Genomic DNA, 226,534 nt, shown 5'->3' on the forward strand with positions numbered 1-226,534 from the left:
CCGCCCAGAGGGCGACCAGGTAGAACGCGAACTTTCGGGCGTAGTACCTCATCGGTCCGCCTATCGCCTCAATCAGTGCTTCACTGGCCGGCCGGCTTGAGCTTCAGGAAGATCTCCGAGTGCTCCGGGCGCGCCCAGACGGCCGGGAACGAGTACAGGTCGTCCTTGGTGGGCCAGCCGGTGAACTTCTTGGCGTTGAACTCGCTGGTCGTGCCGCCGGTCAGCACCGGGATGTACGGGATCGACTCCTCGATCCTGGTCTGGATCGTGTCGAAGTACGGCTGCCGGGCGGCGTCGTCCTTCGGGTCGATGCCCTTCAGCGCGGCCAGCGCGGCGTCCACGTCGGGGTTGGAGAAGCGGGCGAAGTTCGGGTTCGCCACCTCGCCGACCTTGGCCGTGGTCGCGGTGCTGAAGAAGTAGGACGCGTTGTAGAACGGGTCGGGCGCCGGGCCCTGGTTCAGGGCGTCGATCAGCAACTCGTACTGGCCGCGGCCACGGGCGTCGGACCACTCGTTCCAGGACACCTGCTGCGCGGTCACCTTGATGCCGACCTTCTGCAGCTGCTGGGCCATCGTGTCGACCGCGGTGATGTAGTCGGTCCAGCCCGCGACGACCTTGAGGGTCATGGCGACCGGCTTGCCGTCCTTCTGGTAGATCCCGTCGCCGCCCTTGGTGTAGCCGGCGCCCTCCAGCAGCTGCGTGGCCTTGGCCTCGTCCGGCTGCATCGGCGCGGTCTTCTCCTTGAGCTTGCCGGAGATCTGGTCCGCGTCCCGCTCGACCAGCGCGGCGCCCGGGGACACCTCACTGGCGGTGTTCTCGAACGCCAGCGAGTTGATCTGGGTGCGGTTGAGCGCGTAGTAGACGGCCTTGCGGACGGCCACGTCGGTCTGCGGCCCCTGGCAGCCCAGGGCGGCGTTCGAGCAGGTGAACAGGGCGACCTGGTTCATCGGGATGGTGATCGCCTTGTACCCCGGGTAGTTCTTCTCGACGTTGGCGATGTCCGGGACCGGGCCGGTCTGCCAGTCGATCTGGCCGGCCCGCAGCGCGGCCTCACCGGACTGGTTGCCCGACAGCGCCAGGTAGCGCACCTTCTTCAGGGCGGGCTCGCCGGAGTGGTAGTCGGGGTTGGCCTTGAGCGTGAAGGCCTGGGCCTTGAAGTCGTCGAGCATGAACGGGCCGGTGCCGACGGGCTGGGCGACGACGTCGGTCGACGGGGTCGCGATGTCCTTCCACTTGTGCTCGGGGACCATCCAGATCCGGCCGAGGACCTGCGGGCCCTCCATGAAGGACGGCTCGGTGAACTTGATCGACACGTGGGTGTCGTCCACGGCGGTCGCGACGCCCTTGTAGCCCGTGCCGTTCATGGCCGGGTTCTTGGTGATCATGTCGAGGGTGAAGACGACGTCCTTGGCGGTGAACTTCTGGCCGTCGGTCCACTTCGCGTCGTCGCGCAGCTCGACGTCGAGCTGGGTGCCGTCGGCGTTCCACTCGAAGCTCTTGCCCAGGCGGGGGCGCGGCTCGACGTCGCGGATGTTGTTGAAGAAGAACAGCGGCTCGAAGATCGTGCCGGGGCCCTCCAGCAGGGTGGGCGAGAACGGGTTGAAGTTCGTCTGCCAGTCGCCGGACTGGCCCGTGTACACGATCAGCGTGTCCTTGTTCGCGTCACCGCCCGTGTCCGAGCCGCCACACGCCGTCGCGAGCATGGCGACCGCGGCCAGTCCGGCCGCCGCCCTGCGCGCCCGTGAGAAGCGCCTTGCCTTCAGGAACATCGTTGATTCCTCTCGTGGCCCGAGACCGGCCGCGGTCCCGCGTTGAGGCAGATTGTTAAGTCATCGAAGAAACGAAGTCAACACCTCCGCGTCATCTACCGGTCAAGTTGCTACTCTTCGTCCAACGAACGAACTAAGACGAACGCGGGGGACCACGTGAGCGGACCGGCGCGGGCGACGCACCACGCGAGCAGCAAGTCCGCCGTGCTGGACGTGATCCGCGCGGCGGGCACCATCAGCCGCGTCGGCCTGATCAACGCCACCGGTTTCACCGGCGCCACGATCTCGACCGTCGTCCGCAAGCTCATCGACGAGGGCCTGGTCGTGGAGACCGGGCGGGCCGAGTCGACCGGCGGCAAGCGGCGGGTGCTGCTGCAGCTCAACCACTCCTCCCGCTACGCCGTCGGCGTCCACCTGGACCACGCGGGCATCACGTACGTGCTGACCAATCTCGGCGGATCGGTCGTGGCGCGCATTTCGAGGGCGGGCGCGGGCGCGGCGGAACCGCGGACCGTGGTCGCGCGGATGGCGGCCGAGGTGAAGGGCCTGATCGACGGCGTCGGCGTCGACCACAACCGCGTGCTCGGCCTCGGCCTCGTCTCACCCGGACCGCTCAGCTCGGACACCGGCATGGGCCTGACCCCGCCGTCCATGCGCAAGTGGGAGGACTTCCCGCTCGCCCAGGAGCTGGAGCGGGCGACGAGCCTGCCGGTGGTGCTGGACAACGACGCCACGGCGGCGGCGCTGGGCGAGCACTGGTCGGGCGCGATCGGCGGGACGGCCATCTCGGCGGCGCTGTACATGGGCACGGGCATCGGCGCGGGGCTGGTCATCAACGGCATCACCTACCGCGGCAGCAGCGGGAACGCCGGGGAGATCGGCCACATCTGCGTGGACGCGAACGGGCCGGAGTGCTGGTGCGGCGCGCGCGGGTGCGTGGAGGTGCTGGCGGGGCCGGCGGCGGTGGTGGCGGCGGCACGGGCGGACGCGGCGCTGGCCAAGTCGGCGGGGCTGACCGGGCGGGCGCGGTCGGTGTCGTCGGACTTCGCGGCGGTGAGCCGGGCGGCCCGGCGCGGCGAGCCGTCGGCGTTGGCGATCCTGGAGCGGTCGGCGCGGTACATCGCGGTGGCGGCGCGGACGTTGGCGAACATCATGGACCTGGAGGTCCTGGTGCTGACCGGGCCCAGCTTCGCCATCGCCGGGTCGGTCTACCTGCCCGTGGTGCGCGACGAGCTGGACCGCGCCTTCTTCTCGCGCGCGGCGCACGGGGTCGACGTGCGGCTGTCCCGCTCGGCCGCCACGGCGTCCGCGATCGGCGGTGCGGCGCTCGTGCTGCAGTCCGAGCTCGTGCCGCTGCACGAGGGCCTCAGGCTGCCGGAGAACCTGGCCGACTCGGAACCCGCCGCGCTGGCCGATTCGAGCGGGTGAACGCGGGCCCGGGTGTTCGGTTCACGGGGCCTGAGCGTTCGACACGCCGGGCCTGAGGGTTCGACTCGCGGGACCTGGAGGTTCGACACGCGGGGCCTGCGGGTCAGGGGCGGGCGGCCCAGAGGAGGCCGCGTTCGACCAGGGTGCGGACCGGTGGCAGGTCGAGGTCGGCCGGGTGGTGGCCGATCGTGCAGGCGAAGACGCGGCCGGCGCCCCAGCGGCGGGTCCACACGACGGGCACGGTCAGCGGCGCGTGCCACGGCTCGGCGGCGGCGAACGTCGTGGTCGCGTGCACGTCGTTGAGGCCGTCGGTCAGAACCCAGTACTGCTCGGTCCGCAGCTCGAACCCCGCGAGACCCGCCACGACCGGGTGAGTCGAGGTGATCTCCACCCGGTGGTCCACGAACCCGCCGGGGTGGTCGACGAACTGGCCGCCGACCAGCTTCAGGTAGCCGCGCGAGTGGCGGAACGCGTCCACCAGGCCGCCGTGCCACCCGGCCAGCCCCGTCCCGCCACGCACCGCCGCTTCCAGGCACGCGAACTGGTCGTCGGTCAGCACGCCGTCGCTCCAGCACTGGACGACCAGGTCGTACCCGCCGAGGCGCTCGTCGTAGACCTCCAGCGAGTCCGACACGTCGACCGCGAACCCCGACGAGCGCAGGAACGGCAGGAACGAGTCCGTCGCCGCCACCGGCGAGTGCCCGTCCCAGCCGCCGCGAACCACCAAAGCCTTCACGGGTCGAACCCTAGGCGACCGCGCCGTCCCGGTCCGGCGGCTCACCGAGTCCGAGGTGGTCGCGCAGCGTCGACCCGGTGTAGTCCTCCCGGAACGCGCCGCGTTCCTGCAACAGCGGCACCACCCGGTCGGCGAACGCGTCCAGCCCGCCCGGTGTCACGTGCGGCACGAGGACGAACCCGTCGGCGGCGTCGGCCTGCACCAGCTCGTCGATCTGCGCCGCCACCGACGACGGCGAGCCGACGAACGTCTGGCGCGCGCTCGTCTCGATGACCAGCTCGCGGATCGACAGGTGCTTGGCCTCCGCCAGCTCGCGCCACTGCCGGGCCACCGCCACCGGGTCCCGGTGCATCCGCACGCTCGCCCGCCCGCGGGCCACGTGCTCGTCCGAGATCAGCGGGTCGACCGACGGCAGCGGCCCGTCCGGGTCGTGGTCGGACAGGTCCCGGTTCCACACCTGCTCCAGCACCTTGATCGCGGTCTGCCCGCTGACCTGCCGCCGCCGCACCTCGTGCGCCAGCTCCCGGGCTTCGGCGTCGGTGTCGCCGAGCACGAACGTCGCCGCGGGCAGCACGACGAGGTCCGACGGCGACCGGCCGTACCGGGCGAGCCTGCCCTTCACATCCGCGTAGAAGGCCTGGCCCTCGGCCATGGTCGCGTGCCTGGAGAAGATCGCGTCGGCCTTGGCCGCGGCGAACTCGCGCCCCTCGTCCGAGTCGCCCGCCTGGAGGACGACCGGCCGGCCCTGCGGCGACCGGGGCAGCCCGAACCGACCGGCGATGTCGAAGTGCTCGTCGCGGTAGGCGAACGCGCCGTCGTCGCGCCACGAGTCGAACAGCGCGAACGACGCGTCGAGGAACCGCCGCGCCCGCTCGTACCGCTGCTCCTGCGGCAGGAACCCGCCGCGCCGGAAGTTCTCACCGGTGAAGGCGTCCCACGAGGTCACCACGTTCCACGCGGCCCGGCCCCCGGACAGGTGGTCGAGCGACGCGAACTGCCGGGCCACCTCGAACGGCTCGTTGAACGTCGAGTTGATGGTGCCCGCCAGGCCGAGCCGGGACGTGACCGCCGCCAACGCCGACAGCACGGTGAACGTGTCCGGACGACCGACCACGTCCAGGTCGTAGATGCGCCCGTGCTGCTCCCGCAGGCGCAGGCCCTCGGCGAGGAAGAAGAAGTCGAACTTGGCGCGTTCGGCGGTCCGGGCGAGGTGGGCGAAGGAGGAGAACTCGATGTGGCTGCCCGCTTCGGGGTCGCTCCACACGGTGGTGTTGTTGACGCCGGGGAAGTGCGCGGCGAGGTGGATCTGCTTCATCCCGAGGTCCTCTCAGGCTGCGTAGCGGTTGGCCGGGCGGGGCAGACCGAGGTGACCGCGCAGGGTCGAGGTCTCGTAGGAACGCCGGAAGACCTGCCGCCGCTGGAGCTCGGGCACCAGCTCGGCCACGATCACCGACAGGTCGTCCGGCAGCACGGCCGGCCGCAACCGGAACCCGGAGACGCCCGCCGCGTGCCACTCCACGAGCAGGTCGGCCAGCTCGACCGCCGTGCCGCCGAAGACCAGCGCGTCCGACGACCGCGCCGTGCCGCCGAACCCGACCACGACGTCCACGAAGTGATGCGGCGCGGGCACTTCCGCCGCCTGCGCCTTCGCTTCGGCGAGGTCGTGCGGCGTGGTGAACACGATGTCCGCCGAAACCGGGGCGTGCGGCGGTTGGGACAGCACCGCGACCGGGGGCTGCCCCTGCGGCGGGCGCGGTGTGATCGACGGCCCCTTGACCGCGAACCACTCGCCGGTGAAGTCGACGTAGTGCAGCTTGTCCCGGTCGACGAACCGGCCGGTGGCCACGTCCCGGATCTCCGCGTCGTCCTCCCAGCTGTCCCAGAGCCGGCGCAGCACCTCGACGTAGTCGGCCGCTTCGCGCAGGAGCTCCGGCAGCACGTCCGCGCCGAGGACCCGCCGCCCGAAGTGCGCCGCTTCCTCGGCGGAGGGCGAGACGCGCACCCGCACGCCAGCGCGCCCGGCGCTCACGTAGTCGAGGGTCGCGATGGCCTTGGACAGGTGGAACGGCTCGGTGTGCGTGGTGGTCGCCGTCGGCACGAGCCCGATGTGCGTGGTCGACGGCGCCACGCGGGACGCGACCAGCACCGAGTCCAGCCGCCCCGTCGGGCCGAGGTCGTCCTCGAACGTGACGAAGTCCAGCAGGCCCCGCTCGGCTTCCCGCGCGAGGTCCACCCAGTACCGGGCGTCGAACCGGGCCGGGTCGGGCGCGTCGACATGCCACCCGGAGCCCTCCAGCGCGACGGCGAGGTGCAACCCGTCTCCCATGGCCTCCCCTTTCCCTGCGACCTGTCCGGGATTCTGCGGCAGGTGCGCGGGCCGGCGGGAGCTCGACCACTCGCTGGGAACTCCGGCGAATCCGGTCGCGCCGGGAATAAGGGCGGGCGCACGTGATCGACCGGGGCCCGTCGAAGCGGAGCGCGTCGAAGCCGGGCGCGTTCAAGCCCGCGTGCGGACCCGCGCATTCGAAGGCACGTTCGAACGCGCGTTCAGGACCGTGATCAGGTTTTGCGTTCAGGTTCGCGTTCGCGCGACCAGGCCGACCAGTTGGTTCACCAGGCCCTCGGTCAGGCCCTCCCGCACCAGCTCGCCCGCCGTCGGCCCGCCCAGCTCCCGCATCACCCGCGCCACCGCGTCCGTCGGGTTCGCGTGCGGCCACAGGCCGGCCGTCAGCGCCACCACCACGCTCGCGAAGTGCCGCGCCGCGGCCTCGTCCAGCACCGGGACCCCGGCTCGCACCAGGTCGGCCAGCCGGTCCTTGTGCTCGTTCGCCCGACGCTTGAACACGCGCGCGAAGTCCACCGGGATGTTGCGCTCCAGCACCCCGGCCATGCCGCTGACCAGCTCGCACAGCAGCGGCCGGTGCAGCAGCGTGGTCGCGACCGCGGTGGCCACGCCGACCACGTCGGCGTCGCCCGGCGCCAGCTCGCCCTCCAGCTCGTCCAGCCAGGCGCCCCACTCCTGGTCGAGCACCTCCAGGAAGATCGCCTCGCGGCTGTCGAAGTACCGCAGCACGTTCGACTTCGCGAGCCCGACCCGGTCGCTCAGCTCGCGCAGGCTGATGTCGGCGACGGGCCGCTCCCGCAGCATCGCGCACGCCGTGTCGAGGATCGTGCGCCGCCGCTGCTCCACCTGCTCGGGTCGGCGGGCGCGCTTGAACTCCACCGCCGCAGGTTAACAGCCCACCGGTCTGTTGCCGGCTCCGCCGACCGGGGCGCATGACCACCGCCACCCGGGGTAGCCGGCTGGGGTGCAGACGTTCCTGCCGTGCGCGACCTTCGCCCGCAGCGCCGCCGTGCTCGACTCGCGGCGGCTCGGCAAGCAGCGCGTGGAGACCGCCCAGATCCTGCGCGCCCTCGTCTGGCCCGAGTACGGCTGGAAGCGGCACCCGGCGGTGCTGATGTGGCGCGGCTTCACGCCCGCGCTGGTCGCCTACGGCGTGGCCGTGTGCGACGAGTGGCGACGGCGCGGCCACCGCGACGGCCTGCGCGCCGCGTTCCTCGACTACACCGGCGGCCGGGAGCCGACGTGGTCGTGGTGCCTGGCCGAAGGGCTCCTGCCGCCCTGGCTCGGCGACGACGGCCTGCACCGCAGCCACCGGTCCGCCCTCCTGCGCAAGGACCCCGACCACTACCGCCCGCTGTTCCCCGACGTCCCGGACGACCTCGACTACGTCTGGCCCGCGCCGGTGTTCCCGCTGGACGTCCCCGACACACCCGGCCTGGTCGCGTGCCGCGTCGACCGCCCGCCCCTGCCCGACGACGAGCACCCGCCGCCACCGCCGCTGGACCACCGGCCCGGCCCGTCGGTCGCCCGCCCGCCCACCGAGGCCGACCTGGCGGCCGTGCGCGCCGAGGCGGCCGACCCGCGCCAGGTCCGCTTCTTCCGCCGCGGCCAACGCCTGCCGGCCCCGACGGGCCGTTTCACCCTGAACCTCGAAATCTGAGGAAAAAGTCCGGCCGCCGTGTCGATCCGGCGGGGTCCCCGTTCGTCACCCGGGTAAGACCACGAGATGGGGAGCCCGAGATGACCACCACGACCGACACCCGCCGCGCCGCCACCCACACCACCGCCATCGCCGCCAAGCGCAACGACCTGGTGCTCGCCGCCTTCCGCGTCGTCGTGTCGTTCCTGTTCGGCCTGCACGGCCTCCAGGGCCTCGGCTTCCTCGGCGGCGTCGACGGCCAGGGCGGCGCCGTCCCGTTCGGCTCGTGGCCGGGCTGGTACGGCAGCGTGATCGAGCTGGTCGGTTCCGTCCTGGTGCTGCTGGGGCTGGCCGCGCGCCCGGCGGCGTTCGTGCTGTCCGGCGCGATGGCCTACGCCTACTTCACGGTCCACCAGCCGGAAGCCCTGCTGCCGATGCACAACATGGGCGAGCTGTCCGCCGTCTACAGCTGGGTGTTCCTGCTGCTGGCCGTCCTCGGCCCGGGCGCCTTCACGCTCCAGCGCGCGCTGCGTCGCTGACCTCCGCTGCGACCCGAGGGCGTGCCTCCACCCGGAGGCGCGCCCTCGGGCATGTTCGAGCCGCACCCGCGTGGGCACCCTGCGGGCATGGCCGAGAACCCGATCAAGTACCCGGGGTTGACCGACGACGTCCACCCCACCCCCGACCACGGCGAAGCGACCTACCGCGGCACGGGACGGCTCACCGACAAGAAGGCCGTGATCACCGGCGGCGACTCCGGCATCGGCCGGGCCGTCGCGCTGGCGTTCGCGCGCGAGGGCGCGGACGTGCTCATCTCCTACCTGCCCGCCGAGGAGAAGGACGCCCGCGACACGGCGCGGCTCGTCGAGGAGGCCGGGCGCAAGGCGGTCACCGTCCCCGGTGACCTGACCGAGGAGTCGCAGTGCTCGGCCGTCGTGTCGCGCGCGGTCGAGGAGTTCGGCCGGATCGACGTCCTGGTCAGCAACGCCGCCTACCAGATGGCGCAGGAGGGCGGGCTGCTCGACATCACCACCGAGCAGTTCGACCGCGTCGTGAAGACGAACGTGTACGCGATGTTCTGGCTGTGCAAGGCCGCCGTGCCGCACATGCCCGAGGGCTCCGCGATCATCACCACGTCGTCCATCCAGGGTTTCCAGCCCTCCTTCCAGCTCCTCGACTACGCCACCACCAAGGCGGCGATCGTGAACTTCACCAAGGGCCTGGCGCAGAACCTGGTCGACCGGAAGATCCGGGTGAACTCGGTCGCGCCCGGTCCGGTGTGGACGCCGCTCATCCCGGCCACCATGCCGCCGGAGAAGGTGGAGGGCTTCGGCGAGCAGTCGCCCATGGGCCGCGCCGGTCAGCCCGCCGAGCTCGCGCCGCTGTACGTCTTCCTGGCGTCGGCCGAGTCGAGCTACATCACCGGCGAGGTCATCGGGGTGACCGGCGGCTCGCCGATCACGTGAACCCGCAGGTCAGCGACCCGGAGAAAAAACTTGGAAAAAACTTGGGCCCGGATGTCGATCCACGACCCCGTTCGTTCGTCGCGTCAGCAGAGGCCAGGATGAACGGCCGGGACGAACCGACAGGGAGATCGAGATGCGTTTCATGGTGATCGTGAAGGCGAACGAGGACACCGAGGCCGGGGTCCAGCCCACCGCGGCGGAGCTGGAGGCGATGGGCGCGTTCAACGAGGAGCTGGTCAAGGCGGGCGTGCTGCTGGCGGGCGAGGGGTTGCACCCCAGCGCCAAGGGCGCGCGGGTCTACTTCTCCGGCAACGAGCGCACCGTGGTCGACGGCCCGTTCGCCGAGACCAAGGAGCTGATCGCGGGGTTCTGGCTGCTGGAGCTCAAGTCGCTGGAAGAGGCGGTCGAGTGGGTCAAGCGGGTGCCGAACCCCACCGGCGCCGAGTCCCAGGTCGAGATCCGGCAGGTCTTCACCGAGGACGACTTCGTCAACGCCTCGGAGGAGCTGAAGGACCGCGAGCGCGAGCTGCGCGCCCAGCAGGAGGCCCGCGCCGCCCAGGGCTGACCCGGCCCACCCCGCTCGACCGCGCTCGACCGGACTACCCGGCCTGCCCCCGCTCGACCGGCCTGCCCCGCTTGCCCACGCGCATCGGTAGCTGATCTGATCACGGGTCGTGATGGCTACCGATGCGCGTCGCGCGGTCGAGGCGGTGTGGCGGATCGAGTCCGCCCGCCTGATCGCCGGGCTGGCCCGGATGGTGCGCGACGTCGGCCTCGCCGAGGAACTCGCCCAGGACGCGCTGGTCAGCGCCTTGGAGCAGTGGCCGGAGCACGGCGTGCCGCGCAACCCGGGCGCGTGGCTGATGACCGCGGCCAAGAACCGGGCCGTCGACCTGATCCGGCGCGACCGGAACTACCGGCGCAAGCTGGAGCAGATCGGGCGGGACACCGCGTTCGACCACGCGCCGGACGCCGCCGCCGGGGTCGGTGGGATCGACGACGACCTGCTGCGGCTGGTGTTCACCGCGTGCCACCCCGTGCTGTCCACCGAGGCGCGGGTGGCGTTGACCCTGCGCGTGCTCGGCGGCCTGACCACCGACGAGATCGCCCGCGCGTTCCTGGTGCCCGAGGCGACCGTGGCGCAGCGGATCGTGCGGGCGAAGAAGTCGCTCGCCAAGGCCGGTGTCCCGTTCGAGGTGCCGGCCGAGGACGAGCGGGACGCCCGGCTGTCGTCCGTGCTCGGCGTGATCTACCTGATCTTCAACGAGGGCTACTCGGCCACCGCCGGCGACGACTGGATGCGCCCGGCGCTGTGCGAGGACGCGTTGCGGCTCGGCCGGGTGCTGGCCGGCCTGGTGCCGCGCGAACCCGAGGTGCACGGCCTGGTGGCGTTGATGGAGGTCCAGGCGTCCCGGGCCAAGGCGCGCGTCGGCCCCGGCGGCGAGCCCGTGCTGCTGCTGGAGCAGAACCGGGCCCGCTGGGACCAGCTGCTCATCCGGCGCGGCCTGGCGGCGTTGGCGCGGGCCGAGTCGTTGGGCGGCGCCGGTGGGCCGTACGCGTTGCAGGCGGCGATCGCGGCGTGCCACGCGCGGGCCCGGGTGCCGGAGGACACCGACTGGACCCGCATCGCCGGGCTCTACGAGGCGTTGTCGCTGGTCGCCCCGTCGCCGATCGTGGAGCTGAACCACGCGGTGGCGATCGGCATGGCGTTCGGCCCGGCGGTCGGGCTGGAACTGGTGGACGAACTGGTCGACGAGCCCGCGCTGACGGGCTACCACCTGCTGCCGAGCGTGCGCGGCGACCTGCTGGCCAAGCTCGGCAGGCACGTCGAGGCGCGGGAGGAGTTCGAGCGGGCGGCCGGGCTGACCCGCAACGAGCGGGAGCGCAAGCTGCTGCTGGACCGCGCCGCCGCCTGCTAGCGCCGGGCCCGTCTCGAAGCGCGTCATGGGGCCGCTCGACCGGTCACGGCCACGTGCCGTCCGCGGTGGACCCGCTCCGTCACGGCTCCGACGCCGCGGCGAAGGCGGCGGACCGGCGGACGACCACGGCGGCGACCAGGCCGCACGCCGCCGCGACGGCCACCGCGACGGGCAGGGCGTGGCGGTCGAGGAAGACGCCCCCGACCCAGGCCCCGAGGGCGATGCCGACCTGGAAGGCGACGATGTAGACCGCGGACGCGAGGTCCGGCCGGTCGGCGGCGACGCGCAGGACCGCGGCTTGCAGCACCACGGCCATCCCGCCCGACGGCACGGCCCACAGCACCACGGCGGCTCCCGCCACGGCGCCCGAAGCGGGGCCCGCGACCAGCAGCACGAGCATGCAGGCGGCGAGGCCGCCGGTGACCGCGAGCGCGGTGGCCCGCGGCCGGCCGTCCACGTGCCGGCCGAACAGGACCAGGCCGACCAGCCCCGCCGCGCCGTGCGCCAGCAGCAGGACCGACGTCCCGGCGCTCGTGAGGTGGACGTAGTCGGCGATGACCACGGTGATGTAGGTGAACACCGCGAAGTGCCCCGTCACCACGATGACCGTCACCAGGTCGACCGGCACGAGGGACCGGTCGGTCAGGGCGCGGCGGACGGCCGACGGCCCCCGGCCCGGTGTCGGGCGCGGCACCGGCATCGGCATCGGGTCGACCGTCACGCGGATCGCCACCGCCGCCAGCGCCGCGACGCACGCCATCGCGACCACGGTGGGCCGCCAGCCGATGGTCGCGCCGAGCCACGAGCTCAGCGGCAGCCCGACGAGGAAGGCGAGCGAGTTCCCGGCGAACACCACGGCGGTGGCCCGGCCGACCCGCGCCGGCCCCAGCAGGCGGGCGGCCATCGGCGCGACGACCGACCAGAACACCCCGTGGCCCACGGCCGAGACCACCCGCGCCACCACGGCGACGCCGTAACCGGGCGCGACGGCCAGCGCCAGGTTGGACAGCACGATCGCGGCCACCGTGACCAGCGCGGTCGTGCGGCGGTCCCAGCGGGCCGTCAGGGCGACCAGCGGCACCACCGTGACCGCGACCACGACCGCATACCCGGTGACCAGCAGGCCGATCGCCGACTCGGCCACCCCGAGGTCCGCCGCGAGCTCGGACAACAACGCCACCGGCAGGTTCTCCGACGTCACCGACGTGAAGCAGGCGGCGCCGAGCGCCACCAGGGCCACACCCGACCTCTGCATTGTGTAACGATACACAGATAGGCTGGCCCCATGTCCGGCCCGAGGTCGTCACGCGTGACCATGGCCTTGGTGGCGCGCCGCTGCGGCGTCTCGCCGATGACCGTGTCGTACTGCTACAACCAGCCGGACCGGGTCGCGCCCGAGACGTTGCGCCGGGTCCTCGACGTGGCCGCCGAGCTGGGCTACCCGGGACCGGACCCGACCGCGCGGTCGCTGCGCCGCCGCCACAACGGCGCGATCGGCGTCGTGCTCGGCGAGCACCTCGCGTACGCCTTCGAGGACCCGCAGGCCCGCCGCTTCCTGACCGGGGTCGCCGAGGTCTGCCGCGAGCGCGGCGCCGGGCTGAACCTCATCCCGACCACCGGCGAGGACCAGGACGTCGACCGCGTCCGGTCGGCCTCCGTGGACGGCTACGTCGTCTGGACCACGGTCGACTCCGACCCCGTGCTCGGCGTGGTGAGCGGCCTGGACAAGCCCGTCGCCGTGCACGGCGGCCCGGCCGTCCCGGGCGCGCGGGTGGTCTCCATCGACAACCGCGCCTCGGCCCGCGAGCTGGCCGCGCGCGCGTTCGCCCACGCCCGCCGCCCGGCCGTGCTCAGCTTCCCGTTCGACCGCGACCGCAGGCCCCGGCTGGACACCGGTCCGGACCCGGACGGGGTGGAGTTCCCGGTCACCCGCGACCGCCTGCTCGGCGTCTACGACCACTGCCGGGCAGCGGGCCTGGACCCGGCTCGCCTGCCGGTCGCCGTGGTCGCGCGCAACGACCGCGCCGACGCCGCCGCCATGGCCGACGCGCTGCTCGACGCCGGCGCGGACGCCGTGGTCGCCATGAGCGACCAACTCGCCTTCGCCGTCCTCGACGCGGCCCGCCGCCGAGGGCTGCGGGTGCCCGACGACCTCGCCGTGGCCGGCTGGGACGACGGCCCGGACGCGCGTCGCGAAGGCCTGACCACCATCGCCCAGTCGTTGCTCGACCAGGGCCGGACCTGCGCCCTGATCGCGCTGGGCGACCGGGCGCCGAGCCGTGAGCCCGAGTGGACGGCCACGGTGCGGGACAGCACCAGGTGACCGACCGCGCGAGGAGCGCCTCCCTGCTGCGCCACACCGGGTTCGCCCGCTTCTGGGCCGCCGACACGGTGTCGTTGGTCGGCACGGCGATCACCACGTTGGCGCGGCTGTGGACCCGGGCCCGGTTGTGCGGTGGGAGCGGCGGAGTTGCGCACCGCCGAGGCCGTCGACCTCGACCAGGTCGCCGCGCTGGACGACTCGTCCACCACCGGCACCGTGCGCCGGCGGCTGGTGATCCGGCAGGTCACCGTCGCGCCGGGGCACCGGGGCGCGGCACCGGTCGGGCGCTGGTGGAGCACGGCCGCGAGCACGGCGAGCTGGACGCGTGGCTGGAGACGTCGTCGGTGGACGTGCCCGTCGCGCGCCCGCGACCCCTGGCAGCAGGTCTAGCAGTAGGTCGCCTCGGGCAGGCGCCCGGCCACGTACGCGCCGGGCGGCACGCCCATCGTGGCCCGGAACTCCCGGCTCAGGTGGGCCTGGTCGTGGTAGCCCAGCTCGGCCGCCAGCCGCGCCCACTCGCCCCGCTCGCCCCGAGCCACCACCCGGCGCACGCGGTCGACCCGCGCGTACTGCTTGGGCGACAACCCGACCGCCTTGGTGAACAACGTGCGCAGGTGCCGTTCGCTCACGTGCAGGGCGCGTGCCGTCTCCGCCACGCCCCGCGTGCGCAGCAGTCGTGCCGCCGCGTGCACCAGGTCCGACCGCCTCGGGTCGGTCGACCCGACCCGGCTCAGCAGCGCCGACCGCAACGCGGCCACGTCGCCCACCGGCCGGCCCCACACCTCGCTCAGCGGCACGACCTGGCCGACCAGCTCGTCCACCGGCACGTCCAGCACCGCCTGCGCCCGTCCCGGCGTCAACCGCACGACGGTCCGCCGCGCGTCCTCCCGCGCGGTGACGTAGCGGGCCCGGTCGCGCGGACCGACCACGAACGCGCCGTCCGACGCCGTGCACACCACCAGCGTGGTGGCCGTGTCCGGCGCGTGCACGAACTCCCCGCCACCGAACGACTGGGCGCCGATGCCGGCGACCCACGGCCGCAATCGCTCTTCCACGCACACGACAACCGCCGAAACGTCCAAGACGTTCCCGGTCACCGGCCCGGAGACTGGCCCCATGCTGCTGATCACGGGTGCCACCGGCACCACCGGCCGTGAAGTCGTCCGCCTCCTCACCGACCGCGGGGTCGCGTTCCGCGCCCTGTCCCGCACGCCGACCGGTGACCAGGTGCACGGGGACCACACCGACCCGGCGTCCCTCGACCGGGCGATGGACGGGGTGGACGGGGTGTTCCTGCTCGGTCCGGGCACCTCCGACCTGCCCGCCTACGAACTGGCCGTGCTCGACTCGGCCAGGCGCGCGGGCGTGCGGAAGGTGGTGAAGCTGTCCTCGATCCCGGTCGGCCCGGTCGCCGGGTGGCACCGGCCGGGCGAAGAGGCCGTCCGCGCGTTCCCGGCGTGGACGTTGTTGCGCGCGAGCCTGTTCGCGACGAACTCGGTGCAGTGGGCGCCCCAGGTCGCGGCGGGCGAGCCGATCCCGAACCCGACGGGCACGACGAAGCTCGGCGTGGTGGACCCGCGCGACCTCGCCGAGGTGGCGGTGCGCGCCCTGCTCGACGACGACCACCACGGCCGCACGTACACGCTCACGGGACCGGAGCTGCTGAGCGTGCCGGATCAGGTGGCCGTGCTGTCCGACGTCCTCGACCGCCCGCTGTCCACGGTGGACCTCCCGTTGACGGCGCTGCCGCCGGAGTACGCGGAGGGCCTGCGCGCGGTGCTCGGCGGCGAGGGCTCGTTCCTGTCCGGCGACGTGGCCGAGGTGCTCGGGCGACCGGCCCGCGACTACGCCACCTGGGCGCGGGAGAACTACCCGAGGGGCTAGCCCGGGGTCAGCCGGCCGCGCCCAGGCGCCGGATGCCCTCGCGGGCGATGTCGGTGCGGGACCGCACACCGAGCTTTGCGAGCACGTGCGACACGTGCGTGGCCACCGTGCGGCCGGACAGGAACAGCCGTTCCCCGATCTGCCGGTTCGACAGCCCCGCCACCACCAGCTCGGTGACCTTCAGCTCCATCGGCGTCAGGCTCTCCCAGCCGTGCGTGGCCCGCCGGTGCTTGGCGTGCGGGCCGCGCCGGATGCCGAGCTCGCGCAACCGGGCCAGCAGGCGGGTCGAGTCCCAGTCCGCGCCGAGCTCCGCGTGCACGTCCACGGCCTGGCTCAACGCCTCCCGCGCCGACGCCCGGTCACCCGCCGACGCGAACAGCTCCGCCGCCGCGGCCAGCGCCTTGGCCCGGAACAGCGGCCGTCCCGCCACCCGGTACTCCTCGGCCGCGTGCGACAGCCCGACCGGGTCCGCCGACACCAGCGCCCGGCAGTGCGCGGCGGATGCCCGGCGGTGCGGCACGGCCGGTTCGACGGCCAACCACTCGGCGTGCGCGACCGCGGCGGAGGCGTCCTCGCCCAGTTCCACGGCCAGCCGCACGAAGTCCGGCAGCAGGTCTTCCACGCAGTCCCACCCGGTCAGCACCGACCACGCCTCGCGCACCCGTCCGGCCTGCTCCAGCGACAGGCTCACGGCCAGCGCCAACGGGCCGATCACGTGCCCTTCGAGCCCGGTGCCCGCCGCGTCGAGGTGCCGGCGCGCGCCCACCGCGTCACCGCGGTGCAGGTGGATCAACGCCGCCACGCCGTGGTCGCACCGCGACACCATCGGGTGCTTCAGGTCGTCGGCCAGCAGGTCGACGTCGACCAGCGCCTCGTCCCACCGGCCGGCGTCCAGCAACAACTGCCCCAACGCGCTCTGCGCCTGCCCGAGCCGCACCAGGTTGCCGACCTGGTCGGCCGCGTGCCGGACCACCTGGGCGGACGCGATGGCCTCCGCGCCCCGGTCCAGCTCGCCCAGCGTCACGGCCTGGTTGATCTGGAGCAGCAGCCGCAGGTCCGACGTCGCCGGCTCGCCCATGGCCACCGCCAGCGCCCGGTCGAACAGCGGCAGCGCCTCGGTCATCCGGCCGCGCGCCATCGCCACGATCGTGCGCACGTGCAGGGCCCAGCTCGTGGCCCACCGGTCGCAGCCGACCAGCGCGGCCTGCGCGAGCCGTTCGGCGTCGTCCAGGCCGCCGACGTCCCAGTGCGCGCGGGCGGCCAGCACGAGCAGCCGCGCCCGGTCCGACGCGGTGACGTCCGGCGCCGCGAGCGCGCGCTCCACCTCCACCAACGTCTCCGCCGAACGCCCGGTCATGCTGCGGCACTGCGCCAACGTCCAGTGCAGGTCGACGAGCGTCCCGTGCTCCAGCCCGGCCAGCGCGACGGCTTCCGCGCCGTGGTGGTCGCCCAGCCGGAACCGCGCCTCGGCCAGGTGCGCCAGCAGCACGCCGCGCCTTCCGCCGGTGTTCGGCGCGACCACGACCCGGCCGAACAGGTCCACGGCGGCCTCCGGCGCGTGCGCGACGAGCATCGAGCCGTGCAGGACGAGCCAGTCCGCCACCCAGTCGGGCAGCCGGTCGTCGGCGGCGAGCAGCTGCCGGGTCACCCGGTCCACGCCCGCGCCCGTGTCGGCCAACGCCCGTGCCGCCTCGGTGTGCCACGCGCCCCGTGCCGCCTCGGGCACCTCGTCGTACAGCGCGGTGCGCACCAGCGGGTGCCGGAACGACAGGCCCGCCGTGCCGTCCACCAGCACGCCCGCCACGGTCGCCTCCTGCAACGCGGGCAGCAGCTCCACCACGCGCAGGCCGAGCACGGCGGCCAGGTCGGCGACCGGGAAGTCCACGCCGAGCAGCGCGGCGGCCACGAGGACCCGCCGCACGTCCGCGCCGAGGAACCCGATCCGGTCGGCGATCGCGGCCGACAGCGACGGCGGCACGCCCGCGTCCACCAGCCGGGCCGTGCCGGTGGCGTCGGTCCGGATCGCCGACCCGCGCAGCAGCGCCTCGACCAGCTCGACCAGGTAGAGCGGGTTGCCGCCGGCGTCCTCGGCCAACCGCGCCAACGCCTCGTCCGGCCTGCCGCCCGCCAGCCGGCCGGTCAGCTCCACCACGTCGGCCGGCGCGAGGCGTGGCAGCGGCAGCCGGGCCACGCCCTTGCGCAACGCGGCCAGGTCGGCGCGGCGCGGCAACGGCCGCAGCACGCCGATCAGCAGCAGCGGCAGTTGCGGCACGAGGCCCGCCAGCCGCCGCCACACCGCGACGCTCGCCTCGTCCGCCCACTGGAGGTCGTCCAGCACCAGCACGACCGGGCCGATCGAGCACAGGTCGTCCACGCGGGCCAGCAGGCGTTCGGCGGTGACCGCGGCGCTCTCCGACCGGGCCGAGGCGAGGGCGTCCAGCAGGGGTAGCAGCGGGAGCGGCCGGCCGAGTTCGTCGCCCGCGCCCCGGCACACCCGGAAGCCGCGGGCCGCCGCGACGTCGCACGCCGCGCGGACCAGCGCCGTCTTGCCGATGCCCGGCTCACCCTCGACGAGCAGCGCGGTGCCCCGCCCCTGGGCCAGGTCGTCCACCAGCGCCAGGAGGCGGCCCAGCTCGCGCTCGCGCCCGGCGAGGCGCAGTGTGACGGCGCGCACACCCTGAGAATACGTTGCGGTCGTCAGGTTAACAAGACGTTACATTTTTTACCGATTAACCTGCCCGCCGCACATTTTGCAGATTGTTCACGCCCATTACGCTGCACACCGCTCCGGCGACTGCGACGGTTATCGCCGGAATTCCCGACCCCTGCCGACTGGAGAACGCATGCGTATCGGACGAGTGCTCATCGCCACCCTGGTGGTCACCTTCTTCACCACCGCCGCCGGAGTGGCTACCAGCCCGTTCGGCGGAATGCCCTACAACTGACCGGCCCTGCGCCAACCCACTGCGAAAAGATTCCACCCGAGTTGTGCGAATAACGGCGAAAGGGGTCGCCCGGACAACGGAGTCCGGCGAGCCCGTCGTCCGACGGCGATCGTCGCCCTTCTTCACCCTGGACGTGGCCGCTACGCTGCGGAAGCGTGGCACCGGCCCCGACCCGAGGCGCCGCGCGCGTGGTGCGCTGCGGTGCGGTCGGGCTGTCCACCGGGCTGCTGGCCGTGCTCGCCCACGCGAGCGGCGGCGGCCACCTGCCGTCCCTGCCGCACGTGCTGGTGTTCGCGCTGGCCATGGCGTGGACGTGCGTGCCGCTGACCGACCGGCAGCTCGGGTTCACCGACCTCCTCGGCCTGGTCGGCGTGGTCCAGGTGGCCGCGCACGTGTTCCTGGCCGTGCTGTCGCGGCACCCGCGCGAGGTGCTGCCGTCGTCGTCCATGCTGCTGACCCACGTCGTGGCCACGGCGGTCGTCGTCGCGGCCCTCGCGGGCTTCGAGCAGGCCGTGTTCCGGCTGGCCGCCGCCATCGCGGCCGTGCTGCCGCGCAGGCTGAGCGCGCCGCCCGCGTTCGCGCCGCTGCGCATCCCGATCGCCGCGCACCCGCGGCAGCCCCTGTCCGAGGTGCTGCGCCGCCGCGCGCTGCCCCGTCGAGGACCGCCCCGCTCCTAGGTATGCGCACCTCCCCACCACCGTCCCGGCTCCGGGACCGGTGGCATCCCCCCATACCCGGGAGTTCCCGCCATGACCGAGTCCTCGCGCGGCCTCGTGCTGCGCTTCCACTTCTACGCGGGCGTGCTCGTCGGCCCGTTCGTGCTGATCGCCGCTCTCACCGGCGTGCTGTACGCCGCGACACCGCAGTTGGAGTCGTGGCTCTACTCGGACCAGCTGCGCGTGCCCGAGTCGACGTCGTCCGTGCCGCTGTCGCAGCAGGTGAAGGCCGCGGTGGCGACGCGGCCGGGCGACGAGCTGGTCGCCATCCGCCCGGCGCCCGAGCCCGGCGCGACGACCCGCGTGCTGTTCTCGTCCGACGGGGACGCGCGCCCGACCGTGTTCGTGAACCCCGCCGACGGCGCCGTGGTCGGCGAGCTGATGACCTACGGCACCAGCGGCGTGCTGCCGCTGCGCACCACCATCGACCAGGTCCACCGCAACCTGCTGCTCGGCGAACCCGGCCGGCTCTACAGCGAGCTGGCCGCGTCCTGGCTGTGGGTGGTGGCGCTGGGCGGCGTGTTCCTGTGGTTCAGCCGCCGCCGGACCCAGCGCACCAGGCCGACCACGCGCAAGCACGCCACCGTCGGCCTGACCGTGCTGGTGGGCGCGTTGTTCCTGTCCGCGACCGGCCTCACGTGGTCGGCCTACGCCGGTGAGAACGTCGCCTCCCTGCGCCAGGCGCTCGACTGGAGCACGCCGGCGCTGGCCGGCGGCGGCGACCACGCCGGGCACGACATGACCAACCCCATCCCGGTGATGCCCGGCGAGGTGGACTCCGTGCTGACCCACGCCCGTTCGGCGGGCATCGACGCCGGGCTCGTCGAGATCACCGTGCCGCCGATGGCCGGGATGGCGTGGAACGTCACCGAGATCGACCGCGCCTGGCCCACGCAGGTGGACGCGGTCGCCGTCGCCGGCGGGCAGGTGGTGGACCAGGTGCGGTTCGCCGACTACCCGGTGGCGGCGAAGCTGACCCGGTGGGGCATCGACCTCCACATGGGCGCGCTGTTCGGCTGGCCCAACCAGGTCCTGCTGCTGGTCATCGGGCTCGGCCTGGTGGCGTCGGTGGTCCTGGGCTACCGGATCTGGTGGCTGCGCCGCCCGACCCGCGGCTTCGGCCGGCCGGTGCCGCGCGGGCAGTGGCGGAAGGTGCCGCGGGCGCAGCTCGTGGCCGTGCTGGTGGTGGCCGCCGCCGTGGGCTGGTTCATCCCGCTGCTCGGGCTGAGCCTGATGGCGTTCCTGGTGGTCGACGCGGTGCTGAGCGCGCGGTCGCGGCGTGACAAGTCCGGTGAGCCGGCTCCGGAGTCCTCGCCGGTGGCCGGGTAGGGCGGCACGACGGCCGGGCCGGGCACGGGTCGACCACTCGTGGTCGACACCCATCGCCCCGGCCCGGCCGGTCGCGCTCCCGGCCGGAACCGGACGACGCGGTCGTTTCACCAGCGTGAACGGTGTTGACGAATGTGGTCCAGACCACACAAGCTCAAGGTCATGGTCGGTAAACCGTTCTTCACCGCCGCGTTGGCGGCGGTCGGCTTGGCAGTGGTCGGCTTGGTGGTGGCGCCGGCGCGGGCTCCGGCGGCGCCCGCCACGTTCACCCACCCCGGGGTGCTGGTGAGCAAGGGACAACTGGACTTCGCGCGGGCCGGGGTGAACGCGGGCGCGCAGCCGTGGCGCGGTGCGTTCGACCAGATGGTGGCGCACCCGTTCGCTTCGCTCTCACGCGTGCCGAAACCGCGGGCGGTGGTGGAGTGCGGGTCGTACTCCAACCCCAACTACGGGTGCACGGACGAGCGCGAGGACGCGTTGGCCGCGTACACGTTGTCGTTGGCGTGGTACGTGACGCGGGACGACCGCTACGCGGTGAAGGCGATCGAGATCATGGACGCGTGGTCGGCGACGATCCGCGACCACACCAACACCAACGCGCCCTTGCAGACCGCGTGGGCGGGCTCGTCGTGGCCGCGTGCGGCGGAGATCATCAAGCACGTGCGCGGGAACTGGCCGAACTCGGGCCGGTTCGCGACCATGCTGCGCGACGTCTACCTGCCGGAGGTCGTCAACGGGCGTGCGGCGACGAACGGCAACTGGGAACTGTCCATGATGGAGGCGACCATCGGGATCTCGGTCTTCCTGGAGGACCGGGCGGTGTACGACAAGGCGGTCTCGACCTTCCGGACCCGGGTGCCCGCCTACGTCTACCTGACCTCGGACGGCGCGCTGCCGCGCACGCCGCCGGGCAGCGGCATCGACACGAGTGACGAGATCATCTCGTACTGGCACGGGCAGACCACGTTCGTGGACGGGGTGTCGCAGGAGACGTGCCGCGACTTCGCCCACACCGGCTTCGGCCTGGCCGCCGCCGCGCACATCGCCGAGACCGCCCACCACCAGGGCCAGGACCTGTGGGGCGAGGTCCGGGAACGCCTGCGCCACGCCTACGGCCTGCACTCCCGCTACCAGCTGGAGCCGATGCCGTCCTGGCTGTGCGGCGGCACCCGCAACCAGGCCCTCGGCCCGTCGACCGAGGTCGCGTTCAACGCCCTCAACACCCGCCTGGGCATCGGGATGACCAACACCCGGACGCTGACCGAACGCCAACGCCCCGCCTCCACCGACCGCCTGTTCATCGCCTGGGAAACCCTGACCCACGCCGCCAACCCCTCCTGACCCCCGCGCGTGTCGAACCCTCAGGTCCCGCGTGTCGAACCTTCAGGACCCCCGAATTCCACGCTCAGGTCAGGGCCGCTCGTCTTGAGCGTTGAACTCGGTGGTCCCGAGCGTTCGACACGCGGGACCTGGAGGTTCGACTCACGGGGTGGTCAGGGAGGTGGTTTCGGGGTAGGTGGGGAGGTCGGTCGGGGGTGGGGTGGTGAAGCGGACGGCTCGGGCGGTGCGGACGGCTTCGGCCAGGGCGGCGCGGAACGGGAGCGAGCCGGTGCTCACCCGGCGGACGCCCAGGGAGCGAAGGGTGTCGGTGGGCAGCGACGGGAGGGTGTTCAGCGGAACGGGGACGGCGGCGACGGCGGCGGCGATCTCCCGCTCCTGGTCGAGGCCCGGGATGAAGACGCCGTCGGCGCCGGCGTCCACGTAGGACCGGGCACGGGTGAGGGTGGAAGAACGGTCGACGCCCAACCACCAGGTGTCCACGCGCGCGTTGACGAACAGGCCCGGCGCGGTCTCCTTGAACGCGCGGACGACCGCGGCGTGGTCGGCCGGGTCCGCCAGGCCCGGGCCACGACCGTCCTCCACGTTCACGCCCGCGACGCCGAGCTCCCACAGCTCCGCCGCCAACGCCCGCACGTCACCGCCGAACCCCGCCTCCACGTCCACCGTCACCGGCACGGGCAGTCGCACCAGCAGCCGCGCCAACGCCACCGTCTCCGCCCGCGCCGCCCCCGCCGCGTCCGGCAGCCCGTGCGCCACCGCCACGCCCAGGCTCGTCGTGCCCACCGCCCCGAACCCGGCCCGCACGAACGCCGCCGCCGACGCGAAGTCCCACGCGTTCGGCAGCACCAGGAAGTCGTCGTGCATCCGGTGGAACGCCCGCGCACCCTCCACCAGCGCCAACGCGTGCGCCCGCCCCGGGCACGCGTGCCGCCCACCGCCGAACCACGCCCCGCCCAGGTCCACCTCGACCACCGACCCGTCCGGCGCGACCCGCCGCGTCACCGGCACCGGCGGCCGCACCCCCGCGATCAACGCCCGGGTCGCGCCGGACGCCTGCACCAGCACCCCGATCAGGTTGGCCGTCCCCTCGTCCCATGCCCCACCGCACGCCGCGACCAACCGCGCCACCGCCCGGTCGGCCTCGGCGGTCACGTCGACGTGCGGCTGGTAGCACGACGCCACCGCGGCGACGTCCGACGCGACGGACCGGGGCAGCCCCAGCGCCTCCGCCAACACCGCCACCGGCTCACCCGCCCGCCGCAACGCCCCCGGTTCCACGGTGGCCAGCAGCCGCTCCACCAACGCCCGCCGCCGCACGTGCTCGTCGCCCTCGCTGAACCGCGCCACCGACGACCGCAGCCACGCCACCCCCGACCCGGCCACCGGCACGGGCGGAACCGCGTAGGAGGAATCCCACAGCTCGCTCATGCCGCCAACGTAAGCCGCCGTCGCTTCGGCCACCGCCGAACCGTCACGGGCGCACAATGGCCCCATGGCCGCGGACGAACTGGCGAACCTGGCCGCGCTGCTGGCCGACCGCAGCCGCGCCCGCTTCCTGCTCGCGCTGATGGACGGCCGCGCCTGGACGTCGGGCGAGCTGGCCGAGGCCGCCGAGGTCGCGCCCTCCACGGCCAGCGAGCACCTGACCCGCCTGGTCCGGGCGGGCCTCCTGGTCGAACGCCGCCAGGGCCGCCACCGCTACGTCCAGCTGGCCGGCCCGGAGCAGGCCCGGCTGCTCGAAGACCTGCTCGCCTACCTGGGCCCCACCGACCCGCCGGCGCGCACGCTCCGCGCGTCCACCGCCGACCAGGCGCTGCGCCGCGGCCGGACGTGCTACGACCACCTGGCCGGACGCCTCGGCGTGGCCATCACCGACGCCATGACCGCCCGCGGCCTGCTCACCGACGACCTCGCCCTCACCGACGACGGCCTCACGTGGTTCGAGCGCGAACTCGCGTTCACCCCGCCGGCCGGCCGCCGCCCGCAGGCCAGGGCGTGCCTGGACTGGACCGAGCGACGCTCCCACCTCGCGGGCGCGGCGGGGGCGCACGTGTGCGCCCACCTGCACGCCCGGAAGTGGGTGCGCGGTGTCGGCACGGGCCGCGCCGTGCGCCTCACACCCACCGGCGAAGAGGCGCTGCACGACCTGCTGGGCGTCTCAGCCCCTTAGCGACCCCGAGCCCCGAAGCCTCAGCGCGTCAGCCACGACGGCAGCCACGAGGAGTTGCCCGCCGGCAGCACGTCCACCACGACGCAGGTGATGTTGTCCGGCCCGCCGCCCGCGTTGGCCGCCTCGATCAGCGCCCGCACGACCTCGTCACCGTCCGCCGACGCGGTCAGCAGCCCGGCGATCTCCGCCGTGCCCACCACGTCCGACAGCCCGTCCGAGCAGATCAGGTACCGGTCACCCGCCTCGACGTCCTGGAAGAACAGGTCCGGGTCGTGCGCGCTGCCCGCCTGCAACGCGCGCATGAGCATGGACCGGCCGGGGTGCTCGGCGGCCTGCTCGGCGGCCATCCGACCGTCGTCCACCAGCGCCTGGACCATGGTGTGGTCGCGGGTGACCTGGCTCAGCCCGCCCTCGCGCACGACGTAGCAGCGCGAGTCGCCGATGTGCCCGACCGCGAACCGCTCGCCGTCCCACAGCAGCGCGGTGAGCGTGGTGCCCATGCCGCGCATGTCGAAGTTCTCCTCGGCCAGGTCCGTCAGCCGGATCGCGATCTCCCGCGCCGCGCCGGACAGCTCGCCGAGCGGGTCGTCGGCGTCGACGTCGAGGTCGGCCAGCACCGCCACCGCGATCGAACTCGCCACTTCGCCGTACGCGTGCCCGCCCATGCCGTCGGCGACGGCGAACAGGCGCTCGCTGAAGTACACGGAGTCCTCGTTCGCTTCACGGCGCAGGCCGGGGTCGGTGCCGACGGCGTACCGGAGCGCATACATGCCGCACAGTGAATCACCCGCACGGGTGCCCGTGAGCAGGGCATGTCCCAATCCGGCCGGCTCCGGTCAGCGAGGGCGGCCGTAGAACTCGCTCAGCAGGAGCATCGCCGCACCCGCCGCGACCACGTCGTCACCCAGCGGGGTGATCGACACGTCCACCGGCAGCCACTCGTCCTTGGGCAGCCTGGCGCGCACGCCGTCCAGGTAGGCGGCGGGTTCGGCGAGCACCGCGCGCCCGGCGAGCACCACGTGGTCGATGTCGAGCAGCTGCACCAGGTCGGCCACCGCGACGCCGACCACGGACGTCGCCTCGACCAGGTCGCCCCGCGCGGCGGCGAGGTTGTGCAGCGCCTCGATGCAGCCGCTGCGCCCGCACACGCACGGCGGGCCGTCGAGCTGGATGGTGGTGTGCCCGTACTCCCCCGCGTTGGTGCGCACGCCCCGGTGCACGCGGCCGTCGAGCAGCATCCCGATGCCGAGCCCGGTGCCGACGAGCACGAGCACGGCGTCGCGCAGCTCCTCGCCGCGCCGCCACGCCTCGGCCACGACCGCCGTGTTGGTGTCCTTGTCGAGCACCACCGGCAGGCCGAGCCGCCGTTCGGCCAACGCGCGCAGCGGCACGTCCTGCCACTCGCTCAGCCCCGTCGGGTAGTGCACCACGCCCGTGCGGTGGTCCAGCGGGCCGACGAACCCGATGCCCACGCCGAGGAGGCGCTCATCGCGGAGCCGGTCGCCGCGCAGGCCGTCGACCAGCCGGTCCAGCTCCGCCACGAACGTCGGCGGGTCGAAGTCGCGCGGCAGCGGCGCGACCGCGCGGTCCAGCACGGTGCCCGCGAGGTCGGTCAGCACGACGCGCAGCTCGTCGCGCTCCACCTGGGCGCCGAGCGCGAGCCTGCTGTCGGCGACGAGCTTGAGCAGGGTGCGCGGCTTGCCGACGCCGACGTTGCGGGTGCCGGACTCGACCAGCAGGCCGTCGTCGATGAGCCTGCTCACGACCTTGGACACCGCCTGCGGCGTGAGCCCGCTGCGGTCGGCCAGCTCCACCCTGGTCACCGCCCCGGACCTGGCCAGGCCGAGCACCACCGCGTCGTTGTACCCCCGCAGGAAGCGCAAGTTGGCCACGGGTCCATCATCGCACCTGGCTTTTTACTACACGGTGTTGCTTTAATCACCGCCATGCCTCTCCGCACCGGACTGCTCGGCTACGGCATCGCCGGCCGGGTGTTCCACGCACCGCTCATCGCGACGACACGCGGCCTGGAGCTGAGCGCCGTCGTCACCTCGGACGCCACCCGTCGGGCGCACGCCGAGGCCGCCTACCCCGGCCTCGCCCTGCCCCGCACGGTCGACAAGCCGTTCGCGCCGACGTCGGCCGACGCCGCGCTGACCGACGGCGGCCCGCTGCCGGTCGAGCCGGAGTCCGCGGTGCGCGTGCCGGAAGTCATCGAGGCGGCGTCCACCTCCGCCCGGACCGGACAGGTGGTGTCGCGGTGAGCTTGCTGGAGACGTTGGCCGAGCAGGAGTCCCGGCTGGTGTTCACGTCGTTCGACAACGAGGTGGCGCTGGCGCTGGGCGCGTTCCTGCTCGCCGCCGCCCGGGAACGGGCCCTGCCGGTGACGATCTCGGTGCGCCGGGGGCGGCAGCGGCTGTTCCACGCGGCGCTGCCGGGCACGTCGGCGGACAACGACGAGTGGATCGACCGCAAGAGCCGCGTGGTGGACCGCTACGGGCAGAGCTCCTACCGGGTCGGCGAGAGCTTCCGGGCGAGCGGCAAGACGTTCGACGCGGACTCGCGCCTCGACCCCGACCGCTACGCCGCGCACGGCGGCGTGTTCCCGGTGAACGTGGCCGGCGTCGGCCTGGTCGGCACCGTCGGCGTGTCCGGCCTGCCCCAGGCCGAGGACCACGCGTTCGTCGTGGAGCAGGTGGAGAAGTTCCTGGCCGCCTCCTAGACCCCGGGCACGGCGGCCGCCGCCCGGCCGCCGCGCTCCTCCCCACCCGACGGCCCGTCCTGCCCCCGGACGGGCCGTCGGGCGTTCAGCGCCCCGGGTCGTCCACGTTCAGGTCCAGGTCGAGTCGGGCCGGCCGGCCGGGGTCGGACAGGATGTCGATCCTCCCCCTCGCCCTGATCGGCAAGCCGCTGCCGGGCGTCGCGCCGGCGGAGCAGTGGCGGGGCCGAGCCGTCGAGCGGTGGGGGCGTCCGGATCGGACGCCCCCACCGCTTCAGCACGTCCGGGCGGTCAGCAGAACACCTCGGTCAGCAGCTCCTGGTAGCCCGCGAGCTCACCGGGGTCGGGTTCGGAGGTCACGGACAACGTCAGGCGGGTCTTCGTGTCCGCCGTGCTGATCATCAGGCTGTTGTAGCCGGGGATGCCGCCGCTGTGACCCCAGACCGTGACGCCGCACGACATCTGCCGCGCCTCGATCCCCAGGCCGTAGCCGTCCGTGATCGGCAGCGTCGAGGTCAGCTCCTCCTGCTGCGCCGGGCGGAGCAGGCGACCGTCCAGCAGCGCGTCCGCGAACCGGTCGAGGTCGGCCGTCGTGGAGATCATCTCACCTGCCGCGTACGCGACCGACGGGTTGATCTCCGTGATGTCCACGACCTGCCCGCCGGCCCTGACGTAGCCGTGCGCGTGCGGACCGGGGATGTCGGTGCGGGTGCCGGGCACGGACGTCGACCACAGCCCCAGGGGACGCAGGACGCGCTGCGTCACCGCAGCCCCGTACGGCCGGCCGGTGAGCTTCTCCACCAGCATCCCGGCCACGACGTAGTTGGTGTTCGAGTAGTGCCAGCCGGTGCCCGGCTCGAAGTCGAGCGGCCGGGCCGTGGACAGGGCCACCAGCTCGGTGGGCGCCCACGTCTTGTACCGGATGGCCAGCACGCCGTCCGGGTCGAGCGGCAGCGCCTCGGTGTAGTTGTAGAGGCCGCTGGTGTGCTGGAGCACGTTGCGCACGGTGATCCGGTCGCCGTGCGGGAGCAGGCCCGGCAGGTACCGCTGCACCGGCGCGTCCAGGTCGACCTTCCCCTCGCCGGCCAGCTGGAGCACGACGGTCGACACGAACGTCTTGGTGATGCTGCCGACCCGGAACCGGCCGTCGGTCGGCACGGGACGCGGTGCGTCGAACCTCGCCGTGCCGCTGCGGGCGGTGAACTGCTGCCGGCCGTCGACGACCCGGACCTGCACCCCTTGCACCGCCGTGCGCGCGATGTCGTCCAACGCCCGCTGCACGACCTGGCGGTCGACGCGTGCGGCCTGGTCGACCGACGGCTCGGCCACCGCCACCCCGCCGACGCCCACGACCGCCAGCCCCACGACGGTGGCTAAGGCGATTCCCCTCTTGACCATCAACGCTCCTCCCCGCGACTGCCTCCACGATGCCGAGGATCCCTCGACGACTCCGAGTCTGGCCGTCCGGCGACGTGCCGACGTCCGCCCCTGGTCTTGGCGGGAGCGCGACTTTAGGCTTGTCGACCCCCTAGTGGTCGGTCGGTTCCGGAACCGGCTCCGGAACCGGCTCCGGAACCGGTTCCGGAGCGTCCGGCGTTACTCCGTTCGAGTGACGAGAATGGTCTAGACCTTGACCGTGAAGTGGTCTGAACCACATCGTGGGTCAACCCTGCACTCCTTTCCTGACGAGGAGCACGATGTCCAAGATCCGATGGCATGTCACAGCGTTGTTCGTGGCGGTCGCCACGTTGGTGGTTGGGCTGGTCGTCGCGCCCGCGGCCAGCGGTGCGGGCGGCGTCTCGGCCACCTTCAGCAAGGGCTCGGACTGGGGCACCGGCTACGAGGGCAAGTACACGATCCGCAACGGCGGCACGGCCGCCCTGTCGTCGTGGACGGTCGAGTTCGACCTGCCCTCCGGCCACAAGGTCACCTCCCTGTGGGACGGCTCGTACACCACCAGCGGCCAGCACGTGACCGTGAAGAACACGTGGAACGGCAGCGTGGGCGTCGGCGGCACGGTGAGCTTCGGCTTCAACGTGTCCTACTCCGGCGCGTTCAGCGGGCCGGCCAACTGCAAGTTGAACGGCGCGTCGTGCGAGGCCGGTGGGACCGACCCGACGACGACCACGACCACCACCACGACTACGACCACCACGACCACCACCACGGGCACGACGACGACCACCACCACGTCGAACCCGCCGGTCGGCTCGCGGAAGAACCTCGGCTACTTCACCCAGTGGGGCGTCTACGGCCGCCAGTACTTCGTGAAGAACATCCACACCTCCGGCTCGGCCGCGAAGCTGACGCACATCAACTACGCGTTCGGCAACGTGCAGAACGGCCAGTGCACCATCGGTGACGCCTACGCCGACTACGACATGGCCTACACCGCGGCGAACTCCGTCGACGGCGTCGCCGACACGTGGGACACCGGCGCGCTGCGCGGCTCGTTCAACCAGCTGCGCAAGCTGAAGAAGATGTACCCGCACATCAAGGTGCTGTGGTCGTTCGGCGGTTGGACCTGGTCCGGCGGCTTCGGCCAGGCGGCGCAGAACCCGGCCGCATTCGCCGACTCCTGCTACAAGCTGGTCGAGGACCCGCGCTGGGCGGACGTGTTCGACGGCATCGACGTCGACTGGGAGTACCCGAACGCCTGCGGCCTGACCTGCGACACCTCCGGCTTCAGCTCGATGAAGACGGTCTCGCAGGCCCTGCGCTCCCGCTTCGGCGCCAACTACCTCGTCACGGCCGCCATCACGGCGGACGGGTCGAACGGCGGCAAGATCGACGCGGCCGACTACGGCGGCGCGGCGCAGTACCTCGACTGGTACAACGTCATGACCTACGACTACTTCGGCGCGTTCAACGCCAAGGGCCCGACGGCGCCGCACTCGCCGCTGACGTCCTACACCGGCATCCCGCAGGCGGGCTTCAACTCCGACGCGGCGATCCAGAAGCTGAAGAGCAAGGGCGTGCCGGCGGCCAAGCTGCTGCTCGGCATCGGGTTCTACGGCCGCGGGTGGACGGGCGTGACCCAGTCCGCCCCGGGCGGCACGGCGACCGGCGCGGCGCCGGGCACGTACGAGGCGGGCATCGAGGACTACAAGGTCCTCAAGACCAAGTGCCCGGCCACCGGCACCGTCGCGGGCACCGCGTACGCGCACTGCGGCAACGAGTGGTGGAGCTACGACACCCCGGCCACCATCGGCGGCAAGATGAGCTACACCAAGTCCCAGGGCCTCGGCGGCGCGTTCTTCTGGTCGCTCGACGGTGACACCTCCAACGGCGAGCTCATCACCGCGATGGGCAACGGCCTGAAGTAACCACCCGCTCCACGCGTCGGGCCCTGCGGACTCTCCCCCGCAGGGCCCTCCGCCGTTCCACCCCGCGAGTCCTACGTTCAGAACGCGAGAGTCCTACGTCCAGAACGACCGTGTCCTACGTTCACGTACCCCGAGTTGAACGCTCAGGTCCTGCCCCACGCCGTACCGGAGCCGCCCTGGGCGCTCACGACGTTCTGAGCGTTCAACTCGGGGTGCGCGAACGTAGGACACGCGCGTTCTGAACGTAGGACACGCGCGGCGCGAACGTAGGACTCTCGCGCTCCGAACGCAGGACTCTCGCGGAGGCCTGCGTCCGGAGCGCGAGTGGGTGCTAGACGGTCAGGCTCCACGAGTTCAGGTAGCCGGTGTCCGCCGAGTACACGTCCTGCACGCGGAGCTTCCACGCACCGTTGCGCGCCTCGGACGAGACGTTCGCCGCGTACGTCGTGTCGATGTTGTCGCCCGAGTCGTTGCTCGACGCCTTCAGGCGGTACGCCGTGCCGTCCGGCGCGACCAGGTCGATCACCACGTCACCGCGGTACGGGTGCACGACGTGCACCTCGACCTGCGAAGACGCCGAAGCGTTGCCCTCGCAGCCGGCGATGGTGATGGTGCTGGTGACCGCACCGCCGTTGTCCGGGATGGCGAGGTCGGTGTCGTTGGTCGCCTTGGCGCACCCGACCGGCGGGTTGCCACCGCCGCCGTACGGGTTGGCCGCCTTCTTCGCCGCGTACATCAGCATCGGCTTCGTCTTCGGCCAGAACGTCGACGCCTGGCACGAGAACGCCGGGAAGAACCCGGAGCACGTGCCCGACGACGGCCCGATCTCCCACACGAACGACGCCACGCCCAGGTCGTCGTACACCCAGTCGTCCGTCGCGCCGGCCGCGTTGTAGAGCACCTCGCCCGGCTGCCCGTACTGCCACCCGCCGGCCAGCGACGCCATGTCCCGGGCCATCCCGCGCATCGCCGCGTCGTTGCCCGTCTTGTACTGCGTGGTCCAGCCCCACGGGAACAGCACCAGGTTCGAGTAGCTGTGCATGGAGATCACGACGCCGGTCGTGTCGGCGGGCGCGGCGTCGGTGACGCCGGTGCCGCGGCGGTCGCGGTACAGGGTGCGCCACAGCGCCTGCAACGCCTTCGTCTCCACCTCGGAGTTCGCCGACGGGCCCTTGTACGTCTGGTCGCACGGGTTGGACGACGTGCCCTCGCCGCCCCAGTGCGAGTCGGTGTTGCGGTTGAGGTCGATGCCGATCTGCGACGACGACGTGCCGGAGCAGTTCGACCCGTTCGTGGTGTTGGCGTTCTTGCGCTGGTAGCGCGGCGAGTTGCCGCCCTGCTGCACGATGTTCACGCCGTCCGGGTTCGCGATCGGCACGACCCACACCTCGGTGGTGTCGAGCAGCGCGGTGACCTCCGCGTCGACGCCGTACCCGGTGGTCAGGTGGTCGATCCACTTCCACGCCGTGTCACCGGTGGTGAGCTCGCGGGCGTGCAGCTGGCCCATCACGAAGAAGCGCGGCTTCGGCGCGGACGTGCTCAGCGCGCAGTCGCCCGCGTTCTTCTTGGTGATGCAGATGGCGCGCAGGTCGTACCCGCCCGCGCCCTGGGTCTTCTTCCAGGAGTCGCCGTAGTCGACCAGCGTGGTCAGCGCGGGGTACTGCTGCCCGACCAGGTCCAGGTGCGACCAGTGGGCGTTGATCGTGCGGTAGCCGCCGTAGTAGGTCTCGTTGATGTCGGCCGCCTCGAACGTCGGCGACTGCGACTTCTTCGCGGGCGGCTGCCACTCGGGGGCGGGCAGCACCTCGTCGATCACGGCGGTGAACCCGGCCTGCTTCAACCCCGCGCCGGTGGTCGCGTCGCCGAGCACGAACAGGTAGTCGCCGTCGCGGTCCTCCAGCACGTCGAAGCCGCGCCCGAGCAGGTTCTGGGCGGCGGCGCCGAGCGGCGCGTGGACCTTGTAGACGTAGGTCGGGCCGGCTTGGACGGCGGCTATCCCGGGTGCGGGACCGGCGGTTCCGGGGGTGCCCCCGGTGACCACCGCCGCCGCCGCGACACCGGCCATGGCCAGCGTCAGCAGTGAACGTCTGGTCGACTTCACGGTTGTTCCTCCTAGGCAGGGTTGAGCAGGAGGATGAGGGACGGACCACCTCCTTGCACACCCGCCAACCGGCCATTCCTCACCGTGACGGCACGGGGTTTTGACAGATGCCGGTGAGGTACCCCGGCGCTTGGTCCGGATGGAGGAGGAGTCGTGACGGACGAAGAACTGGTCGAGCGCATCACCCGACTGGTGGAGGAAGAACACCGGTTGGAGGGATCCCGCATCGGCGAGGGCCTGAGCGAGGGCGACACCCGACGGCTGCGCGACCTCGAAGTCGCCCTGGACCAGACCTGGGACCTCCTGCGCCAACGCCGCGCGCGCCGGGCCGCCGGCATGGACCCGGACGCCGCCGAGCCCCGTGATCCCGACACGGTGGAGAACTACCGCCAGTAGCCCACGACTACTCCGGCAGGGCGGTTGACTCGTCCCTTGGGGCAGCCCGCAAGGTCATCTCCATGGAGGATGTGGGGGTGGCACGGCTACCGGGGACCCGGCTGCTGGGCATCGGGGAGTTCTCCCGCCGCTCACGGCTGTCGGTGAAGGCGCTGCGGCTGTACGAACGCCAGGGCCTGCTGCGACCGGCCGTGGTCGACCCGGGCAACGGCTACCGGCGCTACCGCGAGGACCAGCTGGCCGCCGCACGCCTGGTGGCGCTGCTGCGCAGGCTGGACATGCCGCTCGCGGTCGTGGCCCGGATCGTCGCCGCGCCCGAGGACGAGCGGGCGGACCTGCTGGCCCGCTACTGGGCCGAGGTCGAGCACCGGATGGCCGTGCGACGCGGCCTGGCCGCCCACCTCCGCGTCATGTTGTCCGGAGGGAAGGGATTGCTCGACATGTACGAGGTCAAGCAGCGAGAAGTACCCGAACAGGTGGTCCTGACCGAGCAGCGGCACCTGCTCCAGCCCGCGCTCGTCGACTGGATCGACAGCTCGATGGGCCGGCTGACCAAGGCGGCGGAGGACCACGGCGGCGTGTCCGGCGCGGCGTTCGTCGTCTACCACGGCGAGGTGAACGAGGACAGCGACGGACCGGTCGAGGCCTGCGTGCCGATCGGTGTCGCGGAGCCGCCGAGCGGGGTGGCGGCCAGGCTGGAGCCGGCGCACCGGGAGGCCTACGTGCGGCTGACCAAGGCCCAGGTGGCGTTCCCGCAGATCCTGTCGGCCTACGACGCCGTGGCCACCTGGATCAAGGAGAACGGGCACGCGATCCACGACGCCCCGCGCGAGGTCTACTTCGCCGACTTCGACGCCGCCGCCCCGGACGACGAGGTCTGCGACATCGCCTTCCCGATGACCTGACCCGCCGACCAGCGGAGGACCGCCTCGAACGACCGCGCGGGAACGGCCACGCGCCCACCCGCGCGGTTCTTCGCATCGCCCAGCACGGTGAAGCCGAACGCGCTCGCCCCGCCCGGTGCGTCGAACGGCAGCACCTGGATCCGGGTGTCGGGCCGCTGGGCGAGGTCCGCCAGGTGCGGTTCCGGACCAGGTTCAGACCAGCTGGGCCAGCCGGTGGTCCAGCGCCGTGTGCCGACGTCCCGCGCCCACGGTGCGGACCGCCTGCCCGATCGCCTTGCGCGACCCCACCAGCACGACCAGCTTCTTCGCCCGCGTGACCGCCGTGTAGAGCAGGTTGCGCTGCAACATCATCCACGCGCTGGTCGTGATTGGAATGACCACGCACGGGTACTCACTGCCCTGTGAGCGGTGAATCGTCATGGCGTAGGCGTGGGTCAGCTCGTCCAACTCGCCGAACTCGTAGTCCACGTCCTCTTCCTCGTCGGTCCGCACGGTCAGCTTCTGCTCCACCGCGTCGATCGCCGTGACGATGCCGAGCGTGCCGTTGAAGACGTTCTTGTCGTAGTTGTTGCGCATCTGGGTGACCTTGTCGCCGATCCGGAACACCCGGCCGCCGAACCGGCGTTCCGGCAGGTCCGGTTTGGACGGCGTCAAAGCCTCCTGCAACAACGCGTTCAGCCCTCCCGCGCCCGCCGGACCCCGGTGCATCGGCGCGAGCACCTGCACGTCCGTGCGCGGTTTGAGCCCGAACTTGCGCGGGATGCGGTTGGCGACGACGTCGACCACCAGCGCCGCCGCGTCCTCGGCCTCCTCGGCCGGGAACAGGAAGAAGTCCGGCATCCCCTGCACGACGGGGTAGTCGCCGTTGTTGATCCGGTGCGCGTTGGTCACCACGCCGGACTGCTGCGCCTGCCGGAAGATGTGCGTGAGGCGGACGTTCGGCACGGGGCTGTCGGCCGACAGCACGTCGCGCAGCACCTCGCCCGCGCCGACGGACGGCAGCTGGTCGACATCGCCGACCAGCAGCAGGTGCGCGCCCGGCGCGACGGCCTTGACCAGCTTGTTCGCCAGCAGGAGGTCCAGCATCGACGCCTCGTCCACGACGACGAGGTCCGCGTCGAGCGGCCGGTCGCGGTCGTAGGCGGCGTCACCGCCGGGCTTGAGCTCCAGCAACCGGTGCACGGTGCGGGCCTCGTGCCCGGTCAGCTCGGTCAGCCGCTTGGCCGCCCGGCCGGTCGGCGCGGCCAGCACGACCTTCGCGCCCTTGGCCACGGCCAGCTTCACGATCGACCGCACGGTGAAGCTCTTGCCGCACCCCGGGCCGCCCGTCAGCACCGCCACCTTGCGGCTCAACGCCAGCTTCACCGCGTCGCGCTGCTTGTCCTCCAGTGACGCGCCGAGCCACCCGAACGCCTTCTCCCAGTCGACCCGCTGGAACGCCGGCATCCGCTCCTCCTCGGTCCTGAGCAGCCGCAGCAGCTGGTTGGCCAGCGAGATCTCGGCCCGGTGGAACGCGACCAGGTAGATGCCCGGCTCGCCGTCCGGCATGATCTCGCGGACCACGCCCTCCTCGGTCACCAGCTCGGCCAGGCACTCGATCACCAGGCCCGCGTCGACCTGGAGGATCTTGATCGCGTCGCCGATGAGCTCGTTCTCGGGCAGGTAGCAGTTGCCGTCGCCGGTCGCCTCGGACAGCGTGAACTGCAACCCGGCCTTCACCCGCTGCGGGCTGTCGTGCGGGATGCCGACGGCCTTCGCGATCAGGTCGGCGGTGCGGAACCCGATGCCCCACACGTCGTTGGCCAGCCGGTAGGGCTCCTCGCGGACCACCTCGATCGCCTTGTCGCCGTACTGCTTGTAGATGCGCACGGCCAACGACGTCGACACGCCGACGCCCTGGAGGAAGACCATGACCTCCTTGATGGCCTTCTGCTCCTCCCACGCGTCGGCGATCAGCTTGGTGCGCTTCGGGCCGAGCTTGGGCACCTCGATCAGGCGCTCCGGCTCGTGCTCGATGACGTCCAGCGCGGCCACGCCGAAGTGGGTGACGATCCGGTCGGCCAGCACCGGCCCGATGCCCTTGATCAGGCCGGAGCCGAGGTAGCGGCGGATGCCCTGGATGGTGGCCGGCAGCACGGTCGTGTAGTCGTCGACGTGGAACTGCTTGCCGTACTGCGGGTGCGAGCCCCACCGGCCGCGCATCCGGATCGACTCGCCGGGCTGCGCGCCGAGCAGCGACCCGACCACGGTGACCAGGTCGCCTCCTCGGCCGGGGTCGACCCGGGCGACCGTGTAACCGGTCTCCTCGTTCGCGAACGTGATCCGCTCCAGCACCGCTTCCAGGACCGCGTCAGCCACCGGGTCACCCTAGGTCGTGCCACCGACGGCAGGTGGTCAGGGCCAGAGGACCGCGCGTCCGCCGAACTCGCCCACCACGACGCCGCGGTCGTTGACGCCCTGGGCGAAGCCGTGCGTGCCGGCCGGGACCGGCAGCAACGTGACCTCGCCCGACGGCGACCAGCGCAACGGGCGGTAGGTGCCGCCGATCGCCACGCCCGCCGCCGTGCCGCGATCGTTGACGCGGGCCACCTCGCCGGCCGTGAAGCCGGCCGGGAGCGCCATGGTCGTGACTCCGCCGTCGGCCGCCCACCGCACCGGCGTGCCGCCGACCCGTCCGAACGCGCCGCCGTCCGCGTCGAGGGCGTTGAGGGCGCCGGCCGCGGCGGCGTGAGCCTGCGAGGTTCCGTCCCAGCGCACGGAGAAGGAGGTCCGGTCCTCCGCCTGGTACGTGCCGATGACGAACCGGCCGCTGATCGCCCGCAGGTCGAGGTAGGTGCTGCCGGGGACGGCGCCCAGGTCGGTGAGCACGTCGTCGTCCCATCTCACGGCCCGTCGGCCGGTCCCGGAGTAGGCGAGGCCCGCGACCGCGCCACCGTCGTCGATCACGGTCGCCTCGGTCGCGTCACCGACGCCGGGCAGCACGGTGGCGACGCCGTCGCGGTCCCAGCGGACCGCCTGCCTCCGACCGCCCGCGTCGCCGCCGTAGCCGACGACCGCGCCGCCCTCGTTCACCGCGACCGCGAACGCGTAGTCGCCGCCGGGCAGCAGGTCGAGGAGCGTGATCGAGCCGTCGACGTTCCACCGGGTGGCCCGCGACCAGTGGTCGGGCGCGTTGGTGTTGCCGTACGCCGCGCCGTCCGCGTCGACCCCGAAGACGGTCGCGTACTGGCTCCCGGCGGGCAGGGCGAGTTCGCTGATCCGGCCTTCGGCGTCCCAGCGGACCGCGCGCGAGCGCCGGTCGACGCCGGTGGCGCGGCCGACGACCACGCCGGCGTCGTTGATCGCGACCGCGGACCCCTTCGGCGCGAGTTCCACGTACCCGGGCTCGGCTGCCGCCGCCGGTGTCCCTGCGATCATCGAAACAAGCGCCAACGCGGCACCCAACGTCCGTCGCACGACCAGACCTCCTCGTCGAAGTCGAAGCCCCGTCCACCAGCTAAGCAGGTCCCGACTGGGAGCGCTCCCAGATTGCTCCTCCCGGCTCAGTCCCCGCTCTCCACAGGACGTTCACAAGTCACACCGGTCACCTCCACGGCTCGGACATAGAGTCGGCCGCATGACACGCCGGGTTCTGGTGGTCGAGGACGACCTGACCATCGCCGAGTCCGTGGCCGCGCGGCTGCGGGCCGAGGGGTTCGAGGTCGAGCTGGCGCACGACGGCCCGTCAGCCGTCTCGCGCGCCCGTGACGGGCGGCCCGACCTGGTCGTGCTGGACGTCATGCTGCCGGGGTTCGACGGGCTGGAGGTATGCCGGCGGATCCAGGCCGAGCGGCCCGTGCCGGTGCTCATGCTGACCGCCCGGGGTGACGAGACGGACCTGCTGGTCGGTCTCGCGGTCGGCGCGGACGACTACCTGACCAAGCCGTTCTCGATCCGCGAGCTGGCCGCGCGGGTGCACGCGTTGCTGCGGCGGGTGGAGCGGGCGTCCTCGGCGGCGGCGCACCGGATCACGGTCGCCGACCTGGAGATCGACCTGGCCGAGCGGCGGGTCGTGCGCGCCGGCGCGGAGGCCCACCTGACGCCGATCGAGTTCGAACTGCTGGTGCACCTCGCCGAACGGCCGCGGGCCGTGCAGTCGCGGGAGCGGCTGCTGAGCGAGGTGTGGGGGTGGGCGGACGGCACGGGCACGCGGACGGTGGACAGCCACATCAAGGCGTTGCGGCGGAAGCTGGGCACGGACCTGATCCGGACCGTGCACGGGATCGGTTACGCGCTGGAGGTGCCGCGGTGAGCCTGCGGACGGCGATCGACACGGCGGTGGAGTTGCTGCCGCGTCCGCTGGACCCGGTGCGGTCGATCAAGGTGAAGCTCGGGATCCTGCTGGTGTCGGCGATGGCGGCGGGGTTCGCGTTCTTCCGGTGGCGGATCGGGTGGCTGGCGCCGGGGACGACGTTCGGCGCGGTGGCGATCGTGCTGGTGACGTCGCAGATCCTGGCGCACGGGATGACCAGGCCGTTGCGGGATATGACGGCGGCGGTGCGGGCGATGCGGGCCGGCGACTACAGCAGGCGGGTGCGGGCGACGGCGCGCGACGAGGTCGGCGAGCTGGCCGGCGCGTTCAACCAGATGGCGGCGGACCTCGGTGCGGCGGACCAGCAGCGGCGGGAGCTGATCGCGAACGTGTCGCACGAGCTGCGCACCCCGATCACGGCCTTGCAGAACGTGCTGGAGAACGTCGTGGACGGTGTCGCCCAGCCGGACGCGGCGACCATGCGAACGGCACTGGCGCAAACCGAACGACTCGGCCGCTTGGTGACGGAGCTGCTGGACCTGTCCCGCATCGACGCCGGGGCGCACAAGCTGGACCGGGCCGAGTTCGCGCTGGAGCCGTTGTTGGCGGACGTGGTGGCGGAAGCCTCGGTAGCCGCTCGAGGGGTGCGGTTCACCGTGGACGTCTCACCGCCGTCGGCGACGGTCTACGCCGACGAGGCGCGGCTGGCGCAAGTGGTCGCGAACCTGCTGGACAACGCCGCCCGCCACGGCCCCGCCGGCGGCGAGGTGAGGGTTTCGGCCACGGTGGGCGCGGAACTGGTGCTGGAAGTCGCAGACGACGGCCCGGGAATCGCACCACAGGACCGCGACCGGGTCTTCGAGCGCTTCACCCGCGGCGAGCGCGCGGGCGGCGGAGGCACGGGCCTGGGCCTCAACATCGCCCGCTGGGTGGTCGACCTGCACGGCGGCACCATCGCCGTGGTCGACGCCCCGGGCTGCCGGATCCGCGCCACCCTCCCCGCCACCTGCCCACCACCTCGAACACCCGCCACACCCACCCCTACCTGACCTCCCCTTCCCTTGCCCTTCCCTTGCCCTCCCCTCCCCTCCCCTTCCAACAGAAGCCCCCGACACCACCTCCCCCTCCCCCACCCCCACGCCTTCCCTTCCCACAGAAGGGCTTCGTGTCATCCCGCCGACCTGGCTCCGCCCTACCGCGCGTGTCAAGGGGGCCGGTGAAGGCTTGCCCGCGGCGTCGACTGGGGGCTGCCCCCTTGATACGTGTGGTAGCCCGTAGGGAGGTCGGTGGGATGACACGAAACCCGACCCACAACGGACCCGCAGCATGACCACCTAATAGGCGTCATCCTGCTGATCTGCCCGTCCGGCGAGGACGCTTTCGTCCTTCGCGGGGCGATGGCGCACGCCCTGGAGGCGACACCGACATGACACCCAACCGCGTACTGCTCACCGGCGCAGCGGCCGGGATCGGGGCGGCGGCCCTGCTGCCCCTCGACGAACCCGGCCTCGGCTGGTCCCTGACCGCCGTCGTCGTCTTCGCCTTGCTGCGCAAGGTCAGACCCGGCTGGGCCGTCCTCTCCGTCGCCCTGTTCGGCGTCGGCGCGTTCGTCTCCGCCGGCTGGCTGTTCACGCTCTGCGCCATCGCCGGCTGTGCCGCCGGCTCACTCGCGGTCGCCGGGGGGCGGACCGCGCGTGGCCTCCTCGCCGGCGCGGGCGCGGTGCCGGTCGCCGCCATCAGGGCCGTGCCCTGGGTCGTCCGAGGCGTCAGGGAAGGCGGCGCGCCCCGCCTGGCCCGCCCGGTCCTGGTGACCGCCGGCCTCCTGCTGGTGTTCGTCCCGCTCCTCGCCGGCGCCGACGCCGCGTTCGCGGAACTCCTGGACTCGGTCGCGCCCGACGAGTCGACCGGGCAACCGATCGTGCTGTTCCTGGCCGTCGGCCTCGGCACGGTCGGCGCGGCCTACCTGCTGGTCTCACCACGCCCACCGGACGAGACGAGCGACCTGCCCCGAACGGTCGCGCGACGTGACTGGGTGCTGCCGGTCGGCGCGCTGGTCCTGCTCTTCGCCGCGTTCGTGGCCGTCCAGGTCAAGACCTTGTTCGCAGGCGGCGAGCACGTCATCGTCACCCCCGACCTCACCTACGCCGACTACGCCCGCGGCGGCTTCTGGCAACTGCTCGCCGTCACCCTGCTCACCCTCGGCGTGATCGCGGTCGTCGCGCGCCTCGCCCGGCTCGACTCACCCACCGACCGCCGCCGGCTGCGCGGCCTGCTCGGCGCGCTGAGCGTGCTCACCCTGGTGATCGTCGCCTCCGCCCTCACCCGCATGTGGCTCTACCAGCAGGCCTACGGCTTCACGGTCCTCCGCGTCCTCGTCCTCGCCTGCGAGGTGTGGCTCGGCGTGGTCTACCTGCTGGTCCTGGCGGCAGGAGCGAAGCTGGAAGGCCGGTGGCTGGCCCGCGCGGTCGTCGGCACGGGGTTCGCCGCGCTGGTCGGGCTCGCCGCGCTCAACCCGGAGCGGTTCATCGCCGAGCGCAACGTCGACCGCTACCAGGCCATCGGGAAGATCGACCTCGACTACCTCTCCAGGCTGTCCGACGACGCCGTGCCCGCCCTCGCCGCTCTCCCCCCAGACCTGCGCGCCTGCGCCCTCCGGTTCCGCCGCGTCGAGCCGGACGACTGGCGCTCCTGGAACCTCGCCCGGCAGCAGGCCAGGGACACGCTCGCCCGGACCGGGGAGTCGCTCACCCCGCCCGGGAACGCCTTCACCCAGTTCAGGACGCCGGACTGTGCGCGGTGATGTGGTCGACGACCAGGCGCGCCACCACGTCGGCGTGCGTGATCGGCACCCAGTGCCCGGCGTCGACCACCTGTCGGCGCACGTCCGACGCCCACCGCTCCACGTCCTCGGACACACCGGCGGTCACGTACTTGTCGCGCGACGGCTGCACCACCTGCACCGGCACGTCGGTCCGCCGCACGCGGGGCGACCGCAGCCGCGGGATGAAGTTCGCCCGGTACAGCGCGATGCCCTGCACGCCGTCACGCACGATGGTCGGCGACACGTGCGGCGTGACGCCCTCCAGCCGGTGCGCGATCGTCTGCCAGCGCGGGCCGATCACGTGCCGCCACAGCAGGGGCGCGACGAACGGCAGGTGGAACATCGCGATGTACCACGAGTGCAGCAATTGGTTGACGTGCCGGGTGGTCGGCCGGCGGCGCATCCAGTGGCCGACGTGGTCCAGGCACGGGCCGGAGATCGAGGTGTACGAGGCGATCGGCGGGTCGGGCGTGGTCACCGCCTCCCACGCCTGGATCGAGCCCCAGTCGTGCGCGACGACGTGCACCGGCGCGTCCGGGCTGACGGCCGCGACCACCGCGAGCAGGTCCCGCGCCAGCACCGGCAGCCGGTAGGCGGCCAGCCCGCGCGGCGCGGACGACGCACCCGCCCCGCGCACGTCGTACGTGACCACGTGGAACCGGTCGGTCAGCAACGGCACGACCTCGTCCCACACCCGGTGCGTGTCGGGGTAGCCGTGCACCAGGACCACGGTCGGCGCGGACCGGTCACCCTGTTCGAACACGGCGAGCCGCGCGCCCTCGGACTCCACGAACACCGTTGCCTCCGAGCGCTTTACTACGGCCGCGTAGCTTTGTGAAAGCTACGCCACCGTAGCAATATGGTCCGGTGAGCACAACGCGCCGCAAGTACGCACCGCGCCTGCCGCCGGGGCAGCGGCGCGACCAGTTGCTGGACGGCGCGCTCCGGCTCATCGCCGAAGGCGGTTTCGACGCGTTGACCATGGAGTCCGTGGCACGGCGGTCGGGCGTGACCAAGCCGGTGGTCTACGAGCTGTACGCGAACCGGGCCGAGGTGATCGCCGCGCTGCTGCGCCGCGAGGCGGAACGGGCCACCGACCAGGTGCTCGACGCGATGCCGGCCACGGACTTCGGCGACCGCTCGCCGGAGGACGTCTACACCGACACCGTGCGGGCGTTCGTCAACGCCGTCGTGGCGTCGCCGGAGCGGTGGCGGCTCGTGCTGCTGCCTCCGGAGGGCACTCCGGTCGAGTTCCGGCAGCAGGTCGCGCTGGTGCGGGCGCAGGTGTTGACGCACGTCAACGCCCTGGCCGAGCTGGGGCTCAAGGCGTTGGGCAGCACCGGGCTGGACGCCGAGCTGCTCGGCCACACCATGCTCGCGCTCGCCGAGATGGCGGGCCGGCTGGCGATCACCGACCCGGAGCGGTTCACGCCGGACCGGCTGGTCGCGTTCGTCGGCCAGGTCGCCCACCTGCTGCCGAAGGGCTAACCCCACTCCGCGCCACACCGCACCGCGCCGCACACGCCGCGCCCGCACCGCGCTGCACCACGTGGGGAATGTCGCACATTTCGTGCAGACGGCTGAACCGCTCCGCCTAGGGGTACGAACCGGAGAACGTCCCCGGAACCCCAAGCACGTGGAGGTGCCCGTCCGTGCTCGCCGCCGTACTCGCGTTCGCCGGCTCGCTGCTCATCGCGCTGCTCGCCGTCACCCTCGTCCACCGCGTGGTCCGTCGCATCGGCCGCCGGTCAGCCCTGTTCGCCGGGCTGGCGCGGCACGCCCACCGGCCCGCGCTGGCGGTGGCGGTGCTGGTGGCGGTGCAGTTCTCGCTCGGCGTCACGGCTCACGGCGACTGGCGACCGGTCGCCCTGCACGCGACCGGGATAGCGCTCATCCTCGCCGGCGCGTGGCTGCTGGCCTCGCTGCTGGTGGTGATCGAGGACGCGACGCTGGCCCGCATCCGGGTCGACGTGTCGGACAACCGGCACGCCCGGCGCGTGCACACGCAGATCACGCTGGTCCGCCGGGTCACCGTGGTCGTGGTCAGCGTGCTGGCGGCAGCGGCGGTGCTGATGACGTTCCCCGCCGCCCGCGCGGCCGGCACGAGCCTGCTGGCGTCCGCCGGTGTGATCGGCGCCATCGCCGCGCTGGCCGCGCAGTCGTTGCTGGGCAACGTGTTCGCGGGTGTGCAGATCGCGTTCAGCGACGCGTTGCGGTTGGACGACGTGGTGGTCGTGGAGGGCCAGTGGGGTCGTGTCGAGGACATCACCCTCACCTACGTGGTCGTGCACCTGTGGGACGACCGGCGCCTGATCCTGCCCACCGCCTACTTCCTCAAGACGCCGTTCGAGAACTGGACGCGGACCCAGTCGGCGCTGCTCGGCACCGTGGAGCTGGACCTCGACTGGACGGCGCCGGTGGAGGAGCTGCGGCAGGAGCTGCGGCACGCGCTGGAGACGAGCGACCTGTGGGACGGCCGCGTGTGCGTGCTCCAGGTGACCGACGCGGTCGGGTCGTTCGTGCGGGTCCGCGCGCTGGTGAGCGCATCGGACGCCGGGCGGCTGTGGGACCTGCGGTGCGTGGCGCGCGAGCACCTGGTCGGCTGGCTGCGTGCCCGGCACCCCGGCGCGTTGCCGCAGGTCCGAGTGCGCGAGCTGCCCCGTGCCGCCGCTCCCGGCCGCGTGCCGTCGGCGAACGGCTCCTCGGACAACCGGGTGTTCGGCGAGAGCGCGGACGGCGAGGAGCGCGTGCAGGCGTTCAGCGGCCCCGAGCAACCCGCGACACCCGGCCAACCCACGCAGCCCACTCCACCCACCCAACCCGTGCAACCGCGCTGACCTCCCACTCCGTCCTGGTGGCAGGATCCGCCGCAGGAGGACTCATGCAAAGGCTCGTGGTCAAAACCGGACTCGCGCCGGCCGGACTCGCGCCGACCAGGCTCGCGCCGACCAGGCTCGCGCTGGCCGGACTCGCACTGGCCGGGCTCACGCTGACGGGCTGCGCGCAGCAGCCGCCGACCGGCTCGTCCGGGACCCAGTCCCCGACCACCGCACCGGTCAGCGCGACCTCACCGCCCGTGCCGCCGACCGAGCTCAGTCCGCCGACCGGGCTCAGCCCTCAGGGCAAGGACGTGCTGCAACAGGCCAAGCGCGACGGCACGCGGACCATCGGCCTGACCGTCTCCACCGAACCCGGCCAGGCCGACGAGGTCGCCGCCGCCGTGGACCGGCTCGGCGGGACCGTGGAGGCCACCGACGCGACCACCGGCTACGTCCGCGTCACCGCCCCGGTCGAACTCGCCGAGGAGATCGCGTCCGTCGACGGCATCAGCCGGGTCGACGTGGACGAACCTCTGTCCAACAGCGACCCCACCCCCTGACCCCACCCCCTGGCCCACCCCACACCCTGACCCCACCCCTCAACCCATCAGCGACAAAGGTTCAGGGCCACCCCCGCACGAAGCGGGAGTGGCCCTGAGGTCTTCAAGCGGATCTTCGAGCGGATCTTCGAGCGGGTGGCGTCAGGCCACGTTCCGCAGGATCACCGCGCCGCGACCGACGACCGCGCCTTCCGAGGTCTGCACGGTCAGCTCACCGCGCAGCACCCGGCCGGCGCCGGCCTGGCCACCGGCGGTCACCGTGGCGGGGACCGTCCAGGTCTCGCCGGCGGTGCGCTCGGCGTCGGCGTCGGTCACCGCGACCGAGCCGAGGCCGGCGGCGGCGAACAGGTCGATGTAGTCGTACTCCGTGGTGCCCGCGGGCACCTCGTAGCCGTCGACCGTCACCCGCCACGCGCCGGCGGCGGGGTTGTTGATCGTCACCGACTCCTCCGAGTCGCCGTCCGCCGACTGACCGGCCAGCACGCACGTGCCGGTCGAGCAGTTGTAGACGAACAGGTCGAGGTCGGCCGAGACGTCGCTGGTCCGGCCGATCGTCGCGCGCAGCGACGACGAGCCCGGCGCCACGGTCAGGTCGTAGTTCTGGACCGCCGCGTCCGCGATGGTCGGCCGGTCGATCCGGGCGCTGGACAGCGGACCGCCGACGAGCTTGCCGGTGAACGTCGCCAGCGAGTTCGTCACCGTGTACTCACGGCTGATCGGCGTGCCGATCACGGCCGACTCGATGGTGTCCGGGTTCGGGCTGACCGTCGTGCCCAGCACGGACGCGGTCACCGAGTACGGCGCGGCGTCGGCGTCGGAGGTGCGCCGGGCCTCGACCACGATCTCCCACACGCCCGGCAGCGGGTTGCTGACCGTGCGGCTGGTCGGCGAGCCACCGGCACAGCCGGCGCCCGCGTCGGGGTTGTAGCAGTTGGTCGACGACGTGGTGTCGAACGGCACGCCGTACGGGTCGTAGCGCAGGAACCGGACCTGGCCCTTGCCCGCCTCCGCGCCGCCCGCCGCCAGGTCGACCTTCAGCGCGCTCGTGCCCGCGGGCACGTTCACGAAGACGCTCTTCGACTGGTTGCGCGCGATCGTGCCGGTCTTGGTCACCGCGTACTTGCCCGCCGCGGTGAACTCGTCCGCCGCGAACACGGTGTTCAGGGTGAACACGTCGATGCCGCGGGTGCCCGGGTTGTCGAGCTTGAGCACGGCCGAGTGCGCGCCCGCCTTGGTCGGCTTGACCTTGACGTCGAACTTCACCGGCGTGTTCAGCGGCAGGCTGACCAGGGACTTGGACGAGAACGTGCCGTCGTTGCCCTGCCAGTTGACCAGGAACTGCTGGTTGCGGTCCGGGCCCGTGGTGCGGGTCAGGGTGTACGTGCGGGTGTACTCCTTGCCCACGACGACGCCCTCGCGGTCGTGGATGCCGACGCCCGTGTCCGGGGTGGCCAGCAGGTCCGACAGCGCGGTGTTCACGGTCACCGAGGTGCTGACCGCCTGCGTCTCCGGGTGCGCGTTGAGCTGCGTCCACGCGCGCTTCGTGTCGAACAGGCCCGCGCCCTGCTCGTACGCCTGGAGGGTGGAGACCCACTTGGCGCCGGACTGGATCGCGTTGCGCAGCGCCGCGACGGGCGGGCGCTCGCCGTTGTGCTCGGCCTTGTACGCGCTGATCAGCAGCGCGGCGGCGCCGGTCGCCTGGGGCGAGGCCATCGACGTGCCGTTGAACATGGCGTAGCCGGCGGGCAGCTCGTAGGTGCCGGCCACCGGGCCGGGCACCTGCCACTGCGGCACGGTGGAGATCGCCGAGCCGGGCGCGACGATGTTCGGCTTGAAGCCGCCGTCCTCACGCGGACCGCGCGACGAGAAGCCGTGCAGGCCCTCCTTCTGCGCGGTCTTCGAGCCGTAGTTGGACAGCCAGGTGTCCGCCGTGATGTACGAGCCGACGCTCACCGCGTCCGTGGACACCGACGGGTCGCCGACGGTGTTCGCGCCCGCGCCGCTGTTGCCGGCGGAGATGAACACCTGCACGTTGTACTCGGCGATGGTGCGGTTGTAGAGCTCCGCACGCGCGTTGTTGCCGTCGTTGAGCGCCGGCAGGCCGCCGATGGAGATGTTGACGACGTCCGCGCCGTTGCGCGCCGCGTACAGCAGGCCGTCGATCAGGCCGCTGTTGGTGCACGACGGGGTGGACAGGCAGACCTTGACGGCCATCAGCTTCGCGCCGGGCGCGGCGCCGGTCATCTTGCCGCCGAACAGCTTGTTCGCCGACGTGATGCCCGCGACGTGCGAGCCGTGCGCGGCGGCGGAGATGCCGAGGTTGACCCACGCCGTGCCGGCCGCGTCGTAGTTCGACTTGTCGGTCTGCACCACGAACGCCACGGTGTCCAGCACCGGCGTGGCCGGGTTGTCCGCGCCGAAGTGGCCGACGTCCTTCTTGTACTTGTAGTCGATCATCGCGGTCTGGTCGGTGAAGTCACCGTCGCCGTCGGTGTCGACCCGGACTTCCTTGGTCGTGATGTCCTGCAGCACGCCGAAGGCGTCCACGCGGTCGCCGTCGCGGTTGATGTCGCCGCCGGTCTCGCTGTTGGCCAGGGCCAGGTCGCCCGCGGTCTCGCGGAACAGGCCGAAGCTGAACGGACCACCGGTCGCCGGCGCCTTGTAGGACGCGCCGCCCGCGGTGAACGTGCCGTTGTAGCGGCCCGAGACCTGCAACCAGGTGCCGTCACCGGAGTTGGTGGCGTTGGCGTTGTACCAGTCGACGATCTTGCGCTCGCCGGTCGTGGTGGTCGCCAGCGCCGGGTGGTCCAGGTCGATGCCGGAGTCCATGATGGCGATCGTCGTGCCGCGGCCGTCCCACTGGGGGTGCTCGTCGGTGAACTGCGCCGCCTTGGTGTCCTGCGTCGGCATGTACGGGTTCTTCTTGCCCGTCGCCTTGCCCGGCGCCGGCTGCGGCAGCGGGGCCGTCGCGCCGTCCGGGCGCGGGTTGTCCAGGACGACCAGGCCGTCCACGTCCACCGAGTTCACGGACGCGAGCCCGGCGGCCTTCTCGGCCTTGTCCCGGGGCACCGAGACCTTGAGGTAGTCGACGTCACGCTCGGTGGACTCGACCACGCCGCCGAGGGCCTTGAGGTCGTTGACCGCGGTGTCCAGCTTGCCCTCTTCGGCGGCGACCAGGAGCGTGACGTTCGCCTGACCGGCCTGCTCGGCCTCGGCGACGCGCTCCCGGTCCTGCTTGTCGAGCTGCTTGTCGGCGGGCGCGGGCGCGGATGGCGCCTCTTGCGCGACGGCCGACCCGGCGGCGAAGCCGAACCCAGTGGTGCCCAGCACGGCGGCCAGCAAGGCCGCACTGGTGCGGTGTCTCCACCGGCTTCCTGATTTGATCAAGGCGCAAACCCTTCGTGGGGAAAGATTGGCGCAAGCACATCCCCCCGACCCTCGGGTAACAATCGGACGAACAGCCTAATAAAAAAGTCCACATTGGACTGGACGGGCTATTGCGCGAACGCGCGAGAAGTGCCGCACAACACCGGAACGGGCGCGACCTCTCCAGTCAAGAGCCGACCGGCCGGAATGTCAAACTCTGTCAACGGTGAACCATCCGGAAGCGTGGGAAATCCGTAACAAATCGCACATCAACGCGATGGCGAGGACACTGGTCGACATCGTGGACACCGCGCCGATCGACCGGATAGCCGACGAGCTCTACGCCCTGCCGCCGGCGGAGTTCGTCGCGGCCAGGGACGCCCACGCCCGCTTGGCCGCCGACCGCGGCGACAAGGCGTTGGCCAAGCAGGTCTCGGTCCTGCGCAAGCCGACCGCGTCGGCGTGGGCGCTGAACCTGCTGGCGCGCGAGGACGCGTCCGACCTGACCGAGGCGCTCGCCCTGGGTGACGAGCTGCGTGCCGCGCAGGAGGAGTTGCGGGGGAACGCGCTGCGGCAGTTGAGCGCGCGTCGGCGGGCCGTGCTGAGCGCGCTCGTGCGACGGGTGGAGGTGCTGGCGAGCCACGCCGGCCAGCCGCTCGGGCCGGACGCCGTGCAGCAGGTGCGGACCACGTTGACCGCCGCCCTGGCCGACGCCGTGCTCGGCGCGCGCATCCGGGCCGGCCGGCTGGTCAAGCCGGTGGAGCAGTCCGGCTTCGGCCCGCTGAGCGAGACCGCGACCCCGGTGCGCGACGACCTGGCGCCACGCCGTGAGCAACGGCGGGAACGGGACCTGGCGCGGGCGCGTGACGACATCAGCGCGGCCCAGTCGGACGTGCGCAAGGCCGACACGGTCGTCACGGAGGCGGAGCAGACCCTGGCCGAGCGCGAGGAGCACACGGCCACGCTGCGCGCCGAACTGCGCCGGGCGCAACAGGCGGAGCAGGAAGCGGCGAACCGGCTGACGAAGGCGAAGCGCCGGGCCGAGATCGCGCGGAACAAGCTCACGGGCGCGGAAGCCCGGATGACCGAGCTGCGCGGCGACGCCTGACACGTCGCCCCTCGCCGCCCTCCACACCCACGCCGCCCACGCCGCCCTCCACACCCACGGGGACATCCCCCGAACGGGCTGCACCGGCACCCCCGAACGGACCTCGCCGACACGTCCGGAACGGGCCTCGCCGACACTCCCCGTGACCCCCGCCACCCCCGCCCCGTCCGGGGAACACCCGCTGGTCACCGCCCGTTCTACTACTGGTCGGCACGTGGACGCCGCACCGGACGTCAGGCCCGCGGGCCACCTCCCCCCAGGCCCGCGCGGCACCTCTCCCCGAGACGTTGCAGGTGCGCCCACGCACGCCCGACCGCCGTCGGCCGGACGGTTCCCCCACCGAACGGCCGACGGTCTTTTACTCCGCCGCAGTCGCAGCTCAGACCATGTACTGGTCGTGCCGGGCGTACAGCTCGGTCCACTCGTCCGAGGTCAACCGCCGCCCGGATCCGGCGATCTCGGCCAGTTCCCGGAAGTACTCCTCGCGCGGTGGCGCGGGGGCGAAGAGGATCAACATGGACGCGGGCTCGTCGGCGTCGTTGCGGAAAGCGTGCACGCCGCCCTCGGGCACGTAGAGGAAATCGCCCGCGACCGCGTTCACCCACGTCTCGCCGTTGAACAACCGGACCGTTCCGGAGATCACGTAGAACGACTCCGAGAACGTCTTGTGGAAGTGCGCCGCCGGGCCGCCCGCGCGCGGCTCCATCCGCCACTCGAACAAGCCGAACTGCCCGCGCGTGACGTCGCCCGTGCCGACCAGCCTGGCCTGGGTCAGCGGCCGGTCGATGATCGGCGCCTCCGCCACCGGCCGCCACACCGCGCTGACCTCGCCGACGTCCCCCGTGTACGACATCGTCACACTCCCTAAAGTGAATCTTCTTCAGCTCTCGTCCGCCGTCGCGGTTCGATCTAGACTCGCCCGATGCCCCATGACGCTGATGTCATCGTCGTCGGCGCCGGCCTGGCGGGCCTGGTCGCCACCGCCGAGCTGGTCGACGCCGGTCGCAAGGTCATCCTGCTCGACCAGGAGCCGGAGGCCTCGTTCGGAGGTCAGGCGTTCTGGTCGTTCGGCGGGTTGTTCCTGGTGGACAGTCCGGAGCAGCGGCGGCTGAAGGTCAAGGACTCGGCGGAGCTCGCGCTGCAGGACTGGCTCGGCTCGGCCGCGTTCGACCGGGACGCCGACCACTGGCCGCGTCGGTGGGCCGAGGCGTACGTGGACTTCGCGGCCGGCGAGAAGCGGTCGTGGCTGCACGCGATGGGCGTGCGCTGGTTCCCGCTCGTGCAGTGGGCGGAGCGCGGCGGGTACCTGGCCGACGGGCACGGCAACTCCGTGCCGCGCTTCCACGTGACGTGGGGCACCGGGCCGGGCATCGTGGCGCCGTTCGAGCGGCGGGTGCGCGAGGGCGTGGCGCGCGGGCTCGTGCAGCTGAAGTTCCGGCACCGCGTGACCGGGCTGACCACGACCGGCGGCGCGGTGGACGGCGTGCGCGGCGAGGTGCTGGAGGTCAGCGCGGCCGGTCGGGGCGAGCCGAGCTCACGGGTGGTGTCCGGCGACTTCGACCTGCGCGCGCAGGCCGTGGTCGTGACCTCCGGCGGCATCGGCGCGAACCACGAGATGGTGCGCCGCAACTGGCCGGCCCGCATGGGCACGCCGCCGGCGCACATGCTGTCGGGCGTGCCGGACCACGTGGACGGCGAGATGCTGCGGGTCGTGCAGGACACCGGCGGCGAGATCGTCAACGAAGACCGGATGTGGCACTACCCCGAGGGGATCGCCAACTACGCCCCGGTGTGGAACAGGCACGGCATCCGCATCCTGCCGGGGCCGTCGTCGCTGTGGTTGGACGCGACCGGCTCGCGGCTGCCGATCCCGCTGTTCCCGGGGTTCGACGCCCTGGGCGCGTTGGAGCACATCGTCAAGACCGGCCACGGCTACTCGTGGTTCGTGCTCAACCAGAAGATCATCGGCAAGGAGTTCGCGCTGTCCGGGTCGGAGCAGAACCCCGACCTGACCGGCAAGGACGTCAAGGCGGTGCTGAAGCGGGCAATGCCGGGCGCGGTCGCGCCGGTCGAGGAGTTCGCGAAGCGGTCGGAGGAGTTCATCTTCGGCCGCACGCCGGAGGAGCTGGCGGCCGGGATGAACGAGCTGACCGGCACGTCGTTGATCGACGCGGAGGCGCTGCGGCGGACCATCGTGCAGCGCGACCGGCAGGTGATCTCGGGGCTGGGCAAGGACATGCAGGTCAACGCCATGCGCGAGGCGCGCAAGTTCATCACGGACAAGCTGATCCGCGTGGTCGAGCCGCACCCGTTGCTGGACCCCAAGGCCGGCCCGCTGATCGCCGTGCGGCTGTCCGTCCTCACCCGCAAGACCCTGGGCGGCCTGCACACCGACCTGTCGGCACGGGTGCTGAAGTCCGACGGCACCCCGCTGGACGGCGTCTACGCGGCCGGCGAGGCGTCCGGCTTCGGCGGTGGCGGCGTCCACGGCTACCGCGCCCTGGAGGGCACGTTCCTGGGCGGCTGCATCTTCTCCGGCCGGGTGGCCGGACGTGCGGCGGCCGAGGCCACCGGCTGACCCCGACCCGAACGTTGAACTCGGGGTACCTGAACGTAGGACACGCCCGTTCCGAACGTAGGACACGCGCGACGCGAACGTAGGACTCTCGCGTGAGTCCTACGTTCGGAACGCGAGAGTTCAACGCTCAGGGCGTCACGGGTAGGTGGTCAGGTCCAGCTTGCGGGCCAGGTCGTCGGCGTCGGCCAGGCGCAGGTCGCGGTACAGGTGCAGGGCGGCCAGCCAGTGCGGGCGGGCGGCGGCGGGGCCCTCCGACTGCTCCAGGACGTCCCCGATCGCGCGGTGGCACAGCGCTTCCTGGTAGCGGTCGCCCAGGCGGGCCGCCAGCGCCAGCCCGGCGCGGTAGGACTCCAGCGCCTCGTCGGCACGGCCCAGCTGCTGGGACGCGGCGCCCACGGTGTGCAGCGTCGCCGTGTGGGCCTTCGACGGGGCCGACGGGAACAGGCCCAGCGCCTCCGTCGCGTGCCGCAACGCCTCCTCCGGCTGGTGCTTGCGCAGCAGCACGTTGGCCAGGTTGTTCTGGATGCTCGCCTGCGAGCGGTTGTCGCCGACCTCCCGCGCCACCTCCAGCGCCTCCAGGATCGTCTCCTGCGCCCGGTCCAGCTGGTCGTCCGCCATCAGGCAGTACCCGAGGTTCGCCAGCGCCGCCAGCTCCAGGTGCCGGTCGCCGTCCGCCAACGCCGCCGCGCGCGTGCACGCCTCGATCGCCTCGTCGATCCGCTCCAGGTCGGCCAGCGTCGAGCCCAGCCGCAGCAGGAACGTCGCCTCGGCGTGCCGGTCGCCCAACGACCGCGCCGCCGCCAACCCGATCCGGCACAGCGCCAACCGGTCCAGCCGGTTGCCGCGCCGGAAGTGGAACGCGTCCAGGCACAGCGCGAGCTGCCAGGTCCGCTCGCGCTGCCCGCCGTTCACCGCGATGTCCAGCGCGAGCCCGAGGTTCGCCTCCTCCAGCGTGAACCAGTCCAGCGCCGCCGCGTGCGACGACAGCTCCGGGAACGACGCCGGCCGGTGCTCGGCCGGTCCGAACGGCCGCACGTGGTCGGACAGGTGCGCCCGCGCCCGGTCCGCCACGTGCAGGTAGTAGTCCAGCAGCCGGCTGGTCGACACCTGGTTGTCCACTTCGGACTCGGTGGCCGCCAGGTGGTGGGTGAACAGCCGCACCAGGTCGTGCCGCGAGTAGCGGTCGGGCGTCGACTCGTGCAGCAGGTTCGCGTACGCCAGCGTCCGCAGGTGCGTCCGCGCGCTGACCACGTTGATGTCCAGCAGCGCCGCCGCCGTGTAGCTGTCCAGGTCCGTCCCGGGGTGCAGGCCCAGCCGCCGGAACAGCCGCGCCGCGCCCTCCGGCAGCTCCCGGTAGCTCACCGCCAGCGCCGCGTGCACACCGCGCCCCGCCTCCGGCAGCGACAACGCCGACAGCCGGCCCTGCTCGTCGCGCAGCTCGTCCACCAGCGACTGGATCGTCCACCGCGGCCGTGACGCCAACCGCGCGCCCGCGATCCGCAGCGCCAGCGGCAGCCGGTCGCACAGCTCGACCAGCTCCGCCACCGCGTCCGGCTCCTGCTCGATCCGCTGCCGGCCCAGCACCGCGGTCAGCAGGTCCTCGGCGCTCGACTCCGGCAACGTCGGCACGTGCAGCGACGACGCGCCCTCCGTCACCACCAGGTCGTCCAGCCGGTGCCTGCTCGTCACCAGCACCAGGCACCGCGCCGAGCCGGGCAGCAGCGGCCGGACCTGCTCGGCCGACCGGGCGTTGTCCAGGAACACCAGCACCCGCCGCCCGGCCAGCAGCGACCGGTACTGCGCGGCCTGGTCCTCCAGGTCCACCGCGATCTGCGAGTCGGTCAGCCCCAGCGCCCGCAGGAACCCCACCAGCGCAGTGCGCGGGTCGAGCGGCTCGGTCTCGTCGAACCCGCGCAGGTTCACGAACAGCTGCCCGTCCGGGAAGTCGCCCGCCACCCGGTGCGCCCAGCGCAACGCCAACGCCGTCTTGCCGACCCCCGCCGGACCCACCAGCAGCCCGATCGCCGAGTCCTGCCCGATCAGGGTCGCGCCGAGGTCCGACAGCTCCTCCTCGCGCCCGACGAACCCGCGGTGCTCGCGGGGCAGCTGGGCGGGCGCGCGGTCCACCGGCGCCGACGGCGCGGTGTCGCCCGCCAGCACGGTCTGGTACGCCTCGCGCAGCTCCGGACCCGGGTCGACGCCGAGCTCGTCGGCCAGCCGCTCCCGCGTCCGGTGGAACAGCGCCAGCGCCTCGGCCTGCCGCCCGGTCCAGTGCAGCGCCAGCACCAACCGGGACACCAGCGCCTCGCGCAGCGGGTTCGAGTCCACCGCGTCCCGCAGCCCGGCCACCGCCTCGGCCGCCCGGTCCAGCCGCGACAGCCGGGTCGCCAGCTCCTGCACGGCCACCAGCCGCAGCTCCTCCAGCCGCGCCGACACCGCCTCCCGCAGCTGGTCGCCCGGCACGTCGGCGAGCACCGGGCCGCGCCACAGCGCCAGCGCCTCCCGCAGCAGCCGCACAGCCTCGTCGTCCGACGCCGTGCGCGCGCTCACGAGCAGGTCCTCGAACCGGAACACGTCGACGGCCGCGCGTTCGCCGGTCAGCACGTAGCCGGGCGCGCGGGTGACGAGCGCGACACCCCCGGCGAGGACCTTGCGCAGTTGGGCGATATGTCCTTGGAGGGCGGCTTTCGCCTGCGGCGGGGGTGAGCCGTCCCACACCAGCTCCAGCAGCCGGTCGCCGGACACCACGCGGTTCAGTTCGAGGGCGAGCGCCGCCAGGACCGTCCGCCGCTTGGCCGCGCCCAGCCGAACGGCCTCTCCACCTGCGGAAACCAGCTCCACGGGGCCAAGCAGGTTCACCCGCATCCGCAAGCCCTTTCGGCGTTGTCACCGTGTAGTCGAAGAGTTTCCCACAGTCGTCACCGCATTCCGGCGGACCGCGTTGGGCGCGCGTTGGCCGGGCGTTGGAGGACCCGGGGATGGTGGGTTTCGTCCAGCAGGCTGCCTTCGCGAGGGATACCGATGTACATCGCCGAAAACGGGGATGAAGTGGCCCCGCCCCAGGAGGTCCCGACCGTGAACGGTCAGGTCGTGGCCCTCCAGGAGACCGTGAACTCCGGCCGGGTGTCACTCGATCCCGCCACCGGCGAGGAACTGCGCAAGATGCTCCTGGAGCAGATGGACCAGGTCGACTCGTGGCTGGAGCGCGCCGGCCGGCTGGCCCGTCCCGCGCCGATCGGCCGCAACCCCGTCGGCGACCGGCTGGCGATGAAGTTCGAGGCGCGCGCCGACGGCGACCCGCGGTCGTTCGTGGCCGTGATGACGGCCTACCGCGAGGTGCTCCAGCAGACGCACGACTCGGTGCGGAACGCGATCCGCAACTTCACCGAGGTCGACGACGAGAGCAGCGTCGAGCTGCGCAGGCTGAGCGGGAACTAGGGGGCTGGCGACGATGGCGACCGAGCGCGTGGAACTGCGGGCCGACCAGGTGAAGCGGCTGGCCCGGGAAGAACGTGAGATCGACCTGGTGCTGACCGACACCCAGAACTGGGCGTCCCGGTCGCACCGCGAGCTGTACGAGTCGGTGCACAACAACAACGACCCCGGTCAGACGGGTGAGATCGGCGCGGAGTGGGGTCAGTTCGGCACCGAGCTGACCGAGGCCGCCCGGCTGATCAACGAGCGGGTCGCGGTCAGCGAGTCCGGCTGGACGGGCGACGCGGCGGACGCGGCGCGGCTCGCGATCAAGGGCCTGGCCGACTGGGTCACGCACACCGCCGAGACCGCGGTCGAGGTCGGCAAGCGGGTGCAGGACGAGAGCCAGATCATGGAGAACGCGCGCGCCTCCATGCCCGAGCCGGTCGAGTTCAACTGGGACCAGGCCACCGGCGTGTTCACCGCGGGCGGCATCCAGGGCCTGGCCAGCTCCGCCGCCGACGTGCAGGCGGCCAACGACCACGCGCGGGCGCTGCACGAGCACGCCGTGACGGTCATGAGCACGATGGAGCGCGAGTCGCAGGCGGTCGACCAGACCACGCCGCAGTTCAGCGCGCCGTTCAACCCGGTCACCGGCCGCACCGAGGAGCCCCAGCTCGCGATGCTGCGGTCCGCGTCGACCGCCACGCTGGCGGGCGCGGGCGCGGACGCCCTGGGCGGCTCGGGCGGCGCCACGGCGCCTTCGGCCTACACGGCGTCGCAGCCGGCCCAGCAGATGCAGGCGATGCGGTCGGTGGAGCCGGCGCAGGCGTACCAGCCGGCGCAGTCGACGCCCGCGACGCAGCCGTCCGGGTACTCGCCCGCCGCGGCGTCGTACCCGTCGGCTCCCGGCTCCTACGGCAGCGGCACGTACGCCAGTGGCGCGGCGGCCCCGGCGCCGCCGCAGCCGATGTACCGGCCCGAGGGCACGACGGCGGCAGCGGCGGCGGCCCAGGTGCCGGTGGCGAACCCGTACACCCCGTCGTCCGGTGGCGGCGGCGGTGGCGGCGGTGGCTACAACTACACGCCGCCGGCCAACAGCGGCTACACCCCGCCCGGCAGCGGTTACGTCCCGCCGTACCAGCCGGCCAACCCGAACGCGGTGCCCCGCCAGGGCGGCGGGACCCTGCCGCCCGGCGTGCGGCCGCCGAGCTACGTCCCGGCCGGCAGCCCCGGCACGCCTCCGCTGCCCGGCTCGTCCGGTGGCGGTGGCGGTGCCGGTGGTGGCGCGGGCGGCGGTGCCGGTGGCGGCGGCGGCGCGCCCGGTGCGCGGATGCCCGGCGGCGGCATGCCCCCCGGTGGCTTCGGCGGTGGCGGCGCCGGTGGCTTCGGCCCGACCGGCTCCGCCGGCGCGGGTGGCGGCGGTGGCTCGCTGGCCGCGGGCGGTTCGACCGGCGCGGTCGGCGGTCCGGGCGCGCGTGGCCCGATGCCCGGCGGCGGCTTCGGCCCCGGCGGCGCGGCGGCGGCGTCCCCGATGGCGGGTGGCGCGCCGATGGGTGGCGCGCCGGCCGGCGGCCAGCAGGGCGAGGACAAGGAGCACCGCGCCGCGGCGTACATCCGGGGCGAGGACATCTTCGAGGTGCCGGGTGAGAACCTGCCCCCGTCGGTGATCGGCGGCGCGAAGCCGCCGAAGAAGAAGGGCGACCAGCCGTGATCGAGCCCGAGTTCGTGCTCACGCCGCACGAGCTGGACGTGCTGTGGAGCCACCTCGACCTCGGCCGGCTGCCCTACCCGCTGGACGTGCCGAGCGTGGGCGACTCCGAGGAGGAGCGCAAGCGGTTGCGGGAGGAGGTGCTCGCCGCGTACGGCGAGCCCGACCCCCGCCTGCTGGGGCTGCTCCGGCTGCTCGGCAACCACGAGGTTGCCGTGGACGCGGTCGCCCACGTGGATCGGTCGGTGCGCGCGGTGGCGGTGTCCGACGGCGCGCGGGCCGCGTTGGCGGTGGTCGACAGCGGCTCGATCGGGGTGCTGGAGATCCGGCCGACGGCGTTGGCCAGGTCGATCGTCGAGGTGCTGCCGGACGGGTCCGCGGGGCCGGGCAGCGCGTTGTCGCTGCGGCTGGAGACGTTGAACGCGGCCGTCGCGCTGCAGAACGAGCAGCCGGACGACGAGGACGACGACCCGTGGGGCAGCGGCGAGCTGGACGAGCGGGAGGCGTTGCAGAAGGCCGGGCTGTCGCGCGAGGACGCGACCGTGGTCAGCGAGCTGGCCACGAGCCGGGTCGCGGGCGGCCAGTTCGGGGTCACCGTGGGCGGCGGCTACCGCCGTGCCCGGGCCGGCGCGCTGATCACGTGGTTCGACACGCACCAGGGCCGGTACCTGATGGTCCACGAGGACGGCTGGCTCAGCCTCGCCCCGACCGACAACGACCGCATCGCCACCCGGATCGCCTCCGTCCTCTCCACCGTCTCCTGACGACCCGGACGTAGGACTCGCCCGCCCACCCCGCGCGTGTCCTACGTCCAGAACGACCGTGTCCTACGTTCGCGTACCCCGAGTTGAACGCTCAGGACGCCGTCGACCCGGCTCGGAACCGCTCCACCAGCCGCGAGTAGCTGTCGTCACCGTGCCCGGCCTCGACCACGCCGCGCAGCAGCCGCAGCGTGTACGACGGGAACTCCGCGTCGATCCCCCGCTCCAGGCTCTCCCGCACCAGGTCGTCCGCGGCCGGCAGGTGGTGCTTCACCCCGCCGAACGGCACCGCGTACTCGCCCCGGTCCACCTCCTCCGCCAACGACGGCAGGTAGCCGAGCAGCCCGGTCAACGACGCCGCCGCCTCCGCCACGAACCGCCGCACCTCCACGCCCTGGCTCGACAACAACGCCGCCGCGTGCAGGAACCCGTTGAGCGTGCCCCACATCGTGCCGTTCATCGCCATCCCGAACAGCGCCGGCGCGCCCGCGTCGTCACCCAGGAACCTCCCGCCACCGCCCACCAACGACAACACCTCGCGGTGACGCTTGAAAGCGCTCTCACCACCCCCGTAGAACACCACCGAATCCGGGTGCCCGATTGCCGGCGCGATGGTCATGATCTGCCCGTGGACGTATTCCGCACCGCGGTCCACGGCCCACGACGCCACCTCACGCGCCTCACCGGACGTCCCGTCGGTCAGGTTCACCACCACCCGCCCCGCCAACGACCCGGCCGACGCCAGGATCGACCGCGCCGCGTCGTTGCCCTTCACGTTCACCACCACGAGATCACCACCGGCCATGGCCTCCGCCGCCGATGCCGCACCCACCGCGCCCTTGGCGACGAGCGCGTCCGCCTTGCCCGGAGAGCGGTTCCACACCGTGGTCCGCTGCCCGCCGTCGAGGAAAGCCGCGGCGAGCGCGCTCCCCATCTCCCCCAGACCCAGCACAGTCACAGCCATGTCCCGGACGCTAAGACCTCCGCTTAACTGGAGGTCAAGCCGCCGGCGAAGATCACGGCCCGCTGAAGACCAGCGCCGATAGCCTTGCCGAATGGCGACCGGTGGTCGGTAAGCTGACCGGGACCAGTGGTCCGCATTACCCCATTCGAGTGACAATGGCCAGGAAATGCGCACGTCGGAGCGACGAATGGCACCCAGAGCCACATGACAGCGGCAGGCGCGGCGAGACTCGATGACGACCCCGGGCAATCCCGGGTGGCATTCGCACGTGAATGGGCCACGGCCATCGGGACGCCACCGACGCCGGCCGACCCACCGCCCGCCACGACCGGCGCCACGCCCGCAGACGCCTCCGCCGACGCCTCCAGCGACGCCCCCGACGAGCGACTGGGAGACCTGCTCACCGGGCTCACCGCCACCCTGCACGCCGCCGTCCGCGACGACGGGTCGACGGCGCGAGCGCGCGAGGTCGGCCGCGGCCTGGTCGAGCACGGCCTGGCCGCCTCGGAGACGCTGGAGCGGACGCTCGCGTTCGTCGGCGAGCACTTGGCCGCCGACGTCGAACCCCGCCGCCTGATGGCCGTGCTGGGCGCGTTGGCCGCCGGGTTCACCGACGCGCTGTGCCAGCGCTCGCTGGACGAGCAGGAACAGCACCACGAGCTGAGAACGACCCGATCGGCCGAATCCGCGGTGCGAGCGGGCGAGGCGAAGTTCCGCGCCGTGTTCCAGACCTCGGCGTTGGCGATCACGGTCTCCGACGCCGACGGCGTGATCCTCGACTGCAACGACGCCATGCTCGCCATGGTGGACCGCACCGCCGAAGAACTGGTCGGGACGTACGGCCGCGACCTGCTCCACCCCGACGAACGACAGGTCATCTCGCGCGTCGCCGAGCGCCTGCACAACGGCCACGAGCACGTGCGCGCCGAGACCCGGCTGGTCCGCGCCGACGGCGAACTCGTCAACGTGCTCATCGCCCTCGCCCTCCTGCGCGACGACGACGGCACGCCCGCCTTCTACGTCACCATGATCGAAAGCCTGGACGAGGTCCGCGCGCTGCAGACGCAACTGGTGCGCCAGAGCCTGCACGACATGCAGACCGGCCTGGCCAACCGGTCGCAGTTCGTCGGCTGGCTGGAGAGCGCGGTCGGCTCCCGCGGCCCCGCCACCCTCGCGCTGGTCGTGTTCGACCTCGACGGTTTCCGGGTGGTCAACGACGCGTACGGGCACGAGGTCGGCAACCGGATCCTCACCGCGGTCGCCGGGCACCTGCGGTCGGTGTTCGACGAGGTCGGGAAGCTCGCCCGGATCGGACCGGACGAGTTCGCCGTGCTGATCCACGAGCCGGTGGACGTGGCGACGGTGGTGTCGCTCGCCGAGTCCGCCGTCGAGCGGCTGGCCGAACCCGTGTGGGTGGGGGACGACGGCATCGGCGTGACCGCCAGCGTCGGCATCGTGGTGCGGTCCGCGCGCGGTGCGGACGCGGCCGAGCTGCTGCGGTGCGTCGACCTGACCGTGCGGTGGGCCAAGGACGACGGCAAGGCGCAGTGGGCGCTCTACGACAAGGAGCGCGACCAGCGGGAACGCGCCCGGATGCGGTTGGCGGCGTCCATCGCGGGCGGGCTGGAGCAGGGCGAGTTCCGGGTCGGCTACGAGCCGGTGCACTCGCTGGCCGACGGCGCGCTGCTGGCCGTCGAGGCGCGGTTGCGGTGGGACCACCCGACGGAGGGCGTGCTCGACCCGCAGCAGCTGGTGTCGCTGTCGACGTGCACCGGGATGGCCGCGCGGCTGGGCAAGTGGGCCATCGCGCAGGCGTGCGCCGACGGGGGCCGGTGGCACGCCGAGTTCGGCGACGCCGCGCCCGTGCTGAGCATGGACCTGACCGCCCGGGAGTGCCAGGAGCCGGAGCTGGTGGCGACCGTGCGGCAGGCGTTGCGGGAGGGCGGGCTGCCGGCCCGGCTGCTCCAGTTCGAGCTGGGCGAGCAGCTGCCCGCGTTGATCAACGAGGACCAGGTGGACGAGCTGACGTACCTGGCCGGGCACGGCGTGCGGCTGGTGCTCGACCAGGTCGGCGGCGGCAACGTGCCGATCGACCGGTTGCGGCGGTTGCCGCTGACCGCGGTGAAGTTCCAGGGTTCGCCGGTGCGCGGGCTGGCGGAGGGTGCGGACCCGGTCGAGGAGAGCGCGGCCGTGGCGCTGCTCACGTGGTCGCGGACGTTGGGGCTGCCGCTGTTCGCGGCGGGTGTGCGCACGCGGTTCGAGGCGCGGCGGCTGGTGGAGCTGGGCGTGACGGGCGCGCAGGGGCCGTTGTTCGGCTCCGCGCTGCTGACGGCCGACCAGGTCCGCGGGATTCTTGGCAAGTCCTGACCCGGCGCTCAGGGCGCGCACAGGGTCGGGGTCGACGCTGGGGTCATGACGACAGAGGACTTCCCCGCCGTGCGCGGGTCGTTGGCGGAGCGGGCGCCGTTGTGGCGGCGCCGGACCGGTGCGGTCGTGGCCTCGGCGGCGCTGGCCGCCGGGGTGTTCGGCGGTGCCACCGGCGGGGTGGTCGGCGCGATGAACGCCTCACCCGCCGCGCAGGCGCCGGTAACCGGTCAGGTCGCGTCGAACGCGTCATCCACTGTGGACGTCTCGGACGTCGCGGCGCGCGTGCTGCCGAGCGTGGTGCAGGTGAACGTCGTGTCGGCGCAGGGGCAGGGCCTCGGGTCCGGGGCGGTGCTGAGCGCGGACGGGCGCATCCTGACCAACAACCACGTGGTGGCGGGCGCGCAGCAGGTGACGGTGACGTTGAGCGACGGGCGGACCGTGGACGCCACCGTGGTGGGCGCGGACGCGTCGAGCGACCTGGCGGTCGTGCAGGCGTCGGGGGTGAGCGGGCTCACGCCGGCGAAGTTCGGCGACTCCGACCAGGTGAAGATCGGTGATGAGGTCGTGGCGATCGGGTCGCCGGAAGGGCTCCAGGGCACCGTGACGTCGGGGATCGTCAGCGCGCTCGACCGCACGGTGACCGTGCCGGGCACGTCGACCGGCCGGCGCGGGTCGTCGACGGTCAGCTACCAGGCGATCCAGACCGACGCGTCGATCAACCCGGGCAACTCGGGCGGGCCGCTGGTCGACGCGGCCGGCGAGGTCGTCGGCATCAACTCGGCGATCTACTCGCCCGCGTCGGACGGCGGTCAGGCGGGCAGCGTGGGCATCGGCTTCGCGATCCCGTCCAACCAGGTGCGGCAGCTCGTGGACCGGCTGTGAGCAGGGGGCACGCCCGGCGGCGCGCGGTCGGGGACCGCACGCCGCCGGGAACGTCAGCCGAGCCACTCCGGGCGCAACGGCATGTGCGACGTGGTGCCGTCGAGCTTCACGCCGAGCACCTGGTGCAGCTGGATGTTGTTGCGCTCGAAGCCCAACCGGGACGCGGCCAGGTACAGCCGCCACACCCGCGCCCGACCGATGCCCACCTCGGACACCGCGTCGTCCCAGTGCTTCTCCAGGTTCTCGCACCACCCCGCCAACGTCATGGCGTAGTGCTCGCGCAGGTTCTCCTCGTGCCGGACCTCGAACCCGGTGTCGTGCATCAGCGACACGAGGTGACCAGGCCCGACCAGCTCGCCGTCCGGGAACACGTACCGGTCGATGAACCCGCCGGTCCGCGCCGGCTGCTTGTTGTCCGGCCGGGTGATGCAGTGGTTGAGCATCCGCCCGCCCGGCTTGAGCTTGCCGTACAGCGACCGGAAGTACGCGGGCAGCTTCGCCTTGCCGATGTGCTCGGTCAGGCCGATCGAGCTGATCGCGTCGAACCCGGTCTCCCGCACGTCCCGGTAGTCGAGGTAGCGCACCTCGGCCAGGTCCGACAGGCCCGCCTCCACGATCGCCTTCTGCGCCCACTCCGCCTGGTTGCGGGACAACGTCACGCCCAGCGCCCGCACGCCGTACTCGCGCGCGGCGTGCATGACCATCCCGCCCCAGCCGCAGCCGACGTCCAGCAGCCGCATCCCCGGCTTCAGCCCGAGCTTGCGCGCCACCAGGTCGTGCTTGGCGAACTGCGCCTCCTCCAGGGTGGACTCGGCGGTCGGGTACACGGCGCACGTGTACGCCATGGACGGACCGAGGACCCACTCGTAGAACGTGTTCGACACGTCGTAGTGGTGCGCGATCGCCTCGCGGTCGCGCGCCTTCGAGTGCCGCAGGCCGCGCAACCGGCGCTCCTGCGGCGGCACCTCGATCCTCGATCCCAACCTGGTGCGCCCGAGCGTGGCCAGCAGCTCCACCCGCTCACCCCAGGGCACTTCGCGCAACGAGATCTCGGAGAGCTGCTTCAACGCCCCGTACACGTCACCGATGATCTCCAGGTGCCCGGTCACGTACGCGCGCGCCAAACCCAGCTCACCCGGCGCCGATGCCAGGTACGACAGCGCTTCCGGTGTGCGCACCTCGATGCTCACACCCGCGTCGGCCGGCCCCGCATGGCTGCCGTCGTACGCGCTGAACCGCACGGACGCGCCGCCTCCGACCGCCCGCTGGAACACCTCCGCCAACCGCATTGGTCCCGGCTCCCTTCACCTACGGAGGACACACTTGGCGTACAAATCGGGCAGCCTGCCCGCCGGGTCGTACCGCTTCTTCAGGTCCTGGTAGGTCGGGCCGCTGTAGTTGTCCCAGAACTCCTCTTCCCCGTAATAGGAGTCGGAGTACAGGGACTTGTGCCCGCCCAGCTCGGTGACCTTGTCCTCGATCAGCCGGTTCCGGCTGCCCAGCTCTTCGTCGGGCCGCAGCGACACCGTCGACCAGAAGCCGACGTTGACGTACAGCACCTCGGGGTCCATCGGGTACAGCGGCCAAGCCGTCCGGCTGCCGTCCGCCTGGGTCCTCAGCCGCACCGGGCACAGCCACACGGGGCTGATCCCGATCTCCCGGTGGAAGAAGTCCAGGAACTCGGCGAGCCGGTCCACCGGGATCTCCACGTCCTGGATCACCGGTTCCTGCACCGCCTTGCTCAACCGGTCGGACAGCTTGTGCCGCCGGTCCCACGCCACCACCTTGCGGTACACGTCCGACCGCAGGTACCGCTTGGGCACGAGCCGCCGCACGACCGGGTGCTGCACGCCGAACGCGCGTGAGCACCAGAACCAGTCGGTGTCCCACCGCCACAGGTAGTCGCGCACGGTCAGGTAGTCGACGCTGCGCCGCTGGATGGACCGGTAGTAGATCTGGTTGCCGGTGTAGTCCGACGTGAACGGCGCGGTGTCGGACCAGTTCGCCAGCGTCACGTACTGCTCGGTGCCGGAGAACACCGTCCCGTCCACGAAGTCGACCGGTTCGCCCTGGTAGGAGCCGTCGGCGCAGATCTCGGCGAGCACCCGGGCGCACTCGGCCGCGTCGGCGAACGGCAGGTGCCGCAGCCGCACGTACGGCTTCACCGGTTCCAGCTCGATCTCCAGCCGCAGGGTGTAGCCGAGCGTGCCGTACGAGTTCGGGAACCCGCGGAAGAGATCGTCTTCCGGACCGACGACCACGACCTCGCCGTCGCCCGTCATGACCTCCAGCTCGCGCACGGACTCGTGCGGCAGGCCGTTGCGGAAGGAGCTGGACTCGATGCCCAGGCCCGCCACGGCGCCGCCCAGCGTGATCGTCTTGAGCTGCGGCACGACCAGCGGCACGAGGCCGTGCGGCAGGGTGGCGTCGACCAGGTGCTCGTAGGTCGTCATGCCCTGGACCTGCGCGGTCCGCGCGTCGGCGTCCACCGACAGGACCTGGTCGAACCGGGCGACGTCGAGGCCGCCGGACTGGTCGGCGCGGAACCGGAAGAGGTTCGACGTCGACTTGGCCAGCCGCACCGGCGCGCCGGCCGGAATCGCCGCGTACTGACCGCGCAACGCGGCCACGGCCCGCTCGTGGTCGGACTCCTGGACCTGCCGGTGATCCCTCACGGCACCGACGTTAGGCCGCCGGAGCTTGATCAGCACCCCCAAATTTCCCGCGTCCGCAAGTTACCGACGGGTAGTACTCTAGGTGGTTATGACTCACGCCACTCATGAGGTGACCAACCAGGTCCCACCGCTGGAAGGGCACGACGTCTCCGCCGACCCGGCGTTGCTGGACGGACTTCGGCGCGGCGGCGCCGAGTGGGCCGAACCCGAGGTGCGCGAGCTGGGTGTGCTCGCCGGCACACCGCACGTCCAGGACCTGGGACGGCTGGCCAACGCGCACCCGCCCGTGCTGCACACCCACGACCGGTACGGGCACCGGGTCGACGAGGTCGAGTTCCACCCCGCCTGGCACGAGCTGATGGGCACGGCGGTGGCCAACGGCCTGCACGCGGCGCCGTGGCGGGACGACCGGCCGGGCGCGCACGTCGCCCGCGCGGCCAAGTTCTACGTGTGGAGCCAGGCGGAAGCGGGCCACGGGTGTCCGATTTCGATGACTTACGCCGCCGTGCCCGCTTTGCGCCGGACACCCGCTTTGGCCGAGAAGTTCGAACCGCTGCTGGCGTCGCGGGAGTACGACTTCGGGCTGCGCGCGCCCGAGACCAAGCGCGGGTTGATCGCGGGCATGTCGATGACCGAGAAGCAGGGCGGCTCGGACGTGCGCGCGAACACCACGCGCGCCGTGCCCGTCGGCGACCACTACGAGCTGACCGGGCACAAGTGGTTCACGTCCGCGCCGATGTCGGACCTGTTCCTGACCCTCGCGCAGGCGCCGGGCGGCCTGTCGTGCTTCGTGCTGCCGCGCGTGCTGCCCGACGGCACGCGCAACGCGATGTCCCTCCAGCGGCTCAAGGACAAGCTCGGCAACAAGTCGAACGCGTCCGCGGAGCTGGAGTACGACGGCGCGGTCGGGTGGTTGGTCGGCGAGGAGGGCCGGGGCGTGCGGACCATCATCGAGATGGTCAACACGACCCGGCTGGACTGCGTGCTCGGCTCGGCGTCCGGGATGAGGCTGGGGCTGACCCAGGCCACGCACCACGCGGCGCACCGCAAGGCGTTCGGCGCGTACCTGGTCGACCAGCCCGCGATGCGCAACGTGCTGGCCGACCTGGCGGTGGAGTCCGAGGCGGCGACCACGGTGGCGTTGTGGCTGGCGGGCAACCGGAGCCGGCTGGGACTCGCGGTGAGCAAGTACTGGGTGTGCAAGCGGGCTCCCGCGCACGCCGCCGAGGCGTTGGAGTGCCTGGGCGGCAACGGGTACATCGAGGACTCGGGGATGCCGCGGCTGTTCCGCGAATCCCCGTTGATGTCCATCTGGGAGGGTTCGGGCAACGTGGCCGCGTTGGACGCGCTGCGCGCGCTCGGGCGTTCACCGGAGGCGGTGGCGGAGTTCTTCGGCGAGTTGGACGCGGCGCGCGGCGCCGACCGGCGGCTGGACGCGGCGGTCGAGGGGCTCAAGGACGAGCTGGCCGACACCTCGGAGCTGGAGGTGCGGGCGCGCAGGGTGGTGGAGCGGATGGCGTTGGCGTTGCAGGGCGCGTTGCTGGTGCGGTACGGGCACCCGGCGGTGGCGGACGCGTTCTGCGCGTCGCGGCTGTCCGGCGACTGGGGCGTGGCGTTCGGCACGTTGCCGCGCGGGGTGGACTTCGGGGCGATCGTGGAGCGGGGGCTGCCGAAGCCGTGAGCGCCGTCCGGGTTGAGCGGTCGGGGCCGGTGTTCACCGTCCTGCTGAACCGGCCCGCCGTGCGCAACGCGGTGGACGGGCCGACCGCGCACACGTTGACCGAGGTGTTCCGCGAGTTCGACGAGGACCCGACCGCGGCGGTGGCCGTGCTGCACGGTGAGGGCGGCACGTTCTGCTCGGGCGCGGACCTGAAGGCGTTGGGCACGCCGCGGAGCAACGACCCCGCGTCACCGTCCGGCCCGATGGGTCCGACGCGGTTGCGGTTGTCGAAGCCGGTGATCGCGGCGGTGTCCGGGCACGCGGTGGCGGGTGGGCTGGAGCTGGCGCTGTGGTGCGACCTGCGGGTGGTCGACGAGGACGCGGTGTTCGGGGTGTTCTCGCGGCGGTGGGGCGTGCCGCTGATCGACGGTGGGACGGTGCGGTTGCCCCGGTTGATCGGCGCGTCGCGGGCGATGGACCTGGTGCTGACGGGTCGGCCGGTGCACTCGGGCGAGGCGCTGCGGATCGGCCTGGCGAACCGCGTCGTGCCCGCCGGGACCTCACGTGCCGCGGCGGAGGCCCTGGCGCTGGAGCTGTCGGCGTTCCCCCAGGTGTGCCTGCGGGAGGACCGCCTGTCGCTCCTGGAGCAGGAGGACCTCCCGGAACCCGACGCCCTGGCCAACGAGCTGTCCCACGGCCTCGTCTCCCTGACCGAGGTGGAGAAAGGCCTCCGCCGCTTCCACTCCGGCGAAGGCCGCCACGGCAAGTTCCCCTGACCCCCGCGCGAGTCCTACGTTCAGAACGCGCGTGTCCTACGTTCGGAACGCGAGAGTCCTACGTTCCGGTACCCCGAGTTGAACACTCAGAACAAGATCGACTGTTCCGAGCGTTCAACTCGGGTGTCCTGAACGTAGGACACGCGTGACGCGAACGTAGGACTCTCGCGGCGTGAACGTAGGACTCTCGCGGTTAGGGGAGGCCCAGTTCGCGGGCGATCAGGATCTTCTGCACCTCGCTGGTGCCCTCGCCGATCTCCAGGATCTTGGCGTCCCGGTAGAAGCGGCCCACCGGGTACTCGTTCATGAACCCGTACCCGCCGAAGATCTGCGTCGCCTCGCGCGCGTTGTCCATCGCCGCCTCCGACGACACCAGCTTCGCGATCGCCGCCTCGCGCTTGAACGGCTCGCCGCGCAGCATCTTGGCCGCCGCCTGGTAGTACGCCAGCCGCGCGGTGTGCGTGCGGGCCTCCATCTCGGCGATCTTGAACTGGATGGCCTGGTACGTGCCGATCCGGTGGCCGAACGCCTCGCGCTCGCCCGCGTACTTCAGCGACTCGTCCACGCACCCCTGGGCCAGGCCGACGCCGACGGCCGCGATCGCCACCCGGCCCTCGTCCAACGTCTGGAGGAACTGCGCGTACCCCCGCCCGCGCTCGCCGACCAGGTTCTCCAACGGCACGCGGCAGTCCTGGAAGGACAGCTCACGCGTGTCCGACGCGCTCCACCCGACCTTGGAGTACTTGCGCGACACCGAGAACCCGGGCGTGCCCGACGGCACGATGATCGCCGAGATCTCCGGCTTGCCGTTCTCCCGACGCCCGGTCACCGCCGCCACCGTCACCAGACCGGTGATGTCCGTGCCCGAGTTGGTGATGAACGCCTTGGTGCCGTTGATCACCCACTCGTCGCCGTCGACCCGCGCGGTGGTCCGCAGCGCGCCCGCGTCCGACCCGCCGCCCGGCTCGGTGAGCCCGAACGCGCCGAGCACCTCACCGGTGCACAACCGGGGCAGCCAAGCCGCCTTCTGCTCGGCCGAGCCGAACCGGAACACCGGCATCGACCCCAGCGAGACACCGGCCTCCAACGTGATCGCCACCGACGAGTCGACCCGGGCCAACTCCTCCAGCGCCAGGCACAACGCGAAGTAGTCGCCGCCCATCCCGCCGAGCTCCTCCGGGAACGGCAGCCCGAACAGGCCCATCCGCCCCATCTTGGCGACGATCCCGTAGGGGAACTCCTCGCGCTCGTAGAACCCGCCGATGACCGGCGCGACCTCCTCGCGGGCGAACTCCTCGACGGTCTTGCGCAACGCCTCGTAGTCCTCGTCAAGGCGGAAGTCCAACATCGCTCACTCCTCGTGGGGCACGACGACGGCAAGGGGTTGGTCCAGCGCGACCTGTTGGCCCGCCTGGACGTGCACTTCGGTGAGCACGCCGGCCACGGGTGACGTGACGGTGTGCTCCATCTTCATCGCTTCGACCACGAACAACGCCTGCCCGGCCGTCACGTGCTCGCCCCGGGCGACCCGCGCCAGGAGCACCGTCCCGGGCATGGGGCTGGTGACCGGGCCACCGCCCGCGACCACCCCCGACGCGGCGACCTCGGACGGCCGCGTCTCGGTGAGCGCCCACGCGTGACCGTCCCGGCCCAGCCACAGCACGTCCCCGTCGCGGACCACGGCGTACGACCGACCGTCCACGGTCAACCGGTCGCCGTCGACCCGGACGGCGTGCCGAGCCGGTTCACCGTCCGCGACCGACACCTCGTCGCCGCGCACGCGCACCTCGACGCCGTCGATCAGCCACCGGGTCCAGGCGTGCTCGCCCACCCGCCAGCCGTCGGACCGCGCCCACGGGTCGTCACCGCCGCCCAGCGAGAGCTGACGCTCCAGCGCGGCGGCCACCAGCACCTCGTCCGGCCGCTCCACGGCCACCAAGGAGTCGAGCTTGCGCTCCACCAGACCGGTGTCGAGGTCACCCGACCGGACGTCCGGGTCGCTCAACAACGCCCGCAGGAACGGGATGTTCGTCGTCACGCCCAGCACCGTGAACCGACCCAGGGCGGCGTGCAGCCTGCGCAACGCCTCCTCCCGCGTCGCCCCGTGCGCGATCACCTTGGCCAGCATCGGGTCGTAGTCGCTGCCGACGGTCAGCCCGACCCGCAACGCCGAGTCCACCCGCACGTCGGACGGCTCCTCCAGCGCGAGCACCGTCCCGCCGGTCGGCAGGAACCCGCGCGCCGGGTCCTCCGCGTACACGCGGGCCTCGACCGCGTGCCCCGTCATCTGCACCGACGTGAACCCGAGCGGTTCGCCCGAAGCCACCCGCAACTGCCACTCGACCAGGTCCACGCCGGTCGCCAGCTCGGTCACCGGGTGCTCGACCTGGAGCCGCGTGTTCATCTCCATGAAGAAGTAGTCGCCGGACGCGCCGTCGACGATGAACTCGACCGTGCCCGCCCCGACGTACCCGACGGACCGCGCCGCCTCCACCGCCGCCGCACCCATCGCGGCCCGCACCTCCGGCGTGATCAGAGGCGACGGCGCCTCCTCGATGATCTTCTGGTGCCGCCGCTGCAAGCTGCACTCGCGCTCGCCGAGGTGCGTCACGCCGCCGTGCGCGTCGGCCATCACCTGGATCTCGACGTGCCGCGGGTTGCCGATGAACCGCTCGATCAGCAACGCGTCGTCGCCGAACGACCCCCGCGCCTCACGCCGGGCCGACTCGATGGCGTCCCGCAGGCCGTCGCCGGACTCCACCAGCCGCATCCCCTTGCCGCCACCGCCGGCGGACGGCTTCAGCAGCACCGGGAACCCGATCTCGTCGGCCGCGAGCACCAGGTCGTCGTCGGTCATCCCGACCTCGGTCCGCCCCGGCACCACCGGCACGCCCGCCGCCGCGACGGTCAGCTTGGCGCGGATCTTGTCGCCCATCGCCTCGATCGCCTCGGCGGGCGGCCCGATGAACACCAGCCCGGCCTTCTCGCACGCCCGCGCGAACTCCGCGTTCTCGGCCAGGAACCCGTACCCGGGGTGCACGGCCCGCGCGCCCGTCGAGAGCGCCGCCTCGACGATCCGCTCGACCGACAGGTAGCTCTCCCGCGCCGACGCGGGCCCGATCCGCACCGCGACGTCCGCCATCCGCACGTGCAGCGCGTCGGCGTCGGCGTCGCTGTAGACGGCCACCGAACGGATGCCGAACCGCCGCAACGCGCGGATCACGCGCACCGCGATCTCACCGCGGTTGGCCACCAGAACGCTGTCGAACATCCCTCGGTGGGACACCCCTTGGCGGAACATGCTCATCACATCCGGAAGACGCCGTAGGAAACCGGCTCGATCGGGGCGTTCGCCGCCGTGGACAAGGCCAGGCCCAGCACCATCCGCGTGTCGAGGGGGTCGATCACGCCGTCGTCCCAGAGCCGGGCCGTGGAGTAGTACGGGTTGCCCTGGTCCTCGTACTGCTGCCGGATCGGCGCCTTGAACGCCTCCTCGTCCTCCGCCGACCACGCGTCGCCGAGCTGGTCGCGCCGCACGGTCGCCAGCACCGAGGCCGCCTGCTCGCCGCCCATCACCGAGATCCGGGCGTTGGGCCACATCCACAGGAACCGGGGCGAGTAGGCCCGGCCGCACATCGAGTAGTTGCCCGCGCCGAACGACCCGCCGATGACCACGGTGAACTTCGGCACCCGCGCGCACGCCACCGCCGTCACCATCTTCGCGCCGTGCTTGGCGATGCCCGCCGCCTCGTACTCGCGGCCGACCATGAACCCGCTGATGTTCTGCAGGAACACCAGCGGCACCGACCGCTGGTCGCACAGCTGGACGAAGTGCGCGCCCTTCAACGCCGACTCGCCGAACAGCACGCCGTTGTTGGCCACGATGCCGACCGGGTGGCCGTGGATCCGGGCGAACCCGGTGACCAGCGTCGCGCCGTACTCCTTCTTGAACTCCTGGAACCGGCTGCCGTCCACGACCCGGGCGATCACCTCGCGCACGTCGTAGGGCGTGCGGCTGTCCGTCGGCACGACGCCGTACAGCTCGGCGGGGTCGACGGCGGGCTCCGCGGTCGGCTCGACCTGCCACGGGCGCGGCGCGCGCGGACCCAGCGTGCCGACGATCGAGCGCACGATCCGCAACGCGTGCGCGTCGTCCTCCGCGAGGTGGTCGGTGACGCCGGACGTGCGCGAGTGCAGTTCGCCGCCGCCCAGCTCCTCGGCCGTGACGACCTCGCCGGTCGCGGCCTTCACCAGCGGCGGGCCGCCGAGGAAGATCGTGCCCTGGCCGCGCACGATGACCGCCTCGTCCGACATCGCGGGCACGTACGCGCCACCGGCCGTGCAGGAGCCGAGCACGGCGGCGACCTGCGGTATGCCGCGGGCGGACATGGTGGCCTGGTTGAAGAAGATCCGGCCGAAGTGCTCGCGGTCCGGGAACACCTCGTCCTGCCTGGGCAGGAACGCGCCGCCGGAGTCCACCAGGTAGACGCACGGCAGGTGGTTCTGCAACGCCACCTCTTGGGCGCGCAGGTGCTTCTTCACCGTCAGCGGGTAGTAGGTGCCGCCCTTGACGGTGGCGTCGTTGGCGACGACGACGACCTCGCGGCCCGACACGCGGCCGACGCCCGTGATGACGCCGGCGGCGGGCGCCTCGTCGCCGTACATGCCGTCCGCGGCCAGCGGCGACAGTTCGAGGAACGGTGAGCCGGGGTCGAGCAGCGTGTCGACCCGGTCGCGGGGCAGCAGCTTGCCGCGCGCCACGTGCCGGGTCCGCGACTTCTCCGGGCCGCCGAGGGCGGCTCGGCCGAGCTTGGCGCGCAGTTCCGCCACCAGCCGGGCGTGCTCGTCGTGGTAGCGCCGGAAGGCGTCGTCCGACTTGTCGGCCGTGCTGCGCAGCACCGGGGCGTCCATCGAACTCCTCGCGGTTAGCCGTCGTTAACCTGAGGAGATGTTAGCGCTTGTTAACTCCGGTTCACAAGCCGGAGGGGGCCGCGGGTGCGGCCCCCTCCTTGGCGGTGCCCGGTCGGGCCGGCGCGATACCCGGTCGGGTCGGCGCGGTGCCCGGTCGGGTCGGCGCGGTGCCCGGTCGGGTCAGCCGGTGACGGCGGTGAGCTGGGGCAGGTAGCCGAGGCGCTGGCCGTTGCGGTTCGGGTGGTAGGACTCCTCCACCGGCCAGGTCAGGCTGTTCATCCACCAGTCGCCCGAGCAGATCTCGTGCCCGGTGAACGGGGTGCGCAGGTCGCGGTAGGAGAACGACTTCGCGCCCGCCTGGCCGGAGATCACCTGGTGCAGGGTGTCGGAGGCGGAGTTGATCGCCGCGCGCTTGGTGTCGCTCAGGCCCACCGAGCAGCTGCCCGGCACCTTGTAGAGGCGCGGGTAGCCGAGCACGACGACCGTGGCGGACGGCGCGCGGGTGCGGATCTGCGTGTAGACGTTGTCCAGCAGGGCGGGCAGGGTGCCCGTGGCGTAGGCCTTGGCCTGGTTGACCCGGTTGACGCAGGTCGAGTCGGAGCCGAAGGTGCAGGCGGAGATCACGTCGGTGAAGCCGGCGTCGTTCCCACCGATCGAGATGCTGACCAGGGAGGTGGTCGCGCTCAGCGCGCTGACCTGGTTGGCGAGCACGTCACCGGTCCTGGCGCCGGAGCAGGCGACGAACTTGAACGACGCCGGCGCGTGCGACGCCGCCCAGAGGGCCGGGTAGCTGTACTGGCTGCGCTTGCAGCTGCCGGAGTCGCTGTAGTACGAGCCGGTGCCCGTTCCGGACGAGTAGGAGTCGCCGAGCGCGACGTAGTTGGCGGCGGCGGCTTCCGCCGGCACGACGAGCGCCAGCGTGGCGACGAGTGCCAGCGCCGCGCTGGACAGGGTTCGGACAAGGCGCATCGGAGCCTCCCGGAGGGAAACAACGCAGGGTGTGATGCGGAGCACAACAATGGTTACCAGTAAGTAGTCCTCTATAAATAGAGTGGGTCAAGAGTTAACTACGCGTTTCGGCCACCGGCCGGTGATCGGGTGACGACGGCTGAGTTAACGCCCGTTTACGTGCACTGGGCCGGCCGTTTAGGATGAGCGGCGTGCCAGCCGAGCCAGCGAAGCAGACCCGCCGCGACCAGATCCTGGCCGCCGCCGCCGAACTGTTCGCCCGGCACGGCTTCCACGGCGTCGGCATCGACGACATCGGCGCGGCCGTGGGAATTTCCGGGCCGGCGCTGTACCGCCACTTCCGCAGCAAGGACGCGATGCTCGGCGAGATGCTGACGTCGATCAGCGAGCGGCTGCTGGACGGCGGGCTGAACCGGGTGGCCGCTTCCGGCGACCCGACGCGCGCGCTGCGGGAACTGATCCGGTGGCACGTCGACTTCGCGTTGGACGACCCGGCGTTGATCACCGTGCAGATCCGCAACCTGGCGAACCTCACCGACCCGGACCGGCGGCGGGTGCGGGCGCTCCAGCGGCGTTACGTCGAGGTGTGGGTGGAGACGATCCGCAAGACGTCGCCGGAGGTGGACGAGCCGACCGCCCGTGCGGCGGCGCACGCCGTGTTCGGCCTGATCAACTCCACGCCGCACAGCGCGCACCTGGACCGCGACCAGATGGCCGCGCTGCTCTCGCAGATGGCGCTGGCGTCGTTGTCGGGCGCGCTGCCCGTGCACCCGTGACGTGCGGTGAAGGCGCAGGTCGCGTGTTCTGAGCGTTGAACTCGGGTGTTCCGAACGTAGGACACGGTCGTTCTGGACGTAGGACACGCGCGGTCTGGAGGTAGGACTCTCGCGTACGCTCGGTTGTCGATGGGTGACGTGGCGGTGAACACCACCGGGGGGTGGCCGGGGCTCCGGTTGCTCGCCCGTCTGCCCGCCTGGTTCCGGTTCGTGCTGGTGGCCCTGGCCGTGTTCGTGTGCGGGGTGATCGCGTCCAGGCCGGCGGGCGCGACGGACACCTCGCCGCTCGTGGGCGACGTCGCGGTCGCGGCGAAGGCCGTCGAGGCGATGGCCCACCCCGGCGCGGCGAACCCGCTGGCCGAGTTCCCGGCCGACTTCGGCGAGGTGACCAACCGCGAACCCGTGGTCGTCGTCGGGGCCGACGGGTCCGTCCGGGCGCTCGACCCGAACGGCGGGTGCTCCGGGCCCGCCGGCGACACCGAGTGGGACTTCGGCACCGGCTGCAAGGCCCACGACCTGGGCTACGACCTGCTCCGCTACGCCGAGCACAAGGGCCGCCCGCTCGGCCAGGACGCCCGCAAGTCCCTCGACGCCCGCCTCGCCCACGACATGCACGCCCAGTGCGACGTCAACCCGCGCGGTCACGCGACCCGGTGCCACGCGACCGCCCAGCTCTACGCGGCGGGCCTGGAGTTCAACTCGTGGCGGCAGCGCTGGGGACCGCCCGGTCACGAGCCCGTGCTCGCCTGGGGCTTCGGCAGCGCCGTCGTGGTGTTCCTCCTGCTCGCCCGCCTGCCTGGCCTGCCCCACCGCCGGAGGCACGACGCGGAACCCGCCGAACCCGCCGACGAACCCCGGCCGCGGGCCACCCCCGACCGCTACGCCACGTTCCTGCGGCTGAGCGCGCTCGCCCTGGTGGTGATCGGGCAGTCGCTGATCACCGTCCTGCACTGGGCGGGCGTGAGCGCGACCTGGCTGTGGCTGCTCACCTGGGCGTTGCAGGCCATCCCGGTCTTCTACTTCGCGGGCGGCCACGCCAACCTCGCCGGCTGGCACGCCGTGCAGGCCGAGCAGGGCGGCTACGGCCGCTACCTGGCCGCACGCATCACCTGGCTGCTGCGGCCCGTGCTGGCGTTCGTGCTGGCCTGGCTGGTCCTCCCGCTGCCGCTCGAACTGCTCGACGTGGACAAGTCGCGGGTGGAGATGTTCGGCCGGCTCATCGCCTACCCGCTGTGGTTCCTCGGCCTGTACCTGGTCGCGGTCGCCGCCACCCCGGTCATGGCCTGGCTGCACCGCCACGCCCGCCTGGTCACGCCGGTCGCGCTGGTCGCCGCCATGATCGTGGTCGACCTGGCCCGCATCGGCTTCCCCTGGCGCGCCGGCGGCTACCTCAACCTGGTGCTGGGCGCGCTGCTGCTGCAACAGCTCGGCTTCCACTACGCCGACGGCAGCCTGCACCGCGTCCCGCGCAAGGTGCTCGGCGCCCTCGCGCTCGCCGCCGTGCCCGCGCTGCTCGCGCTGATCACGTTCGGCGGCTACCCGCGCACGATGATGCCGCTGCCCGGCGAGGGCAGCTCGAACCTCAGCCCGCCCACCGTGTGCCTGCTCGTGCTCGGCCTGGCCCAGATCTGCCTCGTGCTGCTGCTCAGGCCCCGCGTCACGGCCTGGCTCGCGGGCAGCCGGCCGTGGCGGGTCGTGGAGTTCGCCCGGACCGCGCCCATGACGGTCTACCTCGGCTACCTGACCGTGCTGGCCGCCGTGATCGGCGTGCTCGGCCTGCTGGACTCACCGGCCGCGTTCGACTGGGTCGCCACCAAGCCGCGCTGGCTGGCCGTGCTGGTGCTGCTGCTCCTGCCCGTCCTGGCCGTGTTCCACCGCTTCGAGCGCAACGCCGCGCTCAGCCCCTGCCGCACCCGCGAGACCCACCGCACCCGGCTCGCGGTCACGCTCGGCGCCGGCTACGGGGTGCTCGGCGTCCTCGGGTTCGTGGTCACCGGCTTCGCGGGCGCGGCGGGCACGCTGGTCGTGTTCGCGGTCGACCCGCTCCAGAACCTGATCCACCTGCTGCTGGGCTGGTACCTGCTGCACACCGCGCACGCCGGCACGTGCCACGGCCGCCGTCCCTGGCTGCTCACCGCGCTGGCCTGCGTGCCGCCGCTGCTGGTGCTGGAGCCGACCGCCGCGATCGTCGCCCTGCACGGCGCGACGATCGTCGTCGCCCTGGCCGCGGCGGTGCCGAAGCAGGACCAGGCACACGCAGGTGAACACCGGCAGCCAGGTCCCGCGCTCCAGCACCCATAGCGCGTCCGACGGCGGCGTGTGCAGGCCGCGCAGCGAGCCGAACACCGAACCCGCCAACGTCACCACCAGCAACGCGCTCTGGTGCACCAGGAAGATCGGCAACGCCCGCGCGTTCAGCGCCCGCGCGATCGACCTCCGGGCCGGGAACGCCGGCCGGACCAGCAGCACCAAACCCACCTGCGCGAGCGCCAACGCCGCCGCGGCGGCCGACGGCGGCGACAGGTTCGACTCCGCCGCGCCGGGCACGCCGACCGCGCTGACCGGGTACCCGGCGGCCAGCAGCAGCGCGAACGCCACCCCACCGGCCGCGAGCAGCGCCGCACCCCACGAACGGCGGTGACCCCGCTGGGCCGCCAGCACGCCCACCTGCCACGGCGCCCACCACACCGCGACCACGTTCGCCCAGCCGACGTCCACCGCCACCAGCACGATCGGGACCACCACGCCCCACCACCCGAGCCGCCGCAGCAACGGCGTGAGCGCCGACAGCACGACGTACACGCCGAGGAACCACAACGGCGTCACGACGAGGTGCCCGACGGTCATCACCGTCCGCTGCGGCAACCCGCGCAGGGACAGTCCGAACAGGACCGCCGCCCACGCGCCGAGCAGCACCGCCACCGGCGGCACGAGCCCGCGCACCCGCGACCACCACGGCACGCCCGACCGCACCGCGCCGAACCCGCCGGTGAAGAAGAACAGCCCCAGCGTCTGGAGCACCCAGGTCAGCGGCGCCAGCTCCGGCAGCCACCGCAACGGGCTGTCCACCACCAACCCGTCACCCGTCAGCACCACGGCCGTCACCAGCCAGTGCCCCAGCACCACCCCGACGATGGCGATGGCCCGCGTCGCGTCGATCACGGGGTCCCGGCGCACGGCGTCCCGGCTCACGGCGTCCCGGAGCACGCGATCCCTGGTCACGGCGTCCCGACTCACGGCGTCCCGACTCACCGCGTCCCGACTCACCGCGTCCCGGCTCACGGGGTCCCGGCTCACGGGGTCTCTCCCAACGCGATCCGGGCCAGGGCGCGCAACGACGCCGTGCCCTCCCGGAAGTACTCGTCGTGCCCGATGTCGCCGACGTCGAGCACCCGCGCGCCGAACGCCGGGTCGACCGGGTCCGCACCGTGCCCCAGGTCGCCCAGCCGGACCGACGGCACCCAGCGCGTCCAGTCCCGGCCGCCACGCGCCGCCCACACCCGCGCGCCGGAGGTCACCGCGTCCACCCGCACGCCGGGCGGTCCGAGGAACACCACGTCGTCCACGGGCGGCTGGGCCAGCCCGCACACCACCGACCCGTAGCTGTGGCACAGCAGGTGCACGTGCCCCGGCAACGCCCGCACGTACTCGTCCAGCGCCACCGCTCCCGCCCGCGCCAACCGGCCGCCGGCCGCGTCGACCCCGAGCCCGGACGGCGTCCGGTACCCCAGCCACGCGACCACCGCGACGTCGTCCCGCCCGACGGCGGCGTGCAGGTCGCGCGCCATCCGCCCGACCGTCGCGCCGAACCTCCGGTCATCCACGTCGGACCCCGGCACGACGACGGCGACGTGCGCGGCCCGGGTGAGGTCGCCGTGCACCTCGATCCGGGGCGTGAACGGCGGCGGGTCGCCACCCGGCACCGCCAGGACCAGCAGCGCGGCCACCAACGCGATCTTCTTCGGCATGGCGTCGAAGCTAGGGAGACCACGCCACGCGGATCGTCACCCCGCGGTGCCGATCCCGAGGCCCTACCCGGGTACCACGAGACCGGACTCGTAGGCCGCGATCACGGCTTGCGCGCGGTCGCGCACGCCGAGCTTCATCAGCACCCGGCTCACGTGCGTCTTCACCGTCTGCTCGGCCAGCACCAGGTGCGCGGCGATCTCGCCGTTCGACAGGCCCTGCGCGATCAGCCGCAGCACCTCGGTCTCGCGCTCGGTCAACGCGGACAGCGCGGCGGGCTTCACCACCCGCACGGGCTGCGCCTTCACGAAGTCCTCGATGAGCCGCTTGGTCACCGACGGCGCCAGCAGCGCGTCGCCGCGCGCCACCACCCGCACCGCGGCCAGCAGCTCGCTCGCGGGCGCGTGCTTGAGCAGGAACCCGCTCGCACCGGCCCGCAACGCCTCGTAGACGTAGTCGTCCAGGTCGAACGTGGTCAGCACGAGCACCCTGACCGGGTCGTCGGCCAGCAGCCTGGTCGCGGTCAGCCCGTCCATCTCCGGCATCCGCACGTCCATCAGCACCACGTCCGGCCGCAGCCGGCGGACCTCCCCCACGGCGGCGACACCGTCGCCGGCCGACCCGACCACGCTGATGTCCGGCTGGGCGTCCAGCAGCGCGGAGAAGCCCTCGCGCACCATCTCCTGGTCGTCCGCCACCAGCACCCGGATCACCGCCGGCCCACCGGAACCGTCGCCTCCACCAGGAACCCCCCGTCCGCGGTCGGTTCGGCGGTCAGCGAACCGCCGTGCACCGCCACCCGTTCGCCCATGCCCCTGAGCCCGTGCCCGCCGCCACCGCCGCGCGACGGCCCGCCCGCTGTGTTCCGCACGACGACCCGCAGCTCGTCGTCCACCAGGTCGACGGCGACCGACGTGGTCGCGCCCGGCGCGTGCCGACCGGCGTTCGTGAGCGCCTCCTGCACGATCCGGTACGCGGTCAGCCCGACCGCCTCCGGCACCTCGGCGTCGGTGACGGACGCGTCCGCGTGCAGCGAGGTGATGTCGGCCAACCCGGGCTGCGGCGTCCGGTCGGCCCGCCTGCCGGACTCCCGCAGCACGCCGAGCAGCCGCTGCATGTCCGTGATCGCGGCCCGCGCCGCCGCGCCGAGCTCGGCGAACTCCCGCTCGCCCGCCTCGGGCAGGTCCGCGATCCGGTAGGGCGCCGTCTCGCACCGGACCACCACCAGCGACATGTGGTGCGCGACCACGTCGTGCATCTCGCGGGCGATCCGGGCGCGCTCGACCAGCGCCGCCTTCTCGTCCTGCTCGGCGTGGAACCGCCGCTCGGCCCGGCCGCGCGCGCCCACCGCGTACCCGAGCAGGAGCACCAGCAGCAGCAGGCCGACGACCTCCAGGACGTCGGCCGACTGGTCCATCGCGAGCAGCACCCCGGACGTGATCGACGCCACGAGCAGCACCACCCGACCGCGGTGCGCGGTCGCCACCGCCAGCAGCACCGGCACGTACCACCACCACTGCCAGCTGCCCAGGACCGAGGGCTCCGACGGCACCAGCAGCCGCATGACCACCAGGCCGGCCGTGGCCAGCCGCCACGCCAGGAGCGTGGAGCGCAACGTCAGCGCGGTGCTGCCGGCGACGACGGCGAACAGCAGCGGCCACCAGCCGTCCGGGTCCTCCCGCGTGACGTAGTCGGAGCTCACCCCGATCGCGATGATCAGGCCGTAGAGCAGCACCGCCGACATGAGCGGGTGGCGGAGTCGGAAGCCGTCGAAGACCCGCGAGCGGTCGCGGAGCAGCACGACCTGGAGGACGGTGCGGATCACGAACCCGATGCTAGGCGGCGGGCCGCGCCCGCACATGCCACCACGGTCTGTCATACCGGGGTACGACGCGCCCGACCGCGCCATACCGGAGAGGCGGCGCGCCGGACAAGCCGTTGCGGTGGGCGAACACCACCGGGTAGGCAATATGCAGAGCTGTGCGCCCCTACTCCGTGTTGGAAGATGGCCGAATGCACCCGCAGCAAGATCCGGATCGCTGGTCGCGGCTCCAGGCCGTGGCCGGTGAGGCCCTGACCGCAGCCAAGGTCGGGGAGGACGCGGTCGCGGTCGACCTCGTCACCGGGTACCTCAGCGGCTCGCCCGAGGGCAACGAGGAGATCCGGGAGCTGGTCCTCCTGCTGTTCTCCGAGTGCAGCGCCATGGTCGCCACCCTCGGCTCGGGCGGCGCGACCCCGGTGAAGATGCAGGTCTTCGACGAGGACGGGCAGGAGGTGCCCATCGACGACGCCGACCCGCCGGTCCGCACCGCGATCCGCACGCTGCTCGCCGAGGTGCACGGCGACCAGGAGGCCGCGGCCGAGCAGATCGAGATCGCGCTGGCCAACGGGCAGCCGCAGGAGCTGGCCACGGTGGTGCTCCAGGCCCTGCGGTGGACGGTGAAGCTGGCCGTGGAGTGCGGCCAGCGCGACCTGCCCGTGTCGCCGTGGATCGCCACCGCGCTGGACGAGTAGTCCCCTTCGCCCGGTTCCGCCGCGCCCGCGTGCCGGCAGATCGGTAAACATCCTTGCCTTTTTATTTGGTCTAGACCACTCTCCGAGGTGGGCGCGATTCACCCTGCCGATCCCGCCGAGGAGGACCCCGACATGCCACGACGAGTGCTGTCACGACCAAGCGCGCTGCTCGCAGCAGGCGCGATAGCCGCAGGTTCACTGGTCGTCGGCCCGGCCGCGCAAGCGGCGCCGGGCGTCACCGCCACCTTCGCCAAGACCCAGGACTGGGGCAGCGGCTTCGAGGCCAGGTTCACCGTCGCCAACGGCGGACCGTCCGCCATCGGCTCCTGGCGCATCGAGTTCGACCTGCCCGCGGGCACCTCGCTCGGGTCGTACTGGGACGCGCTTGTCACCCGAACGGGTGATCATTACGTCGCGTCCAACCGCGAGTACAACGGCACCGTGGGCGTCGGCGCCTCGACGAGCTTCGGCTTCGTCGGCACCGGCTCCGGCGCACCGCTCAACTGCACCGTCAGCGGGGCTCCCTGCACCGGTGGCGGCGGCGGTGACACGGTCGCGCCGAGCGCGCCCGGCTCCCTGCGCGTCACCGGCACCACCGGCAACTCCGTCTCGCTGGCGTGGACCGCGTCGACCGACAACGTCGGCGTGACCGCGTACGACGTGTACCGGGGCGCTTCGGTCGCCACCACCGTCACCGGCACCACGGCCACCGTGACCGGCCTGAACTCCGCCACCGCGTACACGTTCGCGGTGCGGGCGCGGGACGCCGCGTCGAACACCTCCGGCCCGTCCAACCAGGTCTCCGCGACCACGCAGCCGGGCACCAACCCGACCGGCGGCCGAGGTGCGCCGTACCTGTTCCTGGGCTGGGGCAACCCGCCGGCGCCCGCCACGATCATGAGCGCCACCGGCGTCAAGTGGTTCACCATGGCGTTCGTGCTGTCCTCGGGCGGCTGCAACCCCGCGTGGGACGGCAACCGGCCGCTGACCGGCGGCATCGACGCGCAGGCCATCCAGCAGATCCGCGCGGCCGGCGGCGACGTCGTGCCGTCGTTCGGCGGGTGGAGCGGCACCAAGCTCGGCCCGAACTGCTCGACCCCGCAGGCGCTGGCCGGCGCGTACCAGCAGGTCATCAACGCCTACGGGCTCAAGGCCATCGACATCGACATCGAGAACACCGATGAGTTCGAGAACACCGCCGTGCAGGACCGGATCCTGGAGGCGCTCAAGATCGTCAAGGCGGCCAACCCGGGCATCCGGACCATCGTCACCTTCGGCACCACGACCACCGGCCCGAACTCGTGGGGCAACCGGCTGGTCGAGCGGGCGGCGGCGATCGGCGCGGGCGTCGACGTGTTCACGATCATGCCGTTCGACTTCGGCAGCTCGAACGTCGGCGCGGACACGATCAACGCCGCCACCGGGCTGAAGAACAAGCTGAAGACCACGTTCGGGTGGTCGGACGCGGAGGCGTTCGGGCACGTCGGCATCTCGGGCATGAACGGCCTGTCCGACCAGCGCGAGGTGACGACCGCCCAGACGTGGACGCAGCTGCGCGACTGGTCGAAGGCCAACGGGCTGGCCAGGTTCGCGTTCTGGGCGGTCAACCGCGACCGCGGCGGGTGCGACGGCCAGGTGTCGTCCACGTGCAGCGGCATCCCGCAGGCCGACTGGGAGTTCACCCGCATCACGGCCGGCTTCTAGCCCCCGGCCAGCAGTTCCCCGACCAGCTTCGACACCTGGTCGACCTCGATGAGGAACGCGTCGTGGCCGTAGGGCGAGGTCACCACGCGCAGGTCGCCGGCGCCGGGCACGGCGTCGGCGACCTCGGCCTGCTGCCGCAGCGGGTACAGGCGGTCGGAGTCGATGCCCGCCACGAGGGTCCGCGCCTTGACGCGGCGCAGCGCGGCCCGCACACCGCCGCGCCCACGTCCCACGTCGTGGCTGTTCATGGCCTCGGTGAGGGAGGCGTAGCTGGCCGGGTCGAACCGGCGGACCAGCTTGTCCGCGTGGTGGTCCAGGTAGGACTCCACCTGGAACCGGCCGTCCGCGCGCTCCTCGCGGCCGAACCGGGCGGACAGCTCCGCCTCGCCCCGGTAGCCGATGTGCGCGATCCGGCGGGCCACGCCGAGGCCGCCGACCGGGTCGAGCCGGATGGCGTGCAGCTGGGCGGACGCCAGCGCGATGTGCTCGGCCGTGGACGCCGCCGGCGCGGCCAGCAGGAGCAGGGCGCGCACCCGGTCGGGCTCGGACACCGCCCACTCCAGCGCCCGCATCCCGCCCATGGAGCCGCCCAGCACGGCGGCCCACGAGTCGACGCCCAGCGCGTCGGCCAGCAGCACCTCGGCGGCCACCTGGGTGCGCACCGTGAGCCTGGGGAACCGCGCGCCCCACGGCTTGCCGTCCGGCGCGGTCGCCCACGGCCCCGTGGTGCCCTGGCAGCCGCCCAGCACGTTCGGCGCGACCACGAACCAGCGCTCGGGGTCCAGCGCCCGTCCCGGCCCGACCAGCCCGTCCCACCAGCCGGGGGTGGGGTGGCCCGGTTCGGCCGGACCGGCCACGTGGCTGTCGCCGGTCAACGCGTGCAGCACCAGCACCGCGTTCGACCGGTCGGCGTTCGGCTCGCCCCACGTCTCGTAGGCGATGGAGAGCCCCGGCAGTCCCGGCATGGAGCCGCGCACCCACTGCCGTCGCCCGTTCGGGTCCCCCTCCCGCCACCCGCCGGCGGTGGGAGGGGTCTTCCCGGAGGTGGACCCGTGGCTCACAGCACCGACTTGGCGGCGCGGAAGCCCGATTCCAGGTCGGCTTTGAGGTCCTCCACGCCCTCGATGCCCACCGACAACCGCACCAGGCCGGGCGTGACCCCGGAGACGACCTGCTGCTCGGGCGTGAGCTGGCTGTGCGTGGTGCTGGCCGGGTGGACGATGAGGCTGCGCACGTCGCCGATGTTCACCAGCTGGCTGAACAGCTCCACGCCGTCCACGAACGCGCGACCCGCCGCCACGCCGCCACGCAGCTCGAACGACACCACGCCGCCCCCGCCGGTCGGCAGGTACTTCTGCGCCAGCTCGTGCCAGGGGCTCGACGGCAGGCCCGCGTAGTGCACCTTCTCCACCTCGTCGCGCGCCTCCAGCCACCGGGCCAGCTCCAGCGCGTTCGAGGAGTGCTTGTCGATGCGCAGCGACAGCGTCTCGATGCCCTGGATGATCAGGAAGCTGGTCAGCGGCGCGATGGCGGCGCCGGTGTCGCGCAGGCCCTGCACCCGCAGCTTCGCGGCGAACGCGCCGTGCCCGAGCACCGGCCAGTACCGCAGGCCGTGGTAGCTGGGGTCGGGCTCGTTGAAGTCCGGGAACCTCGCCGCGTCGGAGTAGTCGAACGTGCCGCCGTCCACGACCAGACCCGCGACCGCGGTGCCGTGCCCGCCGAGGTACTTCGTGGCCGAGTGGACCACGATGTCCGCGCCGTGCTCGATCGGCCGCACCAGGTACGGCGTCGGCACGGTGTTGTCCACCACCAGCGGCACGCCCGCCGCGTGCGCCACCTCGGCGACCGCCGCGATGTCCAGCACGTTGCTGCGCGGGTTGGCCAGCGACTCGGCGAAGAAGAGCTTGGTGTTCGGCCGCACGGCGGCGCGCCACGCGTCCAGGTCGTCGGGGTCGTCCACGAAGGACACCTCGATGCCCAGCTTGGGCAGCGTGTAGTGGAACAGGTTGTAGGTGCCGCCGTAGAGGGAGGCGCTGGAGACCAGGTGGTCGCCGGCGCGGGCGAGGTTGAGCACGGTGGCGGTCTCGGCGGCCTGGCCCGACGCGAACGCCACCGCAGCCACTCCGCCCTCCAGCGCGGCGACCCGCTGCTCGAGCACGTCCTGGGTGGGGTTGTTGATGCGGGTGTAGATGTTGCCCGGCTCGGCCAGGCTGAACAGCGCCTCGCCGTGCGCGGAGTCGCGGAACACGAACGACGTGGTCTGGTAGATCGGGGTGGCACGCGCGCCGGTCGTGGGGTCGGGCGCGGCGCCGGAGTGGACCTGCTTGGTGTCGAAGGACCAGGACATGCTTGGTGGCTCCTGTCTGGCTCTGGTTCTGCAGGCACGCCGAAGACCCCGGTCGTGCACGATTCTTGGGCTGGATCAGCCGAGGGGACAGGCCGTGCTGGTGACGCGCACGTAGTCCACGTGCCGACGTGCCACCAGCGGGATCATGCGCTGAACGTAGCGCTGGGTGACCGTCCACGACAGGGCGTCCACGACTTGGGACGCTTAGGGTTCGGTGCATGCGCACCGCACTGATCGGCTACGGGCTCGGTGGAGCCGCCTTCCACGCACCGTTCCTGTCCACCACGCCCGGCCTGGCGCTGGCCGCCGTCGTCACCGGCAACCCCGAGCGGCAGGCCGAGGTGGCGTCCCGCTACCCGGAGGCCGAGCTGATCGCGTCGGTGGACGAGGTGTGGCGGCGGGCCGGCGAGTTCGACCTGGTCGTGGTGACCACGCCGAACCGGCACCACGCCGCGCACGCGCGGGCCGCGCTGGAGCACGGGCTGAACGTCGTGGTGGACAAGCCGTTCGCGCCGTCTGCCGCCGAGGCGCGGGAGCTGGCGGACCTGGCGGCGGCCCGCGGGGTGCTGCTGGCGCCGTTCCACAACCGGCGCTGGGACGGCGACTTCCGCACCGTGGCGCGGCTGGTCGGCGAGGGCGCGCTGGGGCGGGTGCACCGGTTCGAGTCGCGGTTCGAGCGGTGGCGGCCGGAGGTGAAGGAGGGCTGGAAGGAGTCCGGCGACCCGGCCGACCTGGGCAGCATCGTGTTCGACCTCGGCACGCACCTGGTGGACCAGGCGGTGGCGTTGTTCGGTCGTCCGGCGAGCGTGTACGCGGAGGTGCGGGCGCTGCGGGCCGGCGCGCGTGCGCACGACGACGCGTTCCTGGCGCTGACCCACCCGTCCGGCGCGGTGTCGCACCTGTGGGCGTCGGCGTTGGCGGCGTCGCCGGGACCGCGGTTCCGGGTCCTGGGCGACCGGTCGGCGTACGTGAAGCACGGGATGGACCCGCAGGAGGAGGCGTTGAAGGCGGGCGCGGTGCCCGGCGGCTCCGGCTGGGGCGAGGAGCCGGCCGAGCGGTGGGGTGTGCTCGGGACGGAGCCCGTGCGCACGGAGCCGGGGTCCTACCAGGACTTCTACGCCGCCGTCGCCGCCGGTCGGGCTCCGGTGCCGGTGGCCGACGCGGTCACCGGGCTGGAAGTGGTCGAGGCGGCGTTCGCGTCGGCGCGTTCGGGTGAGGTCGTCCCGCTTCCCTGATTGTCTTGATTCCCGAATCTCTCAGTGACTAAGATTCTTAGTCATGGGAGAAAACAGGCGTGTGCAGGTGCTGGTGGTCGGGGCGGGGCTCAGCGGGTTGACGGCCGCGTTGTTCCTGGCGCGGCAGGGCGTGTCGGTGCTGGGCATCTCGAAGCACCGGGGGACGTCGCCGCACCCGAAGGCGACCGGGCAGACGCACCGGACGATGGAGGTGCTGCGCCGGGCCGGGGTCGCCGACGAGGTGCTGGCGGGCGACGCGGGCCTGGGCGGCGGGTTGGTGATCAAGGTCGCGGAGAGCCTGCGCGGGCAGGTGTTTCACACGATCGTGCACGAGGACGACGAGTGGGACGCCACGCTCAGCCCCGAGCGCCCGGCGCTGGCGAGCCAGGACCACGTGGAGCCGGTGCTGCTGCGGCGCGCGCGCGAGCTGGGCGCGGAGGTGCTGTTCGAGACCGAGCTGGTGTCGTTGGCGCAGGACGACGAGGGGGTGACGGCGCGGGTCCGCTCGGCCGGGGGCGAGCACACCGTCCGGGCGGACTACGTGATCGGCGCGGACGGGCACCGGGGCGTGGTGCGCGAGTTCGTCGGGATCGGGCGGCAGGGGCCGGGCGAGCTGTCGCGCCACGTCGGGGTGGTGTTCGACGCCGACCTGACGGCACACCTCGTGCCCGACAAGCTGACCTTGTTCTACCTGCGGAACCCGGCGTTCACCGGTGCTTTCGTGGCGACGAACACCGCGCGGCGCAACGTGTTCACGATCGAGTACGACCCGGCGCGCGAGTCGGCGGCGGACTACCCGCCGCGGCGGTGCGTCGACCTGCTGCGGATCGCGACCGACGCGCCTGACCTGGAGCCGGACGTCCTGGAGGTCACCGCGTGGGAGATGGCGGCGTGGCTGAGCGACCGGTTCCGGGCGGGGCGGGTGTTCCTGGTCGGTGACGCGGCGAAGGTGACGCCGCCGACCGGCGGGCTCGGCGGGAACACGGCGATCGGCGACGGGTTCGACCTCGCGTGGAAGCTGGCGGAGGTGCTGAGGGGCGAGGCCGGCGTCGGCCTGCTGGACAGCTACGAGGCCGAACGGCGGCCGTACGCGAAGCTGGTGGTGGACGGGTCGTACGCGAACTACGTGCAGCGGTTCGCGCCGCACCTGGCGGGCCCGGACGTGCCGGCCGAGGTCGACCCGGCGCACCTGACCCTGGGCTACCGCTGCCGTTCGAACGCCGTGCTGATCGACGACACCGACCCGTCACCCGTGGAGGACCCGGCCAACCCCTCCGCCCGGCCGGGCTTCCGCGCACCGCACGTCACCGTGGCGCACGAGGGCCGTCAGGTGTCCACCCTGGACCTGTTCACCACCTGGACCCTGATCACCCTGAACCCGGCCTGGCGCGCCACCACCGTGCCGTCCCTGCACGTCCCCGCCATCACCGACCCCACCGGCGCCCTGGCGACCCGCTACCGCATCGGCCGGACGGGCGCCGCCCTGATCCGCCCCGACGGCGTGATCGCCCACCACACCACCAATCCCCCCACCCCCACTCTCCCGTCCACCCTCTCCTCCACCCTCGCCACCCTGAAATCCCTCTAACCCCGAGAGTCCTACGTCCACGCCGCGAGAGTCCTACGTTCAGAGCACCCGAGTTCAACGCTCGGCAGACCGGGCGGTCGGTCTGAGCGTTGAACTCGGGGTACGCGAACGTAGGACTCTCGAGCTCTGAACGTAGGACTCTCGCGGCGAGTAGCGCAACCACGCACGGTCGGCCGGAGTCGACCTTGCCGGAAACCACACGATCCGGTGAGATGCCTGGAGTTGAGCGGTGATCGGCGTCCACGCTGTGGTGCATGGCACCACTCCCGTTGTTCGCGGCGATCGCCGCGCTCATCCCGGCGTTCTCCGCGCCGGAGTCGACCTTCGTGCTCAGCGTGCAGCACGGCGAGTCGATCCTGTACTCGCACCTGACCTGTGAACCGGCCGGCGGACTGCACCCCAGGGCGGACGAGGCGTGCCTCGCGCTGTCCGATGTGGACGGCCAGGTCGGCGGCCTGGCGACCGGCCAGGGCCTGTGCACGCTGGAGCACGACCCGGTGCGCGTCACGGCGTCCGGCACGTGGCGCGGCGAGACGCGGTCGTTCCAGGCCGAGTTCTCGAACCCGTGCGTCATGCTCGCGGAGACCGGCCCGGTCTTCGACTTCTGACCCGGCGACCGGCACCCGGCACCACACCCGCGGAGGGCCCGCGACACCGCCGCCGAAGTCGTGGCCCTCCACGGGGTAGTGCGAAGGTCCTCGGACCTCTCAGGCGACCGTAGGGACTGCGGCACTCGAACGTCAACATCCTTCACACTCGTGAAACGGGGACGTCACACCGTTCTGCTGAAGACCAGCACTGGGCGATCACCCTCCCTGGGCCATCCGAGTGATCGGACCTCTGTTCCGAACACGCACCGTCTCAGGCAGCCCGTTCTATCCTCCGCGCGAACCGCTTGGGGGAAGACGTATGGGTGATTTCCTGCTGTACACGGTCGGCGTTCCGGTGACGTTCCTGTCCCTGGTGCTCGGCATGGCCCTGGCCGCCCGCCGCATCCTCGGGCTCCACGTCGGGCTGATCCGCACCACGCTCGCGTGCCTGGTCGGCCTGTCGATGAGCGAAGCCGCGCTGAACGCCATGCCCGGCCCGGAGACCACGCCCGCGCTGGCCACCGTGCAGGTCGGCATCGCGCTGCTGATGATGATCGCGCTGCTCACGTTCGCCGAGATCGTGGTGCCGACCGGGTCGATCCCGCCGCCCACCGAGTGGTGGCGCGCGCTGCGCGGGCGGGTCTCGCGCGCCCGCCGCTACTCCCGGATCACCGCGATCGCGTTCCGCCACGGCCTCGGCCCGTACCTGCGCGGGCGGGAGCGCACCGACACCCGGCTGGCGCGGTCGCTGCGGCTGGCGCTGGAGGAGGGCGGCGTCACGTTCGTCAAGCTCGGCCAGGTGCTGTCCACGCGGCCGGACCTGCTGCCGCCGGACGTGGTCGACGAGCTGACGTCGTTGCAGGACAAGGTGCCCGCCGCACCGTGGCCGGCCGTGCGCGAGGTGCTGGTGGCCGAGCTGGGGCAGCCGCCGGAGGACGTGTTCGCCGAGTTCGACGAGCGGCCGATCGCCGCCGCGTCCGTCGCCCAGGTGCACCGGGCGCGGCTGAAGTCCGGCGAGGACGTCGTGGTGAAGGTGCAGCGGCCGGGCGTGCGGCGGGTCGCCGAGGCCGACCTGGACATCGTGCTCCGACTCGCCTCGACGTTGCACGACAAGACGCGGTGGGGCAAGGCGATCGGCGTGCGCGACCTGGCCGCCGGGTTCTCCGCCGCGTTGCGCGAGGAGCTGGACTTCCGGGTCGAGGCGCGCAACCTGGCGGCCGTGCGGGCGGCGTCCGACGGCACGGACGTGGTGCTGCCCGCCGTGCACGAGGACCTCTGCACGGCACGCGTGCTGGTCATGCAACGGCTGGACGGCACGCCCGTGCGGTCGGCGTCGCTGGAGTCGGTGGACCGGGACGCGCTCGCCCGCACGCTCCTGGACGCGCTGCTGCGCCAGGTGATGCTCAACGGCGTCTTCCACGCCGACCCGCACCCCGGCAACATCATGCTGCTGGGTGACGGCAGGCTCGGCCTGCTGGACTTCGGCTCGGTCGGCCGGATCGACGCGCAGCTGCGCGCCGCGCTGGGCAAGCTGCTGCTGGCCGTCGACCACGGCGACCCGGCCGGCCTGCGCGACGCGCTGCTGGAGCTGGTGGCGCGGCCCGACGAGATCGACGAGCAGCAGCTGGAGCGCGCGCTCGGGCAGTTCATGGCACGCCACCTCGGCACCGGGATGCGGCCGGACGTCGAGATGTTCGGCGACCTGTTCACGCTGGTCTACCGGCACGGGCTGAGCATCCCGCCGGAGATCGCGGCGGTGTTCCGGGCGCTGGCCACCGTGGAGGGCACGCTGGCCGCGCTGTCACCGGGGTTCGACATCGTGGCCGAGTCGCGGTCGTTCGCGGACGAGCAGTTCAGCGCGCACCTCACGCCGGAGTCGCTGAAGCGCACCATGACCGAGGAGCTGCACGCGGTGCTGCCCATGCTGCGGCGGCTGCCCCGGCGGGCGGAGCGGATCTCCAGCGCGTTGGAGCAGGGTCGGCTGGGGCTGAGCATGAGGCTGTTCGCCGACGAGCGCGACCGGCAGTTCATCGTGTCCCTGCTGCACCAGGTGATGCTGACCGTGCTGGGCGCGACGGCGGGCGTGATGGCGGTGCTGCTGCTCGGCGCGGACGGCGGGCCGCGGGTGGGTCCGGACATCTCGCTGTTCCAGGTGTTCGGCTACAACCTGCTGGTCATCAGCGTGCTGCTCGGGCTGCGGGTGGTGGTGACCATCTTCCGGCCACGCGGGTGACGCGGTTGACGCGGTTGGTTTGCGGTGCAAACCTGACTGGGTGGCAGACCTGCTGGGTGACTTGGCCGAACTGCGCCGGCGGGCGCGGGAGGACCGGCACGCCTACCCGTTCCCGCTGCTGTTCTTCGGCGTCGCGTCGTTCCTGGCCGTGCCGCTGTACGCGCCGGGTCCGTCGCCGCGCGGGTTCGACGTGCGCTACCCGGTGGCGTTGAGCCTGTACTGGTCGACCGCCTTGGTGGTGGGCGGCCTGGCGACGGTGTGGTGGTACCGCCGGCGTGGTGCGCGGGTGGGCATCGAGACGTCCACCGGGGGCTACCTCGGCGCGCTGGCGATCGGCCTGGGCGGTCCGGTGATCGGCCTGGCGCTGGAGCACCTGCCGTTCCGGTTCCACTCGGGCACCGGCGCGGGGCTGATCCTGCTCGCGGCGGCGACCGCGCTGTGGCGGTGGAAGGCCCCGCTCGCGGCGACGGCGACGGCGGCCGTGCTGGGCACGGCGGTGCTCCAGCACGACCAGCCGGCGATCGGGCAGTTCATCGCGATCGGCCTCGGCCTGGTGGTGCTGGCGGCGGTGGAGCGCAGCACCCGGTTCACCACCATCACGGCGGGGTACCTGGTCGCGCTGTGCGTGTCCGCCGGCTTCACGCCGCTGGAAGGGGTCACGCCCGGCACGTGGTCGTCGGGCAGCGTGGTCGTGCTGCCCGGGTTGGTGCTCGTCGTCGGCGGCCTGGTGGGCTTGCGGCGTGGCTGAGCACCCGACCGCGTCGCTGGACGACGTGGTGCACCAGAGGCACCGGCTGGGCATCCTCACCGTGGCGGCGGAGGCGAAGCGGGTCGAGTTCGGCTACCTGCGGTCCACCCTGGAGCTGACCGCGGGCAACCTGTCGCGGCACATCGCGGTGCTGGAGCAGGCCGGGCTGGTCGCGGTGGAGAAGGGGTACGACGGCAAGCGGCCCCGGACGTGGGTCAGCGTGACGGCGGCGGGCGTGGCCGCGCTGGCGGCGGAGATGGCGGCCCTGCGTGCGCTCGTGGAGAGGCACGTAGCCTCGCGGGCATGAGCATCCACGACATCCCGCTGCGCACGCTGTCCGGTGAGCCGTCGAGCCTGGGCGCGGTGGCGGGCAAGGCGCTGCTGGTGGTGAACGTCGCCTCGAAGTGCGGGCTGACGCCCCAGTACCAGGGCTTGGAGCGGTTGCAGGAGCGGTACGCGGCCCAGGGGTTCTCCGTGGTCGGGTTCCCGTGCAACCAGTTCGCCGGGCAGGAGCCGGGCACGGCGGAGGAGATCGCCACCTTCTGCTCCACCACGTACGGCGTGACGTTCCCGCTGTTCGAGAAGGTCGAGGTGAACGGCCCGTCCCGGCACCCGCTGTACGCCGAGCTGACGGCGTTCGCGGACACCGACGGCGCGGCCGGCGACGTCCAGTGGAACTTCGAGAAGTTCCTCGTCGCCCCGTCCGGCGAGGTCGTGGCCAGGTTCCGCCCGCGCACCGAGCCTGAGGACGAGGCGGTCGTGAAGGCGATCGAGGCGGTCCTGCCGTAACCCGGCGGTGTGGGAGGCGACCGGTCGGCCGCCTCCCACGCACGGGTCAGCACTCGATGACGTTGACGGCCAGCCCGCCGCGAGCGGTCTCCTTGTATTTGCTCTTCATGTCCTTGCCCGTCTCACGCATGGTCTTGATGACCTTGTCCAACGACACGAAGTGCGAGCCGTCGCCGCGCAGCGCCATCCGCGCCGCCGTGATCGCCTTGATCGACGCCAGCGCGTTGCGCTCGATGCACGGGATCTGCACCAGTCCCCCGATCGGGTCGCACGTCAGCCCCAGGTTGTGCTCCATGGCGATCTCGGCCGCGTTCTCCACCTGCTCCGGCGTGCCGCCCATGACCTCGGCCAGCCCGCCCGCCGCCATCGAGCACGCCGAACCGACCTCGCCCTGGCACCCGACCTCGGCGCCGGAGATCGACGCGTTCTCCTTGAACAGCACGCCGACCGCCCCCGCCGTCAGCAGGAACCGCACCACGCCGTCGTCGGACGCGCCCGGCACGAAGCGGGTGTAATAGTGCAGCACCGCGGGCACGATGCCAGCCGCGCCGTTGGTCGGCGCGGTCACCACGCGACCGCCTGCGGCGTTCTCCTCGTTCACCGCCAGCGCGAACAGCGTCACCCAGTCCATCACCCGCAACGGGTCCGTGGCGTAGTGCTCGGCGGCCATCCGCTGCCGCATCTCGGCCGCGCGCCGCCGCACCTTCAAGCCACCGGGCAGCACACCGGTCCGAGTGCAGCCGCGCTCGACGCACTGCTGCATCACGTCCCAGATCCCCAGCAGCCCCGAGCGCACCGACTCCTCGCCACGCCACGACAGCTCGTTGGCCAGCATGACCTCGCTGATCGACAGCCCGGTCTCCCGGCACCGCGCCAGCAGCTCGTCACCCGTCCGGAACGGGTGCGCGACCGGCGTCTCGTCGGCCTTGATCCGGTCGGCGCCGGTGGCCGTGTCGTCCACCACGAACCCGCCGCCGACGGAGTAGTACACCGCCGAGTCGACCACGGCGTCACCCGAGTGGGCGGTGAAGCTCATGCCGTTGGGGTGCAGCGGCAACGACTTGCGCCGGTGCATCACCAGGTCGGTGTCCTCGGTGAACGCGATCTCCCGCGCGCCGGCCAGCCGCAGCCGTCCGGTGGCGCGGATCTCCGCCACCCGCCGCTCGGCCTCTTCAGGGTCGACCTCCTCCGGCCGGCAGCCCTCCAGTCCGAGCAGCACCGCCTTGGGGCTGCCGTGCCCGTGCCCGGTCGCGCCGAGCGAGCCGAACAGCTCCACGTGCACCCGGTCGACCGAGGCCGACGAGGGCCGCAGCCGGTCCGCGAACATCATCGCCGCGCGCATCGGGCCCACCGTGTGCGAGCTCGACGGTCCGATGCCCACGGAGAACAGGTCGAACACGCTGATCGCCATGACGTCAGTCCCCGGTCAGTTCCGCGTACTTCGCCGCGGTCAGCAGCCCGGACGCGTCGGTCACGGCCACCTTGAACAGCCAACCGGCGCCGTACGGGTCGTTGTTGATCAGCGACGGGTCGTTGACAGCGGTCGGGTTGACCTCCACCACCTCGCCGCTGACCGGCGCGTACAGGTCGCTGACCGACTTGGTCGACTCCAGCTCGCCGCACACCTCGCCGGACGTCACCACGGCGCCGACCTCGGGCAGCTCCACGAACACGATGTCACCCAGCGAGTCCGCCGCGTACGACGTGATGCCGACCGCCACCGGGTCCTGGGTACCCGGCGCCCAGTCCACCCACTCGTGCTCGGGCGTGTACAGCAGGTTGTCCGGAAAAGTCACGACAGCGCTCCCTCACGGCAAGGTCCACCCAGAGCCCCACTCTGTCCTTGGACCTGAGAGCTTCACCGGGTCGTCGCGACGGCTGACCGTCGATCCGTTCCGGCTTGCACCGTGGGTGCGCGCGGTTGGGCGCGCTTTCCAGAGTCGCCTCACCCGAGCGGTTCTCGCTGCCTGAGAGTGTGCGGGGTACTTGCTCCTTCGGCGCCCCGGCACGTTCACCGAGGTCTCTCCCGCGCGGGTTCCGGCGCTCCTGGCGCGCCGCGGCCGATGTTCAGTTGGTTGGCCCGCACGCTAGGTGCCGGGCCCGACGGGTGTCAACGCGCCACCGGACTTGTCCGGACCGCACAACCGCGCACCGGCCCGTTGGTGCTCGCGGCACGATGACACCGGGTACCCGTTACCGGACCTTTGGTGTAACAACGGCCGAAGGAGCCCACCGTGCGGATCGCCGTCCCCCGCGAGATCAAGAACCACGAGTACCGCGTCGCGCTGACCCCGGCGGGCGCGCACGAGCTGACCCAGCGCGGTCACGACGTGGTGGTCGAGACCGGCGCGGGCCTCGGTTCGGCCATCACCGACGAGGAGTACCTGGCCGCCGGCGCGAAGGTGCTGCCCGGCGCGGACGACGTGTGGGCCGAGGGCGACCTGGTGCTCAAGGTCAAGGAGCCGATCGCCGAGGAGTACCCGCGGCTGCGCAAGGGCCAGGTCCTGTTCACGTACCTGCACCTGGCCGCCGACCGGCCGCTGACGCGGGCGTTGCTGGACTCCGGCACCACCGCCGTCGCCTACGAGACCGTGCAGACCCCGAACGGCGCGCTGCCGCTGCTGGCGCCGATGTCGGAGGTGGCGGGCAGGCTCGCGCCGCAGGTGGGCGCGTACTCGCTGATGAAGCCGTCCGGCGGGCGCGGCGTGCTGCCCGGCGGCGTGCCCGGCGTGCACCCGGCGCGGGTGGTCGTGATCGGCGGCGGCGTGGCGGGCCTGAACGCGGCGGCGATCGCCGTGGGCATGGGCGCGGACGTGCAGGTCCTGGACACCAACGTGGACCGGCTGCGGCACATCGACGCCCTCTACCAGGGCCGCCTGCGCACCGTGACGTCCAACCGGTACGCCGTCGAGGAGGCCGTCCGCGAGGCCGATCTGGTCATCGGCGCGGTGCTGGTGCCCGGCGCGAAGGCGCCGAAGCTGGTCGGCAACGACCTGGTGGCCGGCATGAGGCCCGGCTCCGTCCTCGTGGACATCGCGATCGACCAGGGCGGCTGCTTCGCCGACTCGCGGCCGACCACGCACGACGACCCGACCTACCAGGTGCACGACACCGTCTTCTACTGCGTGGCGAACATGCCCGGCGCCGTGCCGCGCACGTCGACCTACGCGCTGACCAACGTGACGCTGCCGTACGCCGTCGCGCTGGCCGACCTGGGCTGGGAGGCGGCGCTGCGCGGGGACGCGTCGCTGGCGCTCGGCCTGAACGCGCACGAGGGCCTGCTGACCAACCTGCCGGTCGCCCAGGCGCACGGGATGACCCACACGCCGGTCGACCTCTGATACCCACTACCGCGAAGGGCCCCGCTCACAGCACGTGAGCGGGGCCCTTCGGCAAGAAAGACGGCCCGCTCAACCAGCCTGGGGGTCACTGGGAGCGGGCCGCGTGACCAATCCTAGCCGGGAACCGGGGTCCCTGCCCAGCGGCCCCACCTATCCGGCGCACATTTCGCCCGGCGGTGGCAACACGCCGTGTGCACGCTCAAGCAATCGAGTGAACTTGGGTGATAACAGGTAAGTCACGACACCCCGGTGACCGATGGACAGGTCGGAACCCCGTAGCTACCGAGCGGGGTCGTCCGCTCGCGCGGCGCCCCGCCGCGCCACCTCCGATCGGAGCGAGATGGCTGAACCCGAGGGCTGGATCGACTGCCACGACCCGTTCGGGCGGGACCGGTCGATGACCGTGCTCGTCGAGGACGACCGAGTTCTGCTGGTCGCGCCACCCGGTGAGTCCGCTGTGATGTCGGTCACGCAGACGCGCAGGCTGCACCGCCTGCTCGACCAAGTCGCCGACAGGATGTGACGGGCGTGGACGAAGCGCTGCGCGCCGCCGTGCTGCGCCGGCTGGCGTTGCTGGACGAGGTCGCCGAGACCGGCGAGGCGGACGCCCTCGTGCCGCTCGCGCGGTCCGAGATCCACCGCCTGGCCGACGGCTGGCGGCTGCTGCTGACCGTGCACCAACCCGATCCGGACGGCCGCTGCGGCGCGTGCCCCGGCATCCTGCGGCACAAGAAGTGGCCGTGCCAGGTGTGGACGATGGCCCACCAGCACCTCATAGGCGACGGTCTGCCGCACCGCGAACGCCGCCGCCCACTCCGCACGCTGCGCCATTCGAGGGACGTCGAGACGACGACCGAGATACCGAGGGTCGCGTCGAAACCCCGACATGCCCTCCCCGAGTGACCCTCCTAAGGCAGGATGACGCCCGGTAGGAGTACTCGGGAGGGACGCGTGCACGACGGCACTGGCCGCATCGTGGTGCAGAACTTGACCAAGCAGTTCGGTCCGGTCGCAGCGGTGCAGAACCTCAGCTTCACAGTGGAACCCGGTTCGGTGACCGGCTTCCTCGGTCCCAACGGGGCAGGCAAGACGACGACGCTGCGCATGCTGCTCGGCCTGGTGACCCCGACCGCGGGCACCGGACTGATCAACGGCAGGCCGTTCGCCCAGCTCGGCAACCCGGCCCGGGTGGTCGGCGCGGTGCTGGAGGCCCAGGGCTTCCACCCCAAGCGCACCGCGCGCAACCACCTGCTCGTCTACGCGTCCGCGATCGGCGTGCCCGACTCGCGGGCCGACCAGGTGCTCCAGCTGGTCGGGCTCGGCGCGGCGGGCGACCGCAAGGCGGGCGGGTTCTCGCTCGGCATGAAGCAGCGGCTGGCCCTGGCCACCGCGCTGCTCGGCGACCCGCAGATCCTGGTGCTCGACGAGCCGGCCAACGGGCTGGACCCGGAGGGCATCGCGTGGCTGCGGACGTTCCTCCAGTCCTACGCGCGCGGCGGGCGGACGGTGCTGATCTCCAGCCACCTGCTGGCGGAGGTCGAGCAGACCGTCGACCAGGTGGTGGTCATCAGCCGCGGTCAGACCATGTACTCCGGGTCGCTGGACCAGCTGCGCGGCCAGCAGCAGGGGCGCGTGCTCGTGCAGCCCTCGGACACCGGCGCGCTGGTCGCGGCGCTGCGCGAGGACGGGATCAGCGCGATCGAGCAACTGCCGGACGGCCGCATCGCGGTCACCGGAGCGGAGGCCAAGCAGGTCGCCGACACGGCGTTGAGGGCGGGTGTGTCGGTGTACGGCATCCAGGAGGAGAAGGTCGACCTGGAACGGCTGTTCTTCCAGCTCACCAACGGCCAGTACGCGGCGCAGGGCCAGTACGCCCAACCCGTCGGCTACCAGCCGCAGCCGCCGGCCGGCTACCAGCCGCAGCACCAGGCGCCGCCGCAGGGCTACCAGCAGCAGCCGGGCTACCAGCAGCCGTACCAGCAACCCGGCCACCAGCAACCCGGCCACCAGCAACCCGGCCACCAGCAACCCGGCCACCAGCAACCCGGGTACCAACAGTCCGGCTACCAGCAGCAGCAGCCCTCGCAGGACCACCAGCAGTACCGACAACCACCACAAGGCCACGAGCAGCAGCACCAGCCCTCATCGGGCGACGAGACGCCACCGTCGGGATTCCGGCAGCAGCCGGCGCAGGACAACCCCTACGGTCGGCAGTCCGGCCAGGACGGCCTCGGGGGCGGTGCGTGATGGGCAACCTGATCAAGTCGGAGTTCCGCAAGACGACCACCACGGGCCTGTGGTGGGGCCTGATGATCCCGACCGTGCTGCTCGCGTTCGGCTGGGCGCTCGGCACCGGGGCCATCTTCAAGACCTTCTCGGACTTCATGAACAGCGGCGACGCCGAAGAGCTGGCCGTGATCCTCGACGTGGACCCGTCGCAGTGGCAGATGTCGGTGTTCGGGATCGCCCGCAGCATCAACGTGGCCACGATCTTCCCGATGATCTTCGGCGGCCTGGCCATCGCGAACGAGATCAACCGCAAGACGATCACCACCACGTTCCTGACCGCGCCCAACCGGGTCTCCGCGCTGGCCGCGAAGATGGTCGTCTACATCCTGTGGGGCGCGGTCTACGGCATCGTGATCGTGGCGTCGGTGAGCCTCGGCACCGCCCTGACCTCGAACTCAAGCTCGCTGCCGGACGCGGGCGGGTGGCTGGCGATGGCGGGTGTCGGCATCCTGTCGTCGATCCTGATGACCATGTTCGGCGTCGGCGTCGGCGCGCTGATGACCAGCGTCGTCGGCACCACCGTGGTGCTGCTGCTCTACATGCTGCTCGTGGAGAACGGCATCCAGCTCCTGCTGGCGTCGCAGGGCCTGCCGGAGATCATCGGCTTCCTGCCCAACGGCGCGGCCAACGGCCTGACCGGCTCGATGGCGCAGTCGCTGTTCCTGTCGAACGCCGGCACCGTGCGGGACGACATCGTCGAGGCGCTGCGCTTCGCCGGTGGCGGGCTCGGCGCGTTCGACTGGTGGTTGAGCGGTCTGATCTTCCTCGTCTGGTCGGCGTTGTTCTTCCTCGGTGGCTGGGCGGCCACCCAGCGCAAGGACATCACCTGATCGTGTGATCTTGATCGGCTGATGGAGGCCGCCCCGAAGGTTCGGGGCGGCCTTCGTCACATCATCAGGGCCGACAGTGTCGGTGCTCCGACCTATGTTGGACGTCGTGACTCCTTCCGACGGCTGGATCCGCAGACTCGCCAGGGCGTGCTGGCAGCACCGTGCGCTCGTGGTGCTCTCGGTGCTCGCCGCGGTCGTCGGCGTCGGGCTTCAGGCCGCCGGCCCGTTGCTGATCAAGGTCGCGGTCGACGACGCGATGACCGGCCGCACGGACCGCCTGACCGGGCTCGCGATCGTCCTGGTCGCCCTGGAGCTGCTGACCTTCGGCACCGCGTTCGTGCGCCGGTACCTCGGCGGCCGGCTGGCCGTCGACGTGCAGCACGACCTGCGCCAGGCGGTGTTCGGCGCGGTGCAGCGGCTGGACGGGCCGAAGCAGGACGCGTTGCGCACGGGCCAGGTGGTGTCCCGCTCGATCACCGACCTCCAGCTGGTCAACAGCCTGCTGTCGATGACGCCGCTGGCGCTGGGCACGGTGGTGTTCGCGGTGGCGGCCGTCGTGGCGATGCTCTGGCTGTCGCCGCTGCTGACCGTGATCGCGCTGGTGATCATCCCCGCGGTCGGGGTGGTCGCGGCGCGCAGCAGGCTGACCCTCTTCCCGGCCACCTGGTCGGCCCAGCAACGCGCGGCGGACGTGGCGCAGCACGTCGAGGAGACCGTCACCGGCGTGCGCGTGGTGAAGGGGTTCGGCCAGGAGGCCCGCGAGGTCTCCCGGCTGGAGTCCCGCGCCGAGCTCCTGTTCGCCGAGCGGATGCGCGCGGCCCGCCTGACCGCCCGCCCGTCCGCGACGTTGAACTCCCTGCCCTACCTCGGGCAGGTGGCGGTGCTGGCGCTCGGCGGCTGGATGGCGCTGCGCGGGGAGGTCACCCTCGGCACGTTCCTGGCGTTCGCGACGTACGTGGCCACCCTCGTCGGCCCGACCCGCCTGCTGGCGAGCCTGATGGTGACGGCCCAGCTGGCGCGGGCCGGCGTGGAGCGCGTGTACGAGCTGGTCGACTCCCAGCCGACGGTCGTGGACGGCGAGCGCGACGTGCCCGCCGGTCCGGTGGCCGTCGAGCTGCGGGACGTGACGTTCGGCTACACGCGCAGCGAGCCGGTGCTCTCGGACGTGTCCCTCCGCGTGGAGCCGGGCGAGACCCTCGCGATCGTCGGCACCGCGGGCTCCGGCAAGTCGACGGTCTCGCTCCTGCTGCCCCGGTTCTACGACGTGCACGAGGGCTCGGTGTCCGTGGGCGGCGTGGACGTCCGGGACCTGCGCCTGTCCTCGCTGCGCCGGACCGTGGGCACGGTGTTCGAGGAGGCGTTCCTCTTCTCCGACACCGTTCGCACGAACATCGCCTACGGCCTGCCGGACGCGTCCGACGAGCAGGTGGAGGCGGCGGCGCGGGCGGCCGAGGCGCACGAGTTCATCGCCGCCCTGCCGGACGGCTACGACACCGTCGTCGGCGAGCGCGGCCTGACCCTGTCCGGCGGCCAGCGCCAGCGCGTCGCCCTGGCCCGCGCCCTGCTCTCCGACCCGCGCGTGCTCGTCCTGGACGACGCGACCTCGGCCGTGGACAACGCCACCGAGGCGGCCATCCACCGCACGCTGGCCGCCGTGACCGCCGAGCGCACGACGCTCCTGATCGCGCACCGGCGGTCGTCGCTCACGCTGGCCGACCGCATCGCCGTGCTGGACGCGGGCCGGGTGATCGACGTCGGCACCCACGCCGAGCTGCAAGGGCGTTGCAGCCTCTACCGCGAGCTCCTGGCCGGTCCGGGCGAGGTGATCGAGCAGGTCGACCCCCGTGCCGACGCCAGGCTGGAACCGGGCCCGGACGGCACGACGCCCGACCTCTGGCCGGAACCCGAGGACGACGACCTGGTCGTGCGCGCGGCGAACCGGGCCGTCGGCGCGGCGAAGGTCTCCCGGGGCGACGGCGGCGCGTCGGCGCTGGTGGGCGGCACCCCGCCGACCCCGGAGCTGATGGACCGCGTGCACGCCCTGCCGCCCGCCGAGGACGTGCCGACCCTGAACGGCGAGGACCCGCGCGCACCCGACCCGGGCTTCCGGCTGCGCACCCTGCTGCGCCCCGTCCGCTGGGCGATGCTGGGCGTGGCCGGGCTCCTCCTGATCGACACGGCGCTGGCCGTCGCCTCGCCGAACCTGGTCCGCCTCGGCATCGACCGGGGCGTCGTCGGCGGCCAGGCCGGTTGGCTCTGGGCAGCCGCCGGGATCAGCCTCGCCCTGGTGGTGCTGGGCTGGGTGTCGGCGGCGGCGGGCACCGTCGTGACCTCCCGGCTCGGTGAGCGCCTGCTGTACCTGCTGCGCGTGCGCAGCTACGCCCACCTGCAACGACTGGGGCTGGACTACTACGAGCGCGAGATGGCCGGCCGGATCATGACCCGGATGACCACCGACGTGGACGCCTTGTCCAGCTTCCTGCAGACCGGCCTGACCACGTTCGCCATCAGCGTGCTGACCGTCGGCGGCATCGCGGTGGCCCTGGTCGTCACCGATCCGGGCCTCGCCCTGGTGGCGCTGGCCGTCCTGCCGATCCTGCTGATCGCGACGGTGATCTTCCAACGGCTCTCGTCGGCGGCCTACGCGGAGGCGCGCGAACGCGTCAGCGCGGTCAACGCCGACCTCCAGGAGAACGTCTCGGGCCTGCGCGTGTCGCAGGCGTACACGCGGGAGGCGCGGTCGGCCGAGGCCTTCGCCGAGCGCAGCGACGCCTACCGCCGTTCCCGGATCCGGGCGCAGCGGTACATCGCCACCTACTTCCCGTTCCTGTCACTGCTCTCGGGCGTGGCGCAGGCCGGGATTCTGGTGGTCGGCGCGTACCGCGTGGCGGAGGGCACCCTGTCCCCCGGCGTGCTGCTGGCGTTCGTGCTCTACCTGGGCCTGTTCTTCTCGCCGCTGTACCAGCTGTCGGGCGTGTTCGACGGCTACCAGCAGGCCCGGGTGGGCCTGAGCCGGATCGGCGAGCTGCTGCGCACACCGACCACCGTCCCCCCGGCCGCCGACCCCGTGCCCGTGCCCCACCTGCGCGGCGAGGTGGAGCTGCGCGACGTCACGTTCGCCTACCAGGGCGCCACCCGTCCGGCCGTCGAGGGCATCTCGCTGCACGTCTCGCCCGGCGAGACCGTCGCCTTCGTGGGCGCGACCGGCGCGGGCAAGTCGACCCTGGTCAAGCTCGTGGCGAGGTTCTACGACGCCACCGAGGGCGCGGTGCTGATCGACGGCGTCGACCTGCGCTCCTACGACCTGTCGGCGCTGCGCCGACGTCTCGGCATCGTCCCGCAGGAGGCGCACCTGTTCGGCGGGGACATCGCGGAGAACGTCGCCTACGGCAAGCCGGACGCCACCCGGGCCGAGATCGAGGCGGCGGTCCGGGCCGTCGGCGCCATGCCCGTGGTCGCCGCCCTGCCCCACGCCTTCCACCAGCAGGTGGGCGAGCGCGGCCAAGGGCTGTCCGCCGGCCAGCGCCAACTGGTCGCCCTGGCCCGCGCCGAACTGGTCCAGCCGACGATCCTGCTCCTCGACGAGGCCACCGCCGCCCTGGACCCCGCGACCGAGTCCGCCGTCCTGGCCGCCAACGACCACCTGTCCGGTGCCCGGACCACCTTCGTCGTCGCCCACCGCCTGGCCACCGCCGCCCGCGCCGACCGGATCGTGGTCCTGTCCGAGGGCCGGGTGGTCGAGCAGGGCACCCACGCCGAACTGCTCGAAGCCAACGGCCACTACGCCCGCCTCTGGTCCCACGGCGCCAACACCGAGCCGGACCCCAGCGAACTGACCCCCAGCCACTGACCCTCGGCCGTTGACCCCGTCCCGAACGCCACCGCCCGCTGGTCCGGCGGCGACGACGACGACCGACCGCTCACCACAGCCACGGGGCAGCCCCGCAAGCCCGACCGGGCCTGCGGGGCGGTGAGCCGGCCGGTCGCTCAGCCCTCGGCGAGCAGGTCGTCCAGCTGCTCGTACCCCTCGACGACCCCGGTCTCCATGCCGCTGGCCATCGCCGCGTCCCGTCCCTCGGTCGTCTCGAACACGCTGATCGCGTGCAGCCGCGTCCGCCCGCCCCCGAGGTCCTCGAACGTCACCGTCTCCAGGCACACGCCGTCGGGGAAGCCCTCGAACGTGAACGTCTGCACGATCCGCTCACCGGGCCGCACCTCGTGGAACGAGCCGTAGAACCGGTACTCCTCGTCACCGCGGGTGTGCGCGTACCGGTAGGCGCCGCCGGTCGTCGCGTCCCACCGGTCCACCCGCATGGTCACCGAACGCGGCCCCAGCCACCTCACCACCAGCTCGGGGTCGACGTGCGCGCGGAACACCGCGTCCACCGGGGCGTCGAACTCCCGGGTGAGGTGGATCGTCGGCAGGGCCGGGTCGGCGCTGATCTCGGTCCCGGGGTGCCTGGTCCCGGGGTGCTCGGTCGTGGTCATGATGCTTCTCCTTCGACTCGGGTCTGCTCGGTGCCCTCGGTCGCCAGTTCGGCGAGCACGGCGTCCAGCCGCTGGTAGCGCTGCTCCGCTTCCAGCCGGTAGCGCTCGATCCACTTCGTCATCAGGTCGAACACCTCCGCCTCGAGGTGGACGGGCCGTCGTTGCGCCTGCTTGCTGCGACTGACGAGCCCGGCGTCCTCGAGCACCTTGAGGTGCTTCGACACGGCCTGCACGGTCACGGAGTACGGCCCGGCCAACTCGTTCACGGTCGCGTCGCCCACCGCCAGCCGCGCCACCATGTCGCGCCGGATCGGGTCGGCCAGGGCCGAGAAGACCCGCGACAACTGGTCGTCCACCGCCATCTCCTTACTCAACCTCTCGGTTGAACAAACCATACGAACCCCGCCCGCGGAAGTCAACCAAAAGGTTGAACATGGAGGCCAGAGCTAGTACGAGCGCCGCGTTTCAGCCCTCTGAACACCTCACACCCCACCGGCCACCACCGTGCGCACAACTACTCCGAGTCGAAGCACCACCGGCCGTGTGACGGGCTTAACCTCAAGTCATGCTCAAGCACCCCCGACACCGACCGATCACCTGACCGATTCTGTGAGGGAACACTCGGTGCGCTGCCCCTCCTGTGTGTGAACTGCACCGGACGGGGGACTAGCCTGACCACGAGTGAGTCATTACCAAGAGCGAGATGGATAGAGGCGAGCGCCAGCCGTGTCCAGCAGCAGTCCTGCTTCTCAGTTCGGCCCCAATGAGTGGCTGGTCGAGGAGATGTACGAGCAGTTCCTCGCCGATCCGTCGTCCGTGGACCCGGCCTGGCACGACTTCTTCGCCGACTACAAGTCGACGCAGCGGTCGGGCAACGGGGCGACGACGGCGGCCGCGGAGAACGGCACCACGACCGCCACCAAGACCGCTCCGGCCCAAGCCGCGCCGTCCGCCGCGACCACCGCCGCGCCGTCGACCGCGACCACCGCCGCGCCATCGACCGCGCGACAGCCGCAGCAGCAGCCGAAGAGCCAGGCAGCCCAGCCCGGGACGACGGCTCAGCCGGCCCAGAAGCCCGCGGCCAAGCCCGCACCCGCCCAGGCCGCCAAGGCCGCGCCGGTGCAGCCGGCCAAGGGCGAGGAGCAGAAGCAGCTGCGCGGCGCCGCCGCCGCCATCGCGAAGAACATGGAGCTCTCGCTCACCGTTCCGACCGCGACGAGCGTGCGCGCCGTGCCCGCCAAGCTGCTGGCCGACAACCGCATCGTGATCAACAACCACCTCAAGCGCACCCGCGGTGGGAAGGTCTCCTTCACCCACCTCATCGGGTACGCGGTGGTGCGGGCGCTCAAGGCGTACCCGAACATGAACCGGCACTTCGGCGAGGTCGAGGGCAAGCCGTTCGTGATCACGCCGGAGCACGTGAACTTCGGCCTGGCGATCGACCTGCCCGGCAAGGACGGTTCGCGCACGCTGGTCGTCGCCTCGATCAAGGGCTGCGAGAACATGACGTTCACGCAGTTCTGGCAGGCCTACGAGGACCTGATCCGCAAGGCGCGGACGGGCTCGCTGACCACCGAGGACTTCTCCGGCACCACCATCTCGCTGACCAACCCCGGCACCATCGGCACCAACCACTCGGTGCCGCGCCTGCAGGCGGGCCAGGGCACGATCATCGGCGTCGGCGCGATGGAGTACCCCGCGCACTTCCAGGGCACCAGCGAGCAGGCCCTGACCGACATGGGCGTCAGCAAGGTCATCACGCTGACCTCCACGTACGACCACCGCGTCATCCAGGGCGCGGAGTCGGGCGAGTTCCTGCGGCGCATCCACCAGCTCCTGCTGGGCGAGGACGGGTTCTACGACGACGTCTTCACGTCGCTGCGGCTGCCGTACGAGCCGATCCGCTGGGTCGCCGACATCCCCGAGGGCGCGGTCGACAAGACGGCCCGGGTGATCGAGCTGATCGACGCGTTCCGCACCCGCGGCCACCTGATGGCCGACACGGACCCGCTGAACTACCGCCAGCGCAGCCACCAGGACCTCGACGTCCTGTCGCACGGCCTGACCCTGTGGGACCTGGACCGGGAGTTCCCGGTCGGCGGGTTCGCGGGCCAGGAGCGGATGCGGCTGCGCGACATCCTGGGCGTGCTGCGCAACTCGTACTGCCGCACGGTCGGCGTCGAGTACATGCACATCCTCGACCCGGAGGAGCGCCTCTGGATCCAGGAGCGCGTCGAGGTCCCGCACGAGAAGCCGCCGGCCACCGTGCAGAAGTACATCCTGTCGAAGCTCAACGCCGCCGAGGCGTTCGAGACCTTCCTCCAGACCAAGTACGTCGGCCAGAAGCGGTTCTCGCTCGAAGGCGGCGAGACGGTCATCCCGCTGCTCGACGCGGTGCTGGACAAGGCCGCCGAGCACGAGATCGACGAGGTCGTCATCGGCATGCCGCACCGCGGCCGGCTGAACGTGCTGGCGAACATCGTCGGCAAGCCGATCTCGCAGATCTTCCGCGAGTTCGAGGGCAACCTCGACCCCGGTCAGGCGCACGGCTCCGGTGACGTCAAGTACCACCTGGGCGCCGAGGGCAAGTACTTCCGGATGTTCGGCGACGGCGAGACGAAGGTGTCGCTGACCGCGAACCCGTCGCACCTCGAAGCCGTCGACCCGGTGCTGGAAGGCATCGTCCGGGCCAAGCAGGACATGCTGGACAAGGGTGGCGAGGGCTTCACCGTGCTGCCGGTCGCGCTGCACGGCGACGCCGCGTTCGCGGGCCAGGGCGTGGTCGCCGAGACGCTGAACCTGGCGCTGGTGCGCGGTTACCGCACCGGCGGCACGGTGCACGTGGTCGTGAACAACCAGGTCGGCTTCACCACCGCGCCCGAGCACTCGCGCTCGTCGAAGTACTCCACCGACGTGGCGAAGATGATCGGCGCGCCGGTGTTCCACGTCAACGGCGACGACCCCGAGGCGTGCTACTGGGTCGCCAAGCTCGCGGTGGACTACCGGCAGGCGTTCAACAAGGACGTCGTGCTCGACATGGTCTGCTACCGCCGCCGCGGCCACAACGAGGGCGACGACCCCTCGATGACGCAGCCGGCGATGTACGACGTGATCGACACCAAGCGCTCGGTGCGCAAGACCTACACCGAGTCGCTGATCGGCCGCGGCGACATCTCCGTCGAAGAGGCCGAGAAGGCGTTGCAGGACTTCTCGTCGCAGCTGGAGCACGTCTTCAACGAGGTCCGGGAGCTGGAGAAGCACCCGATCAAGACCTCGCCGTCGATCGAGCAGGAGCAGCAGGTCCCGACCAAGCTGCCCACCGGCGTCGACCGGTCGATCATCGAGCGGATCGCCGACGCGCACGTGAACCTGCCCGAGGGCTTCACCCCGCACCCGCGGGTCAAGCCGGTGCTGGAGCGGCGCGCCAAGATGGCCCGCGAGGGCGGCATCGACTGGGCGTTCGCCGAGCTGCTGGCGTTCGGGTCGCTGGTGCTGGAGGGCCGCACGGTCCGGCTGGCGGGGCAGGACTCGCGGCGCGGCACGTTCGTGCAGCGGCACGCCACGCTGGTGGACCGCAAGAGGTCGTCGGAGTACACGCCGTTGCAGAACCTGGCCGAGAGCCAGGGCAAGTTCATGGTGTACGACTCGGTGCTGTCGGAGTTCGCGGCGCTCGGCTTCGAGTACGGCTACTCCGTGGCCAACCCCGACGCGCTGGTGCTGTGGGAGGCGCAGTTCGGCGACTTCGTCAACGGCGCGCAGCCGATCATCGACGAGTTCATCTCGTCCGGTGAGGCGAAGTGGGGCCAGGTGTCCGACGTCGTGCTGCTGCTGCCGCACGGTCACGAGGGCCAGGGCCCGGACCACACGTCCGGCCGGATCGAGCGGTTCCTCCAGCTGTGCGCGGAGGGCTCGATGACGATCGCGGTGCCGTCCACGCCGGCGAACTACTTCCACCTGCTGCGGCGGCACGCGCTGGACGGCGTGAACCGCCCGTTGGTGGTGTTCACGCCGAAGTCGATGCTGCGCCTGAAGGCCGCGATCAGCCCGGTCGAGGCGTTCGTGGAGGACAAGTTCCAGTCGGTGATCGACGACCCGACCGGCGTCGACCCGAGCGCGGTGCGCAAGGTCCTGCTGTGCAGCGGCAAGATCTACTACGAACTGCTGGCCGAGCAGGAGAAGCGGGGCGACAAGGACGTCGCCGTGGTGCGCGTCGAGCAGCTGTACCCGGTGCCGGCGCGCAAGCTGACCGCCGCCCTGGACCGCTACCCGAACGCCACCGAGGTGCGGTGGGTCCAGGAGGAGCCGGCGAACCAGGGCGCGTGGCCGTTCTTCGGGCTGGCGCTGCCCGAACTCCTGCCGTCGCGGTTCGTCGTGAAGCGCGTGTCGCGCCGCCCGATGGCCGCGCCGTCGGCGGGTTCGTCCAAGGTGCACGAGCTCGAGCAGCGCGAGCTGATCGCGAAGGCGTTCGAGTAAGGACCTGATGGGTCGTGCCGAGCCGTCGAGACCTCCGGGTGTCGACGGCTCGGCCCGTTAGCGGAGGAAGACCGTGTACTTCACCGATCGCGGCATCGAGGAACTGGAGTCCCGCCGGGGCGAGGAGGAGGTGACGTTCGCCTGGCTGGCCGACAAGCTCCGGGCGTTCGTGGACCTGAACCCGGACTTCGAGACGGCCGTCGAACGCCTGGCCACCTACCTGGCTCGGGACGACGAGGACATCGAGGACTGACCGCCCTCGACCAGGACGCGGCATGTGCGCGTCCAGACGTCGACGAGGTGACGGGGTGGCCGGAGGTCTGGTGGATGATGCAGGCCACGCATTCCTCCGAGAGGCCTGATCATCAGCGACCCGACACCCCGCAGCGCGTTCACCGACGAGTCCTACCTCGAAGCGTGTGCGGACAACGCGGGGTTCTACGTGCTGGCGTCAGCGGTGTTCGAGCCGGCGCAGCACCTGGAAGCACGTGAAGTGCTGTTGGGTCTGCGAGGCGACCGCGGCACGGCGAAGCTGCACTGGAACGAGATGGACAAGCGCCAGAAGCGGGCAGCGGCCCGGCGACTGGCGGACGTCGAAGGCCTGCACCTCGTCGCCGTCGGCGCTCCGCTCCCCGTCAGACGTCAGGAACGGGCACGGGCGGCTTGTCTGCGGCGGCTGGTGCACGAACTGCACAGCTGCGGAGTCGGCGAGCTGCTGATCGAGTCCCGGACGAACGCACTCGACAGGCGCGACGTCGACACGGTGCGCGGTGCCCGTTACGAGCTGCCCAAGGGAACGCGGTTCAGGGTGGAGCACCAGGCAGGTGCCGCGGAACCGTTGTTCTGGGCTGCCGACATCATCGCCGGTGCGGTGCGGAGTCAGCTGATGGGCGACAGCACCTATCAGGACGTGCTCGCGGAGCGTCTGTACGACGTGACCGTCACGACCGATTGCTGATCCGGCCGGTCTGGCAGTCTGCGGACATGCGTAAGGCCAGGGTCCCGGTCTGCCCCAGGTGCACCTGGCCTTGCGACTCGCCTGAGCACCCGCGGTGCCAAGCTCCGACATCGATGCTACTCGGCGGTGAGAGGTTTTACCAGCCGGCGAAATACCGGCTGGTCATCCTGTTTTCGCTGGTCAAGCCCCTACCGGAGAGGTACACCGGAGTCCGGCCATCCGATGGGGGCAACGATCGGGCGACGTCACCAGGCGTAGGCCTCCGGCGCCGGCTTGGGGCCGTTCGGGCCCGGTGCAGGGAAGAGGTCGTCCAGCTTGGCCAGGACCTCCGCGTCGAGCTTGATCTCCGTCGACCGGAGCGACCCGTCGAGCTGCTCCAGCGTTCGCGGCCCGATGATCGGCGCGGTTACGCCCTCCTGGTGCAGGAGCCAGGCCACGCCGACGTGGGCCGGGTCCTCGCCGAGGTCGGCGGCCAGCTTCTCGTAGGCCTCGATCGCGTCCCGGCGCTTCTCCAGCACCTCCAGGCTGCGCCCGGTCGTGCCGCGCGAACCGCCGCCCTCGCGCTGCTTGCGCAGCACGCCGCCGAGCAGCCCGCCGCCCAGCGGCGACCACGGGATCACGCCGACGCCGTAGTGGCGCGCCGCCGGCAGCACCTCCAGCTCCACGAACCGGTTGACCAGGTTGTAGATCGACTGCTCGCTGACCAGCCCCAGGAAGTGCCGCTCGCGCGCCGCCTCCTGCGCCTGCGCGATGTGCCACCCGGCGAAGTTGGACGAGCCGAAGTAGATCACCTTCCCCTGCTGCCGCAGCACGGAGAAGGCCTCCCAGATCTCGTCCCACGGCGTGGCCCGGTCCACGTGGTGCATCTGGAACAGGTCGATGTAGTCGGTCTGCAACCGCCGCAGCGACGCGTCCGCGGCCCGCCGGATGTGCAGGGCGGACAGCCGGCCGTCGTTCGGCCAGTCACCCATGTCGCCGTACAGCTTCGTGGCGAGCACGGTCTTCTCCCGCCGCTCACCGCCCTGCGCGAACCACCGGCCGATGATCTTCTCGGTGACGCCCTCGCCCCGCTGCCACCCGTAGACGTCGGCGGTGTCGAAGAAGTTGATGCCGTGATCGAGTGCCCGGTCCATGATCGTGTGGCTGTCGGCCTCGGACGTCTCCGGGCCGAAGTTCATCGTGCCCAGGCACAGTCGGGACACGGACAGGCCGGAACGGCCGAGCTGGGTGTACTCCATGCGACCAGCCTGCCCCAAGACGTTCCGCACGACCACCCGGCGGCCGGCGGCCACCGCCGAAAAGCCCACTCCCGCCCGAACCGCCCCGCCGCGACGGCTCCCGTGGTTAAGATCCGCCGGAACCTGCTCGGGCAGGTCTTGGGGCTGGGGGGCCGCATGGGGGGAACGGAGTCCGACCGCGTCGTGCCACGGGACGGGGTCGCCCTGCCGCACGCCGTGCTGCTCCTGCTCGCCGCGATCGCCGCCGCCGTCGTCGCCCAGGGCGGCTACTACCTGCCCGGACGGCTCCTCACCGGCGCGCTCGTCGCGTTCGCGCTGGTCCTGACCCTGCGCCACCGCCCGACTCCCGGACTGCTGCCGGTGGCGTGCGCGGGACTCGCCGCGTGGGCCCTCCTGCGCTCGGCCCTGAACGGCACGTTCACCCAGTCCCTGCCCACGGTCGCGGCCGTCGGCTGCCTGGCCGCGGCGGTGTCCGTGGTCCGGAACGCCGACGCCAGGCAACGGGAGCTGAGCGCGTCGGTGCTGGTCGGCGCCGGCGTGCTGGTCGCGCTGACCGGCTGGGCGGCCGTCGTCTGGCGGCTGCCGTCGTGGTCGGTCGTCGCCGACGGCCTGGCCCGCGCCGCCTCCACCCTCACCTACCCCAACGCCGCCGCCGCGCTGCTCGCCGCGCTGACCGTGCTGGCGCTGGCCCTGAACACCGCCCACCCGGACTCGTCGCCGCACGCCGGCGCGGTGTACGCGCTGGTCGTCGGCGTGGGCGCGACGCTGAGCCGCGCCGGCCTGCTCGCGCTCGCGGTGGGACTGGCAGCACTGGCGATCTTCAACGGCGTCCGCGCCACCCTGCGGCACGCCGGTCCGCCCGTCCTCGGCGCGCTGATCGCCCTCGGCGCGCTGGCGCCGTCGTTCCCGGCCGCCGAACCGGCCCGCCCGGGTCTCGCGGTGGCCGGGTTGGTCGCCGGCCTCGCGGTCACCCTCGGCCTGAACCGGGTGAAACCGGTGTTCCGGCTGGTCGGCGTGCTGATCGGGCTCGTCGCGGCCGTGCTCGGGGCGTTCTTCGCCCACGACCTGGGCACGCTGCTCGCGGGCCGGGTCTCGACCAGTTCACCGGACCGCGCGGGCGCGACGGGCGCGGCCTTGGACCTCGTCGCCGCGCGGCCGGTGGTGGGCGTCGGACCCGGCAACGGGTGGTTCACGTTCACCGCGCCCGACGGCGAGTCCCGCGTGATGCGGTACGTGCACAACGAGTACCTCCAGGTCTTGGTCGAACTCGGCGCGATCGGGCTCGGCCTGGTGCTGCTGGTCCTGGTCGCGCTGGCGGTCACGGTGTGGCGTGGCCGCGCCGGGTCACCGTGGGCGGGCGCCGCCGCCGGTCTGGTCGTGCTGCTGGTGCACAGCGGTTTCGACTTCCTGTGGCACCTGCCCGTGATCGTGCTGACCGCCGGGCTGCTCGCCGGCCTGGCCTCCCCCGAACCCGCTGCCGCCACAGCCGTGGAGGCAGCACCCACCACAGAGGAGAACCGATGAAGTTCCCGTCCATCCGAAACCTGCGCCCTGCCAGGACGGCGGCCGTGCTGGCCGTGGTCGCGGGCGCGATCTTCGCGTCCGTGCTGCCGTCCAGCGCCGACGTGAGCGCCCAGTCGCCGTCGCAGTCGGGCATCCGCCTGCAGTCGCCCGCTGAACGGCTGGCGCGCGGTGCGGCCATCAGAGTCGAGCTGACGGTGACCTGCCCGGCGGGCTTGACCAACTACGTCAACGTCCGCGCCACCCAGCGGGTCGGCCCGGGCGTCGCCGCGGGCAGCGGGTACACGCAGTTCACGTGCGAGGGTGGGTTACAGACCCTGAAGGTCGCCCTGCACGCGGAAGAGCACCCGTTCCGGGCGGGCACGGCCTTCGCCACCGCCGCCATCAGCGGCGGCTCGGGGCAGGTCACCGACGAGCGCGAGATCCAGATCATCAACCCGTGACGTGACAGGGGTGCGGGCTCGCTCGAACGAGCGGGCCCGCGCCCCTGGGCACGGCGGGCCGAACCCGTAGGTCGCGATCACGGCCCGTACCCGGTGCCCACCCGCGGCGGAGCGTTCCTCGGCTTCCTCAAGAGCGAGGGGCCAGGTAGGCGCGGGTCGAGGACTCCAGCGCGGTGACGCACGCGGCGACCACGGGGTGCTCGGCAGCGCCGCGGCGGTAGGCGATGCGGGTGCGGCGGTGGACGTCCAGCGGGACCAGGCGCACGTCCGCCGGTGAGTGGGTCGCGCCGAGCTCGGGCACGAGCGCGACGCCTTGACCGGCGGCGACGAGGGCGAGCACGGCGGTGAAGTCGTCCGCGTGGTGACGCACGCGCGCGGTGAAGCCGGCCGCCTGGCAGACCCGCATCGCCACGGTGTGGCAGAGCGTGCCGGGGGTGCCGACGATCCAGGCCGCGTCACGCGTGCCGGCGATCGTCGCGTCCGGCCGACCGGCGGCGGGCACGGCGAGGAAGACCTTCTCGTCCAGCAGCCGCACGGAGTCCACGCCGGGGTCGGGTTCGACCGGCGCGATGTCGTAGTCGTGCCAGAGCGCCACGTCGAGGCGGCCGTCGCGCAACGCGGCGGGCACGTCGACGGGGTCCAGCTCGGTGACCATGAGGTCGAGCGCCGGGTGGTCACGGCCCAGCGCGACCAGCGCGGCCGGCAGCAGGGTCGGCACGGCGCTCGGGAACGCGCCGATCCGCACCGTGCCGGACAGGCCGGTGCGGGCGGCGGCCAGCGTGGCGGAGGCGGCTTCGAGGGCGGCCAGGATCGTCTCGGCGTGCTGGACGAGCGCGGTGGCGGCGGGCGTGAGGCTGACGCTCCGGCCGGTGTGCTCCAGCAGCGGCACGCCCGCTTCCCGTTGCAGGGCGGCGAGTTGCTGCGACACGGCGGAGGGCGTGTAGGCGCGGGCCTGGGCGACGGCCGCGATCGTGCCCAGGCGGGCCAGGTCGCGCAGGAGCCGCAGGCGGCGGACGTCGAGCATCAGTTCAGCTTACGGTTGCCGTGAGGAACGCGAACTGGTCCTTCACGGTTCGGGCGGGCACCGTGGCGGTATGACGCTCACCGGCCTGCACGTCCCGTTGATCACGCCGTTCGACCGGTCGGGGGCCGTGGCCCTCGACGCCCTGGAGGCCCTCGCCCACCAGGCGTTGGACGACGGCGCGCGTGGCCTGGTGGCGTTGGGCACGACGGCGGAGCCCTCGTCGCTCACCCCGGTCGAGCAGCAGGCGGTGCTCGGCGTGGTCACCCGGGTCTGCCGTGAGCGCCACGCGCCGCTGGTGGTCGGCGCGAACACCCCGCAGGCCCTCCAGGCGTTGGCCGACCACCCGGCGGTGGTGGCGGCGCTGACCGTGGTGCCGTCGTTCGTCCGGCCGGGCGAGGAGGGCGCGCTGGCCCACCTGACCCGGCTGGCCGCCGACAGCCCGGTGCCGTTGGTCGTCTACGACATCCCGTACCGCACGGGCCAGTACTTGTCCGCGGCGGCGTTGCGGCGGCTGGCGGACGTGCCGGGGGTCGTCGGGCTCAAGTACGCGGCGGGCGGGATCAACGCCGACACGGTCGACCTGTTCGCCGACCTGCCTGACCTGGCGGACCTGGCGGTCCTCGGCGGGGACGACACGTTCATCTCACCGCTGCTGGCGCTGGGCGCGCACGGCGGCATCCTGGCCTCGGCGCACATCGCGACCAGCGAGTTCGTCCGGTTGATCGACGCCTGGCACGCCGGTGACGTGACGTCGGCCCGAACTCTCGGCGGCCGACTGGCCACCCTGTCCGCCGCGCTGTTCGCCGAGCCGAACCCGACCGTCATCAAGGCCGTGCTGCACGCCCAGGGCCGCATCCCGACCCCGGACGTCCGCCTCCCGCTCCTGGCCGCCCACCCGGACAGCACGTCGGCCGCCCTCAGCGCTGTCGAACGCCTGCTCGCCACACAGCGTGCGTGAGCGGGACGCCCGGCCGGTAGGCCAGGTGCGTGGTGGAGGGCGCGTCGAGCACGTGGACGTCGGCGCGGGCTCCCGGTGACAGGTGGCCGACGTCGGTGCGGCGCAGGGCTTTCGCGCCGTTCAGGGTGGCGGCGGTGACGGCTTCCTCGACGGTCATGCGGAGCTGGAGGACGGCCGTCGTGATGCAGTAGGCCATCGAGGTGGTGTAGGAGCTGCCCGGGTTGCAGTTGCTGGCCAACGCCACTGTCGCGCCCGCGTCGAGGAGCTCGCGGGCGGGTGGCAGCGATTGGCGGGTCGACAGGTCGCACGCCGGGAGCAGGGTGGCGACGGTGGACGAGTTCGCCAACGCGGCGACGTCGGCGGCGGAGAGGTACGTGCAGTGGTCGACGCTCGCCGCGCCCAGCTCCACGGCCAGCCGGACGCCCGGCCCCTCGCCGAGCTGGTTGCCGTGCACCCGCAGCCCGAGACCCTTGGCCCGGGCCGCTTCCAGCACGGCCCGCGACTGGTCGGCGTCGAACGCGCCCCGCTCGCAGAACACGTCCGCCCACCGGACGTGCGGCGCGACGGCCTCCAGCATCTCGCCGACCACCAACGCCACGTACTCGTCCGCGTCGGCACCCGGCGGCACGAGATGTGCACCCAGAAAGGTGACTTCATCCACCTCCTGGGCGGCGATGCGAGCCGATCGCACCTCGTCCACGACGTTCAGCCCGTAGCCGGTCTTGGTCTCGACCGTGGTCGTCCCCTGCGCCAAGGCCTCGGCCACGTGCCGCCGCACGGTGCCCACGAGATCGGCGTCCGACGCCGCCCGGGTCGCCTCCACGGTCACCGCGATACCACCGGCCGCGTACGCCTGACCTGCCATGCGGGCTTCGAACTCGGCCGTCCGGTCGCCCGCGAACACCAGGTGCGTGTGGCTGTCCACCCAACCGGGGAGGACCGCCCGGCCCGCCACGTCGACCCGGACATCGGCAGCCGGCGCGGACGACGCCGGGCCGACCCACTCCACGCGGTCGGTGAAGACGAGCGCGGCATCGGCGAGACGGCCCAGTTCGGGGTCGTTCGTGGTCAGCTCACCGATACCGGTGACGAGCGTGCTGCTCACGGCCGCAGGAACCGCTGCCAAACCGACATCGGGAACGCCAACACGCCTGCCCGGGGGTTCTTCGAGTCCCGCACCGCCACCTCAGGAGCGGAGAAGGCGACCTCGACGCAGTTGTCGTTGTTGGCGTCACCGCTGTAACTGCTCTTCCGCCAGACCAAGCCGGTGGGGTCCACAACGGACACGAAGACCGCCTCTCATTTATGCTCGGCAACAATCCGCTCGACCAGGGCGATCGAATCCTCCGGACCGAGCGCCTGCCCGAGCAGGTGGTCGAACAGCAGTTTAGCCCGACCCACCTCGTCCCGGTCCTCGATGTGAAGGGCCCCGGTCGCATAGGACACGTAGAGCAGCGGCGGATCCTCAGGGTCGGGGAAGGCGAGCAGGGTGAACGCGCCGCGCTGGCCCGCGTGCGCGCCGAGATCGGTCGGCAGGACGCGGAGCACCACCGTGTCCAACTCGGTGACGATCACCAGGTGGTTCAACTGGTCGCGCATGACTTCCACCCCGCCGATCCGCTGGCGCAGCGCGACCTCGTCGACGAGAGCGGTCAGCCGGAGAGGGGCCTCATCGGAGGTCAGGCGGCGCTGGCGGATCATGCGGACCTTGACCTGGGTAGCCAGTTCGGGCTTCGTGCGCTTGAGTGAACTCCCCTCCAGCACGGCCCGGGCGTACTGCTCGGTCTGGAGTAGGCCGGGGATGCGGACCAGGGCCAGATCCGAGACTGCCGATGCTGCGGTCTCGACATCGACATATCCGACGTCACGCAGCCCGAAGGCGGTCCACCACCCCGGCCGCAACGCCTCCCGCACCTGGTCGATGAAGTCGGGGTCGTAGTGGTCGTAGACGTCCATCATCGAGCGGGCGAGGTGGACGTCGAGCCTGGTCTCGCCCGCTTCCAGGCGGTAGAGGCTGTTGCGGTGCTTGTCGAGGGCGACGGCGGCGTCCTCGATCGTCATACCGGCCGCTTCCCGCATCCGACGGATGCGGCGAGCCAGTTTCCGACGGCGAAAAGGTGGGTTTGCTGGCGGCATGCGACCCATGATGGTGAGAGGGACTGACAACTCTGGGATTCCCACCACCCGATCAGGGGATCGACTCCGTCAGCAGCCTGGCGACGTCTCCCAGCTGCTCGTGCACCCCGTCGCGGGCTACGACCTTCCCCCCTACTACTACGACGGACACGTCCGAAGCTGTCGCAGACATGATCATCTGCTCCGGTTCGGTGCCGGCGGTCCGGATGGAGTTCACCCGGATGGCGACGAGATCCGCCGGCGCGCCGACCTCCAGCCGCCCGGCCTCCGGCCACCCGATCGAAGCGTGGTTCGTCAGCGCGCCGACGAGCTCGCCCGGCGTGAAGCGACCACGCTGTCCGGTGCGCAGGCGTTCGTGGTGCTCCAACGCCCGCGCCTCCACCAGCGGGTCGATCACGGCGTGCTGGTCGCTGCCCAGCGACAGCGGGGAACCCGCGTCGGCCAGCTCCCGCGCCGGGCCGATGCCGTCCGCCAGGTCCGCCTCCGTGGTCGGGCAGAAGCACACGCCGGTGCGCGTCGACCCCAGCAGACCGATGTCCTTCGTGGACAGGTGCGTGCCGTGCACGGCCGTCGTGCGCGGTGTGAGGGCGCCGGCCTCGGCCAGCAGCTCGGTCGGCGTGAGGCCGTACGCCGCCAGGCACGCTTCGTTCTCGGCCGGTTGCTCCGACAGGTGCACGTGCAGCGGCCGATCGGGGAACGCGCCCGCTACCAGCGACAACGTTTCACGCGGCACCGCGCGGACCGAGTGGATCGCCGCACCGATCCTGGTGTTCTCGTCCCCGCGCAGCTCGGCGACCCGGTCCAGCCACCGGTCCCCGGTCTGGTCGGAGAACCGCTCCTGCACCCCGCGCACCGGCTGACCGATCCCACCCGCGAGGTAGCAGGCGTCCAACAGGGTGAGGCGGATCCCGGCGTCGCGGGCGGCCTGCCGCAGGGCCTCCGCCATCTCGTTCCCGCCGTGGTGCAGGTAGTGGAACTCCCCCACCGCCGTCACCCCGGCCCCGGCCATCTCCGCGTACACCGCCGTGGCCAGGCGGCGGTACGAGTCGGGCGTCAACGCCTCCGCCACCGCGTACATCCGGTCGCGCCACGTCCAGAACGTGCCGCCACCGCCGTGCGTGCGCCCGCGCAACGCCCGGTGGAACGCGTGCGAGTGCGCGTTCGCGAAACCGGGGAGCACCAGGCCGTAGAGCCGTTCCACGCCGAGCGGAATCGTGTCCACGGCGGACAACGACGTGATGCGGCCCCGGTCCACGCGCACCAGCACCCTCGCCGCGATCCCGGAAGGCAACCACGCCCGCTCGCACCAGAAGCTCTTCATCGCGTCAGGTGCTCCAAGGTCGTCGCCAGCGCCACCACGCCCGCCGCGCAGTCGTCCGCTTCCGCGAACTCCTCCGGCGCGTGGCTGATCCCGGTCGGGTTGCGCACGAACAGCATGGCGGTCGGCACGTGCGCCGCCAGGATCCCGGCGTCGTGACCGGCGCCGGTCGGCAGCGCGGGCGTGTCGTCACCGAGCGCGTCCCGCACGCGGGACATGAGGCCGGGGTCGAAGTGCACCGTCCCGCCCCAGCTCTCCTCGGTCACGCGCACCTCGCAGCCCTCCGAAGCCGCCGCCTCGCGCGCGGCCGAGGTGATCTCCGAGACCACCTCGCGGGTGCGCGGCTCGTCGGCGGCCCGCGCGTCGAGCCACACGTCCACCGACGACGCGATCACGTTGGTGCCGCCGGGGTTCGGCACGATCCGGCCGACCGTCGCCCGCGCGCCGGCGGTAGCGGAACGCCGGGCCGCCAGCACCAGCTCGGCGGCGGGCAGCATCGGGTCGCGCCGGTCCTCGACCACCGTCGCACCGGCGTGGTTGCCCTCACCGCGGAACGTGTACCGCCACCGCCCGTGCGCCAGGATCGAGCTCGCCAGCCCGACCGGCACGGTCAACCCGCGCCCCTGCTCCACGTGCAGCTCCACGAAGGCGCCGACGGACGACAGCGCGCGGTCGTCCCGCCCCATCCGCAACGGGTCGAACCCGGCGGCGTGGGCGGCCTCGCCGAACGTGACGCCGTCGGGGTCCACCAGCCTGGCCGCGGCCTCGGCCGTGATCGCGCCCGTCATCAGCCGCGACCCGAGGCAGGCGACGCCGAAGCGCCCGCCCTCCTCCTCCACGAACACGACGATCGCCAACGGCTTCGACGGCGTGAACCCGCGCGCCCGCAGCAGGTCGAACGCCTGCAACGCCGACACGACGCCCAACGGCCCGTCGAACGCGCCGCCGCCGGGCACCGAGTCGAGGTGGCTGCCGGTGATCACCGCGTCCGGCCCCGGCTCGCCCCACCACGCCCAGAGGTTGCCGTTGCGGTCGGGCCGCACGTCCAGCCCCCGCCGCTCGGCCTCCTCCACGAACCACGCCCGCAGCTCCAGCTCGACCCGGTCGAAGCCGTGCCGCGAGTAGCCACCGCGCCGGGCGTCACGCCCGACGTCGGCGATGTCCGCGAGGTCAGTCATCGGCGCTCATCGGGATGTGGACGTCCTTCGACGCGGCCACGTCGACCGCCCGCTGGTACCCGGCGTCCACGTGCCGGATCACGCCCATGGCGGGGTCGTTGGTCAGCACCCGCTCGATCTTCCGCGCGGCCAGCGGCGTGCCGTCCGCGACCGTCACCTGACCGGCGTGGATGGACCGGCCGATGCCGACGCCGCCGCCGTGGTGCAGCGACACCCAGGTCGCCCCCGACGCGGTGTTGACCAGGGCGTTGAGCAGCGGCCAGTCGGCGATGGCGTCCGAGCCGTCGGCCATCGCCTCGGTCTCCCGGTACGGCGACGCGACCGAGCCGCAGTCCAGGTGGTCGCGGCCGATCACGATCGGCGCGGACAGCTCGCCGGACGCCACCATCTCGTTGAACTTCAGGCCCGCGAGGTGCCGCTCGCCGTACCCGAGCCAGCAGATGCGGGCGGGCAGGCCCTGGAACTCGACCCGCTCACCGGCCATCCTGATCCACCGCGCGAGCCGCTCGTTCTCCGGGAACAGCTCCAGGATCGCCCGGTCGGTCTTCGCGATGTCGGCCGGGTCGCCGGACAGCGCCGCCCAGCGGAACGGGCCCTTGCCCTCGCAGAACAGCGGCCGGATGTAGGCGGGCACGAAGCCGGGGAAGTCGAACGCCCGCTCACAGCCGCCCGCCTTGGCCTCGCCGCGGATCGAGTTGCCGTAGTCGAACACCTCCGCGCCGCGGTCCAGGAAGCCCACCATCGCCTCGACGTGGTCGGCCATCGACTCGCGGGCCCGGTCGGTGAACTCGTCCGGCTTCTTGGCCGCGTAGTCCGGCCAGTCCTCGACCGCGACGCCCTTCGGGCAGTACGCCAGCGGGTCGTGCGCGGAGGTCTGGTCGGTGACGATGTCCACCGGCACGTCGCGGCGCAGCAGCTCGGGCAGCACCTCGGCGGCGTTGCCGATCAGGCCGACCGACAGCGCCCGGCCCTCGGACTTGGCCCGCAGCACGCGGTCGATCGCGTCGTCGATGTCGTCCGCGATCTCGTCCAGGTAGCGGGTCTCCACGCGGCGGCGAGCGCGCTGAGGGTCGATCTCGACGCAGAGCGCCACGCCCTCGTTCATGGTGACCGCAAGCGGTTGCGCGCCGCCCATGCCGCCGAGACCGGCCGTCACCGTGAGCGTGCCGCGCAAGGTGCCGTTGAAGCGCTTGTCGGCCACGGCGGCGAACGTCTCGAAGGTGCCCTGGAGGATGCCCTGGGTGCCGATGTAGATCCACGAACCGGCCGTCATCTGGCCGTACATGGTCAGGCCCTCGGCCTCCAGCCGGCGGAACTCGGGCCAGTTCGCCCAGTCCGGCACGAGGTTGGAGTTCGCGATGAGCACGCGCGGCGCCCACTCGTGCGTGCGCATGACCCCGACCGGGCGACCGGACTGCACGAGCAGCGTCTCGTCGTCCTTGAGGTTCGTCAGCTCGCGCGTGATGGCGTGGAAGCTGGGCCAGTCGCGCGCGGCCTTGCCGGTGCCGCCGTAGACGACCAGGTCCTCGGGGCGTTCGGCCACGTCCGGGTCGAGGTTGTTGTGGAACATCCGCAGCGCGGCCTCGGTCGGCCAGCTGCGCGCGGTCAGTTCGGTCCCTCGGGCGGCACGCACCATCACAGGGCTCCCTCTCGGATCAGGTCTTCGGCGGCGGCGATCTCGGGCGCGAGGTGGCGGTCCGGGCCGGGGCCCTCGACGTGCTCGCGGAGCTTCGCGACGGCCGCCGCGGTGACAGGGGCGGGGTTGAGCGGTTTGCGCAGGTCCAAGGCGCGGGCGGCGGTCAGGAACTCGATCGCGAGGACCCGGCGCAGGCCGTCGACGGACTGGCGGAGCTTGCGCGCGGCGGACCAGCCCATGGAGACGTGGTCCTCCTGCATCGCGCTGCTCGGGATCGAGTCGACGGACGCGGGCACCGCCAGGCGCTTGAGCTCGCTGACGATCGCCGCCTGCGTGTACTGGGCGATCATGTGGCCGGAGTCGACGCCCGGGTCGTGCGCCAGGAACGGCGGCAGGCCGTGCGACCGGCTCACGTCCAGCATCCGGTCGGTGCGGCGTTCGGCGATGCTCGCCACGTCCGCGGTGGGGATGGCGAGGAAGTCCAGCACGTAGGCGATCGGCGCGCCGTGGAAGTTGCCGTTGGACTCGACCCGGCCGTCGGCCAGCACCACCGGGTTGTCGATGGACGACGCCAGCTCGCGGTCGGCGACCGTCCCGGCGTAGGCGACGGTGTCCCGCGCCGCGCCGTGCACCTGCGGCGAGCAGCGCAGCGAGTAGGCGTCCTGGACGCGCGTGCAGTCCGGGCCGCGGTGGCTCTCCATGATCTCGGAGCCGCGCAGGATCTCCGCCATGCGCCGCGCGGACCGGCCCTGGCCGGGGTGCGGGCGCAGGGCCTGGAGGTCGGCGGCGAACACGCGGTCCGTGCCGAGGAGGGCCTCCACGCTCATCGCGGCGGTCAGGTCGGCGACGTCGAGCAGGTAGTCCAGGTCCTTGATCGCCAGCACCAGCATGCCGAGCATGCCGTCGGTGCCGTTGATCAGCGCCAGGCCCTCCTTCTCGGCCAGGCGGACGGGCTCGATGCCCGCCGCGGCGAGGGCGGTGGCGGCCGGGACCAGGGCGCCCCCGGCGTCGCGGACGTCGCCCTCGCCGGTGAGGGCGAGGGCGGCGGCGGACAGCGGCGCGAGGTCGCCCGAGCAGCCGAGCGAGCCGAACTCGTGCACGACCGGGGTGATGCCGGCGTTGAGCATCGCGGCCATCGCCTCGACCGTCGTCGGCCGGACGCCGGTGTGGCCGCTCGCCAGCGTCTTGAGGCGGAGCAGGACGAGGGCGCGCACGACCTCGCGCTCGACCTCGGGGCCCGCGCCCGCCGCGTGCGAGCGGACCAGGGACTGCTGGAGGGCGGCACGGCGGTCCGGCGGGATGTGCCGGACGGCCAGCGCGCCGAAGCCCGTGGACACGCCGTAGGTCGGCTGCTCGGCCGTGGCCAGGCGCTCGATGTGCGCCCGGGCGGTGGTGACCGCCTCGCGGGCCGCCTCCGTGATCTCCACGCGCGCGTCGCCTCGGGCGACGGCGTGGACGTCCTCGCGGGTCAGCGGTTCCGGACCCAGCTGCACGGGTTGCTGCATGTGCCCATCTCAACCCGGCGACCGGATCCGCACGACCCGACATCCGCCGATCGTGTCTGGTATCCGAGACGGTCCGGCCAACCGAAATCGGTGTCCCCGCGTCCTGCCCCACCGGTAGCTTCACGAGACCACCAGGGGGTGACCATGGGTGTCCGGGTGCGTGACCTGACCAGGACCTTCCGCAAGGGCAAGGGCTGGCGGCCCAAGGGCGCGGAGGTGACCGCGCTCGACGGGCTGACGCTGGACGTGCCGACGAACGAGGTGCACGGCCTGCTCGGTCCGAACGGCGCGGGCAAGACCACGCTGTGCAAGATCCTGTCCACGATCCTGCTGCCGACCTCGGGCACCGCCGAGGTGCTCGGCCACGACGTGGTGACCGGTGCGGCCGAGGTCAGGCACCTCATCGGCATCGTGTTCGGCGGCGAGCGCGGGCTCTACGGGAAGCTGACCGCGCGGCAGACCCTGCGCTACTGGGCCGCGCTCTACAAGATGCCGGACGCGCGCGCCAAGGTCCGCGCCGACGAGCTGCTGACCCGCCTCGGCCTCGCCGACAAGGCCGACGACCTCGTGGAGACGTTCTCGCGGGGCATGAAGCAGCGGGTGCACCTGGCCCGCGGCCTGATCGGCGACCCGAAGCTGATCCTGTTCGACGAACCGACCACCGGCATGGACCCGGTGGCCGCGCGCGACTTCCGCGAGCTCATCCGCGAACTGCGCGACGAGGGCCGCTCGATCCTCATCACCACCCACGACATGGACGAGGCCGAAGAGGTCTGCGACCGCGTCACCCTCATCGACAAGGGCCGGGTGCTGGCCACCGAGTCACCGCGCGGCCTGGCCGAGATGTCCGGCCTGCACCGCTGGGTCGAGGCCGAGACCTCGCTGGACGTCACCGGCGTCCCCGGCGTGGTCGACACCGAGGTCCGCAACGGCGTGCTGCGGGTCAAGACCGCCGACGACCGGGCGGCGCGCGCGGTGCTGGACTTCCTGCTGGACCACGGCGTGCGCTCGGTGCACGCCGTGCCGCCCCGGCTGGAGGACGTCTACCTGGACCTGATCGGCCGCCGCGGCATGGAGGTCTGAGCCGTGCGCCTGTTCCTGTCCGGCGTCCGCACGCAGTTCTGGCTGCTCCGCAGGCAGCCCGACGAGCTGCTGACGCTGTGCACGATCCCGTTCACCGTGGTCATGATGCTGTCGATCGTGATGCACGCGGCCCGGCCCGACCTGGTCGCCAACGCCTTCCTCGCGCCCACCCTGATCGGGCTGTGGGGCTTCGCCACGGGACTCGCGACGACGGTGCTCGTCGGCGAGCGCTGGACCGCCGCGCTGGAGCTGGGCATGGCCGCGCCGGGGTCCGCGCACTCCGTCTACCTGGGGCGGATCTCGGCGGTGATGGTGCTGGGCGTCGTCCCGCTCGGTGAGACCTGGTTGCTGGGCGAGCTGCTGTTCGGCGTGACGCCGGCGGTGCACCACCCGTGGGTGTTCTGGGCGGCCATGGCGGCGTCGGTGTTCGCGATGATCGGCACGAGCCTGCTGCTGGCGGCGGCGATGCTGCTGTCCAGGAACAGCAACAACTACCTGAACTTCCTCAGCTTCCCCGTCTACCTGCTGTCCGGCGTGATGGTGCCGGTGCAGTACCTGCCGGAGTTCCTGCGACCGCTGTCCCACGCGATCTTCCTGTCGTGGTCGGCGGACCTGATGCGGGACGCCATGGCCGTCGAGGCCGTCACGGGCGCCGGCTGGCGGCTGCTGGCGATCGTGGGCCTCGGCGCCGCCGCGCTGGTCGGCGGGCGGTTGCTGCTGGCGGCGGCCCTGCGGCGGGCGCGCGAGCTGGGCGCGGTGACGTATGCGTGACCAGCTGGGCGTGCTCAAGCACGGCTTGATCGCCTCGTGGACGATGTTCTCGGCGTTCCAGACGTGGAAGACGTGGACGTTCACCTGGCTGTCGCGGCTGCTGATCCAGGCTTGCTTCTACGCCTTGATCGGCCGGATGCTCGGGTCGCAGCAGCAGGTGGACTACCTGCTCATCGGCAACGTGGTCGCGATCATGGCCATCGACGCGACCGTCGTCATCCTGCTGGCCGTCGGCGAGCGGCAGGCCGGCACGCTGGCGCTGATGGTCGCCGCGCCGGCCACCCACCTCACCGCGTACCTCGGGAGGGGGTTGGTGAACCTCGGGTCGGGCGTCGCGGCGTCGACCACGGCGTTCCTGGCGCTGCCGCCGTTGTTCGGGGTGCGGCTGCCGTGGCCCTCGGCGGCCCTGGTGCCGTTGATGATCTTCGTGGTCGGGTTGTCGTGCTACTGCTACGGCACGTGCGTGGCGTCGTTCGTGCTCGGGTTCCCGTCGGCGCGGTGGCTGGCGCTGAACCTGAGCTACCTGGTGCTGATGACGTTCTGCGGGGTGAACGTGCCGACGTCGTTCTGGCCGGACTGGCTGCGCGCGGTCACGTCCGTGCTGCCGATGACGCACGGGCTGGCCGCGATCCGGGCGTTCGTCGCGGAGGGTCCGGCGTCGACCGTGCTCTGGCAGCTCGGGCTGGAGGTGTGCGTGGGCGCGGCGTGGTTCGCCGTGGCGGCGGTGAGCTTCGACCGGATGGTCCGTCGCGGACGCCGTGACGGGACGATCGAGTTCGGCGGCTGACGCGTGGTGCGGGTGCACCCCTCGGCGCACCCACACCACGTCAGCACCGGCTCGCGGCGCGGTGGAGGCCCTAGCGCGTGCCGATCCAGGCCACGTCCGGGTCGGTGTCCACCGCCAGCGCCGCCGCCACCCGGGTCAGCACCTCGACCGGGGCGTGCTCGGTCTCCAGGCCGGGGGGCGGCGCGGGCTTGCCGTTGACGGCCTTGTACTCGTGCGGCTTCACGCGCACCTGGAAGTCCGGCGTGAGCTGGACGGCGATCAGGCCGAACCCGTCGGCGGAGTAGTGCGCGGGATTGCCGCCCACGGTCGTGGGGGTGGAGCCGGCCGGGACCTCGGCGGTCCGCAGCAGCTCGACGTCGTACCCGACGTCGTCGACGCTGCTCGTGCCGGCGATCACCCAGTCGGCCGCGCTCGAACCCCTCACCTCGACGTACGGGTACTCGTTCAGCGAGAACGGGACGCGCATCGACGTGGGGTCCGCCACGACGGAGTCGGCGATCCGCCGCGTCTGCGCCCGGACGTCCACGCCGGTCACGTTCTCCAGGCCTACGCTGAGCACGCGGCCGGGGGCGACGTTCCAGTACAGGTTGTCGCCGAACCAGGCCGCCGTGGCGCCGCCGACCGTCGTGCGGTCGCCGACCGGCGCGTTCGCGACCTTGGGCGCCATGTCGTCCGTGATGGTGGTGAAGACGGCGAAGCGGACCAGCGGCGAGCCGGGCGCGGTGGAACCGGGCGCGTAGAGGCGCGACGTGCCCCACCCGCCGATGGTGCGCTCCCGCTCGGTGTAGCCGTCGAGCATCACCCCGGGCCGGTACTCCAGGGCCCGGGTGGGCACGTCGGCGACCGGGACGGGTGCGGCCGTGGTGGTGAGCTGCCGGGCGGCCGGCGCCTGGCCGGCGGTCGGCCCGCCCACGGTGGCCACCACCACCGCCGCCGCCGCGGCCGTCGTCGCGGCGGCGGCGAGCACGAGCATCAAAGGCTTGCGCGTCGGCCGCGGCCGGTGCAGGGCGGCGAGCACCGTGCCGGGCGGCGGCGTGCGCTCGGCCCGGTGGTGCAGGGCGTCGGTGATCAGGGTCTCGGTGGTGTCGTTCACAGCGACTGCCTCACGCGTTCGTCGGCGCGCAGCACTGCCAGCGCGCGGGAGATGTGACTGCGGACCGTGACCTGGGCGCAGCCCAGGACGGCGGCGATCTCGGCGTCGTCGCAACCCTCGTAGTAGCGCAGGACGACGGCGACCTTCTGCTTGCGCGGGAGCCGGTCGATGCGCTGGAGCATCGCCTCCCGCTCGTCGTAGTGGTCGGTGGGGTCGGGTTGGGGCGGGTCCACGCCCGTGAGGGGCAGGTGCGCCTTCAGGCGGCGGCGCCAACCGAGGTACTCGTTGGTCACCATCCGCTTGAGGTACGCGGCCGGCGCGTCGACCGAGCCGATGCGCGCCCACTTCTGCTGCGCCCGGATCAGGACCTCCTGGACCACGTCCTGGGCCAGGTGGGGATCCCCCGTCAGCACGGTGGCGTAGCGCAGCAGAGGCGTCACCTGTGCGGCGGCGAACTCCTCGAAGCCGGTGCTCATACCCCTCCAATGCGACCCGGCGCGGTTTTGTTGAGAATGGGTTCCGTGGGAGGCAGCAGCGACGTGCCGGCGTTGCGCCGAGGGCTCGCGGTGCTGCGCCTGCTGGCGGGCAGGCCCGGGCCGCTGTCGGCGGCGGCGGTGGCGCGGGAGCTGGGTCTGCCGAGGTCGACGACCTACCACCTGCTGGCGGAGCTGACCGCGGCCGGGTTCGCGACCCACTTCCCCGAGGAACGACGGTACGGGCTGGGCGTGGCCGCGTTCGAGCTCGGATCGGCCTACCTGCGGCACGACCCGCTGGAGCGGTTGGCGCGGCCCGTGCTGCGGCGGTTGGTGGACGCCGTCGGGCGGACCGCGCACCTGGGCGTGCTGCACGGCGCGGAGGCGCTGTACCTGGTGCGGGAGCAGCCACGCCGGCCGACCACGATCGTGTCGGACGTCGGCGTGCGACTGCCGGCCCACCTGACCGCGTCGGGGCGGGCGGTGCTCGGCCGGTTGCCCGCGGCGCAGGTCAGGGCCCTGTTCCCGGGCCCGTTCGTGGACCGGACCGGGCGGGGGCCGCGCGACCTGCCCGCGTTGCGCCGGTTGCTGGCCGTCGAGCGCAGGCGTGGGTGGGCGGTGGAGGACGGGTACGTGACGGTCGGCTTCGCCTCGGTCGCGGCCCCCGTCTTCGACCACGGCGGGCGGCCGATCGCGGCGATCACGGTGACGTTCCGGCACGTGTGCGAGGTGGAGTGCGGCGAGACGTGGCCGGAGCTGGCGGCGGAGGCCCGGCGTGCGGCGGAGGAACTGACCGGCCGCATCGGCGGCCGGGCCTGAGCGCGGGCCCGCGCGCGACGGGCGCGGTTACGATGATCCGTCCCGCGACACGCCGGGATGCGACCCGGACTCGACTTCAGGGGTCTTCATGGAGATCACGTTCCGCTCGGCGCTCGGGCTCGAGGTGAAGGCCACCGACGACGGCGGCAGCGAGCTGTTCGACGTCTTCCACGAGGGCTACGACCAGGCGTTCACGCTGCCCGACGAGAAGGAGGAGCGGGACGGGTTCGTGCGGTGCCTCGCGCTCAACGGCGGCGCGGAGTTCGAGCGGATCAGCGCGCGGCTCGGCGCGTTCCGGGAACTGGTGGTGGTCGCCGCGCTGGGCGGGGAGGTCGTCGGCGGCGCGAACCTGCTCGTCACCCCGCTGCGGGAGCACCGCGCGGTCACGGTCAACCTGAACTACGCCTACGTGCTGCCCGGCCACCGCGGCAAGGGACTGCTGCGCCGCCTCGTCGCGGCGTGCGCGGAACTGGCGGCGTGGCTGTTCCCCGGCGTGGGTCCGGTGGTGACGGTGCTGGAGCTGAACGACCCGCTGCTGCTGACCGCGCGGCAGTACGCCCAGGACTCGGCGGTGTCCGGCGTCGACCAGTTCGACCGCGTGGTCATCTGGGCGCGCATCGGCGTGCGCGTCGTGGACTTCCCCTACGTGCAGCCGCCGCTGTCGGACGCGCAGCAGGCGGACGCCACCCTCATGCTGGGCGTGCTCGCCGAGCCAGGCTTCGAGCTGTCCGGCGGGCTGCTCGCCGACCACCTGGAGCGCTTCTTCGCGATCTCGGTGCTGAAGAACGGCGACCTGGACTCCAACCGCCCGGCCGCCGACCAGGTCCGCGAGTGCCGTGCCCGGGCCACGATCGCGCTCCTCGACCCGCTGCCGGTGCTGGACTCGCTGCGCCGCGAGGTGGGCGCCACCGGACCCGGCTTCCGCGAACGCCTCGGCCACGCGGCCCGCCACCCGGCGTGACCCGACTGCAACGCCGCCTCCGCCCGTGACGTGAAACGGGCGCGCCGCCCCTCGCGATCTCCAGCGGTACAGCCGAAAACGGGCCGGCGGCCGTCAGGGGGAGCAGTTGACCGAGTTACCGGAGCAGGTGCCCGGGTCACCCGCGGCACCGCGGCTCGACGTGGGCAAGACCGCCTTCTACGCGGACTTCGCCGAGGACCGCCGGAGGGAGGGCCGCCTGCACCTCACGGTCTCCCTGCTGATCCAGCACGAGGACCTGCGCCGCGCGTTGTCGCTCCAGGCGCCGGGGCTGACGTGGGACAAGGAGCTGGTCGGCACGCTGCGGACGCACGAGGAGAGCCGCGCCCTCTCGCGTGCCGTCGAACCGCTGTTCAACGACATCGCCGACCGCAAGCGCGGGCTGTTCGTCGAGGACTTCCTGATCGACACCGACAGCATCGGCGCCGACCAGGGCCACGGCCCGAACGTCTGCGACATCATCGACATCGAGATGCCGGAGCGGATCTCGTGGTCCACCGAGGGGCGCGACCTGCGCCTGGAGACCGACCGGCCGGTGCGGTTCGACTCGGTGCTCTGCCGGGCGTTCTGGGTGGCCCACTCGAACCTGTCGCTGTCCTACCACCTGTCGTTCGAGGTCCCCTACCGGCACACCGCGCCGCACTACTTCGCCCTCAGCCTGCTGCAGAAGGTCTTCTTCCCCAGCGAGGGCGCGGAGGTGAAGTACGACGAGGGCACTTTCGCCCCCACCGCCGGCTCGCACGTCACGCGCGGGTACCGCGACGCGCCGCTGCCCGAGTACGTCGAGCACCGCTTCGGGATCGACGTCGTGGGCCTGTTCGCGACGGTCCTGGAAACGGCGCACGCGGATTCCCGGCAGCCGCTGGGCGGCGCGGCGTTGACGCGGATCCTGCTGGAGCCGCAGGCCGACGACCGGGCGGCCACCTCCCTGCGGCGCTGGAACCGCAAGTGCATGTCGGTCCTCGAAGACCCGTACCTGTTCGGCCTGCTGGGCGAGGACGTCAGGTCGTCGCTGCCCGACATGGACGTCGTCGAGCCCCTGGCCGACGAGGACAACGTGCTGGTCTACAGCGCCGACGCCCTCGACAAGTGCCACCCCGAGGACCTGGCCCACTACTTCATGTCCGGGTTCTTCCAGAACGTCATCGACTTCCTGCGCCAGGACATCTCGGAGGTCAAGGACGGGACCGACCCGATCTACCCCAAGCCGGGCGACGACGGCTACTTCGTCGTGTTCGCCACGCCCGCGTCGCTCTACGAGGTCGTCGCCCGGTCGCGCAGCCTGAAGACCGGCCGCGGCTGGATCGGCACCTGCCCCTACCTCTTCCTCGTGCACCTCATGACGCTGCACAACGAGGACCTGGTCAAGCGCTACGAGCGCGAGGTGCGCGGGCTCATCGAGCACTTGGAGGGCGAGCGACTGCTCGGCGGCCACGGCACGCTCGCGCGGCGGACCCGGTCGGCCGGCAGCGCCACGTTCCAGCGGTTCCGGGAGTTCCGCCTGAGGGTCTTCGAGGAGGTGGAGCGCCACCGCTACTTCAACGTCCTGCGCTACGACACCGAGCGGGCCTTCTACGAGGAGACCGAGCGGGTGCGGGGCATCCAGCAGCGGGTGGACTACTGGGGCAAGGTCGTCTCGGACCTCCAGACCACGGTCGACGACCTCCGCGACGAGCAGCAGCGCCAGTCCGACGACCGGCGCGACAACGCCTTGGGCGCGCTGGCGTTCATCGGCCTGCTCCAGGTGGTATACCAACTCCTGGAGTTCGCCTTCGACCACAACCCCGGGCGCCTGGCGTGGGCGATCGGCGCCGGGGCTCTCGTCGTCCTCGTCGCCCTCGCGGTCGTGTCGTCCCGACGCAGGCGGTAAGGCCTCCCGCCGTGCCCCGGAACGCGACGACGGCCCGGTCCCCCTTCGAGGACCGGGCCGTCGTGGCGTTCCGGGGTGCTACAGGGTGACGGACTTCAGGAAGTCGGCCGCCACGTTCGCGATCGTCTCCTTGTCCACGTCGACCCGCTTGACCAGGTCGGCCAGCTTCTCCGTGGTCAGGGCGGCGGACACCTTGTTCAGCGCGTCCTTGCCCTTCGCGTCGACCGCGTCCGACCGCAGCAGCGGCACCACGTTCTGCGCCGGGTACATGACCTTCGGGTCTTCCAGCTCCACGAAGTCGTTCGCCTTGATGTCCGCCGACGTCGTGTAGAGGTTGGCCACCTGGACGGTGCCGGCCTTCAGCGCGTCCACGGTGATCGGGCCGCCCGCGTCGGTGGTCTTGATCTCGGTGAACTCGACCCCGTACAGCTCCTTGACCTTGGCCTGCCAGCGCTGCGCCCACTCGCCGGCCGCGCCCAGCGCGTACTTGCCGGAGCCGAGGTCGGCGATCGACTTCACGCCGCCGTCCGCGGTGGCCTTGGTGACCACCAGGACGTCCTTGTCCTCGGCGTCCGACTTCTCCAGCACCTCCAGGCCCGACGGCGTCTTGCCCTTCAGCGCCGTGAAGACCTCCGCCGCCTCGGTGGTGGTGTTGGTCTTGTCGAAGTAGTTGAGCAGGTTGCCCGTGTACTCCGGCACCACGCCGAGCGACTTGTCCTGCAACGCCTTCACGACCAGCTCGCGCGCTCCGATGCCGGACTTCACCGTCACCTTCGCGCCGGTCGTCTTCAACGCACCGGCGTAGATCTCGGCCAGGATCTTGTTCTCGGTGAAGTCGGCCGAACCGACCACGACCTCACCCGACGCGGCCTGCTGGCCACCCCCGCCCAGGTCCTCTTTCGACCCGCACGCGGAGACGACCAGGGCGGTCGCCGCGACGACAACGGCCAACGTGCGCTTCATGCCGTACTTCCTCCAGATTCGACGGGCGCCGGTTCTCCCCGACGCCTCGACCGCGACCCGCTCGACCGCGCCTTCCCACTCCCGGCGCGACGCGCCTTGGCCGACAGCCGCAGACCCGCGGGCACGACCAGCCTGCCGACGCCCGCCAGCACCACGTCCAGCACGACCGCGAGCAGCGCGATCAGGATCGCGCCGCCGACGAACTGGCCGTAGTCCAACACCCGCAGGCCGTCCAGCAGCGGACGTCCCAACGTCTCGATACCCACGTACGCCGCCACCGAAGCGGTCGCGACGACCTGCAACATGGCGTTGCGCAGACCACCGACGAGCAGCGGCAGGGCGTTGGGCACCTCGACCCGCCACAGCCGCTGCGCGCCGGTCATGCCCATGCCGCTCGCCGCGTCGACCACACCGCGGTCCACGTCCTGGATGCCGGCGTAGGCGCCGGCCAGGATCGGCGGCACGGCCAGCACGACCAGACCGATGAGCACACCGGTCGTGCCGCCGCCCGCGACCAGGTAGAGGAACGTCACCAGGCCGAGCGTCGGCAACGCCCGCAGCGCGTTGCTGCCGCCGACGAGCACCACCCCGCCGCGCCCGGTGTGCCCGACGTACAGGCCGAGCGGCACGGCGATCAGCGCGGCGCCGAGCACCGCGCCGAGGCAGTACAGCAGGTGGACGCCGACCCGCACCGGGATCGACTTGCCACCGGACCAGTTGACCGGGTCGACCAGCCAGCCGAACGCCTCCGCGAAGATCACGGCGCACCACCCGCCCGGACCCACGGCGTCAACCGGTTGCGCAGCAGCACCAGCAGCAGGTCGACCACCAGCGCCAGCACCAGCGTGAGCACGATGCCGATGATGATCGGCGCCAGGTACCGCTGCCGGAAACCGTCGGTGAACAACGTGCCGAGACCGCCCGTGCCGATCAACGCGCCGACGCTGACCAGGCTGATGTTGCTCACCGAGCCGACCCGCACGCCGGCGGCCAGCACCGGCACGGACAGCGGCAGCTCCACGGTGAGGAACCGGCGCAGCGGCCGGAAGCCCATCGCGGTGGCCGCGGCGGTCACGTGCGCGGGCACCGCGGCCAGCGCCTCGGCGACCGGGCGGACCAGCAGCGCGGTCGTGTAGACCGTCAACGCGAGGATCACGTTCAGCGGGTCGAGCACCTGCGTGCCGACGACCGCCGGGATGATCGCGAACAGCGCCAGCGACGGGATCGTGTAGACGATGTTGGTCAACCCGATCAGCGCCGCGTTGACCCGGCGGAACCGGTGGCACAGCAGCCCGAGCACGATCGCCAGCACCACGGACACGACCAGCGGCACCAGCGACAGGTAGACGTGGTCGAGCAGCATGTCCAGCAGCGCCGCCCTGGTGCCCGCGTCGCCGAGGTACTTCGGGATGTCACCCACGGCGGCTCTCGATCACGTCCAGCACCTGGCGCGCGGTCACCACGCCGGCCAGCCGCCCGTCACCGCGCACCGCGACGCCCAGCCCGGACGGCGAGGACAGCGCGGCGTCCAGCGCGCCCCGGATCGACGCGCCCACCTCGTACAGCGAGCCGCCCGGCACGACCGACGCGTCCGGCGCGACCCAGCCCTGGGGCCGCTCCTCCGCGTCGACCACGAGCCGCCAGTCCGCGGAGGACCCGACGTCGACTCCTTCGACGACCGTGGGCACCGCGGCCACCTCGACCCCTGAGGAGTCCACAAAGGACAGACTGCGGTAGCCGCGGTCCTTGCCGACGAAGCTCGCCACGAAGTCGTCCGCGGGCCGGGTCAGCAGCTCGGCGGGCGGCGCGTACTGGGCGAGGAAGCCGCCGGTGCGCATCACCGCGACCTTGTCGCCGATCCGGATGGCCTCGTCGATGTCGTGGGTCACGAACACGATGGTCTTGTCCAGCTCGGCCTGGAGCCGCAGCAGCTCGTCCTGCAACCCCTCGCGCACCACCGGGTCGACCGCGCTGAACGGCTCGTCCATCAGCAGCACCGGCGGGTCCGCGGCCAACGCCCGCGCCACGCCCACGCGCTGCTGCTGGCCGCCGGACAGCTGCACCGGGTAGCGGTGGCCCAGCTCGGCGGGCAGGCCGACCAGCTCCAGCAGCTCGGCGGCGCGCGCCCTGGCCTTGCGGCGCGTCCAGCCGATGAGCAGCGGCACCGTGGCCACGTTGTCCAGCACGGTCCGGTGCGGGAACAGGCCCGCCTGCTGGATCACGTACCCGATGCCGCGCCGCAGCGTGGGCGGGTCCACGCCCAGCACGTCCTCGCCGTCCACCAGGACGGTGCCCGACGTCGGGTCGATCATCCGGTTCACCATGCGCAGGGACGTGGTCTTGCCGCACCCGGACGGTCCGACGAAGACGGTGATCGTGCCCGCCTCGACCACGAGGTCCAGGCCGTTCACCGCGGTGGTCCCGTCGTCGAACCGCTTGGTCACGTCGCGGAACTCGATCACCCGTGGATCCTCCTGCCGATGGGTATCAAGCGTCGAACGACCCTAGCCCTTCAACCCGACCGCGGCACGGCGTTTCACCATCCGGTCAGTAGGGTGCACCGCTTGTGGCAACCGAAATGGTGCGAGCGCTCCTCGCTGAACGCGGCCCGCACGCCCGCAAGCTGCGGCGCGTGGTCGACCTGCTGTCCGGTGACTGGCACACGCTCGCCGAATTGGTTCGGCTTCCCGCCGTGCCCCGGCGCACCGTGCAGGAGCTGCTGACCGCCGTCGGCGACGACCTGGAGTCCACTCGCGACCGGTTCCGGCTCGCGCCGGCCAAGGTCGCCGACTACGCGGAGTTCGGCGCCGGTGACGATCCGGTGGACCCGGTGGACGCGCTGGTCCCCCGGCACGGCGAGCACCTGCGGTCGATCCTGGCCGACATCGCGGACGTGCCGCCGCCCCTGGCCGCGCTGGACCACGTGCAGGCGACGGCGGAGACGGCGCTGAAGCGCGCGTTGTGGCTGGACACGACCTACGACCTGGCCGGGCGCACGCTGCTGTGCCTCGGCGACCACGACCTGACCTCGCTCGCGGTGTGCGCGGTGAACCCGGCCGTCGAGGTCGTCGTGGTGGACGTGGACGACCGGTTGCTGGAGTACGTCTCCACCCGGGCCGACGCGCGCGGGTGGTCGGTGCGGACGGTGCACGCGGACTTCCGGTTCGGCCTGCCGCCCGCCGTGCTGGAGTCGGCGGACCTGGTGTTCAGCGACCCGCCGTACACGCCGGAGGGCATGGCGCTGTTCGCCGCGCGGGCGGTCGAGTGCCTGGCCAACCCCGGTCGGGGACGGGTGCTGCTCGCGTACGGGTTCAGCGACCGGACACCCGCGCTGGGGCTGAAGGTGCAGCAGGAGTTGCAGCGGCTGGGGTTGGTGTTCGAGGCGATCCTGCCCGCGTTCCACCGGTTCGACGGCGCGCAGGCCATCGGCAGCGCGGCCGACCTGTACGTGTGCCGGCCGACGTCACGCCGCCCGGTGTCGCCCGCGTCGGCGAGGACCGCCATCTACACGCACGGTCCCCAGTCGGTGGAGGCGACCGGGCCGGGTTCGGCGGCGCTGGCCGCCCTGGTCGACCTCGCGCCGCGACCGGAGTCCTCGCCGCCGCCGAAGCCGCGCGGGCCGGGGTGGGCCGACCCGATCGGCAAGGGCGCGGCGTCGTTGGCGGTGGACCTGTCCGGCGACCCGGGCCCGTGGCTGCTGCGGACGTTGCTGGCGTGCTCGCCCGGCCGGATGGCGGCGCTCGTGCCCAACAACCACCCGAACGTGTCGTCCGCGGCGGGCCAGCAGGAGCTGAGGTCGTTGGTGGACACCAGGTTCGCGCTGCGGTTCCTGCGGTCCACTCCGGACGGCAAGCACTGCGTGGTGGTGGCGGACCAGGTGTTGGCGGGCACGCTGGACGTCGGCGGGCTGACCGTGCGGGAGGTGCTCACGCGCGCGCACGGCAAGCTCGGCAACGTGTGGCGCGAGGCGTTGGTCACGGCCACTCGCGGCGCGTTGACCAAGCGGGAGGCGCGGGAGCGGATCGGCGAGCACGACGACCTGGAGCTGCGGCTGATCGACCTGCCGCGGCACCGGATCGCCGAGCTGCTGCCGCTGATCCGCGCCTCGGCGTCCCGGTGACGGGGGTGCGCCCGCCGGAGTGCGGCAACCACGCCGTGCGGGCCGCCCGGGGGCGGTGGGGCTGACCGGGGGGCTCACTCGCCGAGGCGCGTGATGGCCTTGAGCATGTCCCGCGCCTTGCCGAACAACGCCTTCAGCGCGGCCAGGATCCGCGCCATCACGCGCACGAGGTCCGCCAACCGCCGGTTGATCCGGTCCAGCACGACCGCGCCGCGCCCGACCGCCCACGCCGCGAACTCGGGCAGCGAGCCGCCCGACGTGATCTCCGAGGCCGCGAGCGCGACGGTGGCGTTGCCGAAGACCTCCCGGACGAACAACGCGACCACGTCGCGGAACACACCGCGGATCGCGGCGGTGATCGCGCCGACCTCGGCCACGTGCCCCGCCACGTCCAGGCACAGCCCGCTCATCCCGGCGATCTCCGCGGTGAGCCACCCGCCGCCCGCCCGCCGCCGCACGATGCCGTCCAACGTGGTGGCGACCTGCCGCCAGGTGGCGACCGCGTCCTCGAACCGGTCGCCGTGGCCCGCCAGCCAGTCCAGCGGCTCGCGCAGGAAGTCGACGTGCTCGACCAGCCACCCGAGCCCGGCGTCCGCCAACAGGCCCAACGGGTCGGCGTCCGCGCCCGGCACGCCGAGGTGGGCTTCGAGCGCGTCCGGCGTGGACCCGGTCAGCTCCAGCACGGGGAATCCGGTCACCGGTGCGCCGACCCGGGCTCGTCGTCAGGCGCCCGGAGGCTGCGCGGCAGGGGCAGGTCGTCACCGACGACGGCCGGCGCCGGCGGGACCGCGCCGGTCAGGAAGTCCATCGCCGCCGTGCCGCCGAACTGCGGTTCGACGACCGACGCCGCCTGCCGCGCGGCCTGCTCCTGCGCGCGCCGCACGGTGTCCATGACGACCTCGCCGAGCCGGGCGTGCGAGAACTCCTCGGCCCCGGGCGAGAACTCGATGTGCCGCAACGACCCGTTCGGCGCGACGGTCGCCGTCACCGCGCCGTCCGGCGACCGCTGCGTGGCCTGCGCGCGCCGGAGCCGGTCCCGCAGCTCGCGGGACCGCTCGGCCAGGTGCCGCGCCCTGGCTTCGAGGTCGGCGATCATCCGTTCCTGGTTCACCGGTCAGCACCTGTCGTCGTGGCGTCCATCGCGACGGGAGTACCGCCGGTCAACCGGCGCGCGGGATGTGCAGCGGACCGAGCGCCAGCACCGCGCGGAACTCCTTGGGCGGCACGGGGCGCGAGAACAGCCAGCCCTGGTAGGTGTCCACGCCGATGCCGCGCAGCACCTGGAACTGCGTCGCGGTCTCCACGCCCTCGGCCACGCACCTGCGGTCCATCGCGCGGGCCATGTCGACCACCGCCTTGGCGACGGCGAAGTCGGACGGGTCCTTGCCCAGGCCGGAGACGAACCGGCGGTCGACCTTGATGATCTGCGCGGGCAGGTCCTTGAGCCGGGCCAGCGACGAGTAGCCGGTGCCGAAGTCGTCCACGGCGAACCGGATGCCCCGCTCCACCAGCTCGTCCATCGTGTGGCGCACCCGGGACGGCAGGTCGACCAGCGCCGTCTCCACCAGCTCCAGCACCACCCGGTCCCACGGGATGCCCGCCTCGGCGATGGCGTCGGCCACGATGTCGGCGAACTCCGGGTCGCCCGGCACCAGCCCGGCCAGGTTCACCGCCACCGACACCGGCTTGCCGCCCGGCTCGGGCCAGGTCGAGGCCTCCTTCAACGCGGTCCGCAGCACCCACCGGTCCAGCTCGCGCATCAGGTCGCCCTGCTCGGCGACCGGCAGGAAGACGTCCGGCGGCAGCAGCCCGCGATCCGGGTGCGGCCACCGCACCAGCGCCTCCGCGGTCTGCACCACGCCGTCCACGCCGACCACCGGCTGGAAGTGCAGCGCCAACCCGTCGTTCTGCAACGCCTCGCGCAGCTGGCCCTCCAGGTGCACCTGCCGGTCGGCCGAGGCGATCAGCGCCGCGCTGGCCAGCGACACCCGGCCCGCGCCCGCCCGCTTGGCCTCGAACATCGCCGCGTCGGCGAAGCGCAGCAGGTCGTTGCCGGTCGCGTGAGAGCCGTTCGGCACGGCCGCGCCGATCGACGCCGACACGCGGACCAGCTGCCCGTGCACCGGCACCGCGGTGCGCAGCAGCCCGGCCACCTTCGTGGCCAGCGCGTCCACGCCGCCGACCCGGTCCAGGTTCTCGCAGATGATCACGTACTCGTCGCCGGACAGGCGGGCCGCCGTGCAGCCGTCGGGCAGGCCGCCCTCCAGCCGCCGCGCCAGCGCCACCAGCAGCTCGTCGCCCGCGTCGTGGCCGAGCGAGTCGTTGACCCGCTTGAAGTTGTCGATGTCGCAGAACAGCACCGCGACCTTCGCCCGGTCCGGCGACACCAGCAGCTCGCCCAGCATCTCCTTGACCAGCGCCCGGTTCGGCAGGCCGGTCAGCTCGTCGTGCGTGGCCTGGTGCCGCAGCGCCTCCGCCGTGCGGCGGCGCTCGGTGATGTCCTGGAACACGATCAGCCAGAACCGGCGGCCGTCGTCCTGCACGGACAACGCGATGTGCAGCTCGCAGTACACCTGCACGCCGTCGCGGCGGACCAGGATGCGCTGCGGGACCTTGTGCGTGCGCTCGGCGTCCGGCGCGGACATCTCGTCGATCGACGGCAGCCGGGTGTCGTGGTCGTCGGGGTGGGTGAGCGCGCTCGCGGTCATCCCGCGCAGCTGCTCCAGGTCCATGCCGAGCAGGTCGCACAGCGCGTCGTTGGCGTCGACCAGCCGCTCGCCCTCGTCGAACAGGCCGATGCCGACCGGCGTCAGCGACACCAGGTCCGCGAACCGCTGGCTGGACCGCTTCATCCTGGTCTCGGCGGCGCGCTGCTCGGTGATGTCCTGCGCCGTGCCGACCGCGAGCGGCAAGCCGTCCGGGCCCTTGACCACCACGCCGTAGCTGCGGAAGACGCGCTGCCTGCCGTCGTCGCGGCGCACGATCCGGTGCTCCAGCTGGATCGGCACCTCCTCGGTCGCCAGCTGCTGCCACAGGTCGTCCACCCAGCCGCGGTCCTCGGGGTGCACGAGGTCGAGGTAGGTCTGGTAGCGGATGTGCTCGTCGCGCGGCACGCCGACCAGCTCGGTCAGCATGTCCGACCACGCCACGTCGCCGGTCTGCAGGTTCCACTCCCAGACGCCGAGCTGCGCGGCCTTCTGCGCGTCGGCGAGCCGGCGGCGGTCGTCGCGGAGCTGGCGCTCCAGCGCGCGGGCCTCGGTGACGTCCTGGACGGTGCCGTGCAGCCTGCTGACCTTGTCGCCGTCGAACTCGGCCCGCGCCCGGCACACGTAGACGCGGTCGCCGTGCTCGCTGCGCACCTCGGCCTCGACCGTGCTGCCGTCCTGCGCCCGCTGCATCAGGCTCTCCAGCGCGGGCCGGTCGTCCGGGTGCACGGCCAGCAACCGGGCGTTGGGCTCGACGCCCAGCTCGGCGTACATCTCCAGCAGCACCTCGCTGCGGTGCAGGGCGCCGGACTCGACGTCGAAGCTCCAGCTGCCCATGCGCGCGATGCGCTGCGCCTCCAGCAGCCGGGCGCGCTCGGTCTCCAGGGCGCGGTCGGACCGCCACTGGTCGGTGATGTCGCGGATGTAGCCGGTGATGAACTGCGTCCGGCCGTCCGATCTCAGCTTCGCCTCGGCCACGCCGCGGATCCAGCGCTGCTCGCCGTCGGGCAGGGTGATCCGGTAGACGATGTCGATCGGGCTGCCGTCGAGCGCCCGGTTGGCCCAGTAGCTGGCGACCATCTCGTAGTCGTCGGGGTGCACGACGTCCAGCACGGCCTGCGCGCCGGGCACCACCTCACCGGGCCGCACGCCCATCATCTCGTAGTGCGACTCGGACCAGACCGTGACGCCGGTGGCCGGGTCGTACTCCCACGAGCCGATCTGCGCGACCCGTTGCACGGTGCGCAGCCTCCGCTGCTCGTCGCGCAGGTCCTCGGCGGCTTGCGCCAGGTCGGAGACGTCGACCAGCAGCACGGCGTGCAGGCCGGTGCCGGGCACCTGGGTGCGCACCGCGCGGACCGGCACCAGCGCGCCGTCGGCCTGGTGCAGGCGCAGGTCGTCGGGGCCGCCCAGCAGCAGCTCGCCGAGGGACCGGCCGACGAGGTCGTCGGCGGAACCGGCCTTCGTCAACGCCACCGCGGCGGGGCTCGCCCGCATGACGACGCCCTTGGGGTCGCACAGGAGCGTGGGCGCCTCGGGCAGCGCGATGCCGTCCAGCGTCATGTCGCCGTTCTGCGGACGCGCTGGGTCGAGCACCACCGGAGCGCGTCCAACCCGCTTGGGCACGGTCCCACCTTCCCGTGTCTACGGCAGGGATGACCGGCCCGACCGCACCCAAAGACGGCGTCCCTCTCCACGGGCAATATTCACCCGAGGAGAGGGACGGTAGCGCTTCGGAGCGTCATCGCCCACCCCTCAACGGGCTAACGAAACAACACGTTAGCGGTTTCGTTGCCTGCCGACGGGTACGGACGGATGCGGCCGGAGCTCTCCCAACTCCGACTTGGAGTCAGGCTACTCCGTCTTCGCGGGCTGCCAAGGCCACGGCGGCGGCCACTTCCGGGCCGACTCGCGGGTCCAGGGCGCTGGGCACGATCCGGTCCACCGAGAGGTCGTCGGCGGCGACCGCCGCGATGGCGTCCGCGGCGGCGAGCTTCATGCCCTCGGTGATCCTCTTCGCGCCCGCGTCCAGCGCGCCGCGGAAGATGCCGGGGAACGCGAGGACGTTGTTGATCTGGTTCGGGAAGTCGCTGCGCCCGGTGGCGACCACGGCGGCGTGCCGACGCGCCACGTCCGGGTGCACCTCGGGATCGGGGTTGGACAGCGCGAACACGATCGAGTCGTCGGCCATGCTCGCGATCAGCTCCTCGGGCACCTGCGAAGACGAGACGCCGACGAACACGTCCGCGCCCCGCAACGCCTCGGCGATGCCGCCGCGCAGGCCACTGGCGTTGGTGACCTCGGCCAGCTGCGCCTTCACCGGGTTCAGCGCGTCCCGGCCGACGTGCACGATGCCGCGCGAGTCGACCACGGTGACCTCGCCGATGCCGGCCGCCAGCAGGATCTTCGCGCACGCCACCCCGGCCGCGCCCGCGCCGGAGATGACCACGCGCTGGTTCGCCACGTCCTTGCCGAGCACTGTGTTCGCGCCGCGCAGGGCGGCCAGCACCACGACCGCGGTGCCGTGCTGGTCGTCGTGCATGACCGGCACGTCCAGCGCCTCGATGAGCCGGGCCTCCAGCTCGAAGCAGCGCGGCGCGGCGACGTCCTCCAGGTTGACCGCGCCGAACGACGGGCGCAGCCGGACCAGCGTCTCCACGATCTCGTCCACGTCCGTGGTGTTCAGCACCAGCGGGATGGAGTCGAGGCCGCCGAAGGTCTTGAACAGCGCGGCCTTGCCCTCCATGACGGGCAGCGACGCGCTCGGGCCGATGTCGCCGAGGCCGAGCACGGCCGTGCCGTCGCTGACCACGGCGACCAGGCGGTGCGCCCAGGTGTACTTGGCGGCCAGGGCCGGGTCGTCCGCGATGGCCCGGCTGACCCTGGCCACGCCCGGCGTGTAGGCGATGGAGAGCGCGCGTGGGTCGGCCAACGACGCGGTCGCGGCAATGGCCAGCTTTCCGCCTTCGTGCGCGCGGAAGATTTCCTCGTCGCTCAATTCGGTGGTCGTGTGCGGCTGGTCGTTCAATGCGGTCACGGAAGTCCTCCTGCGGTGCGCGATACCTGCGGCGCACCGGGACCAGCGTTGTCACGCGGGTCGACGGGGCCTGTCTGGGAGACGTCCACGCGGTCTGCGGGACTGCTCTCGGGGCGGTGTGCGGGCAAGCATGGCAGCGTCGTCGGCCGCTGTCTGCGGTGGGGATCACAGTTATTCCGCAGGTCAGAGGTGGTGCCACAGAACGTACGTCCGGTTTTCTAGACCGACCGGTCAGTTTCCGCAGGCAGGATCGGTCAAGAACCGCCGGGTCCTAGGGTGTTCGCCATGCAGGCACGTGAGTTGAAAATTTCCGGCGCTTTCGAGTTCACCCCTTCGGTGTTCCCCGATGATCGCGGTTTGTTCGTCGCGCCGTACCAGGAAGCGGTGTTCGCGGACGCCGTCGGGCACCCGTTGAAGATCGCCCAGACGAACCACAGCGTGTCCAAGCGCGGCGTCGTGCGCGGGATCCACTACGCCGACACGCCGCCGGGGCAGGCCAAGTACGTGCACTGCCCGCGCGGCCGGCTGATCGACGTCGTGGTGGACCTGCGCGTCGGCTCGCCCACGTTCGGCGAGTGGGACGCGGTGGAGCTGGCGGAGGGGGTGTTCAACTCCGTGTACCTGCCCGAGGGGGTCGGGCACGCGCTGATGGCGCTGGAGGACGACACGGTCGCGTCGTACCTGTGCTCGGAGGGGTTCAACCCGAAGGCCGAGCGCGGCATCCACCCGTTGTCGATGGACCTGCCCTTCCCGACCGACCTGACGCCGCTGCTGTCGCCGAAGGACGCCGCCGCGCCGACGTTCGAGGAGGCCCGCGACGCCGGGCTGCTGCCGTCCTACGACGACTGCGTGGCCTGGTACTCGAAGCTGCGCGGCTGACCGCCCGCCGTGAAGATCGCCGGCGGCCCGGCCCTCCTCCCGGAGCAGCCCGCCGCCGGCGACCCACCCCTGAGCAGCCGGCGGCGACCCACCCCTTCGGAGCAGCCCACCGGCGTTCGGCCTTCCGGAGCAGCCCGCCAACAGCTCGACCTTCCGGAGCAATCCCCCGCGCACCACCTTCCGGGCCGCCGGATCTTCCGGGCCGCCGGCGCGTCACCTTCCGGGTCGCCGGCGCAGCAGCCGGGGCCGGGGCCAGAGCCGGACGCGGATCACACCCACCACCTCCGCCGCACCCAGCGTCCGCGAGTCGGTGGAGGCGAACGGGTTGTCGCCCTCCACGTGCCAGCCGCCGCCCTCGGGCCGGACCGCCCGCTTGACCGACAGCTGCCCGGGCCGCGCCGCCCACCTGACCAGCACGAGATCGCGCGGACGTGGCGGCTTTCCGAAGTGGACCAGGACCACGTCCCCCGTCCGCAGGGTCGGGACCATCGAGGGTCCGACCACCCGAACCAGCGGCAACGGGTTGGCTTCCGGCCGTGCCAACGATCACCTCCACCTGCTCGCGCCGAGGCCCCGGAGTAGGGTTCGTCACGTCGGAGCATCCACTGTCAGGGAGGAAAGATGCGACTTCTGTCGCGCATCCGTTCACTCCGCCGCCCGCTCCTGGAGGCCACCGCGCACTGCGACCTCCCGTGCGGTGTTTACGACCCGGCCCAGGCCCGGATCGAGGCCGAGTCGGTCAAGGCGATTCAGGAGAAGTACCAGGCGAACGAGGACCCCGAGTTCCGCACCCGCGCCCTCCTGATCAAGGAGCAGCGCAGCGAGCTCGTCAAGCACCACCTGTGGGTGCTGTGGACCGACTACTTCAAGCCGCCGCACTTCGAGAAGTACCCGGAGCTGCACGACTTGTTCAACCGGGCCACCAAGGCCGCCGGCGCGTCCGGCGCGAAGGGCTCCATGGACCCCGCCAAGGGCCAGGAGCTGCTCGACCTGATCGCCCAGATCGACAAGATCTTCTGGGAGACCAAGGCCGCAGCCTGATCACCTGCTCCACGCGGCGCTGACCAGCGGAACCCCCGCCTGGTCAGCGCCGTTTGACACCCGACCACCGGTCGACTCACCACGTCCACTTCATGCCATAGGTAAGTCCCAAGGAGGGGTCAGTGAAGACGGCGTGCACTTCGTGCACCGAGTCGACCTTGACACTCCCAATGAAGTGGTCCGCTTGGTCCGGACCGTAAGAGGCTCCCGCCATTATTCGCACGTCCGCCGGAATGTCTGTCGACTGGAACCGCACCCGCAGCTCGAACAAGCCGCACGGACGCTCCGGGGAGAAGAAGTAGTGACGCACTGCGGATCGGTCATCCGGATACCGGATCACCAAGCCGTAATCGTGTGCCTCGCCGGCAGCCAGTGGTCCGGGCAAGCGCAGCTCGACCGCGAAGTGACCTTTACCCCTCTTCAACAGGCGAACCAGCTCCGCACCCCAGTAGACCTCGACCTCCGGCTCGTGGCCCGACCGCTCCGGCGTGCCATCGGACCAAAGGGGCAATGAGACCTCCAGGAGATCCAGCCCGTCGTGACCGGCCACGACGGTACGCCGCTCGAAGCACTCCGGCGTCGGCCGGTCCAGCCGCAACACGGTTTCCAACCGGCGCACGGACCAGTCCCAGTGCCTGCTCGACCGCTGTCCCGGAGGACCGAAACCCATCGCGTTCTCGGCGAGCAGCGTCAGCGCATCGTCTACCCGGCGGCGGATGGTGCGTTCATCCCGGTTGTACTTGCCTGCCAGGTATCGGATCCGGTCCACTAGGAACGGCGCCTCCACGTCGGCTTGGAGCACCAGGGCTGTCCGCACGATGTCCCTCAGGTCCGTGGGCAACGTCTCGCTGAGCTCATGCAGCTTGTCGCCCACCTTGTCCCGGATCAACGCGTGGTCATCCGTCTCGCCGATCCCGCACAGCTCACGCAGTGCGGGACCTGCGACCTCACCGATGCTCCGTCCCCGCAGCCCTCGACCCGTCCGCAACCTGCGGAGGTCGAGCACCAGTTCATGGACGGAAAACGGCATGCAACCCCTCCGCTCGGGTGAAGCGTGCGTAGTTCGGATGTGGTGGGAGGCGGTCCCCGGCGAATCGTTCGCGGATCAGGCCGACCCGCCGGGGACCGCCGCGGTCAGGCCGTGCGTCGACGCGTGGTCTTCAGCAACCGGCGAGCCGCCTCGTTCGCGACGACGACCGCCGCCCCCAGGGTGACCGCGAAGGTCTGGAGGTCGACACCCCGCACCAGCGATAGGCCGCTGAAGACGAACACCACCACGAGGATGACCACCGGGGGCCACGATTCGTCGCGAGCGGTCGAGCTCGAGGTGCAGGAGCGCAGCGGAACGCTGCCGACCGAACAAGTACAACTGGGATCGGCACCCACGTTGGGACACCTTTCTGTCATTGGTCCAGGCGGATTTTCGGAACTGACGCGGCCAGAATCCGACTCCGTCGGCTGCAGCACCTCCGGAGCGACCACGTCGAGCCGGATTGTTGCGCACGGCGGTCGCCGACGGAAGCACCCAGGCGACCCGAAGGCCCACGACCCCTGCTCGCAACCAGCTCTTCGAAGCAACGGCGGCGCGATGCGATTGAGCCTTGAACGCTTCCTCATGCCGTGCATGTCAATGCGTCGCACAAATGAAAAGGCCGCCTGGCTGCACAGGCGACCTTTTCTCCGTTGCCCGCCCAGACCATGGACAGAGCTTCGGGCAGCGAGGCCTGCTCAGGCCTCTGAGCTGCGGCGACAGTATCCAGCATCGACCAGCCGGAAACCAGGACTGTCTATGATCTGTCCACTTTTTGTCTATTTATTGTCTCATGAGCGGTACGCGCTGTCCGGCTGCGAGAAGCACATGGACCCCCGCGTGAGCAGCCCGACAACGCTTGACCCACGGCAGAAGCGCCATCCACAGGAAGCTTCTGTGTTTTGGATCACCAGCAACCAGACGTCCGGTCCGCAGAGGTCCACCGCCCCATCCCGGCTCCCGGCACGGCCGTCCGTAAGCTCGGGACGTGACCTCACACGTCTACCTGCTCCGGCACGGTCAAACCGAGTGGTCCGAGAGCGGTCGGCACACCGGGCCGACCGACGTTCCCCTGACCGACGCCGGGGTGCAGCAGGCCCGGCGCGCCGGCGCCGTGCTGGCCCGGCTGCGCGCCACCGACCTGCCGCCCGCGCTGGTGCTGACGAGCCCGCGCCGGCGGGCTTGGCGGACCGCCGAGCTGGCCGGGCTGCACGACATCGAGCGCACCGAGGAGCTCGCCGAGTGGAACTACGGCGACTACGAGGGCCTCACCACGCCCCAGATCCGGGAGACCGACCCGGGCTGGACGGTCTGGTCCCACGCCGTCCCCGGCGGCGAGACGCACGACGAGGTGCACGCGCGGGCCGCCAAGGTGCTCGACCGGGCGCGCCAGGCGCTGCTCAGCGGTGACGTGGTGCTGGTCGGCCACGGCCACTTCAGCCGCGTGCTGATCGCCACCTGGCTGAACCTCCCGCCGAGCGAGGGCGTCCACTTCGGACTGGACCCGGCCGGCACGACGGTGCTCGGCGACGAGCGCGGCGACCCGCAGGTCCGGCGGCTGAACGTGCCCGCCTGGGAAGTCGACGTTGACTGATCCTCGCGTCCGCCGCGTCCGCGAGGAGGACGTGCCCGCCGTCGTCGCCCTGGTCGGGGAGCTGGCCGAGTACGAACGCGCGCGGCACGAGTGCCGGCTGACCGCCGAGCAGCTGCACGACGCGCTGTTCCGCCCCTCGCCCGCCCTCTTCGGCCACGTGGCCGAAGTGGACGGTCGGGTCGTCGGCATGGCCCTGTGGTTCCTCAACTTCTCCACCTGGCGCGGCACGCACGGCATCTACCTCGAAGACCTCTACGTGCGGCCGGACCAGCGCCAGAGCGGCCTGGGCCGGGCGCTGCTGCGAGCCCTCGCCGAGGAGTGCGTCGCCCGCGGCTACGCGCGCCTGGAGTGGTGGGTGCTCGACTGGAACGCGCCCGCGATCGGCTTCTACAAGTCGCTCGGCGCGCTCCCGATGGACGAGTGGACCGTCTTCCGCCTCACCGACGACTCCCTCACCCGACTCGGGCGGCACGGCTGACGCCGACCTGCCGGACCAGCCCCACCCACCACACGAACGTGAACGCGATGACGGTCGGGTTCTTCACGAACAGCAGCACGGCCAGGTAGGTCTGCCGCGCCGACCCGGGCAGCAGCCCGCCGACCACCTGCTCGGCGACGACGTCGAACACCAGGAACGCCACCGCCAGCAGCACGCCCTGCCACACCAGGCTCGGCCAGTGCCGCGCCGCGAACGCGCGCGCGTTCGCCCACCTCAACCGCTCCCCCCTGGTCGCCAACCGCCAGATCACGACGACCAGCAGCACCCGCGCGGCCACCACGACGACCTCCGAGGCGAACGCCACCGCGCCCGGCACGAGGTCGCCCCAGTTCACCACCACGAGCCGCTGCACGGACGCCACCAGCGACAACCCGACGACCACCGCCCAGTGCCGCAGGTAGAACCGCCCGGCCCAGCGTGGCACCTCGGCCGCCAGCCGCAACTCCGACATGCACACCTCTCACGAGTCGAATATTTTAGTTCAGTGTACTGAAATATCGACCGCGGTAAAGTGCCTCCCATGGACGGGCGGGACTTCGGACGTGAGCTGAGCACGGCGGTGGTCGCGTTCCACGAGGCCGTGGGCGCGCGGTTGGGCGTGACGGCGGTGGACCAGCGCGCGCTCGCGCTCATCGCCGGCAAGGGCCCGCTGTCGGCGGGTGAGCTGGCCAAGGAGATCAACCTGACCCCCGGCGCGGTCACCGGCGTCGCCGACCGGCTCGAACGCGCGGGCCTGGTGCGGCGCGAACCCGACCCCGGCGACCGCAGGCGGGTGGTGATCAGCGCCGTCCCCGGCGCTTTCGGGCAGGTCTTCGCCGGGCTGGGCGCGGCCATGGAAGAGCTGAGCGCGCGCTACGGCCCGGACGAGCAGCAGGTGATCGCGGACTGGGTCGTCCGCACGGTCGCCGTGCTGAAGGAGCAGACCCGGCTGCTCGGCGAGGCCGGAAAGCCCTCTCCCGGTCGGTGACTCAGCCAGCCGACCGCTTGACGCCCACCGCGCCGTAGGTCACGGCCTCGGCGCCGGTCTCCGGCTCGCCCTCGCCGCGCCACGTCGTCGCCAGCACCAGCCCGGGGTCGACCAGGTCGAAGCCGTCGAGCATCGCCTCGACGTCCGACTTCGACCGCGCCACGATCGGCGAGTCGGTCTCGGCGGCCACGCCCACCAGCTTGCGCACCAGCTCCGGCTGCTCGTCCGCGGTCAGGTGGCTGAGCACCAGGTAGCTGCCGTCGGCGAGCACGTCGCGGTAGCGGTGGACCAGCTCGACCGGGCGGTCCTGCTCGGCGACGTACGGCAGGATCGCCACCATCAGCACGGCGACCGGCCGGGTCAGGTCGAGCAGCTCGCGGACCTCGGGCGCGTCGAGCACCGCGGCCACGTCCCGGATGTCGACCTCGGCGATGGCCGCGCCCGCGTTGTCGCGCAGCATGGTGCGGCTGTGGGCGACGGTGGCGGGCTCGTTGTCCACGTACACCACGCGGCACGACGGGTCGGCCCGCTGGGCGATCTCGTGCACGTTGCCCGCGGTGGGGATGCCCGAGCCCAGGTCGAGGAACTGGCGGATGCCCTGCGCCACGCACAGCCGGACGGCCCGGCGCAGGAACGAGCGGGTGTGCTGGACCATGGCGGCGGTCGGGATCTCGCTCATGGACCGGTCGGCGAACTCGCGGTCGACCGCGAAGTTGTGCGCGCCGCCGAGGTAGTAGTCGTAGAGCCGGGCCACGTTGGGGCGCTCGACGTCACCGTTGGTCGACACCCACCTCGGGGGGTTCTGCACTGCGCACCTCACCCTGCCTGCACCCGGAGCGGCGCGAACGCCTGCCAGACCGTATCTGGCTACTCCGTTCGTGTCCATCCACCAAATGTGAACACGCAGGGTGATTGTGACTGGTGAGTGCCGCCGGATCACGCCGTGGTGCCCCGGCCGAGGGGGCGGCGCAGGGGGAGAGATGCCTGCCCCCTCGGCCGGGGAGTCTGCTCACACGCCGGCGTAGGAGCGGATCCAGTCGCGGTAGCGGGTGACGGCGGTGTAGTTCGACCGGGTGGAGCGGTCGCTGGTGGAGGCGACGCCGACCTGGTAGCGACGGCCGTCGACCGGGCTGGTGGCGAACATCGGGCCGCCCGAGTCGCCGCCGGCCGCGATGCCGTCGACGCGGGACACCGAGATCGCGATGCCGCCGCGGTAGTCACGCCCGTTGACCGAGGTCACCCGGGTGTTGGCGTACTTGAGGTAGCGGGCCTGGCAGTTGATCTCCGGCTGGTTGGTGCAGGTCGCGCCCCAGCCGTAGAGCTGCACGGTCTGGCCGACGGCCACCGCGGTGGTCGTGCCCAGCGGCGCGTAGGTGCCCGAGACGGACCGGTCCAGCCGCGCCAGCGCCAGGTCGACCGACGGGTGCTGGATGATCTGGGTGGCGGTGGCCAGGGTGCCACCGGTGGTCTGGTCGAGGCTGCCGATGCGGAACGTGTAGGTGCCCGAGCTCGCCACGCAGTGCTGCGCGGTCAGGACCCACTGCGGGGCGATGATGGTGGCCGAGCAGTTCTGCTGGCCGTTGCGGAACAGGCGGGCCGCCCAGGGGGCGTCGCTCGCCGTGCCGCCGCCGATGATGTACGGCTCGATGCCGCCGGCCTCCTGGGCCGACGCCGTCGGCGCGATCGCGGTCAGGGCGAACGCGGACAGCAGTGCGGTAGTGGCTCCGACCACCGCGGACAGGGCGCGAGTGAATCGCATGGAGTTGTCACCTCAACGAACGCAGGGAGTGGTGAATTCACCACCCACAGCGTCACCTGTTGGAGTGACGACGGCCACCCGCCGTTAGTCGGCGATCACCCAGACGATGGTCGGCGGCCGAATGGCCCTGAACGACCGGATCGCCCCGAAGGACCGGATCGCCCTACGCGTCCGATTCGCCCTCGTCCACGCCGAGCGCCCACCGGCGCACCGGGTTCGTGAACAGCAGCACGAGCGTGCCGACGACGTACGCGCCCAGCAGCGCGCCCCACAGCTGGCGGCCGGACGGCCCGTACATGTACCAGGCGACACCCAGCAGCAGGAGCTGCACGACGACCGCGGGCGAGCGCCCCCAGTGCCGGCCCAGCACCAGGCCGAGCCCGGCCGCGAGCACGCCGGCCGAGAGCACCGTGAAGTAGGCGGCCTCGCCGAGCACCCCGCCGGGCTCCTCCGCGCTGAACGACCGCACCACCAGCGCGACCGCGCCGGCCAACCCGACCATGCCCTGCAGCGCGGTCAGCGCGCCGGCTGCCCGGACCGCCGGTGGAACCTTGCTCCTGGACGCCACGCCGTGCCCCTTCAACTGGGCCTTTCCTCACCGTGCGTACTCGTCACGCATCGTAGGCCACCCGGTTGGCGTGTCCCGTTCGACCGCCCCAAGAGCGATGATCACAGGAGTCTCTTCGGCGAGCCGGCGGTCGGGCCGGGGTGCACTTGTCGCGAGACGCAGGACGCAGCCCGAGAAGGGACACGGAAAGGAGACGTCGGCCACTTTCGTGCGCTCTCGCGCGCCCTACCGGGTGACGCGCAACCTGTCCGAGGTGACGCGCTGTCCTACCCTGCAGAGGTGCGTGCACTTCTGGTGGTCAACCCGCAGGCGACGGCAACCACGCCTGCCGGTCGGGACGTGCTCGCGCACGCACTGGCCAGCGACGTGAAGCTCGACATCGTCGAGACGGACTACCGCGGCCACGCGGCCGACGCCGCCGCGCGAGCCGTCGTGGACGGGTACGACCTGGTCGTGGCCCACGGCGGCGACGGCACGGTGAACGAGGTGGTCAACGGCGTGCTGCGCGAGGGCGCGCGGCCGGGGCTGCCCATGCTCGGCGTGGTGCCCGGCGGCTCGGCGAACGTGTTCGCGGGCGCCCTCGGCCTGCCGCGCGACCCGGTCGAGGCCACCTACCGCCTGCTCCAGGCCATCGAGCACGGCACCAGCCGCAAGGTCAGCGTCGGGCACGTCTCGGCCACCGGCGCGGGCGTCGACCACGACCGCTGGTTCACCTTCAACGCGGGCGTCGGCTGGGACGCGGACGTGGTCGCGGCCGTCGAGCACCAGCGCGCCAGGGGCCGCCGGGCGTCACCGACCCTCTACGCCAGGACCGCGCTGACCAGTTACTTCTCCCAGCGCAGGCAGCCGCCCACGCTCACCGTGCACATCCCCGAGGAAGCGCCGTTCGAGGACGTGCGGCTGGCGTTCGTCTCGAACACCGACCCGTGGACCTACCTCGGCGACAAGGCGATCCGGCTCAACCCCAGCACGTCATTCGACGGCGGTCTCGGCTTGTTCGCGCTGCACGGGATGGGATTGCCGACAGTTCTTCGCTATGTCGCGCATCTCTTGGCGACGGATGGGAACCCCAAAGGCGGGAACCTGCTCCGGCGCGACGACGTCGAGTTCGTCCGGGTGACGAGTCCGGAACCCGTCAACCTGCAGGTTGACGGTGACCTGCTCGGCGCGTGCACCGAGGTGGAGTTCACCGGGGTGCCAGGCACGCTCACGGTCGCCGTGTGACCGTGGTGTGACCGGCTCGGTACCCATCCGCGATGTTGTGACCTGGTGTGACGCCTCTGTGTGAAATCCCAGGTGAACCGAGTCGATCTTTCGGGTGAGTTCACTCACCGGGTTGGGGCTAAACCCTTGACATCCCCGCCGTTCGTGAAAGCATTCACAAGCACCCCAAAACCGACCGCTGACGAGTGGCGCGCCTTCGCGCGCGCCTAGCTGAGGAGTAGTTCCAATGGACTGGCGCCACCGCGCGATCTGCCGCGACGAGGACCCCGAGCTGTTCTTCCCCGTGGGGAACAGTGGTCCTGCGCTCCTGCAGATCGCCGAGGCGAAGACCGTCTGCCGCCGCTGCCCCGTCGTCTCCGACTGCCTCTCGTGGGCGCTCGAGAGCGGCCAGGACGCCGGCGTGTGGGGCGGGATGAGCGAAGACGAGCGTCGCGCCCTCAAGCGCCGCAACGCTCGCACCCGGGCTCGCAGCAACGCCTGAGCCGCCTCGAACAACCACACGAAAGGCCCGACACCGTGCCAGGTGTCGGGCCTTTCGCTTGTGTTGCACACCCTCCCGCATGACCACGTGACTCCGCTGAGGTAGGTCGTCACGTGTGCACGGGGAGCAGTCTAACGCCGGGCCCTGAGCGGTACGCGCAGGACCGCCTCTGTACCGCCTCGGGGCCGCCTCCGCAAGCTCAACGAGCCCCTGAGTTCGGATTCCACCAGCGTCCGGACGATCTGCAGGCCGAGCCGGTCGGTGCGCTCCAGCGAGAAGCCCTGGGGCAGGCCGCGGCCGTCGTCCGAGATCACCACGTCCAGCCACTTCGCCGAGCGCTCGGCGTGCACGACCACCTCGCCGCGCTGACCCGCCGCGTAGGCGTGCTCGAACGCGTTCTGCACGAGTTCGGTCAGCACCATCACCAGCGGGGTGGCGAGCTCGGCCTGGACGATGCCGAACTTCCCGTCGCGGCGCACCACGACCTGCGACTCGGTGGCGGCCACGTCCGACATCATCGGGATGACCTTGTCCACCACGTCGTCGAGGTCCACCCGCTCGTCCACCGACATGGACAGCGTCTCGTGCACCAGCGCGATCGACGTGACGCGGCGCACCGACTCGGCCAGCGCCTCGCGCGCCTCCTCGCTGCTGGTCCGCCTGCTCTGCAGGCGCAGCAGCGCGGCCACCGTCTGGAGGTTGTTCTTCACCCGGTGGTGGATCTCGCGGATCGTCGCGTCCTTCGACATCAGGGCGCGGTCGCGGCGGCGGACCTCCGTGACGTCGCGGCACAGCACCAGCGCGCCCGCCGCGCTGCCGCGCGGTCGCAGCGGCAGGGCGCGGAACAGCACCGCCGCTCCGCGCCGCGACTCGGCCTCGATGCGCATGCTCGGCTGGCCGTCCAGGGCGGACCGGATGCGCTGCGCGACCTCGGTGGCGTCGAACGGGTCGCCGATCAGGGACCGCGTCAACGGGGCCAGGTGCACGCCGACCAGGTCGGACGCGTGACCCATGCGGTGGTAGGCGCTCAGCGCGTTCGGGCTGGCGAACACGACCGCCCCCGAGGCGTCCAGCCGGATCAGGCCGTCACCGACGCGGGGGCTGGTGTGCACGTCCGGCGACGGCTCGGTGGTCGGGAACGTGCCGTCCGAGATCATCTGGCACAGGTCGGCGGCGCTGCCCAGGTAGGAGATCTCCAACGGGCTCGGCACGCGCGGCACGGCCAGGTTCGTGTTGCGGCTGAGGACCGCGATGACCACGCCGTTGAGCTTGACCGGGATCGCCTCGCGGCGGACCGGCACGCCGAGGTGCCAGCGCGGGTCCTCCTCGCGGCAGATCCGGGACTCGGCCATCGCGCGGCGCAGCTGCGGGTGTTCCTCGACGTCCACCATGCTGCCGACGACGTCCTCGGGGTGCGCGGTCGGCGCGGTCGTCGGCCGGGCTTGCGCGACGCACAGGAACGTCGTCTCGTCCAGCGGCACCCACATCAGGAAGTCCGCGAAGCTGAGGTCGGACAGCAGTTGCCACTCCGCCACCACCAGCTGCAGGTGGTCGACGGCTCCGCCGGAGAACTTGGTGTGCTCGGCGAGGAGGTCGGTGAGCGTGGACAGCTACTCCACCACCGCGATGAGATCGCCCTCTTGGACCACGTCGCCGGCGGACACGGCGATGCGGGTGATCCGGCCCGCGCCCTCGGGGAGGACGGGGATCTCCATCTTCATGCTCTCGAGCACCACGACCGTGGTCTCGTGCGTGACCTCGTCGCCCTCTTCGACGGCGATCTGGGCCACGTTCGCCACGATCTCGGCCCGGATTTCCTCGGCCATGGTCCTCCTTCGTCGGTTCATCCAACCACGATTCAGACCCGGTGCCGTGCCCGGACGACCGCGTGACACACTGGGGTGAGGTAGTTCGAGCACTAGGAGAACCCCATGTCGAAGCGTGCCCGCAAGCGCCGCGACCGCAAGAAGGGTGGCGCCAACCACGGGAAGCGCCCCAACGCCTGATTCGACGTCACGGCGTGCGAAGGCCCCGGAGCAGCGCTCCGGGGCCTTCGACTTGCGGTGCGCACTTCCGGGATCCACGACCGGGTGACCCCGAACGGCCTGCTAACCGGTGGACGTCTCGGTCCTCGTCACCGTCGTGGTGACCTCGACTTCGAGCGTCGTCTGGTCCGCCGTCTGGTAGAGCCGGGCGCGCAGGCGCCGCCGCAGCTCCTCGGGCGCGTGCTCGCCGCCGCACTTGCGAGCCAGCAGCGCCTTCAGGTGCTCCTCGATGCCGTACTGCTCCAGGCACGGGTGGCACTCCTCCAGGTGGGTCTGGAGGAGTGCCTTGCGCCTCTCGTCGCACTCGTGGTCGAGGAAGAGGTAGACCTCGGACAGGACCTCGGAGCAGTCCGTCTCGTGCGGTTCGCCGCAGCTCATCGACCCGCCACCTCCTGCTGGCCGTCGCGGATGATGCCGCGCTCGCGCGCGGTGTCCGCCAGCTGGTCGCGAAGCTGCCTGCGGCCCCGGTGCAACCGGGACATCACGGTTCCGATGGGGGTGCCCATGATGTCTGCGATCTCCTTGTAGGCGAAGCCCTCCACGTCCGCGAGGTACACCGCGATCCGGAACTCCTCCGGTAGTCGCTGCAAGGCTTCCTTGACGTCTGAGTCCGGCAGCCGGTCCATCGCCTCGACCTCCGCCGACCGCAGCCCGGTCGACGTGTGGCTCTCCGCCTGCGCCAACTGCCAGTCGGTGATCTCGTCCGTCGGCTGCTGGATCGGTTGGCGCTGCTTCTTGCGGTAGCCGTTGATGTAGGTGTTGGTGAGGATGCGGTACAGCCAGGCCTTGAGGTTCGTGCCCTCCGAGAAGGACGCGAAGGCGGCGTACGCCTTGAGGTAGGTCTCCTGGACCAGGTCCTCGGCGTCGGCCGGGTTGCGGGTCATCCGCAGGGCCGCCGAGTACAACTGGTCGAGCATCGGCATAGCGTCGCGCTCGAACCTGGCTGCGCGCTCGGCCGTTGTCTCGTCAGTCGGCGTGTCCTGCGTTCGCGTGGCTGGCACCGCGCTCCCTTCCCACCGGCTGGTCAGCGCGGTGGATGGAACTGTCTGGGACGCAGTCGAGGATACGCGGCGGTCCCCGGGTCGGCAGTGAGCCGAGCCACGCGGTGGGCGCGCCTTGACCTGCCTGCCGACCTGCTGGTCCATCACCTCGGTAGCCACGCTCGCACCAACGCGGCGACGTCGCCGCGCATTCCCCGCGCTATCGTGCGCGATCATGGCCGGACGTGGGACGCCCGCCACCGCGTTGCTGGACAAGCAGAAGGTGGCCTACGCGCTGCACGCCTACGAGCACGACCCCCGGCACGAGTCGTACGGGCTGGAGGCCGCGGAGGCGCTGGGGATCGCGCCCGGACGCGTGTTCAAGACGCTGGTCGCGGACGTGGACGGCAGGCTGGCCGTCGGTGTGGTTCCGGTCACGGGGCAGCTGGACCTGAAGGCGCTGGCCGCGGCCGTCGGCGGGAAGAAGGCCAGGATGGCCGACGTCGCGGCGGCCGAGCGCGCCACCGGGTACGTGGCGGGCGGCATCTCGCCGCTGGGGCAGAAGAAGCGGCTGCCGGTGGCGCTGGACGCCTCGGCGGAGGCCTTCGAGACCATCTACTGCTCGGCCGGGCGGCGTGGGCTGGAGGTCGAGATCGCGCCGGAAGACCTGGTCAGGCTCACGCAGGCGGTCGTCGCGCCGATCTCGGCCTGACCGGACCGCGGACCGTCGGGCACCAGGGTGTCGGGGCACCCGGCGTCGCGCGCCCGGCGTCGCGGGCACCCAAGCGTCACGCACCAGGCGTTGCGGGCACCAGGCGTTGCGGGCACCAGGCGTCGGGGGACCCCCGGCGTCACACCTCCAGCGGGCGCAGCACGCGGTCGAGCCACTCGCCGACCGCGCGGCCCACCGCGCCGACGTCGGCCTTGAGGTTGTGGTCGCCCGGCAGCAGCACCACGTCGCGGTGGTGCGCCGCCTCCGGCCTGCCGAACGGGTCGTTCTCGCCCTGCACCACCAGGGTCGCGACCTCGACGCCGTCCAGCTCGGCCATCCGGGACTTCTCCGGCTTGCCCGGCGGGTGCACCGGGAACGCCAGGCACAGCACGGCCGTCGCCTGCCCCTCCACCGACGTCCGGCACGCCACCCGCGCGCCGGAGGACCGGCCGCCGAACAGCAGCGGCAGGTCGTCGAACCAGGTCCCGCCGAGCGCGTCCGCCACCGCGAGCCACGCCGCGTCGAGCTGGTTGGCGGGCGCGGGCGCGCGGCGGCCGGCCACCCGGTACGGCTGCTCGACCAGCGCCACGTGCACGCCCACGTCCACCGCCGCCCGGGTCGCCGCCACCAGGTCCGGCGCGGCGATCCCGCCACCCGCGCCGTGCCCGAGCAGCAGCGCGGCGCGGCTCTCGGAGGCGCAGTGCAGCTCGGCCCGCGCGGGGCCGTACGGGGTGTCGACCTCCCGCGTGGTCATGTCAGCTCGAACAAGGTGGGCTCCGGCTTCTCGGACTCCCCCAGCGCGACGGCCGCCATGAGCGACGGGTCGTTGTTCTTGATGCTGTTGACCTTCATCGACACCGGGCGCAGCTCCAGCGCGTCGACCAGGCCGAGGTCGGGTTCGAGCAGGTCCTTCGGGTCGGCGTTGTCCGGGTCGAGCCACGCCGCCCAGCGGTCCTGCGGCAGCAGCAGCGGCATCCGGTGGTGCACGGAGGCCATCTCGCCGATCGCGTCCGTGGTGAGCACGGCGCACGTGATGATCGGCTTGCGCTCGTCGCCGTCCTGCTGCCACCACACCGACCAGATGCCGGCCATGGCGATGCTGGAGTCGTCGCCGGGGTTGATGAAGTACGGCTGCTTGCGCCCCTCGCCGGGCTGCCACTCGTACCAGCCCGCGGCCGGGACGATGCACCTGCGCTTGGCCGCCGAGCTGCGGTAGGCGGGCTTCTCCAGCACGCTCTCCGCCCGCGCGTTGATCATCTTCGCGGCGCCGGACAGGTCCTTGGCCCAGTGCGGCACCAGGCCCCAGCGCATCACCCGGACGCTGCGCTCGGTGGTGTCGGGATCGGGGTTGCCCTCGTCGTCGCGCGGGTGCCGCTCGACCACGGCGAGCACCCGCTTGGTCGGCGCGACGTTGTAGTCGGCGCCGGGCGCGTCGCCCTCGGTGCCGTCGACCGCGTCGAACTCCGCCGCGAGCAGCGCGGGGTTCTTGGTGGACGCGTACCTGCCGCACACACCGATCACCTCTCCACAGATCACCCTCGGGAGTTGCCCATCGTCGCACGTCGGAAAGCCCGGTGCGAGCTGTCGACCACCCGATGCGGAATCATCAAGCCATGACTCAGCAGTGGTCCGCTCCCACCGCCGACGGCCCGGTCGACGCGACGGTACCCGTGCCAGGCTCCAAGTCGATCACCAACCGCGCGCTCGTGCTCGCCGCCCTGGCCGACCGCGCGTCCACCGTGCACGCGCCGCTGCGCAGCCGCGACACCACCCTGATGGTCGACGCGCTGCGGTCGCTCGGGGTCGACGTGGTCGACGGTCCGGACGGGTCCTGGCTGGTCACGCCGCACGAGATGCACGGCCCGGCGCAGGTCGACTGCGGCCTGGCGGGCACCGTGATGCGGTTCCTGCCGCCCGCCGCGGCGCTCGCCGTCGGCGACATCACCTTCGACGGCGACCCGCACGCGCGGACCCGGCCGATGACCACGATCCTGCGCGCGCTGCGCGCGCTGGGCGCGGACGTGGCGGGCGACGCGCTGCCGTTCACGCTGCACGGCAAGGGCGGCGTGCCCGGTGGCGAGGTCACCATCGACGCCTCGGCGTCGTCCCAGTTCGTGTCCGGGCTGCTGCTGTCGGGCGCGCGTTACGAGAGCGGCGTGACGATCCGGCACGACGGCAAGCCCGTGCCGTCGTTGCCGCACATCGAGATGACCGTGGCGATGCTGCGCGAGGCCGGTGTTGTGGTGGACGACGCGACGCCGAACGAGTGGCGGGTCGAGCCGGGCGCCGTCGCGGGCCGCGACTGGCACGTCGAGCCGGACCTGTCCAACGCCACGCCGTTCCTGGCGGCGGCGGCGGTGACCGGCGGTCGGGTGACCATCCCCGGCTGGCCCGCGGAGACCACGCAGCCCGGCGGCGCGGCGCGCGAGCTGTTCGAGCGCATGGGCTGCGAGGTCACGCTGTCCGACGCGGGCCTCACGTTGCGCGGTCCCGACCGGTTGACCGGGATCGACGTGGACCTGCGCGACGAGAGCGAGCTGACGCCGACGGTGGCGGCGCTGGCGGCGCTGGCCGAGGGCCGGACCTGGATCCGCGGCGTGGCGCACATCCGCGGCCACGAGACGGACCGGATCGCCGCGCTCGTCACCGAGATCAACCGGCTGGGCGGCGACGCGGAGGAGACCGAGGACGGGCTGGTCATCACGCCGCGGCCGTTGCGCGGCGACGTGTGGCGGGCTTACGCCGACCACCGGATGGCCACCGCGGGCGCGATCATCGGCCTGGTCGTCGAGGGCGTGTCGGTGGACGACATCGGGTCGACCACCAAGACGATCCCGGACTTCCCGGGCATGTGGGCGGCCATGCTGTCGCTGCCGCGGGCGCGCTGACGTGGCACGGGGCGACTGGCGGCGGTTGGACGAGTCCGACGTGCGGGTGCGGCCGGGCAAGGGCACCCGGCCGCGCAGCAAGCGCCGGCCCGAGCACGCGGACGCGGTGCCCGCCATGGTCGTCGGGGTCGACCGCGGGCGGTGGACGTGCGCGATGGACGGCGACCCGGCGCGGCTGGTCATCGCCATGCGGGCGCGCGAGCTCGGCCGCACACCGGTCGTCGTCGGCGACCACGTCGGGCTGGTGGGCGACACGTCCGGCCAGCCGGACACGTTGGCGCGGATCGTGCGGGTGGAGGAGCGGCGCAGCGTGCTGCGGCGCACGGCGGACGACACGGACCCGTTCGAGCGGGTCGTGGTGGCCAACGCCGAGCAGCTGGTGATCGTGTCGGCGCTGGCGGACCCGCAGCCGCGCCGGGGGTTCATCGACCGGTGCCTGGTCGCCGCGTGGGCGGGCGGGCTGGAACCGCTGCTGTGCTTGACGAAGTCGGACCTGGCGTCGCCGGACGAGCTGCTCGCGGCGTACGCCGAGCTGGATCTGCCAGTGGTGGTGACGCGGTCCGACGAGGACCCGGACGAGCTGCGCGGGCGGCTGGCGAACCGGTTGTCGGCGTTGATCGGGCACTCGGGGGTCGGCAAGTCGACGTTGGTGAACAAGCTGGTGCCCGACGCGCACCGGGCGGTGGGCGTGGTGAGCGGCGTCGGCAAGGGCAGGCACACGTCCACGCAGACCGTCGCCCTGCCGCTGCCGGAGGGCGGGTGGGCGGTGGACACGCCGGGCATCCGCTCGTTCGGCCTGGCGCACATCACGCCGGACGACATCGTGAGCGCGTTCCCCGACATGAAGGCGATGGCCGAGGAGTGCCCGTCGGGCTGCGGCCACCAGGGCGCGCCGGAGGACCCGGACTGCATGCTGGACGAACTGGTCCGCACGGGCGAGGCCTCCCCCGGCCGGCTGGACTCCCTGCGCCGCCTCCTCGAGTCCCGCTCGAAACTGGAGGAATACGACTGACTTCGCGCCGCCGATTGAGACGGCGGTGTCGGACTATTGACCTCGGGACCGTGCCACACCACTCTGATGCACAGATCAACCGATTAACCGCCGGTTGCCCCGCTGTGCCCGGAAGGTGTCCGGGAGAAGGCGCTAAATGTTTAGCGAGGTGCTCAACATTTAGCAATTCGAACTCGCGCCAGGTTCCCAGAGGAGAAGTCATGTCAATGCGACGACGCAGCTTCATGACCCGATTTCGAGCGGCCGACGTCGGCATCGCCGTGGCGGGCGCCGCGGTGCTGGCCTCGGCGGCGACCCTCGTCGCGCTGCCGGCCGGCGCCGCCGCCGCGGGCTGCTCGGTGAACTACGCCGTGGCCTCGCAGTGGCAGGGTGGTTTCAGCGCCAACGTGTCGGTCACCAACCTGGGCGACCCGCTGACCGGGTGGACGCTGACGTGGTCGTTCGGCGCCGGGCAGGCGGTGACGCAGGCGTGGAGCACGTCGTTGACCCAGAGCGGTTCGGCGGTGACCGCGAAGAACGTGAGCTACAACGGTTCGGTCGCCACCGGCGGCTCGGTCTCGTTCGGTTTCAACGGGTCGTGGACGGGCGGCAACCCGATTCCGACGAGTTTCGCCCTCAATGGCGTGGCGTGCACGGGTGACACGACCACGACGACCACCACCACCGGCACCACGACTTCCACCACCACTTCCACCACGACGACGACCACGACCACGGGCGACAGGTGTTCCCTTCCGTCGACCTACCGGTGGTCGTCGACGGGGTCGTTGGCGAACCCGCGGTCCGGGTGGGTCTCGCTCAAGGACTTCACCACCGTGCCCTACAACGGCAAGCACCTGGTCTACGGCACGACCCACGACAACGGGTCGTCCTGGGGATCGATGAACTTCGGGCTCGTCACCAACTGGTCCGACCTGGCCTCCGCCCCGCAGCAGGCCATGAACAGCGGCACCGTCGCACCCACCCTGCTCTACTTCGCACCCAAGAACATCTGGGTCCTCGCCTACCAGTGGGGCGGCACCGCGTTCACCTACCGCACCTCGACCGACCCCGCCAACCCCAACGGCTGGTCCTCCCCGCAGGTCCTCTCCACCGCCTCCATCACCGGCTCGAACACCGGCCCCATCGACCAGACCCTCATCGGCGACGGCCAGAACATGTACCTCTTCTTCGCCGGCGACAACGGCAAGATCTACCGCCAGGTCATGCCCCTCGGGAACTTCCCCGGCAGCTTCGGCTCGTCCTACACCACCATCATGAGCGACACCACGAACAACCTGTTCGAAGCCCCCGAGGTCTACAAGGTCCAGGGCCAGAACCAGTACCTCATGATCGTCGAGGCCATCGGCTCCAACGGCCGCTACTTCCGGTCGTTCACCTCCAGCAGCCTCAGCGGCTCCTGGACCCCCCAGGCCGCCACCGAGTCCAACCCCTTCGCCGGCAAGGCCAACAGCGGCGCCACCTGGACCAACGACATCAGCCACGGCGACCTGATCCGCACCACCGCCGACCAGACCAAGACCATCGACCCCTGCAAACTCCAACTGCTCTACCAAGGCCGCGACCCCCGCTCCAACGGCGTGGAGTACGGCCTGCTGCCCTACCGACCCGGCGTGCTCACCCTGCAACGCTGACCGCCCGACGCGCGGGCTGCCCCGAACGCCGTTCCCCCGACCGGGGCGGCGTCCGGGGCAGCCCCCGTCACATCAGCTCCAGCAGGAACGGCAGCTCCTGGGGCGCGTACCAGGCCAGCTCGTGGTCCTCCGCCCCACCCAGCGCGAACTCCGCGTCGGGATCACCCAGGTCCGCCGCGTCGATCACGTCCGCCGCCGCCCGCACGTCGTCCTCCGCCTCCAGCGTGTCGAGGTGGATCGCGGCGACCAGCGCCACCGGCACCGGGCCCGACAGCTTCACCACCGAGAAGTCCAGGTCGGGCCGCAGCTTCACGTCCGGCACGTCCGCCGACACCACCGCACGCCTCGGCACCGCCTTCTCGTCGCCCGCGATCAGCCGCAGCGAGCCCCGGGCGGCGTCGAGCATCGCCGAGTACTCCAGCTCCTCCGCGTCACCGGTCGCGTACGACTCGCGCAACGCGGGCGTCAAGGCGAACGCCGTCCCGCCCACGGCGACGAACTCGCCGTTCTCCGCGAGGTCGCGCAGCATCGCGACGGTCGCCGGGAGGTACACCCTCATGTGGACACCGTTCCCATCAGTTCCTCCACCGACTCCTCGACCATCGCCGCCAGGACGTCCACATCGGACATCGCGTCACGGTCGGCGTTCAGGCCGAAGTACACGCCACCGTCATAAGACGTCACGCCGATCGACAGCGCCTGGTTTTTCGCCAAGGGCACAACCGGGAACATCTCGATCATCTTCGCCCCCGCCGCGTACAGCGGCACCTGGGGACCGGGCACGTTCGTCACGACCACGTTGAACAACCGCCGCGAGAACGACGACGCCGCCCGCGCGCCCAGCGCGTGCAACGTGGGCGGCGCGAAGCCCGAGAACCGCACCAGCGTCTGGGCCGCCACCGACTGCCCCGACTCCTGGTGGGCCCGCATCGCGTGCGACACGTGGTGCAGCCGCACGACCGGGTTCGGCTCGCCCACCGGCAGGTCGACCAGGTACGCCGACACCCGCGCCTCGTCGTCGCGCACCGACATCGGCGCCATCGCCCGGATCGTGGTCCCCGCCGTCACGACCTCGCCGCGCGACAGCAGCCAGTTCCGCAGCGCGCCGGACAGCACCGCGAGCACGCCGTCGTTCACCGTGCCGCCGTGCGCCCGCCGGACGGCGCGGAACACGTCCAGCCCGGTGCGGGCCACCGCGAACCGCCGCTGCGGCGAGATCCGCACGTTCAACGGGCTGCCGGGCGCGGGCGTCGCGGCGGTCCGCACGGCCGACGCCAACCCGCCGAACACCCCGGCGACCTTGCGCACGGTCGCCACCGTGTCCACCGCCGCCGAGCGGACGTTCTCCACCACCTCGCCGGGCCGCTGCACGGCCTCCGCGACCGCGTCCGCCACCAGCTGCAACCCGCTGGGCTCCGGCGACGGCATCCACAGCGACTCGACCGGCGGGCGCGGCGTGGCGGACACGTCCAGCATCACCTGCCCGATCTCCGGCGCGCCGATGCCGTCCACCATCGCCTGGTGCGTCTTGGTGATCACCGCGGTCCGGTTCCGGGCCAGGCCCTCGACCAGGTAGACCTCCCACAACGGCCGGGTCTGGTCCAGCGGGCGGGACATCAGCCGCGCCACCAGGTCGTGCAGCTGCTGGTCGCTGCCCGGCTTCGGCAACGCCGAGCGCCGCACGTGGTAGGTGACGTCGAAGTCCGCGTCGTCCACCCACACCGGCCGCGCGAGCCGCCCCGGCACGTGCACGACCTTCTGCCGGTACCGGGGCACCAGCGCCAGCCGCTGCTCGATCAGGTCGACCAGCCGGTCGTAGTCGAAGCCCGTGCGCGGTCGCCGGAACACCGCCACCCCGCCCACGTGCATCGGCGTCGTGGAGTCCTCCAGGTACAGGAACGAGGCGTCCAGCGCGGACAGGCGGTCGGGCATGCGGTCCAGGCTAGTCGGTGATCGGCCTACTCGGTGCAGTCGCGCACCAGCCTGCGAACGGCGCTGACCTCGGCTTCGTCGCGGTCGTGCCGGGCCAGCCTGATCGCCGCGGCGGCCGGCATGGCGCGCCGGGCCTCGACCCGGACCGAGACGTCGACCCCGGACAGGAACCCGCGCACCATCCGCGACCGGGCGAGCCGCTTGACCGGCCGCAGCGGCGCCACCGCCATCGCCAGCCAGCTCAGCGCGACGTCGACCTTCCGGTCGCCCTTGCGCGCGCTGCCCCAGTCGACCACCACCGCGCCCTCGGGGCCCATCACCACGTTGCCGGGGTGCAGGTCGAGGTGCAGCAGGTCGCCGGCGCCGGGCAGGAACGCCGGCGCCGGCACCGCGTCCAGCTTGCGGTGCAGCTCGGCCAGCTCACGGCCCAACGCGCCCGCGCGCCACGGTCTGGCGTCCAGCTCCTGCGACATGCGCGGGCCGGGGACGTACTCCATGACCAGGTCCGTCTCCGAGGCGTCCGCCACCCTCGGCACCGGTACGCCGTGCCGGCGCAGGTAGCGCATCAGCTCGGCCTCGGGCCCCGGGTCGCGGCCCGCGCGGCTGCGCTTGACCAGCAGACCGTCGGGACGCAGGTAGACGTCCGCCTCCCGGCCGCTGGCCAGCAGACGATGCGCCTCGTCGCGCGATGTCATGTGACGATCATCATGATTGACAGCGCGGAAGCAAGCCCCAAATGGGTAGTGGACACTTGCTCCGTGGATGTGTCACCCAAGGACAAGTTCGTCACCGTGTACGGCCGCAAGCCCGTGCTCGAGGCCCTGGACGACCCGCGACTGGAGGTCGACAAGGTCGTGCTCGCCGACACGGCCCGCGGTCCGGCCGCCCGGGAGATCCTGGACGCGGCCGGCCGGCGGGGCGTCGCGGTGCAGCGGGCCTCCGCGCAGCGGGTCAAGGTGCTGGCCGGGAACGGCAAGCAGGACCAGGGCGTGCTGGCGGACGTCGTCGCGCCGCGGATGCTCCCGCTGGAGCTGGGTCTGCGCGACGGGCCGCGGTTCGTGCTGGTCCTGGACGGGATCACCACGCCGGCGAACGTCGGCATGATCCTGCGCACGGCGACCGCGGCCGGGGTGGACGGCATCGTCGTGCCGCGGCGGGGCGTCGCGTCGATCGACCCGATGGTGGTCAAGGCGTCGGCGGGGGTCGCGTTCCGGGCGCCGGTGCTGCGGTGCGCGACGGCGGCCGAGGCGGTGGTCGCGCTGCGGGCCGCCGGGTACCCGATCTTCGCGCTGGACGCGCAGGCCCGGTCTTCGGTGTACGCGGCCGACCTGCCGGCGCGGGCGGCGTTCGTGCTGGGCAGTGAGACGGCGGGCGTCTCGGACGACGTGCGGCCGCACGTGACCGGGTGGCTGTCGATCCCGATGGCGGCAGGGGTGGAGTCGTTGAACGTGGCGAGCGCGGCGGCCGTGCTGTGCTTCGAGGTCGTCCGCCGACGCGGGTGAGCCCTTCGGGGCGCGGGTGAGCCCTTCCGGGCGCGGGTGAGCCCATCGTGTCCGGGCGCAGCGCGGGTGCCGGAGGGCCGCTCAGACACCCGCGCTGCCTAACCCGGTTGGCCGGCGGCTCACCACAGCCACCCGACGCGGTACCCGTCGGGCCGTCCCGACCAACCCTCGGTGTTCCGCACCCTCGCCCCTCGCATGGCACCGGGTGCGGAACCGGAGCACTCGACCGTGCTTGCTGTTCCCGGTTTGCCATTCGAACGTACGAGGGAAGTCGGGTGAACGGCAATTCACCGGCCAGGTGGATTCTCCGTGGCCGTTCGTGACCGGTTAACCCCGCAGGGGGACTTGGAGCAGTATTTCCAGTTCCTCGAGCGTGGACCGCACGGACTGGTGGTGCACGCCGACCATTCCGGCCGCCGCCGCGCCCCGGACGTTGACCGCGAGGTCGTCGACGAAGACGCACTCGGCGGCGGGCAGGCCGAGCCGTTCGGCGGTGAGCAGGTAGATGCGGCGGTCGGGTTTGGCCAGGCCGACCTCGCCGGAGGTGATGACCACGTCGAACAGGTCCTCCCAGCCGGCCGGCGGGCGCCACAGGAAGTCGGCGTTGGAGAGCATCGCGGTGAGGATGCCCTGGTGGCGGGCTTGGCGCGTGGCGGCGAGCAGGGGCGGTTCGGTGGCCGCGTGGTCGTCCCCGAGGTCCGTCAGGACGCCGCCGAAGTCGAGAACCAGTGCCCGCACCGTGCCTCCATCGGGTGATCTTGGTACGAAACCCCGGCCGTCCGCCCTCGGTTCAGCATGCCACCTCGCCTCCGCACCCTGTCGTCACCGAAGCCCACCACCGCCCCGGACCCCTCCACCGCGCCCGCAGATGCCCCTGTGGTCCCTCCGGAGGCTCCCGCGCCCCTTGACGCCCGGCACTTCCTGTTCCCGTTGGTGGAGGCCCTGAGCGGCCGACGCCCGCCCCGGCAGCTGTCGGCCACCTTCGCCCCACGCGCCCTGACCACCGTGACCCAAGCCGCCACCCCAACCCCCACCCGCCTCGGCCGCTACCGCCTGTGCCACGTGTCGCCGGACGCGGCGGAACTGGCGGGAACCCTGCACATGCCGACCAAGGTCCGAGCATTCGCCGCCCGAGTGGAACGCCAAGGCTCACGCTGGCACTGCACCGAATTCCACCTACTCCCCTGACCACCCAATTTCCGCCAGGGCCGACCCCACCTCGCCCCCACCCCACCTCTTACCACCAACACGATCGAGTGACATTCGCCCAAAAAAGTACGGAAACACCGTTACCCCACCTCGGTTGAAAACCAGCGGAACGCCTCGACCACCCACCAACCCCTCCACCCACCAACGACGGCCAAAAGCGTCGGCAGGCTTGGCTTGCCGACACTGCGGAACCTCCAGCCTCAGGCGGGCGAGAACCGGATCGGCGGCGCGCCTCAGCGAACGCATGAGCCCGCAACGCGCCGCTGCCGGCTCCGGCAGGCCGAAGCCGCGACACGTGCGGCGGGACGGCTGCGGAAGGAGTAGCCGGTAGAGGGTGGACCGCAACACGGCGGTTCGCGGTGCAGGACGGATTGCCGACAGAGGCGTGGCACGGGGCATGGCGGACGCATAGCCCGCGGTGAGGATGCGGTGGGAGGGGGTTGGGGTGCTGGCTGCGGCTGGTGCCCAAGGTCGACTGCCGGTGGCGGCGGTGAGTGGGCCGGGTTCGAAGACGGCGGATCCGGCAGCGAGGTGCGGTGAGGCGGCGGGTGGCGGGACGGCGGCACGCGGTCCCGCCCGGTGCGGTGCGGCAACAGCAGGCATTGCGGCGGCGGCAGGGCGAGGTTGCGGCAGTCGGCACAGGCAGGCGGCGGCAGGGACTGCGGCGCGACAACGGCGGGCGGCGGGTGGTGGCAGGGCGAGGTGGCGGGGCGAGGCGGCGGGCGGCGGCGGGTGGTGAGGGCGGATGGTGAGGGTGGGTGGGGTGAAGGTGGGTGGGAAGCGGAAAGCGGGCCGCCGGTGGTGGTCGGTGGCCCGCTTTCGGTGGTCGGTCGGGTTGGTCAGTCGCGAGGGGTCTTGCGCTGGTCCTTGGCCTGGGCGCGGGCGGCGGCGCGGCGTTCCTTGCGGGTGCCGCCCGGTTGGTTGCCGGCCTGCTGGGCGGTGTTGCCGCTGGATTCGGCGTCGCCGCTCTCCGACGGGCCCGTGTAGGTCAGGCCTTGCTGGGCCCGACCGTCCAGGCCCTTGCCGCGGAGGGCGGGCGGGATGGCGTTGCCGCTCTGGAGTTGGGCCAGGGCCGGACCGGCCGGTGCTTGGTCGGCGTTCGACTGCTGCTGGGAGGCGGCAGCGGCGGCGGCGCGGGCCCTGGCTCGGCTGCCGGCCAGCGGGCCGCCGTTGGCGATGGAGACCTGGACCGGCGGCTCGGCGGCCGGCTCGGGCTCGGCGGCTTCCACCTGGAGGTTGAACAGGAAGCCGACGGTCTCCTCCTTCAACGCTTCGAGCATGCCGTTGAACATGTCGAAGCCCTCCCGCTGGTACTCGATCAGCGGGTCGCGCTGGGCCATCGCCCGCAGGCCGATGCCCTCCTTCAGGTAGTCCATCTCGTACAGGTGCTCGCGCCACTTGCGGTCCAGGACGGAGAGCAGGACGCGGCGCTCCAGCTCGCGCATGGCGCCCGGGCCGACCCGACCGTCGATGTCCGCCTCACGCGCCTCGTACGCGGCCAGGCCGTCGGCCTGGAGCTTCGCCTTGAGGGACTCGCGGGTGACGTCGTCGTCCTCCTCGAGCACCTTCTTCGGGTCGAGCGTGATCGGGTACAGCGTCTTGAGCGCCGTCCACAGCTGGTCGAGGTCCCAGTCCTCGGCGTAGCCGTCGGCCGTCGCGCCGTCGACGTACGCGCCGACCACGCTGGTGATCATGTGCTCGACCTGCTCGCGCAGGTCCTCGCCGTCGAGGACGCGGCGGCGCTCGGCGTAGATCACCTTGCGCTGCTCGTTCATGACCTCGTCGTACTTGAGGACGTTCTTGCGGATCTCGAAGTTCTGCTGCTCGACCTGCGTCTGCGCGCTGCGGATGGCCCGGGTGACCATCTTGTGCTCGATCGGCACGTCGTCCGGCACCTTCAGCCGGGTCATGACGGTCTCGACCATCGCCGCGTTGAAGCGGCGCATCAGCTCGTCCTTCAACGACAGGTAGAACCGCGACTCGCCGGGGTCGCCCTGACGGCCGGAACGACCGCGCAGCTGGTTGTCGATGCGCCGCGACTCGTGCCGCTCGGTGCCCAGCACGTACAGGCCGCCGGCCGCGCGGACCTCCTCCGACTCGGCCTTGACCTCCTGGGTGATCTCCTCGATCAGCTTCGCCCAGGCGGCCTCGTACTCCTCCGGGTTCTCCACCGGGTCGAGGCCGCGCTCGCGCAGCTCGTGGTCGGCGATGATGTCCGGGTTGCCGCCCAGCACGATGTCGGTGCCTCGACCGGCCATGTTGGTGGCCACCGTGACGGCGCCCTTGCGGCCGGCCTTCGCGATGATCAGCGCCTCGCGGTCGTGGTGCTTGGCGTTGAGGACCTCGTGCGGGATGCCCTTGCGCACGAGCAGCTTCGACAGGTACTCCGAGCGCTCGACGCTCGTCGTGCCGACCAGCACCGGCTGGCCCTTCTCGTGCCGCTCGGCGATGTCCTCGGCGACCGCGTCGAACTTGGCCTCCTCGGTCTTGTAGACGAGGTCGGCCTGGTCGGAGCGCTGCATCGGGCGGTTCGTCGGGATGGGCACGACGCCGAGCTTGTAGGTCTGGTGGAACTCCGCCGCCTCGGTCTCGGCGGTGCCGGTCATGCCGCCGAGCTTCTCGTACAGGCGGAAGTAGTTCTGGAGGGTGATCGTGGCGAGCGTCTGGTTCTCCGCCTTGATCTCGACGCCTTCCTTGGCCTCGATCGCCTGGTGCATGCCCTCGTTGTAGCGGCGACCGGACAGCACGCGGCCGGTGAACTCGTCGACGATCATGACCTCGCCGTTGCGGACGATGTAGTCCTTGTCCTTGGCGAAGAGCTCCTTGGCCTTGATCGAGTTCTGGAAGTAGCCGACCAGCGGCGTGTTGGTCGAGTCGTACAGGTTGTCGATGCCGAGCTGGTCCTCGACGTACTGCACGCCCGCCTCGGTGACGCCGATGGTGCGCTTGCGCTCGTCCACCTCGTAGTGGGTGTCGCGGCGCATCTTCGTGGCCAGCCGCGCGAACTCGACGTACCAGCGCGAGGACTGGTCGGCCGGGCCGGAGATGATCAGCGGCGTGCGGGCCTCGTCGATCAGGATCGAGTCGACCTCGTCGACCAGCGCGAAGAAGTGGCCGCGCTGGACCATCTCGTCACGGCTCCAGGCCATGTTGTCGCGCAGGTAGTCGAAGCCGAACTCGTTGTTCGTGCCGTAGGTGATGTCGGCGTTGTAGGCGACCCGGCGCTGCTCGGGCGTCATCTCCGACAGGATCGCGCCGACGGTCAGGCCGAGGAACCGGTGGATGCGGCCCATCCACTCGGCGTCGCGCTTGGCCAGGTAGTCGTTGGTCGTGACGACGTGCACGCCCTCGCCCGCGATGGCGTTCAGGTAGGCGGGCAGCACCGAGGTCAGGGTCTTGCCCTCACCGGTGCGCATCTCGGCGATCTGACCGAGGTGCAGCGCCGCGCCGCCCATCAGCTGGACGTCGAAGTGACGTTGCCCCAGGGTGCGCTTGGCGCCCTCGCGGACGACCGCGAAGGCCTCCGGCAGCAGCTCGTCCAGGGACTCGCCGTCGGCGTGGCGCTTGCGGAACTCGTCGGTCTTCGCGCGCAGCTCCGCATCGGAGAGGTCGACGACGTCGTCTTCGAGGTTGTTGATGTGCGCTGCGATGTTGCGCAGGCGCTTGAGCATCTTGCCCTCGCCAGCGCGGAGCAGTCGGGACAGCACCATCCGGGTCGACCTCATTACCTCATCGCGACGCGCCCGGGGGACGGGCGCCTTCCACAGGGCTCACCACGGCCATGGCGAGCCTTCACCACCGACCATCGTAGGCAAGTCGTGGAGGTGTGTGCACAGACACAGGTAGGAAGCCTTTCCGGAGGGCCTCGTGAGGCGTCCCGGGGACGTCCGGTTCGCCCGCTTCCGGAGCACCCAAGATCGCGTTCCGTGACCGGGGCGGGTCCGCCGCCACCCGGACGGACGCAAGGCGACCGGTCTCCCCCGGCGCAGGTCGCCGGGATCGGGTCATTCATCGGATTCGGAGAAAAATCCCGCGCCGTCAGGCCCGGCGGTGTCCTCGCCAGCGCGACGGTGATCTGTTCGCGAGATCACAACAGTCGTCCGTGACACATTTTCCGGTGATCACGGTTTGATCATCGGAATGCGGTCCGCGCACGACGACCCCCGGCGCACAGGACGCCGGGGGTCGCGCGAAGTCGAGTGAGGGGATCGTGATCGGGTGGCGCTCAGGCCAGCCTGATCACGCCGTAGTCGAACCCCTTCCGGCGGTAGACGACGCTCGGACGTCCGCTGTCGGCGTCGGAGAACAGGTAGAAGTCGTGGCCGACCAGTTCCATCTCGTAGAGGGCTTGGTCGACGGTCATCGGCTTGGCCGTGTGCTCTTTCTCGCGCACGATCTGGCCGGGCAGGTTGTCCTCGATGCCGTCTTCCCAGCGCTGCGCGGGCACTTCCGCCATGCCCTCGCGCGAAGGTTGCGGCTCGGCTTCCAGCACGGCGGTGTGGCCGAGCCACATGCCCTGTGCCTGGCCGCCGTCGCTGTCGGGGCGGAGGGGGAGGGACTCCCCGAGTCCGCTGGTCGCCTCGGCGACCGATGCCGGGGCACGTCGCCCGTGGTGCACGCGCCTGCGGTCATGCGAGCGCCGCAACCGGTTCTCGAGCTTGGCCACCGCGGCGTCCAGGGCGGCGTAGAAGTCGCCCGCACAGGCTTCGGAACGAACCACCGGACCGCGTCCCTTGCCGGTGATCTCGACCCGCTGGCAGTTCTTCGACTGCCTGCGGTTCGGTTCGTGGAAGAGTTCCACGTCGAAGCGGATGACCTTGCGGTCGTAACGCTCGAGCCTGGCCAGCTTTTCGGCGACGTGAACCCTGTAGTGCTCGGGCACCTCGACGTTGCGGCCCTTAACGACGATGTCCATACACGACCTCCCTCGCTTTGCTGCGAGCAATGGCTTTGGATCGCTTGGGCGCCGTATGCGCGATCATGTTCGCGGAGTTGGTCGCTGAGGGTGGTCCCTCAGCACCCCACCGGCGCCAGGGTCATGGGCTGTTCGCCTCCTCCCCGCGTGCCGGGAACGCTGATAGCGGTGCACGTTAGCCCGGTATTCGTCGCTGCGACAGCCCCCGGGGCGGAGGAAATCCAAGATTTTCCTGTCGTGACGCAGAGCGACGAAAAATTGCCACCGGCGGCCCGACACGCGGGCGCGCCCCGACCCCGCACCGACACCCGCTCACCCGAACGGCCGAGGCCGGCACAGGCACCCGTCGGCAGAGTGGTTGCGTCGAACGGCCTCTGCGTGGGCGTCATATCCGGCCAACGGGCGAGCGTCCCGGGAGGTTCCCGGTCGGATTCACCCGTGTGGGTGGGTTCGGCGTGCGGTGGTCAGTGCGAGAACGGCGGGTACCCCGAATCCGGCCGCTTTCAACACCGAAACGCAGGCGCGTGCCGTCGATCCGGTCGTCACCACGTCATCCAGCAGGACGAGCGGTGTGCCCGGTGGTGGCAGGCGATCCGGGACGAGTCGGACGCGACCGGCCAGATTCGCCTGTCGGGACGCCGCGTCGAGCCGCACCGAATCGCGAACGCCGCTCGTGAACGCGAGCGCGGGAGCCGTGGAAAAGCCGGACGCGCGTGCCATTCTCAGCACGTGGGAGCCACCTCGGGCCCGGGCGGCCGAGGCGCGCGAGGGCGCGGGCACCAGCCACGGCTCGGGTCCGGCGCCGGACCGGACGCCGGGCAGCCGGGGCACGGCGGCGGCGACCAGGGCGCCGAACACGACCGCCAGCTCACGCCGCCCGCGCTCCTTGAACGCGAGCACGAGCTCACGCGCCGCGCCCCCGTACGCGGCCAGCGCGAACACCGGCGGGCCGACGCCGGGCACGCGCTTCGGCATCCCGAACACGGCCGGGCAGCGGGCGCACAGCCGCACGCCACCCGTCCCGCAGCCGGGACAGCGGGGCGGGAACAGCAGGTCGATCAGCATGGTCACGACGATGCCGGCGACCACCGACGATCCAGGCCCCTCCGCCGAGGTGCGCGGCATTCTCGATCGGGTGAAGATGAGCTGAGGGAAAGCGCCGGCGTCAGCCGGGGTGGAAGACCTGAGCGACGGCGTCAGCCCGGGTAGAAGGCCTGGGTGCCCGCCTCCGCCTTCGTCGTCGACGCACGCCACACGTCACCCACGTCGTTCGCGCTCCACAACCCGCTCTGGTCCACGGCCAGCACGTTGCGCCCCGGCGCGGCGGTGACGGACGCCACCGGGACGGTCAGGTTCGACGTGTTGTACCGCTCGACCCGCACCCCGTCGATGTTCACCTTCGCGATCGGCCACGCGGCCAGCGACGTGCTCACCACCAGCACGTCCTGCGCCAGCCAGTCCAGCGACATCGCGCTCGTGCCCAGCTGGGACGGTTGCAGGTGGCGCGGCGACCGCAGCGACACCGCCGAGTCCTGGCCGCGCACCACGGCCGCCACCACGAGCCTGCCGTCCACCACCGCCGCCACCCGCGTGCCGTCGCGCGAGAGCCGCAGCTCGGTGACGCGCCCCAGCTCGGCCAGCTCGGAGGCGTTGACCGCGTTCGTCGTCCACCCGCGGTCGGTCTCGATCACGCGCACCACGTTCGCGCCGTCGGCGACCGTCCACACCTCGGTGCCCGGCTCGCCCTGACGGCCGCTGAGCAGCCACGTCGGCCGGGTCATGGTCGACGCGCGCAGGTCGACCTCGGCCAGCTGCTCCTGCACCGGTCCGACCCTCAGCCGCACGGCGTCGCCCGCCACCCGGCTCACCACGGCCAGCCGGCTGCCGTCCAGCGACTGCGCCGCGCCGAGCACGGTGTAGTCGCCGGAGCCGGCGGGTCCGGGCACCGCGTCGCCGTTGACCTGCTTGACCCGCCCGTTGGCGACCAGCATCCCGTTGAGGCCGGCGTTCGGCGTGGCCAGCTCCTCTCCGGTCTGCACGTCGGCGGGCCGCCACTCGAGCTGGTCGGGCACGATCGGCTGTCCCTCGACCAGCACCCGGATCCGGCTGCTGGACACGCCCGCGAGCGACTTCACCACCTGCGCCACGATCTGCTTGCCCGCCTGCACGGTGATGTCGCCGACCTTCGTCAGGTCGACCTCCAGCGCGCCGTCGTCGGCCTCGGAGGTGTTCTTGCGCTGCGCCGCGCCGTTCGGGACGGCCGTCGCCAGCGCGCCGCGCATCCCCACCGACGGACCCTTGAGCAGCAGGCTCGTCACCCGGCTCGGGATCGACGTGGACGGCGCGATGACCACCCAGCGCGGGTCGGGCACGAGCACGCCGAAGTCGGGGCTGTAGAAGAACAGGGTCACGCGCCGGTAGTTCTGCTGGAACCCGCCCAGCGGCACGTAGACGCCGTCCGGCGGCGCGGAGATGCGCCACTGGTCCTCCGGGTCGCGCTCGATCCCGATCGGGGTGTCGAGGGGGCCGATGAGCTGGATGAACGAGTTGTCCTCCAGCTGCAACCGGCCGACGTTGCGCCCCTGGAGCAGCACGGTGCGGTTCCTGTCGTCCGCCGTCACGCCCGGCGTCGGCACGGTGTTGAACGTCGTGTCGATGATCGTCGGCGTGCCCTTGGTGTTCCACTCCTTCTTCGCGTCCTCGGTCAGGTACGCCTTGGCCGCCGCGTAGTCGCCCTCCGGGTTGGCCGAGGCGTTGACGAACTCCCGGACCAGCGTCAACGGGTCGATGTCCTTGATCGGCTCGGGCGCGGCGGCCTCGCTGGCGTTGCCCGCCGACGGGTTCACCGCGATCGGGGACGTCTGGGTGGGGATCGCGGCGCAGCCCGCGGCCACGAGCACGGCCAGGAGCACCGCGAGGAGCCTCACCGGACCTCCTCGCGTTCGCCGGTGACCGGTTGCGCGGGCTGCCACGTGAACTCCTTCTCGGTCAGCTCGACCTCCTCCACCGGCTCCGGCGCGCCCGGCTCGGGCTCGACCACGGGCGGCAGGTCGGGCGGCACGAGCGGCAGCGGGCTGGACGTCAGCCCGTGCCCGTGCCGGCACGGGATGGTGAGCCGGAACACCGCGCCGAGGCCCCGCTCGCCCCACGCCTCCAGCCAGCCGCCGTGCAGCCGCGCGTCCTCCAGGCTGATCGACAGGCCGAGGCCGGTGCCGCCGGTGCGGCGGTTGCGGGACGGGTCGGCGCGCCAGAACCGGTTGAACACCAGGTCCGCCTCGCCGGGCCGCAGGCCGACGCCGCGGTCCCGGACGGTCACCGCGACCGCTTCGCCGTCGCTGCGCAGCGTGAGCTCGACCGGCAGGCCCTCGCCGTGGTCGATGGCGTTGGCCAGCAGGTTGCGCAGGATCCGCTCGACGCGGCGGGAGTCCAGCTCGGCGGTGACCTCGTGGTCGGGCAGGTCCATCACGATCGTGGTGTCGCTGCTGTTGGCGATGGCGCGCACGGCGTCGTGGGCGCGCCGGGCCAGCACCCGGATGTCGACCAGCTCGGCGGCCAGCTCCTCCACGCCCGCGTCGAGCCTGCTGATCTCCAGCAGGTCGCCGAGCAGCGACTCGAACCGGTCCAGCTCGTCCACCAGCAGCTCGGTCGAGCGGGCCAGGCCGCCGGGGAACTGCTCGCGCGAGGCGTGCAGCACGTCCGCGGCCATCCGCACGGTCGTCAACGGCGTGCGCAGCTCGTGCGAGACGTCGGAGGTGAACCGGCGTTGCAGCTGGCCGAACTCCTCCAGCTGGTGGATCTGCCGCTGGATGCTGGCGGCCATCTCGTTGTACGACTCGGCCAGCCGCGCCACGTCGTCCTCGCCGACCACGGGCATCCGCTGGTCGAGGCTGCCGTCGGCGAAGCGCTCGGCGATCTCGGCGGCCTGCCGCACGGGCCGGACCACCTGCCGGGTGACCAGGTTCGCGATGAGCGCGAGCAGCAGGAGCAGCGCGACGCCGCCGATCACCAGCGTGCTCTGCACGACGTCGGCGGTGGCCTGCTCGCTGGTCAGCGGGAACAGCAGGTACAGGTGCATGGCGCGGGCGGAGCTGTTCACCGGTTTGCCGACGACCAGCAGCGTGGTGGGTCCGGTCTCGCGTTCCACGGTGGTGATCTGGTAGCCGACGCTGCCCCGTTCGAGCATCTTGAACAGCCCGTCCGGCACGTCCCCGTACTCGCCGACGGCGACCGGCAGGCCGTCGGAGCCGATGCCGACGGGGTCGCGGAGCACCGCCTCGAACGCGCCCGCGCCGGAGCTGGTCGGGTCGAGGTCCACGCCGGAGGTGTTGATCTTGTTCAGGGCGGTGGTGAACCGGGTCTTCACGCTGTCGGGGCCGGGGTTGAGGCCCGCGAGGTCGGGCTGGATCGCCGCCGCGCTCGCCTCGGTCTGCCGGACCGCCGCCTCGATCTTGGTCTCCAGCAGCTGGCCGGTGATCTGCACCTGGAGCACCATGCCGAGCACGAACACCACGGCCGACGACAGCGCGAGCGTGCTCACCACGACGCGCAGCTGCAACGAGCGCCGCCACAGCTCGCCGAACGACAGCGCCTGCCTGCGCGCGCGTTCGACCCCGCGGCGCACTTCGCGCACCACGGGGTCGAACCAGCGCCGAGTCATCTCCAGGGCGTTCCGATCACGGAGGTCCGGCCTTGTACCCGACGCCGCGCACGGTCAGCACCACCTCGGGGTGCTCCGGGTCGCGCTCGACCTTGGAGCGCAGCCGCTGCACGTGGACGTTCACCAGCCGCGTGTCCGCCGCGTGCCGGTAGCCCCACACCTGCTCCAGCAGCACCTCGCGGGTGAACACCTGGCGCGGCTTGCGGGCCAGGGCCACGAGCAGGTCGAACTCCAGCGGCGTCAGCTGGATCGGCTTGCCCTCGCGCAGCACCTCGTGCCCGGGCACGTCGATGGTCAGGTCGCCGATCTGGAGCATCTCGGCGGGTTCGGCCTCGGTGCGGCGCAGGCGGGCGCGGATGCGCGCCACCAGCTCCTTCGGCTTGAACGGCTTGACCACGTAGTCGTCCGCGCCCGACTCCAGGCCGAGCACCACGTCGACCGTGTCGCTCTTCGCGGTCAGCATCACGATCGGTACGCCCGACTCGGACCTGATCGCCTTGCAGACGTCGATGCCGTTCATCCCGGGCAGCATCAGGTCCAGCAGGACCAGGTCGGGCTTCAGCTCGCGCAGCGCGGGCAGCGCGCGGGCGCCGTCGGCCACCACAGCGGTGTCGAAGCCCTCGCCCCGCAGCACGATGGTCAGCATCTCCGCCAGAGCGGGGTCGTCGTCCACGACGAGCACGCGTGCCTTCATGCTCAACATCGTCCCACTAGTGGCCGGGAGTCCACGCACCGCCCAGCGGTCATCGCTGCTGGTCGTCGTGCGCGTCCACTCCGTAGCCAGTCTCTGCCGCCGATCCACGTGCCCACCTCGTCCCGCCGAAACGCGAATCCTCTGCGACTCATCGGCGGACTGGTGACGTTTTGTTACTTTGTTACACTAATGGGTGAACCACCGGTCGAGGACCGCCTCGACCCGCAGGTCGGCGGTGCCGTCCAGCACCTCCCACGGCGACAGCCACCCGGCCGCGGCCAACCCGTCGTACACGGCGGCGCAGCGCGCTTGCAGGCCGCCGTCGGACTCGTACAGGTCCCGCCCCCTGGCCTCTTCCACCTCGCGGTGCGCCGCGCGGTCCGCCGCCACGCCCGCGGGCACGCGCAGCAGCAGGTGCAGGTCGGGGATCGGCAACCCGAAGCGGTCCACCTCCAGCGACCGCAACCACCCGACGAACCCGCCGTCCGCGCCCTGGTGCAGCCGGGCCGCGCCGTAGGCCGCGTTGGACGCGACGTACCGGTCGAGCAGCACCACGTCGTACCGGTCCAGGTCGGCCCGGATCCGGTCGGCCGCGCCGCGCCGGTCCAGCGCGTAGAGGACCGACATGCCGTACACCGAATCCGTCAGGTCACCGAGCCTGCCGTGCAGCGCGTCGCGCACCAGGTCGGCGTGCACGTCCTCGTCGTAGCGCGGGAACGCGCCCGTGGCGACCTTCGCGCCACGCGCGTCCAGCGCGTCGGTCAACGCCTTGGCCAGGGTGCGCTTGCCGGCGCCGTCCAAGCCCTCGATCACGACGAGTTTGCCCACGCGCCCACCCTAAGGGGCACCCTCCGTTCACGATCGGCCGCATGAGATCGCCCAGTCGGGTGATGAGAGATCCTTTGCGTCACCAGATTGAGTGACTACGGTGAACCCAATTTCCGGTTGCGCGAAAGGGTGGTGCCGCGGTGACCGCGGATTCCGGGCACGCCAGACCGGTTGAGGAGCAGGCCACCCCCCCGCCCGGGAGCCTGCCCGGGAGCCTCGCCGAGACCCTGCGGTACGGACCGTTCCACCGGGCGCTGCACGACGCCATCGCGCACCGCGGCCTGTCCCTGGCACGCCTGCGGGCACACCTGGAGCAGCTGGGCGTCCAGGTCGGGCAGTCGACGCTCAGCTACTGGCAGCGTGGTCTGCGGCACCCCGAAGTGCCACGCGCCATCGCCACCGTGCGCGCGCTGGAGACCGTGCTGAAGCTGCCGCCGGAGTCGTTGGTGGCGCTCGTCGGCAACCGGCCGCAACCCCGGCTGACCCGTCCCGGCGGCTGGGTGTCGCCGGTGCCGGTGCTGTCGGAGTTCGAGCCCGTCAGCGACGTCGGCGCGAACACCGACATCGAGGTGCTGTCCGTGCACGACACCGTGCTGATCGGGCCGGAGCGGGAGCAGCGGTCGATCAGCACCCGGCTGGTGGTGCGCGCGGCGAAGGCCGGACCGGACCGCTACCTGGCCGTGCACCAGGGCGACGAGGGCTGCCTGATCGACAACGCGCTCGTGCGACCGGGCGAGGGGTGCCGGCTCGGGCGGCTGCGCCGTCAGCTGGCCACCCGCGGGCTGGCGTTCGAGCTGCTGTTCGACCGCAGGCTCGCCGAGGGCGAGGAGCACGTGTTCAGCTTCACGGTGGTGGACGACACGGGCGGGCCGACACCGGGCCACCGGCGGGCATTCCGCGAACCGTGCCGCGGGTACCTGCTGCAACTGGCGTTCAACCGCCGCGCCCTGCCCGCCCGGTGCACCAAGCAGTTCCGGGTCGACGCCGAGGCCGTGCCGGTGGACCTGGAGGAGCTGGTGTGCGGGCTGGGCGGGTTCGCCAGCGCCTACTTCGAGGACGTGGGCCCCGGGGTCGCCGGGATCAGCGTCGAGTGGACCTGAGCAGCAACGGCCGGGCTCCCGGACTCGACCACCGCGCGAGGTCGCGTCGGTCGTTCGCGACTGGTTTCCCGGCGATCACGCACTTCGATCGCCGGGAAACCAGTCGCGAACGACCGACTTCCCGGCGACCGAGCCGCCGTCTGCGGAGCAGCGGCAGTCAATAACGGCAGCGGCAATCAGTAGCGGTAGTGCTCGGGCTTGTACGGGCCTTCGACGTCGACGTCGATGTACTCCGCCTGGTCCTTGGACAGCTTGGTGAGCTTGCCACCCAGCGCCTCGAGGTGGATGCGGGCGACCTTCTCGTCCAGCACCTTCGGCAGGCGGTACACCTCCTTGTCGTACTCCTGGTGCTTGGTGAACAGCTCGACCTGGGCGATCACCTGGTTGGAGAACGAGTTGGACATCACGAAGCTGGGGTGGCCGGTGGCGTTGCCCAGGTTCAGCAGGCGGCCCTCGGACAGCACCAGGATCGAGTGGCCGTCCGGGAACACCCACTCGTCGACCTGCGGCTTGATGTTGATCCGCCGGATGCCGGGGAAGCGGGTGAGGCCGGCCATGTCGATCTCGTTGTCGAAGTGGCCGATGTTGCCCACGATCGCCTGGTGCTTCATGGCCGCCATGTGCTCGATGCGCACGACGTCCTTGTTGCCGGTCGTGGTGATCACGATGTCGGCGCGGCCGATCACGTCTTCCAGCGTCGCGACCTCGTAGCCGTCCATCGCCGCCTGCAACGCGCAGATCGGGTCGATCTCGGTGACCACGATCCGGGCGCCCTGGCCGCGCAGCGACTCCGCCGCACCCTTGCCGACGTCGCCGTAACCGCAGATCACGGCCACCTTGCCGCCCATGAGCACGTCGGTGCCCCGGTTGATGCCGTCGATCAGCGAGTGCCGGATGCCGTACCGGTTGTCGAACTTCGACTTGGTCACCGCGTCGTTGACGTTGATCGCCGGGAACAGCAGCTCACCGGCTGCGGCCAGCTGGTACAGCCGCATGACGCCGGTGGTGGTCTCCTCGGTGACGCCGCGGATGCCCTCGGCGATCTTGGTCCACTTCCCGCTGTCCGCGGCCAGCGAGGCGCGCAGCGTGCCCAGGAAGATCTGCCACTCCTCCGAGTCGTCCGCCTCGGGCTGCGGCACGACGCCGGCCTTCTCGTACTGCAGACCCTTGTGGACGAGCATGGTGGCGTCGCCGCCGTCGTCCAGGATCATGTTCGGGCCGCCGCCGTCCGGCCAGGTCAGCATCGACTCGGCGGTCCACCAGTACTCCTCCAGCGTCTCGCCCTTCCAGGCGAAGCACGGGACGCCCTTCGGCTCCTCCTCGGTGCCGTGGGGGCCGACCACGACCGCGGCGGCGGCGTGGTCCTGCGTGGAGAAGATGTTGCACGACGCCCAGCGCACCTCGGCGCCCAGGGCGACCAGGGTCTCGATCAGGACGGCGGTCTGCACGGTCATGTGCAGTGAGCCGGAGATCCGCGCGCCCTTGAGCGGGTAGACCTCCGAGTACTCGCGGCGCAACGCCATGAGGCCGGGCATCTCGTGCTCGGCCAGCCGGATCTCTTTGCGGCCGAACTCGGCCAGGGAGAGGTCCGCCACGGCGAAGTCGATGCCGTTGCGGGTCTGGAGCCTCTCGGCGGTCATCGCGGGTTCCTCCATCTTCGGGTAGGACGGGCCCGACACTACCGCCCGCCACGCCGGGCCACGGAGGTCGGCGGCATCTGCGCGCCAATGGACCAGTATGGCGAGGCTCAGATGATGTTCGCGGGGAGGACCTGTGCTGATTCCCGGCCCCGACACGCGGGTGGTCGAACTGCGGGTGCACGGTGTCCAGGGCACCACCCCGCAGTCGCTGGTCGACGCGGTGGCGGCGGTGGACGTGGCGGGCGACGGGCTCGGCCGCGTCGTCCGCCCGGCCGACCGGCTCCGCAGACCGGCGCCCGGCCCGGTGTTGCAGGCCGCCGGGCGCCCGGTCACGCGGGTGGTCGAGGGCTACGTCTGGGGCGCGATGACCTCGGGCGGCTGGGCCAAGGCGACGTGGGCGCTGCTGTTCCCGTTCTCGCTGGCGAACGTGGCGCACTGGATGCTGCCGCCGGCGCCGTCCGGTTCCGTGCCCGCGCACCTGCTGGGCGTCGCGCTGCGAGCGTTCCTCAGGTTGGCCGCGCTGCTGCTGACCGTGCTGCTGATCGCCCAGCTGGAGGTGATCAGCCTCGACCTGGTGGCCGCGCAGTGCCTCGCGCCCGGCGCCACGTGCCTGTGGGGTCCGTCGTGGCTGAGCACGACGCCGTGGGTGCGCGCGGTCGTGGGCCTGGCGCCGATCGCGGTGGCCGTGCTGGTGCTGCACCGGATGTCCAGTGTGGACTGGCGGATCGAGCGCAAGGAGGTGCCGGCGGCCGAGGGCGTGCGGTCCGGGCTGCCCGGCGCGCACGTGGCCACCGACCCGGACACGCCCGCGTTGCGGGTGCTGCACGTGGTCGCGGGCCTGGGCACGGCCGTGGTGGTCGCGCTGGGCGGCCCGGCCGGTCCGCTGCTCGCGCCCGGCTGGCACGGCGGCGCGATCGCGGTGTGCTGGGCGCTCGGCCTGGCGCTGGTCGCGGTGGCGGCGCTGGGCGCGATGCTGCTGGACGACCCGACCGGCGGCGCGCCGCACCGGGGCGGCCGGTGGCTGCGGGCGGCGTTGGGGCGCGGGCCGCGGCGCGTGCTGCAAACCGTGGCGTGGCTGTCGTTGCCGGTCACGGTGGCGTTGCTGGTCCGGCTGCCGGTGCGGCTGCCCGGCGCGGACCTGGCCGTGCAGGTGGTGGCGGCGATGGTGGCGCTGGTGTGCGTGGTGATCGCGGTGCTGCTGGCGCCGGCCGCGCTGCTGGCCCGGCGCACGTGGTCGGCCCAGCCGCGTGAGCTGCGGCCGTGGGCCGGCGGGTGGATGGCCGCGCCGGTGGTGGCGGTGGCCGCGCTGCTCGGCGGCGGGTTCGGCGCGGGCGTGGCGCTGACCGTGCAACGGGTGCTCGGGCACGGCGTCCTGCCGCGCGGGTACGACTACATCGCGCTGCTGTGGGGCGTGGCCGGGGTGCTGGCGTTCCTCGCGGGGGTGGTGATGGCGGCGGCCACCGGGATGGTGCGGTGGAGCTCGATCCGCCGGGACAAGGAGTGGGCGCGTGAGGCGTCCCTGTTGCACGCGGGACGGGCACGGGACGCGAAGCGCGCCGCGCGGGCGTGGTGGTGGGCGCGGTGGCAGCGGCGGCACAGCCACCACGTGGTGCTGATCATGTCGTCGGTGCTGGCGGTCGGCGCGGCGCCGGCGGCGTTCCTGCGGCTGCGGGAGGTCGACCCGCCGACGTGGGCGCGGCCGGTCGTCGCGTTCGGCGTGGTCGTGCTGGCCGCGCTGGCGCTGTCGCTGCTCCGGGCGGTGTACCTGGCGGCGCGGCGACCGGACAAGGCGCGGCAGGTCGGGGTGCTGGCGGACCTGGCGGCGTTCTGGCCGCGCGAGGCGCACCCCGTGGTGCCGCCGTGCTACGCGTTGAAGGTGGTGCCGGAGCTGGTGGCGCGGGTGCGGGAGCACCTGGCCGACCCCGGCACGCGCGTGGTGCTGGCCGGGCACAGCCAGGGCAGCCTGCTCGCGGCGGTGGCGGCGGCCCGGCTGCTGGAGGAGCTGCCCCCGCACGAGGCGGAACGGGTGGGCCTGGTCACGGCGGGGTCGCAGTTGCAGTGGGCGTACCCGCGGGCGTTCCCGGCGGTGGTGCCGCACAGCTCGTTGGCGACGCTGGCCGGCGGGCTGGCCGGGCGGTGGCGCGCGCTGTGCCGCGGCACGGACGCGTTGGGCGGCGCGGTGATGACGTGGGACCGGCAGGTGTTCGACGGGATGCTGCTCGGCGCGGGGTTCCGGCCGGACGGCACGTCGGGCGCGTTGCCGCCGGCGTTGCGCGGCCCGACGGGCGCGCTGGTGCTCGGCGGCGACCACTGGCTGCCGGACCCGCAGCGCGGTCCGTTCCCGGGCCGCCGGTGGGCGGCGGGCGTGAACCGGCACGCCGACTACACGTCCGACCCCGAGTGGGACCGGGCCGTCGCCATCGCGGCGGGCCTGGAGACGACGGACCCGCCCGCGCCGTCCGCGCTGCCCGTGCTGCCGACCGCGCGGCAGGCGCCGGTCAGGTCGCCGTCGACCGAACCGAAGTGAGCAGGCGGTCGGCCGCGTCCGTGCGGCCGGTCTCGGCGAGCAGGCCGGCCGGGGCCAGCACGTAGTCGCGGTCGACCGCGACGGCGGCCGTGCGCAGGACCGGGCGCAGGACGGGGTCGGCGCGCAGCACGCGTTCGACCTCGTCGGTCGACTCGGCGTGCCGGAAGACGCCGCCGGACAGCACCAGCAGGGCCGCGCCCCGCGGCCCGAGCCGGCCGTCGACGAGCCCGAGGTGGCGTCGGACGGCCAGCACGGCGGCGAGCGCGGCGAGCCGCTGATCCACCGCCGGGTCGTCGGGCAGCCCGCTCACGTCGGCGGCCCGGGCCTCGGCCTCCCCTCGCAGCACGAGGGCCTCGGCCTTGTCGATCAGCTTCTCCGCGAGCGCTTCGGCCACCACGCCCGGCGCGGACCAGCGCACCCCGAGGTCGCCTTCGACGGTGCGGCGGTCCGGCGGCAGCGCCACCACCCGCTCCGGGCCCTCCGCGGTGGACACCGCGGAGTAGACGTCCGTGGTGGCGCCGCCGACGTCCACCACGAGCACCGCGCCTTCCTGGTCCTGCGCGGCCAGCCGGGACACCCCGCTCAGCACCGCGTCCGGCGTGACGGCGCGCACGAGCCCCCGGAACCTCCGGCCCCGGGACAGGCCCTTGCCGCCGATCACGTGCCGCAGGAACACCTCGCGGATCGCCGCGCGGGCCGGTCCCGGCGCGAGCTCGCCCACGTCCGGCAGCACGTTCGCGGTGCGCACGACGGTCCGCGAGGCGAGCAGGTCGGCGGCCTCCGGCTGGGCCTCGACGTTGCCCGCGAGCACGATCGGGCAGGCGACCCGGCTCAGCCTGGCCGCGTTGTGCAGGAGCACCGACGCGTCGCCGCCGTCGGTGCCGCCGACCAGGAGCACCAGGTCCGGCGCGGACGCGCGCAGCGCCCGGACGCCCGCGCCGTCGAGCGGACCGGCCGAGACGTGCACCACCTTCGCGCCCGCCGACAACGCCACCCGGTACCCGGCCTCCGCGCTGACCAGCCGCTCCTGCCCGACGACCGCGAGCCGCAGGCCGCCGCCCGCCGAGGAGCAGGCGAGCGTCAGCTCGGCCGGGCCGAGGGCACTGGTGACGGCGTCGATGCCTTGAAGCACCTCCGGCGGGGTAGTCGTGTGCTGTGCGGTGCCGAGCAACTCGCCGGCGTGCGACACGAGGGCGCCCTTGGTCCACGTCGAGCCGATGTCCAGGCAGAGCACTGTCATGCGCGAAAACTACCGGTGCCGCCGAGTGCCGGTACCCACCTCTAGGCTGAACGGACCAACCGGCGACCAGGGCGCGGGACGCGGCGGAACAGCGGCGGTCAAGCGGCACCCTCGACGCCGATCGACAACCAATCGACAACCCAGCGGCGATCAAGCACAGGAGGGACCACCGTGCCGGGCAACGGGCTGTGGCGCACGAAGTCGGTCGAGCAGTCGATCGCGGACACCGACGAGCCGGACACCAGGCTCCGCAAGGACCTCACCGCGTGGGACCTGACGGTCTTCGGCGTCGCGGTCGTGATCGGCGCGGGCATCTTCACGCTCACCGCGTCCACCGCGGGCAACCTCGCCGGGCCGTCCGTGTCGCTGGCCTTCGTGCTGGCGGCGGTGGCGTGCGCGCTGGCCGCGTTGTGCTACGCGGAGTTCGCCTCGACCGTGCCGGTGGCCGGCAGCGCGTACACGTTCTCGTACGCGACGTTCGGCGAGTTCGTGGCGTGGATCATCGGCTGGGACCTGGTGCTGGAGTTCGCGGTCGGCGCGGCGGCGGTGGCCAAGGGCTGGTCGGTGTACCTCCAGACGGTGCTGGAGCACGCCGGCGTGGCGGTGAAGACCACCGTGGCGGTCGGCGGCGTCGACCTCGACTGGGGCTCGTTGCTGCTGATCGCGGTGCTGACCACGCTGCTGGCGATCGGCACCAAGCTGTCGTCGCGGGTCAGCGCGGTCATCACGGCGGTGAAGGTGGCCGTCGTGCTGCTCGTGGTCGTGCTCGGCGTCGGGTACGTCAAGGCGGCGAACTACAGCCCGTACATCCCGCCCGCCGAGTCCGGGGGCACCGCCGGGTCCGGGCTGGAGCAGTCGCTGTTCTCGCTGCTCACGGGCTTCGAGGGCAGCACGTACGGCGTGCTGGGGCTGCTGGCCGCCGCGTCGCTGGTGTTCTTCGCGTTCATCGGCTTCGACGTGGTCGCCACGACCGCCGAGGAGACCCGAGACCCGCAGCGCGCCGTGCCGCGCGGCATCCTCGCGTCGCTGGCGATCGTGACCGTGCTGTACGTGGCGGTGTCGCTGGTGATCACCGGGATGCTGCCCTACGACCAACTGAAGACCCAGCCGGACGGCACGCGGGCGACGTTGGCGACGGCGTTCTCGGCCAACGGCGTCGACTGGGCGGCCACGGTGATCTCGGTGGGCGCGCTGGCCGGTCTGACCACGGTGGTGATGGTGCTGATGCTGGGCCAGTCGCGGGTGCTGTTCGCGATGTCGCGCGACGGCCTGCTGCCGCGCGGGCTGGCGCGCACGGGCAAGCACGGCACGCCGTTCCGGATCACCCTCGTCATCGGTGTGCTGGTCGCCGTCGCGGCGGGCTTCTTCCCGGCGGGCAAGCTGGAGGAGATGGTGAACGTGGGCACGCTGTTCGCGTTCATCCTGGTCTCGGCGGGCGTCCTGGTGCTGCGCAAGACCCGGCCGGACCTGCCGCGCGGCTTCCGCGTGCCGCTGGTGCCGCTGGTGCCGGTGCTGGCGATCCTGGCGTGCCTGTGGCTGATGCTGAACCTGACCGCGCTGACCTGGGTGCGGTTCCTGGTGTGGATGGCACTGGGCGTCGTCGTGTACTTCGCCTACAGCCGCCGGCACTCGCTCCTGGCCCGCCAGGGCGCCACCGCCGTGCCCGTGGTGAAGCCCGACGAGGTCCCGTGACCGCCGGAGCGGCTTGGTCCGTGTCGCGGACCAAGCCGCTCCGCGTCATCGTCACAACCCGCCGAACTTCCGCAAGGCCGCCAGGTCGGGCACGAGCACGTCACGCCTCAGGTGGCTCACCGTGACTCCCGCTCTTCGCAGGTCGGAGAACGCCTTCTCGGCCGTTCTGGGCTTCATCCCGGCGATCGAGGCGAGTTCCACCTTCGTCAGCGGGATTCCCAACGTCCACCCGTGCGCCTCTTCGCGCCCGTAGGTCTGCACCAGTTCGGCCAGCACCCGGGCCACCCGTTCGGCGGCCGGGTGGGACAGGTAGTCGCGCCGGCGCTGGTTCGCCCAGCGCAGCCGGTCGTTGATCATCCCGAGCAGTTCGACGAACACGTCGTTGCGCCGGTGCAGGAAGCTCATCAGCTCACCGCTGGTGATCAGCTTCGCGACCACGTCACCGCACGTGACGACGGAGGCCGAGCGCGGCTTCCGGTCCAGCGCGGCCATCTCCCCCACCAGGTCGCCCGCGACCCTGATCCCGAGCAGCGCCGTGCCACCCATCTCGTCCGTGGTCTGCACCTTGACCGCGCCGTCGAGCAGCAGCACGGCGTGGGTGTCCTCCGCGTCCTGCTCGATGATCTCGCGGTCGGGGCCGTACCGCACGACCGTGCCGATGTCCAGCAGCTCCCGCCGGGTCGAGTCCCGCAGCCGGCCGAGCAGGCTCTGGCTAGGCCACCCCGAGTCCGCCTCGACCACCGCGACCCCGAGGGGCGCCGTCGACCCGGCCGCACGCGGGTGGGCGATCCCACGACGAGCGGGGGGCGGTCCCGCACCGGGTGCGGACGACTCCTGCGACGGGAACGTCACCACCCGGGATTGCCGCTGGACCCGGCCGACGATGTCGTCGACCACTTGGTGGGGCGCGCGGTCGCGGAGGTCGCGCGCGTCGTCCGAACCGAACGAGGAGTCCTCGATGAGGTGCTCGACAGCTGCCGATTGGCTGACCACCCTCTCAGGCACCGCCACCTCCGCCCCTCGCCGGTCGACCGGTTCTGCGCCGATGTCTTTCCACGGCGCCTTTGACGACGCCGTGGGTCGTGCCCAGCAGTTCCGCTATCTCGCCGAGGGTGTAGCCGGCTTCCGACAGGATCAACGCCGACCTGGTGTACTCGCTCGGGATGTCGGCGAGCCCCCGCTTGATCTCCAGCTTCGCCACCACCACGTCACCCGGGTCGGGTGCCGGCGACGCGATGTCCCTGAGCTCGTCGACGCTCGATAATCGGAACTCCTCGGCTGCCCGGTGGCTGCGCTCCTTGCTCCACTTGCGGTAGACGTTGGGGAACGCGAACACGCAGGCGGTCACGAAGTAGGTCTTCAGGCTCGCGCCAGCCGCCGGGTCCCACCCGCCGTCGAGCAGTGCCTTCCGCCGGAACTCGCCGATCGCCTTGACCACCGTGTCGCCGGCGAGGCTGACCAGGTCGTCGTGCTCCCAGTAGGGCGGCGGCGCACCGACCGGGCAGCCCTTCTCCCGGCAGAGGGTGAAGATCAGCCCCGACCTCAGCCACCCCATCATCGAGGCGTAGCCGTACTCGCTCAGCACCCTGGTGAACCGCCGCCACTCGGGCCCCTCGCACTTCTCGGCCACGAGCGCGTCGCGGATCTTGACGTCTGCCCGGTATCGATCATCGCTGCCAGCCAATCGCGGCCCCCTCGGACGCGGCTCATCCGAACGACGGGTTCTATGTCGGTGGGGACGGCCGGCGGCACGAGGGCGGCTGATCGGGCTCCGCGGTGAGCGCGATCGAACGACGGAGGGTGACCGGACGACGAAGGGCGACGAGCCACTGCGGCTCGTCGCCCTTCGAGGTCTCGCGGGGACTACGACTTGGCGGTCAGCGACCGGTCCAGGTCGGGCTCCAGGTAGATCAGGCGGGCGGCGGGGACCTTGGCCCGGACCCGCTGCTCGGCGCTGTCGATGGCGGCGGCCACCTCGGTGATCGACAGGCCCTGGTCCAGCGCGATCTTGGCCGCCACCAGCAGCTCGTCCGGCCCGATGTACTGGGTCCTGATGTGGATGACGCGCTGCACCTGGCCCGACACCAGCTGGTCCGTGATCACGTCCAGCTCCGCCGGCGCCGAGCCCTCGCCGATCAGCAGCGACTTCATCTCCACGATCAGGATGATCGCGATGACACCCAGCAGCGCGCCGATGCAGATCGTGCCGATGGCGTCCCACACCGGGTCACCGGTCAACGTCGACAGGCCCACCCCGAGCAGCGCCAGGACCAGGCCGAACAGCGCTCCCGCGTCCTCCAGCAGCACGACCGGCAGCTCCGGCACCTTCGACTGCCGGATGAACTGCCACCACGTGGCGTCGCCCTTGATCGCCCTGGACTCCACGATCGCGGTGCGGAAGCTGTAGGACTCCAGGCCGATCGCGACGACCAGGATGATCACCGCGACGATCGGGCTGCTCAGCTCCTCGTGCGACTCCAGCTTGTGGATGCCCTCGTACAGGGCGAACACCGAGCCGAGGCTGAACAGCATCAGCGCGACGATGAACGAGTAGAAGTACCGGTCCCGACCGAACCCGAACGGGTGGTTCAGGGTGGCCTTGCGCCGAGCGGTCTTCTGCCCGAGCAGCAGCAGCCCCTGGTTGGAGGTGTCCGCCACCGAGTGCACCGACTCGGCGAGCATCGATGACGACCCCGTGATCAGGAAGCCGACGAACTTGGCCACCGCGATCCCGGCATTGGCCACCAGTGCGGCGATGATCGCCTTGGTCCCGCCCCCTGCTGACACGGTTGCTCCCTCTGCGCCCAAGTCCGATTTGTCGGTGTGACCCTACTCAACGCCCGGCGTCGCGCGGAAAAGCTGGGTCTCGACGTCCGCCGTGACCACCACCGCCGGGTCACGCGCGGGTAGCCACACGGACTGGCCGCAAAACACCTCCACCGCCTCGTCGCCGCACGTCACCCGCGCCCGGCCACGCGTGCAGAGCAGGATCTGGGGCCCGCTGTGGTCCACCCGGACCTCGACCGACGGCCCGACCTCGATGCGCGACAGCTCGAACTCGGGGGACGGCGTCCGGTACGCCCACAGCCCCGGCGACGTCTCCACGCCGGTCTGCACGGGCATGTCGCCGCACCGGAAGTCCAGCACGCGCATCAGCTCGGGCACGTCCACGTGCTTGGGCGTCAACCCGCAGCGCAGCACGTTGTCGGAGTTCGCCAGGATCTCCACGCCGGTGCCGTGCAGGTACGCGTGCAGGTTGCCGGCGGGCAGGTAGACCGCCTCGCCGGGCCGCAGCACGATCCGGTTGAGCAGCAGCGCCGCCAGCACGCCCGCGTCACCGGGGTACGCCTCCCCCAGCTCCAGGACCGTGCGGCACTCCAGGTCGAACTCGCCGTGCTCCTTCACGTGCAGCACGCACGCGTCCAGCACCTGCGGCACGAGCATGTCCAGCACGCTCTGCGGCAGCGTGATGAGGGTGGTGAACAGGGCGCGCAGCCCGTCGGCGTCCGGCTGGGCGGCCAGCAGCTCGGCGTACGGCGCGAAGTCCGGCGCGTCCAGCGACCGCAGCAGCGCGACCGTGCGCGCGGGCTCGCGGAACCCCGCCAGCGCGTGGAACTCGGTCAACGCGCAGATCAGCTCGGGCTTCGCCGACGGGTCCTTGTAGTTGCGGGTCGGCGAGTCCATCGGCACGCCCGCCGCGTCCTCGGCGGCGAAGCCGTTCGCCGCCTGCTCGGCCGACGGGTGCGCCTGCAGGCTCAGCGGCTCGTCCGCGGCCAGCACCTTGAGCAGGAACGGCAGCCTGCTGCCCCACCGGTCGGCGTGGCGGGCGCCGAGCTGGCCCTCCGGGTCGTCGGCGAGCAGGTCGAGCAGCGACCGCTGCTCGCCGTCCGGCCCCACCACCCGGGACGGGTCGCCGGGGTGGGCGCCCATCCACAGCTCGGCCTCGGGGTGCGGCGTCGGCACCTCCCTTCCGACCAGCTCGGCGATGGCGGTGCGTGATCCCCACGCGTACGCGCGCACCGCGTTGTGCAGCAGATCCACAGTCATCCCCTCACACGGCCGGCGCGTACGGCCCGGGCCCGCCCAGCGTGCCCGCCGCCAGCCCCAGGTACAGCGCGGCCAGCTCGAACCGCAGGGCGAGCAGCGCGGCGCACAGGGCCTCGCCGCCGCTCACCTCCTCGGCCGGTTCGAGCACGTCGGCTCCGGACAAGGTCTCCATCGCGACCCGCCGGGCGAAGTCGGCCTGCGGGCCACGGCGCACGGCCACCAGCAGCACGCGGACCAGGCCGTCCTGCTCGTCGTCCGGGTCGGCGAACAGGTCGGCGCCGGACGTGCCGCGCACGGCCCGGCGGTGCAGCACCGACCGGGTCAGGGCCTGGGGGTAGCCGGCCACGTCGCTCACGACGCCCGCGTACGTCGCGAGCACGCCCGCGCCGTGCGCCGCCACCGCCGTGGCCAGGTCGTCCAGGCCCCACAGCAGCGGGATGCGGTCGGCGATCCGCAGCGCGAGCGTCTTGGCCGGGTTGACGAACGACTCGTGCATCGGGTGGCACCGCTCGGCCTCGCGGTCCAGCTCGTCCGCGATGGCCTGCACGTCCACGTCGAGCAGCCCCAGCGACTTCAGCGCCACCACCCACGCGGCGAAACCGCGGGCGAAGCCGAAGCCCTGCGGCACCGGCACGCGCGGCGGGATGAGCACCGCGTGCTGCGCGGCGGACGCGGCCACCGGGCCGTCCGGCTCGGCGGTCAGCAGCACCCGCGCGCCGCGCCGGGCCGCCCGGTCGATCGACTCGGCCATCCGGACGTCGCCGGGGTCCTCGGTGTGCGCGAGGACCACGTCCAGCGCACCCACCCACGTCGGCACGTCGTCGGCGACCACGACCGGCACGGGGCAGCGCGCGCCGAGCAGCGCGGACACCACACCGGCGATGGCCTGGCCCACGCCGGGCCGCGTGACCAGCACCAACGCGCGCGGGCGTTCCTGGAACACCCGCGCGACGCCGAGCTCGTCGGCCGCCTCTGCGGTGGCCCTCACCTGCGCGCCCGCCCGTGCGACGGCGCGCAGCAGACCTTCCCGGTCGGCGTCGGCGAGCCGGGACTGGTCGTCGAGGAGGCTGTCGTCAAGCACTCCCGCTCACCCGGCCGTCGGCTCGACTGCCTCGTCCAGGAGCAGCACCGGGATGCCGTCCCGCACCGGGAACGACCGGCCGCACGAGGTGCAGGTCAGGTAGTCCGCGAGCGGGTCGGACGCGGTGCCGGCCCGGAGCGGCGCGTGCTCGGGGCACGGGCAGGCCAGGATCTCCAGCAACTGCGGGTCCAGTCGGACGGCCACGGCGCTCATCCCCTCACGATCGCCAGGACCTCGTCGCGCAGCGCCGCGACGGAGGCCGCGTCGGCGGCTTCGACGTTGAGCCGGAGCAGCGGCTCGGTGTTGGACGCACGGAGGTTGAACCAGGCGCCGTCCGGCAGGTTCACCGTGAGGCCGTCCAGCTCGTCGAGCTCGACGCCCTCGCGCGCGCCGAACTCGGCCTTGATCGCGGCCAGCCTGCCCTGCTGGTCGTCCACCGTGGAGTTGATCTCGCCGGACGCCGCGTAACGCGAGTAGTCGCTGGTCAGAGCGGACAGCGGACCGTCCTGCTCGCCCAGCGCGGCCAGCACGTGCAGCGCGGCCAGCATGCCCGTGTCGGCACGCCAGAAGTCGCGGAAGTAGTAGTGGGCGGAGTGCTCGCCGCCGAAGATGGCGCCGGTCTTCGCCATCTCCTCCTTGATGAACGAGTGCCCGACGCGGGTGCGCACCGGCACGCCGCCGTGCTCGCGGACGATCTCCGGCACGCCGTGCGAGGTGATCAGGTTGTGGATGATCGTGCTGCCCGGGTCCTTGGCCAGCTCGCGCACCGCGACCAGGGCGGTGATGGCGGACGGCGACACCGGCTCGCCGCGCTCGTCGACCACGAAGCAGCGGTCCGCGTCGCCGTCGAACGCGACCCCCGCGTCCGCGCCCTCGGCCCGGACCCGTTCCTGCAGGTCCACGATGTTCTTCGGGTCCAGCGGGTTGGCCTCGTGGTTCGGGAAGTTCCCGTCCAGCTCGAAGTACATCGGCACGACCTCGATCGGCAGGCCCTCGAAGACCTTCGGCACGGTGTGGCCGCCCATGCCGTTGCCCGCGTCCACCACGACCTTCAACGGCCGGCTGCCGCTCAGGTCGACCAGTTCCCGCAGGTAGGCGGCGTAGTCGGTGAGCATGTCCTGCTCGGTGACGGCGCCCTTCGCGACGCCCTCGGCGTCCGGCACGCCCTGCTCGGCGTCCTCGCGGATCTGGCCGAGGCCGCTGTCCTGGCCCACCGGCGCGGCGCCGGGGCGGCACAGCTTGATGCCGTTGTACTTGGCCGGGTTGTGGCTCGCGGTGAACATGGCGCCGGGCAGGTCGAGCTTGCCGGAGGCGAAGTACAGCATGTCGGTGCTGGCCAGGCCGATGGTGACGACGTCGACGCCCTGCGCGGTGACGCCCTCGGCGAACGCCGCGGCGAGGCCGGGCGAGGAGTCGCGCATGTCGTGCCCGATCACCACGGCCGTGCCGCCGACCAGGCGCGCGAACGCCGCGCCGAAGTCGCGCACGACGTCGGCGTCGAGCTGTTCACCGACGACACCGCGGATGTCGTAAGCCTTGACGATGCCGGACAGATCGCGCACGGCCACACTCCCAAGTTGGCTCTTGACACTGCCCTGGGAAGCCTACCGGCGCGCGCGTGAGCGTCGTGTCCGGTCGAGGGGTCTTCGTTCAGTCTTCGTTCGGATCGGGCAGAACGCGCAGGTGGCCGCGCCGAATCGTGCCGGCGGGCAGCTCGGGCAGCTCGACCTGCGGTGTGGCGCGGCCCGCCTCCCGGACGGCCTCGGCCAGCGCGGTCAGGTCGTCCACGGTGGGTTCGGGGGCGCGGAACTCGCCCTGGTGCCGGACGACCTCCCAGCCGCGCGGCGCGGTGAGGCGCAGGGCGTGCTCTTCGCAGAGGTCGTAGGAGTGCGGTTCGGAGTACGTCGCCAGGGGCCCTACCACCGCCGTGGAGTCCGCATAGGCGTACGTGAGCGTGGCGACTGCCGGGTTCGCGCACCCGGTTCGCGAGCACCGTCTCACGCTCCGCACGGCGGGGACGATATCGCGTCCCGCGCGGCGTGTGTTGGATTACCTCCGGCGCGGCGCTGGGGGTGGTGCCGCACTTCGGCAAGTTGCCTGGTCGCGGAGGTCCGGCTGTACGGGGTCGGAGGGTGGACAACTACCCTCTACCCCGTGGTGATGGCTCGGGGTTCACGGCGGCAGGGCACTCCGCGGCGACGCAACCGCGACCGGCACGGTCGGGGGCTGCGCGGCCCCCTCTACCCGGCCACGTTGCCGGCGGCCCGCAGCCGGGCGGAGCGGTTCGACGCGCTGGTGCTGGAGGCGTTGGAGCCGATCGAGGCGCGGTGGCGGACGGAGCTCACGCAGCTGGACGTCGCGGTGGACGACGTGCCGGACGTCCAGTCGGGCGACGACGGCGACGTGGTCGAGGACGGCAACGTGCCCCTGGCCCGGCTCGTGCCCGCCGGGGCCGACCGCCGGGCGCGGATCGTGCTCTACCGGCGACCGCTGGAGGCGCGCGCCAAGGACGGCGCCGACCTGTCCGACCTGGTGCACGACGTGCTGGTCGAGCAGGTGGCCAACTACCTGGGCCTGGACCCGGACGTCATCGACGGCGACTGAGGGCAGGTGTGTCCTACGTTCGGGTACCCCGAGTTCAACGCTCAGGACGGCGGCGGGAGGGGATCGCGGTCAGGGCGGTGAAGAGCGCGGCGGCGGCTTGGAGCATCAGCAGGAGTTCGCGCAGGGTCGAGGACGCCTCCACGCGCACCTCCGAGCCCGTGGTGGGCACCGTCACACCGACCAGGTGACCCCACGCCCGCACGATCGTCACCTCGCGGCCGTTCACCCACGCCCGCCAGCCCGGCTCCTCCTCCGCCGCCAGCACCAGCAGCCGCCCCTCCGGCCCCTCGGACACCTGGACGCCCACGTCCGGCGGCGCGGCCTCGACCGGGGCGATGCCGGGCGCGCCCAGCTCCACCGGCGGGTTCCCGCCCGTCCTGGCCCGCCGCGCCAGCTCCGGCGACAGCAGCACCGCGTTGCCCGCCGCCAACTGCACCCGCAGCACCGGCCGCCCGTCCGACATCGCCGGCGTCACGGCCACCAGGTCGCCGACCGCGTCACGCACCCGCTGCGCCGTGCCCAGGTCCGGCGCCACCACGAACGCCACCCCCGAGGCCGCCGCCTGCGCCAACGCCACCCGCGCCGCCGACGACGACCCGCCGGTCAGGTCGCGCGACCACCGCTCCAACCGCGTCACGGCCGTCGGCACGGGCACGAGGTCGTCGTCCCCGAACGCCGGCAGCCGCCCCGCCACCAACCGCGTCGGCGTGCCCAGCACGAGCACCGACCGCCCGGTCCGCGGCAACTCCTGCGCCAACGTCGACGGCAACCGCGCGCCGTCCACCGTCAACGCGCCCGACCGCAGCCCGACGAACCCGGCGCACGCCATCCCGACCACCGACAGCACCCCGAGCACCGACACGACCCGCCGCACCGGCACCGCGGCCACGTCCCGCCGGAACGCCGACAGCACCACCCACAGCAACCCCCACCCGACCAGCACCAACGGCCCGCCGGTCCACCCGGGCGAGGCGTCACCGCCGGGCAGCGGCGCCACCGGCACGGTCCGCAGCACGATCACCGCGAACCCGCCGAGCACCACCACCGCGAACCCCGCCAGCATCGACCGCGACGGCCGGAGCACCACCGCCACCAGCGCGAACACCACCACCGGCACCCCGGCGAACGGCAACGCGCCCGTCCCACCCGGCCGCAGCGACAGCAGGTCCAGCAGCCCCACGGCGGGCGACCGCACGAACGCGCCGACCCCGTGCAGCACGACGGTCGGGTTCTGCAACACCACCGCCGGCCACGGCAGCAGCAGCGCCACCGGCAGCAGCACGACCATGAACAGCGACGCCACCCGCCGCCGACCGTCACCGTGCCGCCCGGGCACCACCACGAACCCGACCAGCGCCGCCAACGCCACCAGCGCGTGCACGAACGGCGAGAACGCGCCCACCGCCGCCACCGCCAACGCCGTCCCCGACGCCACCGGCAGCCACGACGTGCCCGCGCCGCCCCGCAGCACGGACGCCACCCCGGCGAACACCACCGGCGCGAGCACGTGCACCACGACGACGTCCAGCCGCCCCTGGCTCACCGCGGACGTCGCCGCCGGCAGCAACGCGTACGCCGCCGCCACCAGCGCGCGCACGGGCCGCCGCACGGGCATCCGCCGGGACGCCGCGTACGCCAGCAGCCCGGCCAGCGGCGCGTCGCCGATGAACAGCAACGCCACCAGCGCGGCGGGCGACCCGACCAGCACCCCGACGGTCCCCAGCACGGCCAACGCCGCCGGCGCGGGCGCGGTCGTCCCACCCGCCACCGGGTGCCACGCGGCCAGGTACGCCGACCACGTGCTCGCCAGGTCGCCCACCGGCAGCAGCCGGCCGCCGCTCAGGTCGAGCCCGATCCGGGACGCGTTGGCCAGCACGCCGACCACGGCCAGCCCCACGACCAGCAACAACGGCGGCCCGAGCACCAACGACCACAGCACCCGCGCCCGGTCGACCTCCACGAACACGACCCCCGGCGAGCCCGGACCGCGCGGCACCGGCGAAGGACGTGGCCGAGGTGAGGGCCGGGCGCCGGGCGACGCCTCCACCGGCACCGTCACCGCGGGCCGGCGCAACCCGCCGGTCGCCCGCACCGGGCGCCGCCGGGACAGCACACCGGCCGGCAGCGCGGCCGGGCCGGCCACCGGACGCTCCACTTCGGACGGAAGCGACCACGCGCCCGGTCGCGCCTCGTCCTCGGGCAGCCGCCCCAGCGCCAGGTCGGCCTCGACGCGCCGCCGGACCAACGCGGCCGACGCGCCGCGGATCGCGTTGCGTGACCGGGTGACCCGGCTGGTGAACAGCCCGCGCACCACCCCGTGCGCCGGCCGTTCGGCACGCCCGGCCAGCAGCCCCGCCCGCCCGCTCAGCAGGTACCGCAGCGCGCCCAGCTCCGCGCGCGCGTCGGAGAACCGGCGCAGCACCAGGAAGCCGAGGGCGCGGAGGAACGCGAGCACGGCGATCCGCGGCAGCCCGAGGACGAACGACACCGTGCCGCAGTTGACCAGGAACGTGCGCAGCCCGTGCGCCCGGTCCACGCCGCGCGCCGCCGGTCCGGGCCGGGCCGCCGTCGCGTCCAACCGCCGCGCGCCGCGTCCCGCCGCACGCGCGTGCCGCATCCGCGCCACCGGGACGGACAGCACCAGGTGCCCGGCGAGGTTGGCGCGCCAGCCGAAGTCGATGTCGTCGCGCAGCAACGGCATCACGCGGTCGTAGCCGCCGAGCGACTCCCACACCGCGCGGCGGATCAACGACCCGGCCGACGGCACCGCCAGCGCCTCGGTGCTCTGCTGGAACGAGCCGACCAGCTCGACCCGGCCCATGCCGGTCTGCCGGTGGCCGGACGCGTCGGTCGACAGGCCCGCCTCCACCACCAGCCGCGGGTCGGTCCAGTCCAGGCTCAGCGGACCGAGCACGGCCGCCGAGGGCGACACCTCGGCCGCGGTCAGCAGCGCGGACAGGCAGTCCGGTTCGGGCGCGCAGTCGTCGTGCAGCAACCACAGCCACGCGCCCGGATCGCCCCACCGCTGCACGGCGTGCTCGACGGCGGCCTGCACGGCCGCGCCGAACCCGGTGCCGCGAGGCAGCGTCAGCACGCCGTCGATCACCCGATCGGGTCCGTCGGCGGCGTCGGCCAGCAGCTTCGCGGTGCCGTCGAGGGAACCCGTGTCGACCGCGATCACGTGCCGCGGACGTGGCTGCTGGCGGCGCAGCGACGACAGCGCCGTGCCCAGCCACCGGTCGCCGTCGTGGCACACCAGCACCGCCAGCACGGGCGCGGTGCGCAGCCGCGGAGTGGCCCCGCTCGTCAAGTGCCGCTCCTAGGTTGCTCCGACTACGCCGTGGGACGACCACGGTAAGCCAGAGCGAACGCGCAAGCGATCACCCGTGCGCCTCGATCACACCGCGCGCTTTTTGAGCTTCCTCCGCTCACGCTCGGACAGCCCGCCCCAAATACCGAAGCGCTCGTCGTGCTGCAAGGCGTACTCCAGGCATTCGGAGCGCACCTCGCAACCGAGGCAGATGCGCTTGGCCTCCCTGGTCGAGCCGCCCTTCTCCGGGAAGAACGCCTCGGGGTCGGTCTGCGCGCACAGGGCGCGCTCCTGCCAGTCCTGCTCATCGGCCGCGTCGAACAGGTCGAGTACGACCGGCTCCGGTGCCGGGACGTCCCCGTCCACGATGCGACCCCCGTCGAATTCCTGCATAGTCCGCCTCCTCGCCTTCCGCTCTCCCCGGTTGGCGGACACCACTCGCCGTCCCCACAACGACGAATGACACCGATGTGATTACACCTGTGTCACAACACGCGGTCAAGCGGAGTCCACAGGACGGGGGATATTCCCGCAGATGGCGCGAAAAGCCTTGACTAGCAGCACAGACGGTGATTGAGGCGGTGCGCCGAGCGATAACGGCAGCGCGGACGGCCTACCGGACGGGCCGCGGGGCACCGGTCCGGAGAGGCCACACTGGAAGGGTGAAGCGATCAGCGGTGCGTCCGAGTCCACTGTTCCTCAGCCTGCTCGCGGTGACGGTGGCAGGCGCCGTGCTGACCCTGTTCGACGACTCCACGGCCGCGCTGACGGCCGGCACGGTGCTGTTCGTGCTCGGCGGCTGGGCGGTGTCGCTGTGCCTGCACGAGTTCGGTCACGCGATCGTGGCCTACAAGGGCGGCGACCACGCCGTGCAGGCCAAGGGCTACCTGACGCTCGACATCCGCCGCTACACCGACCCGGTTTTCAGCATCGTGCTGCCACTGGTGCTGCTGGCGTTCGGCGGAATCCCGCTGCCCGGCGGCGCGGTGTGGATCAACCACCACTCGTTGCGCACCAAGCGGGTCGAGTCGATGGTGTCGCTGGCCGGGCCGCTGAGCAACCTGGCGCTCGGCGTGCTGCTGTCGCTTTCGGTGATCCTTTTCACCCCGCCGGCGGGTTTGGCCGCCGCTTTGTCGTACTTGGCGGCCGTGCAGATCCTCGCGTTCGTGCTCAACATCCTGCCGATCCCGGGGTTGGACGGCTGGGGCGCGATCGAGCCGTACATGTCGTACTCGGCGCGGCAGTTCGGCGCGAAGGCCCGCATGTGGGCGCCGTTCGTGCTCTTCGCGGTGCTGATCGGGTTCCCGACCATCGGCCGGATGTTCTTCGAGGCCGGGTACGCCGTGTTCGAGTTGATCGGCGGCGACCGGTGGCTGGCCGCGCGCGGGCAGGGCACCTTCCTGTTCTGGCGCTGACCGCCGGGTGGGAGGATGGCGACTCGTGAAGGTCGTCGTACTGGTTGGCGGGGTTGGCGGGGCGCGGTTCCTGGTCGGGCTGAAGAGCCTGCTGACCGGTCCGGAGCACGAGATCACCGCCGTGGTGAACACGGGTGACGACGTGTGGATGCACGGGTTGCGGATCTGTCCCGACCTGGACACCTGCATGTACACCCTCGGTGACGGGATCGACTCCGAGCGGGGGTGGGGGCGCGCCGGCGAGACGTGGTCGGTCAAGGAGGAGTTGGCCGCCTACGGCGCCGACCCGACGTGGTTCGGGCTGGGTGACCGGGACATCGCGACGCACCTGGTGCGCACCCGGATGCTGCGCGCGGGCTACCCGCTGTCGGCCGTGACGGAGGCGTTGTGCCACCGCTGGGAGCCGGGCGTGCGGCTGCTGCCGATGTCGGACGACCGGGTCGAGACCCACGTGGTGGTGACCACCGACGAGGGCGAGCAGGCCATCCACTTCCAGGAGTGGTGGGTCAAGCACCGGGCCCAGCTGCCCGCACGGTCGTTCGCGTCGGTCGGGGTGGAGACGGCGACGCCCGCCCCCGGCGTGCTGGACGCCGTGCGCGACGCCGACGCGGTGCTGATCGCGCCGTCCAACCCGGTGGTGAGCGTGAACACGATCCTCGGCGTGCCGGGGGTGCGTGACGCGCTGCGCAAGACCGAGGCCGGTGTGGTGGGGCTGTCGCCGATCATCGGCGGCAAGCCGCTGCGCGGGATGGCGGACGCGTGCCTGACCGCGATCGGCGTGGAGACCTCCGCCGAGGCGGTCGGCCGGTACTACGGGTCGCGCAAGACCACCGACAAGGGCGTGCTGGACGGCTGGCTCGTGCACACCGGCGACCGGTCCGACGTGCCGGGGGTGGCGGTGCGCGCGGTGCCGCTGTTGATGTCCGATGTGGACGCGACGGCGGCGATGGCGCGGGCGGCGCTGGAGCTGGCCGGTGTCGACGTTGGCTGACCACGTGGCCGCTCCGGGTGACCGCGCGGCTGCTGCCGGCCAGGCTGCCACTGCCGGCCAGGCTGCGGCTGCCGGCCCCGTGGTCCCCGGCGACCACGCGGCCGCTTCGACGATCACGTTGGCGCCGGTGACGGGGCTGCCGGAGTTCCGGCCCGGTGACGACCTGGCCGCCGCCATCGCCTCGGCCGCGCCCTGGTTGGCGGACGGGGACATCGTCGTCGTGACGTCCAAGGTGCTGTCCAAAGTGGAAGGTCGGCTGGTGTCCGTGCCGGCCGACCCCGAGGCGCGCGAGGCCGTGCGGCGGGAGTGGGTCGAGGCGGAGTCGGTGCGCGTGCTGGCGCGGCGTGGGCGGACGTCGATCACCGAGAACAAGCTGGGGATCGTGCAGGCGGCGTCCGGTGTGGACGCGTCGAACGTGAACGGCGACGAGATCGCGTTGCTGCCGGTCGACCCGGACGGGTCGGCGGCGGCGTTGCGGGCGGCGTTGGCGCAGCGGTTGGGCGTGGCGGTGGCGGTCGTGGTGACCGACACCATGGGCCGGGCGTGGCGGGTGGGCCAGACGGACGCCGCGATCGGGTCGTCCGGGCTGGCGGTGCTGCACCGGTACGCGGGTTCGGCGGACCGGCACGGGAACCCCCTGGTGGTGACCGAGGTCGCGGTGGCCGACGAGGTCGCGGCGGCGGCCGACCTGGTGAAGGGCAAGCTGGGCGCGGTGCCGGTGGCGGTGGTGCGCGGGCTGCCGTTCTCGGACGACGGTTCGTCCGCGCGTGACCTGGCCCGGCCGGTGGCGGAGGACCTGTTCCGGTTGGGCACGGCCGAGGCGGTGGCGCAGGGGCGGGCCGAGGCGGTGCTGCTGCGTCGTTCGGTCCGGTCGTTCTCCCCGGAGCCGGTGCCCGTGGACGCGGTGCGGCGGGCCGTGGCGGCGGCGTTGACCGCGCCCGCGCCGCACCACACGCGGCCCGTGCGGTTCGTGCGGTTGACCGCTCGGCGCGACGCGCTGCTGGACGCGATGGCCGACCGGTGGCGGGCGGACCTGCGCGGCGACGGGTGGTCGGAGGAGCGGATCGCGGCGCGGGTGGGGCGGGGTGACGTCCTGCGGAACGCGCCGGAGGTCGTCGTGCCGTTCCTGGTGCGGTCGGGGGCGCACTCGTACCCGGACGAGCGACGGGCGGCGGCGGAGCGGACGATGTTCACGATCGCGGGCGGCGCGGCGGTGCAGGGGCTGCTGGTGGCGTTGGCCGCCGAGGGGCTCGGGTCGTGCTGGGTGTCGTCCACGATCTTCTGCGCGGACGTGGTGCGCGACGTGCTGGGGCTGCCGGCGGAGTGGGAGCCGTTGGGCGCGGTGGCGGTCGGGCGCCCGGAGGCGGAGCTGACGCCGCGCGCCCCGGGCGAGTTGGACGAGAGGTACCTGGACCTGTGAGTTCCGCATTGCACTCGGACGCGGTGGCCACCCTGGGCGCTTGGCGTCCCGCGGACCGGGCGCAGGAGTCGCTGCGGCAGGCGTACCTGGGGTTCCTGGCGGCTCGGGAGGACGCGTGCCTGCGCTCGTGCGAGCCGGGGCACATCACGGCGTCGGCGCTGGTGGTGTCCGCTTCCGGGGACTCGACGCTGCTCACCCTGCACCCGCGCGTGGGCCGTTGGCTTCAGTTGGGCGGGCACTGCGAGGCGTCGGACACGACGCTGGCCGGCGCGGCGCTGCGCGAGGCGACGGAGGAGTCGGGCATCGAGGGCCTGCGCATCTCACCGGAGCCGATCCACCTCGACGTGCACCCGATCACGTGCTCGCTGGGCAGGCCGACCCGTCACTTCGACGTCCGCTTCCTGGTCCGCGCCCCGCTCGGCGCCGAACCGTCCCGCAGCTCCGAATCCCTGGACCTGCGCTGGTGGCCCCTGACCGCCCTGCCCCCCGACACCGACGACCTGCGCCCCCTGCTCTCCACCCTCCCCTGACCCGCGTGTCCTACGTTCGGAACGACCGTGTCCTACGTTCGGAACACGCGAGTTGAACGCTCAGAACACGCGCCGGGCGTCCTGAGCGTTCAACTCGGGGTGCCGGAACGTAGGACACGCGTGTTTCGAACGTAGGACACGCGCGAGGGTCAGGTGTCGCCGTTCAGGCGTTGGGTGAGGCCCGGGGGGTGTTGGGGCTGGCCGCCGGAGAGGCGTTGGGAGAGGGACGGGCGGGCGATCGGGACCTGTTGGACGGTCGGGACCGGGCCGGGGGCCATCCGGAGCTCGGGTTCGGGTTCCGGTGCGGACTGCGGCGGCGGCGCGGGCTGACCTGCGGCGATGTGCGCGGCCAGGACCATGGTCGAGTCCGGGTCGTCGCCGCGCGGGTCGACCGCGTTGACCATGGCGCGCGGGATCTGCTGGGTCGCCGACGAGTCCATGGGCGACGTCATGTTGTCCGGCGTCACGACGTGGCGGCCACGTGCACGAGCACGGGCCAGCGCCGCGTCGGCCCGAGCGCGGGGGTCCATCCGGATCTCTCCTGCGTGTGCCTTGGGCCGGCTGGGGTGACGCCGGCGTGCCGATCGGTGACGCTCGTCGACACGGACCACCGCCCGTGCCGCCTGAGTGCTCGTGCCAGAGTATTCGCAAACTACAGGTGGAAGTAAGCGGAGGAGGAAAAACGGCATGTCGGAGCTGCAAGGCGCCGAGGCGGTGGTTCTGGTCGGGGGCAAGGGAACCCGGCTGCGACCACTGACCCTGTCCGCGCCCAAGCCCATGCTGCCGACCGCCGGGGTGCCGTTCCTCACCCACTTGCTGTCGCGGATCCGGGAAGCCGGCATGACGCATGTCGTGCTCGGCACGTCCTACAAGGCCGAGGTCTTCCAGGAGCACTTCGGCGACGGCGCGGCGCTCGGTCTGGAGCTGGAGTACGTGGTCGAGGACGTGCCGCTGGACACGGCGGGCGCGATCCGCAACGTCGCGCACAAGCTGCGCGAACGCGACGTGGTGGTCTTCAACGGCGACATCCTGTCGGGCGTCGACCTGCGCGCCGTGGTCGACACGCACCGCAAGGCCGAGGCCGACGTGACGCTGCACCTGGTCCGGGTGGACGACCCGCGCCGGTTCGGCTGCGTGCCGACGGACGAGGGCGGTCGCGTCACGGCGTTCCTGGAGAAGACGGAGAACCCGCCGACGAACCAGATCAACGCGGGCTGCTACGTGTTCCGGCGCGAGGTGATCGAGGGCATCCCCGCAGGTAGGCCGGTGTCGGTGGAGCGGGAGACGTTCCCGGGGCTGTTGGCGGCGGGCGCGCGCGTGCAGGGGTACGTCGACGCGTCGTACTGGCTGGACCTCGGCACGCCGGCCGCGTTCGTGCAGGGTTCGGCGGACCTGGTGCGCGGGATCGCGCCGACCGCCGCGCTGGCGTTGCAGGGCGACGCGGTGATCCTCGACGGCGCGGAGGTGGACGCGAGCGCGGTGGTCACGGGTGGTGCGACGGTCGGCGCGAACTGCACGGTCGCGGCGGGCGCGGTGGTCGACGGTTCGGTGCTGTTCGACGGCGCGGTGGTCGGCGAGGGCGCGCGCGTGGAGCGCAGCGTGCTCGGGGCGAACTCGCTGGTGCAGGCCGGCGCGGTCGTGTCGGACGCGGTGATCGGTGACAACGCGGTCGTCGGCGCGCGGTGCGAGCTGATCAACGGCGCCCGCGTGTGGCCGGGTGTCGTGCTGCCGGAGGGTGGGGTGCGGTTCTCCGCGGACGTCTGATGGACCGTGATGCTCACTAGGACGTGGACGCCGACGTTCCCGCTGGACGTCGGCGCGCTGCTGATGCCGTTGCGGCGGGGCGCGGGCGATCCGACGTTCCGCGTCGCCGGCGACGGCGTGTGGCTGGCCGCCAACACCCCGACCGGCCCGGGCACCCTGCGCGTCCGCGTCGCCGACGTGGTGGAGGCGGACGCGTGGGGCGAGGGCGCGGACTGGCTGCTGGACGGCCTGCCGGCGTTGCTGGGGGACGGGGACGACGACTCGGCGTTCGAGTGCCACCACCCGGTGGTCGCGGAGACGCGGCGGCGACGTCCGGGCATCCGGCTCGGCACGACCGGCCGCGTCTGGGACGCGCTGCTGCCCTCGATCCTGGAGCAGAAGGTGACGGGCACCGAGGCGTTCCGGTCGTACCGGGAGCTGGTGCGGAGGTTCGGCACGCCGGCGCCGGGACCGGCCGACCTGTTCGTCCCGCCGACCCCACGGGCGATCCTGGGCATCACCGACTGGGAATGGCACCGGGCGGGGGTCGACGGCGGCCGTCGCCGTGCCCTGATCGCGGCGGCCCAAGTCGCGCACCGGTTGGCGCGCGCGTGCGAGCTGCGCGGCGAGGAAGGCCGCACCCTGCTCCGGAAGGTGCCGGGGATCGGGGTGTGGACGGCGGCCGAGGTCGCGCAGCGGGCGTGGGGCGACCCGGACGCGGTCAGCTTCGGCGACTACCACCTGGCCGGGGTCGTCGGCTGGGCGTTGGTCGGCGAGGCCGTGGACGACGACCGCATGGCCGACCTCCTCGCCCCCTACACCCCCCAACGCCACCGCGCCGTCCGCTACATCCTCGCCTCGGGCGTCACCAAACCCCGCCGAGGCCCCCGCTTCTCCCCCCGCGACTACCGCGCCATGTGATCACCCATGCCGATCGCCGGCACTCGGGTGGTGCTGCCCCACTCCTCCCGGCGATCGGCAGGACGCGCGGTCGATCTCGGGGGTTCCGTCGCGCAGTTCGCGCAGTTCGCGCAAGAACGAGATCACCGGGGCATCGGGACATCATCCACGGCGACGAGCCGGGGGAAGGCGCGGATCAGCGGGTCATGAGGCGAAGCCGCAGGGCCAGGCCCGCGCGCACGGCCAGCATCACCGGGGCCCACAGGGGGCCGCGGTGGCGGTCGGCCAGGTAGCGGTAGGCGCTGGAGTGGTGGGCGGCCAGCATGCGCTTCGACGCGTGCTTGGTCGAGTGGCCGCCGATGTGCACGACGTCCGCCTCCGGCACGTACACGTTCAGCCAGCCCGCGCGGCCGAGGCGGTCGCCGAGGTCGACGTCCTCGAAGTACATGAAGTACCGGGGGTCGAAGCCGTCGACCGAGTCGAACGCCTCCCGGCGCATCAGCAGGCACGAGCCGGACAGCCAGCCGGCCGTCCGCTCCTCCGGCGTCGCCGCCGCCTGCCGGTACTCCCGCGACCACGGGTTGGCCGGCCACACGACCGCGAACAGCGCGTGCCCCAGCCCCCGCCCCATCGACGGCAGCAGCCGCGCCGACGGGTACACCGCGCCGGACGGCTCCCGGATCAACGGCCCGAACGCGCCACCGCGCGGCCACCGCTTGGCGGCCTCCAGCAGCTTGTCCAGGCTCCCGACGCCCCACGACAGGTCCGGGTTGGCGATCACCACCCACCCGACCGACGACGGCAGCGACGCGACGCCGCGGTTGGCGCCGGCGCCGTAGCCGAGGTTGCCCCCGGTCGGCACGAACGTCACGTGCGGGTGCTCGGCGGCGGCGCGTTCGGGCACGCCGTCGGTGGACCCGTTGTCCGCCAGCACCACCGACACCGGCCGCGTGGTCGCCGCGGCCAACGTCGACAGGAAGGTGTCCAGGGTTTCACCGGGCGAGTAGGTGACGGTCACCACCGCCAGCTCGTCTCCGTAACGCGTCACGCCGGCCACCCTAGTGGTGGTGCGCGTGGTGCACGACGGCGTGCCCCTTGCCGCGCGAGATGAGCCACCGGTTCACCGGCACGGTCAGCACGAACGCCACCGCCAACGAGAACGCCAGCGCGCCCCAGAACAGCGGGCCGGCCAGTCCCGCCTCCATCGCGCCCGGCACCAGCAGCATGACCGCGTTGTCGACGACCTCCATCACCGCGATGGACACGGTGTCCGCCGCCAGCGCCACCTTCAGCGCCGCGCCGAGGCCCAGACCGGTCTTCAGCACGCCCCGCAGGGTCAGCGCGTAGCCGAAGACGAACGCCAGCGCCACGGCCAGCACGACGGTGCCCCAGCCGGGCAGACCGATCGCGGTGCCGACGACCATGCCGAGCACTTCGCCGATGGCACAGCCGGTGAGGCAGTGCAGCGTGGCCGACACCGCCACTGACCAGGATGTCTTCATGCGGGGAACTATACCCCCAGGGGGTATCCAGAACGCAAGGGGAGAAGCGGGAGGGGAAAGGAGTCGAACCTAACGCCGCCGGTGTGAGCGCGCCGCGCGCTCGTAGGCCAGCCGGTGCCGGGCCGCCGACGTGGACCAGGAGAAGTCCTTCGCCCGCACGACCGCCGCCGCCGACAGCTCGGCGCGGCGGGCCGGGTCGTCCAGCAGCTCGCCGAGGGCCGCCGCGATGTCACCCGCGCCGACCCCGCAGTACGCCACCGCGTCGCCGCCCACCTCGGGCAGGCTCAGCCGCCGGGTCGTCAGCACGGCCGCGCCGCAGGCCATCGCCTCCAGCACCGGCAGCCCGAACCCCTCGCCCAGCGACGGGTACGCGACCAGCTCCGCGCCGCCGAGGAACCCGGCCAGCGACGAGAACGGCAGGTAGCCGGCCCGGATCACCCGGACCCGGTGCGGCACGGCGTCCAGCGCCCGTTCGACCTGGCTGTCCCAGCCGGGCTGGCCGGCGAGCACGAGCGCGGGCGGGTTCGGCCGGTCGCGGCACGCCTGCGCGAAACCGCGGATCAGCGCCGGCACGTTCTTCCGCGGCTCCAGCGCGCCCAGGAACGCCACGTAGGGCGCGTCACCCAGCGACAGCCTCTGCCTGACCTCGGCCACCTGCTCGGGCGTCGGTGGGTGGAACCGCTCGTTCTCCACGCCGTGCTGGGCGATGTGCAGCAACCGCCGGTCCGCGCCCGCCACCCGGGCCAGCTCGTCGGCGGTCGCCCGGGACGGCACGATGCACAGCGCGGCCCGCCGCAGCGACGCCCTGGTCCAGGCCCGGAAGAAGCGGGCCTTGACCGACGAGTGCAGCACCGCGTCGGTGAAGAACGTCGCGTCGTGCAGCGTCACGACGGACGCCGCCCGGTTCGCCAGCGGCACGGTGTAGTGCGGCGAGTGCACGACCGCCACGCCGAGCCGGTTCGCCAGCCTCGGCAGGGTCGTCTGCTCCCACGTCAGCCGCGCGGTCCGGGTCGCCACCGCGTCCGCCGCGGGGATGACCCGCGAATCGGGGGCCAGGGACGTGTAGAGCGCGGCGTCCCGTGGTTGGCACACCACGCTGAGCCGTGCGCCGTCCGCGTCCAGCGCGGCCACCAAGGAGTCCACGTACCGTCCGACGCCACCTCGGTCGGCTGGGACGGCGGTGGCGTCGATCAGCACGCTGGGTTCGACGGGTGACACGCGGTGAAGGGTACGGCCGGCAGCCGGCGGGTTGACCGGGAATGGCGTAAACGGTTCGTCAACGAAACAGGCCCGCATGGATCGCCCACACCGAACGCGCGGCGTTTTCCCAGGTGAACGCCTCGGCCCGCAGCCGACCGGCGGCGATCAGGCGTTCCGCCGCAGCGGGATCGGACAGCACCGAACGAAGTCCTGTGACGAGCGCCGCACCGTCGCCGCGCGCTGCGGTCACCCCGGCGCCGCCGGCGACCTCGACCAGCGCCGGAGCGTCGGAGTGGACCACCGGCACGCCGGCCGCCATGGCCTCCACCACCGGCAGCCCGAACCCCTCGGCCAGGCTCGGCGCGGCCAGCACCGCCGCCCGCCGCAGCACGAACGCCAACCGGGCGTCGCTCAACCGTCCCAGCAGGTGGACGTGCGGCGCGCGCAGGTCCACCCCGCCCCACCCCTGCGGCCCGACCACGACCAGCGGCACGCCCAGCTCGGCGGTCGCCGCCGCCAGCAGGTCGAAACCCTTGCGCGGCTCGATGGTGCCGATCGCCAGCACGTACCGGGGCGGCACGTCCACCGGCTCCTCCGGCGGGAACGCCGTCACCCCGTTGCCCACCACGTGGACGGGCGCGGGACCGGGCGCGTGCCGCCGCAACTCCTCCGCGACCACCGACGTCGGCACCACGAGCGCGCTCGCCCGCGCCGCCGCCCGGCTGATCACGCGCCGGTGCCACGCCACCCCGCGCGGCGTCAACGTCGACGGGTGCGTCCACGGCACGGTGTCGTGCACGGTCACCACCACCCGCCCGCGCGGCGGCGCGAACGGCGTGAACGCGTGCACCGAGTCACCACCCGGCCAGTACGGCACGCCCCGCTCCCACGCCGCGATCAGCGCACGTCGGGGCAGCGGCAGCACGCGCGGACCGCGCACACCGGGGATCACCGCCGCCGACACGTCCGCGTGCCTGCTCACCACCCCCGTCACGGTCCACCCGGCGGGCGCGGTGGCGGCCAGCGCGGCGGCCAGCTCGCGCGTGTACCGGCCGGTGCCGCCGGGCACCGGCGCCAGCAACTGCTCGGTCAGCACAACGAGGTCGGGCACGTCGCGTACCGTCTCACGCCGTGCCGATCCCCAGCACGACGGTGGTCGTGGTGACGTGGCGTGGCCGCGAGCACATCACGGCCTGCCTCGACGCCCTCGCCCGCCAGCGTCCACACCGGACACTCGTGGTGGACAACGCCTCCGACGACGGCACCGCCGACCTGGTCGCCGCGCACCCCAGCCGCCCGGAGACCCTGCGCCTGCCCGTCAACCGCGGTTACGCGGGTGGTCTCGCGGCGGCGTTGCCTAGGGTCACCACCGAGTACGTGGCCTGGCTCAACGACGACGCGGCCCCCGGCGACGGCTGGCTCGCCGCCCTTGAGGACGCCCTGGACGCCTCCCCCGACGCCGCCGCCGCGACCCCGTCCCTGCTGCTGGCCGACGGCTCCACCCAGTCGGTCGGCGTCAGGCTCACCGCCGACGGCCACGGGGCCGACCTGGTCCTGGCCGGTCAGGAGGTGTTCGGCTTCTGCGGCGGCGCGGCGCTGCTGCGGCGGGAAGCGCTGGAGCGCGTGGGCGGCGTCCCGGCCGGGTTCTTCTGCTACTACGAGGACACCGACACGGCGTGGCGGTTGAGGCTGGCCGGGCACCGGGTGCTGTCCGTCGGCCCGGCACGCGTCCACCACCGGCACGGCGCGAGCACCGACCCCGGCTCCCGCCCGTTCCACCGCTGGAACGAGCGCAACCGGCTGCTGATGCTGCTGCGCTGCGCGCCCGCGAGCACCGCCCTGCGCGAGCTGGCCAGGTTCGCGGCCATCACCGCGCTGCTGCCGGTCCGCCGCGGCACGCCCGACGCGGCCAACTTCCACGTGCCGCTGCGCCTGCGCGTGCTGCTGGAGGTGCTGGCGAGGCTGCCGGCCACGCTGGTCCAGCGGTGGCGGATCGGCCGACGTGCGACAGTGGGCCGGCGCGTGGTGTGGCGGGAGTGGGCGGGCCGTTAGGGAGCGCAGGGGTGGTCAGTCGGGCGTCGGCGGCGAGTCCGGCGGCCCGGGTCCGGGGAGTGCGAGCCGGTTGGAGGGGGAACACCGTGACCGAGTACGTCGAGGTGCGCACGGAGGACGGCGACCTGGTGCCGTTCGAGTTGGACGAGGAGTACGACGGCCCGGTGCGCGCGGGCCGCTGGAACCCGGTCGAGCGCGTCGAGGAGACGCTGGAGAACGGCATCGAGCGGGCCAGGAAGGTGGCCAGGGCGGTGGCCGTGAAGATCGGCAGCATGCCGTCGCCGCGACCGGACAAGGTGGCCGTGGAGATCGGCCTGAAGGTGAGCTCCAGCGCCGCGCTGGCCATCGCCAAGTCCTCCGCCGAGGCCCACGTCAAGATCACCGTCGAGTGGCACCGCGACAGCCTGCCCGCCGAGGCCCCGCCCGAGGAGAACGAGTCGAAGCCCGCGCAGGACGAGGCGAAGCCCGGGGAGGACGGGTCGAAGCCTGAGCAGGACGGGTCGAGGCCCGGGGAGCACGGGGCGAAGGCCGACGGGGAGCCCGACACCGAGGCGTAGGACACCTTGGCCGAACGCCGCGGAGCGTGATGAGGCAGAGTTGGCCCGTGGAGCACGGAACCCTGCCTGACGTGTCGGTGGTCGTCGTCAACTACCGCGGCGCCGACGACACCGTCACCTGCCTGCGCGCGTTGTTCGGCGACCTCGACTACCCGGCGGAGAAACTCCAGGTCATCGTGGTCGACAACGCCTCGGGCGACGGCAGCGCGGACCGCCTCCGGGCCGCCGCGCCGAACGCGGAGGTCATCGAGGCGCCGGACAACCTCGGCTTCGCGGGCGGCTGCAACCTCGGCGTGCGGGCCGCGCGCGGCTCGGTGGTCGCGTTCCTCAACAACGACGCCCGCCCCGACCCCCGGTGGCTGCGCGAGGCGGTGCGGGTGCTGCGCGCCGAGCCCACCGTCGGCGCGGTGGCGAGCAAGGTGCTCGACTGGGACGGCCGCGAGATCGACTTCGTGGACGGCGGCCTCACGTGGTTCGGCATGGGCTACAAGCGGCACGCGGGGCAGCCCGACGACGGCGCCCACGACACGCCGCGCGACGTGCTGTTCGGCACCGGCTCGGCGCTCGTGGCGCGGACCGCGGTGTTCCGCGAGCTGGGCGGGTTCGACGAGCGGTTCTTCATGTTCTACGAGGACGTCGACCTCGGCTGGCGGATGAACCTGCGCGGCTGGCGGGTCCGCTACGTGCCCACGTCCCTGACCTACCACAAGCACCACGCCTCGATGTCCACCGTGGACACCAGCCGTGAGCTGTACCTGTTGGAGCGCAACGCCCTCGCCGCGCTCTACAAGAACTTCTCCGACGAGACGCTGGCCAAGGTGCTGCCCGCCGCGCTGGCCCTGGTGGTCCGCCGGGCCACCGCGCGCGGCGAGCTGGACGCCACCCAGCTGGAGATCACCCGCCGGCCCGACGACCCCGCCGACGACCGCGCGCCGGTGCCCGTGTCGCGGCAGGCGCTGGCCGGGTTCCTCGCGATCGACCAGTTCGTGGAGCTGCTGCCGTCGCTGGCGGAGTCGCGCAAGGCGGAGCAGGCCGCGCGCCGCGTCACGGACACCGACCTGGTGCCGCTGATGCGCAAGGCGATGGAGCCCGCCTACCCCCTGCCCCGCTACCTGGCCGCGCACGACGTGCTGGTCGAGGTCTTCGGGCTGGAGGAGGTGTTCGGCCGGCCGCGCCGGGTGCTGGTGGTCACCGGCGACGCCCTCGCCGACCGGATGGCCGGCCCCGCGATCCGGGCCTGGAACATGGCCGACGTGCTGTCCGGCGAGCACGACGTCCGGCTGGTCACCACCAACGCGCTGTGCGACCCGCCCGAGTCGTCGTTCCCGGTGAGCCGCGCCGTGCCGCGCGAGCTGGTCGAGCACGCCAAGTGGGCCGACATCATCGTGCTCCAGGGCCACGTGCTGGAGAACGTCGGCTTCCTCAAGGAGCCGGGCAACACCAAGATCGTCGTCTGCGACATCTACGACCCGATGCACCTGGAGCTGCTGGAGCAGGGCAAGGACTCGACCGACGAGCAGCGCTCGCTCGACCTGGTCGGCGTCACCCGGATCCTCGACAACCAGCTGCGGCGCGGCGACTTCTTCCTGTGCGCCTCCGAGCGGCAGCGGCACTTCTGGCTGGGGCACCTGACCGCGATCGGCCGCCTCACCCCCGCCCTGTACGACAATGACCCCACCGTGCGCTCGCTGCTGGCCGAGGCGCCGTTCGGGCTGCCGGGCAAGCCGCCGCAGCGCACCGGGCCGGGGCTGCGCTCGACGTTGGGCATCGGCGAGTCGGACAAGGTCGTGCTGTGGGCGGGCGGCGTCTACAGCTGGTTCGACCCGCTGACCCTGCTGCACGCCGTGGACCGGCTGCGGACCCGCCGGTCGGACGTGCGGCTGGTGTTCCTCGGCATGAAGCACCCCAACCCCGAGGTGCCGGACATGGACATCGCCGGGCAGACCCGCGCGTTGGCCAAGCGGCTGGACCTCGTGGACTCGCACGTGTTCTTCAACGAGACGTGGGTGCCCTACCACGACCGGCAGAACTGGCTGCTGGACGCGAACGCGGGCGTGACCACGCACTACGAGCACGTGGAGACGACCTTCGCGTTCCGCACGCGGGTGCTGGACTACCTGTGGGCCGGGCTGCCGATCGTGACCACGGACGGCGACTCGTTCGCCGACCTGGTGCGCCGCGAGGACCTGGGCGTGGTGGTGCCGTCGGAGGACCCGGACGCGTTGGCCGACGCGTTGGAGAAGGTCTTGTACGACACCGGGTTCGCCGCCGGGTGCGTGGAGCGGATAGCCGCCGTGCGGGAGCGGTTCACCTGGGAGAACGTGCTCACGCCGCTCACCGAGTTCTGCCGCAACCCGCGGCCCGCCGCCGACCGGCTGACCGGCACGTCGTTCATGGTGTCGAACCGGGCGCTCGGGCGGCTGGAGAAGGTGCAGCGGGACGTCGCGCTGGTCAAGGAGTACATGACCGCCGGTGGCGCGGGCGAGGTGGCCCGTCGGGCGACCGGTCGGGTGCTGAAGAAGTTGCGCGGCCGTGGCTAGGCCGTTGCGGGTGCTGATCGACGGCACCCCGCTGCTCGGGCAGCGGACCGGGATCGGCCGCTACACGGCGGCGTTGGCCGAGGAGCTGGCGTCGATGCTGGACGAGGTCGACGTGCGCGCGGTCGCGTTCACGTTGCGCGGGTGGCGCGCGCTGCGGACCGTGCTGCCGCACGACGTGGTGGCGCGCGGGCTGCCGGTGTCGGCGCGGCTGCTGCGGCAGTTCTGGCTGCGGGTGCCGTTCCCGCCGGTGGAGTTCCTGGCCGGGCCGACGGACGTCATGCACGCGACGAACTTCGTCCTGCCGCCGGCGTTGCGGGCGGGTGGTGTGACGACCATCCACGACCTGGCGTTCCTGGACGCGCCCGGCGACCTGCCGCCGTCGGACCGCCGGCTGCCCGAGCTGGTGCGGCAGTCGGCCACGCGGGCGGACGTCGTGTGCACGCCGACCCGCGCGGTGGCCGAGGTCGTGGTGGAACGGCTCGGCGTGCCCGAGTCGAAGATCGTGGTGACGCCGCTGGGCGTCGACCCGGCGTGGTTCGCGGCCCGTCCGCCGTCGCCCGCGCTGCGCGCCCGGCTGGGGTTGCCGTCGGAGTACCTGCTGTTCGTCGGCGCCGGTGGGCCGCGCAAGGGCCTGGGGACGTTGCTGACCGCGCACGCCGCCCGGCCGTCGCTGCCGCCGCTGGTGCTGGCCGGTCCGCACGTGGCCGGCTCCGACGACCGGGTGGTGCGGACCGGGTACCTCAGCGACGTGGACCTGAGGAGTGTCGTGGCGGGTGCGGCGGCGTTGGTGCTGCCGTCGCGCGACGAGGGGTTCGGGCTGCCCGTGCTGGAGGCGTTGGCGTGCGACGTGCCCGTGGTGTGCACGGACGTGGCGGCGTTGCGCGAGGTCGCCGGCGGGCACGCGGTGCACGTGCCGGTGGGTGACGTGGAGGCGTTGGCCACGGCCATGGTGGACGCGGTCGAGGCGCCGCCCACGCCCGCCGACCAGGCGGCACGGCGGACGCACGCGGCGGAGTTCACGTGGCGGCGGACGGCGGAGAAGACGCTGACGGCCTATCGGCGTGCCGCGGGGCGGTGACAGGAGCGGGACTCGACGGCGGCTGGGTGCGGGTCTTGGGCGCGGTCGCGGTGGCGCGGTCTGACCGAACGGTTGCCGCGCAACCGCTTCCTCGGTCGCGGTGCGACTGACCCCGGCGTTACGAGTGCCCGGGTTGCCGGTCGACCTGGGCGGGCTTGAGGACGCTCCACGAGATCTGCCGTGAACCGGTCACGGCACAGACGCGACGCAGGAACCGCTGCCGCTCGCCGTCAGGACGAGGTGCGGTCGCTTCAGGGGATCGCCCGAGCGCGGACATGGCGGAAAGGTTCTCGCACCGGTTGAGCGCAAAACCAGTGCGATAAACCTACTCCACCCCAACGGCCCAACCGACCCCTCCGGTGGTCACGCAGCGCGTCCACTGCGATGATGCCGGCCATGAGCTTCACGGCTGTGTGGCCGATCATCAAAGAGCACGACGCCGACGCGGCCGACGAGATGACCGTCGGCACGCCGGAGGACGTCGACACCCTTCTGACCCGCTTGGCGGAGCCCGGCGCGGGACCGGCCGTGATCGAGCACCAGGACCGCGAGCTGATCACGGACACCGAGGGCCTGCTCGGCGCGCCCGGCACCACGAAGATCCCCGACCACGACGTGGCCGTCACCGTCCACGAGGGCTACGGCTACCTGACCTACGCCGACCCGGAGCAGGACTACTCGACGTTGGAGGGCGACCCGGCTTCCCCGGGGTACCGCTCCGAGTACGTCGACTACCCGGCCGGCGCGGGCGTCCCGGTGGAGGTCCTGGCGACGGCGCTGAAGGAGTTCCTGGTCACCGCCAAGCGGCCCGGCAATGTCGACTGGCAGACCGCGTAGGTGTGGTGAGGCGGGCGGGCGGGTGCGGGTGGTCAGGCGTCCCGGCGGCGGTCCCGGACCTCGGGGAGGGCCTGGAAGCCCGCTGACTGGTAGGTGGCGACGGCGCCGACGTTGGAGCTCGGGGTGCAGACCAGCACGCTGGACGAGCCCAGCTCCCGCAGCGCGGCGGCGGCGGCGATCGTGATGGCCTTGCCGTAGCCGTGGCCGCGGTGGTCCGAGTGCACGCCCATCGGCTCGATCAACCCGGGCCTGCCCGCACCGGCCGACCACACGGTCACGGCCGCCACCGCGTGGTCCTGGTCGTCGTGGGCGACCAGGCACCGGGCGTCGGCGTACGGCGATCCGGCCGCCATCGCGTGCCAGCGCTCGTCGGTGAACGTCGAACTCGTGAACGACGCCCGCTGCACGGCGGCCCGCACGTGCGCCCGCTCCGGTCCGATCACCTCGACCCGCACGCCCGGGTCCTCCACCGGCTCCGCCAGGTCGCGGCGCAGCGGCGTCCACGGCACGTCGGTGTCCCAGCCGGCCTCCGCCAGCAGGTCCTGGACCAGTGCGCCCTTCGGCGCCTCGACGTAGACCTCCCCGGCGACCAGCACGCCGCGCTCCGGGTCCTTCACGTCCTCGACCAGCCGCCGGGCCAGCTCCTCGTCCTGGTGGGCGTCGGGCGCGATCGTCATGCGCAACAGGTCGGGCGTGTCCAGCAGCCCGACGGCGAGGATCCGCCCGTCCCGGCTCCAGGTCCGCACGGCCGCCGCCGTCGCCTCCGCGCCGTACCGCCAGAACCAGCCCAGGTCGCCCGGGTGCAGCTGCATCGGCGCACCGTCGTGCTGCCACTCCCGCAGCGCGTCGACCACCTCGGCCGGCACGGCGACATCCGGCTTGCCCAACTCGATCACCATGGCCTGATCACACACCACGGCGGCGGTTGGGCGCACGTTGGATTCAGGGTTGGGGTTGGGGGTGGGGGTGGGGCCGGCTCGATGTGACATGGGGCCCTTACGGGCACTCCAGGCAGGCCAAAGCCGGGCAGGCCCGGCGGGAAGAGCGTCCGCCAAGCCTGCCCGGCTTCGTCCAGCCTAAAGCACCCGAACCCATGTCAAATCGGGCCTCGGTGGGGGTGTGGGAGGGCCGTGGTGGTGTGGGTGGTGGTCAGGGCACGGCGTTGGTGGAGATGGCGGTGGAGAGGGCGGCTTGCCAGGGGCGCAGTGGGGTCAGGCCTGCGCTTGCCCAGGTTTTGCCCGACAGCACGGAGTAGGCCGGGCGGGGGGCGGGGCGGGGGTAGGCGGCGGTGGTGCACGGGTGGACGCGGGTCGGGTCGAGGCCGAGTTCGGTGAAGACGGCCCGGGCGAAGCCGCACCAGGTGGTCTCGCCGTCGTTGGTGGCGTGCAGCACGCGGGGTGGGGTGCCGCCCGTGGAGACGGTGGCGGCCAGTTCCACGAGGCCGTGGGCGAGGTCCAGTGACCACGTCGGTGAGCCGACCTGGTCGTCCACGACGGACAGCGTGTCGTTGGTGGCGGCCAGGCGGGCCATGGTCTTGACGAAGTTGTTGCCGTGCTCGCCGTAGACCCACGCGGTGCGGACGATCCAGGAACGGTCCCAAGTGGACAGCACGCGTTGTTCGCCGTCGAGCTTGGTGCGGCCGTAGACCGACTTGGGGCCGGTCTCGTCGGTCGGCTCGTACGGGCGGGCGCCGTCGCCGGGGAACACGTAGTCGGTCGAGACGTGGATCAGGGGGACGTCGTGCTCGCGGCAGCTCGTGGCCAGGTGCTCCGGCCCGGCGGCGTTGACCGCCGAGGCGCGGTCGGGGTCGGACTCCGCCGCGTCCACGGCCGTGTAGGCGGCCGAGTTGACGACCACCGGGCGGTAGCCGGCGTCACGGGCGGTCGAGGCGAAGACGGCTACCGCGTCCGCCACGGCGAGGGCGTCGGTCAGGTCCAGTTCGGCGGACGACGGCGCGTGCACGAGGCCGTCGTCGGGCGTGGCCGCCACCAGGTCCCGCCCGAGCTGGCCGCGACCGCCGGGCACCAGGAGCGCGAGCGCCATCAGCCGGCCAGGGCGGCGCGCTGCTTGAGCGGCTCCCACCACGAGCGGTTGTCGCGGTACCACCGCACGGTCGCGGCCAGGCCTTCGGCGAAGCCGACCTGGGGGGTGTAACCGAGTTCGGTGTTGATCTTGGTGATGTCCACCGAGTAGCGGCGGTCGTGGCCCTTGCGGTCGGCGACCGGCTCGACGAACGAGTCCCAGTCGCGGTCCGTGGCCTCCAGCAGGCGCTCCGTGAGCTCGCGGTTGGTCAGCTCGGTGCCGCCGCCGATGTTGTAGATCTCACCGCCGCGCCCGCCTTCGAGCACGAGCTGGATGCCGCGGCAGTGGTCGTCGACGTGGAGCCAGTCCCGGACGTTGAGGCCGTCGCCGTAGAGCGGCACCTTCCTGCCGTCGAGCAGGTTGGTGACGAACAGGGGGATGACCTTCTCGGGGAACTGGTACGGACCGTAGTTGTTCGAGCACCGGGTGACGCAGACCGGCAGGCCGTGGGTGCGGAAGAACGAGCGCGCCAGCAGGTCCGACGACGCCTTGGACGCCGAGTAGGGCGAGTTCGGCTCCAGGATGTGGTCCTCGGTCCAGGAACCCTCGTCGATCGTGCCGTAGACCTCGTCGGTCGAGACGTGCACGAACTTCGCCACGCCGGCCTCCAGCGCGCCCTGCAGCAGCGTCTGGGTGCCGAGCACGTTGGTCAGCACGAAGTCGGCCGATCCGGAGATCGATCGGTCCACATGGGACTCGGCGGCGAAGTGCACCACCACGTCCGTCCCGCTCATCAGGTCGGCGACCAGCTCGCGGTCGCAGATGTCGCCCCGGACGAAGGTCAGCCTCGGGTCGTTCGCGACCGGCGCCAGGTTCGCCTCGTTGCCGGCGTAGGTGAGCTTGTCCAGCACCACCACCTCGGCATCGGCGTAGGCCGGGTACGCGCCGGCCACCATCTCCCGCACGTAGTGCGAACCGATGAACCCGGCCCCACCCGTTACCAGTACCCGCATGCTCAGTGTCCTCCTGGAAGCGGTTGCTCATCGCAGTCTGTCACGAGTGCCTTTCGTGCAACCCACCTGGTTGTTACAGCGTCTCCCGTATAAGAGGAATGTCCGGTGCGGTTCGCCGCCGCGCCACTGATCCGGGTCAGGCACGGGGGAGGCAGGCAGTGGACTCCAGTCCGCCACGAACAGCCGGTGGATCGGCTGCTCTGCGTGCTCTCGCGCTCACCGCGCGTTCACTGCTGGCACTGCTCTCGGCGGCTGTGCTCGTCGTCACGTGGTACGGCTGGTACTACCTCGGCGACATCGACGACGACATCACGACGACCGACGTCATCGCCTCCTCGGTGACCCAGGACTCCGAGGGCGTCGCCCGCACACCGCTCGACGGCGCGATCGACATCCTGCTGGTCGGCGTCGACAGCCGCACCGACGCGCAGGGCAACCCGCTGTCGGACGAGGTGTTGGCGCTGCTCAACGGCGGTGTGGCGGACGGCACGCAGAACACCGACACGATGATCCTGGTGCACGTCCCGCAGGACGGCACGCGCGCGGTGGCCATCTCGTTCCCCCGCGACTCGTACGTGGAGATCGCGGACGGGTTCGGCCAGCACAAGCTGAACTCGGCGCTGTCCCGGCAGAAGAACGAGACGGCGCAGGCGCTGCGCGAGCAGGGCGTGACCGACGAGGCCCGCATCGAGCTCCAGTCGACGCTGGCCGGCCGCAAGACGTTGATCAAGACGATCGAGGGGCTGACCGGCGGGTCCGTCACCGTCGACCGGTATGCCGAAGTCAACCTGGCCAGCTTCTACGAGGTGACGAAGGCGCTCGGCGGCGTCGAGGTGTGCCTGAACCAGGCCACCCGCGACAGCGACTCGGGCGCGGACTTCCCGGCCGGGCGGCAGGTCGTCGAGGGGGCGAAGGCGCTGTCGTTCGTGCGCCAGCGCGGCGGGCTGATCGGCGGCGACCTGGACCGGATCGTGCGGCAGCAGGTGTTCATCGGCGCGCTGGCCCGCAAGGTGCTGTCCACGGGCACGCTGACCGACTTCGACCAGCTCAACCGGCTCGTGACGGCGGTGAAGAAGTCCGTCGTGCTGAGCGAGGGGTGGAACGTCACCGAGTTCGCCACCCAGATGCAGGGCCTGGTCGGCGGCAACATCCAGTTCCGCACGATCCCGGTGGGCGACCCGACGGACACGTGGAGCGACGGCAACGTGCTGCCGGTCGACCCGGCCCGGGTGCGGCAGTTCATCAAGGGGCTGGCGACCGACGACGGCCCGTCGAAGGCCCCCGCCACCACCACCACGACGCCGGCCGGGCCGCCGCCCTCGGCGATCACCGTGCACGTCTACAACTCCGCCGGCGTGAACCGGCTGGCCGCGAGCGTGCTGGACTCGTTGGTGGAGAAGGGTTTCCGGCGTGGTCTCGCGAACTCCGGGCCGTACGCGGAGACCACGTCCGTGCGGCACGCGCCGGGTGAGCGGGCGAGCGCCGACAGGGTGATCTCCGCCCTGGGCGGTAACGCCGAGGCCGTCGAGGACGACTCCGTGCCCAGAGGGCAGGTTCTGGTGTACGCCGGCGCCGACTACGAGCCGCCGGACCAGTCCGACCCGGCTTCGGTCGACGCCACCGGCACGGGGAGCGCGCCCTCGACCGGTTCCACCCCGCCGATCACCGCCGACGGTGTGGTCTGCGTCAACTGACACACCCACCTACCGGTGAACCCGGACGTCCGACCGGCCGAAGGTGGTTAGCCTGGTCGGACACCCACTCGTAGGAAGGACGCCGGTGAGGGCTGCGGTGATCGCCGGACGCGTGCTCGTCGCGCTGCTGTCCGCGGCCGTGCTGGCGGCGGCCGGGTACGGCTGGTCGACGTTGCAGCGCGTGCAGGAGAGCGTGAACACGACGGACGTGCTGACCGCGTTGTCGGACGTGCCGAACGCGCCGCCCGCGGCCGACGGCGCGACCGACATCCTGCTGGTCGGCAGCGACAGCCGCACCGACGCCCAGGGCGTGCCGCTGCCGGACCACGTGCTGCGGAAGCTGCGCACGGAGGCGACGGACACGCTCAACACGGACACGATCATCGTGATGCGCGTGCCGCACGACGGCAGCAAGGCGCACGCCGTGTCCATCCCCCGGGACACCTACGTGCCCATCCCCGAGGTCGGCCAGGAGAAGATCAACTCGGCGTACGGGCTGACCAAGTTCTTCACCATGGAGCGGCTGGCGGCGGCGGGCACGTCGGACCTGGCCGAGCGCGCCAAGGCCGGGGACCAGGCTGGGCGGCGCGCGTTGGTGCAGGTGGTGCAGGAGCTGACCGGCGTGCGGGTGGACCACTACGCGGAGATCAACCTGTACGGGTTCTACCTGCTCACCGAGGTCATCGGCGGCGTGGAGGTGTGCCTGAAGGAGGGCACGTCGGACCCGGACTCGGGTGCGAACTTCCGCGCGGGCGTGCAGACGATCGCCGGTGGCGACGCGCTGGCGTTCGTGCGGCAGCGCAAGGGCATCCCGGGCGGCGACCTCGGGCGGATCACCCGGCAGCAGGTGTTCATGTCGGCGGCGATGTCGAAGCTGCTGTCGGCGGGCACGCTGGCGGACCCGACGCGGCTGTCCGGGCTGCTGGACGCGGTGAACAAGTCGATCGTGGTGGACGACAACCTGGACCTGGCGACGTTCGCGGGTCAGGCGCGCGGGCTGGCCGGCGGGAACGTCGAGTTCGCCACCATCCCGGTGACCGGCGTGGGCGTGCAGAACGAGCGCGGCCAGAGCGTCGTGACCGTGGACCCGCCGCAGGTGAGGGCGTTCGTGGCGGAGCTGCTGGGCGAGAAGACGCCCACGACCGCGCCGCCGCCGACCTCGGCCTCACCCGCCCGGCGCTTCGCCGCCGACCGCCCGGTGAGCCTGGACGGCCCGCGCCGGCGCGCCGTCCAGGCGGGCCCGGTCTGCGTCGACTAGCGCGGCCGATCCGTTCAAGACGGGGCTTGGGCGCGGGTGCCAGCATCGTCGGCATGGACAACGCCGCCCTCGCCCGCGCGCACGGGTTCCTGGACACGCACGCACGCCTGCTCGAACGACGGCTCGCCCTGCTGTGGTCCCGGCCTGACCCGGTCGCGGCGGTCGCGGTCGTGGACGTGCTCGCGGGTTACCGCAACGCCGACGGCGGGGTGGGGCACGCGCTGGAACCGGACGTGCGGGCGCCGCACAGCCAGCCGCTGGCCGTCGACTTCGCGCTCGGCGTCCTCGGGCAGGTGCTGGACTCCCCCGCGGCCTCCGACGCGGTGGTGCGGCGGGAGGTCGCCGGGTTCGCCGGGAGCCTGGTGCCGTACCTCGAATCGGTGACGTCACCCGAGGGCGGGCTGCCGATCGTGCTGCCCGACATCGCCGACCACGCCCGGGCCGAGCACTGGGGTGACGGCCGGTTCCCGGTCGGCCTCAACCCGACGGCGGGCATCGTCGCGGGGCTGCGGAAGGCCGGCGTGACCGGGCCCTGGCTCGACGCGGCGGACGCGTTCTGCCGGGCGCGGATCTCGTCGCTGTCGGGTGCGGTGGACGCCCACACCGCCCTCAACGCGCTGCGCTACCTGGCCACCACCCCGGACCGCGACTGGGCCGGCCGGCAGGGGGTGTCGGTCGCGGACCTGAGCCTGTTCCACCTCTACCCCGGCGAGGGGTACGGCCTGACGCCGCTCGACTTCGCGCCGCTGCCGACCGATCCGCTGCGCGCCCTGTTCCCGGCCGATGCGATCACCGCGCACCTGGACGCGCTGGTGTCGGCCCAGGGCGAGGACGGCGGCTGGCCGGTGTCGTGGCAACCGCCGGGGCCGGCGGCGGCGCTGGAGTGGCGCGGGGTCGTGACCGCCAACGCCGTGCGCGTCCTGCTGTCCAACCCCGTCCGGAACGCGCGGGCGTAGGACACGCGGGGGTCGGGGCGGTCGGGTTGGCGGGGCGTGGCAAGGTTGGCCCATGACCGTCACGGATGCCCTGTTCGCGCCCCTGTTCGCGGCGAATCCCGGCCGTCCCCTGATCACGCACTACGACGACGCGGCGGGCACCCGGGTCGAGCTGTCGCGCGCCACCCTCCGGAACTGGGCGGCCAAGACGGCGAACTGGCTCCGTGACGAGCACGACGTCGAGCCCGGCGACCCGGTGGCCGTGCTGCTGCCCGCGCACTGGCAGACGGCCGGCGTGCTGCTGGGCGCGTGGTGGTGCGGCGCGGCGGTGACGGACGACCCGGCGGGCGCGAAGGTGGCGGTCGTGGCGCCCGGCGGCGAAGCGCCCGGAGCCCTGGTGACGGCCGTGGCGTCGTTGCACCCCATGGGGCTGGGCAGCGGCGCGCCCGTGGACTACAACGACGACGTGCGCGTGTTCGGCGACGACTTCGCGCCGTGGGAGCCCGTCCCCGGCGCCACGCCCGCCCTGCTGAAGTCCACTGTGGACGAGGTGGTGGAGGAGGCGCACCAGCGGGCTGCGACGTTGGGCATCACCACGACGTCCCGCGTGCTGTCCACTGTGGAGTGGACCCTGCCGGACGGCCTGCTGAACGGCTTCCTGGCCGTGCTGGCGGGCGGCGGCTCGCTGGTGCAGTGCAGCAACGCCGCACCGGACCTGCTGGCCGCGCGCCGCGCCGGCGAGCAGACGACCCTCGACCTGGTCGGCTGACCCCTAGACCGGCTGCCCGGCCGCACGCCCCTTGGCCAACCGGGCGACGGACAGCGACCCGCCGTTGAACCCGACCGCGAGGGCGGCGACCCCGAGCACGAGGACCAGCTCGTAGCCGCCCTGGCCGAGCAGCCCGTTCGGCAGGTGCACGAGGACCAGCGCGCCGAGCATGTCCACCGCCAGCAGCACGCCGACCACCGGCAGCGCGACGCCGAGGACCAGCAGCGCGCCGCCGACGAGCTCGACGACGGCGGCGAACCAGGCGGACGCCGTCGGCAACGGCACGCCCATGCCCGCGAACGCGGTGGCGGTGCCGTCGAGACCCCACTCGGTCACCTTCTGCCAGCCGTGGGCGATGAAGACCGCCCCCACGCCGAGACGGCCGATGAGCGCTGCCACGTCCTTGAGCATCTGAGCTTCCCCTTCGGGTCGACGGTCGAACGCCCCGACGTTATATGAATTTTCAACCACTTTCCCCGCCCCGAGGGCCGGTTGACAGCGACTCGACAGGGGCGTAGAAAACCAGTCAGTTAGATAACCAACTGGTTAGGTAGCCATGGCGGACGATCCCCTGAGCATCACCTTCGCGGCCCTGGCCGACCCGACGCGCCGGGCCATCCTGGCGCGGCTCGCGGACGGCGCGGCGACCGTGAAGGAACTCTCCGAACCGTTCGCGATGAGCGGGCCGGCGGTGTCCAAGCACCTGCGCGTGCTGGAACGGGCGGGGCTCATCACGCGCGGACGTGACGCGCAGTGGCGGCCGTGCGCGCTCGACGCGACGCCGTTGCGCGAGGTCACCGAGTGGGCCGACGGCTTCCGCCGCTTCTGGGACGACAGCTACCGCCGCCTGGACTCCTACCTCGAACGCATGAAGGAGCAGGACCATGACGACTGACACCACCGTTTCGTGGACCACGCCGTCCGCCGTGGAGGTGGCGCTGACCAGGACGTTCGACGCGCCGCAGGAGCTGGTGTTCGAGGCGTTCACCAAGCCGGAGCACGTCGCGCGCTGGATGCTCGGCCCCGAGGGCTGGACGATGCCCGTGTGCGAGATCGACCTGCGCCCGGGCGGGCGGTGGCACATGGTGTGGCGGCGGGCCGACGGCGGCGAGATGGCGATGACCGGCGAGTACCTGGAGGTCGAGCCCTGGTCGAAGACCGTCCAGACCGAGTCGTGGGGTCCCGGGTGGGCGTCGACGGTCAACACGACCCGGTTCATCGCGGACGGTGACCGGACGACGGTCGTGCAGACGATGAGGTACCCGACCCAGGCGGACCGCGACCGCGCTCTCGGGACGGGGATGAAGGACGGGGCCGAGGTCAGCTACGAGCGGCTGGCGGCGCACTTGGCTTCGATGGGCTGACCCGGCGCGTCCGTTCAGCGGCTGTGCGACCCGATAGGGTTTGGCGTTCGCGCGATGGGGTTACTGAGCGGTTGACCTGTGTTGCGACATTGCTGGACCGGATCGGTGGACATGCTCAGTTCGTACCTGGAGTCGATTCGGACCGGCTTCGCGGCGTTCGTCGGTGTCGGCGTGCTCGTCCTGCTGCCGTTGGTCGCATTGCACTACTACCGGTTCGGGCGGGTGGAGCCGCGTCGGGCGGTGGTGCTGTACGGGCTGCTGGCGTACGGGTTGGTGGCGTTGGCGCTGATCTTCCTGCCGTTCCCGTCGGCACTGGTGTGCGACGGCGAGACGATGCTGTCCACCAGGCCGTTCCAGTGGGTGACGGACATGCGCCACAACCTGGCGGCGAACGGGCGTTCCGGCCTGGGCGCCGCGGTCACGTCGACCGCGTTCCTCCAGCAGGCGTTCAACGTCGCGCTGTTCGTGCCGCTGGGCGTGGTGCTGCGGAAGTCGTACGGGCGCGGTGCGTTCGCCGTGGTCGCGATCGGCCTGGGGATCTCGCTGGCGGTCGAGGTCGTGCAGTACTCGGGGAACCTGGGCGTGTACCCGTGCCCGTACCGCATCGCGGACGTCGACGACCTGATCTCGAACACCACCGGCGCCCTCGTCGGCTGGATGCTCGCCCCGGTCGCGCTGGTCGTCCCGGCCGTGCCGCACCCGGACGCGTCGACGGCCCCGCCCGACACCGTGACGGTGCCGCGCAGGCTCGCGGCGGTGATGGTGGACGTGGTGATCCTGGTCGTGGCCACCCACCTGCTCTTCGGCGATAACCTGTGGTGGCTGGTCGCCCTGACCGCGGCGATCCGCGTGGTGCTGCCGTCGGCGACCGGCCGGACCCCGGGCGGGTGGCTGCTGCGCTACCGACTCCGCCGCGCGGACGGCAGCCGCGCCAACCCCCTGCGGATCGCCCTGCGCGAACTGCTGGGCGTGACGGGCCTGATCACCTACGCCGCCGTCGCCCCCGCCGAGTGGTGGTTCGCCGTGGACCTGGCCGTGCTGGCGTTCGTCGTCCTGGGCGCGTTCATCGTGCCCGTTTTCCGCCGGGACCAACGGGGCCTGCCGGACCTGGCCGCCGGCACCCGGGCGATCCCGACGGAAAGGGCCGCGATCCCGGATCAGAAGCAGATACCGGTGTAGGCGAGCGCCGAAGCCAGGATGTAGCCGTCACCGAAGTGGTTGTTGTACTGGTCGTAGAGGTTGCCGTAGTACCAATTGCCCGACGGGTTGGGCACGTTGAACTTGTCGCCGGTGAACGCGTACGCCTTGACCGACCCGCCGGCCGTGTGGCGGAGGGTCGCGTTGCTGGTCAGCACGTACTGCCGGGTGCACTGGATACCGATGTCACCGGCCGCGACCTCGACCGGCGCGGCGACCGCCGCACCGCCGGACACCGTGAGGCCGACACCCATCGCGAGTGCCACGACAGCGGTCCTGGTCCTGTTCATGAGCCCTGCTTCCCTGTCGCCGCGATTCTTCCGACCGGGACGCAACGGTAGGGGCCGGAAACACCGGGCACACTCGACCATCAGAGTAATGCGCCATTACCCGCCGTGATAACCCAGCTGAATTCGTGCGGACATCCGTAGACACGACAAAGGCGGCCTGTTCACGAAGAACAGGCCGCCCGCGCGTCGCGGCGCGACCTAGCCGTTCAGCAGGGCGCGGCTCATGACCACGCGCTGGATCTGGTTGGTGCCCTCGTAGATCTGGGTGATCTTGGCGTCGCGCATCATGCGCTCGACCGGGAAGTCGCGCGTGTAGCCGGCGCCGCCGAACAGCTGCACGGCGTCCGTCGTGACCTCCATCGCCACGTCCGACGCGAAGCACTTGGCCGCCGCCGTGATGAAGCCGATGTTCGGCTCACCCCGCTCGGCCTTCGCCGCGGCCACGTAGACCATGTGCCGGGCGGCTTCGATCTTCATCGCCATGTCGGCCAGCATGAACTGGACGCCCTGGAACTCGGAGATCGACTTGCCGAACTGCTTGCGGTCCTTGACGTAGGCGACGGCGGCTTCCAGGGCGCCCTGGGCGATGCCCACCGCCTGCGCGCCGATGGTCGGGCGGGTGTGGTCCAGGGTGCGCAGCGCGGTCTTCAGGCCGGTGCCCGGTTCGCCGATGACGCGGTCCGCCGGGATCGTGCAGTTCTCGAAGTGGATCTCCCGGGTGGGCGAGCCCTTGATGCCGAGCTTGCGCTCCTTCGACCCCACGACGAAACCCGGGTCGTCCTTGTGCACGACGAACGCCGAGATGCCCTGCGACTTCTTCGGCGCGTCGGGATCCGTCACGGCCATGACCGTGTACCAGGTCGACTCGCCGGCATTGGTGATCCAGCACTTGGTGCCGTTCAACACCCAGTGGTCGCCGTCGAGGCGGGCGCGCGTGCGCATGGACGCCGTGTCCGAACCGGCCTCCCGCTCCGACAGCGCGTAGGACGCCATCGCCTCACCGGACGCGATGGACGGCAGGACCTGCCGCTTGAGCGACTCCGACGCCGACAGCAGGATCGGCATCGTGCCCAGCTTGTTCACCGCCGGGATCAGGGACGACGACGCGCACACGCGCGCCACCTCCTCGATCACGATGCACGTGGCCACCGAGTCGGCGCCCTGGCCGTCGTAGTCCTCCGGCACGTGCACGGCCGCGAAACCGGACTTGACCAGCGCGTTCAACGCCTCGACCGGGAAGCGCTCCTGCTCGTCCACGTCGGCCGCGTGCGGCGCGATCTCCTTGTCGGCCAGCGACCGGACCGCCGCGCGCAGCGCCTCGTGCTCTTCGGCGAGCTGGTAGGTACCGAAGCTCGGGTCCACGTTAAGTTACCTCCCGGTAGGGCGTCCTACCCGGATGTTAGCGCGCGTTCACTCAGTTCGCCGCTGTGCCGTCCGCAACAGCCCGCAACGCCGCATCCTTCGCCAGCACCAAGTCGGACAGCGACGCCTGGAACGCCTCCATCCGCTTGCGCAGCTCCTCGTCCCCCGCCGCCAGGACCCGCACGGCCAGCAGCCCGGCGTTGCGCGCGCCACCCACGGACACCGTGGCCACCGGCACGCCCGCCGGCATCTGCACGATCGACAGCAGCGAGTCCATCCCGTCCAGGTACTTCAACGGCACCGGCACGCCGATCACCGGCAACGCGGTCGCCGAGGCCACCATGCCCGGCAGGTGCGCGGCGCCGCCGGCGCCCGCGATGATCACCCGCAACCCCCGGGACGCGGCCGTGGTGGCGTAGTCCAGCATCCGCTGCGGCGTGCGGTGCGCCGAGTACACGCCGACCTCGTAGGTGACGTCGAACTCCGCCAGCGCCTCGGCCGCGGCCTTCATCACCGGCCAGTCCGAGTCGCTGCCCATGATCACGCCGACGTGCGTCACTGCTGTCCTCCGTGGATGTCGTACCCGTCCAGCCACACGCCGTCGGACAGCCAGTGCGCCGCGAGCCCCGCCCGCCGCCGCACCTCGTCCATCCGCTCACCGAGCAGCGTCACGTGACCGATCTTGCGCCCCGGCCGCTCCGCCTTGCCGTACAGGTGCACGTGCGCGTCGGGGAACCGGGCGAACAGGTGGTGCAGCCGCTCGTCCGGCCCCATCTCGGGCGCGTCCGCCGCGCCGAGGACGTTCGCCATGACGACGGCGGGCGCGACGAGGTCCGTCGCGCCGAGCGGGTAGTCCAGCACGGCCCGCAGGTGCTGCTCGAACTGCGAGGTCCGGGCGCCCTCGATGCTCCAGTGGCCGGAGTTGTGGGGTCGCATGGCGAGCTCGTTGACGACCAGCCCGTCGTCGGTCTCGAACAGCTCCACGGCCAGCAACCCGACCACGCCCAGCTCGGCGGCGATCCGCAGCGCCAGCCCCTGCGCCTGCTCGGCGAGGACGGGGTCCGCGTCCGGGGCCGGCGCCAGCACCTCGACGCAGATGCCCTCCCGCTGCACGGTCTGCACCAGCGGCCACGCCGCGCCCTGGCCGAACGGCGAGCGCGCGACCAGCGCGGACAGCTCCCGGCGCATCGGCACGCACTGCTCGACCATCAACGGCGTGCCGGCGGCCAACAGCTCGGGCACGACCCGCTGCGCGCTCTGCGGGGTGTTGAGCATCCACACGCCACGGCCGTCGTAACCGCCGCGCACGGCCTTCAGCACGCACGGCCAGCCGTGGTGAGCGCCGAACTTGAGCACGTCCGACGCGTCCGACACGGCGGTGAACGGCGGCACGGGCGCGCCCATCGCCGCCAGCCGCTCGCGCATGACCAGCTTGTCCTGCGCGTGCACGAGGGCGTCGGGTCCGGGGAACACCTTCACGCCGTCGGCGACCAGCGCGTGCAGGTGCTCCTGCGGCACGTGCTCGTGGTCGAACGTGACGACGTCGCACGACTTGGCGAACGCGCGCAACGCGTCCAGGTCGGTGTGCTTGCCCAGCTCCACGTCACGCGCGACGAGCGCGGCCGGGTCGGAGTCCGACTCGGCGAGCACCCGCAGCGACTGGCCGAGCGGGATGGCGGCCTGGTGCGTCATGCGGGCGAGCTGGCCGCCACCGATCATGCCGACGACGGGGAGACGGGTTCGGGAGTCCACGGTTTCGTGATTCTACCTGCACAAACACGGTGCTCCGGACCGGGTGCGGAAGCCCCGCGCGCTCCCGGAGCGCGCGGGACCCCCACGGCAGGGCCGCCGCGGTGCGAAGGCGGCGAGCCCCGGTCCGAGGTGTCACCCGGCCGAGGGCCGGACCCGGTCCCGGCCGGACCCAGGTCCAGGTGGAATCCGGTCCAGGTGGAACCGGTTCAGACCCGACGGGCGCGGCTCACCCGCGTGAAGGCCAGCGCGAACAGGCCCGCGGCGAGCACGGCGAAGATCGCGAACTCGTACAGCTGGAACGCGCCGAACCGCTCCACCGGCTGGTAGTCGGTGAAGTACCGCACGCCGCTGTCCACCATGCACTTCGCGTAGTCCGCGTTGTCATGGATGCTCGCGCACTGCGCCGGAAACTGGACCTCGTTGCCCGCCGCGTCCACGAAGCCGCTGTTCACCGTCCACGCACCGTCGCCCGGGTCGTCCCACGTGCTCCGGTAGCCGTCGGCGTACTGCTCCACCACGCGCAGCGGCTCCTGGAAGTACGGCCGCCACAGCCCCATCACGAGGCCGCGCACCACGATGAACGAGCCGAGGGCGAGACCCATCGACAGCACCGTGCGCCGGGTGACCGCGCTGAGCGCCAGGCCGAGCGCGAAGCCGAACGTCGCGTACCCGGCCTGCATCAACGGCGTCGCGTCGAACGCGGGCGGCTCCATCGGCCCGAACGGGCGGTACTCGGTCGTGACGGCGTTGACGCTGTTCATCAGCTTGATCGAGGCCAGCCCGAGGCCGACGGACAGCGCCACGGCGGGCACGCCGAGCAGCACGACCTTGCCGGTCAACCAGCGGGCCGGGGTGACGTCCTGGCTCCACACCACGAGGTGCGTGCGCTGCTCGTACTCGCGCGACACCAGCGGCGAGGCCCAGAACACGGCGACGGCCAGGCCGATCGCCATCGGCGCCAGCAGCATCACCTGGGTGACGCTGAGGACGCGCCAGCGACCGAACAGCTGCCCCGACTCGCCGGTGGCGTCGACCTGCCACGCGATGCCGAGCGACAGGGCGACGGCCGCGACCGCGACGGCGACGAGGCCGACGACCGCCCACCGGTGCTGCCGCCAGGTCAGCCACGCCAGGTCGCCCCACCCCACGCGGGCGCGCTCGACCACGGGCGCGGCGCCGGTCGTGGCACCGGTCGCGGCACCGGTCGTGGCGGTCATGCGCGGGCCCCCTTCCGGGTGGCTTCGAGCTGGGCGAGCACGTAGTCCTCCAACGTCGGCGGGCGCTCGACCCACGGGCCCGCGACCACCGGCCGCGGCTGCCCCTCGGGCAGCTCGACCAGAAACGTCGACTGGTTGCCGGTGTGCCGCGCCTCCACGATCCCGCCCAGCGCGGGCGGCACGTCCGAGCGCGGACCGGTGTAGCTGACGTGCCGCTCGAGCAGCTCGTCCAGGTCACCCCCCGCCAGCAGCCGGCCGTGCGCGAGCAGCAGCAGGTAGTCGGCGACGCCGGACAGCTCGGCCACGACGTGCGTGGACAGCAGCACGGTCATGCCGGTCTCGTCGACCTCGCTCAGCAGCTCGGCGGTCACCTCGCGACGGGCCAGCGGGTCGAGGTTCGCCAGCGGCTCGTCCAGCATGAGCACGTCCGGGCGCGAGCCGATGGCCAGCGCGAACGCCACCTGCGACGCCTGGCCACCGGACAGCTTGCCGCACGCCCGGTCCAGCGGGATCTCGAAGCGGGCCAGCCAGCGGCGGGCGCGCGCCTCGTCCCAGACGACGTTGAGCCGCGCACCGAGGCGCAGCACGTCCGCCGCCGTGAAGTGCCGGTAGACCGGCTTCTCCTGCGACACGAACGCCACCCGGCCCGCCGCGCCCGCCGACCCCTCGTCGGCGTCGAGGAGTCCGGCCAGGACGGTCATCAACGTCGTCTTGCCGGCGCCGTTCGCGCCGACCAGTGCCGCCACGCGGCCCGCGGGCAGCTCGAACGTGCACTCGCGCAACGCCCACTTCGCACGGTAGCGCTTGCCGAGCGCCCGCGCGCGCAGCGCCACCCCGGACCCCTCGGCGGACTCGACCGCAGTGCTCACCGGACCACCACCCCCTCCCCTGCCGTTGCCTGGTCGCCGCCCTCGTCGGCGGTGAGCACCGAACGCACCAGCGCGTCGATGTCCTCGACGTCCAACCCCGCCGCACGCGCCTCGCGGACCCACCCGGCGAGCCGCGTTCTCAGCGCCTCCATCACCTGCGGGTCGGTCGAGCCGAGACCGGCCTTGACGAACGTGCCCGAGCCCTGGCGCGCCTCGACCAGGCCGGACAGTTCCAGTTCGCGGTAGGCCTTGAGCACCGTGTTCGCGTTCACACCACTCCTCGCGACGACGTCGCGGACGGTCGGCAGCCGGTCTCCCGGCCCCAGCCAGCCCAGGCGCAGCGCCTCCCGCACCTGGCGCACGAGCTGGAGGTAGGCGGGGAGGCCGCTGGACCGGTCGATGCGGAACTCCACCCGGCGCCTCCGAATTGTGTCACTCGACTAAGACACTGACACACGGTTCACGAACGCACCGGAGTTGTCAAGCGGGTCACCCGGAGTGCCACCGCGCCCGCACGGTGGGGTGGCGCCACTTCCCACGTCCGTGACCGGCACGACGCCCGCACCGACCGGACCGGGTCGTTTACCACCACCATGGTTGTTCTCACCGCTCGTGGATCCCGGCCGGCGCTTCTACTGGACGACGCCCCGAAATCCGGGACCGGAAGGAAAAGCGAATGAAGTTCGGACGTATCCTCGCCGTCGTCGTCGCGGCTGCCTCGGCGCTGCTCGTCGCACCGATCTCCAACGCCGCCCAGCCCGACGCGCGACAGGACGAGTGGGTGATCGAGAGCTACACCCGGCCGGGTGACGTGTGGGACCAGACCAACTGGGCCTGGGAGCCCGAGTTCCCGGTCATCCCCCACCCGTACCACGGTGAGGACAACCAGAAGTGGTACATCTCCGACGACAACACCATCAAGGACAAGAAGTACGGGTGGTGCGTGACCGCGATCGACGGCAAGATCGCGGGCCGGCCGTGTGACGGCTCGGAGAACCAGCGGTGGGTCGGCGCGTCCTACGACGACTACCACACGTGGTTGTTCGAACTGAGGGGCACCGGTCTCTGCATCACGCACAACGGCGTCTACAAGGAACTGATCCTCGCGCCGTGCGACCCCG

At 72.3% G+C, this 226,534-nt stretch carries 207 protein-coding genes, 1 pseudogene and 1 riboswitch (2 of these 209 running past the window's edge); of the genes and pseudogenes, 100 read left to right on the forward strand and 108 right to left on the reverse strand.

All coding sequences use genetic code 11. The features are described from left to right. Together ACQPYE_RS35490 and ACQPYE_RS35495 are read right to left on the reverse strand one after the other, a co-directional pair. Nucleotides 1-52 carry the 5' end (the start) of an ABC transporter permease gene (locus ACQPYE_RS35490; RefSeq protein WP_498717479.1) on the reverse strand. Its footprint begins 938 nt before the window's first position, so only the first 52 of its 990 coding nucleotides appear in the window; it begins with the start codon at nt 50-52; the stop codon falls past the left edge of the window. A 28-nt stretch (nt 53-80) separates the two neighbouring features. Further along, nucleotides 81-1,769 carry an ABC transporter substrate-binding protein gene (locus ACQPYE_RS35495; RefSeq protein ID WP_498717480.1) on the reverse strand — a complete coding sequence of 563 codons (1,689 nt, stop codon included), beginning with the start codon at nt 1,767-1,769 and terminating at the stop codon, nt 81-83. A 156-nt stretch (nt 1,770-1,925) separates the two neighbouring features. Here ACQPYE_RS35495 and ACQPYE_RS35500 point away from each other — a divergent pair, with 156 nt between their 5' ends. Further along, nucleotides 1,926-3,197, forward strand: a complete 1,272-nt coding sequence (locus tag ACQPYE_RS35500) for an ROK family transcriptional regulator (protein WP_498717481.1) — start codon at nt 1,926-1,928, stop codon at nt 3,195-3,197. A gap of 103 nt (nt 3,198-3,300) precedes the next feature. Here ACQPYE_RS35500 and ACQPYE_RS35505 read toward each other — a convergent pair whose 3' ends face one another. From ACQPYE_RS35505 to ACQPYE_RS35520, 4 genes are all read right to left on the reverse strand, one after another. Further along, complete coding sequence (locus ACQPYE_RS35505; RefSeq protein ID WP_498717482.1) at nt 3,301-3,933, reverse strand: ThuA domain-containing protein; 633 nt, start codon at nt 3,931-3,933, stop codon at nt 3,301-3,303. A 10-nt stretch (nt 3,934-3,943) separates the two neighbouring features. After that, on the reverse strand, nt 3,944-5,248 hold the full coding sequence (locus tag ACQPYE_RS35510) for an NtaA/DmoA family FMN-dependent monooxygenase (RefSeq protein WP_498717483.1): 1,305 nt from the start codon (nt 5,246-5,248) through the stop codon (nt 3,944-3,946). 12 nt (nt 5,249-5,260) lie between these two features. Beyond that, nucleotides 5,261-6,259 (reverse strand): LLM class flavin-dependent oxidoreductase, encoded by a 999-nt coding sequence (locus ACQPYE_RS35515; protein WP_498717484.1) that lies wholly within the window; start codon nt 6,257-6,259, stop codon nt 5,261-5,263. 246 nt (nt 6,260-6,505) lie between these two features. Continuing rightward, complete coding sequence (locus ACQPYE_RS35520; RefSeq protein WP_498717485.1) at nt 6,506-7,156, reverse strand: TetR/AcrR family transcriptional regulator; 651 nt, start codon at nt 7,154-7,156, stop codon at nt 6,506-6,508. Nucleotides 7,157-7,241: 85 nt separating this feature from the next. On the opposite strand from ACQPYE_RS35520, the gene ACQPYE_RS35525 reads away from it, so the two are divergent. From ACQPYE_RS35525 to ACQPYE_RS35545, 5 genes are all read left to right on the forward strand, one after another. Beyond that, nucleotides 7,242-7,937 carry an MSMEG_6728 family protein gene (locus tag ACQPYE_RS35525; protein WP_498717486.1) on the forward strand — a complete coding sequence of 232 codons (696 nt, stop codon included), beginning with the start codon at nt 7,242-7,244 and terminating at the stop codon, nt 7,935-7,937. Between the two features lie 80 nt (nt 7,938-8,017). After that, entirely contained in the window at nt 8,018-8,455 is a 438-nt protein-coding gene (locus ACQPYE_RS35530; RefSeq protein WP_498717487.1) for a DoxX family protein, read from the forward strand. Between the two features lie 87 nt (nt 8,456-8,542). Then, nucleotides 8,543-9,382: an SDR family oxidoreductase gene (locus tag ACQPYE_RS35535; protein ID WP_498717488.1), complete on the forward strand. Its 840-nt coding sequence runs from the start codon at nt 8,543-8,545 to the stop codon at nt 9,380-9,382. Between the two features lie 133 nt (nt 9,383-9,515). Then, a complete protein-coding gene (locus ACQPYE_RS35540) occupies nt 9,516-9,947 on the forward strand; it encodes a YciI family protein (protein ID WP_498717489.1) in 432 nt (143 codons plus the stop codon). Nucleotides 9,948-10,059: 112 nt separating this feature from the next. Next, on the forward strand, nt 10,060-11,301 hold the full coding sequence (locus ACQPYE_RS35545) for an RNA polymerase sigma factor (RefSeq protein WP_498717490.1): 1,242 nt from the start codon (nt 10,060-10,062) through the stop codon (nt 11,299-11,301). Nucleotides 11,302-11,380: 79 nt separating this feature from the next. Here ACQPYE_RS35545 and ACQPYE_RS35550 read toward each other — a convergent pair whose 3' ends face one another. Then, complete coding sequence (locus tag ACQPYE_RS35550) at nt 11,381-12,556, reverse strand: MFS transporter (RefSeq protein ID WP_498717491.1); 1,176 nt, start codon at nt 12,554-12,556, stop codon at nt 11,381-11,383. A gap of 60 nt (nt 12,557-12,616) precedes the next feature. Here ACQPYE_RS35550 and ACQPYE_RS35555 point away from each other — a divergent pair, with 60 nt between their 5' ends. After that, nucleotides 12,617-13,624: a LacI family DNA-binding transcriptional regulator gene (locus tag ACQPYE_RS35555; protein ID WP_498723047.1), complete on the forward strand. Its 1,008-nt coding sequence runs from the start codon at nt 12,617-12,619 to the stop codon at nt 13,622-13,624. 132 nt (nt 13,625-13,756) lie between these two features. Further along, on the forward strand, nt 13,757-14,014 hold the full coding sequence (locus ACQPYE_RS35560) for a hypothetical protein (protein ID WP_498717492.1): 258 nt from the start codon (nt 13,757-13,759) through the stop codon (nt 14,012-14,014). On the opposite strand, the gene ACQPYE_RS35565 is transcribed toward ACQPYE_RS35560, so the two are convergent. Beyond that, complete coding sequence (locus ACQPYE_RS35565; RefSeq protein ID WP_498717493.1) at nt 14,011-14,679, reverse strand: helix-turn-helix transcriptional regulator; 669 nt, start codon at nt 14,677-14,679, stop codon at nt 14,011-14,013. The genes ACQPYE_RS35560 and ACQPYE_RS35565 overlap by 4 nt on opposite strands. Nucleotides 14,680-14,740: 61 nt before the next feature. Here ACQPYE_RS35565 and ACQPYE_RS35570 point away from each other — a divergent pair, with 61 nt between their 5' ends. Continuing rightward, a complete protein-coding gene (locus ACQPYE_RS35570; RefSeq protein ID WP_498717494.1) occupies nt 14,741-15,508 on the forward strand; it encodes an NAD(P)H-binding protein in 768 nt (255 codons plus the stop codon). A 7-nt stretch (nt 15,509-15,515) separates the two neighbouring features. Here the strand turns inward: ACQPYE_RS35570 and ACQPYE_RS35575 are convergent, their stop codons facing one another. Then, a complete protein-coding gene (locus ACQPYE_RS35575) occupies nt 15,516-18,182 on the reverse strand; it encodes an ATP-binding protein (protein ID WP_498717495.1) in 2,667 nt (888 codons plus the stop codon). A 426-nt stretch (nt 18,183-18,608) separates the two neighbouring features. Between ACQPYE_RS35575 and ACQPYE_RS35580 the strand changes: the two genes are divergently transcribed. From ACQPYE_RS35580 to ACQPYE_RS35590, 3 genes are all read left to right on the forward strand, one after another. Continuing rightward, a complete protein-coding gene (locus ACQPYE_RS35580) occupies nt 18,609-19,130 on the forward strand; it encodes a hypothetical protein (protein ID WP_498717496.1) in 522 nt (173 codons plus the stop codon). A 72-nt stretch (nt 19,131-19,202) separates the two neighbouring features. Beyond that, nucleotides 19,203-20,498, forward strand: a complete 1,296-nt coding sequence (locus tag ACQPYE_RS35585; protein WP_498717497.1) for a PepSY-associated TM helix domain-containing protein — start codon at nt 19,203-19,205, stop codon at nt 20,496-20,498. A gap of 162 nt (nt 20,499-20,660) precedes the next feature. Beyond that, nucleotides 20,661-21,839: an alginate lyase family protein gene (locus tag ACQPYE_RS35590; protein ID WP_498717498.1), complete on the forward strand. Its 1,179-nt coding sequence runs from the start codon at nt 20,661-20,663 to the stop codon at nt 21,837-21,839. 141 nt (nt 21,840-21,980) lie between these two features. On the opposite strand, the gene ACQPYE_RS35595 is transcribed toward ACQPYE_RS35590, so the two are convergent. Beyond that, nucleotides 21,981-23,267, reverse strand: a complete 1,287-nt coding sequence (locus ACQPYE_RS35595; RefSeq protein ID WP_498717499.1) for an isocitrate lyase/PEP mutase family protein — start codon at nt 23,265-23,267, stop codon at nt 21,981-21,983. 64 nt (nt 23,268-23,331) lie between these two features. Between ACQPYE_RS35595 and ACQPYE_RS35600 the strand changes: the two genes are divergently transcribed. Beyond that, complete coding sequence (locus tag ACQPYE_RS35600; protein ID WP_498717500.1) at nt 23,332-24,009, forward strand: ArsR/SmtB family transcription factor; 678 nt, start codon at nt 23,332-23,334, stop codon at nt 24,007-24,009. 20 nt (nt 24,010-24,029) lie between these two features. Here ACQPYE_RS35600 and ACQPYE_RS35605 read toward each other — a convergent pair whose 3' ends face one another. Together ACQPYE_RS35605 and ACQPYE_RS35610 are read right to left on the reverse strand one after the other, a co-directional pair. Then, nucleotides 24,030-24,779 carry a PP2C family protein-serine/threonine phosphatase gene (locus ACQPYE_RS35605; RefSeq protein ID WP_498717501.1) on the reverse strand — a complete coding sequence of 250 codons (750 nt, stop codon included), beginning with the start codon at nt 24,777-24,779 and terminating at the stop codon, nt 24,030-24,032. Between the two features lie 66 nt (nt 24,780-24,845). Then, nucleotides 24,846-25,901, reverse strand: coding sequence for an ROK family transcriptional regulator (locus ACQPYE_RS35610; protein ID WP_498717502.1), 1,056 nt, complete (start codon nt 25,899-25,901; stop codon nt 24,846-24,848). A 54-nt stretch (nt 25,902-25,955) separates the two neighbouring features. Between ACQPYE_RS35610 and ACQPYE_RS35615 the strand changes: the two genes are divergently transcribed. Next, nucleotides 25,956-26,273 (forward strand): hypothetical protein, encoded by a 318-nt coding sequence (locus ACQPYE_RS35615; RefSeq protein WP_498717503.1) that lies wholly within the window; start codon nt 25,956-25,958, stop codon nt 26,271-26,273. After that, nucleotides 26,270-26,731, forward strand: coding sequence for a heme-degrading domain-containing protein (locus ACQPYE_RS35620; protein ID WP_498717504.1), 462 nt, complete (start codon nt 26,270-26,272; stop codon nt 26,729-26,731). The genes ACQPYE_RS35615 and ACQPYE_RS35620 overlap by 4 nt, the downstream gene beginning before the upstream one ends. A 288-nt stretch (nt 26,732-27,019) precedes the next feature. On the opposite strand, the gene ACQPYE_RS35625 is transcribed toward ACQPYE_RS35620, so the two are convergent. Continuing rightward, the gene (locus ACQPYE_RS35625) at nt 27,020-28,126 is read right to left on the reverse strand and encodes a serine hydrolase domain-containing protein (protein WP_498717505.1); all 1,107 of its coding nucleotides are present in this window, start codon (nt 28,124-28,126) and stop codon (nt 27,020-27,022) included. A gap of 299 nt (nt 28,127-28,425) precedes the next feature. Between ACQPYE_RS35625 and ACQPYE_RS35630 the strand changes: the two genes are divergently transcribed. Continuing rightward, nucleotides 28,426-30,054, forward strand: coding sequence for a glycosyl hydrolase family 18 protein (locus ACQPYE_RS35630; protein WP_498717506.1), 1,629 nt, complete (start codon nt 28,426-28,428; stop codon nt 30,052-30,054). A 331-nt stretch (nt 30,055-30,385) separates the two neighbouring features. On the opposite strand, the gene ACQPYE_RS35635 is transcribed toward ACQPYE_RS35630, so the two are convergent. Beyond that, on the reverse strand, nt 30,386-32,155 hold the full coding sequence (locus ACQPYE_RS35635; RefSeq protein ID WP_498717507.1) for a M14 family zinc carboxypeptidase: 1,770 nt from the start codon (nt 32,153-32,155) through the stop codon (nt 30,386-30,388). 153 nt (nt 32,156-32,308) lie between these two features. Here ACQPYE_RS35635 and ACQPYE_RS35640 point away from each other — a divergent pair, with 153 nt between their 5' ends. Together ACQPYE_RS35640 and ACQPYE_RS35645 are read left to right on the forward strand one after the other, a co-directional pair. Beyond that, nucleotides 32,309-32,551, forward strand: coding sequence for a DUF2630 family protein (locus ACQPYE_RS35640; RefSeq protein WP_498717508.1), 243 nt, complete (start codon nt 32,309-32,311; stop codon nt 32,549-32,551). A 62-nt stretch (nt 32,552-32,613) separates the two neighbouring features. Next, nucleotides 32,614-33,456, forward strand: a complete 843-nt coding sequence (locus ACQPYE_RS35645) for a MerR family transcriptional regulator (protein WP_498717509.1) — start codon at nt 32,614-32,616, stop codon at nt 33,454-33,456. Nucleotides 33,457-33,648: 192 nt separating this feature from the next. Here the strand turns inward: ACQPYE_RS35645 and recD2 are convergent, their stop codons facing one another. Then, nucleotides 33,649-35,814 carry an SF1B family DNA helicase RecD2 gene (gene recD2 / locus ACQPYE_RS35650; RefSeq protein ID WP_498717510.1) on the reverse strand — a complete coding sequence of 722 codons (2,166 nt, stop codon included), beginning with the start codon at nt 35,812-35,814 and terminating at the stop codon, nt 33,649-33,651. Between the two features lie 36 nt (nt 35,815-35,850). After that, nucleotides 35,851-36,873 (reverse strand): hypothetical protein, encoded by a 1,023-nt coding sequence (locus ACQPYE_RS35655; protein WP_498717511.1) that lies wholly within the window; start codon nt 36,871-36,873, stop codon nt 35,851-35,853. A gap of 199 nt (nt 36,874-37,072) precedes the next feature. On the opposite strand from ACQPYE_RS35655, the gene ACQPYE_RS35660 reads away from it, so the two are divergent. The 3 genes from ACQPYE_RS35660 (at nt 37,073) to ACQPYE_RS35670 (ending at nt 40,547) form a co-directional block, all read left to right on the forward strand. Beyond that, nucleotides 37,073-37,747 carry a response regulator gene (locus tag ACQPYE_RS35660; RefSeq protein WP_498717512.1) on the forward strand — a complete coding sequence of 225 codons (675 nt, stop codon included), beginning with the start codon at nt 37,073-37,075 and terminating at the stop codon, nt 37,745-37,747. Between the two features lie 2 nt (nt 37,748-37,749). Continuing rightward, nucleotides 37,750-38,796, forward strand: a complete 1,047-nt coding sequence (locus ACQPYE_RS35665) for a HAMP domain-containing sensor histidine kinase (protein WP_498723048.1) — start codon at nt 37,750-37,752, stop codon at nt 38,794-38,796. 377 nt (nt 38,797-39,173) lie between these two features. Further along, on the forward strand, nt 39,174-40,547 hold the full coding sequence (locus ACQPYE_RS35670; protein ID WP_498717513.1) for a DUF4153 domain-containing protein: 1,374 nt from the start codon (nt 39,174-39,176) through the stop codon (nt 40,545-40,547). Here the strand turns inward: ACQPYE_RS35670 and ACQPYE_RS35675 are convergent. Continuing rightward, a complete protein-coding gene (locus tag ACQPYE_RS35675; protein WP_498717514.1) occupies nt 40,522-41,364 on the reverse strand; it encodes an alpha/beta fold hydrolase in 843 nt (280 codons plus the stop codon). The genes ACQPYE_RS35670 and ACQPYE_RS35675 overlap by 26 nt on opposite strands. A gap of 71 nt (nt 41,365-41,435) precedes the next feature. Between ACQPYE_RS35675 and ACQPYE_RS35680 the strand changes: the two genes are divergently transcribed. From ACQPYE_RS35680 to ACQPYE_RS35690, 3 genes are all read left to right on the forward strand, one after another. After that, nucleotides 41,436-42,056, forward strand: coding sequence for a TetR/AcrR family transcriptional regulator (locus ACQPYE_RS35680; protein WP_498717515.1), 621 nt, complete (start codon nt 41,436-41,438; stop codon nt 42,054-42,056). Nucleotides 42,057-42,220: 164 nt separating this feature from the next. Then, the gene (locus ACQPYE_RS35685; RefSeq protein WP_498717516.1) at nt 42,221-43,405 is read left to right on the forward strand and encodes a mechanosensitive ion channel family protein; all 1,185 of its coding nucleotides are present in this window, start codon (nt 42,221-42,223) and stop codon (nt 43,403-43,405) included. Nucleotides 43,406-43,449: 44 nt separating this feature from the next. Continuing rightward, nucleotides 43,450-43,947 (forward strand): hypothetical protein, encoded by a 498-nt coding sequence (locus ACQPYE_RS35690; RefSeq protein WP_498717517.1) that lies wholly within the window; start codon nt 43,450-43,452, stop codon nt 43,945-43,947. A gap of 141 nt (nt 43,948-44,088) precedes the next feature. Here the strand turns inward: ACQPYE_RS35690 and ACQPYE_RS35695 are convergent, their stop codons facing one another. Next, nucleotides 44,089-47,334, reverse strand: a complete 3,246-nt coding sequence (locus ACQPYE_RS35695) for a S8 family serine peptidase (RefSeq protein WP_498717518.1) — start codon at nt 47,332-47,334, stop codon at nt 44,089-44,091. A 256-nt stretch (nt 47,335-47,590) separates the two neighbouring features. Between ACQPYE_RS35695 and ACQPYE_RS35700 the strand changes: the two genes are divergently transcribed. Next, complete coding sequence (locus ACQPYE_RS35700; RefSeq protein ID WP_498717519.1) at nt 47,591-48,421, forward strand: hypothetical protein; 831 nt, start codon at nt 47,591-47,593, stop codon at nt 48,419-48,421. 379 nt (nt 48,422-48,800) lie between these two features. Here the strand turns inward: ACQPYE_RS35700 and ACQPYE_RS35705 are convergent, their stop codons facing one another. Next, nucleotides 48,801-49,274, reverse strand: coding sequence for a cupin domain-containing protein (locus tag ACQPYE_RS35705; RefSeq protein WP_498717521.1), 474 nt, complete (start codon nt 49,272-49,274; stop codon nt 48,801-48,803). Between the two features lie 69 nt (nt 49,275-49,343). Here ACQPYE_RS35705 and ACQPYE_RS35710 point away from each other — a divergent pair, with 69 nt between their 5' ends. Then, nucleotides 49,344-50,999, forward strand: coding sequence for an FAD-binding dehydrogenase (locus ACQPYE_RS35710; RefSeq protein WP_498717522.1), 1,656 nt, complete (start codon nt 49,344-49,346; stop codon nt 50,997-50,999). A 135-nt stretch (nt 51,000-51,134) separates the two neighbouring features. On the opposite strand, the gene ACQPYE_RS35715 is transcribed toward ACQPYE_RS35710, so the two are convergent. Then, nucleotides 51,135-53,840, reverse strand: coding sequence for an AfsR/SARP family transcriptional regulator (locus ACQPYE_RS35715; protein ID WP_498717523.1), 2,706 nt, complete (start codon nt 53,838-53,840; stop codon nt 51,135-51,137). A 234-nt stretch (nt 53,841-54,074) separates the two neighbouring features. Between ACQPYE_RS35715 and ACQPYE_RS35720 the strand changes: the two genes are divergently transcribed. The 3 genes from ACQPYE_RS35720 to ACQPYE_RS35730 are packed head-to-tail and all read left to right on the forward strand — an operon-like array spanning nt 54,075 to nt 56,888. After that, on the forward strand, nt 54,075-54,437 hold the full coding sequence (locus ACQPYE_RS35720; protein ID WP_498717524.1) for a hypothetical protein: 363 nt from the start codon (nt 54,075-54,077) through the stop codon (nt 54,435-54,437). Between the two features lie 13 nt (nt 54,438-54,450). Further along, a complete protein-coding gene (locus ACQPYE_RS35725; protein ID WP_498717525.1) occupies nt 54,451-56,127 on the forward strand; it encodes a PPE domain-containing protein in 1,677 nt (558 codons plus the stop codon). Continuing rightward, nucleotides 56,124-56,888, forward strand: a complete 765-nt coding sequence (locus ACQPYE_RS35730) for an ESX secretion-associated protein EspG (RefSeq protein WP_498717526.1) — start codon at nt 56,124-56,126, stop codon at nt 56,886-56,888. The genes ACQPYE_RS35725 and ACQPYE_RS35730 overlap by 4 nt, the downstream gene beginning before the upstream one ends. 91 nt (nt 56,889-56,979) lie before the next feature. Here ACQPYE_RS35730 and ACQPYE_RS35735 read toward each other — a convergent pair whose 3' ends face one another. Continuing rightward, nucleotides 56,980-57,849 (reverse strand): NAD(P)-dependent oxidoreductase, encoded by an 870-nt coding sequence (locus ACQPYE_RS35735; protein WP_498717528.1) that lies wholly within the window; start codon nt 57,847-57,849, stop codon nt 56,980-56,982. A 255-nt stretch (nt 57,850-58,104) separates the two neighbouring features. On the opposite strand from ACQPYE_RS35735, the gene ACQPYE_RS35740 reads away from it, so the two are divergent. Together ACQPYE_RS35740 and ACQPYE_RS35745 are read left to right on the forward strand one after the other, a co-directional pair. After that, nucleotides 58,105-60,216 (forward strand): putative bifunctional diguanylate cyclase/phosphodiesterase, encoded by a 2,112-nt coding sequence (locus ACQPYE_RS35740; protein ID WP_498717529.1) that lies wholly within the window; start codon nt 58,105-58,107, stop codon nt 60,214-60,216. Between the two features lie 45 nt (nt 60,217-60,261). Next, complete coding sequence (locus tag ACQPYE_RS35745) at nt 60,262-61,098, forward strand: S1C family serine protease (RefSeq protein WP_498717531.1); 837 nt, start codon at nt 60,262-60,264, stop codon at nt 61,096-61,098. Nucleotides 61,099-61,151: 53 nt separating this feature from the next. Here the strand turns inward: ACQPYE_RS35745 and ACQPYE_RS35750 are convergent, their stop codons facing one another. Next, on the reverse strand, nt 61,152-62,387 hold the full coding sequence (locus ACQPYE_RS35750; protein ID WP_498717532.1) for a class I SAM-dependent methyltransferase: 1,236 nt from the start codon (nt 62,385-62,387) through the stop codon (nt 61,152-61,154). A 15-nt stretch (nt 62,388-62,402) separates the two neighbouring features. After that, nucleotides 62,403-63,773: an FAD-binding oxidoreductase gene (locus ACQPYE_RS35755; RefSeq protein WP_498717533.1), complete on the reverse strand. Its 1,371-nt coding sequence runs from the start codon at nt 63,771-63,773 to the stop codon at nt 62,403-62,405. An 88-nt stretch (nt 63,774-63,861) separates the two neighbouring features. On the opposite strand from ACQPYE_RS35755, the gene ACQPYE_RS35760 reads away from it, so the two are divergent. Next, nucleotides 63,862-65,454 (forward strand): acyl-CoA dehydrogenase family protein, encoded by a 1,593-nt coding sequence (locus tag ACQPYE_RS35760; RefSeq protein WP_498717535.1) that lies wholly within the window; start codon nt 63,862-63,864, stop codon nt 65,452-65,454. Beyond that, complete coding sequence (locus ACQPYE_RS35765) at nt 65,451-66,209, forward strand: crotonase/enoyl-CoA hydratase family protein (protein ID WP_498717536.1); 759 nt, start codon at nt 65,451-65,453, stop codon at nt 66,207-66,209. The genes ACQPYE_RS35760 and ACQPYE_RS35765 overlap by 4 nt, the downstream gene beginning before the upstream one ends. Before the next feature lie 193 nt (nt 66,210-66,402). On the opposite strand, the gene ACQPYE_RS35770 is transcribed toward ACQPYE_RS35765, so the two are convergent. The 4 genes from ACQPYE_RS35770 to ACQPYE_RS35785 all read right to left on the reverse strand — a co-directional run bounded on the left by ACQPYE_RS35770 (nt 66,403) and on the right by ACQPYE_RS35785 (nt 72,089). Beyond that, the gene (locus ACQPYE_RS35770) at nt 66,403-67,557 is read right to left on the reverse strand and encodes an acyl-CoA dehydrogenase family protein (protein ID WP_498717537.1); all 1,155 of its coding nucleotides are present in this window, start codon (nt 67,555-67,557) and stop codon (nt 66,403-66,405) included. Nucleotides 67,558-67,560: 3 nt separating this feature from the next. Beyond that, the gene (locus ACQPYE_RS35775) at nt 67,561-69,480 is read right to left on the reverse strand and encodes an acetyl/propionyl/methylcrotonyl-CoA carboxylase subunit alpha (RefSeq protein WP_498717538.1); all 1,920 of its coding nucleotides are present in this window, start codon (nt 69,478-69,480) and stop codon (nt 67,561-67,563) included. 35 nt (nt 69,481-69,515) lie between these two features. Then, nucleotides 69,516-71,120, reverse strand: a complete 1,605-nt coding sequence (locus ACQPYE_RS35780) for a carboxyl transferase domain-containing protein (protein WP_498717540.1) — start codon at nt 71,118-71,120, stop codon at nt 69,516-69,518. 180 nt (nt 71,121-71,300) lie between these two features. Further along, complete coding sequence (locus ACQPYE_RS35785; RefSeq protein ID WP_498717541.1) at nt 71,301-72,089, reverse strand: SGNH/GDSL hydrolase family protein; 789 nt, start codon at nt 72,087-72,089, stop codon at nt 71,301-71,303. A gap of 182 nt (nt 72,090-72,271) precedes the next feature. Between ACQPYE_RS35785 and ACQPYE_RS35790 the strand changes: the two genes are divergently transcribed. Together ACQPYE_RS35790 and ACQPYE_RS35795 are read left to right on the forward strand one after the other, a co-directional pair. Beyond that, nucleotides 72,272-72,865, forward strand: a complete 594-nt coding sequence (locus ACQPYE_RS35790; protein ID WP_498717542.1) for an SACE_7040 family transcriptional regulator — start codon at nt 72,272-72,274, stop codon at nt 72,863-72,865. Nucleotides 72,866-72,994: 129 nt separating this feature from the next. Next, nucleotides 72,995-75,166 (forward strand): phospholipase A2, encoded by a 2,172-nt coding sequence (locus ACQPYE_RS35795; protein ID WP_498717543.1) that lies wholly within the window; start codon nt 72,995-72,997, stop codon nt 75,164-75,166. A 15-nt stretch (nt 75,167-75,181) separates the two neighbouring features. Here ACQPYE_RS35795 and ACQPYE_RS35800 read toward each other — a convergent pair. The 4 genes and pseudogenes from ACQPYE_RS35800 to ACQPYE_RS35815 all read right to left on the reverse strand — a co-directional run. Next, nucleotides 75,182-76,162: pseudogene (locus ACQPYE_RS35800) on the reverse strand (acyltransferase family protein); the annotation flags it as partial. After that, nucleotides 76,159-76,833 (reverse strand): alpha/beta hydrolase, encoded by a 675-nt coding sequence (locus tag ACQPYE_RS35805; protein WP_498717544.1) that lies wholly within the window; start codon nt 76,831-76,833, stop codon nt 76,159-76,161. The pseudogene ACQPYE_RS35800 and the gene ACQPYE_RS35805, both read right to left, overlap by 4 nt. A 63-nt stretch (nt 76,834-76,896) precedes the next feature. Next, nucleotides 76,897-77,544, reverse strand: a complete 648-nt coding sequence (locus ACQPYE_RS35810) for a response regulator (RefSeq protein ID WP_498717545.1) — start codon at nt 77,542-77,544, stop codon at nt 76,897-76,899. After that, nucleotides 77,541-78,656, reverse strand: coding sequence for a sensor histidine kinase (locus ACQPYE_RS35815; RefSeq protein WP_498717547.1), 1,116 nt, complete (start codon nt 78,654-78,656; stop codon nt 77,541-77,543). Before ACQPYE_RS35815 ends, ACQPYE_RS35810 begins: the two co-directional genes overlap by 4 nt. 188 nt (nt 78,657-78,844) lie before the next feature. Between ACQPYE_RS35815 and ACQPYE_RS35820 the strand changes: the two genes are divergently transcribed. Together ACQPYE_RS35820 and ACQPYE_RS35825 are read left to right on the forward strand one after the other, a co-directional pair. Then, entirely contained in the window at nt 78,845-79,345 is a 501-nt protein-coding gene (locus tag ACQPYE_RS35820; RefSeq protein WP_498717548.1) for a hypothetical protein, read from the forward strand. Nucleotides 79,346-79,477: 132 nt separating this feature from the next. Further along, nucleotides 79,478-81,049: a cellulose binding domain-containing protein gene (locus ACQPYE_RS35825; protein WP_498717549.1), complete on the forward strand. Its 1,572-nt coding sequence runs from the start codon at nt 79,478-79,480 to the stop codon at nt 81,047-81,049. Here the strand turns inward: ACQPYE_RS35825 and metX are convergent. Further along, a complete protein-coding gene (metX, locus tag ACQPYE_RS35830; protein ID WP_498717550.1) occupies nt 81,046-82,014 on the reverse strand; it encodes a homoserine O-acetyltransferase MetX in 969 nt (322 codons plus the stop codon). The two genes, ACQPYE_RS35825 and metX, sit on opposite strands and share 4 nt — an antisense overlap. Nucleotides 82,015-82,106: 92 nt before the next feature. Beyond that, a complete protein-coding gene (locus ACQPYE_RS35835) occupies nt 82,107-83,396 on the reverse strand; it encodes a bifunctional o-acetylhomoserine/o-acetylserine sulfhydrylase (RefSeq protein ID WP_498717551.1) in 1,290 nt (429 codons plus the stop codon). Between the two features lie 218 nt (nt 83,397-83,614). On the opposite strand from ACQPYE_RS35835, the gene ACQPYE_RS35840 reads away from it, so the two are divergent. From ACQPYE_RS35840 to ACQPYE_RS35870, 7 genes are all read left to right on the forward strand, one after another. Beyond that, a complete protein-coding gene (locus ACQPYE_RS35840) occupies nt 83,615-84,631 on the forward strand; it encodes a Gfo/Idh/MocA family protein (protein ID WP_498717552.1) in 1,017 nt (338 codons plus the stop codon). Between the two features lie 43 nt (nt 84,632-84,674). Continuing rightward, entirely contained in the window at nt 84,675-86,219 is a 1,545-nt protein-coding gene (gene rdmE, locus ACQPYE_RS35845; RefSeq protein WP_498717553.1) for an aklavinone 12-hydroxylase RdmE, read from the forward strand. A 254-nt stretch (nt 86,220-86,473) separates the two neighbouring features. Then, nucleotides 86,474-86,827 (forward strand): SSI family serine proteinase inhibitor, encoded by a 354-nt coding sequence (locus ACQPYE_RS35850; protein ID WP_498717554.1) that lies wholly within the window; start codon nt 86,474-86,476, stop codon nt 86,825-86,827. A 301-nt stretch (nt 86,828-87,128) separates the two neighbouring features. Continuing rightward, entirely contained in the window at nt 87,129-89,042 is a 1,914-nt protein-coding gene (locus tag ACQPYE_RS35855; protein WP_498717555.1) for an ABC1 kinase family protein, read from the forward strand. A 40-nt stretch (nt 89,043-89,082) separates the two neighbouring features. After that, nucleotides 89,083-89,790 carry a hypothetical protein gene (locus ACQPYE_RS35860; RefSeq protein WP_498717556.1) on the forward strand — a complete coding sequence of 236 codons (708 nt, stop codon included), beginning with the start codon at nt 89,083-89,085 and terminating at the stop codon, nt 89,788-89,790. Next, on the forward strand, nt 89,783-90,097 hold the full coding sequence (locus ACQPYE_RS35865; RefSeq protein WP_498717557.1) for a transcriptional regulator: 315 nt from the start codon (nt 89,783-89,785) through the stop codon (nt 90,095-90,097). Before ACQPYE_RS35860 ends, ACQPYE_RS35865 begins: the two co-directional genes overlap by 8 nt. Further along, complete coding sequence (locus ACQPYE_RS35870) at nt 90,094-90,579, forward strand: glutathione peroxidase (protein WP_498717558.1); 486 nt, start codon at nt 90,094-90,096, stop codon at nt 90,577-90,579. The genes ACQPYE_RS35865 and ACQPYE_RS35870 overlap by 4 nt, the downstream gene beginning before the upstream one ends. A gap of 46 nt (nt 90,580-90,625) precedes the next feature. Here ACQPYE_RS35870 and ACQPYE_RS35875 read toward each other — a convergent pair whose 3' ends face one another. After that, nucleotides 90,626-91,990 carry an L-serine ammonia-lyase gene (locus tag ACQPYE_RS35875; protein ID WP_498717559.1) on the reverse strand — a complete coding sequence of 455 codons (1,365 nt, stop codon included), beginning with the start codon at nt 91,988-91,990 and terminating at the stop codon, nt 90,626-90,628. A gap of 4 nt (nt 91,991-91,994) precedes the next feature. After that, nucleotides 91,995-92,375: a glycine cleavage system protein GcvH gene (gene gcvH, locus ACQPYE_RS35880; RefSeq protein ID WP_498717560.1), complete on the reverse strand. Its 381-nt coding sequence runs from the start codon at nt 92,373-92,375 to the stop codon at nt 91,995-91,997. A gap of 148 nt (nt 92,376-92,523) precedes the next feature. Beyond that, nucleotides 92,524-92,618, reverse strand: a riboswitch (glycine riboswitch). Nucleotides 92,619-92,813: 195 nt separating this feature from the next. Here gcvH and ald point away from each other — a divergent pair. The 6 genes from ald to ACQPYE_RS35910 all read left to right on the forward strand — a co-directional run bounded on the left by ald (nt 92,814) and on the right by ACQPYE_RS35910 (nt 100,889). Then, nucleotides 92,814-93,920 carry an alanine dehydrogenase gene (ald, locus tag ACQPYE_RS35885; RefSeq protein WP_498717561.1) on the forward strand — a complete coding sequence of 369 codons (1,107 nt, stop codon included), beginning with the start codon at nt 92,814-92,816 and terminating at the stop codon, nt 93,918-93,920. Nucleotides 93,921-94,260: 340 nt separating this feature from the next. Continuing rightward, nucleotides 94,261-94,443, forward strand: a complete 183-nt coding sequence (locus tag ACQPYE_RS35890; RefSeq protein WP_123745591.1) for a hypothetical protein — start codon at nt 94,261-94,263, stop codon at nt 94,441-94,443. Nucleotides 94,444-94,448: 5 nt separating this feature from the next. Then, complete coding sequence (locus ACQPYE_RS35895; protein WP_498717562.1) at nt 94,449-94,823, forward strand: hypothetical protein; 375 nt, start codon at nt 94,449-94,451, stop codon at nt 94,821-94,823. A gap of 48 nt (nt 94,824-94,871) precedes the next feature. Beyond that, a complete protein-coding gene (locus tag ACQPYE_RS35900) occupies nt 94,872-96,167 on the forward strand; it encodes an ABC transporter ATP-binding protein (RefSeq protein ID WP_498717563.1) in 1,296 nt (431 codons plus the stop codon). Then, entirely contained in the window at nt 96,167-97,039 is an 873-nt protein-coding gene (locus tag ACQPYE_RS35905) for an ABC-2 transporter permease (protein ID WP_498717564.1), read from the forward strand. The genes ACQPYE_RS35900 and ACQPYE_RS35905 overlap by 1 nt, the downstream gene beginning before the upstream one ends. Nucleotides 97,040-97,133: 94 nt before the next feature. Continuing rightward, nucleotides 97,134-100,889 carry an ABC transporter ATP-binding protein gene (locus ACQPYE_RS35910; RefSeq protein WP_498717566.1) on the forward strand — a complete coding sequence of 1,252 codons (3,756 nt, stop codon included), beginning with the start codon at nt 97,134-97,136 and terminating at the stop codon, nt 100,887-100,889. Between the two features lie 137 nt (nt 100,890-101,026). Here ACQPYE_RS35910 and ACQPYE_RS35915 read toward each other — a convergent pair whose 3' ends face one another. Continuing rightward, nucleotides 101,027-101,527: an SRPBCC family protein gene (locus ACQPYE_RS35915; protein ID WP_498717567.1), complete on the reverse strand. Its 501-nt coding sequence runs from the start codon at nt 101,525-101,527 to the stop codon at nt 101,027-101,029. Then, nucleotides 101,524-101,826, reverse strand: a complete 303-nt coding sequence (locus ACQPYE_RS35920; RefSeq protein WP_498723049.1) for an ArsR/SmtB family transcription factor — start codon at nt 101,824-101,826, stop codon at nt 101,524-101,526. Before ACQPYE_RS35920 ends, ACQPYE_RS35915 begins: the two co-directional genes overlap by 4 nt. 427 nt (nt 101,827-102,253) lie before the next feature. Between ACQPYE_RS35920 and ACQPYE_RS35925 the strand changes: the two genes are divergently transcribed. From ACQPYE_RS35925 to ACQPYE_RS35935, 3 genes are all read left to right on the forward strand, one after another. Beyond that, complete coding sequence (locus ACQPYE_RS35925) at nt 102,254-106,000, forward strand: multifunctional oxoglutarate decarboxylase/oxoglutarate dehydrogenase thiamine pyrophosphate-binding subunit/dihydrolipoyllysine-residue succinyltransferase subunit (RefSeq protein ID WP_498717568.1); 3,747 nt, start codon at nt 102,254-102,256, stop codon at nt 105,998-106,000. Between the two features lie 73 nt (nt 106,001-106,073). Beyond that, nucleotides 106,074-106,253: a DUF6104 family protein gene (locus tag ACQPYE_RS35930; protein ID WP_498717569.1), complete on the forward strand. Its 180-nt coding sequence runs from the start codon at nt 106,074-106,076 to the stop codon at nt 106,251-106,253. Between the two features lie 189 nt (nt 106,254-106,442). After that, on the forward strand, nt 106,443-106,958 hold the full coding sequence (locus ACQPYE_RS35935) for a hypothetical protein (protein ID WP_498717570.1): 516 nt from the start codon (nt 106,443-106,445) through the stop codon (nt 106,956-106,958). 245 nt (nt 106,959-107,203) lie between these two features. Here ACQPYE_RS35935 and ACQPYE_RS35940 read toward each other — a convergent pair whose 3' ends face one another. Beyond that, entirely contained in the window at nt 107,204-108,196 is a 993-nt protein-coding gene (locus tag ACQPYE_RS35940) for an aldo/keto reductase (protein WP_498717571.1), read from the reverse strand. 156 nt (nt 108,197-108,352) lie between these two features. Between ACQPYE_RS35940 and ACQPYE_RS35945 the strand changes: the two genes are divergently transcribed. Then, complete coding sequence (locus ACQPYE_RS35945; RefSeq protein WP_498717572.1) at nt 108,353-109,720, forward strand: O-antigen ligase family protein; 1,368 nt, start codon at nt 108,353-108,355, stop codon at nt 109,718-109,720. Then, nucleotides 109,717-110,160, forward strand: a complete 444-nt coding sequence (locus ACQPYE_RS35950) for a hypothetical protein (RefSeq protein ID WP_498717573.1) — start codon at nt 109,717-109,719, stop codon at nt 110,158-110,160. Before ACQPYE_RS35945 ends, ACQPYE_RS35950 begins: the two co-directional genes overlap by 4 nt. Before the next feature lie 127 nt (nt 110,161-110,287). Here ACQPYE_RS35950 and ACQPYE_RS35955 read toward each other — a convergent pair whose 3' ends face one another. Further along, nucleotides 110,288-111,184 carry a LysR family transcriptional regulator gene (locus ACQPYE_RS35955; protein ID WP_498717574.1) on the reverse strand — a complete coding sequence of 299 codons (897 nt, stop codon included), beginning with the start codon at nt 111,182-111,184 and terminating at the stop codon, nt 110,288-110,290. A 70-nt stretch (nt 111,185-111,254) separates the two neighbouring features. Here ACQPYE_RS35955 and ACQPYE_RS35960 point away from each other — a divergent pair, with 70 nt between their 5' ends. Beyond that, entirely contained in the window at nt 111,255-112,142 is an 888-nt protein-coding gene (locus tag ACQPYE_RS35960) for a dihydrodipicolinate synthase family protein (protein ID WP_498717575.1), read from the forward strand. Here ACQPYE_RS35960 and hutI read toward each other — a convergent pair. Genes hutI through hutH form a run of 7 tightly spaced genes read right to left on the reverse strand, consistent with a single transcriptional unit; the run spans nt 112,102 to nt 119,915 of the window. Continuing rightward, on the reverse strand, nt 112,102-113,247 hold the full coding sequence (gene hutI, locus ACQPYE_RS35965; protein ID WP_498717576.1) for an imidazolonepropionase: 1,146 nt from the start codon (nt 113,245-113,247) through the stop codon (nt 112,102-112,104). The two genes, ACQPYE_RS35960 and hutI, sit on opposite strands and share 41 nt — an antisense overlap. Next, complete coding sequence (locus ACQPYE_RS35970) at nt 113,244-113,429, reverse strand: DUF397 domain-containing protein (protein ID WP_498717577.1); 186 nt, start codon at nt 113,427-113,429, stop codon at nt 113,244-113,246. The genes hutI and ACQPYE_RS35970 overlap by 4 nt, the downstream gene beginning before the upstream one ends. A 12-nt stretch (nt 113,430-113,441) precedes the next feature. Beyond that, nucleotides 113,442-114,287 carry a helix-turn-helix domain-containing protein gene (locus ACQPYE_RS35975; RefSeq protein WP_498717578.1) on the reverse strand — a complete coding sequence of 282 codons (846 nt, stop codon included), beginning with the start codon at nt 114,285-114,287 and terminating at the stop codon, nt 113,442-113,444. 43 nt (nt 114,288-114,330) lie between these two features. Further along, entirely contained in the window at nt 114,331-115,599 is a 1,269-nt protein-coding gene (locus ACQPYE_RS35980) for a formimidoylglutamate deiminase (protein ID WP_498717579.1), read from the reverse strand. After that, nucleotides 115,596-116,774, reverse strand: a complete 1,179-nt coding sequence (locus ACQPYE_RS35985; RefSeq protein WP_498717580.1) for an allantoate amidohydrolase — start codon at nt 116,772-116,774, stop codon at nt 115,596-115,598. Before ACQPYE_RS35985 ends, ACQPYE_RS35980 begins: the two co-directional genes overlap by 4 nt. Next, nucleotides 116,767-118,410 (reverse strand): urocanate hydratase, encoded by a 1,644-nt coding sequence (gene hutU, locus ACQPYE_RS35990; RefSeq protein WP_498717581.1) that lies wholly within the window; start codon nt 118,408-118,410, stop codon nt 116,767-116,769. The genes ACQPYE_RS35985 and hutU overlap by 8 nt, the downstream gene beginning before the upstream one ends. Beyond that, complete coding sequence (gene hutH, locus ACQPYE_RS35995) at nt 118,410-119,915, reverse strand: histidine ammonia-lyase (RefSeq protein ID WP_498717582.1); 1,506 nt, start codon at nt 119,913-119,915, stop codon at nt 118,410-118,412. The genes hutU and hutH overlap by 1 nt, the downstream gene beginning before the upstream one ends. 144 nt (nt 119,916-120,059) lie before the next feature. Between hutH and ACQPYE_RS36000 the strand changes: the two genes are divergently transcribed. From ACQPYE_RS36000 to ACQPYE_RS36010, 3 genes are read left to right on the forward strand one after another with little or no spacing between them, the layout of a single operon-like run. Beyond that, nucleotides 120,060-120,998, forward strand: coding sequence for an ABC transporter ATP-binding protein (locus ACQPYE_RS36000; RefSeq protein WP_498717583.1), 939 nt, complete (start codon nt 120,060-120,062; stop codon nt 120,996-120,998). Between the two features lie 3 nt (nt 120,999-121,001). Then, complete coding sequence (locus ACQPYE_RS36005) at nt 121,002-121,769, forward strand: ABC transporter permease (protein ID WP_498717584.1); 768 nt, start codon at nt 121,002-121,004, stop codon at nt 121,767-121,769. Next, on the forward strand, nt 121,762-122,556 hold the full coding sequence (locus ACQPYE_RS36010; RefSeq protein ID WP_498717585.1) for an ABC transporter permease: 795 nt from the start codon (nt 121,762-121,764) through the stop codon (nt 122,554-122,556). Before ACQPYE_RS36005 ends, ACQPYE_RS36010 begins: the two co-directional genes overlap by 8 nt. A gap of 70 nt (nt 122,557-122,626) precedes the next feature. Here ACQPYE_RS36010 and ACQPYE_RS36015 read toward each other — a convergent pair whose 3' ends face one another. After that, nucleotides 122,627-123,649, reverse strand: a complete 1,023-nt coding sequence (locus ACQPYE_RS36015) for a hypothetical protein (RefSeq protein ID WP_498717586.1) — start codon at nt 123,647-123,649, stop codon at nt 122,627-122,629. Continuing rightward, entirely contained in the window at nt 123,646-124,125 is a 480-nt protein-coding gene (locus tag ACQPYE_RS36020) for a SigE family RNA polymerase sigma factor (protein WP_498717587.1), read from the reverse strand. Before ACQPYE_RS36020 ends, ACQPYE_RS36015 begins: the two co-directional genes overlap by 4 nt. A 45-nt stretch (nt 124,126-124,170) precedes the next feature. Between ACQPYE_RS36020 and ACQPYE_RS36025 the strand changes: the two genes are divergently transcribed. The 3 genes from ACQPYE_RS36025 to ACQPYE_RS36035 all read left to right on the forward strand — a co-directional run bounded on the left by ACQPYE_RS36025 (nt 124,171) and on the right by ACQPYE_RS36035 (nt 127,790). Continuing rightward, nucleotides 124,171-124,941 carry an IclR family transcriptional regulator gene (locus ACQPYE_RS36025; RefSeq protein WP_498717588.1) on the forward strand — a complete coding sequence of 257 codons (771 nt, stop codon included), beginning with the start codon at nt 124,171-124,173 and terminating at the stop codon, nt 124,939-124,941. A gap of 88 nt (nt 124,942-125,029) precedes the next feature. Beyond that, complete coding sequence (locus tag ACQPYE_RS36030; protein WP_498717589.1) at nt 125,030-125,902, forward strand: GNAT family N-acetyltransferase; 873 nt, start codon at nt 125,030-125,032, stop codon at nt 125,900-125,902. Between the two features lie 106 nt (nt 125,903-126,008). Beyond that, on the forward strand, nt 126,009-127,790 hold the full coding sequence (locus tag ACQPYE_RS36035; RefSeq protein ID WP_498717590.1) for a hypothetical protein: 1,782 nt from the start codon (nt 126,009-126,011) through the stop codon (nt 127,788-127,790). A gap of 78 nt (nt 127,791-127,868) precedes the next feature. Here ACQPYE_RS36035 and ACQPYE_RS36040 read toward each other — a convergent pair whose 3' ends face one another. The 4 genes from ACQPYE_RS36040 to ACQPYE_RS36055 are packed head-to-tail and all read right to left on the reverse strand — an operon-like array spanning nt 127,869 to nt 131,215. Further along, complete coding sequence (locus ACQPYE_RS36040; RefSeq protein ID WP_498717591.1) at nt 127,869-128,753, reverse strand: ABC transporter substrate-binding protein; 885 nt, start codon at nt 128,751-128,753, stop codon at nt 127,869-127,871. Then, nucleotides 128,750-129,511, reverse strand: a complete 762-nt coding sequence (locus ACQPYE_RS36045) for an ABC transporter permease (protein WP_498723050.1) — start codon at nt 129,509-129,511, stop codon at nt 128,750-128,752. Before ACQPYE_RS36045 ends, ACQPYE_RS36040 begins: the two co-directional genes overlap by 4 nt. Then, the gene (locus ACQPYE_RS36050) at nt 129,511-130,116 is read right to left on the reverse strand and encodes an ABC transporter permease (protein WP_498723051.1); all 606 of its coding nucleotides are present in this window, start codon (nt 130,114-130,116) and stop codon (nt 129,511-129,513) included. Before ACQPYE_RS36050 ends, ACQPYE_RS36045 begins: the two co-directional genes overlap by 1 nt. 49 nt (nt 130,117-130,165) lie before the next feature. After that, on the reverse strand, nt 130,166-131,215 hold the full coding sequence (locus ACQPYE_RS36055; protein WP_498717592.1) for an ABC transporter ATP-binding protein: 1,050 nt from the start codon (nt 131,213-131,215) through the stop codon (nt 130,166-130,168). A gap of 116 nt (nt 131,216-131,331) precedes the next feature. On the opposite strand from ACQPYE_RS36055, the gene ACQPYE_RS36060 reads away from it, so the two are divergent. Continuing rightward, nucleotides 131,332-132,873, forward strand: coding sequence for a bis-aminopropyl spermidine synthase family protein (locus ACQPYE_RS36060; RefSeq protein ID WP_498723052.1), 1,542 nt, complete (start codon nt 131,332-131,334; stop codon nt 132,871-132,873). Between the two features lie 74 nt (nt 132,874-132,947). On the opposite strand, the gene ACQPYE_RS36065 is transcribed toward ACQPYE_RS36060, so the two are convergent. The 4 genes from ACQPYE_RS36065 to ACQPYE_RS36080 form a co-directional block, all read right to left on the reverse strand. After that, complete coding sequence (locus ACQPYE_RS36065; RefSeq protein ID WP_498717593.1) at nt 132,948-133,571, reverse strand: hypothetical protein; 624 nt, start codon at nt 133,569-133,571, stop codon at nt 132,948-132,950. Then, on the reverse strand, nt 133,568-133,984 hold the full coding sequence (locus ACQPYE_RS36070; RefSeq protein WP_498717594.1) for a YbaB/EbfC family nucleoid-associated protein: 417 nt from the start codon (nt 133,982-133,984) through the stop codon (nt 133,568-133,570). The genes ACQPYE_RS36065 and ACQPYE_RS36070 overlap by 4 nt, the downstream gene beginning before the upstream one ends. A gap of 49 nt (nt 133,985-134,033) precedes the next feature. Continuing rightward, a complete protein-coding gene (locus tag ACQPYE_RS36075) occupies nt 134,034-137,204 on the reverse strand; it encodes a sensor domain-containing protein (protein ID WP_498717595.1) in 3,171 nt (1,056 codons plus the stop codon). Between the two features lie 223 nt (nt 137,205-137,427). Further along, nucleotides 137,428-138,615 (reverse strand): NAD(P)-dependent malic enzyme, encoded by a 1,188-nt coding sequence (locus ACQPYE_RS36080; protein WP_498717596.1) that lies wholly within the window; start codon nt 138,613-138,615, stop codon nt 137,428-137,430. 285 nt (nt 138,616-138,900) lie between these two features. Between ACQPYE_RS36080 and ACQPYE_RS36085 the strand changes: the two genes are divergently transcribed. Further along, nucleotides 138,901-139,494: a dTDP-4-dehydrorhamnose 3,5-epimerase family protein gene (locus tag ACQPYE_RS36085; protein ID WP_498717597.1), complete on the forward strand. Its 594-nt coding sequence runs from the start codon at nt 138,901-138,903 to the stop codon at nt 139,492-139,494. 213 nt (nt 139,495-139,707) lie between these two features. Here the strand turns inward: ACQPYE_RS36085 and ACQPYE_RS36090 are convergent, their stop codons facing one another. After that, a complete protein-coding gene (locus ACQPYE_RS36090) occupies nt 139,708-140,037 on the reverse strand; it encodes a S24/S26 family peptidase (RefSeq protein ID WP_498717598.1) in 330 nt (109 codons plus the stop codon). A 78-nt stretch (nt 140,038-140,115) separates the two neighbouring features. Here ACQPYE_RS36090 and sodN point away from each other — a divergent pair, with 78 nt between their 5' ends. Further along, nucleotides 140,116-140,535 carry a superoxide dismutase, Ni gene (gene sodN, locus ACQPYE_RS36095; RefSeq protein ID WP_123745562.1) on the forward strand — a complete coding sequence of 140 codons (420 nt, stop codon included), beginning with the start codon at nt 140,116-140,118 and terminating at the stop codon, nt 140,533-140,535. A 76-nt stretch (nt 140,536-140,611) separates the two neighbouring features. Here the strand turns inward: sodN and ACQPYE_RS36100 are convergent, their stop codons facing one another. Together ACQPYE_RS36100 and ACQPYE_RS36105 are read right to left on the reverse strand one after the other, a co-directional pair. Next, nucleotides 140,612-141,565, reverse strand: coding sequence for a hypothetical protein (locus ACQPYE_RS36100; protein ID WP_498717599.1), 954 nt, complete (start codon nt 141,563-141,565; stop codon nt 140,612-140,614). A gap of 104 nt (nt 141,566-141,669) precedes the next feature. Next, nucleotides 141,670-141,921, reverse strand: coding sequence for a hypothetical protein (locus tag ACQPYE_RS36105; protein ID WP_498717600.1), 252 nt, complete (start codon nt 141,919-141,921; stop codon nt 141,670-141,672). 632 nt (nt 141,922-142,553) lie between these two features. Between ACQPYE_RS36105 and ACQPYE_RS36110 the strand changes: the two genes are divergently transcribed. Together ACQPYE_RS36110 and ACQPYE_RS36115 are read left to right on the forward strand one after the other, a co-directional pair. After that, a complete protein-coding gene (locus ACQPYE_RS36110) occupies nt 142,554-143,159 on the forward strand; it encodes a histidine phosphatase family protein (RefSeq protein WP_498717601.1) in 606 nt (201 codons plus the stop codon). Then, nucleotides 143,152-143,637, forward strand: coding sequence for a GNAT family N-acetyltransferase (locus tag ACQPYE_RS36115; protein WP_498717602.1), 486 nt, complete (start codon nt 143,152-143,154; stop codon nt 143,635-143,637). The genes ACQPYE_RS36110 and ACQPYE_RS36115 overlap by 8 nt, the downstream gene beginning before the upstream one ends. On the opposite strand, the gene ACQPYE_RS36120 is transcribed toward ACQPYE_RS36115, so the two are convergent. Beyond that, nucleotides 143,612-144,109 carry a hypothetical protein gene (locus tag ACQPYE_RS36120; RefSeq protein ID WP_498717603.1) on the reverse strand — a complete coding sequence of 166 codons (498 nt, stop codon included), beginning with the start codon at nt 144,107-144,109 and terminating at the stop codon, nt 143,612-143,614. The two genes, ACQPYE_RS36115 and ACQPYE_RS36120, sit on opposite strands and share 26 nt — an antisense overlap. 69 nt (nt 144,110-144,178) lie before the next feature. Here ACQPYE_RS36120 and ACQPYE_RS36125 point away from each other — a divergent pair, with 69 nt between their 5' ends. Then, nucleotides 144,179-144,625 (forward strand): MarR family winged helix-turn-helix transcriptional regulator, encoded by a 447-nt coding sequence (locus ACQPYE_RS36125; protein ID WP_498717604.1) that lies wholly within the window; start codon nt 144,179-144,181, stop codon nt 144,623-144,625. A 1-nt stretch (nt 144,626) separates the two neighbouring features. Here the strand turns inward: ACQPYE_RS36125 and ACQPYE_RS36130 are convergent, their stop codons facing one another. From ACQPYE_RS36130 to ACQPYE_RS36140, 3 genes are all read right to left on the reverse strand, one after another. Beyond that, nucleotides 144,627-145,433 carry an SAM-dependent methyltransferase gene (locus ACQPYE_RS36130; protein ID WP_498717605.1) on the reverse strand — a complete coding sequence of 269 codons (807 nt, stop codon included), beginning with the start codon at nt 145,431-145,433 and terminating at the stop codon, nt 144,627-144,629. A gap of 201 nt (nt 145,434-145,634) precedes the next feature. Beyond that, nucleotides 145,635-146,384 carry a S1 family peptidase gene (locus ACQPYE_RS36135; RefSeq protein ID WP_498717606.1) on the reverse strand — a complete coding sequence of 250 codons (750 nt, stop codon included), beginning with the start codon at nt 146,382-146,384 and terminating at the stop codon, nt 145,635-145,637. A 163-nt stretch (nt 146,385-146,547) separates the two neighbouring features. Next, on the reverse strand, nt 146,548-146,952 hold the full coding sequence (locus ACQPYE_RS36140) for a hypothetical protein (protein WP_498717607.1): 405 nt from the start codon (nt 146,950-146,952) through the stop codon (nt 146,548-146,550). Nucleotides 146,953-147,231: 279 nt separating this feature from the next. Here ACQPYE_RS36140 and ACQPYE_RS36145 point away from each other — a divergent pair, with 279 nt between their 5' ends. Both ACQPYE_RS36145 and ACQPYE_RS36150 read left to right on the forward strand, forming a co-directional pair. Further along, nucleotides 147,232-148,176, forward strand: a complete 945-nt coding sequence (locus ACQPYE_RS36145) for a diacylglycerol/lipid kinase family protein (RefSeq protein WP_498717608.1) — start codon at nt 147,232-147,234, stop codon at nt 148,174-148,176. Nucleotides 148,177-148,402: 226 nt separating this feature from the next. Next, nucleotides 148,403-148,657 carry a WhiB family transcriptional regulator gene (locus tag ACQPYE_RS36150; RefSeq protein ID WP_053719541.1) on the forward strand — a complete coding sequence of 85 codons (255 nt, stop codon included), beginning with the start codon at nt 148,403-148,405 and terminating at the stop codon, nt 148,655-148,657. 131 nt (nt 148,658-148,788) lie between these two features. Here the strand turns inward: ACQPYE_RS36150 and ACQPYE_RS36155 are convergent, their stop codons facing one another. Then, nucleotides 148,789-150,267, reverse strand: coding sequence for a GAF domain-containing sensor histidine kinase (locus ACQPYE_RS36155; RefSeq protein WP_498723053.1), 1,479 nt, complete (start codon nt 150,265-150,267; stop codon nt 148,789-148,791). Further along, nucleotides 150,268-150,483 carry a biotin/lipoyl-binding carrier protein gene (locus tag ACQPYE_RS36160; protein WP_498717609.1) on the reverse strand — a complete coding sequence of 72 codons (216 nt, stop codon included), beginning with the start codon at nt 150,481-150,483 and terminating at the stop codon, nt 150,268-150,270. Nucleotides 150,484-150,588: 105 nt separating this feature from the next. On the opposite strand from ACQPYE_RS36160, the gene ACQPYE_RS36165 reads away from it, so the two are divergent. Next, on the forward strand, nt 150,589-150,663 hold the full coding sequence (locus tag ACQPYE_RS36165) for a 50S ribosomal protein bL37 (protein WP_096498094.1): 75 nt from the start codon (nt 150,589-150,591) through the stop codon (nt 150,661-150,663). A gap of 102 nt (nt 150,664-150,765) precedes the next feature. Here ACQPYE_RS36165 and rsrA read toward each other — a convergent pair whose 3' ends face one another. Both rsrA and ACQPYE_RS36175 read right to left on the reverse strand, forming a co-directional pair. Then, nucleotides 150,766-151,080 carry a mycothiol system anti-sigma-R factor gene (gene rsrA / locus ACQPYE_RS36170; protein ID WP_498717610.1) on the reverse strand — a complete coding sequence of 105 codons (315 nt, stop codon included), beginning with the start codon at nt 151,078-151,080 and terminating at the stop codon, nt 150,766-150,768. Beyond that, entirely contained in the window at nt 151,077-151,703 is a 627-nt protein-coding gene (locus tag ACQPYE_RS36175) for a sigma-70 family RNA polymerase sigma factor (protein WP_498717611.1), read from the reverse strand. The genes rsrA and ACQPYE_RS36175 overlap by 4 nt, the downstream gene beginning before the upstream one ends. Before the next feature lie 214 nt (nt 151,704-151,917). On the opposite strand from ACQPYE_RS36175, the gene ybaK reads away from it, so the two are divergent. Beyond that, complete coding sequence (ybaK, locus tag ACQPYE_RS36180) at nt 151,918-152,394, forward strand: Cys-tRNA(Pro) deacylase (RefSeq protein ID WP_498717612.1); 477 nt, start codon at nt 151,918-151,920, stop codon at nt 152,392-152,394. A 139-nt stretch (nt 152,395-152,533) separates the two neighbouring features. Here the strand turns inward: ybaK and ACQPYE_RS36185 are convergent, their stop codons facing one another. Both ACQPYE_RS36185 and ACQPYE_RS36190 read right to left on the reverse strand, forming a co-directional pair. Then, the gene (locus tag ACQPYE_RS36185) at nt 152,534-153,148 is read right to left on the reverse strand and encodes an alpha/beta hydrolase family protein (RefSeq protein WP_498717614.1); all 615 of its coding nucleotides are present in this window, start codon (nt 153,146-153,148) and stop codon (nt 152,534-152,536) included. Then, the gene (locus ACQPYE_RS36190) at nt 153,145-153,906 is read right to left on the reverse strand and encodes an SOS response-associated peptidase (protein WP_498717615.1); all 762 of its coding nucleotides are present in this window, start codon (nt 153,904-153,906) and stop codon (nt 153,145-153,147) included. Before ACQPYE_RS36190 ends, ACQPYE_RS36185 begins: the two co-directional genes overlap by 4 nt. Nucleotides 153,907-154,007: 101 nt before the next feature. Between ACQPYE_RS36190 and aroA the strand changes: the two genes are divergently transcribed. The 3 genes from aroA to ACQPYE_RS36205 all read left to right on the forward strand — a co-directional run bounded on the left by aroA (nt 154,008) and on the right by ACQPYE_RS36205 (nt 157,928). Next, the gene (gene aroA, locus ACQPYE_RS36195; protein WP_498717616.1) at nt 154,008-155,282 is read left to right on the forward strand and encodes a 3-phosphoshikimate 1-carboxyvinyltransferase; all 1,275 of its coding nucleotides are present in this window, start codon (nt 154,008-154,010) and stop codon (nt 155,280-155,282) included. A 1-nt stretch (nt 155,283) separates the two neighbouring features. Next, nucleotides 155,284-156,294, forward strand: a complete 1,011-nt coding sequence (gene rsgA, locus ACQPYE_RS36200) for a ribosome small subunit-dependent GTPase A (RefSeq protein ID WP_498717617.1) — start codon at nt 155,284-155,286, stop codon at nt 156,292-156,294. Between the two features lie 206 nt (nt 156,295-156,500). Next, the gene (locus ACQPYE_RS36205; protein WP_498723054.1) at nt 156,501-157,928 is read left to right on the forward strand and encodes a non-reducing end alpha-L-arabinofuranosidase family hydrolase; all 1,428 of its coding nucleotides are present in this window, start codon (nt 156,501-156,503) and stop codon (nt 157,926-157,928) included. Between the two features lie 67 nt (nt 157,929-157,995). Here the strand turns inward: ACQPYE_RS36205 and ACQPYE_RS36210 are convergent, their stop codons facing one another. Genes ACQPYE_RS36210 through ACQPYE_RS36220 form a run of 3 tightly spaced genes read right to left on the reverse strand, consistent with a single transcriptional unit; the run spans nt 157,996 to nt 160,555 of the window. Continuing rightward, entirely contained in the window at nt 157,996-158,487 is a 492-nt protein-coding gene (locus ACQPYE_RS36210) for a DUF6912 family protein (RefSeq protein WP_498717618.1), read from the reverse strand. Continuing rightward, a complete protein-coding gene (locus ACQPYE_RS36215; protein WP_498717619.1) occupies nt 158,484-159,860 on the reverse strand; it encodes a WS/DGAT/MGAT family O-acyltransferase in 1,377 nt (458 codons plus the stop codon). Before ACQPYE_RS36215 ends, ACQPYE_RS36210 begins: the two co-directional genes overlap by 4 nt. Nucleotides 159,861-159,886: 26 nt before the next feature. Then, nucleotides 159,887-160,555: a phosphotransferase gene (locus ACQPYE_RS36220; protein WP_498717620.1), complete on the reverse strand. Its 669-nt coding sequence runs from the start codon at nt 160,553-160,555 to the stop codon at nt 159,887-159,889. Nucleotides 160,556-160,567: 12 nt separating this feature from the next. On the opposite strand from ACQPYE_RS36220, the gene ACQPYE_RS36225 reads away from it, so the two are divergent. After that, nucleotides 160,568-161,362 carry a TrmH family RNA methyltransferase gene (locus tag ACQPYE_RS36225; protein WP_498717621.1) on the forward strand — a complete coding sequence of 265 codons (795 nt, stop codon included), beginning with the start codon at nt 160,568-160,570 and terminating at the stop codon, nt 161,360-161,362. A gap of 327 nt (nt 161,363-161,689) precedes the next feature. Here ACQPYE_RS36225 and ACQPYE_RS36230 read toward each other — a convergent pair whose 3' ends face one another. After that, the gene (locus ACQPYE_RS36230; RefSeq protein ID WP_498717622.1) at nt 161,690-162,100 is read right to left on the reverse strand and encodes an HAD-IA family hydrolase; all 411 of its coding nucleotides are present in this window, start codon (nt 162,098-162,100) and stop codon (nt 161,690-161,692) included. 138 nt (nt 162,101-162,238) lie between these two features. Here ACQPYE_RS36230 and ACQPYE_RS36235 point away from each other — a divergent pair, with 138 nt between their 5' ends. Next, nucleotides 162,239-162,550 (forward strand): Rv3235 family protein, encoded by a 312-nt coding sequence (locus ACQPYE_RS36235; protein WP_498717623.1) that lies wholly within the window; start codon nt 162,239-162,241, stop codon nt 162,548-162,550. 860 nt (nt 162,551-163,410) lie between these two features. Here ACQPYE_RS36235 and secA read toward each other — a convergent pair. From secA to ACQPYE_RS36270, 7 genes are all read right to left on the reverse strand, one after another. After that, on the reverse strand, nt 163,411-166,281 hold the full coding sequence (gene secA, locus ACQPYE_RS36240; RefSeq protein WP_498717624.1) for a preprotein translocase subunit SecA: 2,871 nt from the start codon (nt 166,279-166,281) through the stop codon (nt 163,411-163,413). Between the two features lie 515 nt (nt 166,282-166,796). After that, nucleotides 166,797-167,486, reverse strand: coding sequence for a ribosome hibernation-promoting factor, HPF/YfiA family (gene hpf, locus ACQPYE_RS36245; RefSeq protein WP_498717625.1), 690 nt, complete (start codon nt 167,484-167,486; stop codon nt 166,797-166,799). Nucleotides 167,487-167,918: 432 nt separating this feature from the next. Then, nucleotides 167,919-168,740, reverse strand: a complete 822-nt coding sequence (locus ACQPYE_RS36250; protein WP_498717626.1) for a ComF family protein — start codon at nt 168,738-168,740, stop codon at nt 167,919-167,921. Continuing rightward, on the reverse strand, nt 168,683-170,413 hold the full coding sequence (locus ACQPYE_RS36255; protein WP_498717627.1) for an LpqB family beta-propeller domain-containing protein: 1,731 nt from the start codon (nt 170,411-170,413) through the stop codon (nt 168,683-168,685). The genes ACQPYE_RS36250 and ACQPYE_RS36255 overlap by 58 nt, the downstream gene beginning before the upstream one ends. Further along, nucleotides 170,410-172,143 (reverse strand): MtrAB system histidine kinase MtrB, encoded by a 1,734-nt coding sequence (gene mtrB / locus ACQPYE_RS36260; protein ID WP_498717628.1) that lies wholly within the window; start codon nt 172,141-172,143, stop codon nt 170,410-170,412. The genes ACQPYE_RS36255 and mtrB overlap by 4 nt, the downstream gene beginning before the upstream one ends. Before the next feature lie 16 nt (nt 172,144-172,159). Further along, nucleotides 172,160-172,837 (reverse strand): MtrAB system response regulator MtrA, encoded by a 678-nt coding sequence (gene mtrA, locus ACQPYE_RS36265; protein WP_498717629.1) that lies wholly within the window; start codon nt 172,835-172,837, stop codon nt 172,160-172,162. A gap of 186 nt (nt 172,838-173,023) precedes the next feature. Next, nucleotides 173,024-173,665, reverse strand: a complete 642-nt coding sequence (locus ACQPYE_RS36270) for a dTMP kinase (protein WP_498717630.1) — start codon at nt 173,663-173,665, stop codon at nt 173,024-173,026. 140 nt (nt 173,666-173,805) lie between these two features. On the opposite strand from ACQPYE_RS36270, the gene ACQPYE_RS36275 reads away from it, so the two are divergent. Beyond that, on the forward strand, nt 173,806-174,765 hold the full coding sequence (locus tag ACQPYE_RS36275) for a hypothetical protein (RefSeq protein WP_498717631.1): 960 nt from the start codon (nt 173,806-173,808) through the stop codon (nt 174,763-174,765). Nucleotides 174,766-174,941: 176 nt separating this feature from the next. Here the strand turns inward: ACQPYE_RS36275 and ahcY are convergent, their stop codons facing one another. After that, nucleotides 174,942-176,405: an adenosylhomocysteinase gene (gene ahcY / locus ACQPYE_RS36280; protein ID WP_498717632.1), complete on the reverse strand. Its 1,464-nt coding sequence runs from the start codon at nt 176,403-176,405 to the stop codon at nt 174,942-174,944. Nucleotides 176,406-176,538: 133 nt separating this feature from the next. On the opposite strand from ahcY, the gene ACQPYE_RS36285 reads away from it, so the two are divergent. Further along, complete coding sequence (locus tag ACQPYE_RS36285) at nt 176,539-178,932, forward strand: hypothetical protein (protein WP_498717633.1); 2,394 nt, start codon at nt 176,539-176,541, stop codon at nt 178,930-178,932. Here ACQPYE_RS36285 and ACQPYE_RS36290 read toward each other — a convergent pair. Next, complete coding sequence (locus tag ACQPYE_RS36290; protein ID WP_498717634.1) at nt 178,904-180,172, reverse strand: glutamate mutase L; 1,269 nt, start codon at nt 180,170-180,172, stop codon at nt 178,904-178,906. The genes ACQPYE_RS36285 and ACQPYE_RS36290 overlap by 29 nt on opposite strands. 171 nt (nt 180,173-180,343) lie before the next feature. On the opposite strand from ACQPYE_RS36290, the gene ACQPYE_RS36295 reads away from it, so the two are divergent. Next, nucleotides 180,344-181,864, forward strand: coding sequence for an amino acid permease (locus tag ACQPYE_RS36295; RefSeq protein WP_498717635.1), 1,521 nt, complete (start codon nt 180,344-180,346; stop codon nt 181,862-181,864). 51 nt (nt 181,865-181,915) lie between these two features. Here ACQPYE_RS36295 and ACQPYE_RS36300 read toward each other — a convergent pair whose 3' ends face one another. The 8 genes from ACQPYE_RS36300 to ACQPYE_RS36335 form a co-directional block, all read right to left on the reverse strand. Beyond that, on the reverse strand, nt 181,916-182,869 hold the full coding sequence (locus ACQPYE_RS36300) for a Crp/Fnr family transcriptional regulator (RefSeq protein ID WP_498717636.1): 954 nt from the start codon (nt 182,867-182,869) through the stop codon (nt 181,916-181,918). After that, entirely contained in the window at nt 182,862-183,548 is a 687-nt protein-coding gene (locus tag ACQPYE_RS36305) for an RNA polymerase sigma factor (RefSeq protein ID WP_498717637.1), read from the reverse strand. The genes ACQPYE_RS36300 and ACQPYE_RS36305 overlap by 8 nt, the downstream gene beginning before the upstream one ends. A 179-nt stretch (nt 183,549-183,727) precedes the next feature. Beyond that, on the reverse strand, nt 183,728-184,651 hold the full coding sequence (locus ACQPYE_RS36310) for a cation diffusion facilitator family transporter (RefSeq protein WP_498717638.1): 924 nt from the start codon (nt 184,649-184,651) through the stop codon (nt 183,728-183,730). Between the two features lie 42 nt (nt 184,652-184,693). Next, nucleotides 184,694-185,905 carry a mannose-6-phosphate isomerase, class I gene (manA, locus tag ACQPYE_RS36315; protein ID WP_498723055.1) on the reverse strand — a complete coding sequence of 404 codons (1,212 nt, stop codon included), beginning with the start codon at nt 185,903-185,905 and terminating at the stop codon, nt 184,694-184,696. A 10-nt stretch (nt 185,906-185,915) separates the two neighbouring features. Further along, the gene (locus ACQPYE_RS36320; RefSeq protein ID WP_498717639.1) at nt 185,916-186,992 is read right to left on the reverse strand and encodes an SIS domain-containing protein; all 1,077 of its coding nucleotides are present in this window, start codon (nt 186,990-186,992) and stop codon (nt 185,916-185,918) included. 6 nt (nt 186,993-186,998) lie between these two features. After that, a complete protein-coding gene (locus tag ACQPYE_RS36325) occupies nt 186,999-187,196 on the reverse strand; it encodes a Trm112 family protein (protein ID WP_123748324.1) in 198 nt (65 codons plus the stop codon). A 5-nt stretch (nt 187,197-187,201) separates the two neighbouring features. Further along, nucleotides 187,202-188,554, reverse strand: a complete 1,353-nt coding sequence (locus ACQPYE_RS36330; protein WP_498717640.1) for a phosphomannomutase/phosphoglucomutase — start codon at nt 188,552-188,554, stop codon at nt 187,202-187,204. Between the two features lie 88 nt (nt 188,555-188,642). Then, nucleotides 188,643-189,002: a DUF3499 domain-containing protein gene (locus ACQPYE_RS36335; RefSeq protein WP_073885657.1), complete on the reverse strand. Its 360-nt coding sequence runs from the start codon at nt 189,000-189,002 to the stop codon at nt 188,643-188,645. Between the two features lie 150 nt (nt 189,003-189,152). On the opposite strand from ACQPYE_RS36335, the gene ACQPYE_RS36340 reads away from it, so the two are divergent. Beyond that, a complete protein-coding gene (locus ACQPYE_RS36340; RefSeq protein WP_498717641.1) occupies nt 189,153-189,596 on the forward strand; it encodes a metallopeptidase family protein in 444 nt (147 codons plus the stop codon). A 34-nt stretch (nt 189,597-189,630) separates the two neighbouring features. On the opposite strand, the gene ACQPYE_RS36345 is transcribed toward ACQPYE_RS36340, so the two are convergent. Together ACQPYE_RS36345 and ACQPYE_RS36350 are read right to left on the reverse strand one after the other, a co-directional pair. Further along, nucleotides 189,631-192,906 (reverse strand): glycosyltransferase, encoded by a 3,276-nt coding sequence (locus tag ACQPYE_RS36345; protein WP_498717642.1) that lies wholly within the window; start codon nt 192,904-192,906, stop codon nt 189,631-189,633. Nucleotides 192,907-192,993: 87 nt separating this feature from the next. Beyond that, a complete protein-coding gene (locus ACQPYE_RS36350; protein WP_053723270.1) occupies nt 192,994-193,299 on the reverse strand; it encodes a WhiB family transcriptional regulator in 306 nt (101 codons plus the stop codon). A 269-nt stretch (nt 193,300-193,568) separates the two neighbouring features. On the opposite strand from ACQPYE_RS36350, the gene ACQPYE_RS36355 reads away from it, so the two are divergent. The 4 genes from ACQPYE_RS36355 to ACQPYE_RS36370 are packed head-to-tail and all read left to right on the forward strand — an operon-like array spanning nt 193,569 to nt 197,262. After that, nucleotides 193,569-194,321 (forward strand): site-2 protease family protein, encoded by a 753-nt coding sequence (locus ACQPYE_RS36355; RefSeq protein ID WP_498717643.1) that lies wholly within the window; start codon nt 193,569-193,571, stop codon nt 194,319-194,321. 25 nt (nt 194,322-194,346) lie between these two features. Next, complete coding sequence (gene cofD, locus ACQPYE_RS36360; RefSeq protein ID WP_498717644.1) at nt 194,347-195,312, forward strand: 2-phospho-L-lactate transferase; 966 nt, start codon at nt 194,347-194,349, stop codon at nt 195,310-195,312. Continuing rightward, a complete protein-coding gene (locus tag ACQPYE_RS36365) occupies nt 195,296-196,732 on the forward strand; it encodes a coenzyme F420-0:L-glutamate ligase (protein WP_498717645.1) in 1,437 nt (478 codons plus the stop codon). Before cofD ends, ACQPYE_RS36365 begins: the two co-directional genes overlap by 17 nt. Further along, the gene (locus tag ACQPYE_RS36370; protein WP_498717646.1) at nt 196,729-197,262 is read left to right on the forward strand and encodes an NUDIX hydrolase; all 534 of its coding nucleotides are present in this window, start codon (nt 196,729-196,731) and stop codon (nt 197,260-197,262) included. Before ACQPYE_RS36365 ends, ACQPYE_RS36370 begins: the two co-directional genes overlap by 4 nt. Nucleotides 197,263-197,411: 149 nt before the next feature. Here ACQPYE_RS36370 and ACQPYE_RS36375 read toward each other — a convergent pair whose 3' ends face one another. Further along, complete coding sequence (locus ACQPYE_RS36375; RefSeq protein WP_498717647.1) at nt 197,412-197,792, reverse strand: hypothetical protein; 381 nt, start codon at nt 197,790-197,792, stop codon at nt 197,412-197,414. Between the two features lie 157 nt (nt 197,793-197,949). On the opposite strand from ACQPYE_RS36375, the gene manB reads away from it, so the two are divergent. Both manB and ACQPYE_RS36385 read left to right on the forward strand, forming a co-directional pair. Further along, nucleotides 197,950-199,026: a mannose-1-phosphate guanylyltransferase gene (manB, locus tag ACQPYE_RS36380; protein WP_498717648.1), complete on the forward strand. Its 1,077-nt coding sequence runs from the start codon at nt 197,950-197,952 to the stop codon at nt 199,024-199,026. Nucleotides 199,027-199,035: 9 nt separating this feature from the next. Then, the gene (locus ACQPYE_RS36385) at nt 199,036-199,926 is read left to right on the forward strand and encodes a DNA-3-methyladenine glycosylase family protein (protein ID WP_498717649.1); all 891 of its coding nucleotides are present in this window, start codon (nt 199,036-199,038) and stop codon (nt 199,924-199,926) included. 175 nt (nt 199,927-200,101) lie between these two features. Here the strand turns inward: ACQPYE_RS36385 and ACQPYE_RS36390 are convergent, their stop codons facing one another. The 4 genes from ACQPYE_RS36390 to ACQPYE_RS36405 all read right to left on the reverse strand — a co-directional run bounded on the left by ACQPYE_RS36390 (nt 200,102) and on the right by ACQPYE_RS36405 (nt 203,718). After that, on the reverse strand, nt 200,102-200,953 hold the full coding sequence (locus tag ACQPYE_RS36390; RefSeq protein ID WP_498717650.1) for a glycosyltransferase family 2 protein: 852 nt from the start codon (nt 200,951-200,953) through the stop codon (nt 200,102-200,104). 10 nt (nt 200,954-200,963) lie between these two features. Next, nucleotides 200,964-201,407, reverse strand: a complete 444-nt coding sequence (locus ACQPYE_RS36395; RefSeq protein ID WP_498717651.1) for a DUF4396 domain-containing protein — start codon at nt 201,405-201,407, stop codon at nt 200,964-200,966. A gap of 69 nt (nt 201,408-201,476) precedes the next feature. Continuing rightward, complete coding sequence (locus ACQPYE_RS36400; protein ID WP_498723056.1) at nt 201,477-202,604, reverse strand: glycosyltransferase family 4 protein; 1,128 nt, start codon at nt 202,602-202,604, stop codon at nt 201,477-201,479. Nucleotides 202,605-202,683: 79 nt separating this feature from the next. Beyond that, complete coding sequence (locus ACQPYE_RS36405; protein WP_498717652.1) at nt 202,684-203,718, reverse strand: glycosyltransferase family 4 protein; 1,035 nt, start codon at nt 203,716-203,718, stop codon at nt 202,684-202,686. Between the two features lie 26 nt (nt 203,719-203,744). On the opposite strand from ACQPYE_RS36405, the gene ACQPYE_RS36410 reads away from it, so the two are divergent. The 5 genes from ACQPYE_RS36410 to ACQPYE_RS36430 all read left to right on the forward strand — a co-directional run bounded on the left by ACQPYE_RS36410 (nt 203,745) and on the right by ACQPYE_RS36430 (nt 209,671). After that, nucleotides 203,745-204,659: a glycosyltransferase family 2 protein gene (locus tag ACQPYE_RS36410; RefSeq protein ID WP_498723057.1), complete on the forward strand. Its 915-nt coding sequence runs from the start codon at nt 203,745-203,747 to the stop codon at nt 204,657-204,659. Between the two features lie 86 nt (nt 204,660-204,745). Then, nucleotides 204,746-205,216 (forward strand): CU044_2847 family protein, encoded by a 471-nt coding sequence (locus ACQPYE_RS36415; RefSeq protein WP_498717653.1) that lies wholly within the window; start codon nt 204,746-204,748, stop codon nt 205,214-205,216. A 29-nt stretch (nt 205,217-205,245) separates the two neighbouring features. Continuing rightward, the gene (locus ACQPYE_RS36420) at nt 205,246-207,756 is read left to right on the forward strand and encodes a glycosyltransferase (protein ID WP_498717654.1); all 2,511 of its coding nucleotides are present in this window, start codon (nt 205,246-205,248) and stop codon (nt 207,754-207,756) included. After that, nucleotides 207,749-208,834, forward strand: a complete 1,086-nt coding sequence (locus ACQPYE_RS36425; RefSeq protein ID WP_498717655.1) for a glycosyltransferase family 4 protein — start codon at nt 207,749-207,751, stop codon at nt 208,832-208,834. Before ACQPYE_RS36420 ends, ACQPYE_RS36425 begins: the two co-directional genes overlap by 8 nt. A 396-nt stretch (nt 208,835-209,230) precedes the next feature. After that, nucleotides 209,231-209,671 carry an Imm1 family immunity protein gene (locus ACQPYE_RS36430; RefSeq protein ID WP_498717656.1) on the forward strand — a complete coding sequence of 147 codons (441 nt, stop codon included), beginning with the start codon at nt 209,231-209,233 and terminating at the stop codon, nt 209,669-209,671. A gap of 32 nt (nt 209,672-209,703) precedes the next feature. Here ACQPYE_RS36430 and ACQPYE_RS36435 read toward each other — a convergent pair whose 3' ends face one another. From ACQPYE_RS36435 to rfbB, 3 genes are all read right to left on the reverse strand, one after another. Next, entirely contained in the window at nt 209,704-210,570 is an 867-nt protein-coding gene (locus tag ACQPYE_RS36435; protein WP_498717657.1) for a GNAT family N-acetyltransferase, read from the reverse strand. Between the two features lie 250 nt (nt 210,571-210,820). Then, the gene (rfbD, locus tag ACQPYE_RS36440) at nt 210,821-211,714 is read right to left on the reverse strand and encodes a dTDP-4-dehydrorhamnose reductase (RefSeq protein WP_498717658.1); all 894 of its coding nucleotides are present in this window, start codon (nt 211,712-211,714) and stop codon (nt 210,821-210,823) included. After that, nucleotides 211,714-212,706 carry a dTDP-glucose 4,6-dehydratase gene (rfbB, locus tag ACQPYE_RS36445; protein WP_498717659.1) on the reverse strand — a complete coding sequence of 331 codons (993 nt, stop codon included), beginning with the start codon at nt 212,704-212,706 and terminating at the stop codon, nt 211,714-211,716. Before rfbB ends, rfbD begins: the two co-directional genes overlap by 1 nt. Before the next feature lie 254 nt (nt 212,707-212,960). Here rfbB and ACQPYE_RS36450 point away from each other — a divergent pair, with 254 nt between their 5' ends. The 4 genes from ACQPYE_RS36450 (at nt 212,961) to ACQPYE_RS36465 (ending at nt 217,362) form a co-directional block, all read left to right on the forward strand. Beyond that, on the forward strand, nt 212,961-214,400 hold the full coding sequence (locus ACQPYE_RS36450; RefSeq protein WP_498717660.1) for an LCP family protein: 1,440 nt from the start codon (nt 212,961-212,963) through the stop codon (nt 214,398-214,400). 85 nt (nt 214,401-214,485) lie between these two features. Continuing rightward, a complete protein-coding gene (locus tag ACQPYE_RS36455) occupies nt 214,486-215,658 on the forward strand; it encodes an LCP family protein (protein WP_498717661.1) in 1,173 nt (390 codons plus the stop codon). A gap of 53 nt (nt 215,659-215,711) precedes the next feature. Next, complete coding sequence (locus ACQPYE_RS36460) at nt 215,712-216,614, forward strand: hypothetical protein (RefSeq protein ID WP_498717662.1); 903 nt, start codon at nt 215,712-215,714, stop codon at nt 216,612-216,614. A gap of 52 nt (nt 216,615-216,666) precedes the next feature. After that, nucleotides 216,667-217,362, forward strand: a complete 696-nt coding sequence (locus tag ACQPYE_RS36465) for a TIGR03089 family protein (protein WP_498717663.1) — start codon at nt 216,667-216,669, stop codon at nt 217,360-217,362. A gap of 3 nt (nt 217,363-217,365) precedes the next feature. On the opposite strand, the gene ACQPYE_RS36470 is transcribed toward ACQPYE_RS36465, so the two are convergent. Next, nucleotides 217,366-217,773: a DoxX family protein gene (locus ACQPYE_RS36470; protein ID WP_498717664.1), complete on the reverse strand. Its 408-nt coding sequence runs from the start codon at nt 217,771-217,773 to the stop codon at nt 217,366-217,368. A 145-nt stretch (nt 217,774-217,918) separates the two neighbouring features. Between ACQPYE_RS36470 and ACQPYE_RS36475 the strand changes: the two genes are divergently transcribed. From ACQPYE_RS36475 to ACQPYE_RS36485, 3 genes are all read left to right on the forward strand, one after another. Further along, entirely contained in the window at nt 217,919-218,257 is a 339-nt protein-coding gene (locus ACQPYE_RS36475) for an ArsR/SmtB family transcription factor (RefSeq protein ID WP_498717665.1), read from the forward strand. Further along, nucleotides 218,247-218,726, forward strand: a complete 480-nt coding sequence (locus ACQPYE_RS36480; RefSeq protein WP_498717666.1) for an SRPBCC family protein — start codon at nt 218,247-218,249, stop codon at nt 218,724-218,726. The genes ACQPYE_RS36475 and ACQPYE_RS36480 overlap by 11 nt, the downstream gene beginning before the upstream one ends. A gap of 111 nt (nt 218,727-218,837) precedes the next feature. Next, nucleotides 218,838-219,905: a VanZ family protein gene (locus tag ACQPYE_RS36485; protein WP_498717667.1), complete on the forward strand. Its 1,068-nt coding sequence runs from the start codon at nt 218,838-218,840 to the stop codon at nt 219,903-219,905. On the opposite strand, the gene ACQPYE_RS36490 is transcribed toward ACQPYE_RS36485, so the two are convergent. The 7 genes from ACQPYE_RS36490 to ACQPYE_RS36520 all read right to left on the reverse strand — a co-directional run bounded on the left by ACQPYE_RS36490 (nt 219,884) and on the right by ACQPYE_RS36520 (nt 225,826). Next, nucleotides 219,884-220,213, reverse strand: a complete 330-nt coding sequence (locus tag ACQPYE_RS36490; RefSeq protein WP_498717668.1) for a hypothetical protein — start codon at nt 220,211-220,213, stop codon at nt 219,884-219,886. The genes ACQPYE_RS36485 and ACQPYE_RS36490 overlap by 22 nt on opposite strands. Before the next feature lie 198 nt (nt 220,214-220,411). Continuing rightward, on the reverse strand, nt 220,412-221,575 hold the full coding sequence (locus ACQPYE_RS36495; RefSeq protein WP_498717669.1) for an acyl-CoA dehydrogenase: 1,164 nt from the start codon (nt 221,573-221,575) through the stop codon (nt 220,412-220,414). A gap of 52 nt (nt 221,576-221,627) precedes the next feature. Next, complete coding sequence (gene purE, locus ACQPYE_RS36500) at nt 221,628-222,113, reverse strand: 5-(carboxyamino)imidazole ribonucleotide mutase (RefSeq protein ID WP_498723058.1); 486 nt, start codon at nt 222,111-222,113, stop codon at nt 221,628-221,630. A 17-nt stretch (nt 222,114-222,130) separates the two neighbouring features. Further along, nucleotides 222,131-223,327, reverse strand: coding sequence for a 5-(carboxyamino)imidazole ribonucleotide synthase (locus ACQPYE_RS36505; RefSeq protein WP_498717670.1), 1,197 nt, complete (start codon nt 223,325-223,327; stop codon nt 222,131-222,133). Nucleotides 223,328-223,533: 206 nt separating this feature from the next. Then, nucleotides 223,534-224,544, reverse strand: coding sequence for an ABC-2 membrane transporter-related protein (locus ACQPYE_RS36510; RefSeq protein WP_498717671.1), 1,011 nt, complete (start codon nt 224,542-224,544; stop codon nt 223,534-223,536). Further along, the gene (locus tag ACQPYE_RS36515) at nt 224,541-225,413 is read right to left on the reverse strand and encodes an ATP-binding cassette domain-containing protein (protein ID WP_498717672.1); all 873 of its coding nucleotides are present in this window, start codon (nt 225,411-225,413) and stop codon (nt 224,541-224,543) included. The genes ACQPYE_RS36510 and ACQPYE_RS36515 overlap by 4 nt, the downstream gene beginning before the upstream one ends. Beyond that, complete coding sequence (locus ACQPYE_RS36520) at nt 225,410-225,826, reverse strand: GntR family transcriptional regulator (protein ID WP_498717673.1); 417 nt, start codon at nt 225,824-225,826, stop codon at nt 225,410-225,412. Before ACQPYE_RS36520 ends, ACQPYE_RS36515 begins: the two co-directional genes overlap by 4 nt. A gap of 263 nt (nt 225,827-226,089) precedes the next feature. Here ACQPYE_RS36520 and ACQPYE_RS36525 point away from each other — a divergent pair, with 263 nt between their 5' ends. Continuing rightward, nucleotides 226,090-226,534 carry the 5' portion of a ricin-type beta-trefoil lectin domain protein gene (locus ACQPYE_RS36525; protein WP_498717674.1) on the forward strand. The gene runs 35 nt beyond the window's last position, so the window shows 445 of its 480 coding nt (coding positions 1-445); its start codon is at nt 226,090-226,092; the stop codon falls past the right edge of the window.

Origin of the sequence: Actinosynnema sp. CA-299493 (genome assembly GCF_050946825.1) — a bacterium.
Lineage (GTDB): Bacteria > Actinomycetota > Actinomycetes > Mycobacteriales > Pseudonocardiaceae > Actinosynnema.

What these genes read in the sequence shown, in the direction of transcription:
- ACQPYE_RS35510 (WP_498717483.1), bottom strand. Translation starts at nt 5,248, where the DNA reads ATGAAGCAGATCCACCTCGCCGCGCACTTCCCCGGCGTCAACAACACC.
- ACQPYE_RS35600 (WP_498717500.1), top strand. Translation starts at nt 23,332, where the DNA reads ATGGCCGCGGACGAACTGGCGAACCTGGCCGCGCTGCTGGCCGACCGC.
- ACQPYE_RS35980 (WP_498717579.1), bottom strand. Translation starts at nt 115,599, where the DNA reads ATGAAGAGCTTCTGGTGCGAGCGGGCGTGGTTGCCTTCCGGGATCGCG.
- ACQPYE_RS35870 (WP_498717558.1), top strand. Translation starts at nt 90,094, where the DNA reads ATGAGCATCCACGACATCCCGCTGCGCACGCTGTCCGGTGAGCCGTCG.
- ACQPYE_RS35745 (WP_498717531.1), top strand. Translation starts at nt 60,262, where the DNA reads ATGACGACAGAGGACTTCCCCGCCGTGCGCGGGTCGTTGGCGGAGCGG.
- ACQPYE_RS35590 (WP_498717498.1), top strand. Translation starts at nt 20,661, where the DNA reads ATGGTCGGTAAACCGTTCTTCACCGCCGCGTTGGCGGCGGTCGGCTTG.
- ACQPYE_RS36185 (WP_498717614.1), bottom strand. Translation starts at nt 153,148, where the DNA reads ATGACCACGCGGGAGGTCGACACCCCGTACGGCCCCGCGCGGGCCGAG.
- ACQPYE_RS35750 (WP_498717532.1), bottom strand. Translation starts at nt 62,387, where the DNA reads ATGCGGTTGGCGGAGGTGTTCCAGCGGGCGGTCGGAGGCGGCGCGTCC.
- ACQPYE_RS35770 (WP_498717537.1), bottom strand. Translation starts at nt 67,557, where the DNA reads ATGTTGGACTTCCGCCTTGACGAGGACTACGAGGCGTTGCGCAAGACC.
- ACQPYE_RS35850 (WP_498717554.1), top strand. Translation starts at nt 86,474, where the DNA reads ATGGCACCACTCCCGTTGTTCGCGGCGATCGCCGCGCTCATCCCGGCG.
- metX (WP_498717550.1), bottom strand. Translation starts at nt 82,014, where the DNA reads ATGCCGGGACTGCCGGGGCTCTCCATCGCCTACGAGACGTGGGGCGAG.
- ACQPYE_RS36210 (WP_498717618.1), bottom strand. Translation starts at nt 158,487, where the DNA reads ATGAGGGTGTACCTCCCGGCGACCGTCGCGATGCTGCGCGACCTCGCG.
- ACQPYE_RS35945 (WP_498717572.1), top strand. Translation starts at nt 108,353, where the DNA reads ATGGGGGGAACGGAGTCCGACCGCGTCGTGCCACGGGACGGGGTCGCC.
- ACQPYE_RS35570 (WP_498717494.1), top strand. Translation starts at nt 14,741, where the DNA reads ATGCTGCTGATCACGGGTGCCACCGGCACCACCGGCCGTGAAGTCGTC.
- mtrB (WP_498717628.1), bottom strand. Translation starts at nt 172,143, where the DNA reads ATGACTCGGCGCTGGTTCGACCCCGTGGTGCGCGAAGTGCGCCGCGGG.
- mtrA (WP_498717629.1), bottom strand. Translation starts at nt 172,837, where the DNA reads ATGAAGGCACGCGTGCTCGTCGTGGACGACGACCCCGCTCTGGCGGAG.
- ACQPYE_RS35710 (WP_498717522.1), top strand. Translation starts at nt 49,344, where the DNA reads ATGCCCCATGACGCTGATGTCATCGTCGTCGGCGCCGGCCTGGCGGGC.
- ACQPYE_RS35700 (WP_498717519.1), top strand. Translation starts at nt 47,591, where the DNA reads ATGGCGAGGACACTGGTCGACATCGTGGACACCGCGCCGATCGACCGG.
- ACQPYE_RS35515 (WP_498717484.1), bottom strand. Translation starts at nt 6,259, where the DNA reads ATGGGAGACGGGTTGCACCTCGCCGTCGCGCTGGAGGGCTCCGGGTGG.
- ACQPYE_RS35585 (WP_498717497.1), top strand. Translation starts at nt 19,203, where the DNA reads ATGACCGAGTCCTCGCGCGGCCTCGTGCTGCGCTTCCACTTCTACGCG.
- ACQPYE_RS35670 (WP_498717513.1), top strand. Translation starts at nt 39,174, where the DNA reads ATGACACCCAACCGCGTACTGCTCACCGGCGCAGCGGCCGGGATCGGG.
- ACQPYE_RS36480 (WP_498717666.1), top strand. Translation starts at nt 218,247, where the DNA reads ATGACGACTGACACCACCGTTTCGTGGACCACGCCGTCCGCCGTGGAG.
- ACQPYE_RS36030 (WP_498717589.1), top strand. Translation starts at nt 125,030, where the DNA reads ATGGAGATCACGTTCCGCTCGGCGCTCGGGCTCGAGGTGAAGGCCACC.
- ACQPYE_RS35960 (WP_498717575.1), top strand. Translation starts at nt 111,255, where the DNA reads ATGACGCTCACCGGCCTGCACGTCCCGTTGATCACGCCGTTCGACCGG.
- ACQPYE_RS36395 (WP_498717651.1), bottom strand. Translation starts at nt 201,407, where the DNA reads ATGAAGACATCCTGGTCAGTGGCGGTGTCGGCCACGCTGCACTGCCTC.
- ACQPYE_RS35605 (WP_498717501.1), bottom strand. Translation starts at nt 24,779, where the DNA reads ATGTATGCGCTCCGGTACGCCGTCGGCACCGACCCCGGCCTGCGCCGT.
- ACQPYE_RS36085 (WP_498717597.1), top strand. Translation starts at nt 138,901, where the DNA reads ATGCAGGCACGTGAGTTGAAAATTTCCGGCGCTTTCGAGTTCACCCCT.
- ACQPYE_RS35785 (WP_498717541.1), bottom strand. Translation starts at nt 72,089, where the DNA reads ATGCGCCTTGTCCGAACCCTGTCCAGCGCGGCGCTGGCACTCGTCGCC.
- ACQPYE_RS35940 (WP_498717571.1), bottom strand. Translation starts at nt 108,196, where the DNA reads ATGGAGTACACCCAGCTCGGCCGTTCCGGCCTGTCCGTGTCCCGACTG.
- ACQPYE_RS35725 (WP_498717525.1), top strand. Translation starts at nt 54,451, where the DNA reads ATGGCGACCGAGCGCGTGGAACTGCGGGCCGACCAGGTGAAGCGGCTG.
- aroA (WP_498717616.1), top strand. Translation starts at nt 154,008, where the DNA reads ATGACTCAGCAGTGGTCCGCTCCCACCGCCGACGGCCCGGTCGACGCG.
- ACQPYE_RS36125 (WP_498717604.1), top strand. Translation starts at nt 144,179, where the DNA reads ATGGACGGGCGGGACTTCGGACGTGAGCTGAGCACGGCGGTGGTCGCG.
- ACQPYE_RS35920 (WP_498723049.1), bottom strand. Translation starts at nt 101,826, where the DNA reads ATGGTGGCGCGGCTGGCGGTGGGCGACGCGACCGTGAACGAGTTGGCC.
- ACQPYE_RS35595 (WP_498717499.1), bottom strand. Translation starts at nt 23,267, where the DNA reads ATGAGCGAGCTGTGGGATTCCTCCTACGCGGTTCCGCCCGTGCCGGTG.
- rdmE (WP_498717553.1), top strand. Translation starts at nt 84,675, where the DNA reads ATGGGAGAAAACAGGCGTGTGCAGGTGCTGGTGGTCGGGGCGGGGCTC.
- ACQPYE_RS36060 (WP_498723052.1), top strand. Translation starts at nt 131,332, where the DNA reads ATGGTGCGAGCGCTCCTCGCTGAACGCGGCCCGCACGCCCGCAAGCTG.
- ACQPYE_RS35555 (WP_498723047.1), top strand. Translation starts at nt 12,617, where the DNA reads ATGGCCTTGGTGGCGCGCCGCTGCGGCGTCTCGCCGATGACCGTGTCG.
- ACQPYE_RS36135 (WP_498717606.1), bottom strand. Translation starts at nt 146,384, where the DNA reads ATGCGATTCACTCGCGCCCTGTCCGCGGTGGTCGGAGCCACTACCGCA.
- ACQPYE_RS35780 (WP_498717540.1), bottom strand. Translation starts at nt 71,120, where the DNA reads ATGGACGCCCCGGTGCTGCGCAGCACGGCCGACAAGTCGGACGACGCC.
- ACQPYE_RS36290 (WP_498717634.1), bottom strand. Translation starts at nt 180,172, where the DNA reads ATGACAGTGCTCTGCCTGGACATCGGCTCGACGTGGACCAAGGGCGCC.
- ACQPYE_RS35550 (WP_498717491.1), bottom strand. Translation starts at nt 12,556, where the DNA reads ATGCAGAGGTCGGGTGTGGCCCTGGTGGCGCTCGGCGCCGCCTGCTTC.
- ACQPYE_RS35705 (WP_498717521.1), bottom strand. Translation starts at nt 49,274, where the DNA reads ATGTCGTACACGGGGGACGTCGGCGAGGTCAGCGCGGTGTGGCGGCCG.
- ACQPYE_RS36150 (WP_053719541.1), top strand. Translation starts at nt 148,403, where the DNA reads ATGGACTGGCGCCACCGCGCGATCTGCCGCGACGAGGACCCCGAGCTG.
- ACQPYE_RS35625 (WP_498717505.1), bottom strand. Translation starts at nt 28,126, where the DNA reads ATGGTCAAGAGGGGAATCGCCTTAGCCACCGTCGTGGGGCTGGCGGTC.
- ACQPYE_RS35955 (WP_498717574.1), bottom strand. Translation starts at nt 111,184, where the DNA reads ATGCTCGACGTCCGCCGCCTGCGGCTCCTGCGCGACCTGGCCCGCCTG.
- ACQPYE_RS36435 (WP_498717657.1), bottom strand. Translation starts at nt 210,570, where the DNA reads ATGGTGATCGAGTTGGGCAAGCCGGATGTCGCCGTGCCGGCCGAGGTG.
- ACQPYE_RS36205 (WP_498723054.1), top strand. Translation starts at nt 156,501, where the DNA reads ATGCGACGACGCAGCTTCATGACCCGATTTCGAGCGGCCGACGTCGGC.
- ACQPYE_RS36020 (WP_498717587.1), bottom strand. Translation starts at nt 124,125, where the DNA reads ATGAGCACCGGCTTCGAGGAGTTCGCCGCCGCACAGGTGACGCCTCTG.
- ACQPYE_RS35630 (WP_498717506.1), top strand. Translation starts at nt 28,426, where the DNA reads ATGTCCAAGATCCGATGGCATGTCACAGCGTTGTTCGTGGCGGTCGCC.
- ACQPYE_RS36385 (WP_498717649.1), top strand. Translation starts at nt 199,036, where the DNA reads ATGCTCACTAGGACGTGGACGCCGACGTTCCCGCTGGACGTCGGCGCG.
- manB (WP_498717648.1), top strand. Translation starts at nt 197,950, where the DNA reads ATGTCGGAGCTGCAAGGCGCCGAGGCGGTGGTTCTGGTCGGGGGCAAG.
- ACQPYE_RS35950 (WP_498717573.1), top strand. Translation starts at nt 109,717, where the DNA reads ATGAAGTTCCCGTCCATCCGAAACCTGCGCCCTGCCAGGACGGCGGCC.
- ACQPYE_RS35540 (WP_498717489.1), top strand. Translation starts at nt 9,516, where the DNA reads ATGCGTTTCATGGTGATCGTGAAGGCGAACGAGGACACCGAGGCCGGG.
- ACQPYE_RS35495 (WP_498717480.1), bottom strand. Translation starts at nt 1,769, where the DNA reads ATGTTCCTGAAGGCAAGGCGCTTCTCACGGGCGCGCAGGGCGGCGGCC.
- ACQPYE_RS35535 (WP_498717488.1), top strand. Translation starts at nt 8,543, where the DNA reads ATGGCCGAGAACCCGATCAAGTACCCGGGGTTGACCGACGACGTCCAC.
- ACQPYE_RS36225 (WP_498717621.1), top strand. Translation starts at nt 160,568, where the DNA reads ATGATTGACAGCGCGGAAGCAAGCCCCAAATGGGTAGTGGACACTTGC.
- ACQPYE_RS35825 (WP_498717549.1), top strand. Translation starts at nt 79,478, where the DNA reads ATGCCACGACGAGTGCTGTCACGACCAAGCGCGCTGCTCGCAGCAGGC.
- ACQPYE_RS36470 (WP_498717664.1), bottom strand. Translation starts at nt 217,773, where the DNA reads ATGCTCAAGGACGTGGCAGCGCTCATCGGCCGTCTCGGCGTGGGGGCG.
- rsrA (WP_498717610.1), bottom strand. Translation starts at nt 151,080, where the DNA reads ATGAGCTGCGGCGAACCGCACGAGACGGACTGCTCCGAGGTCCTGTCC.
- ACQPYE_RS35775 (WP_498717538.1), bottom strand. Translation starts at nt 69,480, where the DNA reads ATGTTCGACAGCGTTCTGGTGGCCAACCGCGGTGAGATCGCGGTGCGC.
- rfbB (WP_498717659.1), bottom strand. Translation starts at nt 212,706, where the DNA reads ATGCGGGTACTGGTAACGGGTGGGGCCGGGTTCATCGGTTCGCACTAC.
- ACQPYE_RS35545 (WP_498717490.1), top strand. Translation starts at nt 10,060, where the DNA reads ATGGCTACCGATGCGCGTCGCGCGGTCGAGGCGGTGTGGCGGATCGAG.
- ACQPYE_RS35840 (WP_498717552.1), top strand. Translation starts at nt 83,615, where the DNA reads ATGCGCACCGCACTGATCGGCTACGGGCTCGGTGGAGCCGCCTTCCAC.
- secA (WP_498717624.1), bottom strand. Translation starts at nt 166,281, where the DNA reads ATGGTGCTGTCCCGACTGCTCCGCGCTGGCGAGGGCAAGATGCTCAAG.
- ACQPYE_RS35735 (WP_498717528.1), bottom strand. Translation starts at nt 57,849, where the DNA reads ATGGCTGTGACTGTGCTGGGTCTGGGGGAGATGGGGAGCGCGCTCGCC.
- ACQPYE_RS35855 (WP_498717555.1), top strand. Translation starts at nt 87,129, where the DNA reads ATGGGTGATTTCCTGCTGTACACGGTCGGCGTTCCGGTGACGTTCCTG.
- ACQPYE_RS36510 (WP_498717671.1), bottom strand. Translation starts at nt 224,544, where the DNA reads ATGACCGCCACGACCGGTGCCGCGACCGGTGCCACGACCGGCGCCGCG.
- ybaK (WP_498717612.1), top strand. Translation starts at nt 151,918, where the DNA reads ATGGCCGGACGTGGGACGCCCGCCACCGCGTTGCTGGACAAGCAGAAG.
- ACQPYE_RS36350 (WP_053723270.1), bottom strand. Translation starts at nt 193,299, where the DNA reads ATGCAGGAATTCGACGGGGGTCGCATCGTGGACGGGGACGTCCCGGCA.
- ACQPYE_RS35530 (WP_498717487.1), top strand. Translation starts at nt 8,018, where the DNA reads ATGACCACCACGACCGACACCCGCCGCGCCGCCACCCACACCACCGCC.
- ahcY (WP_498717632.1), bottom strand. Translation starts at nt 176,405, where the DNA reads ATGACCGCCGAGAGGCTCCAGACCCGCAACGGCATCGACTTCGCCGTG.
- ACQPYE_RS35910 (WP_498717566.1), top strand. Translation starts at nt 97,134, where the DNA reads ATGTTGGACGTCGTGACTCCTTCCGACGGCTGGATCCGCAGACTCGCC.
- ACQPYE_RS36420 (WP_498717654.1), top strand. Translation starts at nt 205,246, where the DNA reads ATGAGGCAGAGTTGGCCCGTGGAGCACGGAACCCTGCCTGACGTGTCG.
- hutU (WP_498717581.1), bottom strand. Translation starts at nt 118,410, where the DNA reads ATGGTGCGTGCCGCCCGAGGGACCGAACTGACCGCGCGCAGCTGGCCG.
- ACQPYE_RS35905 (WP_498717564.1), top strand. Translation starts at nt 96,167, where the DNA reads ATGGGCAACCTGATCAAGTCGGAGTTCCGCAAGACGACCACCACGGGC.
- ACQPYE_RS35890 (WP_123745591.1), top strand. Translation starts at nt 94,261, where the DNA reads ATGGCTGAACCCGAGGGCTGGATCGACTGCCACGACCCGTTCGGGCGG.
- ACQPYE_RS36375 (WP_498717647.1), bottom strand. Translation starts at nt 197,792, where the DNA reads ATGGACCCCCGCGCTCGGGCCGACGCGGCGCTGGCCCGTGCTCGTGCA.
- ACQPYE_RS36010 (WP_498717585.1), top strand. Translation starts at nt 121,762, where the DNA reads ATGCGTGACCAGCTGGGCGTGCTCAAGCACGGCTTGATCGCCTCGTGG.
- ACQPYE_RS35645 (WP_498717509.1), top strand. Translation starts at nt 32,614, where the DNA reads ATGGAGGATGTGGGGGTGGCACGGCTACCGGGGACCCGGCTGCTGGGC.
- ACQPYE_RS35820 (WP_498717548.1), top strand. Translation starts at nt 78,845, where the DNA reads ATGCACCCGCAGCAAGATCCGGATCGCTGGTCGCGGCTCCAGGCCGTG.
- ACQPYE_RS36215 (WP_498717619.1), bottom strand. Translation starts at nt 159,860, where the DNA reads ATGCCCGACCGCCTGTCCGCGCTGGACGCCTCGTTCCTGTACCTGGAG.
- ACQPYE_RS35760 (WP_498717535.1), top strand. Translation starts at nt 63,862, where the DNA reads ATGACTCACGCCACTCATGAGGTGACCAACCAGGTCCCACCGCTGGAA.
- ACQPYE_RS36465 (WP_498717663.1), top strand. Translation starts at nt 216,667, where the DNA reads ATGACCGTCACGGATGCCCTGTTCGCGCCCCTGTTCGCGGCGAATCCC.
- ACQPYE_RS35795 (WP_498717543.1), top strand. Translation starts at nt 72,995, where the DNA reads ATGGGTGACGTGGCGGTGAACACCACCGGGGGGTGGCCGGGGCTCCGG.
- ACQPYE_RS36100 (WP_498717599.1), bottom strand. Translation starts at nt 141,565, where the DNA reads ATGCCGTTTTCCGTCCATGAACTGGTGCTCGACCTCCGCAGGTTGCGG.
- ACQPYE_RS35660 (WP_498717512.1), top strand. Translation starts at nt 37,073, where the DNA reads ATGACACGCCGGGTTCTGGTGGTCGAGGACGACCTGACCATCGCCGAG.
- ACQPYE_RS36220 (WP_498717620.1), bottom strand. Translation starts at nt 160,555, where the DNA reads ATGACATCGCGCGACGAGGCGCATCGTCTGCTGGCCAGCGGCCGGGAG.
- ACQPYE_RS35805 (WP_498717544.1), bottom strand. Translation starts at nt 76,833, where the DNA reads ATGCCGAAGAAGATCGCGTTGGTGGCCGCGCTGCTGGTCCTGGCGGTG.
- ACQPYE_RS36120 (WP_498717603.1), bottom strand. Translation starts at nt 144,109, where the DNA reads ATGTCGGAGTTGCGGCTGGCGGCCGAGGTGCCACGCTGGGCCGGGCGG.
- ACQPYE_RS36040 (WP_498717591.1), bottom strand. Translation starts at nt 128,753, where the DNA reads ATGAAGCGCACGTTGGCCGTTGTCGTCGCGGCGACCGCCCTGGTCGTC.
- ACQPYE_RS35615 (WP_498717503.1), top strand. Translation starts at nt 25,956, where the DNA reads ATGCCTCTCCGCACCGGACTGCTCGGCTACGGCATCGCCGGCCGGGTG.
- ACQPYE_RS36340 (WP_498717641.1), top strand. Translation starts at nt 189,153, where the DNA reads ATGGCTCGGGGTTCACGGCGGCAGGGCACTCCGCGGCGACGCAACCGC.
- ACQPYE_RS35690 (WP_498717517.1), top strand. Translation starts at nt 43,450, where the DNA reads ATGCAAAGGCTCGTGGTCAAAACCGGACTCGCGCCGGCCGGACTCGCG.
- rfbD (WP_498717658.1), bottom strand. Translation starts at nt 211,714, where the DNA reads ATGGCGCTCGCGCTCCTGGTGCCCGGCGGTCGCGGCCAGCTCGGGCGG.
- ACQPYE_RS35835 (WP_498717551.1), bottom strand. Translation starts at nt 83,396, where the DNA reads ATGTCCTGGTCCTTCGACACCAAGCAGGTCCACTCCGGCGCCGCGCCC.
- ACQPYE_RS36000 (WP_498717583.1), top strand. Translation starts at nt 120,060, where the DNA reads ATGGGTGTCCGGGTGCGTGACCTGACCAGGACCTTCCGCAAGGGCAAG.
- sodN (WP_123745562.1), top strand. Translation starts at nt 140,116, where the DNA reads ATGCGACTTCTGTCGCGCATCCGTTCACTCCGCCGCCCGCTCCTGGAG.
- ACQPYE_RS36485 (WP_498717667.1), top strand. Translation starts at nt 218,838, where the DNA reads ATGCTCAGTTCGTACCTGGAGTCGATTCGGACCGGCTTCGCGGCGTTC.
- hpf (WP_498717625.1), bottom strand. Translation starts at nt 167,486, where the DNA reads ATGGACATCGTCGTTAAGGGCCGCAACGTCGAGGTGCCCGAGCACTAC.
- ACQPYE_RS35790 (WP_498717542.1), top strand. Translation starts at nt 72,272, where the DNA reads ATGAGCGGCGTGCCAGCCGAGCCAGCGAAGCAGACCCGCCGCGACCAG.
- ACQPYE_RS36430 (WP_498717656.1), top strand. Translation starts at nt 209,231, where the DNA reads ATGAGCTTCACGGCTGTGTGGCCGATCATCAAAGAGCACGACGCCGAC.
- ACQPYE_RS35915 (WP_498717567.1), bottom strand. Translation starts at nt 101,527, where the DNA reads ATGACCACGACCGAGCACCCCGGGACCAGGCACCCCGGGACCGAGATC.
- ACQPYE_RS36490 (WP_498717668.1), bottom strand. Translation starts at nt 220,213, where the DNA reads ATGAACAGGACCAGGACCGCTGTCGTGGCACTCGCGATGGGTGTCGGC.
- ACQPYE_RS35985 (WP_498717580.1), bottom strand. Translation starts at nt 116,774, where the DNA reads ATGACTGACCTCGCGGACATCGCCGACGTCGGGCGTGACGCCCGGCGC.
- hutH (WP_498717582.1), bottom strand. Translation starts at nt 119,915, where the DNA reads ATGCAGCAACCCGTGCAGCTGGGTCCGGAACCGCTGACCCGCGAGGAC.
- purE (WP_498723058.1), bottom strand. Translation starts at nt 222,113, where the DNA reads ATGGGCAGCGACTCGGACTGGCCGGTGATGAAGGCCGCGGCCGAGGCG.
- ACQPYE_RS35975 (WP_498717578.1), bottom strand. Translation starts at nt 114,287, where the DNA reads ATGGGTCGCATGCCGCCAGCAAACCCACCTTTTCGCCGTCGGAAACTG.
- ACQPYE_RS35655 (WP_498717511.1), bottom strand. Translation starts at nt 36,873, where the DNA reads ATGATCGCAGGGACACCGGCGGCGGCAGCCGAGCCCGGGTACGTGGAA.
- ACQPYE_RS36160 (WP_498717609.1), bottom strand. Translation starts at nt 150,483, where the DNA reads ATGGCCGAGGAAATCCGGGCCGAGATCGTGGCGAACGTGGCCCAGATC.
- ACQPYE_RS36475 (WP_498717665.1), top strand. Translation starts at nt 217,919, where the DNA reads ATGGCGGACGATCCCCTGAGCATCACCTTCGCGGCCCTGGCCGACCCG.
- ACQPYE_RS36050 (WP_498723051.1), bottom strand. Translation starts at nt 130,116, where the DNA reads ATGCTGCTCGACCACGTCTACCTGTCGCTGGTGCCGCTGGTCGTGTCC.
- ACQPYE_RS36460 (WP_498717662.1), top strand. Translation starts at nt 215,712, where the DNA reads ATGGACAACGCCGCCCTCGCCCGCGCGCACGGGTTCCTGGACACGCAC.
- ACQPYE_RS35875 (WP_498717559.1), bottom strand. Translation starts at nt 91,990, where the DNA reads ATGGCGATCAGCGTGTTCGACCTGTTCTCCGTGGGCATCGGACCGTCG.